Consider the following 230,686-nt stretch of genomic DNA (forward strand, 5'->3'; position numbering starts at 1 on the left):
ATAATTTTTCAGTCCAATATCTTGAATAAAATCAACTTGTACGGACAATTAGTTTGATTATATATAAAAAGTAATTAACTCAAATAGAAATAACTTTCTGATTTCTATTCCCTGAAATATTAGTAATAATAAAAATTCATAATAGAAAGGAATAGAATTGGTATCTCTTTAGACTCCATGGAATCTCATAATCCGACATGTTTATCTAAAAATCCATAAAAGAATTATTATACACTTCTATAAATTGTATTTATATAACTTTTCAGTAAAGGATTTTAAAACTATTGCTCCGTGGAATGAAATCAAATTCCAAATTTGTTTGACATGGAATGGAAATGGGGTAATGGGAACAATTTGGGGTATACTTTTTTGATATATCTTACTGGAGTTAGATTGGCTTATAGCGGAAAATTATAAAATTTAACCGTTTTTTATAAATACTTCTATTACTTTATTATTTTATAATTCAAAAGAAGGAACCAAGTTGTATGTATAAAATAACACGATAATTAAAACTTGACCGTATGAGTTTGGGCGATTACCAGTTTCAGAGGTTTGTTGTTCGTACAATAAAATTGTTTTAAAAGAGTTTTTTAAAAAAAATAATGAAAGCGCTCTTTAAAACTTTTAACATTCTTCTATTGGGCTCTAATACTCTATTAAGGGTGTTGAGATAAAACAGATTAGAGAGGGGTAAATTATGAAGAAACTTTTATCGGTAATTATGCTTATTGCGTTGGTAATTTCTTTAGCCGCTTGTGGAAGTGCAACCGGAGGTAAAGAAAGTAAGGGTTATGTTGGGATCGCAATGCCAACAAAATCATCAGAACGATGGATTAAAGATGGTAATTTCATGAAACAGGAATTTGAAAAGCAAGGTTACAAAGTAGATTTACAGTATGCAGAAGACGTTGTGGAAAACCAAGTTTCTCAAATTGAAAACATGATCACTAAAGGTGTAACCGTTTTAGTAATCGGTTCCATTGATGGTGAAGCGTTAACAAAAGTTCTTGATGAAGCACATAAACAAAAGATCAAAGTTATTGCTTATGACCGATTAATTAAGAAAAGCAAATATGTAGACTACTATGCTACATTTGATAATTTCAAAGTGGGTGTCTTGCAAGGCACTTATATTGAAGACAAACTGGGATTAAAACAAGGCAAAGGCCCATTCAATATTGAATTGTTTGGTGGATCACCAGATGATAACAATGCCTACTTCTTCTGGAATGGTGCGATGTCTGTATTAAAACCATATATTAAATCTGGAAAACTAGTAGTACGCAGCGGCCAAACTAAATTCGAGCAAGGTGCAACTCTTCGTTGGGATGGTGCGACTGCACAATCTCGTATGGACAACTTGTTAAGTGCTCACTATACAAATGAGAAAGTAGACGCTGTTTTATCTCCATACGATGGTATTAGTATCGGCATCTTGTCCTCATTAAAAGGTGTTGGTTATGGAACCGCTTCTAAACCGCTTCCTATTATTACTGGTCAAGACGCTGAATTAGCCTCTGTTAAGTCAATTATTTCAGGTCAACAAACTGAAACAGTTTATAAAGATACTCGTGCATTAGCAAAACAAACAGTAAAAATGGTTCAAGCTGAACTAGAAGGTAAAAAAGTCCCTGTTAATGATACAAAATCGTATAACAATGGGGTGAAAATAGTTCCAGCTTACCTTTTACAGCCGGTATCAGTTGATAAATCAAACTACAAATCAATATTAGTTGATGGCGGATATTACACGGAAGATCAACTTAGCAAGTAATTTGTAAGATTGGAAGAGTAAATGATTTAGTGGTTGTTTTTGCAATCACTAAATCATTTATTACATTGTGAGGGCGTGGTGAAAGAATGGCTGCAACAATTTTGGAAATGAAAACTATTACAAAAGAATTCCCTGGGGTAAAAGCACTTAACAATGTCAATTTGCAAGTGAAACAAGGAGAAATTCACGCCTTATGTGGTGAAAACGGCGCCGGAAAATCTACTTTGATGAAGGTTTTAAGTGGTGTTTATCCACATGGAAGTTACGAAGGAGATATCCTTTATAATGGGAATGTTTGTAACTTTAAAAGTATTAAAGACAGTGAAAACTTGGGTATCGTGATTATCCATCAGGAGTTGGCGCTTATTCCGGAGCTATCGATTGCCGAAAATATCTTTTTGGGTAATGAGCAGGCTAAACGGGGAATCATCAACTGGAATGAAACCATTTTAAAAACAAGAGAGTTATTAAATAAAGTAGGTTTAACGGAAGACCCCAATACATTAATTACAAATCTTGGGGTAGGAAAGCAGCAGCTTGTTGAAATCGCAAAGGCATTATCAAAGGAAGTTAAGCTGCTTATTCTCGATGAACCAACCGCAGCATTGAACGAGGACGATAGTGAAAATTTATTAAATCTTATGCTTGAATTCAAAAAACAAGGGATATCCATGATTATTATCTCTCATAAATTAAATGAGATTACCAAGGTGGCAGATTCAATCACGATTATCCGTGATGGCCAATCGATTGAAACGCTTAATGTAGTAAATGGCAGTGTATCTGAAGACCGAATTATAAAAGGGATGGTCGGAAGAGACTTAACAAATCGTTACCCTAATAGAGAACCTAAAATTGGCAAAGTTATTTTTGAAGTGAAAGACTGGAACGTCTATCACCCGCTTCACAGTGATCGGAAAGTAATTGATTCTGTGAATTTTAACATCAAAAAAGGGGAAATTGTTGGAATCGCCGGTTTAATGGGCTCCGGGCGTACCGAGCTTGCGATGAGTATTTTCGGCAGATCCTATGGGAAGAAAATAAGCGGCCAGCTCTTTAAAAATGGCACTAAAATACATTTGAAAGATATACCACAAGCAATTAAATATGGGCTTGCATATGTAACCGAGGATCGAAAGCATTTTGGACTTAATTTAATTGATGATATTAAATCAAATATATCTATTTCTAGTTTGAAAAAGATTTCAAAAGGCACTGTTGTTAACCAAAACAAGGAAATCATTGAAGCGGAAAATTACCGCAAAGCAATGAAAATAAAAACACCGAGCATTACTCAGCTAACTGGTAACTTGAGCGGTGGTAATCAGCAAAAAGTAGTATTGAGTAAGTGGATTATGACTCAACCCGATCTCCTGATTCTCGATGAACCGACCCGAGGAATTGACGTTGGTGCCAAATATGAAATCTACACAATTATTAATCAGCTTGCTGAAGAAGGAAAAGGTGTCTTGGTAATTTCTTCTGAACTTCCAGAATTGCTTGGGATATGTGACCGTATTTATGTCATGAGTGAAGGCAGATTTACAGGGGAAGTATCGAAAGCTGAAGCAACCCAAGAAAATATTATGAAGTTCATGACTAAAGGCAGAGGTGAAAGAGTATGAGTACGCAAACAGAAACAATAAAACAGCAGCAACCAAAGGGCCGTAAAAGGACTTCGTTTACTAAGCTGATTCAAAACAATATGCGTCAGTACGGAATGTTTGTTGCATTAATATTAATCGCAGTTCTTTTTCAAGTATTAACGGATGGTATTCTGTTAAGACCGCTTAATGTTACAAACCTTATTCTACAAAACAGCTACATCCTTGTCTTGGCTGTCGGGATGGTATTAATCATTATTCTTGGACATATTGATTTGTCGGTTGGTTCCGTTGCTGCCTTTGTAGGAGCGATATCGGGCATCTTAATTATCAATCATCATATGAATGTGTTCTTGGCTGTCATTATTTCTCTATTAGTTGGCGCCGTCATCGGTGCATGGCAAGGTTTCTGGGTTGCCTATGTTAAAATCCCAGCTTTTATTGTGACACTTGCAGGCATGCTCCTTTTCCGTGGTTTAACCATGTTGGTGTTACAAGGGCAATCGATCGCACCATATCCGGATTCATTCCAAAGCATGTCTTCCGGATTTATTCCAGATATTTTTCATGGTGAAAGCCTTCATATTTTTACGATTGTTATCGGGCTTGTGTTCTCTGTTATCTATATTATAAATGAAGCAGGGGTACGTAAAACTCAAGTAAAATATGGTTTCCAAGTTTCTTCTCAAGGTTTATTCATTGCAAAACTAGTGGCAATGATTGCAATCATTAACGCATTCACGTATGTTCTTGCAACTTATGACGGTATTCCTAATATCTTGGTTATCTTGTTTGCACTTGTTGTAATTTATTCATTTGTTTCTAAAAAGACGATCATGGGAAGACATATTTATGCAATCGGTGGTAATGAAAAAGCTGCAGGGCTTTCAGGTATTAAAACAAAGAAAGTGGTCTTTTTGTCCTTTGTTAACATGGGTGTATTGGCTGCCCTGTCTGGTTTAGTATTTGCTGCTCGTCTGAATGCGGCAACTCCAAAAGCTGGTAACAACTTCGAACTTGATGCAATTGCTGCATGTTTCATCGGTGGTGCATCCGCATATGGTGGTATTGGTACAGTTGGCGGAGCCATTATCGGTGGTTTAGTAATGGGAATTATGAACAACGGTATGTCTATTCTTGGACTAGGGATTGACTGGCAGCAAGCTATTAAAGGACTTGTTCTCCTAGCAGCTGTTGCCTTCGATATTTGGAATAAGAATAAAGCATCTTAATACAGAGGGATTAAAGTTAGAGGGGGTCACCATTTGGGACCACCTCTTTTACAATTCAAGTTTTTAGTTATGAATCATTTTGGCCGGGTTCAGACAACTTACTCCAACACTTTTTTTAATTACAATAAGTGTCCTCCCAGTTACAGATGCTATAATAAACTGGACAATTTTCACGACTGAAGTAAAAGTGTGTTTGGAGGCAGCATCTTTGATTATCACATTTACTATGTTCCTAATGGGTATATTACTAGGATTTATTGGGGCCGGAGGATCCGGTTTTATTATTGCTCTTTTAACCGTTGTATTTGGAGTGCCAATCCAGACAGCATTAGGGACGTCCCTAGGTGCAATGGTGTTTACGACTATGTCCGGAGCTTACAGTCATTACCGGCAGAAGAATATGGATGTAAAAACAGGAATAACGGTAGGTGTTTTTGGGGCAATTATGTCCTTTGTCGGTTCTAAACTTGCCGTATGGATTCCGGTTCATTCACTACATTTTCTCACGGCGGGAATGTTGTTCCTATCAGCTGTTATGCTGATGATTCGTCTTTTTATAGTAAATAGGCTTAAAGAGACAAATAATAGGAAAATGAGATCAACTGGCAGCTTCCTAATGAGAGCAGCGGCTGTCGGGATCGTGACAGGTATTTTATCTGGTACCTTTGGTATTGGGGCGGCTCCATTCATTCAGCTTGGGTTGATGGTAGTGATGGGCCTTTCTGTACAAAAATCAGTCGGCACAACGATGTTGGTCATTCTCCCTATCACTTTCGCTGGCGGCTCAGGCTACTATTTTGAAGGCTATTTCAACGTCCTGCTACTGGTCCAGGTACTCGCTGGAACGATGATTGGATCGTATATTGGGGCTAAATTTACCAATAATGTTCCGCTGCCCATTTTAAAAAGTGCAATGGTTCTCACCCCAATTATGGCGGGAGCTATTCTGCTAATTCGATGATTAGTGATAAAGGCTGCTTACAGCTCTTTTTTGAGCTTAGCGGTCTTTTGTCATTTTATGCATAAGTCTAATCCATACTATTACTATGATCATACCTGGAGGGGAATATGAAGAAAGGCAAATTTAGTTTACAAGCCATTATTATTCTATTTGTATGCAGTGTTGTCGCGTTATCACTTGGAATAACTGATTTTATCATAAGCAAAAGAATTACCTCTAGCGTGGAAGAGACAGAGAAAGAGAAAGCCCTTAATGTTGCAAGGATGACTTCCCTAAGCCCGATCGTGATGGATGCATTAGATGGGGCACCTAATCATACGGAAGTACAGGATTTTGCCAGCCAAGTTAAAGATAAAACGAATGTTAACTTTGTGGTTGTGATGGATATGCAAGGGATCCGTCTTTCCCACCCGGACCCTAGTGAAGTGGGGAAGCACTTTAGGGGAGGAGATGAAGGGCCTGTTCTTACAGGAAAGGAGTATGTTTCCATTTCAAAGGGAACTCTCGGCCGATCCATGCGTGCATTTACGCCAATAAAGAATTCACAAGGAAAACAAGTCGGTGCGGTTGCGGTAGGGATTTCTTTAGAAAACGTTACAAAGGCAGTACATAAAGGACGAATGGGAATCTTTATTGGGACGTTAATCGGAATCCTAATCGGTGTAATCGGTGCAGTCGGCCTGGCAAGATACATCAAAAAAATCCTTTTAGGACTCGAGCCATTCGCTATTGCTAAACTGCTTGAAGAACGTAGTTCCATGCTTCAGTCTGTGCGTGAGGGAATTATAGCGATCGACCAAGAAGGAAAAATCACCCTTGTAAACAGGGCTGCCAGAAAGCTTTTTAAAAGAGCCGGGCTTGAAGAGAATCCTATGGGCAGGAATATTGAAGCTTATTTGCCAGAGACGCGGTTAACTCGCATTATAAAATCAGGGGACACCGAATTGGATCAAGAACAAAATCTGAATGGGGTAACGATTTTAGTAAACAGGGTTCCGGTGATTGTGGAAAATGAGCCGGTCGGAGCAATCGCTACCTTCCGTGACAAAACCGAAGTCAAATTATTGGCCGTACAACTCACTGGTGTGCGTAACTATGCAGATGCTCTCCGTGCCCAGGCACATGAATTCATGAACAAACTTCATGTCATCCTTGGTCTGGTTCGGACGGAACAATATGATACACTTGCTAACTATGTGAGTGAAACGGTTAACCACCGGAAAACAGAAATGGGCTTTGTAACGAAGAAAATTCAAGACCCTGTTCTTGCAGGATTTATCATTGGCAAACTAAGCTTTGCCAGAGAATCGGGTGCTTCTTTATCATTTGATTGTTCAAACAAACTTCCCAAGCCGGCAAACTCGGAAATCACACATGAGCTGATCACCATCATTGGAAACCTCTTCGATAACGCGATGGAGGCCATTGCGGACAGCCCAAACAAAAATGTCGACCTAAAACTTGATTATGCAGAGGATATTTTAACAATCGAGGTTAAAGACACAGGGATGGGGATGACGACAACACTCCAAAATAAAATACTGGATAAAGGGTTCTCGACGAAAGGAGAAAACCGCGGGTTCGGGTTATATCTTTTGGCACAGGCAATTGAAAGGCTGGAAGGGGACATGATTATTTCGTCCAAGCCCGGAAAAGGAACCAATTTTGCTGTGTATATACCTTATAAAGCAGAGGATGAGTCGAATGATTAATGTAATGATTGTTGAAGATGACCCGATGGTCGCAGAAATCAATAAACAATATCTTGCTAAAATTGCTGGGTTCCGATTGGCTGGAACAGTCAATTCAGTAGCGGAAGCGATCCGATTTTTGGGGAAGAATAACATTCAGCTCATTCTTCTGGATATTTTTATGCCGGGAAAGCAAGGGCTGGAGCTGTTAGCGTACCTTCGGAAAAATGATCTTGAAATTGATGTCATCATCATTTCAGCTGCCTCAGATTTGGAACGAATTAAGAAGGCATTAAGGTATGGTATTATTGACTATTTAATTAAACCTTTTGAGTTTGAACGGTTTAACGCGGCACTTACTGCCTACCTTGAGCAAACTCGGTTCATTGATAAACAGGATTCGGTTAGTCAGCAGGAGCTCGATCACTTACTTTTGCACAGAGATGAAACGGTTGTAGCAGAAGAACTGCCAAAGGGGTTAACGAAGGATACCTTAAAACAGGTATGGGATGCCGTTCATGGATTAAAGGACGGGCCTTTTTCCACTGATGAAGTGGCAAATGTTGTGGGAATATCCAGGGTTTCGGCGAGAAAGTATCTTAATTTCCTAAAGGACTTAGGAATCCTCGAAGTCAAAGTGATCTACGGAACGGTCGGAAGACCTGTATACCAGCATGAGTATAACAAATTTAAAGAGCACTTAATAAAAAACTTTCTGTAAGCAGTCTCTGTAACTGCTTACTTTTTTTATTTACAAAAAGTCTTATTAAACTTTCATAATCTATGAAAGCGGTTTACATGGGAATATGATAGACATGTAGCAAGAAAAAGGAGGATAAAAAAATGCATATTCCAATTAAGAAAACGCTTGATAAAATTCCAGGCGGTTTGATGGTTGTTCCACTTTTTTTAGGGGTATTAACGAATACATTTTTTCCGCAGGTTTTACAAATTGGTAGTTTTACAACAGCATTATTCAGTAAAGAAGCATCATCAACTATTTTGGCCTGTTTTATGTTTTTAATTGGTTCTCAAATAAACTTTAAATTAGCACCAAAAGCATTAAAAAAAGGGGCAATATTATTAACAGGAAAATTTATCGTAGGTGCTGGTATTGGTTTAGCTGTAGCAGCGATTTTTGGACCTGCCGGATTACTAGGATTAACACCATTAGCCATCCTTGCAGCGTTGTTAAATGCGAATGGCGGGTTATATGCATCTCTTGCTTCATCGTATGGGGATGAAACGGATGTAGGTGCCTATGCGTTATTTTCTTTAAAAGATGGTCCATTTTTCACCTTAGTAGCATTAGGTGCATCAGGCCTTGCCACCATTCCTTTTCAAACACTTCTGGGAGTATTAATTCCGATTGTAATCGGAATGATTTTAGGTAATATTGATCCTGATATGAGGAAGTTCCTTGGAAGCAGTAAATTATTATTAATCCCATTCTTCTCATTCCCATTAGGTGCCGGAATGAATCTTTCAACGATTGTAAAAGCTGGGGGTCCTGGGATATTACTAGGATTAATCGCTGCCTTCACTGGAATTGGAGCCTACTTCCTATTAAAGTTATTTAAAGAAAACCCTATCGTTGGTTTAGCAACAGGGTCAACTGCAGGAAATGCGGTAGCTACACCAGCTGTTGTGGCGGCAGCAGATCCAACCTTACTTGCAATAGCACCTACAGCTACTGCACAGGTTGCAGCAGCATGTGTCATCTCCGCCATCGTCTGTCCGATTATTGTGAGCTATGTATTTAAAAGGTCCAAAAAGAAAAAAGCGAAACAATCGATTGCAAGCGCAGCCTGATAAAAAGTAACGTTAAATTCATAGTAACAGCTTAAACAAAGTAGTCAGTCGGTTTTTACTGTCTGCTTTGTTTAGTTACAAAAAGGATACATTAAATTAAAAAACCTATTGTGATAAAGAAAATGCTATTAACATGGAAAGATAGAAATCTATGTTCCTATAATTGTCCGAAGAGTACTTTTAATACAGAAAGAAGGAAACACCATGAATGTCCCTGAAAATGTGATTATTACAACATTAAAAGGAAAAGAAGTTCTCTCTAATCCTTTTTTAAATAAAGGAACAGCCTTTACGAAAGAGGAAAGGGAAGACCTTGGACTTGACGGTCTGCTGCCTCCTCGTGTGCTCACCCTTGATGAACAAGCAAATAGGACTTATGAGCAATATCAGATGAGAACTACGAATCTATTTAAAAACGGTCTACTTAATGATTTATATAACCGCAATGTTGTTTTGTTTTACCGTCTTTTAAAAGACCACTTAGCAGAAATGCTCCCAATCATCTATACTCCTACTGTAGGTGAAGCGATCCAGACTTACTCTCATACCTATCATCGCTCGGGTGGATTATATCTTTCAATTGATGATCCTGAAGGCATTGAAAAGGCATTTACTAATCTTGGGCAGCCCAATGGCATTGATTTAATCGTCGTTACTGACTCTGAAAGCATTCTGGGTATTGGAGACCAAGGGGTAGGCGGTATTAATATTGCGATTGGTAAACTTGCTGTATACACAGCGGCTGCTGGTATTGATCCAAGCCGAGTGCTGCCAATCGTGTTGGATGTTGGTACAAACAATCAGGCTTTGGTGGCCGATCCTCTCTATATTGGCAACAAATTCGCCCGTGTCCGTGGTGAGCGTTATGACCAGTTCATTGATTTGTTTGTTCAAGCTGCAAGAAAGTTCTTTCCAGAGGTTCTTATTCACTGGGAGGACCTTGGCAACGTAAATGCGCGCAAAATCTTGGATAAGTACGGTGACAAAATCCTTACCTTCAACGATGACATCCAGGGAACAGGGGCCGTTACGCTTGCTGCTGTGATGTCTGGGATGAAAATAACAGGAGCTAATCTGAAGGACCAGCGTATTGTTGTCTTCGGACCAGGGGCTGGCGGCCTCGGAATAGCCGACCAAATCTCAGATGCTATGGTTCTTGAAGGGCTGAGCAGAGAAGAAGCCTATGATCGTTTCTGGGCTATTGACTATAGGGGGTTACTAACGGATGAAACACCAGGTGTCTTTAACTTCCAGAAGCCTTATGTAAGAAAGGCAGAAGAAGTAAAGGACTGGGATATGAATGAGGATGGAATCATTTCATTAATGAAAGTCGTTCAGAAGGTGAAGCCGACCATCCTGATCGGAACTTCCGGACAAGCCGGTGCCTTCACGGAGGAAATTGTCAAAGAAATGGCCAATCATGTTGAGCGCCCTATCATCTTGCCGTTGTCCAACCCGACTGCATTGACAGAAGCAGTGCCGGAAAACTTGATGAAATGGACTGAGGGCAAGGCTTTAATTGCCACTGGCAGCCCGTTTGCCAATGTGGAATACCAAGGTGTCTCCTATGAAATTGGGCAGTCAAATAACGCATTTATATTCCCAGGACTGGGTCTAGGTGCGATTGTTGCAAAAGCTGAAGTGATCTCAAAAGGAATGTTTGCAGCTGCTGCTTATGCAGTTGCAAGAATGTGTGACATCAGCACAACTGGGGCATCACTGCTGCCATCTATTGAAAAACTTCATGAGGTCTCAAAATACGTAGCCATTGAAGTAGTCAATGCGGCCATACACGAAGGAATTGCAAGAGCAGATATCCAAGATGTGGAGACTGCTATTGAAGAGGCGATGTGGATGCCGGAGTATAAGGAAATAAAGAGTGTAGGGATTTGGACAAACATTCATTCCTATGCCTGATAAATAGTAAAATAAATAAAAAATGCTCATCCTATTGCTTACTAGGCAATAGGATGAGCATTTTTTTATAAAAACAAACGGCGTATCCTAATAGTAAATTTTTAAAACACCTTATTATTTAAAAATTAGAAGCTATCGGGATTCAGACGCTCGTTGTCGGTAGTAGTCTCATTGACGGAAACGTCGCCCTCTCTATTCACTTTTGCTTCTTCACGCTTAACATTATCCGTTACCTGTTGGGTTTCTGTAACTTGTTTTTTGTTAATCACCAGCTCTTCGGTAACGACAGGCTTCTTCGTGACTTCGACTTTCTCCTCGACAATTGGAACACGGATGGTTTCATCATCGCCTATAGGCGTGGTTGTATCTGCTTCCGTTCCGTCCACTGCCCGTCTTTCGATACTAACCTCTTCATGTTGTACGGGAACATTTACCGTTTGCTGTTCTTCAACGACATCCTTTTTCACCTCTACTTCACCTGTCTGAACGCGTTGTTTATTAACATCCAGCTGTTCCTCGCGAAGCTTTATCGAGCGCGGTGAATCTGTGTCGAGAGTATCTTCCAAATCCGTTCGTCCACTAGAAAGGGTTCCTCCGGCTACATCATCGGCAACACCAACATTACCTGACCCTCTTTCACCAAGGAGCAGAATCATTCCAGAATTGAGGTCATCTTGGTATTTTAGTGCATCTGCTTGATTAATGCCCTGGGCGACCAAATGGTCATAATAGGTAGTTCCGCTGCCATCATTTTGATACATTCGATCCTCAAATGGGGTAAACAGGCTAGCGAAAAACCCACGGTGCTCTTCTGTGTCGGCCTCCCTGGTTGCGGCTATCTCCTGAGAAGCAACGCCTGTTTCCTCTTCGATAGAGGAAGGAACATTTGTTGTATTAGCAATAATTGACAAGTCGTTCGCAGAATATCCTTGGTTCTGAAATTCCTCTATGGCCTGGACCACTTCTTCACTGGAATTATAAACTCCTAATACTGTTTTACTCATAGTTATTGCCTCCATTTCTCATTTGTTAGCGTATAAGCTTACAAACTATACTTACCCGGCAAAGCAACATCGGAAACAAACTTTTCCTACTAAATTAAGAAGTTAAGAACTAAATGGAGGGGAGTTTTTCTGTTAACCACTTCACAGAAGGGGCTGATTGGCCCCATTTTTTTTGTATCGCTAGTCGATATAACTCTTGTAAATAAAGCCAAAAACCCTCATATTAGAAGGAAAGGAGGCACGATATGCGACGTGATATACAACCGAATGAACGAGCTTTCTCGACTAAGGAAGTAGCTGAAGATGTGGGGATCGCAACACCTACTGTTCGAAAGTATGGGCAAATCTTAGAGCGGAATGGATATGAGTTTTTAAAAGATGGCGATCGGCGTATTTTTGTTCAAACTGACATCGAAGCGCTTATAGCGCTGCGCGATACAGAGAAACCCTTGGACGATACAGCAAAAGACCTTGCGTATCAACAAAAAGAAAGGTTAGAAAGATCGAATGAGCAGGAGATTGCCATACCCGATACATATGAAAGGCTGCCCCAAGACCCCAATCAATTAAAAGAAATTTTAATGTTTGTAGTCAATGAACTGGCAGCTTCGCGAGAAATGAATGTCCAACTGAAAAACGATATGTCGGAGCTTAAAGTAACGGTTTCCCGGCTCCAGCAAGATCATCATGTAATCAGTTCCAACATTGGAAATTCAGCGCAAAAAACCCATACTAAAATTGAAAAGTTAACGGAACAACAAAAAACATATTATGAAACCATGCTGCATCAAGAAAGAGAAATAACTGAATTTCTACAAAAGGAATTACAAAGTTTGCGTGCTGAACAGCAAAAAGAATGGCTTTCACAAAATGAATTTAATAAACGTTTAGAGGAAACGATACAAAATCCTAAAGGAAAATGGGAATGGTTTTTTTCGTTATTTCGAAAGTAGGGAGATTATGTCTGCTTTAAGTCTATATATCGCCGATATGGAGTAAAGACTTTAAAGGTGCAGCTGCTTGAAAGAGAAAACAACTGACAGATAATAGGATCTCCTCCTAAAACCACGGTTTTCCTGACTCCTCCATTTTTCGACAAGCTCAATTTCCTATTTCAGCAAATTCCCGGGAAATATCTACATCTTCCGAGTCGATATCGACAAATATTCCATCGTGATTTGTCGGCAGGATCTATTTTTACTTTTGTCATTTATTCAAACAGGTGAACCACATCCATTAATGGAGTGGTTTTTTTGTGTTTTAGGAGATTATAGATTTACTACTTGTGGATAACTTTTTACAGGGTTAGATACGTCCAGCTCCAGCGCCTAGCCCCTCGATGGTCTACAGCCAATCCGTCTAAAAGGTTAAAGAGCAACCTTTCAGCCGGCTCGTCTTATGCTTGTCGGGGCTAACCAAGGCGCTTGCGCTTTTTGTTCTTGTTCATCTTTTAATGGAACTCAAATCATAGACTGATTTCTTTATTAAGATGAAATCATTTTATTTTCTCTGAATAGAACCAGAAAAAACCTCTTTAGGGTATTTTTTTACAGAAACAAATTACTTCGCCATCCTAACGTTCGTGTTAACTGCATCTCATAACCAATTTTAAACTAATAAAATATATGACTCCATTATTTTACGAACATTAAATTATAGTTTTATGATAATATTCGTATTTTATATTGCCAAATCGATTTTTATTACATATAATCTTACATGTAAGAGAAAGAACCGAACCCTTGGATGATGTTCACCGTCATTCCATACTATTTTTTTGACTTGGAAAGTGAGGCCAGATATGACGCAGCGTAGAATCCCTTATCTCATCTTGGCTCCAGGATTGATTCTCTTGATTTTATTCTTGGTGTTACCCCTTATCTCCATTATCTTTCCGACGTTCTTTAACGGAGGAATTACCTTTTCGAATTATACTGCGTTCTTTTTGGATGAGTATAACTTTGGTATCTTTTGGCGGACGATCAAGGTTTCACTGATTGCCACACTAATTTGTGTAGTCGTTGGAGTTCCGACTGCCTACTATATTTCGCAAAGTCCCAAAAAGTGGCGCGGCCTGTTAATGTCGATCACATTGTTTCCGTTATTAACGAATTCAGTTGTGCGGAGTTTCGCCTGGATTACCATTTTGGGGCAAGACGGTATTGTTAATCATGCATTACTAACGATTGGCTTAATTTCAAAACCGCTTACCTTACTCTATACAGAATTCGCCATTATCATTGGCTCGGTTTATCTCTTCCTTCCTTTAATGGTGATTACGTTAGTGGGAATTTTAGAGAACATTGACTCTGAAATTATGGAAGCTGCAGAAACGTTAGGGGCCAATCGCTTGATTGCGTTTGTGAAGGTTATATTGCCCTTAAGTGTTCCGGGGATTATTGTTGGCAGCATTTTAGTCTTCACAGGGAGCATGACAGCCTATACAACCCCGCAATTATTAGGCGGAAACAGAAACATCATGCTAGCCACCTTCTTATATCAAAATGCAACTGCTTTAGGAAACTGGCAGGGTGCAAGTGTCATTGCCCTGATTATGATTGTGGCCACCTTAATCGTAATGAAGTTATTCAACATGATTGCGGGCCGCTTGGATAAAAGAGGTGAAGTGAGTGCGTAAAAATGTCGGTTTAAAAATCTTTGCAATTCTGGTGTTTGCCTTTCTATTAATTCCTTTGCTTATTATCATCGTGACTTCTTTCGGAACAAATCCTACCATTCAATTTCCGATTAAAGGTTTTACTTTTGAATGGTACAGCAAGGTATTTACAAATGAATCCTTTATGGACAGCTTTTCACTTAGTCTAGAAGTAGCTTTTATTGCGACTCTCTTGGCATTAGTTATTGGTGTCCCAGCCGCCTATTCCCTGGCGCGTCACGAGGTGTTCGGACGAAATTGGATTAAGAGCTTTTTCCTTTCCCCGACCATCGTACCTGGATTGGTCGTGGGCTATGCTATGTATCAATTTATTGTGATTAAGTTTCAATTCCCGATCATTCAAGGGTTGCTATTAGGTCATTTCCTAATTTGTCTCCCTTATGTCATTCGTGTTGTAGGTTCAACGATTGAACAGTTGGATTTTTCAATAGAAGAAGTTTCATGGACGTTAGGCTGCACGAAGCTCCAATCGTTTATCAAAGTGGTGCTGCCAAACATTACTTCGGGAATTTTTGCTTCCTTCATGCTGGCATTTATTAATTCCTTTAACAATATACCAGTATCTCAGTTTCTATCAGGGCCTGGTGTAACGATGCTGCCAACGAGTTTAATGAATTATATAGAATACAACTACGACCCATCTGTTTCAGCTTTATCGGTCATTTTAATGCTTGGTACGATTATTCTGATGTTTATTATTGAGAAGACATTAGGTTTAGCAAGTATTTCATAGAAGCTGACAAGATGTTTACATCGAAGGAGGTAGAACCGCACAATGCCCTATGTTGAATTAAACGATATTCGTGTCAGTTATGACAATAAAACCAATATCTTAAAAGATTTAAATTTATCAATCGAAAGGGGAGAATTGGTTTCCTTGTTAGGACCATCAGGCTGTGGAAAAACCACCACCTTGCGCGTCATTGCCGGACTAATTGAGCCAAATGATGGTGAGTTCCTTGTTGACAATCAAAATTTAACAAAGGTGCCTGTTCATAAACGTGAATTTGGAATGGTATTCCAAAGCTATGCACTGTTCCCCCATCTAACGATTAAAGAAAATGTTGCTTTCGGTTTGAAATTACGCAAGGAAAAAAAGGCCGCTATTAATAAACGAGTAGAAGATATCTTATCGATTACCGGCTTAGAAGAGCTTGGAGACCGCTATCCTAAACAGCTTTCAGGCGGACAGCGTCAGCGTGTGGCTCTAGCACGCGCCTTAGTCATCGAACCGAAATTATTATTATTAGATGAACCATTGAGTAACCTGGATGCCAAATTGCGTTTGGCGATGAGGATCGAAATCAAACGAATTCAAAGCCAATTAGGGATTACATCCGTGTTTGTCACGCATGATCAAGAAGAATGCTTCTCCATTTCAGACAGGGTTGCCGTGATGAATAAAGGTGTAATTGAGCAATTTGATACACCTGAGGAAATTTATAAAAATCCTAAAACAGAATTTGTTGCCCGCTTTATTGGCTTTGAGAACTTTTTTGAGTTAGCACTGACCGAAGATTGGAAGTATAGAGCCGTGGATGGAACGATTTTCGAAAGTACCGGTAAAATTGGTCAAGGAAAACGGACAGGAACAATTCGTCCGGATGATATTGAGATTACAGCAAGCAATGAATCCGATACGAATAATAGGGTGAGCGGAAAGATAAAAGTCCGAACCTTTCTAGGAAAGTCATACCAATATGAAGTTGAAACCCCGATCGGAACATTACTAGCAAATAAAGCAGATGATGTGATTTACCAAGTGGGGGACATGGTAACGTTAGTTATTCCAGCTCACAAATTAATTATAGTTTAATAGGAAATCATCATAAATAGGGATAAGACACCTAAGAAAAGGGGATTGAAAAATGAAAAAGAAATTAGGATTAGTAAGTCTAACGTTAGTAACTGCAAGTGTATTGGCTGCATGCGGTGGCGGCGACAAAACGACAAGTAAGGAAAAACCAAAAACTTTGGTCATCTCCACATTTGGCTTGGAAGAAGACAAAATGCAAGAGGATGTCTTCAAGCCTTTCGAAAAAAAATACAATGTTAATATTGTGCTAGAAACAGGTACAAGCTCTGAACGTTTAACAAAGTTAAAAAGCAATCCGAACTCAACTGTTGATGTTATTGAATTATCCCAATCAAATTCGGCTGATGGTGTATCAGCAGGATTATTTGAAAAAATTGACACATCAAAAGTTCCTAACATGGAAAACTTAATCGATAGCGCAAAGGAATTATCAGCAGATGGTTCTGGCCCGGCATACACGTTGAATAGTATCGGGATTGTCTACAACAAAAAGACAGCTGGCAAAGAAATTAAGGAATGGGATGATCTATGGGACCCGTCATTAAAAGGGAAAGTCTCCATACCTGATATTACGACCACATTTGGACCAGCAATGCTTTATGTAGCAAACAATCACAAGAATGCGGAAGCAAAAACGATCAGTGGAAAAACAGCTTTTAAAGGAATCACTGATTTAGCTCCAAACGTGGTAAAAACATATAGCAAATCTTCCGATTTAGCGAATATGTTCCAATCAGGAGAAATAGCTGCTGCGGTTGTCGGCGACTTTGCGGTTCCGATTATTACGGAGTCTAACCCAGATGTTGCCTATGTAGTCCCAGCATCCGGAACATATGCAAACTTTAATACAATAAACATCAACAAAAACTCTAAAAATAAAGACCTTGCTTATAAATATATAAACTGGAGATTAAGCCAAGAGGTTCAAGAAAAAACGGCAGTATCTTTAAATGAAGCGCCAACCAATAAAAATGTAGTACTAAACGAAGAAACAGCTAAAAATAAAACGTATGGTGATGTTGCGAAACGCACAAATAAGGTGGATTCAAACCTTGTCAATAAAAACCTTGCGTCTTGGATTAATCAATGGAATCGTATTCTGAATAAATAAAAGGTGTTAAGGGGAAGGCTGAGGATTATTCTTGGCCTTTTTTCTCTTTATTTGTACTCGAAGGGTGGAGAAATTTGATGAAAGTCGATTTAGCAATCGTAAATGCACAGGTTTATAACACGTTTATCAAAAGGTTTGAAAAGAAAAATGTGTTTATTATGAAAGAAAAATTTTATTATATTACCGCTGAAGAAATCGATTACTATCAGGTAAGCGAGGTAGTAGATGCAAAGAATCGTTATCTAGTACCGGGATTAATCGATATTCACATGCATATTGAAAGCTCAATGACTTCTCCATCTATTTTTTCAGAGGCCGTGTTAACCCATGGGGTAACAACCGTTGTCGCTGACGCACATGAGATTGCAAACGTGTTTGGTATGGAAGGACTGGAGGCGTTCTTTTCTCAGCCAAGTGTTATGGATACTTTCTTTGCGATTCCATCCTCGGTACCTTCAACCACGCCGGAATTAGAAACGACAGGCGGTTATATTGGTGTGGAAGAAGTGAAGCAGCTCCTGAAGCATCCGAAAGTCATTGCTTTAGGCGAAGCGATGAACTTTAATGGAATTGTCAATGAACCGGATTCATTGATTCGGCAAATTTTACGCGAAGTTCAAAGTGATCGACCGTTCATGCCTTTAGAAGGACATATTCCTCGTGTTTCAGGATTAGAGTTAGCCAAATTTTTATATGCTGGCTTAACAGCTGATCATACTCATCAATCTCCGGAATCGATTTACGAGAAAATCACGAATGGGATGTTTTTAGAATTTCAAAAAAAGTCGATTACACCAGAAAATATCCAAGTTATTGTTGAAAATCAGTTCTATGAATATATGGCCTTCATTACCGATGATGTGATGGCGGACGACTTGTTGGAAGGACATTTAGATGCCAACGTGCGATTGGCCCTTTCTTGCGGGATGCCAGTAGAGCAGGCTATCTATTGCGCTACCTATACACCTGCCAGACGAATGGGATTTCAGGATCGGGGTGCCATTGTCCCTGGATTTAAGGCAGACTTTTTATTAATCGATCATATCGAAAGCTTTACTATTGGGGCAGTTTATAAGGATGGAAAATTGGTGCACAAACGGGGAACAGATATTCAGTTTCCAACGGATAAACCTGCTTTTCCAAAGGATTTTTATCAGTCTGTACATTGCCGTGCATTAACAACGGAGGATTTACGTTTTAAGGTCAAAAAATCGGAAAAGGCGATCGTCAACGTGATTCAAATTTCAGAAACAGGTACCTTTACCGAACATGTAAAGCGGGAGGTTAGCGTGGTAGATGGATTTTTGGATTGGGAGAATAGCGGGTTAGCCCTTATTGTGGTGATGGAGCGTTATGGGAAAACAGGTAACATTGGCTACGGATTTGTGGATAAAGCGTTATATGAAAAAGGAGCTGTCGCCACTACTTGGGCCCATGATCATCATAACCTGATGGTGATGGGAACAAGTTCCGAAGATATCCTAGCCGCACAAAAGCAATTATTGGACATGCAAGGGGGTTATGTCGTTACCCAAGCTGGGATGGTCCAAGCGGTATGTCCTTTACCGGTTGGCGGCATTATCAGTGATGCACCGATACAAGAACTAGGGTCGCAATTGAAAGAAGTCCGTCAAGCGATGATTAAGTTAGGCTACCGTAACAGCAATGAAATTATGTCTTTCTCAACTTTATCCTTGCCGGTATCACCTATAATCAAAATTACTGACAAAGGGATGATGAATGTTCGCTCGCAAATCATGATCCCATTGGTGGAGGGTGAGTAATTTGAGAATACTCATTAAAAATGCCTGGATTTTAACGATGAATGAGCAGATGGAACAGTTTCAAGATGGCTATTTAATGGTAGACGGGGAGAAAATAATCGAAGCGGGAGCAATGGATTTACTGCCAAAGGATATGACGTATGACAAAGTCATCAATGCTAGAGGGGCTATTTTATTGCCTGGTATGGTTAATACGCACACACATATTGGGATGATTCCGTTTCGTTCATTAGGGGATGACTACTCCGACCGGCTTCGACGCTTCTTATTTCCATTAGAAAATGAATGTATGAATGAAAGGCTTGCCTATACTAGTGGGAAATATGCGATTGCGGAAATGCAGCTTGCCGGTGTGACGACGTTTTTTGATATGTATTATTTTGAACAGCAACTGGCAGAAGCAGCGGAGGAAATGAGTAGCCGCGGCCTGTTAGCAGAAACTGTCATCGATTCCGTAACGGTAGATGCAGAGGAGCCAATGGGCGGTTTACAATATGCTAAAAGTTTTTTGCCTAAATGGCAAGAAAATAAGAGAATTAAAGCATCTATTGCACCGCATGCGCCCTATTCGAATACAATCGAAGTCCTGAAGCAGGCAGATCTTTTATCCAAGAAGTACAATGTGCCATGGATGATGCATATAAGTGAGATGGATTTTGAAATAAACAAATATCGCGAAGAACGTAATCAAACACCAATTGAATTTTTAGAAGAGATTGGTGTATTGAGTGCAAGGCTCGTAGCAACGCATTGTATTCATTTGTCTGATAACGATATTCAGCTGTTAAAGAAATATGATGTGAAGGTAGCTCATTGTATCGGTGCGAATACGAAATCTGCCAAAGGTGTGGCCCGCGTTCAGGATTTATTGTCTGCCGGTGTAACAGTTGGGCTGGGAACAGATGGCCCAAGCAGCGGCAATACCCTGGATTTATTCAGCCAAATGCGCTTGTTTGCCAATTTTCATAAAACCATCTTACAGGACCGCAGCGCCTTTCCAGCACAAGAAATTGTAGAGTTAGCCACCATTGGAGGAGCGAAGGTTTTAGGAATGGAAAAGCAAATTGGCTCAATTGAAGCAGGGAAACAGGCTGACTTTATCTTAGTTGAAACAGATTCCATTAATATGTTTCCTATTTTCGATCCATATTCGGCGTTAGTGTACTCGGCTAATGCTGGTAATGTAAGAGATGTATTTATTGCTGGAAAGCAAGTGGTTGAGGAAAAGAAATTAGTTGATTTTGATGAAGCACAATTAAGAAGAGAACTTGCTGAAGCCATGGAGCAATGCGGATTTAAAACAAAAGCATTAAAAGCAATGGAGTCATAAAGCAATGAGTAACAGAAATTGTAAATCCTAATACACAGAAAAGGACTATTCCATAAGGAAAGTCCTTTTTGTTAGTACAGGATCATATAAATTTTTTTGAAAAAACAGGATAGAATGCCTAAAATCCTTGAAAATTCATCGAAACACCCCGCAAAGCATAACTATTGTCCTGGGAAGTTGGAACTTCTTCTTCCTAAGGCCTATTAAAAAAAATCCTTTTTTCAAAATATCCTAGAAATAAAGGCCTACCAATCCTTCTTGAAAGTTTGATAGGCAGTTTGAAGGAATAAATTCTCTGTGTTATAAACATATAAGTAAATAACTTCCAAAAAAGTAAGCTGGCGACGGAAGAAATGTACATAAGAAGGATCTGATTGTGTTTATCATTACTTTTATGATAAAAATGTCTAATTTCTTTAGGCAATAATAGGTAGAGGAGATGGAGTTAAGTGGCTGGACAAATTCGGATGACCCCAGAAGAGCTAAAAGCAAAAGCAACTCGTTATGGCCAGAGTTCACAGCAAATTGAGCAGATTTTAAGAGACCTTACGAATCTGCAAAATGAACTTCGCGGCGAATGGGAAGGTCGTGCTTTCCAACGATTTGACGATCAATTTAATCAGTTGAAGCCGAAGGTACAAAACTTTGCTCAATTAATGCAGGAAATCAATACACAATTGAACAAAACAGCAGATGCTGTGGCGCAGCAGGATGAGCAATTATCACAAAACTTTGGTCTAAATTAATAGAAGAAATAACGAATGGCCAAAAGCCACGCGACAATTGTTGTGTGGCTTTTGCTCTTTAAAGTTAGGGATTAACAGCAATTATTCATTTATATTGATGAGTCAAATTCAGGGGTTGGTTGGATGAAAAAAATGGAGCGTAGTGTCTTATTATTTCTTATTTTCGTGCTTGTACTCGCATCGGGAATTACTTATTTGGCGCTGAATCAAGCATCCAAAAGCAAAGATAACGAGGATGACCCAAAAATGACGGTCGCCTTGGTCAATGAGGACCAAGGGGCAGAATTTAACGGTGATAACTATCAATTTGGTAATGAATTTATAAAGAATATTGAAAAAGATGACCAGCAGGACTGGTTTGTTGTCAGCAGAGGGGTCGCAGAAAATGGTCTAAAGCGTAATGTCTATAATATGGTGATTGTCATTCCGAATGACTTTACAAAAAAGGCATTGTCAATCGAATCAAAAACACCAGAGCAGGTTGTTGTGAACTATAAAATTAATGCAACCGATAATAGTAATCTAAAAGCAGCAGCAGAAAAAACGGCGAGCTCCATCTTAGGGGAATTTAATCGCCGCATTATAGATGTTTATTTTGCCAGTGTCCTTGGAAATTTACATGAGGCACAAGACAATATCGGTACACTCGTTCAAAAGGAACAATTTTACACGAATGTCTATAACAATTCCGTTCATCGTCCATTAGCTGGTTATACCTCGCAATTTGGAGCGGTTCAAACGAACACCAAGGTGTCAAAAGATAGTTTTCAAGGCTTACAGAATCTCCTAAAGGGTTTTGAAAATAACATAGGCCAGGGAGTGCAAACAGGCAATATCTATCAGTCCAGCTTCAAGGATTTTACGAATTTACAAGCCGCTAATGCCCTTGATTCCAAAGGCTTTTCCGAGCAGTTAATGGCTCTTGATAGCCAGATGAATGATGGGAGTGTACTTCAGCAGCTTGAGGGCTTAATGGCCGCAAACAAAGCAATCAATGAGCAGTTTCACACGAATGAGGATCAATCCGCCAATATTTTGTCTGAAGCAGCTGCCCTTCAATCGTACCTAACGAACACAAAGGCAGAAATAGAGAAGGCCGATACAGAGTTAGCGGATAAACTAGCTGCAGATATGCAGACTTCCATTCGTGATCAGGTACTGAAGGAAATCAAAAATTCATCTGATGGTGAGCATACTGTGAACCTAAGTGGCTTTTTTGCACAACCAGATGTGACTGCGCGTAACGCTATTCAAAGGCAAATTAACCAGCTTCCGTCTCTTAACCCAGAGGACTTAATTGGTCTGCCATTAAAAGATGAAACCATCACACAGCTTAAGAATGTGATGGCCTTCACCAACAAATATAATCGGGAGTTTAACTTTAATCCAAACCGTAATTCAGATAGTATTCCATTAGCAGACCAGGTGGAACGAATTAAAAACAGTTTAATCAATGATGGCGTAGTGCTGACTGATACGGTAACACTGCCAGAGGATAAAAAGGACGGACAGGAGTTTACCTTATCGATACCTAAGGAATTTTCCGTTACCCAAGTGATATTGGCATTGCCTAACAGTAACGAAATGGGCTATACCGAGCCTTTTGCAGCAAATAATAAGATCAATCTGCCTAAAACTGAAGAAGGATCCTTTACCGTCAAAGTAAAGGTGAAATTGAAAGAAGCAGATAAGAAAGTGGATGTGTTTCAACCTATTACATGGAATTGGAACTTGGAGCAAAAGGATGTCACAGCTGTTGATACTCCTATAACACCGGAAATATCTGAAACATCAGAGCAAAATCAAACGACAACTGAACAGTCTTCAGATACGGCTGAACCGACAAATAACATAGCGGCCACTGAGTCAGGTAATCTAATGCCGCAAATCGATGCTGCAAGTCTAAAGAATACTGATACCCCAAGTACTGGGGAAACAGGGACTGAAAATCAGGATCATACGGCTATTCCAGACGAAGCTAACAATAATCAAAGTAATGATCCATCAAATTCCATTATTAAAATAAAGATCGTCAATAATCATATTACCCATCAAGTGATGTCACCGCTTATAACGGACTCTTCCAACGTTTTAGTCAATTCATCAAGCGCTACAATCAGTGACTATCAAAAGTTGATGTCACTTTACAATCTTTATTTTGGAATAGGGAGCGATCAGTTTAATCGTCCTGATTTAGTTGACCAGCTGGATCAGAGTAGTTTAAGCGATATAGCGTCAGAGGATTCGCTTTACTATTTATTTAATAAGCAAGATATCGTAGATATATTAGCTAATTATGTTGCTGAGCAAACAACAGAGGAAATGAAGCAGCAAACAGAAGAATGGAAGAGTAAAATGGATACCTATTTAAGTCTTGTCAACGACGCTAACGATCATTCGATGCAAATGGCAGATAAGATTAATCAAACGATCGCCCAAGCGGAGCTCCAAAATACAACTCTTACAAAAACCCTTGAGGATTTATCCAAATGGCGCGGAGAGAGTTTGAATTTGCAGGATGCGCAGTCAAAAATTTTACTTAATGGTAATGAAGAACAAAGTGTCGTTGTTTCGCTTGATAGTCAACTAGGTTCTTTACTGGAATCAAGCCTTTTACTGGCGGATCAATCCAAGAATAATTTGAATTCAGCCGACCATGTTTACCAAACCTTTGAGACAATCGATCATCAGGCGAAGAATATTCAAGCCAGCGGAGCCAATTTAGTGAAGCAGGCAGATGATTTATCTACTAATCTCACCGATAAAACGCTCAAAGACAAGAATTTTGCTGCTAATTTCGCAGGAGTACTGGCTAATAGCCGGATTGGTGAACGGCCGAATGAAAATCTTTTAAACTTCCTATCTAAACCAGTTCAAACGAAAAATGCGGGTCTGATGATGGCGAGTGATGATACATTTACACCGTATTTCGTTGTATTAATATGTTTTATCGTCTCATTGTTTACTGCGTATGTCTTAGCTAATCATGAACGGAAAAGGCTTAATAATGATTCATTTGCTGAAGAGCAGACATTAGTAAGGCAAAATACACCGATGACCATCATCACGGCAAGTATTGGTCTCGTCGAAGGACTAGTCATTGGTTTGCTTTCCGGCTACTTTTTGGAAATTAATGAGGGAAAATTTTTACTCTGGGTCGCAATGATTACATTGATTATGGCAGCAATGCTATTAGCAAGTACCTATTTATTACGTCAATTAAAGATGGCTGGAATGTTTGTCTTATTGGTCATCCTCAGTTTGTATTTATTTTTAACAGATGCGATCGGACTGCACTTCGATCCATCCTCCTTTGCAGCTCAGTTGAGGGATTATTCACCGCTGCAATACATCGAGACATGGTTAATGAAGTTCGGCAGTGGAGCAGCAGGCAGCAGGACCCTCATTTTTAGCTTAGTTGCTGTAACCGTAATGAGCCTTGTTGGTCATCTATTCGTCACCCATCGTTTCGGTAAAAACGAGGAGGTAATCCATGAAGGCGTTAGTGAAAGTCTTTAGTATTCTGGTCCTTTTACTAGGTTGTTTTCCGGTATTTTCAACTCATTCCTTCGCAGCGGATGATACTGGAAAAATGCTGTTAAAAACTGACCGTATCGGTCAAGATTCTACAATCGGAAATGAGAATCATAAAGAAACAGAATTAGAAAAAGTGGCGCCCGAATTGTTCAAAGAACAAACTCGGGCAGCCATTAATACTAAACAATTAGAGTCTGAAAAAGCTACAGAGAACTTAGAACAGAAGCTCTTTGTTCAGCCGAGTAAACCAAATACTGCATTAAAGGATACGAAAAATACGCTGTTTTCGAGTAATTATACCGTTCAATATGCGGAGGCCTCCGCCCAAGATACAAAAAAGGACGGCGGACTGATCAGTGATAGAATCATTCCCGCTTTGATTGGACTCGTTGCAGCCTGCTGCGGGGGGATTTTTGTCATGATGAGGAAAATGCTTGAATAGAGGGAGAATGACATGTCTAGAGGAACACATGTAAATGTGACAGTTGATTTTAATGTGTGGTGTAAAGGGAGATATGACGTTAGAATCCCTTTACACCAGCCGATTAAACAACTGCTTGGAAACTTAATAGAAACATTGCAGCTTGATATTGATAAGGCCATTCTTTTTTCCATAAAGATTACAGACAAGGAACTGCTGCTTGCGGATGATGATCGACTTGTGGACCATCCGGTGACAAATGGCGATATATTACTAGTTTTGAAAAGCTAAAGGAGAAGGAAAACATGGAAGAAAAACTAATCAAAATGGAGTCACTAAAGTTTCAGTTCCACATTAGTGAGGGTCATTGGCAATTAAAACTGCCGAAATCGCAAACGCGAGTGAAGGAGATTCGTCAAATGGCATTGATGAATAACGACACCGCCCTATTTGTACCTTCATTTGTCACAGAGGAAGCGGATTTGTTTACCTTTTCCTTTACCGTCGATCCACGAGCAAATACCTGGGAAGATATACGAAAGCTGAATCGGAAAGATAAGTTACGCTTGTTGTGTAATGTGGCTCGCTTTAAAAAATGTCTAACCACGCGTATCACCTTCTTCCTTCATCCGGATCATTTGATTGTTGACGATAATTTGATCCCGTCTCTAGTCTATCGAGGTATCCGGGATTTAGTCCCCCCTTATCATCTTGATGAAAAGAACTTTACCCTCCAATATAAATGCTTGGTCATTGCTTTGTTTTCAAAGAAATATAGTTATGATGAGCTTTACGCTGGATCTTTACACCAGGCGAAGGATACCGAATTCGAACGCCAGGTGATAGAAACAGAGGATCTTGACGCATTAATTAAACTATTAAACGCCAAATACATAGAAGAAAAAAAAGCAGCTGAAAAGAGTCTGCAAATCGTACCGAAGAAGAGGTTTCGTCTTTTTAGACAGTTAACTTTTACCATGCTCGCGCTTTCGGTTTTATTGGCTGTGCCATTAGCCTATCTCGGTTTTGTGAAAATACCCTTTCAAGGACATCTATTAGATGCACATCGAGCTTTTCTAGCCTTAAATTATGCAGAGGTTATTACTGATTTAGAAGGTCAAAATCCAGAGAAACTTCCTGATACGAGTAAATACGTTCTCGCCTATTCCTATATTGAATCAGAACCTCTCTCCGATGAGCAAAAAGAAGCCATTATAAAAAATATTAGTATCAAAAGTGATCCTAATTATTTGTTGTATTGGATATACAACGGCCGGGGCGACTTTAATCGTACGATTGACCTTGCCAAGTATATCGATGACCCACAGCTGATTATGTATGGTCTGATTAAGCAAATGGAAAAGGCAAAGAATGACCCTGAATTAAGCGGTACAGAGCGGGAAAAGAAAGTACAGCACTATCAGGATCAATATGACACCTACGCTGACAAATATGGACTGGATTCGTTAGTAAACGAGGAAAGCACCGAACCTGCTGCTGCGGTACAAGAACAGCAAAGCGGGGAGGTAACGAATCAAGAAGGAAAAACTAGTCCTGAAACTAGTGAAAAGACAAAACCAGCTGAGAATAAAAAGTAGAGTAATCTGGACTCGGCAGATAGAGAGGAAGAGAAAGATGGCACATCGCCTATTGCTGATTAGCTATAGAGACCAATTGCATAAATGCCATTTAAATAAGAATGAACCGAAGCATATATCGGTTGGCCCTGATTGGACTGACACGATTACCTTTTCAGAATTGGATTCAGCCATTGACCTGGATTGGGATGGTGAAGTTTGCAAAATGGCCGAAAACCAGCTGAGGGTTAATGATCGTCTAGAAATGAAGCATCGAGATGATTTAATAACCATCTATTTGAAGGAAGAAAAAGAGTGGCCGGTGTTTGATATCACTCAGTGCCGCAGTATTACCGTGGGTGCAAATGATTATGATGATGTAGTCTTAGATAACACTACCGTCGATTTGGCATTCATCCGTGAGGAGCTTGGAGAACCTTTTAAACTAGAAGTCTATGACGGAGAGGTTTATCACAACTTTGCTATTGCAGGCAGGAATGCAGTTTTGGAACCTGGGGATGAAGTATTTTTTGCCGGGTTAATCGTAAAAATTGGCGCCGGTGATATTCGTGTTCTTGGAACAGAAGTCATTAAAGATATAAAACTAACGGAATTGTTTGGGATTCATCGAGGCTTTGACAGTAATTATCCTGATTTTCACCGTTCCCCACGGATTATTTATCGGGAACCGGAGGATAAACGGAAAATCGCCAAACCTTCTCCTAAACCTGTAAAACCGAGTGAACAGCTGGCACGTGTCATTGTACCACCTCTTGTCATGATTGCGGCCATGGTGGTTGTGTCTATATTTCAGACTAATGGTTTTTATATCATCGCGATGTTGGCTATGACGATTACAACGGTTATTTTTTCTATTACATCCTATTTAAAAAGCCTGAAACACTATCGTTTGAATTTGAAGGAACGGGACCTGGGTTATCAAGATTACTTGAAGCAGAAGGCTCATGAATTCTATCAAGCAAGCGAAGAACAGCGGCATGCCCTGAACTACCATTTTCCAGACGCCAGTCAAATTCGTGATATGGCCAGAAGTGTCCATTCCCGAATATATGAAAAGACAAGGTTCCATCATGACTTTCTGATGTTTCGTGTCGGACTAGGGAGGGTTGATTCTAGCTTTGAGATTGAATTCAATTTAGAAGAATTTACCCTTGAAAAGGATGAACTTGTCGAAGCAGCCAGCAGCTTAAGGGGGCAGTATCTCACATTGGATGATGTACCAGTTGTCACCTCTTTGATGAGGGGACCAGTTGGCTACATCGGGCAGCGCCGCCTTGTTATTGAGCAACTGCAGCTGCTTGTCATGCAGACTGCTCTTTTCCATAGTTATCATGACCTGCAGTTTGTCACGATTTTCCCAGAAGAGGAGAAGGCGAAATGGGATTGGATGCGCTGGCTTCCGCATGCGAGCCTAAGGGATATCAATGTCCGCGGGTTTGTTTACCATGAGCGCTCCCGTGACCAAGTGTTAAATTCTCTTTATCAAATAGTAAAAGAGCGGAAACAGGCTGTAGATGATCGGACGAATAACAGTGAAAAAATCTATTTTTCTCCCCATTTTGTTGTCCTGATTACCGATGAAAAATTGATCCTGGATCATTCGGTCATGGAGTATTTTAATGAGGATCCTAGTGAACTTGGGGTTTCGCTCGTGTTTGTACAGGATGTCATGCAGTCGCTCCCAGAGCATGTAAAAACCGTGATTGATTTTCGGGATGCTCAAACCGGCAATATCCTGCTCGAACAGGGAGAACTGGTTAATCGAGGGTTCAGACCTGATCATCTTCGAGATGATTTTAATAAAGAGGATTTATCCAGAGCATTGTCTCCCCTTAATCATTTACAAAGCTTAAGGAACTCCATTCCCGAAAGTGTCCCCTTCTTAGAAATGTATGGTGTGAAGAAGGTTCAAGAGCTTCGTATTCATGAGCGCTGGGCCGCAAATGAAACATATAAAAGCCTAGCAGTACCGCTCGGCTTAAGAGGAAAAGAGGATATGGTCTACTTAAACCTGCATGAAAAAGCCCATGGTCCGCATGGATTGGTCGCAGGGACTACTGGCTCCGGTAAGTCGGAAATTATTCAATCATACATTATCTCGCTTGCCGTTAACTTTCACCCGCATGAAGTCGCCTTTCTGCTAATCGATTATAAAGGCGGCGGGATGGCCAATTTATTTAGACATCTCCCGCATTTATTAGGAACCATCACAAACCTGGACGGTGCGCAATCAATGAGGGCGCTGGCTTCCATTAAAGCGGAGCTGCAAAAGCGCCAGCGCTTGTTCGCTGAGCATGATGTAAATCATATTAATCAATACCAAAAGCTTTATAAATTGGGTGAAGCCAGTGAGCCGATGCCGCATTTATTCTTAATCTCGGATGAATTCGCGGAACTTAAATCCGAACAGCCCGACTTTATGAAGGAACTTGTTTCTACAGCAAGGATCGGCCGTTCGTTAGGAATTCACTTAATTTTGGCAACACAAAAGCCAAGCGGAGTTGTCGATGACCAGATATGGTCCAACTCAAAATTTAAGCTGGCGCTAAAAGTTCAAAATGCCAGTGATTCTACTGAGATCTTAAAAACACCGGATGCGGCTGAAATTACACTGCCGGGAAGGGCTTACTTACAAGTTGGCAACAATGAAATTTATGAACTGTTCCAAAGTGCCTGGAGCGGGGCGGATTACATTCCGGATAAAAATGAGCAAGACTTAATGGACACCACCATTTATGCGATTAATGACCTTGGTCAGTATGAGATCCTTTCTAACGACCTAAGTGGTTTATCCAGCCGGAAGGAAATTTCAAAAGTACCAACAGAACTGGACGCCGTTGTAAACCATATTGATGCCTTTGCAAAAGAAAGTGGAATTATAGAACTTCCTAGACCATGGCTGCCGCCTTTAGAAGAAAGAATTTATCTTCATGATTTGGATGTTGTAGATTACAAAAGCGCATGGGATAAAGAGAAGAAACCGCTGGAAGTCATCTTCGGCTTGCTCGATCTTCCGGAAATGCAAGAACAAAAGCCATTGACTTTGAATCTAAGCAAGGACGGACATATCGCAGTATTCTCAAGTCCTGGATATGGAAAGTCGACCTTTTTACAAACCGTCGCAATGGACATTGCAAGACGACATAATCCGGAAAGAGTCCATATTTATCTGATTGACCTTGGAACGAATGGCTTGCTGCCGCTCCGGGAGCTGCCACATGTTGCAGACACGATTATGGTGGATGAGGAAATTAAGCTCGGAAAGCTTCTTCGCAGGCTGCAAAATGAATTAAAGGAACGGAAGCAAAAATTGAGTAAATATGGTGTGGCCACCATTGAAATGTATGAACAAGCAAGCGGTAAAGAAGTCCCTTCGATTCTATTATTCATCGATACATTCGACTCGATTACGGATGCAGGCTACCGAGAGGAATTTGAGAAAACAGCCGCACAGATTGCCAGGGAAGGTGTCAGTGTCGGTATTCACCTGATTATTAGTGCAGGACGCCAAAGTGCGATGAGAGCACCAGTATTATCGAATATCAAGCATCAAATCGCGCTGTATATGATCGATGGAACCGATGTACGTAACATTGTTGGAAGAACGGATTTAACCATTGAGGAATTACCAGGACGCGGCTTAATGAAGCTAGAGCAGCCAAGTTCCTTCCAAACAGCCCTTCCTTCGAGAGGGGATGATACTCTGACAATCATTAAAAACATTCAAGAGGAATGTGAAGCGATGCGGAATGACTGGAAAGGAAGCAGGCCAATGCCTATTCCGATGGTTTCAGACACCGTTGATTTCACTAATTTCATCAATAAACCAGAGGCAAAATCGATGGTTAGCAGAGGGGCGATCCCATTTGCAGTTGACTTTGAAAATGTAGAGCCGGTCGAGTTAGGTTTTGTTGACGATCAAATTACATTGATTTTAAGTGACCGAATGGATCAAGTAGAGCAAACGTACTTAACACTTGTTTCAAGTGTTTCTTTAAACGAGCAAATTGACGTTGGTCTCATCGACAATGCTTCTGCGAGATTCAGAGGATACAAGGAAAGTGTTAATATTTATGCAGGAACAGCTATTGAAATGGATGACTTTATCGAGCGTTTGCAGCAATTACTGGAAACAAGGGAAGATGCCTTCCGTCAGGTTCAGCAAGCAACAGACGGCCGTGTGACAATGAGGGAATTTTTAAAAGAGTTACGTCCACTGGTGGTTTTGATAACAGATGTTGCCTTTTTAACCCAATCACTATCCTTTACCTCTCAAACAACGGTAACAAAATTGCTGGAAACAGGGGCGAGAGTTGGAATTTACTTTGTGATTGGCGCTGTACATGGGGCGATTGAAAGACAATACGATGATATTTCTACCATTGTGAAAAAACAAAAGGCGGGTATCTTGGTGGGTAGGATCACCGACCAGAATATTCTAGAAGTTTTGAACCGTCCTTATAAAGAACAGAACTTACTTCCGTACGAAGCGTATTACATTCAGCATGGCCGAGCAGAAAAAATTAAAATTGCGGCTCCTTACCAAAAAAGAGAGGAAGTGAAGGCGAGTGTTTGATTGGTTTAAATCCGATACAGAGAAAAAGCGGGATGATTATCATGAGCTGTACGAAAAACTGAGAAGTGCAATCTCCGAGCATGATCATAAGGTTTCCGAAGCTAATTCGGCTTACAGTTCCTATATAGGCACTGTTCCTAATCTATCTAACTCAGAAATACCTTCCAATGATTTTGAAATTAGCCGTGAACAATTAAATGCGAAATTAAAGCAGTATTTTCAACTCGATCAAGAGCAGCGGCAGTCCCTTGTTGCTGCTAAAGATAAAGCATATGAGCGATATGTGCATTATAAAAACTTGGCCATTCAAGAGGCTGAGGATGAAAGGGCTAAAAGGGAAAGGGAACTAAAGGAGCTAAAAGAGAAACTGGAGGGATTGATCAGTGGGGAGCGTTAGAATTGACGGAGATAAGGTAAATGAGGCACGGGCCGCAGCCAAGGCATTGGAGCAATCGATTGAGAAAACGTATGACCAATGTGACCAATTAATTTCCTACCTGCATGCGGCAGAGTGGAGCGGAAAATCGAGGGATGCCTTTTTAACCTATCTTGAAATCATTCAGAAGTATCACAAGGATATGAAATCTGCAGTTGCCAAACAGACAAAAGCCATAAACAACCTTGAAGGTTATTTCGATGATTTTCTTCAGGATTCTTCGGTAAGAGAAGTGAGGAATCTAGGATGAGTTCATCTACAGACGTATTCACAACCCCAGAACTGTATCTGTTAGCAGCATCTTTTGGGGGGAATGTCCTGTTTGGTCTGCCGGAAAAGGAAATTTTTCAGTTGCAGGGTGAGGAAGTCTTTAAGGTGGCCCATGAACAGCTGAGGGATAAGGGAATCATCGCAGGAGACGGTAAAATTACAAAAAACGGGGCAATTATAATCCAAACCGTTGAGAATTACCACCAAAGCAAGAAATATGTTCGGATTAATAACCTCATGTTTGCTTTTAGAGAGAAGGAGAGCGATGAGCTGATTGTTCTGGTGGAAACGGCAGAACAGGGTCAATACCAGCTGCGGGTAACCTCTAAGGCTATCATGCTAAAAATGTTGTGTGAGCACTTTCCTCTGATTATCAGAGAACCGGCGGAAAAGGAAACAACATTCCTAAAAAAAGATATATCGAACCATGAAAGACGTGAGATCGAAAGCTTTGAACCGGAAGAGATGTTAATGAATCTAGAATTCTTCCATCTTAAGGAGGAACATAGAGATCAATTTAATTGGCACTATTATCAGCAGTGGCTGATATTTACAAAAGTTGAGAAGTTAATCATGGTCGATACGGTGAATAAGAGATATTACCATGCTAGTCAATATTGGTTCTTGAAGGTCCTATTTGATGAACTGGATTTCCCTTATAAGGAGGCAGGGGTCTATGCTTAAAGCTACAGACGGTGGCGGCTCGGGTCTGTTGATTACTATTAATCCTGATGAAATTACGACAATATATAAGTTATTACAAGGCATCATTATGGAATTAGAGACCAATGCAGCTCCCAATATTGAAAAGTTGGGGAACCTTGGCTATTACGAAGAGGGAAAGGCCAAAAAAGCAATGGAAGTCTATGCGGAAGCGAACCAGAGGGTAATGGATTTACATGACAACTATAATCGTGCGGCGACATTGGTCATTGATATCCTAAATACGATGATTCAGGCAGACGAAGCAGTAGCTGAACAAATCATTGCGAAATTGGGGGTATGATTGAATGGATGTAAAATATATCCCTTCGGATTGGGAAAAAATGAAGGATGGTTTAGGGGATTTAATTGGACTAGGCCGCTGGGGCAAAGGCATGATTGATACTCTAAAAGATCTAAGTGATAACTTGGAGGATTCAGAAGGCGATATCGCGAAATATGATAGTGACGGGGTCATCTCTTTTCATCACACGAGCCAGAAAAACAAATACCAGGGATTGTATGAGAATTTTGAGATATTACATAGTTTCACTGGCAAGGTGGGTGACATCGTCGACCGCACCATTGATCAGCCATTCTATGAAGACATGGATGCCTTTGTTGAATCAATGCGGGACTTAACTATTGCCAACTACACGACGAAAAACCGGATTGGCGCCACAGATACACAGTTTGTCTATGCCGCTTACGGTCCGGCACAATCCTTTACCGTTCCCAAAACAGAAGTCGGTATGGATGATTTATTCAGCGGGGATAACTTCTTTGGAGAACAGATGAAGCTGGAGTATGATGCGTGGAAAGAGCTGAATCCTGACCAGGTTTTTTCTCAGGAAGAGTATCAGCAAGCAGCTCTTAATACCCGTGCGTTTCAATATGAATCGATTAGAAACCAACAAGAACATAAGGAGTTCTGGGTACAGCTGGGTGCGTTAGTAGTAATTGTCGGTGCCACCCTCATCTGTCCGCCGGCAGGAATGGCCTTAGGGGCTGCATACGGGGCAATGGAATTGAGCTCGGCTGTTTCCGGAAAGGATTGGGTTTCAGGAAGGGAGCTGGGGACTGGTGAACGCTGGTTCCGCGGATTATTAGCTCCGCTTGACATTGTTCCTGGTGTGAGTGGCTTAAGCAAATTCAGCAGTACTGTCCGTCTTGCGCATTCGGGTGATTCAATCGGTCAGCTAGGCTTGAGGACTGGTGTTAAGGAGGGTTTCCATCAGGGAGTCACTCACATTGATAATATGATCACAACAGCTGGCCGGCAGTCTGTGACACGATTGAAGAATGCTTCGGCTGTTGTAAAGGATGCATCTAATGTTGTGAAAAATAAGCTGGCGAAAGATACTCTTGAGGCAGCTAGATTAGTAGACAACGCCATTACAAAGGCAAAAAACATCACTTCATCCCGGAAAATCGGTTTAGTAATGGATGAAACTGGTGATGTTGGGAAGGTACATGATCCTGAAGCGAATAGCCATGCGGTGGAGAATAAGCTGAAGGATGTACTTAGTAAGATTGATGGGGTTAATTTGAAAGGCAGTATGGGCGGAGTAGTTAACGAGGAAGAGTTAAAATTAATTGCTGATGCAATAGAAGTTGGTACTAAAAATACGTGGGATGAATTTTTAATAAATAATCCGAATTTAACAACTTCTGAGGCAAGCGAAGCCTATATTAGATTGGTGAAAGAACAATCGCCATGGCCGGATGGGTATGTTCCAAAAGATTCAATACTTAAAGAAGGCGAGACTTTTCAAATGGCTTTGGCTTCCGGGCAGCCTTTAACCACTCCGGGGAGATTCTCCACAAGGGATCATATTACAAGTGTTGACTTTGTGAGGAATAAGTTAGCTGTAAAGTCCGATTGGAAAGCAGATTGCAGTGTCGTTGTTGAGTATAGGGTCAAAAAGGAATTGCCGGTTCAGACAGGTCCAGTCGGACCTCAGATTGATGTGAATGCAGATAAATATTTGCCAGGTGGTGCCAGTCAGATATTTATTAAATTAGATAGAAGTGTAAATATGATGGATTATTTAGAAATAGTGTCCGTAAGAACGATAGAATAATGAAGGGCGGTATCTAATTAAAATGGTGGATAAATTAACTTGGGACCAGAATAAGATAAGCTGGTATTTTGAACATGAGATTAATAAATCAATTGATAATATTATTTTGGCCATGGCAAAGAAAGATAAAGAAATTATTTATGTAGAAGCAGGACCTAACTTTATTACTGAAAAAGTGTATAGCTTCTTATATAACGGTGATTTGCTTTTTAGCTATGATAAAACATTGGGGGTTATTGAGTGGAATCATAATGGGAAAGTGCAAAAGAAGGCAATAGGAAATCTTAAGCAAGCATCCTATTATCCAAATGAAAAGAGGATCTTAGTTCTTATCAATAAAAAGTCTCAAGATATAGTTATTGGTTTGGATATCCATGGGGACGTAGTGTTTGAAATAAAAAGTCCTGCAGGCTATAGTATGGAATATTTTACAGAAATCAATGATTCTCCTGTAGTGGTGTGTGAAGGCGACGAAAACCATGTCGATAGTTTTGGAAGAGGAAGGGTCAACTTTTTTATTGATTTAACAAATGCAAAACTTGAAAAGGGAAATTTAGCCTATTAAAAGCATCCTTAGCGGTTTGAAAACTGCTAAGGATTTTTTTAAAGACTATCCAATTTCACTACAAAAGTGCTATTAGACCAATCGATTAATGAAGGGCGGACAATATGCAAAAAATAAGAAAAGGTCGATATACGTTGTTAAATGGTAGAGAATATAAAATATATGAAAATGATAATCTTACTTATGAATTAATCTCTGACTCCCCGGAAGATGTTAATTATGGATTCAAGGAAGAGTATTCATCAACGTATGTAAAAATAGTTGATAAAAGTGAGTTTTCAACAGTATACGAAGTTACCCCATATGCAAAGTATAAAGGGCGAACATTTGATGTTAGTTTACAAATAAAAGACGGAAAAGTAAGTATAGGTACTACAAATGCTGAATTGGCAAAGGAGCTAAGCTTGGAAAGAACTGATAAATATTTTTATGAGAAATGGGTACCTCTAAAGGATGTAAAAATTCTGGAAGATATTAAGGAAAGATAATCAGGCTAATTTTAGCACATTAAAAAATCCTTAGCAGTTTGAAAACTGCTAAGGATTTTTTTGATAAACAGTAGGAAGGAGTCTCAAAAATTAATAATTTTGAATTTTAATTATTATTAGATTAATATAGTAAAAGAAATGGGGGGGGGGGGGGGATCAGGTAATGAATGGAATGATACTTTTCTTATGTATAATCTGGGGTTTTAATTTTGTAATTATGAAAATGGGCAATGACGTGTTTCCGCCTGTTTTGTTTGCTGCCTATCGGTTTTTGTTTGGAGCCATTGTCCTTTTTGGGCTAACCCGGTTTAAAAGAATCCCGCTTCCGGGTAAACGGGAATTAAAATGGTACATCGTATGCGGACTTCTGCAGACAACTTATTTTAACATTGCCATTCAAATTTCTTTAAATTATATAAACGCGGGGCTTACTTCCGTGCTAACCTATAGCATGCCATTGTTTCTATCACTTATGGCTCATTATTTCATTCCTGGGGAAAAATTGACTGCTAGTAAGACAGGTGGAATCTTGATTGGGATACTGGGGTTGTTTTTAGCAATGGATATTCACTTTGGAGGAACGATCTGGGCTCCGATTCTTGCCTTAAGCTCTGCTATAACATGGGCGTTATCGAGTTTAATTTTTAAAACCAAATTACAAGGCTGTGATACTGTTCAATTTACTACCTGGCAAATGGCTGTGGGAGCTATTGGTTTATTTTTGTATTCCGTTAGTTTTGAACATGGTCCGTCACATTGGAGCCTTATGGCTGTAGTATACCTTTTATATTCAGGAATTTTGGCTTCTGCATTAGCATTTGTCATATGGTCTCATCTCCTTTCAAAAATGGAAGCAAGCAAAGCATCCATTTCTTTGTTAATGGTGCCCGTGATTGGTACTTTGTCAGGTTTCCTATTTTTAAAAGAAAGTTTGAATTCTATTACATTGGTAGGAATCGCTTTGGTGCTTTCAGGAGTGTGGCTAGTTAATCATACAGGTTCGACCCGAATTTCTAATAGCTATTAAATGTTATAGTATTCTTAGTTGGAATGGTTGATTGTTACCAATGTTAGAGAACTGGTTGAAAACATATTCCAGTGGAAGCGAGTAGTAGACGAGGCCTTGAAGTATGGATGCAGTCTAACGGTCAAGCAGAAGACGGAGCGAGGATATCTCAATCAGAGGAAAAACTAGAATAATCAACCAGATCATAGTCCCTTACCCGAACTCATTAAATCTGCAGACCTTTTGCAACAAAGTGGCGCGGACTTCATTATTACGCCCTGCCATACAGCACATATTTGGTTTAATGAAGTAAAAAAGGCAATTTCTATCCCATTTTACAGCATGGTTGAGAATACTGTTCAAGCTTTGTCCCTCATGCATAAAAATCCGAAAAATCATAAAGTTTTACTTCTTGCAACGGAAACCACCATCCATTCTCAGCTTTACCAAAAGGCCTTCGAAAACACTTCCTTTAAAATAATTATTCCAAATTCTCAAGAACAGGGGATAGTTGATCACGCAATCAAAAATGTTAAAGACGGAATCATGGACAACCCATTTGTACCTAAACTAAATGAACTCATTAATGATTATCATCTAAAAGGAGTTTCGATGGTATTAGGATGCTGTACTGAAATCCCGCTTATGTTTCCCTATTTTCATACGGAAATGAACATGATTGACCCCACGCTGCTTTTAGCCAAAATGGCTATTAGAATAGCTATCTAAGCAGGGATTGAAACCAAGGTTGGTCAAAAGGATAGCATGATTGCAAATTCTAAAAAGCGAGAAGAAGTGATTCCTGGTGAAGCAGCATTACAGGATTTTTATGGACTTACGGAAGAATAGGCAAGACAAAAAATAGAGGACTTTCTTTGAGTTCTGAACTTAAAGAAGGCCTCTTTTATAATCTTTGCTACTATGCTGTATAAAATTTAGTGTTAATTTATATATTCTTTTTGCAAATTTTTTGGCGAAAGATTGTACTCTTTTTTAAAGAGCCTGTAAAAACTAGAATAATCAGGAAAACCGCATTTTATGGCAATCGTCTCAATAGAAAACTCATTTTGTTTAATCAAAGTGACAGAGTAGGACAGACGCTTTAATGATACATAACGGTAAAAGGGCAGGTTCATGTTTTTCTTGAAATAATGAGAAAAATAGTATTTATTCAAATGGAAATGATTCGAAACCTTTTCTAAACTTAAATCCGGCTCCGTTAAGTGCAGCTCTATGTATTCTAGAATAGATACAAATCTCTGGTCTACCTGATCTTTAATGCTCAGGTTTGCCAAACTGCCTTCAGGATTAAAAATTATTTGCAGTGCCTGAAACAATAGGTAATGCAGCGTAAAAGAGAAATTCTCTTCATCATTCTTAATTCTATTAATGATTTCATGAAATAAAGAAATCATTTCTTGGAAGTACTTTGAATGGAGGTGTAGCACATATGAACCGTGCGTCTTTTGATAAACGATGTTCTCTTTCAACGATGGTGAACTTGAGGAAAAGTCCTCCATAATATGTCTGCTGATGTGAAGAATGATGCGTTCATATTGAGTAATATCTTTAACATTAGCCTCATGAACAGCATAGGGAGGAATGGCCACCACATCTCCTCTCTTTAAAAAATAGTTCTTTCCCTCACAGAAGAACTCACATTCCCCGCTAAGAAAAACAAGGAACTCATAGACATCATGGCTGTGCAGGCGAAATAAAGTTTCTTCTAATTGGGAAAAGTTCACTGCTGATTCATTATATTTCTTAAGATGATCTTCGGAATGATATTTTTTGTTAAAGTAATAGATCTCAAAGTCTTTACCCATTACGGGAATAAAAACAGATTGCTTCATGACAACCTCCTTCATATAGCAACATTTACAATAATTCTAGCAATAAGTGCTATATATTTTAAGCTTTATATTGATATTCTATAACAGCAAGCGGTAACATTCATTTTTTAAAAGCAATTTTCTAAAATAAACTGCTGACTAAATAAATGGATATACCCAAAATTGAGCACCCTATCGTAGAAATAGTAAATTTAGCAAAAATCAAAAGATACAATTAGAGCAGCTTATTAGGGTGAACAAGATTAGGAGGCATTAAAGTGGAATCTAACCATAAACAACCAAATTTAGAGGTCAGAGTCAAGAATATCATTGAAGTTGATGGATTAAAATTTAAAGATTTGAATAATAGCGGCAAACTAGAACCATATAAGGACTGGCGCTTGAGCCCGAAAGAACGTGCGGAGAACCTAGTCTCATTGATGAATATCGATGAAAAGGTTGGGATGATGCTGATTAATACGCGTCAAATGGGTCTTACTCAAAAAGATAAGAGTAAGACAAGCCATGATGGCGTACTAGATGAAGGGATTGTTGAAAAGGGCGAAACCATTTTTGCTTTGGAAAAGGTTTATGGCACAACGCATACGATTGAAAACATGCATTTGCGCCACTTCATCCTTCGAGATAACTGGAGTCCAGCTCAAATGGCAGAGTGGGTCAATATGATGAATGAATTATGTGAGGGAACAAGACTTGGGATCCCTTGTTTAATCGCATCTAATTCAAGAAACGAAAATACAGAATTCATCTTTGGGATGAATGATGCAGCCGGAATTTTCTCAACTTGGCCTGGAACATTAGGACTTGCAGCAGCGGCTAAAGGGGATATCAAAGATGGCGGTGATGCCTCTCTTATCAGCCAATTTGCTGAAATCGCACATGATGAGTGGGATGCAGTCGGAATCAGAAAAGGTTATATGTATATGGCCGATACTGCGACAGATCCTAGATGGCAGCGGACATATGGTACATTTGGGGAAGATCCAGAATTTATTTCGGATGCAATCGGCCGGATCATTGACGGATTCCAAGGTGAGACTGTCGGAAAACATAGTATTGCGATGACCACCAAACACTTCCCTGGCGGTGGTGCAAGGGAAAATGGATTCGATCCGCATTATGCAGAAGGAAAGTGGAACTTATACCCAACCCCAGGCAGCTTAGAAAAATATCACCTGCCACCGTTCCAAGCAGCTGTAAACCATGGTACTTCATCGATTATGCCATATTATTCGATTCCAAGTATCAAGAAGAGTACAGTTCAAGAATTTGAAGGAGAAGACATTCCATTCGAAGAAGTGGGCTTTACCTTTAATCATTATTTTATTAATCATATCCTCAGAGAAAGACTCGGATTTAAAGGCTATGTAAATAGCGACAGCGGTGTGACAAGTAAAATGTGCTGGGGTGTTGAAGACAAGAGTGAAGCTGAGCGTTTTGCTAAGGCTGTCAACGCAGGTACAGACCTTGTAGCTGATACCAATGACATTACGAACCTTAAAAAGGCAATTGAAAATGGCTGGATTAGTGAAAAACGTATTAATGAGGCCAATGTTAGACTTCTTACCGAGATGTTTGCTTTAGGATTATTTGATGATCGGACTTATGTTTCACCAGAGAAGGCTACTTCAGTGGTAAAAAATCCAGCTAACTGGGAAGCAGCATATGAAGCTCATAAAAAATCAGTAACCGTTCTTAAAAATTCTAACCAGACACTGCCTTTAACAGCTGAAAAGCTTGGTGGTAAGAAGGTTTATGTAGAAGTGTTCCATAAGGAACCAGAGCGGGCAGCTGCATATACAGAAAAAGCAAGACAGGAATGTCAAGAGCTTGGTCAATTTACTTTGACAGATAATCATGAAGAAGCTGACATTGCTATTCTATTCTTAAGTCCAAAATCAGGTGCTTATTTCAATGCAACCCCAGGATTGTTAGAACTTGAAATCTGTGAAGATAAAACAGAAACAGCTTTGGATGGTTCTACCTATCAAGAAACCACATTAAGTGGAATGGACCATCTTAAGGAGGTGGCAGATAGTGTTCATGTCCGCGGTGGAAAAGTCATTATGAGTGTGAATGTCATTCTGCCTTGGATTCTTGGAAATGTTGAACCTTTAGCTGATGTACTAATCGCTGGTTATGATACCTACTATAAGGCACAATATGAGGTAATGGCAGGCAATTTCCGTCCAGTAGGTGTTTTACCGTTGACATTGCCAGCTAGTGATGCAGTTATTGCAGTTGATGAAAATGGTGACTGCGCGTCAAGAAACGACGTTCCTGGCTATGACAAGGACCAGTATATGACAGAAGGAATGACATATGCGTATCAAGATCGTGATGGTAATGTTTATAAACTTGGTCATGGATTAACCTATTAATATTCTCTAATACTTGAATAAAACAGGGCTGCCTTATCGGGCAGCCCTGTTTTTCTATAAATACTATAAAAACTTGGCTCAAATTTTGAGCAGCACCTCATTGACCTGTCAATATTATTGGCTTTCCTCTAACTATCACAGTATTGGCTAATCAATTTCACTGCCCTCGTTTGGCTAATATTTAAGTCATTTGCCACTTTTCTTGAGCTTTTATGTTTTTTATAGGACTGATTAACAAGTGTCTTCTTCACATGCTCGATTGCTTCATCAAGATTAGATGGGAGAAGATGCTGTGTTTGAGGCTTAATCTTACTTAAGATTAAATCAGGTAAATCACTTTTCTGTATGATTGAATCACTGGTGACCACCAATCTCTCCATAAGATTTTCAAGCTGGCGGATGTTTCCCGGCCAGGAATACCAATAAAATAAATCCAAGCATTGTTGAGAGATAATTTTATTCATTTCATATGTTTTATTAAATTTATATAAGAAATTATAGGTTAACGGAATAATATCCTCTCTCCGCTCCCGAAGCGGCGGCAGGTGGATATCGATAATGTTGAGTCGATAAAATAAATCTTCACGAAACTGATTTTTGCGTACCATTTCAACTAAATCCCGATTGGTTGCTGCGATAATCCTTACATCCACTTTCTTCATCTTATGGCCACCGATTGCAAGAAACTGCTTTTCTTGAATGACTTGTAGAAGTTTTGCCTGAAGCGATAAGGGCATTTCACCAATTTCATCAAGAAATAATGTGCCTTGATCTGCTATTTCAAGCAGGCCCTTTTTACCGTTCTTGCTTGCCCCAGTAAATGCCCCCTCTGTATATCCAAACAGTTCTGATTCGAGCAAGTCTTCTGGTAATGCAGCACAGTTTATTGTTAAAAAGGTTTTGCTGGCCCGTTTACTGATGTTATGGATGTAATGAGCTAATACTCCTTTTCCAGTACCTGATTCTCCTTGGATTAAGATAGTTGAATCAACCTTTGCAATTTTTTCGCATACCTTTAAAATGTTTTTCATCTTTTCACAATTTGTGATGGGAGTGGTGCTATTAAGGGTGTCAGAAGGTAGATTTTCTTCTTTCTCGGTTTGGATACTTTTATAGTTTTGCAGTTCCTGTGAGGTAGTCACCACAAATTCTATTTCATCTTTTTCATTTAAAATGGGAACTGCTGTCGTTAACAACTCTGCGCCTAAATAAGTGGTCATCTTAATAGTAACTGTCTTTTTCTCCTTGAACACTAATGGAACAATAGAGGGTTTCCAATATCCTTTTTCATAGAGTTCTGCGTTTTTTTTTCCTACCACATCTTCCGGCTTTAAACCGTAATGTCTTTCACATACGCCATTAACATAAATAACACGCTGCTCAGAATCCAGCACAAATATCTCATCTGAAGAAAAGTCGAGAATTTTTTTTAATGTCTCAACTGTGATTTCAAAAGGGCTTTGCGTTTCAGATACCATTTCATTCTCTCTCCTTGCAGAATGAGTTGTTTTCGGTTCGTGTGAGTTGAAATCAACTCATTTTTCCATCGAATTTCTAAAAACTTTTAAAACAAATGGATGTTTTTCTTACTTATTCAATGTTTATAGATATTGGCATGATACTTGCAATATATAAAAGTGAATGTCGCTAGACATGGATGAGGGAACTCACCTGAGTTAATTAAACAAGATATTCATAATCTTGTAAACGTTTAATTTTTACTATTATCACAGTGCATTTGGGGATTTCAAAGGTGAATCAAACATGACTCATCTTGTTAGTAAGGGGGCGAGACAACATTCAATAAGATGTTAATAAGTTACTAAACTGTTCAAAAACAGAGATTAAGAGGAGGAAAACCAGAATGGCATATAATGAGGTCCAAAATAAGACAAATCGAACTTTTGAAAGAACATTAACTTATGATTTATATACAGATCCAAAAGTGTATGAACAAGAAATGAAGGATGTATTCGCTAAATCTTGGCAAGTGGTTGGCCATGTAAGTCAGTTAGAAAAACCAGGGCAATTTTTTACGATCGACGTAGCGGGTGAGCCAATTATTGTTACCCGTGGTATGGACGAAGTCATTCGTGCGTTTTATAATGTTTGCCCTCACCGTGCAACAAAGCTTGAAAAAAATGAGGCTGGCCAAAAGAAAATTCTTCAATGCGGATATCACGGCTGGACATTCCATTTAAATGGTGCTTTAAACAAAGCCCCAAACTTTACTGGTGAAGATGCTCATTGTGTTGGGGACCGCTGTCTAAGACCGGTCAAAATGGAAATTCTGGAGTCTTTAATCTTTGTTAACCTTGATGATGATGCAAAATCTTTAACTGAAACATATGGTGATTTCTTTGAACGTTTAGGCAAGTTTCCATTCCTAGGCGAGTTAAAAAGAGTTAGTCAAAAAACTCGTGTCATTAAGGCAAACTGGAAAGCATTCATTGACAACTATTTGGAGTGTGATCACTGTCATGTTGCACATCCTAGCTTTGTTGCCACGCTAGATATGAAAAACTATCAAATTGTGACGTGTCAAAACTATTCTGTACAGGGTTCGGTTGTGAAGCCGGATAAAACAATGGGAACAACAGATTTGAATGAGGCAGAAATGCAGGGCGGAGAATTTTATTGGTTATGGCCTAACCTAATGGTAACGATTTATCCAGGTCCCGGAAATATGGCAACCATTCAAATGGTTCCGATTGACGAGGAAACTACCTTAGGGGTGTACACCTACTATTTTAGAGATGAAAATTTGACACAAGAAGAAAAAGACTTAGTTACGTTTGCTGAACAAGTAAGGCAGGAGGATGTTGAATTAGTAGAATTAGAGCAAATTGGATTCCGTTCCCGGGCCTTTAGCCAAGGAGTGTATTCCAAATCGGAAAAGGCAATTGTTCAATTTCATGAAATGGTATTGGAGGCGTTAGGCCGATGACAAATGTGAAGACTGTAGAAAAAAAGCATTTATTTATCAATGGCGAGGAAGTAAAGACCACGGTTTATGCGCCTCTTTATTCCCCATATTCTGGAGAAGTTATTGCTGAAATTTCCATGGCAGATGAGCAGTTAACGAAAGAAGCAATTAAATCTGCTCAGAAGGCATTTCAAGTAATTTCAAAAATGCCAGCATTTGAACGGTCTGCGATTTTAGAAAAAGTGGTAGAATTATTGAAAGAAAGAGCAGACGAAGCGGCAAAAGTGATAGCAATGGAATCAGCAAAGCCGATTTCTTTTGCTAAAGGCGAAGTTGCAAGAACGATTGAAACCTATAAATTTGCAGCAGAGGAAGCAAAAAGAATCCATGGTGAAACGATACCCTTTGATGCGGCGCCAGGCGGAGTGGGGAGAATCGGTTATACCGTTCGCAAGCCCATTGGCGTTATTGGGGCAATTACCCCGTTTAACTTTCCAATGAATCTAGTTGCCCACAAAGTAGGACCAGCGATTGCATCTGGGAATTCAATCGTATTAAAACCGGCATTACAAACACCTCTTTCCGCTTTATATATTGCTGATCTTTTTAAAGAAGCTGGATTACCTGATGGAATATTGAATGTGGTAACTGGCCCGGGTTCTGTTGTGGGGGAGGCAATAATAAAAGATGATCGAGTGCAAATGATTACCTTTACGGGAAGTCCCGCGGTTGGAATCGGGATCCGCAATAAAGCCGGTTTAAAGAAAACCACTTTAGAGCTGGGGTCAAACGCAGCGGTTATTTTAGATAAAGATACAAATATCGATGAAGTCATTGACCGTTGTATTATTGGTGCATTTTCAAACCAAGGGCAGGTTTGCATTTCCTTACAACGTGTTTATGCCCATGAAGAGGTATATGATCAATATGTTGAGAAGTTAGTAGAAGCGGCCAAGAAATTAAAAATCGGAGATCCATTAGATCCGGAAACTTTCATTTCCTCGTTAATTTCAAAGAAAGAAACGGAACGTGCAGTAAGCTGGATTGAAGAAGCAAAACAAAACGGGGCAGTGGTTTTGGCTGGTGGGAAACTAACCGATGGAATCTTAGAGCCGACGGTAATTGTGAATGTCGATCCGCTCCTAAAAGTATCCTGCCAGGAGGTATTTGCTCCAGTTGTGATTGTTAATAAAGTAAAATCAGTTGAAGAAGCAATTGGATACGTAAACAATTCAAGATACGGTCTGCAGGCCGGTATTTATACAAAAAATATTGATCATGCTCTATTAGCAAGTGAGATGCTCGAAGTAGGGGCTGTTATTATCAACGATATTCCAACTTTCCGAGTGGACCAAATGCCATATGGCGGTGTAAAAGAAAGTGGTACAGGTCGTGAAGGGATTAAATATGCAGTTGAGGAAATGACAGAATTAAAATTAGTTGTCTGGACCAAAGGAGAAAAGTGATGAGTTCCTATAAAATTGCTGTAATTCCTGGAGATGGGATTGGACCTGAAGTTCTACAGGAAGGCGTTAAAGTATTAAATAAAATTGCCGAATTGGATTCTTCGCTTCAATTCGAATACACCTATTTCCCGTGGGGCTGTGAGTACTACACGAAGCATGGTGTAATGATGGATCCAGACGGTATGGAAAAACTAAAAAACTTTGATGCGATTTTTCTAGGTGCTGTTGGTTATCCGGGTGTACCGGATCATATCTCATTATGGGATTTACTATTAAAAATAAGAAAAGGCTTTGATCAGTATATTAATATCCGTCCAATAAAGTTAATTAAAGGTGCCGTATGTCCGTTGAAGGGTGTCAATGCTGATGATGTGGACATGCTGTTTATCCGGGAAAATAGTGAAGGTGAATATGCAGGGGCAGGGGATTGGTTATTTAAAGGCTCAGATAACGAAGTGGTATTGCAAACTGGGGTGTTTTCCCGTAAAGGTACAGAACGCGTTATCCGCTATGCGTTTGAAACGGCAAGGCGAGAAAGAAAATCGTTAACAAGTATTAGTAAGGGGAACGCCTTAAATTATTCAATGGTTTTTTGGGATCAGGTTTTTGAAGAGGTAAGCAAGGAGTATCCAGATGTAAAAATAGCATCCTATCTAGTGGACGCAGCGGCAATGCTTATGATTACCGATCCCAAGCGATTTGAAGTCGTAGTAACCTCTAATTTATTTGGAGATATTTTAACCGATTTAGGTGCAGCTTTGGCCGGGGGAATTGGGCTTGCTGCTGGGGCAAATATTAATCCGGAAAAATTATATCCTTCGATGTTTGAACCGATTCATGGATCTGCTCCCGATATTGCCGGAAAAGGTCTTGCCAATCCTTTAGCAACGATTTGGTCGGCCAGCCAGCTGCTCGACTTTCTAGGATACGATAAATACGGAAAATTAGTTCTCGACTCAATTGAGGAACTGCTTGTCGAGGCTAAGGTGTTAACACCAGATATGAAAGGAACAGCATCAACATCGGAAGTTGGAGACCGTGTGATTGAGATTATCCATTCACTTGTTTCATTAAAAGCCTAGTTAATAATAGGGCTTGATTATTCGTTAGAGCCTAGTGTTATCCCCTTCTTACTTCTCTTTGAGTGAGAAGGGGAAATCTCGAACTAATTATCTGAAAATAAAGTGAATTATTTCTCGGGATAAATGAAAACGCCTACAATTAGTGGGCTGAAACTCTTTTAAAATTTACATTAGAAGGGATTTTTGCTAATGAAGAAGTGGATTGCATTGCTTACCATCTTGCCAGCAATTGGGTCATTAACGGTTGTTAATAAAGTTGAACCTTATATTTTAGGGTTACCGTTTATTGTATTTTGGTCTACGTTATGGCTAATCCTGACATCGGTCTGTCTATTGGTATGTAACGTCATTTATGATCGAAAGGAGCAAAATAATGAATAGCTCCATTTTTATCATAGGTTTAACGCTGGCCTTCGCTATTTACCTAGGGATAAGAGCACGAAAAGGGCGGGAGATGAAGCTCGAACAGTGGGCGGTTGCTGAGAGAAACTTTGGTTCACTAATTATGTTTGTGTTAATGGCTGGAGAAATGTTTTCCACATTCGTTTTCTTAGGTGCAAGCGGTGGAGCCTACCGGATGGGCGGGCCTACGATTTATGTATTTTGTGCCCTTACCTATGTGATTCCTTTTTGGATCCTGCCTCCAATTTGGCGCTATGCTAAAAAAAACAATCTCATTACCCAATCAGATTTTTTTGCCCAAAAATATCAAAGTAAGAATTTAGGGTTACTTGTAGCAATAATCGGTGTTATTTCGATGGTCCCATATATTGTTTTACAGCTGAAAGGATTTCAGATTATTGTTTCTGAAGCATCGTACGGAGCAATCCCTCCGAAAATAGCGGTTTGGATTGGCTTAATTGCAGTAACGATTTTCGTCTATATCTCTGGAATCCATGGTTCTGCTTGGACAGCGGTTTTAAAAGATATTCTTATGCTTACTGTTATTCTGTTTTTGGGATTCTATTTGCCATATCATTACTATGGTGGAATCCATCCAATGTTTGAGACTTTAGAGAGAGTCAAGCCGGGATTCCTTTTAATGCCTGATAAAGGGTTAAGTATTTCTTGGTATGTTTCTATCTGTATGACGATTGCATTGGGTCAGTATATGTGGCCGCACTGCTTTGGCGCAAGCTTATCTTCGAAGAGTGAAACTGCCTTAAGAAAAAACACTGCGATATTACCTTTATATCAAATCGTTCTTGTATTTATCCTATTTATTGGTTTTACAGCAGTACTGCAAATTCCAAATTTGGAAGGGACAGCCTCAGATCTTGCATTGTTTAAAATTGCTAAAGAATCACTGCCCCCATGGTTTATTGGCGTGATTGGAGCAGCAGGATTACTTGCAGCTCTCATTCCTTGTTCGTTGTTGATTCTAACTGCATCAACAATTCTTTCAAAAAACATATTTAAACATTTTAAGCCGAACACATCTGATCAGAAGCTGGCAAAATTAACGCGCATCTTTGTTCCGCTTCTTGCATTAATTTCCTTGTTCTTTACATTTTATGGAGGGAATACAATGATCGCCCTGCTGACTATGGCTTATAGCTTTGTTCTACAACTCTTCCCGCCGCTTGCTTTCAGTTTAATGAAGAAGAATCCAGTTAGTAAAATTGGGGCTTCTATTGGGATGATTGTTGGAGTGGCAATTGTTGCATATCAAACCCTAGAAGGTACAACCATGGCCACGATGTTTCCAAGTGCACCGCATTTCATTCAGGATTTAGACATTGGTGTAGTAGCTATTACGGTCAATACAGTTGTTATGCTTGCCTTTAGCTTATTTACAAAGAAGGTTTCTATTATCCAAGAAGAGCCAATCGGCCAAGCTAGTAATCTATAAAAACACAGCCGCTATCCCATGAAGTTTTCAGGCTTCATGGGATAGTATTTTGAAATAAATTTCATATTTAAAAAAAATATAGAAATTAGGGTGTTCATATGAATCAGTTTCAGATTCTTGTTGAAAAAAATGTACCATGTAAGATGAGAGATGGTGTTGTCCTTTATGCAGATATTTATCGTCAAAATAGGGAAGGAACCTTTCCTGTTCTATTGACCCGGCTTCCGTACAGTAAGGATTTGCCGCATTATTCGCATCGGTATCTTGACACAAACCGCCTTGTTGAAAATGGATTTGTGGTGATTATTCAAGACGTGAGAGGACGCTTTCAGTCGGGAGGGGAATTTCAATCGTTTAGACAGGAAGGAAATGATGGTTATGATACGGTGGAATGGGCTGCATCACTGCCGTATTCGACAGGGAAAGTTGGGATGTTTGGTATGTCTTATTATGGATATACCCAGCTGATGGCTGCATCGAAAAAGCCTCCGCACTTAGCTGCCATATTTCCGGCGATGACATTGAATGACCAAAGAAACGGTGCTTTATACCGAAACGGTGTTTATCAGCTTGGATTTTCAGAAACCTGGACACTCGAATCTATTGCCCCTGATTTATTGAAACGGAAATATAAAAATCCAGAGGAAAGAATAGAGGCATTAAAAAATCTTGGGGGTTATCTCGATGGGTTGGCAGAACTTTACCATTTTTCTCCGATTAATCAGTGGCCGCCTTTAAGGGAACTTGGTGTTGCTGATTACTTTTTTGAGGAATTACACCATTCAATTGAAGATGATGAGTACTGGAAGGAATCAAGTATTGCAGATAAGTATGAAGATTTGCAGGTTCCAGCTTTCCACTTAGGGGGCTGGTATGATTGTTTTATTGGCCCAACGTTAACCAATTACGTGGAAATGGCTAAAACTGGGCAGCATCAAAAATTGATTGTCGGGCCATGGGGACATGGATATTTTTCATCTGTACAAGGAGAGTGCTCCTTTGGTATCCAAGCTTCCGGGGACTCGATCAATTTAGAAGAGAACATTACGGATCTCCACATTAACTGGTTTAATCACTGGTTATTAGGGATAGAAAACAAAGTCATAACGGAGGCACCCGTTAAAATTTTTGTTATGGGAATTAATCGATGGCGGGATGAAATGGCATGGCCGCTTGAACGAACACAATATACTAATTTATATTTGCATAGCAAGGGCCATGCCAATACGAAACAGGGAGATGGTCATCTGTCAGTAATAAAGCCTGAAGATGAGCACGTGGATACTTTTACATATGATCCAAAAGATCCTGTGCCGACGAAAGGAGGGGGGACATTATTTGCTGGTCCGCTGACAATGGGGCCATTTGACCAAGGTGAGATTGAAGAACGAGAGGATGTACTTGTTTATTCGACTGAACCATTAACCAAAGCCGCAGAAGTGACAGGGCCAGTGAAGGTGAAGTTATGGGCTGCAACAGATGCTAAGGATACAGATTTCACAGCAAAGCTCATCGATACCGCTCCCGATGGCAAAGCTATAAATTTAGCTGAAGGGATCGTCAATGCAAAGTACCGGAACGGATACTATCCTGAACAGGAATTAACCGGAGAAGTGGCTGAATATGAAATTGACCTTTGGGCAACTAGTAATGTGTTCCTTCCGGGCCATCGAATCACACTAGAAATTTCCTCAAGCAGCTTTCCGCAATACCTTCCTAATCCCAATACCGGAAGCTCCTTGATTGAGAGCGATCGAACAATAAAAGCAAAGCAAACCATTTATCACAACAAACAGTATCCTTCACACATTATTCTGCCAATTATTCCAGTGACAGAACACAAGGATAGTACTGATAGGATTGGCTGAAAAGGTGAAATAGGCCTGGTTCATATTTTGAACCAGGCCTTCAGCCTATTCTTATTTTTCAAAAATAGAATTGGATAGTAGTCGGAACAAGTAATCGGTATGATCACGGAAGCCCGCTTCTAATCCGATTAGGGTTACGTCTTTAGCTTGCTCTTTAACAATGACAGCCTGACCTTTGGCGGCAGAATTACCTGCCCAGTTTCCTGCATAGTAGCAATCAAAAAGTGCTTGGGTAATCCAGGCGTTTTTTGTGTGTCTTCTATAACAACATCAATACTTAATAAATTTTTTTATAATTGGATTACAAATGCAACAAAGTTAACTGATACTCATATGATATAAAATAAATTTCTTTGAAAGAGGTGTGAAGATTGACTCATCATATTACAACTGGTCCACATCCGGGACAACATGGGGGGTGTATGGCTCAATATAACCACTCCACTCTTAGCCATAATCCCCATCACCACAGTTCCCAGCCTAATCACTTAAACCCTTATATACAGCAACCTATTTCAAGTCAGGGGATCTATCCGGCTACTTCCTGGAGACCGACAGGACCTTCATTTCCTTTTTGGTATTAAATCGTAAAGAGTGTGTTGGACAAGCCTTTTTACAATCATCTACGTAAAACTGAATTTTGCTTATAGGGCAGGCTTTGCATTTTAGAGAAACTGTTAAAAAGCCTGGTTCATATTTTGAACCAAGCCTTCAGCCTATTCTTATTTTTCAAAAATAGCATTGGATAATAATCGGAACAAGTAATCAGTATGATCACGGAAGCCTGCTTCTAATCCGATTAGGGTTACGTCTTTAGCTTGCTCTTTAACAATGACAGCCTGACCTTTGGCGGCAGAATTACCTGCCCAGTGTCCTGCTAGGAAGAGATCATCAGAGTTTGCGAGGGTTGCGACAACCTTATCATTGTCAGTCCCTGTGTACCAAACTGGACGATAAACGAAGCCAAGGTCATCCTGATTATAACCTGCAGTGAGACCACTTCCTTCATAATTGACCTTTACAATCCCATTGCTGTTAGAACCACCGGTATTAATGGTATCATCCGTAAGTCCAAGTGTTTTGGTTGCTTTAGACGCACCGGCCCCTACAGCCACGTATTTTCCACCATTGCTTACAAATGTAGTAAGATTAGTCTTAAACGAATCAAGCTGAGCAGTATTTTCGAAACCAAATTCTTTATTTGCAGCTGATAAGTTTGTAGAAATTAGACTTTCTGTACCGCTGTAAACAAATACATCAAATCCGTTAAGACCCTGCTCTGCCGCTTCTACTGGTGTTACTTCAGTCACATCAAAGCCAAGACGCTTAAGGGCAAGCTTTGTTCCACTATGAGATTGTTGTTTACCCATCCCGCCATCTTTAAGAATGGCTACCTTTAAGCTGGATAAAGTAACGGCATCCGCAGGAATCTTATCTGTGGATTCAACTTTCAGCCCGGCTGTTTTTACAGCTGCAGAAATGTTATTAGCCGCTGCGTCTGTATAGAAGTTACCCTTTGTGTCACGCTTTACAGCTGCCCCTTGCTGTAATAATGTATTAACGAGATTAATGGCTTTCACCGAGCTGTTTGGTAATAAGAATGGCCCCTTACCAATAACAGAACCTTGCTCCGTAACCTGATTCACTTTTGTTGATGTAACGTCAACCGAAGTTTGTGTCGGCACTGCTTCGAAACCCCAAAGTTCTGGCAGACTCCATGCTGAAATATCATACATAGCTGGTGTATCATTTGTAATGTCTTCGCCATCCCACAGCATCGTGTTAGCTAATCCTGCCTTAGCCTGATCCATTTTTACAATATAGGTTCCTTTAGGATAGGTTTTTCCATCCGCAGTAAAATCTTTTGATGCCTGTACTACTTCAATATCATTTTTCAGTAAATGATTAACGGCTTTATCTGTTACAGTTGGGTCCTTTTCATCAACAGGAAGGATATAAGCTTTCGGGAAGAAGCCGTCCTGATGGAAAGGATGGTCAAAGTTAATGCCGCGTTTAAACATTTCAATTTGATCAGCAATCATTGCTTGTTTATTTTCAGTAGCAAATTTCAGTGCACCCATGATGGCATCATACTGCCAGCGGACCCCATCCCAATCATTGGTCGGCGCTTCTAGTGTATGACCATAGGCCCCGTGGTACATTGCATACATAGGGGTGAAAATCGGCGGATAGTCATCCCAACCGGCGGAGTCATTACGCTGTGGAATATAGACACCTTCCATGCTCTTATAAAGATTGCCTTTAAAGTTAGGATTATCTTTCATGATATTTGCTTCCATTGCTTCAGCCTGTTTATAAGCCCATTTATTATATAAATCGTACTCATAGTTTGGATTATGCGGTGGTGTACATGGTTCAATTAAACCTTGTCGGTTTGGTGCGTAATTTTTTACATATCCATGTGTATCAAGGAATACCATCGGATTCCATTCTTTAATAAGCGCAACTGTTTCCTGTGTTTCCGGCTGAGATTGGGTGATGAAATCACGGTTTAAGTCGATTCCTTCCCCGTTGAAACGGGTAGCATTGACACGGCCGTCAGGGTTTTGGACCACATTAAAAATAAGAATGTTGTTTGCTAAGATATTTTTGGTCTCTTGGTCATTCTGAGTAGCGAATCGTTCGATTAATTGAAGGACCGCGTCACTTCCTACAAACTCTGTTCCATGGATAGAGCCGTTAATCATAATGGGCACTTTAAAATCCGGGTTAGCGGATATCCAATCCTGCGCCTTACCTGGATTTTTAAACATTTGTTTTCGTAAAGATTGTATTTTTCCAAACTTTCCTTGTGTGGTTGGATCAGCAATGGTTACAACATAAAGAGGGTTTCCATCTGCTGATGTTCCGCGGACTTCTACTTTCACACGGTTTGATTGTTTCTCAATAGTACTTAGCTTTGTGCCGATTTGCGAGAACTTTACAAAACCATAGTTTTCACTATTAAACTTGCTGGCTTCTTGTTCCTCGTATGTATTCACGTTTGTCCATTTTTGCCCCTCAGCAAAACCAGTTGTCCAAGGAATAGTAGAGACTAGACCCACAACCAACAAGCCGGCAGCCACTTTTCTCTGTTTGTTTTTCTTCACACTTACTTACCTCCTATTTGTGTATATTTATTATTTTTTGTGTATTTTACATACATTGTTATTCTATTATTTTATCAAGTAAAATAACAACCTACCTTTTTCCTAAATTTAGGAATAATTGAAAATTAAGGCAGGTAATTAGTAGGGAAAATTAATCTAATGATTCCCAAATAAATTGATACTTCTAAACTCTCTAATTGGGTATAACACAATAAATAACCGGCTATCATTCTTAGGGAGGTAAAATCATGAAATGGAAGGGAAGACGGGAAAGTTCAAATATCGAAGACCGCAGGGGAATGGGTGGCAAAACAATCATTGGCGGAGGTATAGGCAGTATCATTATTATTCTCCTCTTTACGCTTCTTGGCGGTAATCCCAGCAACTTAATCAATAATATGACAACAAACAATGGCGCTGATTCAAATACTCCATACCAAGAATCAGCCCAAGAAAAGGAACAAGCCGATTTTGTTTCAGTTGTCCTGGCTGATACAGAAGATATATGGTCTGAGGAATTCAAGAAAAGAGGACTCACTTATGAAAATCCTAAGCTAGTTTTATACACAGGCAGTGTCCAGTCAGCCTGTGGATCAGCTAGTGCAGCAGTAGGCCCGTTTTATTGTCCAGGTGATCATAAGCTTTACATTGATTTAAGTTTTTATCAGGAACTGAAAGACAAATTCAAAGCACCAGGTGACTTTGCGATGGCGTACGTAATAGCCCATGAGGTTGGCCACCATGTTCAAACACTGTTGCATTCTGGGGATCAGGTATCAGCAGCCGTTAAAAAAACAAACGACTATTCCGTTCGATTTGAATTGCAGGCTGACTACTTAGCGGGCGTTTGGGCCCACTATGCGGAAGGAAAAGGGTATCTCGAAAAGGGTGACATTGAAGAGGCTTTAAACGCAGCTAACGCTGTAGGTGATGATAATATCCAGAAAAAGGCACAGGGCTATGTGGTTCCGGAAAGTTTTACTCATGGAACCTCGGAGCAGCGGAAGCGCTGGTTTAATAAAGGCTTTAAAAACGGTACCATTGAAGGCGGAAACACCTTTAATACGGCCAACCTGTAATTGGAAATCTAGACCTCTCCATTATGTATGGAGGGGCTTTTTTGAATTAGGGGCATAAAATCTATAGTTTCTATTTAACTGAGTTTTTTGAAACACTGCCAATCATCTATTCGTCTAATAATTGTTTGAGGTATGTTTTTATACAGGAATTTTCCAGAAAAACGAGAATACATAGTTCATTACCATAAATCGGTTAAACCGCAAGGAGGTATTACCTTGTCCCTTGATCAAGTGAATCCAACCATTGAAAGAATAATAGAAAATATTGAAAAGGTTATGATTGGAAAACGGAATGTAGCAGAATTGAGTCTTGTAGCGCTGCTGGCTGGAGGACATGTGCTGCTCGAAGACGTCCCAGGTGTCGGGAAAACGATGATGGTTCGTGCCCTCGCCAAGTCAGTGAATGCAAATTTTAGAAGAATCCAATTTACCCCTGACCTCTTACCGTCAGACGTAACCGGAGTGTCTATTTATAATCCGAAAGAAATGGAATTTCAATATCGGCCGGGTCCCCTGATGGGAAACATTATTCTAGCCGATGAAATCAACCGGACATCACCTAAAACCCAATCAGCTCTCTTAGAAGGGATGGAAGAAGCGAGCGTTACCATCGATGGGGTGACCCATAAATTGAACCGGCCATTTTTTGTGATGGCTACTCAAAATCCGATTGAATATGAGGGGACTTATCCGCTTCCTGAGGCGCAGCTGGATCGTTTCCTGCTAAAAATGAAAATGGGCTATCCGGATTTACAAGAGGAGATGGAAGTTCTCAACCGCGCCCAAAAGGTGCCGCCGATCGAAGAGCTTACACCAGTGATTGACCTCGAAGGCTTAATTGCTCTACAAAATGAGATTAAAAATGTTTTCGTCGATGATACGATCAAACGCTACATCGTCGATATTGTCAACCGAACAAGAGGGCATGGCAGTGTTTATCTGGGGGCAAGTCCAAGGGGATCGATTGCCCTAATGAAAGCAGCCCAGGCCTATGCGTTTATGAACAATCGTGAATATGTCCTGCCGGATGATATCCAATATTTAGCCGCTTTTGTCTTATCACATCGGATTATTTTAAAGTCAGAGGCAAAATTTGAGGGAATTTCTGCAGAGGAAATTGTCAACCGAGTGGTTTCGAGAGTACCTGTACCGGTTCAAAGGCTAGTGAAATAATCATGAAAAAACGATGGATTCTGTTAAGAAAGGTATGGAAATTCATTCTCTTGCTTATTCTCATTCTCCTCACTTTTTCATATGCCATGTTCGAAGGAGGATTTGTCAGCTGGTTTTTATTTTATAGCTTTTTGCCATTTGCTCTTTACTGTATGGCCTTATCCTTTTATTCCTTAAATGAACTAGAAATCACGAGGATTTTGCCAAAAACTGATTTTAATGCTGGCGAAACATTAAAGGTGACGGTAAAGGTGAAGCGGTCCAATGCCTTTCCCTTATTTTTTCTGCTCATCGAAGATCATGTAAATGAACCGCTAAAATCAGCCCAACAAAAAAAGAAAACAAAGAGCCTCATCCTGCCGGGGGTGAAAAAGGAATTTTCTTATGAATACATGATCGAGGAACTGCCGCGCGGTGAACATTTTTTTAATTCTTTTACGATTAAAATTGGCGATCCGCTAGGCTTATTTGAAAAAGATAAGACGTTTGTTCAAGAAGGGAAAATTATGGTTTACCCTGCCTATTCCGAGCTGTTCTACCAGCCATTTGAAAACCAATATGACCAAGGCCTTACGGCATCAAGAGAACGAGTCCAGCGCGATACTTCCATGGCAGTTGGGGTTCGGGATTACCAGCCGGGGGACCGTTTCTCGTGGATTAATTGGAAAGCATCAGCAAAGCGTAATGAAATCATGACAAAGGAATTTGAACAGCGGCATTCACATGATGTTTTTGTATTAATGGACTGTGTTCCAGAGCGGTGTTTTGAAGCTGTTGTGTCCTATACAGCTTCGCTTGTTCGAGCGGTGTTAAAGAAGGGGGCACAGACAGGCCTTTTAACCTATAGTAAGGATCGGGCATACTTTCCCATTAACGGTGGGGAAGCACAGCTTAGGCAGCTCTTCTATCATCTGGCAAAAGTGGAGGCAAAAAGTATAAGGTCGTTTGATAAAGTGATTGAAACAGAGATGCTGTTTATCCAACAATCCGTTTCCTTCATCCTGATCACAGCACAGTTGACAAAATCGTTACTCGAAAAGGCTAGTCTTTTGGGGCAAAGAAAAGGTTCGATTACCCTTTTTCTTATCAAGGGTCATAAGGAAACAGCATCAGACAATGAACGCTCTTTGATTTCGCTTGCCAGTGCCCGTGGGATCCGAATCATCATGGTGAATGAGGGAGAACAAAGGACAGCCTTTTCGGAGGTGAGTTTCCGGATATGAAAAAGGATAGTCCGTCCTTTCTTTTATACGTGTTCAGCTTTTTTCTGTTATGGGAATGGCTTCGTCCAATCAAGCAATTAACCGATACTAGTAATATGGGGATCTTTATTGTTTTTTTAATCATTTCTTTTACAGCATCCTTCCTGAATATCAAAGTAATTTGGCAAACGCTTCTGATGCTCAATTTTATTCTCTTTTCCATCCACCATCTTCACTATGAGGGAGGACTTTTAAATCTCAGCTGGTTATCATCCTTCATCAGGGATTGTAAGGATAATATCCGCTTGCTTCTCAGCAGACAATGGTACGACCTTTCCAATGAATTCCGGACCCTGTTGTTTTTTCTCCTGTTAGCCCTAATGGTGTACTTAATTAATTACTGGCTCTTAAGAAGGCAGCGGATCTTTATTTTTTTCTTTATGACCTTAGTATTTATAACCGTATTGGATACGTTTACTGCCTATAGTGCCAAAAATGCCATTATTCGGACGGTCGTGGCGGGGTTCGCGGTTATGGGGATGCTGACCTTTTATCGAATTAACCAAAAAGAGAAGGTTGATTATGACGCAGCATCGATTCGAAAATGGATGATTCCTCTATCAGTAATGATAGTTGTGAGTGTTTTGGTGGGAATGGCTGCACCAAAAGCAGCGCCAATCTGGCCTGATCCCGTTCCATACCTAACAGCTAAAAACGATAAGTCAGGAACCTCAAGTCCTAAAGCAGGCTTGCACCGAATCGGATATAGTACAGATGATCAGGCCTTAGGGGGTCCGTTTGTTGGTGATGACAGGGCTGTTTTTGCTTATGAAGGTAATGGAGAGAATTATTGGAAGATGGAAACGAAAGATATGTATACAGGAAAGGGCTGGATTGCCTCAGGGGTAACATTTAGCTCTTTTAAAAAAGACGATCTGATTCCCATTTATTCCATTCCCGCTGAAGTGGAAAGAATAAAGGGAACGGCACGTGTGATTTTGAACGGCAGCTATAAATTTAATACGATCATGTATCCAGCAGGTGTTACGAAGATCCTATCCATACAGCCTTCTAACCAAAATTCAAATCAGTTTTTGGTTGATGGGAACAACGGGAAAATTAGCTTTGTTACCAACGATCAACAACCTGTAGTTCCGCAAACGTTTATGGTTGAATTTGATATCCCTAAATATAAAGCTTCAGAATTAATGAAGACAACCGCGTTTCCTGTTGAAATGAACAGGGCCTATTATGAGAAATATACGATGCTGCCAACTAATTTGCCGCCGCGGGTAAAAGAATTGACAGAAGAGATTACAAAGGGAAAGACGAACTGGTACGACAAGGCAAAGGCAGTTGAACAATATTTTGGGAATTCCGGTTATCTCTATGATCAGAAAAAAGTGGCTATGCCTGGTGAGAAGGATGATTATGTTGATCAATTCTTGTTTGAAACAAAAAGGGGCTACTGTGATAACTTTTCCACTTCTATGGCGGTCATGCTGAGAACGATCGGTATTCCTACACGCTGGGTAAAGGGCTACACTGGCGGTGAGTTTCAGGCGTATAATGATGAGGGTTCCTCTAAGCTCTTCTATGAAGTGACGAATAATAATGCCCATTCATGGGTGGAAGTTTTTTTGCCGAATTTAGGCTGGGTGCCTTTTGAGCCGACAATTGGTTTTTCGAATGAACTTACTATTAATCATGATAGTAAAGACAATGCTGTGGTAAATAGCCAGCCAATCACACAGCCGTCCGTGAAAAAATCTGAGAAGGAAGAAAAAAAGCCGCAAACGACAAAGAGGGTTTCTAACCCATCAACAGGGATAAAAACGGTCGTTAACGAGGTGAAACTGCATGGGGGGCGGATTCTATTTAGCATGCTTCTCCTAGCGGGAGCGGCGTTCCTCCTTTACCGTTGGCGCGGGCGGTGGGTTCCATATTTAATCTTATTCTTATATCGGTTCAAGAAAAAGGATGAAAATATTGGCTCTGCGTATCTGCTTTTATTAATTCAATTAGAACGGTATGGACTTAAGCGAAAAGAAAATCAAACACTCCGCAGTTACGCGCGTTATATTGATACGTTTTTTGCAACCAGAGAAATGACCCGTATAACCGCCCGCTATGAACAATATCTTTATCACCAGAGTCTTCCAAAAGGGACTTGGAAAGAAACGCGTGAATTGTGGGAAAATTTAATTAAAAGGACAATCGCTTGACCGGAAAAACGCCTTATTGTTACAATAAGTCTTAATTCAATGTCTAGCTCCAGGCGCCATCGGCTCGAGGTCACAAGTCAATCCGTCATGAAGGTGAAAACCAACCTTCCTGCCGGCTCGTCTTGTGCTTGTCGCCGATAAACAGGCGCCTTGCGCTTTTCTAATAGGGTATGAATACCTTCATATATCCTCGAAAATAGGGTTCGAGAGTCTCTACCGGGCTGCCGTAAATGGCCTGACTATGAAGGCGGAATTTTTTTAGTGATACTTTTGCGAGATAACTAGAATTCTGCCTTCCTGTTTATGTTGGGAGGAGAATTCTAGTTTTTTTTATTTTTCCGCTTAATTGTATAAGCTAGTATTATTATTTAGAAATTGAGGGGTGGCTATTTTGACGGAGAAGCAAGATTTAATTGTTGTATTAGATTTCGGAAGCCAATATAATCAGCTGATTACACGGAGAATACGTGAATTTGGTGTGTACAGTGAACTGCATCCGCATACGATTACAGCGGAGGAAATTCGTAAAATGAATCCAAAGGGGATTATCTTTTCTGGTGGTCCAAACAGTGTCTATGATGAGAATTCGTTCCGCTGTGACGAGGCGATTTTCGAAATGGGTCTGCCAATACTAGGGATTTGTTACGGAATGCAGTTAATGACTGTCCACTTTAACGGGAAAGTTGAAAAAGCGCAGCAGCGTGAGTATGGCAAGGCAACCATGGTCCTTGAACATCCAACTACTTTATTTGCCGATCTGCCTAGTGAGCAGACTGTTTGGATGAGCCATGGGGACCTAGTAGTGGAAGCACCAGAAGGCTTTACCGTTAATGGTACAAGCCCATCTTGTCCAATATCAGCGATGAGTGATGAGAATCGTAAACTTTATGCGGTTCAATTTCATCCTGAGGTACGTCATTCTGTTTATGGAAATGAATTGCTCAAGAATTTTGTGTTTAAAGTTTGTGAGTGCACTGGGAATTGGTCCATGGAAAACTTTATTGAGACGGAAATGGCGAAGATTCGTGAAACAGTTGGTGACAAAAAAGTTCTTTGTGCACTTAGCGGCGGAGTCGATTCTTCCGTTGTGGCTGTGTTAATTCATAAAGCGATTGGCGATCAATTAACCTGTATCTTTGTCGACCACGGGCTGCTTCGTAAAAATGAGGCGGAGAGTGTTATGAAGACCTTCTCTGAAGGCTTCCATATGAACGTCATTAAAATCGATGCAAAGGAACGATTCCTTTCAAAATTAGAGGGCGTTTCAGATCCGGAGAAAAAGCGAAAAATTATCGGCAATGAATTTATTTATGTGTTTGATGATGAAGCAACAAAACTTGAAGGAATCGAGTTTTTAGCGCAAGGTACCCTTTATACGGATATCATTGAAAGTGGAACAGCAACAGCACAAACCATTAAATCGCATCACAATGTTGGCGGTCTTCCAGAGGACATGCAATTTAAATTAATCGAACCGCTCAATACTTTATTTAAGGATGAGGTTCGTGCCTTAGGTACGGAACTAGGCATTCCTGATGATATTGTTTGGCGTCAGCCATTCCCTGGTCCTGGTCTTGGAATTCGGGTGTTAGGAGCCATCTCAGACGATAAGCTTGAAATTGTCCGTGAATCGGATTGGATTTTACGCGAAGAGATTAAAAAGGCGGGGCTTGACCGCGAAATTTGGCAATACTTCACCGTTCTGCCGGATATCCGCAGTGTAGGTGTTATGGGGGATGCTAGGACCTATGATTATACAATTGGGATCCGCGCGGTAACATCCATTGATGGGATGACATCCGATTGGGCACGTATTCCATGGGATGTATTAGAATTAATCTCCACTAGGATTGTTAACGAGGTGGCACACGTAAACCGAGTGGTTTATGATATTACCAGCAAGCCGCCTGCAACAATTGAATGGGAGTAAACTAAAAAGCGGATTGGCCTTGATTAAGGGCAAAAGTATAAGACGAGCCGGATAAAAGGCTCGTCTTTTTTGTTAACTACAGAGGAATAGAAACACGGAAGGTCATAGTGATTATGTCGAATTATGTTGCTTTATGATGAAAATTGGTATTAATAAACAAAAATACGAACGATGATATTTTTTTTTATCTTATCGTTCGTATTTTTTATTTACAACTTTCGACTTTCTTGTTAAAATAAAAAAGGAATTAAGAGAACAATAATTGCATCGTATAATCTTGGGAATATGGCCCAGAAGTTTCTACCGAGCCACCGTAAATGGCTTGACTACGAGGCAGTGTTTAATAAAGAGGCATTCTTTTCCTCTAGTTATTGCACATGCCTATAGTCATGCTCCGGTAGAATATGCCGGAGCATTTTTTTGCATAATAAAGGAAAGAGTTATAGGGGGAAAAGAAAATGCAGAAATACTTTGAGTTTGAGAAACATGGCACCAATTATCGCCGTGAATTTATCGGAGGATTAACTACCTTCTTAGCAATGGCTTATATTTTAGTAGTTAACCCATTAACGTTATCGCTAGCATCTATAAAAGATTATCCAGATGCATTAAGAATGGATTATGGAGCAGTATTTGTGGCGACAGCCCTCGCATCTGCCCTTGGGTCGATCGTAATGGGTCTACTTGGGAAGTATCCACTGGCATTAGCGCCGGGTATGGGTTTAAATGCTTTCTTTGCTTATACTGTTGTTTTAGGAAGCGGTATTCCTTGGCAGCATGCACTCGGTGCAGTTTTAATTTCCGGAATCTTTTTCTTATTATTAACACTTACAGGTCTACGTGAAAAAATTATTAACGCCATACCAGTTGATCTAAAACATGCAGTTGGGGCAGGTATTGGTTTGTTTATTACCTTTGTCGGCTTACAAGATGCGAAGATTATTGTTAATAATGATGCAACACTTGTTGGTTTAGGAGATTTAACTTCAGGTCCTACACTTTTAGCTATTTTTGGGATTATTATAACAGTCATTTTGATGACAAGAGGCATTAATGGGGCTGTTTTCTATGGTATGGTTATCACTGCTATTGTGGGTATGATTTTTGGTGAGATTAAGATGCCGACTAAAGTGGTAGACACTGTTCCAAGTTTAGCGCCTACGTTTGGTGCAGCTTTTTCTTCCTTTAGTGACAGTTCGTTTTATACGACATCCATGCTTGGCATTATCTTAACGTTCTTGTTTGTTGACTTCTTTGATAATGCAGGTACGCTTGTAGCGGTAGCAAACCAAGCAGGAATTATGAAAGACAATAAGCTGCCACGTGCCGGCCGCGCGTTAATTTCAGATTCAATTGCGTCAACTGTTGGGGCAATTTTGGGTACTTCCACTACAACATCGTACATTGAGTCATCTGCAGGTGTTGCTGCTGGAGCAAGAACAGGATTTGCATCGTTAGTAACTGCTGGACTATTTATCTTATCAATCTTTTTCTTTCCGTTATTATCAGTGGTTACATCATCTGTAACAGCACCAGCTTTAATCATTGTTGGGGTATTAATGGTATCGTCATTAGGAAATATTGATTGGAAAAGGTTTGAAATTGCCGTTCCTGCTTTCTTAACGATGATTGCAATGCCATTGTCATACAGTATTGCGACCGGGATTGCAGTAGGGTTTATTTTCTACCCGATTACAATGATTGTAAAGGGACGCATAAAAGAGATTAACCCAATCATGTACTTATTCTTTGTAATCTTTGTTTTATATTTTATCTTCAAATAAATCAAAACTTCCGAGGGAACTGTAATTAAAACAGTTCTCTTTTTTTAGGTAGACATAATTTTGTCGAACAATGTCGTTGACTTCCATCATCACCTCTTTTAACATGAAAATATTAATGGTAAAATTGGTAGACTGGAGGTGAGGGTTTGGCAAACTTACGAATTGATAAGGTGTTAAATAACAATGTACTTATTGCTGAACATCCTTCTTATGAAGAAGTCGTTTTAATTGGCAAAGGCATCGGGTTTAATCGCAAACGAGGCGACTATATAGAAACAGAAACGGTTGAAAAGCTTTTTGTTCTGAGGGATGAAAAAGAGCAGGAAAATTATATTAAGTTACTGCCATTTATTGATACGGACTATCTAGAAGTCATCATTTCTGCGATTGATTTGATTAAACAGCGGACACGCACAGATCTAAATGAACATATTCATGTGGCCCTCACTGACCATTTAATGTTTGCTCTAACAAGAGCATCAAAAGGAATGGAAATGAGGAATCCATTTTTAGTTGAAACAAAGGCACTTTATCGCCATGAATATGAAATCGCTTCAACTGTGGTAGAATACATCGGTGAAAGAACAGGAATACACCTTCCCGTAGGTGAGATCGGATTTATTGCCTTGCACATCCATAGTGCACTGACCAATAAAGATTTATCGGATGTAAATCAACATTCTCAGCTTGTCAGCCGATTGGTTGAGATGGTAGAGGATCAATTTGATATTGAAATAGATAAAGAAAGTATTGATTACATGAGGCTTGTCCGTCATCTACGCTTCGCTATCGAACGCGTGGTAAAGGCGGAAAAAGTAGAAGAACCAGAAAAAATTGCAAACCTATTGAAAGTTGAATATCCAGTGTGTTATAATCTCTCATGGAAGCTCATTAAAGTGATGCAGCAAACATTAAAAAAGAAGGTCTTTGATGCAGAAGCCGTCTATCTGACGATGCATTTGCAAAGACTTCAAAACAAATTTAAATAGCACTTATTATTTTTTACGTGTTACTGATTCGATCAGGCATGAGTGAAAAGTATTAATTAAAATGAAGTTTTTAGGGTATTCTAAACCTAAACTTTATTTTAATAGTACTCTTTTGCTCATGCCTTTTTTGTTGTTTTTTTATCTAATGTGTAACCGCTTTATGAGCTAAAAAATTCAGGAGGTCATTGATATGAAAAACGCTTTTGGTACTTTACAAAAAGTCGGTAAAGCACTAATGTTGCCGGTTGCGCTATTACCAGCTGCCGGAATCTTGCTCGCGTTAGGTGCAGCTTTGGTGAATCCGGCATTACTAAACCTAGCGCCTTGGCTAGATAATAGTGGGGTTGCAATGGTTGCAGCTGTTATGAAAAATGCCGGGGATATTGTTTTTGGTAACTTACCGTTGTTATTTGCGGTTGGTGTTGCGGTTGGTTTGGCCGGCGGAGAAGGAACAGCTGGTTTAGCCGCGATTATCGGTTACTTAATCATGAACGTAACAATGGGTACTGTTTTAGGTCTTGATGCAAAGTCGATTAACGGAACAAGCCATGTTAGTGTTCTTGGTATTCCAACTCTTCAAACAGGAGTATTCGGCGGGATTATCGTTGGTATTCTAGCTTCTTCTATGTACAACAGGTTTTTTGAAATTGAACTTCCGTCCTATTTAGGATTTTTTGCAGGAAAACGTTTCGTTCCAATTATCACTGCTGGTTTAGCAATTATTCTTGGTTTACTTATGTTGGTGATTTGGCCGCCAATTCAGTCTGGATTAAATGCATTCTCGAACAACATGGTAAATGCCAACCTAACTCTATCTGCTTTTATTTTCGGGGTTATTGAACGTGCATTAATTCCATTCGGGCTACATCATATTTTCTATTCACCATTCTGGTTTGAGTTCGGATCCTATACTACAAAAGCCGGTCAAGTTGTTCATGGTGACCAACGGATCTTTATGGCTCAAATTTCAGACCACGTGAAAAATCTTACTGCTGGTACATTTATGACTGGTAAATTCCCATTCATGATGTTTGGTTTACCGGCTGCTGCATTAGCGATTTATCATGAAGCAAAACCAGAAAAGAAAGTATTTGTTGGTGGTTTGATGGCGTCTGCAGGTCTAACAGCTTTCTTAACTGGTATTACTGAACCAATTGAGTTCTCATTCCTTTTCGTTGCACCAGTTTTGTTTGGTATCCATGCTATTTTTGCTGGTTTATCATTTATGGTCATGCATTTATTAAATGTAAAAATCGGGATGACATTCTCCGGTGGTTTAATTGACTATATTCTATTTGGTTTAATCAATCCACAGACACATGCGTGGCTTGTAATTCCGGTTGGTCTTGTGTTTGCGGTTATTTACTACTTTGGTTTCCGGTTTGCGATTCGTAAGTTTGATTTAAAAACACCAGGTCGTGAGTTAGAAGAGGAAGAAGGACAACGAACAACAGGAAAAGCTGCTGGAGGCGATTTAGCTTCTAATATTTTAGATGCTATGGGCGGCAGGGATAATATCGCAAATCTTGATGCGTGTATTACACGTCTTCGTGTTTCGGTAAAAGATATTAAAAATGTAAATAAAGATGAATTAAAACGCCTTGGTGCTGCAGGTGTGCTTGAGGTAGGTAACAATATTCAAGCAATCTTTGGCCCGCGTTCTGAAACGATTAAAGGACAAATGAAAGATATTATGTCAGGGAAACGCCCTCGTGCAGCGGCGCCAGAACAACAGCAGACTCAGTCAACAACAACTACTGATGTAATGCAAGCTGCACGTCAAAATGAAGTATTTGCTGCACCATTAAAAGGGGAAATTAAGCAGATTACCGAAGTTCCTGACCAAGTATTTGCTGGTAAGATGATGGGTGATGGTTTTGCAATTGTACCTTCAGAAGGTATGGTAGTATCGCCTGTAAACGGTAAGATTGTTAATTTGTTCCCAACTAAACATGCGATTGGAATCCTCTCAGATACAGGACGTGAGATCCTTATCCATGTGGGTATTGATACGGTTAACCTAAAAGGTCAAGGTTTTGAAACACTGGTAACAGAAAATGAAATTATTGAGCAAGGTCAACCGCTCTTGAAGTTCGATATTAATTATATAAAAGAACATGCAACTTCAACGATTACTCCGATTGTCTTCACGAACTTAGCCGAAGGCGAAAAAGTGGTACTTGAGAAGTCAGGTCAAGTTAATATCAAGCAAGAAGGAATTGTTAAGATTACAAAGTAAGTTTTACTAAGAAGCCGGCCTAATGGTCGGCTTCTTTCTATAATATATATGCTTCCAGGCTGGTTAGAAGATAGGGTTGATAGGAGAAAAAGTGAAAATTAGTATTGACCAATACGGAGGATGATGGTATTATATTTTAGCGGTCGTTGAAAGACGTTAACAACATAACGTTGAAAAAGAAGTTGTTGACTTTGAATAAACGACATGGTATATTAATAGAGTTGCTTCTTACGGAAGTGATTTTAGAAATTGTTCTTTGAAAACTAAACAAACAAAAACGTCAACAAACAATAAATTATCATGTTTCTTCTATTATATTAGATGAACATGAGCCAACGTAACAAAATGAGCTAAATCAACTTTCATGGAGAGTTTGATCCTGGCTCAGGACGAACGCTGGCGGCGTGCCTAATACATGCAAGTCGAGCGAACCAATAGGAGCTTGCTCCTGTTGGTTAGCGGCGGACGGGTGAGTAACACGTGGGCAACCTGCCTGTAAGACTGGGATAACACCGGGAAACCGGTGCTAATACCGGATAATCCTTTTCCTTTCATGAGGAAAAGCTGAAAGTCGGTTTCGGCTGACACTTACAGATGGGCCCGCGGCGCATTAGCTAGTTGGTGAGGTAACGGCTCACCAAGGCGACGATGCGTAGCCGACCTGAGAGGGTGATCGGCCACACTGGGACTGAGACACGGCCCAGACTCCTACGGGAGGCAGCAGTAGGGAATCTTCCACAATGGACGAAAGTCTGATGGAGCAACGCCGCGTGAGCGATGAAGGCCTTCGGGTCGTAAAGCTCTGTTGTTAGGGAAGAACAAGTACCGGAGTAACTGCCGGTACCTTGACGGTACCTAACCAGAAAGCCACGGCTAACTACGTGCCAGCAGCCGCGGTAATACGTAGGTGGCAAGCGTTGTCCGGAATTATTGGGCGTAAAGCGCGCGCAGGCGGTCCTTTAAGTCTGATGTGAAAGCCCACGGCTCAACCGTGGAGGGTCATTGGAAACTGGGGGACTTGAGTGCAGAAGAGGAAAGCGGAATTCCACGTGTAGCGGTGAAATGCGTAGAGATGTGGAGGAACACCAGTGGCGAAGGCGGCTTTCTGGTCTGTAACTGACGCTGAGGCGCGAAAGCGTGGGGAGCAAACAGGATTAGATACCCTGGTAGTCCACGCCGTAAACGATGAGTGCTAAGTGTTAGGGGGTTTCCGCCCCTTAGTGCTGCAGCTAACGCATTAAGCACTCCGCCTGGGGAGTACGGCCGCAAGGCTGAAACTCAAAGGAATTGACGGGGGCCCGCACAAGCGGTGGAGCATGTGGTTTAATTCGAAGCAACGCGAAGAACCTTACCAGGTCTTGACATCCTCTGACACTCCTAGAGATAGGACTTTCCCCTTCGGGGGACAGAGTGACAGGTGGTGCATGGTTGTCGTCAGCTCGTGTCGTGAGATGTTGGGTTAAGTCCCGCAACGAGCGCAACCCTTGTTCTTAGTTGCCAGCATTCAGTTGGGCACTCTAAGGAGACTGCCGGTGACAAACCGGAGGAAGGTGGGGATGACGTCAAATCATCATGCCCCTTATGACCTGGGCTACACACGTGCTACAATGGATGGTACAAAGGGCAGCAAAGCCGCGAGGCCTAGCCAATCCCATAAAACCATTCTCAGTTCGGATTGTAGGCTGCAACTCGCCTACATGAAGCCGGAATCGCTAGTAATCGCGGATCAGCATGCCGCGGTGAATACGTTCCCGGGCCTTGTACACACCGCCCGTCACACCACGAGAGTTTGTAACACCCGAAGTCGGTGGGGTAACCGTAAGGAGCCAGCCGCCTAAGGTGGGACAGATGATTGGGGTGAAGTCGTAACAAGGTAGCCGTATCGGAAGGTGCGGCTGGAATCACCTCCTTTCTAAGGATAATGCAGTCCTTATGGACTGATAAGTAGTTGACCGCTTTTTGTTTGTTTAGTTTTGAGAGTACAATCTCTCAAGAAATTTCGTTCTTTGAAAACTAGATAATCGTATAGAAGAAACCAAGTAAAAACCGAGTAAAATCGCCATTTTAGTTTTTTCTCTCTATTAAATAGAGTAAAACCTTTTAGGTTAAGTTAGAAAGGGCGCACGGTGAATGCCTTGGCACTAGGAGCCGATGAAGGACGGGACTAACACCGATATGCTTCGGGGAGCTGTAAGTAAGCTTTGATCCGGAGATTTCCGAATGGGGGAACCCACTGTTCGTAATGGAACAGTATCTTTACCTGAATACATAGGGTATTGATGGCAGACCCGGGGAACTGAAACATCTAAGTACCCGGAGGAAGAGAAAGCAAACGCGATTCCCTAAGTAGCGGCGAGCGAAACGGGATTAGCCCAAACCAAGAGGCTTGCCTCTTGGGGTTGTAGGACACTCAACATGGAGTTACAAAGGAACGGGGTAGATGAAGCGGTCTGGAAAGGCCCGTCATAGAAGGTAAAAACCCTGTAGTTGAAACTTCGTTCCCTCCTGAGTGGATTCCTGAGTACGGCCGGACACGTGAAATCCGGTCGGAAGCAGGGAGGACCATCTCCCAAGGCTAAATACTCCCTAGTGACCGATAGTGAACCAGTACCGTGAGGGAAAGGTGAAAAGCACCCCGGAAGGGGAGTGAAATAGTTCCTGAAACCGTGTGCCTACAAGTAGTTAGAGCCCGTTAATGGGTGATAGCGTGCCTTTTGTAGAATGAACCGGCGAGTTACGATTACATGCAAGGTTAAGTTGAAGAGACGGAGCCGCAGCGAAAGCGAGTCTGAATAGGGCGAATGAGTATGTGGTCGTAGACCCGAAACCAGGTGATCTACCCATGTCCAGGGTGAAGTCCAGGTAACACTGGATGGAGGCCCGAACCCACGCACGTTGAAAAGTGCGGGGATGAGGTGTGGGTAGCGGAGAAATTCCAATCGAACTTGGAGATAGCTGGTTCTCTCCGAAATAGCTTTAGGGCTAGCCTCACGTAGTAAGAGTCTTGGAGGTAGAGCACTGTTTGGACTAGGGGCCCTCATCGGGTTACCGAATTCAGACAAACTCCGAATGCCAAAGACTTATCCGTGGGAGTCAGACTGCGAGTGATAAGATTCCGTAGTCAAAAGGGAAACAGCCCAGACCACCAGCTAAGGTCCCAAAGTATACGTTAAGTGGAAAAGGATGTGGAGTTGCTTAGACAACCAGGATGTTGGCTTAGAAGCAGCCACCATTTAAAGAGTGCGTAATAGCTCACTGGTCGAGTGACTCTGCGCCGAAAATGTACCGGGGCTAAACGTATCACCGAAGCTGTGGATTGACATCTACGATGTCAGTGGTAGGAGAGCGTTCTAAGGGCGTTGAAGCTAGACCGTAAGGACTGGTGGAGCGCTTAGAAGTGAGAATGCCGGTATGAGTAGCGAAAGATGAGTGAGAATCTCATCCACCGAATGCCTAAGGTTTCCTGAGGAAGGCTCGTCCGCTCAGGGTTAGTCGGGACCTAAGCCGAGGCCGAAAGGCGTAGGCGATGGACAACAGGTTGATATTCCTGTACCACCAAAGAATCGTTTGAGTGATGGGGGGACGCAGGAGGATAGGGTAAGCGCGCTGTTGGATATGCGCGTCTAAGCAGTTAGGCTGAGAAGCAGGAAAATCCGCTTCTCGTGAAGGCTGAGCTGTGACAGCGAGGGAAATATAGTACCGAAGTTCCTGATTCCACACTGCCAAGAAAAGCCTCTAGCGAGATTCAAGGTGCCCGTACCGCAAACCGACACAGGTAGGCGAGGAGAGAATCCTAAGGTGAGCGAGAGAACTCTCGTTAAGGAACTCGGCAAAATGACCCCGTAACTTCGGGAGAAGGGGTGCTCTTTGGGGTTCATAGCCTCGAAGAGCCGCAGTGAATAGGCCCAGGCGACTGTTTAGCAAAAACACAGGTCTCTGCGAAGCCGCAAGGCGAAGTATAGGGGCTGACGCCTGCCCGGTGCTGGAAGGTTAAGAGGAGGGGTTAGCTCACGCGAAGCTCTGAATCGAAGCCCCAGTAAACGGCGGCCGTAACTATAACGGTCCTAAGGTAGCGAAATTCCTTGTCGGGTAAGTTCCGACCCGCACGAAAGGCGTAACGATTCTGGGCACTGTCTCAACGAGAGACTCGGTGAAATTATAGTACCTGTGAAGATGCAGGTTACCCGCGACAGGACGGAAAGACCCCGTGGAGCTTTACTGTAGCCTGATATTGAATTTTGGTACAGCTTGTACAGGATAGGTAGGAGCCTGAGAAGCCGGAGCGCCAGCTTCGGTGGAGGCGTCGGTGGGATACTACCCTGGCTGTATTGAAATTCTAACCCGCACCCCTGATCGGGGTGGGAGACAGTGTCAGGTGGGCAGTTTGACTGGGGCGGTCGCCTCCTAAAGAGTAACGGAGGCGCCCAAAGGTTCCCTCAGAATGGTTGGAAATCATTCGTAGAGTGTAAAGGCACAAGGGAGCTTGACTGCGAGACCTACAAGTCGAGCAGGGACGAAAGTCGGGCTTAGTGATCCGGTGGTTCCGCATGGAAGGGCCATCGCTCAACGGATAAAAGCTACCCCGGGGATAACAGGCTTATCTCCCCCAAGAGTCCACATCGACGGGGAGGTTTGGCACCTCGATGTCGGCTCATCGCATCCTGGGGCTGTAGTCGGTCCCAAGGGTTGGGCTGTTCGCCCATTAAAGCGGTACGCGAGCTGGGTTCAGAACGTCGTGAGACAGTTCGGTCCCTATCCGTCGTGGGCGCAGGAAATTTGAGAGGAGCTGTCCTTAGTACGAGAGGACCGGGATGGACGCACCGCTGGTGTACCAGTTGTCTTGCCAAAGGCATCGCTGGGTAGCTATGTGCGGACGGGATAAGTGCTGAAAGCATCTAAGCATGAAGCCCCCCTCAAGATGAGATTTCCCATAGCGTCAAGCTAGTAAGATCCCTGAAAGATGATCAGGTTGATAGGTCAGAGGTGGAAGCGTGGCGACATGTGGAGCTGACTGATACTAATCGATCGAGGACTTAACCAAGTTTTAAAGCGATGTAACTCGTTTTTACAACATTTCTTCTACATTATCTAGTTTTGAAAGAATGAACTTCTTTCAATTAAATAGTCTGGTAATTAAGGCGAGAAGGTCACACCCGTTCCCATACCGAACACGGAAGTTAAGCTTCTCAGCGCCGATGGTAGTTGGGACTTTGTCCCTGTGAGAGTAGGACGTTGCCAGGCGAAGGACAGGAATTTACCTTTCTGTCTTTTCTTTTCCCTGATTTTTATTGGAAATACTTTCTATTGTAAGTTAACACCGATGGTGTTATGATGATTAAGTTGCTCTTCAAAAACTGAACAAGTCAATTGGAAAAAATTGATGATTGATAGAATGTTAGAAGTGCGATATGATAGTATTCCTGCCGCTTTTGGTGACATTGTTCTTTGAAAACTAAACAAACAAAAACGTCAACAAACAATAAATTATCATGTTTCTTCTATTATATAGGATGAACATGAGCCAACGTAACAAAATGAGCTAAATCAACTTTCATGGAGAGTTTGATCCTGGCTCAGGACGAACGCTGGCGGCGTGCCTAATACATGCAAGTCGAGCGAATCTTTCAGAACTTGTTCTGGAAGATTAGCGGCGGACGGGTGAGTAACACGTGGGCAACCTGCCTGTAAGACTGGGATAACACCGGGAAACCGGTGCTAATACCGGATAATCCTTTTCCTCTCATGAGGAAAAGCTGAAAGTCGGTTTCGGCTGACACTTACAGATGGGCCCGCGGCGCATTAGCTAGTTGGTGAGGTAACGGCTCACCAAGGCGACGATGCGTAGCCGACCTGAGAGGGTGATCGGCCACACTGGGACTGAGACACGGCCCAGACTCCTACGGGAGGCAGCAGTAGGGAATCTTCCACAATGGACGAAAGTCTGATGGAGCAACGCCGCGTGAGCGATGAAGGCCTTCGGGTCGTAAAGCTCTGTTGTTAGGGAAGAACAAGTACCGGAGTAACTGCCGGTACCTTGACGGTACCTAACCAGAAAGCCACGGCTAACTACGTGCCAGCAGCCGCGGTAATACGTAGGTGGCAAGCGTTGTCCGGAATTATTGGGCGTAAAGCGCGCGCAGGCGGTCCTTTAAGTCTGATGTGAAAGCCCACGGCTCAACCGTGGAGGGTCATTGGAAACTGGGGGACTTGAGTGCAGAAGAGGAAAGCGGAATTCCACGTGTAGCGGTGAAATGCGTAGAGATGTGGAGGAACACCAGTGGCGAAGGCGGCTTTCTGGTCTGTAACTGACGCTGAGGCGCGAAAGCGTGGGGAGCAAACAGGATTAGATACCCTGGTAGTCCACGCCGTAAACGATGAGTGCTAAGTGTTAGGGGGTTTCCGCCCCTTAGTGCTGCAGCTAACGCATTAAGCACTCCGCCTGGGGAGTACGGCCGCAAGGCTGAAACTCAAAGGAATTGACGGGGGCCCGCACAAGCGGTGGAGCATGTGGTTTAATTCGAAGCAACGCGAAGAACCTTACCAGGTCTTGACATCCTCTGACACTCCTAGAGATAGGACGTTCCCCTTCGGGGGACAGAGTGACAGGTGGTGCATGGTTGTCGTCAGCTCGTGTCGTGAGATGTTGGGTTAAGTCCCGCAACGAGCGCAACCCTTGTTCTTAGTTGCCAGCATTCAGTTGGGCACTCTAAGGAGACTGCCGGTGACAAACCGGAGGAAGGTGGGGATGACGTCAAATCATCATGCCCCTTATGACCTGGGCTACACACGTGCTACAATGGATGGTACAAAGGGCAGCAAAGCCGCGAGGCCTAGCCAATCCCATAAAACCATTCTCAGTTCGGATTGTAGGCTGCAACTCGCCTACATGAAGCCGGAATCGCTAGTAATCGCGGATCAGCATGCCGCGGTGAATACGTTCCCGGGCCTTGTACACACCGCCCGTCACACCACGAGAGTTTGTAACACCCGAAGTCGGTGGGGTAACCGTAAGGAGCCAGCCGCCTAAGGTGGGACAGATGATTGGGGTGAAGTCGTAACAAGGTAGCCGTATCGGAAGGTGCGGCTGGATCACCTCCTTTCTAAGGATAATGCAGTCCTTATGGACTGATAAGAAGTTGACTGCTTTTTGTTTGTTTAGTTTTGAGAGTGCAATCTCTCAAGAAATTTCGTTCTTTGAAAACTAGATAATCGTATAGAAGAAACCAAGTAAAAACCGAGTGAAATCGCCATTTTAGTTTTTCTCTCTATTAATATAGAGTAAAACCTTTTAGGTTAAGTTAGAAAGGGCGCACGGTGAATGCCTTGGCACTAGGAGCCGATGAAGGACGGGACTAACACCGATATGCTTCGGGGAGCTGTAAGTAAGCTTTGATCCGGAGATTTCCGAATGGGGGAACCCACTGTTCGTAATGGAACAGTATCTTTACCTGAATACATAGGGTATTGATGGCAGACCCGGGGAACTGAAACATCTAAGTACCCGGAGGAAGAGAAAGCAAACGCGATTCCCTAAGTAGCGGCGAGCGAAACGGGATTAGCCCAAACCAAGAGGCTTGCCTCTTGGGGTTGTAGGACACTCAACATGGAGTTACAAAGGAACGGGGTAGATGAAGCGGTCTGGAAAGACCCGTCATAGAAGGTAAAAGCCCTGTAGTTGAAACTTCGTTCCCTCCTGAGTGGATCCTGAGTACGGCCGGACACGTGAAATCCGGTCGGAAGCAGGGAGGACCATCTCCCAAGGCTAAATACTCCCTAGTGACCGATAGTGAACCAGTACCGTGAGGGAAAGGTGAAAAGCACCCCGGAAGGGGAGTGAAATAGTTCCTGAAACCGTGTGCCTACAAGTAGTTAGAGCCCGTTAATGGGTGATAGCGTGCCTTTTGTAGAATGAACCGGCGAGTTACGATTACATGCAAGGTTAAGTTGAAGAGACGGAGCCGCAGCGAAAGCGAGTCTGAATAGGGCGAATGAGTATGTGGTCGTAGACCCGAAACCAGGTGATCTACCCATGTCCAGGGTGAAGTCCAGGTAACACTGGATGGAGGCCCGAACCCACGCACGTTGAAAAGTGCGGGGATGAGGTGTGGGTAGCGGAGAAATTCCAATCGAACTTGGAGATAGCTGGTTCTCTCCGAAATAGCTTTAGGGCTAGCCTCACGTAGTTAGAGTCTTGGAGGTAGAGCACTGTTTGGACTAGGGGCCCTCATCGGGTTACCGAATTCAGACAAACTCCGAATGCCAAAGACTTATCCGTGGGAGTCAGACTGCGAGTGATAAGATCCGTAGTCAAAAGGGAAACAGCCCAGACCACCAGCTAAGGTCCCAAAGTATACGTTAAGTGGAAAAGGATGTGGAGTTGCTTAGACAACCAGGATGTTGGCTTAGAAGCAGCCACCATTTAAAGAGTGCGTAATAGCTCACTGGTCGAGTGACTCTGCGCCGAAAATGTACCGGGGCTAAACGTATCACCGAAGCTGTGGATTGACATCTACGATGTCAGTGGTAGGAGAGCGTTCTAAGGGCGTTGAAGCTAGACCGTAAGGACTGGTGGAGCGCTTAGAAGTGAGAATGCCGGTATGAGTAGCGAAAGATGAGTGAGAATCTCATCCACCGAATGCCTAAGGTTTCCTGAGGAAGGCTCGTCCGCTCAGGGTTAGTCGGGACCTAAGCCGAGGCCGAAAGGCGTAGGCGATGGACAACAGGTTGATATTCCTGTACCACCAAAGAATCGTTTGAGTGATGGGGGGACGCAGGAGGATAGGGTAAGCGCGCTGTTGGATATGCGCGTCTAAGCAGTTAGGCTGAGAAGCAGGAAAATCCGCTTCTCGTGAAGGCTGAGCTGTGACAGCGAGGGAAATTTAGTACCGAAGTTCCTGATTCCACACTGCCAAGAAAAGCCTCTAGCGAGATTCAAGGTGCCCGTACCGCAAACCGACACAGGTAGGCGAGGAGAGAATCCTAAGGTGAGCGAGAGAACTCTCGTTAAGGAACTCGGCAAAATGACCCCGTAACTTCGGGAGAAGGGGTGCTCTTTGGGGTTCATAGCCTCGAAGAGCCGCAGTGAATAGGCCCAGGCGACTGTTTAGCAAAAACACAGGTCTCTGCGAAGCCGCAAGGCGAAGTATAGGGGCTGACGCCTGCCCGGTGCTGGAAGGTTAAGAGGAGGGGTTAGCGCAAGCGAAGCTCTGAATCGAAGCCCCAGTAAACGGCGGCCGTAACTATAACGGTCCTAAGGTAGCGAAATTCCTTGTCGGGTAAGTTCCGACCCGCACGAAAGGCGTAACGATCTGGGCACTGTCTCAACGAGAGACTCGGTGAAATTATAGTACCTGTGAAGATGCAGGTTACCCGCGACAGGACGGAAAGACCCCGTGGAGCTTTACTGTAGCCTGATATTGAATTTTGGTACAGCTTGTACAGGATAGGTAGGAGCCTGAGAAGCCGGAGCGCCAGCTTCGGTGGAGGCGTCGGTGGGATACTACCCTGGCTGTATTGAAATTCTAACCCGCACCCCTGATCGGGGTGGGAGACAGTGTCAGGTGGGCAGTTTGACTGGGGCGGTCGCCTCCTAAAGAGTAACGGAGGCGCCCAAAGGTTCCCTCAGAATGGTTGGAAATCATTCGTAGAGTGTAAAGGCACAAGGGAGCTTGACTGCGAGACCTACAAGTCGAGCAGGGACGAAAGTCGGGCTTAGTGATCCGGTGGTTCCGCATGGAAGGGCCATCGCTCAACGGATAAAAGCTACCCCGGGGATAACAGGCTTATCTCCCCCAAGAGTCCACATCGACGGGGAGGTTTGGCACCTCGATGTCGGCTCATCGCATCCTGGGGCTGTAGTCGGTCCCAAGGGTTGGGCTGTTCGCCCATTAAAGCGGTACGCGAGCTGGGTTCAGAACGTCGTGAGACAGTTCGGTCCCTATCCGTCGTGGGCGCAGGAAATTTGAGAGGAGCTGTCCTTAGTACGAGAGGACCGGGATGGACGCACCGCTGGTGTACCAGTTGTCTTGCCAAAGGCATCGCTGGGTAGCTATGTGCGGACGGGATAAGTGCTGAAAGCATCTAAGCATGAAGCCCCCCTCAAGATGAGATTTCCCATAGCGTCAAGCTAGTAAGATCCCTGAAAGATGATCAGGTTGATAGGTCAGAGGTGGAAGCGTGGTGACATGTGGAGCTGACTGATACTAATCGATCGAGGACTTAACCATATTTTTTAAGCGAACAAACTCGTTTTTACTTCTTCTATATATTATCTAGTTTTGAGAGAATGAACTTCTTTCAAATAAATAGTCTGGTAATTAAGGCGAGAAGGTCACACCCGTTCCCATACCGAACACGGAAGTTAAGCTTCTCAGCGCCGATGGTAGTTGGGACTTTGTCCCTGTGAGAGTAGGACGTTGCCAGGCATTAAAAAGTCAATCCTTTAGGATTGGCTTTTTTTGTCTCTATGAGATACTTATTGAAGTAGTGGGTATATTCCCCTGCAACTTGCCGCAAAATATCATCAATGAATTATTTAGGAGTTGGCATGGTTGGGAAAAAAGGGGATACAAATTCCGGTTAAGGAATCATATGAAGAAAATATTGAATACTTGAAACAAGAGCTTCGTGTAGGGAAAAGCTTTGATATTATCCACCGTAGGATCGATTATGCAGGCCATAAAATGAGCATGTTTCTAGTGGATGGGTTCGCTCAGGCAAATATCTTACTTTTAATCATGAAGGAAATAGAGAAGCGAAAACCAGAGGAATTTAAAGATGATCCTATAAACGAACTTGTTAGAACGTTTATACCACATGTTGAAGTAGTTACTTCGCCAGATTTAGAGGAAGTAATTGCCCAGGTTCTAGCAGGACAGACTGCTTTAGTTGTGGAACAAGGCAGTAAAGTAGTACTGATCGATTCACGGGAATATCCGATCCGTTCACCGCAGGAACCTGATATTGAACGAGTGGTTCGTGGGCCTCGTGATGGATTTGTAGAAACAATTGTATTTAACCTTGCCTTAATTCGCCGGCGTGTCCGAGATCGCTCGTTGGTCATGGAATATGTACAAGTTGGAAATCGTTCCAAGACAGATGTAGCATTAGTATACATAGATAGTATTGTTGATATGGAAAACGTAAAAATGCTGAGAGATAAACTAGAGGATATTTCAATAGATGGGGTATCCATGGGTGAGAAGACAGTAGAAGAATTTGTATTTGGCAGGAACTATAATCCATATCCATTAGTTAGATATACGGAAAGAGCAGATACCAGTGCCGTTCATTTAATGGAGGGGCATGTCCTTATCGTTGTAGATGGTTCACCTAGCGTCATGATTTGTCCAGCTACCTATTGGCACCATTTGCAGCATGCCGAGGAATATCGTCAAAAGCCCTTAGTAGGAGCATTTTTACGATTCGCAAGATTCATTGCCGTTGCTGCCTCTTTATTTCTCTTACCAATATGGTATACCTACGCAACAAATGAGCAGCTCCTGTCAGAACGATGGAAATTTATTGGCGTTAAAGATCATGGAGAAATCGCCCTCATTTGGCAGTTTCTTATTGCTGAGATTGGGATTGAGATTTTGCGAATGGCGGCCATCCATACTCCGAATGCCCTTGCTACCGCTCTTGGTATCGTCTCTGCCATTATTATCGGGGATGTAGCGGTTCAAGTCGGGATATTTACCCATGAGGTAGTATTATACGTTGCGGTTGCTGCTATAGGGACGTTTGCAACACCAAGTTATGAATTAAGCTTAGCGAATCGTATATTTCGTGTTTTCTTTTTGATTATGGTAGCAATCCTACAAGTCCCTGGTTTAATCATAGGAATGACTTTATGGATTCTACTTTTAGTCGTAACAAAAACAATGAATATTCCTTATCTATATCCATTCATCCCATTTAATCCACTAGATTTTAAATTAGTTCTTCTCCGTTCGCCTGTGCCATATAGCAATATGCGAGGAAACATGCTAAACCCACAAGACCGATCACGACAAGACAATGACTAAGCCTATCAGACCTATCGAATCTGATAGGCTTTTTTCCTTTAATAGGCAAGAAAGGGTCCCTAATTAAGATTTTACGCCAATTAAAATAAAGGCAACCCCGAGTAAAATCCAGACGATTTTCATGACTGATATATCACCAACAATGCCTACTAAGCCTATTGTAGTTGTTAAAATTAAGATAATAGGACCGACAAGGGCGAGTGAGGAATTAATCATTAATGCTTTTTCAACTGAATTAAACCTTAGCATTAAAATAGCGGCAAATATCTCGATACTGCCTGATAATAATCGTAAAAAGGCCATCCCCAACACTGCTTTTTCTAAGATAATAAACATAGCTACCTCCCGAAAATCCGTTTCACCATATTATATGTTGATATTTTCTAGAGAAGGACATGTTTTTTTCTAAAATGTTTTCATTCTAAGAGAGAAAATTAAATTAGTTTAAACCCGCTAATTAAAATTATGATGGCCATAATCGTTCTTAATGGTTTTTCGGGGAATTTTGAGGATAAGGTGCTACCTATAATGACACCTGGAATAGATCCGGTTAGAAGATTAAGCATTAAGAAGTAATCAACATTACCAAAACCGGCATGAATAATTCCAGCTGCAGTAACGAGGAAGAAGGCATGGGCTATATCTGTTCCAACAAGTTCTGATGGACTTAACCGATATAGAAAGATCATTGCTAAAGCAAATAATGAGCCAGAGCCAATCGAAGTTAATCCAACAATAAAGCCTAATAACGCTCCTAACCCAATCGTTAATGCACGTTTCTCCTCAAGAGGCCTTATTTGCAGGTGATTCCACTTATTTTTATTTTTCATAAACGTTTTAAACAGGGTAGACAATGCCACCAGTATTAAAACATAACCAAGTGCATGTTTAATCACCGATTCTTGATTGTGAAAATAAGAATCAAAAAAGTGTAGGACACCAACAGCCATAACCGCACTGGGAATACTACCGATCGCTAAATATTTGACGAGTTTAAGGTTGATGGTCTTTTGTCTCCAATGCTGAATGGATCCAAAGAGTTTTGTAATGGAGTTGTAGAAAAGATCCGTCCCCACAGCAATAGATGGATTTATACCTATTAATATCAGAATCGGTGTTAACAAGGCTGCACCACCAACGCCTGTCAACCCGACCATAAAACCAATCACTAATCCCATGAAAATAATTCCAAAGCTCATTAGGCAGCACTCCATAGAAAAAATACTTATAAAACTAAATTATGAAGTAGTTATCCGCCTTGTGACATCACTTCTTGTATCCAAAAAAAACGGTTGACCCAGTTCAATTTTCTGAGCCAACCGTTTATGGAATAATGGAATCCTTATTCTTTTTCTTCTTCATTTAATTTAATCTTTTTGCATCCAACATACACACAAGAAAAGATATCGAGTCCAGGCTTTGCTTTTGCAAGTCCTTTAATATAAGGGGTAAGTAAATCTTTAAAATCAGCTCCCACTTCATCCTCTTCCAAAATGCCATATACATAAAGTTTCTTTTCAGCAAATAAGAAGGCCACATTCCCGACTCCCTTGTTTTTTCCATCAACCACATTTAAAACTTGATATTCCGGGGTAATGACCTCGGGTGAAAAATATATTTGCAATGAAATCTTCTCCTTTTCAATCTATGTTAGGATGGGCAGACTTTACGTAAATTGCAGCTTCTCAAACAGTGAATCATTTTCTTCTGTTGGCTTCTTTTTAGCGACATGGATCAGCATCATGCAAAGGATTCCGCATAATAAGGTTAATCCTGCGGTAGAAAGAAACATTCCCGATCGGGACCATTCCATTAAGGTACTAAAGATTGGCGGGCCTATTGCTACCCCTAAAAAACGAACGGAACCGTATAGTGAGGTAACAAATCCTCTTCTATCGGATGGAACAGAGCCGGTAATAAAGCTATTAATGCATGGCAATACAAGGCCGGTACCGATACTGCTGACAACTAGTACCGCAAAGAACGGTAATAATTTAGTAAAGAATATGAGCGATGCAAAAGAAGCTGTCATTAATAAACAACCAATGACAATTAGTTTCTTCATGAGACTCATTTTTTTACCGATATTACTTCCGGTGATATAGGAAGTAGTGGTCATAAATAAAAGAGGTATTGCTAAGATAGCTCCTTTTAACAAGCCGTCAATATGATGGTCTTTCTCAAGGATGTCTGAGATATAAAACAAGATCCCAAACAAGGTGAATAAACAGGAAGCCCCTGTTAAATAAGCGGCAAACAACCAGCGGCCCTCTGTTTTAAACACAGATACAAGGCCTCTAACATATTTTTTAACAGGAGGAGGCTCTTTTTCGGCCTTTTTTTCTTTAATGAAAAAGATGGTGAATAAAACGGATAGGAAACAAAAGATTGGAAAGGCAAAAAAGGCTGCATACCAAAAGAGTAAAGCTAATAACGACCCAATAATGGGGCTGATTACTTTACCAAACCCATTGGATGCTTCTACTAAACCTAATACCTTACTTTGCTCGGCGCCCTTGAATAAATCGCCAGCTAAGGCCATTGCAATAGGGGCCGTTCCTGCTGCACCAATTCCCTGCATAATCCTTCCGGCTAATATCCATGTATAGGAACTAGAAAACCAAGCAGCCGCTGCTCCAGCTAAAAGCCCGCCCAAGCCGTACAGTATAAGGGCAGGAATGATGACGGCTTTTCGAGAAAATCGGTCGGATAAATAACCTAAGACTGGTATAGAGATTGCAGCAGCAATCGAGAATACGGTGATAATCAAACTAGTTTGAAATTGGGTTACATTCAGTTCTGTTTTCATGCTTGGGAGGATAGGGATCAGCATCGAGTTTCCCAGAACCAAAATGAGCGGGATCGAACCGATTGCTGCTATCGTTAAGCCTTTATGTTTTTGCTTTGGCAAGGATGTACACCCCTAACTATAAAATTAAGCCTTTATATTGTTTGTTCTAGATAAATGTTTATACATGACAAATGCCTAATTACAAGGTGTAATAGCCCATTGTTTACACAATAACCCAGTTTTTGAATAATCTATCCTAGAAAAATAGAGGAGGCGCATTGCCTATGAATTTTTTAACATTGCCGGAAAGGACTTCTGGAAATCGAACGTACGGTTTGACTTCTGTTATTGATTTCGGAACCCCGCTCGGGGAGTTAAAAAATATTTTAGCTGATTATGGCGACATCGTTGATATTGCCAAAATTGGCATTGGATCTGCCTATGTTACCCCCAATTTAAAGGAAAAAGTGAATCTTTATAAGGAACACCAAATTAAATCGTATTGTGGCGGCACCTTATTTGAGAAATGCTATTACCAAAATAAGATTCCGGAATATTTAGCTTACTTGAACAGTGTAGGAATCGAATGGCTTGAAATTTCCAATGGAACCTTGGATATTCCACTACAGGCAAGACTTCAGCTTATTTCACAAATAAAGAATGATTTTCATGTCATTGCCGAAGTCGGTTCAAAGGATTGTAATAATGAAATGCCGATCACTGAGTGGAAAAAGGAAATAGAAGTGCTGCTCGACGCTGGATGTGATTATGTCATAACGGAAGGCCGGGATTCAGGTACATCTGGAATTTATGATAAATGCGGCACTGTTAAATCTAACTTAGTCCAGGAATTACTGAAGGATTTAGATGCGCGTAAAATAATTTTTGAAGCTCCATCCGCAAAGCACCAAATGTATTTTATAAAAGAAATTGGCCCTAATGTCAATTTAGGTAATGTCAAACTACACGATGTACTGGTATTGGAATCACAGCGCCGCGGACTTAGAAGTGAAACCTTTTTTTTGGAGGCATAAGATGTACCTTACCCTAATACGGCACCTTCCAACAGAATGGAATAAAAAAACATGGCTTCAAGGAAGGCGAGACATAGACCTCGCACCTGTTACAGAGGAGTTCACCGAAAAAATAAGGCAAAATCAGGAGTTGTTACAAAAACAGACATTTGACTTAGTATTGGCCAGTACGCTGAAACGAACCCACCAAACCGCTCATCTTTATGGGTATTACCCTGAAACTGAGGGATTATTAGATGAGTTGGATTTTGGTCCATTTGAGGGAGTCCCAAAGAGTAAGCTCATCAATGAGTATGGTGATAAATGGATTGAAAACCCTAAAGAACTGGTTCTAGGTGAGAGTTTAAAGAACCTTGAAGCTCGAATTGCTCTATTTTTAAAAAGATACAAGGACTACCACCATGTATTAGTTTTCGGACACGGATCATGGATACGGGGGCTAGTCTCTTATGTGAACGATGGCGATATTAATAACATGAATAAAATCATTGTTGAAAATAATCAATGCATGACCTTAGAAGTGTAAATGAGTGAATGAATGGAGGGCTAAGGAGTGTCAGAACTGTTAACGTATGAAAATTGGGATGAAGAGAAAATAGCCTCCTTTATGAACAAAAAACCAGATTTCTTAGATGCTTTAAAATGGGCCTATCAGGAATATAAAGATGATATTGTTTATTCCTGCAGCTTTGGCGCCGAAGGGATTGTGCTAATTGATTTAATTTATAAAGTTAACAAACAAGCAAAGATTATTTTTCTTGATACAGGGCTGCATTTCCCCGAAACCTATGAACTAATCGATAAGGTTAAAGAACGTTACCCAACACTCGAAATCACGATGCTAAAGCCAAAGGCCAGCCTAGAGGACCAAGCCAAATGGTATGGGGACGAACTGTGGAAACATAATCCCAATTTATGCTGCCATATGAGAAAAGTAGTTCCCCTAAAAGAAGCCTTAGCCAATGTTTCGGCCTGGATATCGGGTTTAAGAAGAGACCAATCCCTTACAAGGCAAAATACCCAATATATCAATAAGGATGACAAATTTCATAAAGTAAAAATTTGCCCTCTTATTCATTGGTCATGGGAAGATATCATGACCTATATTACGTTAAATAATCTTCCGTATAACCCTTTGCATGACCAAGGGTATCCGAGTATCGGCTGTGCCCCGTGTACCCAGCCTGTTACCGATACGGCAGATCTTCGTGCAGGGCGCTGGGCCGGAAATACAAAAACAGAATGCGGCCTTCACGAGGGATAAAGATAAATCAATAACATGGTGACCGAGTTTTGGGAGGTCTAGGGAGGAAAATGTATGGGTGAGAGTATGCCGCATGGCGGCAAATTAATTAATCGAATCGACGAACATTTTTCAAAAGAAAATATTCGTCACTCTGTCGAACTAAGTAAATTGGAAGCGAGCGATCTTGAATTAATAGCAAACGGGGCGTATAGCCCGCTAGAAGGTTTTATGGAAAAGAAGGATTATGATTCTGTGGTTGAGAAAATGAGACTATCTAACGGACTTCCATGGTCCATCCCGATTACGCTAGCTGTGGAGCCTCAGAAAGCAAAACTACTTAAAATTGGAGAAACCATCAACTTAATCCACAATAATACCATTTATGGAGTAATGACAATAAAGGAAATGTTTAAGCCGGATAAAAAGGTAGAAGCTGATAGAGTATATAGAACCATTGATCCTCACCATCCTGGTGTTAAAAAGCTGTTTGAACGTCAGGATATTTATCTTGCAGGCCCAATAACTCTTATCAAAAGGCTGGAGAAAGCTAAATTTGAAAGCTTTCATTTAGATCCTATACAGACGAGAGAAAAATTTAAGAAGCTAGGGTGGGAAACAGTTGTTGGTTTTCAAACGAGAAATCCTGTTCATCGAGCGCATGAATATATACAAAAATCAGCTTTAGAAATTGTTGATGGGTTATTCTTGAATCCGTTGGTTGGTGAGACAAAAGCTGACGATATTCCAAGTGAGATTAGAATGAAAAGCTATCAAGTATTACTCGAAAACTATTATCCACAAGACCGGGTCTTCTTGTCTGTTTTTCCAGCTGCCATGCGTTATGCTGGACCCAGGGAAGCGATTTTTCATGCCATTGTCCGGAAAAATTATGGATGTACACATTTTATCGTGGGAAGAGATCATGCTGGAGTAGGAAATTATTATGGGACCTATGATGCTCAAAAAATCTTCAGTCACTTTACAGAAGAAGAATTAGGGATAAAGCCACTATTTTTCGAACATAGTTTCTACTGTAAAAAATGTGAAAACATGGCGTCTGCAAAAACATGTCCTCATGACCGGGGGTACCATGTGATTTTATCGGGGACAGCGGTTCGAGGGATGCTGAGTAATGGCGTTCATCCTCCAAAGGAATTCAGCCGGCCAGAGGTAGTGGAGACGCTTATTCAAGGCATGAAAGAGACAAATATAAATGAAAACTCAAGAATTGGCTAGCTGCCAAAACAACTAAAGGGTGTAGGAGAATGAATAAGAGAGGTAATATCACCTGGCATCACACAACCATTTCAAAAAAAGATCGTCATCTTTTAAATGGACATAAAAGCTGTGTTCTTTGGTTTACTGGTTTGTCCGGATCAGGAAAGTCTACACTAGCAAATGCAGTGGATCAGATGTTGTTTCAAGAAAGCTATCGAAGCTTTGTATTGGATGGGGACAATATCCGTCATGGCTTAAATCGTGATTTAAGCTTTCTTCCAGAGGACAGAAAAGAGAATATCCGCAGAATTGGGGAAGTAGCAAAGCTGTTTGTGGACAGTGGGCAAATAGTATGTACTGCTTTTATTTCCCCCTTCCTAGAAGACAGAGAACTTGTCCGCAATCTGTTTGAACCAGGTGAGTTTATTGAAATCTATTTAAGTTGTCCGATCGTTGTTTGTGAAGACCGCGACCCAAAGGGACTATATGAAAAGGCACGAAAAGGTGAAATCGCTGAATTTACAGGAATCTCCTCTCCTTATGAAGCACCAATTAAGCCAGAAATTATCATCGATTCTGCTAAAATGTCGATTGAACAATCTGTAGACAAAGTAATGGGGTATTTAAAAGATAAGAAGATCCTATAGAGGGTCTTCTTATCTTTTACGCCAATTTGCAGTTAGGAAGCTAATCTTATGAATTTTTAGTTCATATATATAATCAATGATATTGGTTGAAAAAAATTGGCAGATAATCGCGAAAATCACAATTTTATAATCGATAACCAAGGCAGTTAATAAGAAAATAAAAAGGTTGATGCCCATCATCACTTTCCCAGGGCTCCAATTCTTGTAAGTAGCAATCATTAAAGCAGGAATGACCATACCACCGCTGGATCCGCCCGCTCGAATGAGGATTCCTACACCAATTCCAAAAAAAACACTTCCGGCTAGCATGTCCAATAATAGATGGACATGGATATGCGGGACATACAGTGTTAAATAATTTACAGTCGAGGAGGTAGTGGCTACTGAAATGATGGTTTTAAATGTCCAAGTAAAACCAAAATAACGAATCGCAAAAAATAAAAAGACGATATTTGCAATCCATAAGGAAAAGCCTAATGAGAGGTGAAACCAGTGATTCATTAAAATGGCAATTCCAGCTGCCCCGCCAGAAGGAATAGAGTGAGGAAATAAAAACAAGGACATTGACATTCCTTGCATACTGGCCCCAATTATTAAGCAGCAATACGTTAACAATGTTTTTCTCATACTCGTATAAATACTAGCGCCAATTGTTTATCAGTCTTTGTCAAGCTCATAACCCCCTAGGACAATCCTTACTTGTCCATTTTATGTGAGGGTTTTCCGGATTATGAGGGATCCTTTACAGAAAATAAAACAAATGAAAAAGTATAACTGGATAATTTTACATGTGGATGTTTGCGAATAGAAATGATATATTAATAAAGCTCCTTCGAGAAAAGGTAATTGTCAAAAAGAATTAAGAAATTTTGTTGACATACTTTTGGGGGATGTGGTATTATAATTCTTGTCGCTTCTGATGACATTGTTCTTTGAAAACTAAACAAACAAAAACGTCAACAAACAATAATATTCATTTCTTACGAAATGAAGCCAACGTAACAAAATGAGCTAATCAACTTTCATGGAGAGTTTGATCCTGGCTCAGGACGAACGCTGGCGGCGTGCCTAATACATGCAAGTCGAGCGAATCAATAGGAGCTTGCTCCTGTTGATTAGCGGCGGACGGGTGAGTAACACGTGGGCAACCTGCCTGTAAGACTGGGATAACACCGGGAAACCGGTGCTAATACCGGATAATCCTTTTCCTCTCATGAGGAAAAGCTGAAAGTTGGTTTCGGCTGACACTTACAGATGGGCCCGCGGCGCATTAGCTAGTTGGTGAGGTAACGGCTCACCAAGGCGACGATGCGTAGCCGACCTGAGAGGGTGATCGGCCACACTGGGACTGAGACACGGCCCAGACTCCTACGGGAGGCAGCAGTAGGGAATCTTCCACAATGGACGAAAGTCTGATGGAGCAACGCCGCGTGAGCGATGAAGGCCTTCGGGTCGTAAAGCTCTGTTGTTAGGGAAGAACAAGTACCGGAGTAACTGCCGGTACCTTGACGGTACCTAACCAGAAAGCCACGGCTAACTACGTGCCAGCAGCCGCGGTAATACGTAGGTGGCAAGCGTTGTCCGGAATTATTGGGCGTAAAGCGCGCGCAGGCGGTCCTTTAAGTCTGATGTGAAAGCCCACGGCTCAACCGTGGAGGGTCATTGGAAACTGGGGGACTTGAGTGCAGAAGAGGAAAGCGGAATTCCACGTGTAGCGGTGAAATGCGTAGAGATGTGGAGGAACACCAGTGGCGAAGGCGGCTTTCTGGTCTGTAACTGACGCTGAGGCGCGAAAGCGTGGGGAGCAAACAGGATTAGATACCCTGGTAGTCCACGCCGTAAACGATGAGTGCTAAGTGTTAGGGGGTTTCCGCCCCTTAGTGCTGCAGCTAACGCATTAAGCACTCCGCCTGGGGAGTACGGCCGCAAGGCTGAAACTCAAAGGAATTGACGGGGGCCCGCACAAGCGGTGGAGCATGTGGTTTAATTCGAAGCAACGCGAAGAACCTTACCAGGTCTTGACATCCTCTGACACTCCTAGAGATAGGACGTTCCCCTTCGGGGGACAGAGTGACAGGTGGTGCATGGTTGTCGTCAGCTCGTGTCGTGAGATGTTGGGTTAAGTCCCGCAACGAGCGCAACCCTTGTTCTTAGTTGCCAGCATTCAGTTGGGCACTCTAAGGAGACTGCCGGTGACAAACCGGAGGAAGGTGGGGATGACGTCAAATCATCATGCCCCTTATGACCTGGGCTACACACGTGCTACAATGGATGGTACAAAGGGCAGCAAAGCCGCGAGGCCTAGCCAATCCCATAAAACCATTCTCAGTTCGGATTGTAGGCTGCAACTCGCCTACATGAAGCCGGAATCGCTAGTAATCGCGGATCAGCATGCCGCGGTGAATACGTTCCCGGGCCTTGTACACACCGCCCGTCACACCACGAGAGTTTGTAACACCCGAAGTCGGTGGGGTAACCGTAAGGAGCCAGCCGCCTAAGGTGGGACAGATGATTGGGGTGAAGTCGTAACAAGGTAGCCGTATCGGAAGGTGCGGCTGGATCACCTCCTTTCTAAGGATATAAGCTGGACATATGAGCCAGACAAAAAACGTTTGTTTGATGGTTTTCTGTTTGTTTAGTTTTGAGAGTGCAATTCTCTCAAAGCTTTTTTTAATCGTTCTTTGAAAACTAGATAATCGTATAGAAGAAACCAAGTAAAAACCGAGTAAAATCGCCATTTTAGTTTTTCTCTCTATTAATATAGAGTAAAACCTTTTAGGTTAAGTTAGAAAGGGCGCACGGTGAATGCCTTGGCACTAGGAGCCGATGAAGGACGGGACTAACACCGATATGCTTCGGGGAGCTGTAAGTAAGCTTTGATCCGGAGATTTCCGAATGGGGGAACCCACTGCTCGTAATGGAGCAGTATCTTTACCTGAATACATAGGGTATTGATGGCAGACCCGGGGAACTGAAACATCTAAGTACCCGGAGGAAGAGAAAGCAAACGCGATTCCCTAAGTAGCGGCGAGCGAAACGGGATTAGCCCAAACCAAGAGGCTTGCCTCTTGGGGTTGTAGGACACTCAACATGGAGTTACAAAGGAACGGGGTAGATGAAGCGGTCTGGAAAGACCCGTCATAGAAGGTAAAAACCCTGTAGTTGAAACTTCGTTCCCTCCTGAGTGGATCCTGAGTACGGCCGGACACGTGAAATCCGGTCGGAAGCAGGGAGGACCATCTCCCAAGGCTAAATACTCCCTAGTGACCGATAGTGAACCAGTACCGTGAGGGAAAGGTGAAAAGCACCCCGGAAGGGGAGTGAAATAGTTCCTGAAACCGTGTGCCTACAAGTAGTTAGAGCCCGTTAATGGGTGATAGCGTGCCTTTTGTAGAATGAACCGGCGAGTTACGATTACATGCAAGGTTAAGTTGAAGAGACGGAGCCGCAGCGAAAGCGAGTCTGAATAGGGCGAATGAGTATGTGGTCGTAGACCCGAAACCAGGTGATCTACCCATGTCCAGGGTGAAGTCCAGGTAACACTGGATGGAGGCCCGAACCCACGCACGTTGAAAAGTGCGGGGATGAGGTGTGGGTAGCGGAGAAATTCCAATCGAACTTGGAGATAGCTGGTTCTCTCCGAAATAGCTTTAGGGCTAGCCTCACGTAGTTAGAGTCTTGGAGGTAGAGCACTGTTTGGACTAGGGGCCCTCATCGGGTTACCGAATTCAGACAAACTCCGAATGCCAAAGACTTATCCGTGGGAGTCAGACTGCGAGTGATAAGATCCGTAGTCAAAAGGGAAACAGCCCAGACCACCAGCTAAGGTCCCAAAGTATACGTTAAGTGGAAAAGGATGTGGAGTTGCTTAGACAACCAGGATGTTGGCTTAGAAGCAGCCACCATTTAAAGAGTGCGTAATAGCTCACTGGTCGAGTGACTCTGCGCCGAAAATGTACCGGGGCTAAACGTATCACCGAAGCTGTGGATTGACATCTACGATGTCAGTGGTAGGAGAGCGTTCTAAGGGCGTTGAAGCTAGACCGTAAGGACTGGTGGAGCGCTTAGAAGTGAGAATGCCGGTATGAGTAGCGAAAGATGAGTGAGAATCTCATCCACCGAATGCCTAAGGTTTCCTGAGGAAGGCTCGTCCGCTCAGGGTTAGTCGGGACCTAAGCCGAGGCCGAAAGGCGTAGGCGATGGACAACAGGTTGATATTCCTGTACCACCAAAGAATCGTTTGAGTGATGGGGGGACGCAGGAGGATAGGGTAAGCGCGCTGTTGGATATGCGCGTCTAAGCAGTTAGGCTGAGAAGCAGGAAAATCCGCTTCTCGTGAAGGCTGAGCTGTGACAGCGAGGGAAATATAGTACCGAAGTTCCTGATTCCACACTGCCAAGAAAAGCCTCTAGCGAGATTCAAGGTGCCCGTACCGCAAACCGACACAGGTAGGCGAGGAGAGAATCCTAAGGTGAGCGAGAGAACTCTCGTTAAGGAACTCGGCAAAATGACCCCGTAACTTCGGGAGAAGGGGTGCTCTTTGGGGTTCATAGCCTCGAAGAGCCGCAGTGAATAGGCCCAGGCGACTGTTTAGCAAAAACACAGGTCTCTGCGAAGCCGCAAGGCGAAGTATAGGGGCTGACGCCTGCCCGGTGCTGGAAGGTTAAGAGGAGGGGTTAGCGCAAGCGAAGCTCTGAATCGAAGCCCCAGTAAACGGCGGCCGTAACTATAACGGTCCTAAGGTAGCGAAATTCCTTGTCGGGTAAGTTCCGACCCGCACGAAAGGCGTAACGATCTGGGCACTGTCTCAACGAGAGACTCGGTGAAATTATAGTACCTGTGAAGATGCAGGTTACCCGCGACAGGACGGAAAGACCCCGTGGAGCTTTACTGTAGCCTGATATTGAATTTTGGTACAGCTTGTACAGGATAGGTAGGAGCCTGAGAAGCCGGAGCGCCAGCTTCGGTGGAGGCGTCGGTGGGATACTACCCTGGCTGTATTGAAATTCTAACCCGCACCCCTGATCGGGGTGGGAGACAGTGTCAGGTGGGCAGTTTGACTGGGGCGGTCGCCTCCTAAAGAGTAACGGAGGCGCCCAAAGGTTCCCTCAGAATGGTTGGAAATCATTCGTAGAGTGTAAAGGCACAAGGGAGCTTGACTGCGAGACCTACAAGTCGAGCAGGGACGAAAGTCGGGCTTAGTGATCCGGTGGTTCCGCATGGAAGGGCCATCGCTCAACGGATAAAAGCTACCCCGGGGATAACAGGCTTATCTCCCCCAAGAGTCCACATCGACGGGGAGGTTTGGCACCTCGATGTCGGCTCATCGCATCCTGGGGCTGTAGTCGGTCCCAAGGGTTGGGCTGTTCGCCCATTAAAGCGGTACGCGAGCTGGGTTCAGAACGTCGTGAGACAGTTCGGTCCCTATCCGTCGTGGGCGCAGGAAATTTGAGAGGAGCTGTCCTTAGTACGAGAGGACCGGGATGGACGCACCGCTGGTGTACCAGTTGTCTTGCCAAAGGCATCGCTGGGTAGCTATGTGCGGACGGGATAAGTGCTGAAAGCATCTAAGCATGAAGCCCCCCTCAAGATGAGATTTCCCATAGCGTCAAGCTAGTAAGATCCCTGAAAGATGATCAGGTTGATAGGTCAGAGGTGGAAGCGTGGCGACATGTGGAGCTGACTGATACTAATCGATCGAGGACTTAACCATAGTTTTAAAGCGATGTAATTGGTTTTTACAAAATTTCTTCTACATTATCTAGTTTTGAGAGAATGAACTTCTTTCAATTAATAGTCTGGTAATTAAGGCGAGAAGGTCACACCCGTTCCCATACCGAACACGGAAGTTAAGCTTCTCAGCGCCGATGGTAGTTGGGACTTTGTCCCTGTGAGAGTAGGACGTTGCCAGGCTAGGCCCCTTTTGGGGCTATTATTTTGTCAATTTTAGTATTTGGCCCCTTGGTCAAGCGGTTAAGACACCTCCCTTTCACGGAGGTAACACGGGTTCGAGTCCCGTAGGGGTCACCATAGTTTTTTAAATTTGGAGGATTAGCTCAGCTGGGAGAGCATCTGCCTTACAAGCAGAGGGTCGGCGGTTCGATCCCGTCATCCTCCACCATGATATTTTTTACTCTATGCCGGGGTAAATCAATTGGTAGAGCAGATTGCAGACTTCTGTGAATCAGCTTCTGTGGGGAATCTGCGAGAAAGAACGAGAGTTCTTTTGAGCATCTGACCAACCACAAATTAGTTGTAGGAAATCATTTTTGTACGAGCCATTAGCTCAGTTGGTAGAGCATCTGACTTTTAATCAGAGGGTCGAAGGTTCGAGTCCTTCATGGCTCACCATAGTTTTACGCAAGCAACATAGCTTTCAATATTGCGGGTGTGGCGGAATTGGCAGACGCACCAGACTTAGGATCTGGCGCCGCAAGGCGTGGGGGTTCGACTCCCTTCACCCGCACCAAAGTTTTTACAATAACAAAATAACTTTATAATAATGCGCCCGTAGCTCAATTGGATAGAGCGTCTGACTACGGATCAGAAGGTTATGGGTTCGACTCCTTTCGGGCGCGCCATTATTTATCGGGAAGTAGCTCAGCTTGGTAGAGCACTTGGTTTGGGACCAAGGGGTCGCAGGTTCGAATCCTGTCTTCCCGACCATATTTATTGTTAGTAATTATATTATTATGGCTCAGTAGCTCAGTCGGTAGAGCAAAGGACTGAAAATCCTTGTGTCGGCGGTTCGATTCCGTCCTGAGCCACCTTTAAGTACAAGATTGATTTTTTATGGAGGGGTAGCGAAGTGGCTAAACGCGGCGGACTGTAAATCCGCTCCCTCAGGGTTCGGCGGTTCGAATCCGTCCCCCTCCACCATAATGGCGGTTGTGGCGAAGTGGTTAACGCATCGGATTGTGGTTCCGACATTCGTGGGTTCGATTCCCATCAGCCGCCCCATATAAATATATTGCGGGTGTAGTTTACTGGTAAAACCTCAGCCTTCCAAGCTGATGTAGTGGGTTCGATTCCCATCACCCGCTCCAATATGGGCCTATAGCTCAGCTGGTTAGAGCGCACGCCTGATAAGCGTGAGGTCGATGGTTCGAGTCCATTTAGGCCCACCTTAGTTTTTCATAAAAAGCAAAAATGACATACTATTATTCCGCAGTAGCTCAGTGGTAGAGCTATCGGCTGTTAACCGATCGGTCGTAGGTTCGAGTCCTACCTGCGGAGCCTTCTTCTCTAATACATATCATGCGCCTTTAGCTCAGCTGGATAGAGCATACGCCTTCTAAGCGTACGGTCAGAGGTTCGAATCCTCTAAGGCGCATCACGTAAAAGGGCGCTAAAGCCCGTCAAATCAGCCTTCTAGAACGCCAAATGAAACGGTCAGTGCATCGGTCAAAAGCCGAAATACACACGATATTTCATTAACGTTTTAGGAGGTTTTTTACATGGCGAAAAAGAAAAGTGTTTTTACTATTACGGAAGACTTGAGCAATCTTTTTATTGAGCGTTCTGCACAGAGCAAATCTAATTCTGAACGACTAACCATTGATAATGCACTAATGACTATTACTCGCCAAATGGAGGTCAGTGGTAACCGACCACGAACAATAAGCGACTACTCTATTCATGTAAATCATTTTAAGGACACGACCGGACTTGCTTATTTAAGTGACATTACTGCGGAATGAATTTACGATTGGCTGTCACTTATGGATGTTAGCAATCAAACGAAACTAATACGTCTAAAGTGTTTAAAGGCATTCTTGTCCCGTTGTTTTTATAATGGCTGGCTGGAGAGGCAGTTTTGGAAAACCATAACTATCCGGGTTGATAATAATGTCAAGGAAGGCGCCGCAGAGCGTGATATTCGAACGTTATTGTCGTTGCTAGATTTAGGTGATTTCGTCCAATTACGAGACGCTACAGCTACTTTATTGATGTTTAAAACGGGGATACGGATAAACACAATCGTTCACCTGGAGAATAAGCATATAAATTTCAAAGAAAAATTACTGAGACTTGATGGTGCTATTATGAAAAATCACGATCAGTTACTTTTACCATTTGATGATACGCTGCACTGTTTATTAAGCGTGCTAGTGAACCAGAACGATGCTATAAGAAGTGTGTACGGAGTTCAAAATAAATACGTGTTCATTACGAAGCAAGGCGGAGTCATATCTAATAGTCCTACGCATAATAATATTCAAAAGCGATTAAACAAGTATTCAAAAGAGTTTGGATTGCGTAATATTAATCCGCATGCACTTAGACGTGGTTTTGCCAAGTCTCTTTTAAATAAAGGAGCAAACATTGCTGAAATATCAAAAGCTCTAGGGCATAGTAATCTCGCAGTAACAACGCAGTACTTACACTTAGATAAAGAAGAAGTTGCGGAGAATCTACGTAAATACTTATAGTATTAAGATGACGTCACCTTAACGGGTGACGTTTTTTCTTCTTAAGCTAACTGGCAGGTTACTTGAAGAAAAATCCTTCCACCAAAAAGGATATTCTACATTAGTTATAGAAAATTAACAGTTAGTCCTTTAAATATTACGGAGGTAATATAAACAAAAGAAAAGTTTCTGAAGAAGAACAAGCAATTCTTATTAAAAAGCTTGAACAAAAGTGGGATATAGAGATGGGAAAACATTATTGGTATCCACTATACAAATGTAAGCGTGAAGATGTAGTCGCTTTTAATGAGTTAGATTTTGAAGATAAGAAGGATGAAATGAAAGTACAAATTATTATAGACAGTATTTTAGAGCTAGGAGATTTGAAAGTTTTTGATATGAACGAATTTGAAAAATCTATTTATGAAATTATACCGTATCTCTTGAACCCTTTTACTCAGCGGACGGAAACGGGGAGAAAATTTGGTTTAGCGAGAAGATGAATTGGGTAATTTACGCTTCTCACGAAGGTTCTATTACTTTTGGCGGTAAATCATTCATAAAAAAAATTAAAGAGAAGTGGGAGAACTGGCAGTCTGATGTGTATTAATACCAAGCAACTGCCTTCTTTACATAACGCTGTTTTCGTATAGAGTGTTGTTATATTACTCTACTGTGAAGATGTTGAGAAGTGCATAAAAAAACTTGGCATTATACCAAGTTAGAGTTGCCTTTATGTTTACTTTTCAGTATTAGTTTTGTAATAAATCCAACGATAAAACCAACGATAACAGGAATAGCCGAACCTTCTGCTTCAAATATTACCTCTTCGGATGGATTTTCTTTATTCCAACTTAGAAATGAAATTTCAAATACGTTTCCGATTGTATATAAGATTCCTATTGATAATAATGCTGCTAACAGAGGGAACCAAAATAACTTCTTTTTCACGGATAGCACCTCCTTCATTCATTTTAATATTAAAAGGTAAAAAATGTCAATTTATTTATAACTATATAGCAACAATCTCTGTAAAAAACAGCCTTACATAATAAGTTTGTGAAGCGATGTACTTAAACAAACGGGTGCTTGAGTACAAGAAATTATGGCTGTTACAGCAGCCTTTTTCTTATTGCACATACAAGGATTTAGGGGGGATTAATTTGGATGATTTTAAACAAGCAATAAAAAAAGGTGAATTTGTTAAAGCAAAGCAGCTTTCTATGACTATGGATTTGGAAGCTTTAACTGAAACACTTTTCCTTATAGCATGGGATGATGAACCAATTACTCCCTATGGATTTGCGAACTACTTATTAATTGATAAGGAAACCTCTGAGTTACATTACTTAGCGTCATTTCTACTTAGTATGGGATTGAATCATTTAGATGGTGTATATCAAACATCATTTTTCCACGCAAAAAGAGCAGTAGAATTAGCTCCAGAAGATATTAGTTATAAAGAGTATTTATTACTTTTTTTTGAATTACCTGAGCCTTTACTTAGTAAAGATGAAGCTACAAAAATAGCTAAGGAAATTTTAAAAGTGGACCCAGAAAACAAGGCTGTATTGTTGGTGTTAAATGGGGACACTCATTAAAATTCTTGTTCAATAATCAGTATGTGAAACATTATACTTAAGCTAACGGGTGCTTTCGTATTATAAGGTTAACCAGTTTTTACTGGTTGACCTTTTTTTAATAGAATCTATTATATCAGTAGCCAGGGTAGGACGTACGGGTGCGTGGGACAATGATTCCGTCAACTAAACTGTCTGCCCCTTACTTGTAGAAACATGTTTGAGGCTGGTTGGGACGTAGATCTCGTATAACAAGCGAAGCTATGATACTTCAAGATGGAATAGGGGTAACTGGTAAGTAATTTGAGAGAGGAAGAGATAAAAATGAATCCAGTAGTTGGTCTGGATGTTTCGAGTGGGGAAAGTGAAATTCAAGCCTTTTTAGATAAGGGAAAGCCGTATGGAAAAAGTTTTAAGGTATTGCACACCAATGAATCGTTAGAAGTATTATTTCACTTTTTGAAAAAGATAGAGAATGGGTCTGGTCTAAAACCGACTGTCATATTAGAAGCAACAGGGCATTACCACACGCCAGTCATTCAGTTCTTAGAGGAACATAATTATTTGTATATAATGGTTAATCCGCTACTGTCATATCAAGCAAAGAAATCAAGTTTACGAAAGGTTAAAACCGATGCAGTTGATGCCTATTGCTTATGCGAACTTTTTTACAAAGAAGAATTGGAGCCTTATAAAAAGCGTGGGACTCAGCTGTTAAACCTTCGTAACCTTACAAGACAACACGAAACTCTAACAGGACTTTATGTACAAGCTAAGTTGCAGTTCAATTCGATATTAGAACAAGTATTCCCAGAGTATAAAGGCGTTTTCGGAGATATGTATTCGAAGGTTTCATTAAATACACTATTGGAATATTCCACATCTGAATCTGTTTTAAGGGTCGGAGAATCTAAATTAGCAGATAAGATTGCGAGTTTATGTACAAGTCGATCGGAGCGTTGGGCAAGCGAAAGAGCAAAGAAATTGATGGATGCAGCTCAGCGTAACCCATTTAAGAGCACACTATATCATAGCCATTTGATTAGTTTAGAAATGTATATTCAAATGCTTCTCCAATACCAAGAGCATCTAGCCAAGTTGGATGAGCGAATAGATGCTTTGGCAGGAGAAATAGAAGAATATAAGATTATCCAGTCGATCCCTGGTATCGGAGAAAAAATCGCGGCAACGATTATTTCCGAAATAGGTGAGATTGAAAGGTTTAATCATCCTAAAAAACTGGTTGCCTTCTCTGGAATTGATCCGAGTGTCCATTCGTCAGGTAAATTTACAGCGACGATAAATCGGATTACCAAGAGAGGTTCAAGCAGATTGCGTCATGCCTTATATATGGCTGTTCTGTGTGGGATTAGAGGCTCCCGAAATAAGAAATTAAAAGCGTTTTATGATAAAAAGAGAGAAGAAGGAAAACCCTTTAAAGTAGCTATGATTGCTTGTACAAATAAACTAGTTCATTGGATTTTTGCATTACTAAAAAGCAAAGAAACTTTCCTTGATTTGGCTTAAAAGATACAATTAAGCAAGTAATGAAAAACCTTCCAAATGTAATAAGGAAGTTATTTGGCATGAGCATTTTTAGTATAGCATTTATTTTTTTGTTTTTTAATGAAAAATATTGACATCCTATTAGCTGGTTTTGTTTAGGATGATGATCGCTGCGGTGGTCATTTTTTTGTTGAACTAACTGGGCAGGATAGTTGTAGAAGAAATTTAGGAAAAATTCTATATCGTCTCTATTAACACAGGGTTTTATAGAACTTCTATTAAAACTCATTTTTACGTAAGTGGAAACTGATCTAAATGGTTATTAAACACTAATCAGGTATCATTTTAGTTTTTAATATCCCTTGACAGGAATATTCCTCGTCAGGCATAATCAATTCAACAGGATGATAAAACTAGTGATGATGTAAATGTGATTTTACCGGAGACCATCACTTGACGAGGTGATCAACATGTCAGGGAAGATTCCGGGCGTTAACATGACAACGCTGAGTGCTTTGTCTGAACCAAATCGTATGAATATCGTCGAACTTTTGCGTGACGGTCCCCTGACCGTGGGGGAAATCGCCGACCAGCTGGGATTGAGGCAGCCACAAACTTCGAAGCATCTAAAAGTGCTAAGCGACAACGGGATTGTGGAAGTTCAGGCAGAAGCTAACCGGCGCATCTACAAGCTCCGTTCAGAGCCCTTCCAAGAGCTGGATTCTTGGATACAGTCTTTCCGGCGCGTGATGCAAGAAAGATTCGACAACCTAGATGATTATTTGAAGGAATTGCAGAACAAGGAAAAATCTTAAGAGCATTTCATGTTCAAGGAGGAATTACGATGTCAAACAACGCAATGGTATCAAGAGTAGAGAATGACCGGGTACTGGTACTGGAACGCATTTTCGATGCGCCACGCGATCTAGTATTCAAGATGTTTAAAGAACCGGAGCATCTGAAACGCTGGTGGGGACCTAGGGGCTGGGAGATTCCGGTCTGCACCGTCGATTTCCATCCGGGAGGCGTTTGGCATTACTGTATGAAGTGTGTCGATCAGAATCAAGGTCAATTTTTTGGTATGGAATCCTGGGGCAAAGGGGTTTATAAGGAGATTATCGAGCCGGAGAAAATTGTCTACACCGATTACTTTTCGGATGCCGAAGGCAATTTGAATGACTCCATGCCGTCCACCGAGATCACATTGGAATTCATTGATTTGGCTGGAAAGACAAAACTGATAAACCGTGCTGAATATGTTTCCGAAGAGTCCCTTAAGACTGTTATGGACATGGGCATGGTGCAGGGCATCACCGAAACTTGGGATCGTTTGGATGAGCTAGTAGAGAGGCTGAAGTAGATTTACCTTACCACTGTTTTAAGCGTTAGTAAGGCTTTGGAGCATTGAGTTTAGTAATTACTTTTATAAGGGAGTGTAAAAATTAATGATTAATCAAGTTGGTCAAATCATGTTGTATGTTAATAACCAAGATGAAGCAAAAGAGTTTTGGACAGAAAAAGTAGGGTTTATTGTCATTTCAGAGGAAGACAATGGGCAAGGTTTCAGATATATTGAAATTGCTCCAACTAAAGAAGCTGAAACAAGCATTATTCTCCATAATAAGGAATTTATTGCGAAAATGTCACCTGAATTAAATCTTGGAACACCTTCTTTAATGTTCTTCTCGAATAATTTCGATCATTTATATAGTGACTTATCAAACAAAAACGTTACAGTCGGAGAAATTGTAAATATGCCTTCAGGTAGAGTATTTAATTTTGCAGATAGTGAAAATAATTACTTTGCCGTAATGGAAAAAATGTAAATTATATTCGACTTAAGAGTGCGATGCTTGATTAAAGGCATCGCCTTTTCGCTGTGTTAATGTAAGAAAAAGATTGTGAAGATTTACACTTAAAGTAACGTGGTTGCTAAGTCAGCCATTTTTTTGGTTCCACTAACGAAGCAGTTTAGTTAAAGGAGGAATTATTTGAAAAAAAAAGAGAATAATGCATTTTATTTCGCCAAAAAGCCAGTTTTAATATTAATCTTCATGAAAAAGCAGGAATATACCTTTCTTTTATCTAATCTTATTTAATGACAAACATGTAGAACATATGTTATGTTTTTATCCCTACATAATTTAAAAATAAAAAGAAGAGGTGTTTGAATATGAATAAAACAGAATTAGTGAATGCTGTTGTAAAACAAACAGAGTTAACAAAGAAAGATGCTGCAAATGCGGTCGATGCATTGTTTGAAACCATCTCTAATACTCTTGCAAAAGAAGAGAAAATCCAGTTGATTGGATTTGGCACATTTGAGGTGCGTGAGCGTGCAGCTCGCACAGGTCGTAACCCACAAACTGGTGAAGAAATTCAGATTTCTGCTTCTAAAGTTCCAGCTTTTAAACCAGGCAAGGAATTAAAAGAAGCTGTTAAATAAGTTTGTATAGTTCTTAAAGAATTGGCTCTAAGGTATGATCCCTAGAGCCTTTTTGTGTTTGAAATAGAGTGTCTATTCAGGGAGGCTTTTTGGACATACGGCTATATTATTAAAGAGATCAGGAGGAATTAGAATACTTATCAAAGTAGACGATTGTGAAGATTTTCACTTAAACTAAATGGGCAGTTTAGTTTAAGTGAAATTATTCACATTTTACATTATTATGTTATTTACGAAAATTTTTAGGGTAATGCTTCTCCCTAGAAAATTATCCTTTTCCTCAATGAAAAAAAGACCCCTCCAAATATCAGGGGGAAGCCAAGCTTTTTAACTGACTCTGATAAAAAATTCCTTCGTCAAACTTTTTACTCCCTCTTTCTATATGATAAATAGTCTAAAAATTTCTTGGACGCAAGTGAAAGTGATTTTTGTTCTCTCATAGCAACACCAATATTTCTAAAAGCAGGAAATTCAAGCTCTTTCGCTATAATTTTGTGTGGAATACGCTGTAATATCAATTCTGGTAATATACTGATTCCTAGCCCATTTTCCACCATAGACATAATTGCATAGTCATCCCATGTTGTAAAATTAATATGTGGTGTAATATGGTGCCTCTCAAAAATTTCAGAGATTTCTGCTTTTGCCCCCTTTTCCAACAGCATAAACGGACTGTTCTGTAAGCCGTTGATGGGAAACTTTTCGCAATTAGCAAGTGGATGATTTTGTGGAATCACTACCATCAAACGGTCTTGCTCCAAAAATATTGTTTCAAGTTCTGCTTTTGTCGGTAGCCGCAAAAATCCAAAGTCAACACGCCCATTTAGGATCCAACTCTCAATTTCTGTATAATCACCAAGCAGAAATTCAAAATCAATCATTGGGTAATCCTTCTTAAAGAATTTAACAATGTTAGGGAGCCAATGAGATGCTACGCTGGAAAATGTCCCAATTCGAATCATCCCAGATTCCATATTATTTAATTCTTTGATTTGTTTCATTAAGATTTCATACTCATTGCAAATTCGCTTTAATTGGGGCAGTAACTTTAAACCATCTGAGGTTAAATTGATACCGGCACGTCCTCTTTCAAAAAGGAAAATTCCCCATTCCTTTTCTAAATCGTTAATCATACGGCTAATCCCAGACTGTGAATAATCCAATATTTCGGCAGCTTTTGTAAAACTACCCAATTCTACTGCTTTGACAAATGCCATATATTTTTGGATATTCATATCTCTTTCCTCATCCTATCTGATTTTGTCATACATTCCATGATAAACATTCGTTTTTGTAATGCATGTGATTATGATATATTTTTACTATTAAATATTCAAGTTAGGAAAGGAAAAGGTGTAAAACGATGTTTTTTGTGAGTGATATTATGGAAAAAGCCCCAGACAGCTACAAGTCTCATCTACATGAAACGGTCTATGAATCATTGATAAAATTACAGATTCCATTTGAACGAGTGAGTACAGATGAAGCAATTTCAATGGAGGACTGTATTGAGATCAATCGAAAATTGGAAATGAAAATGGTAAAAACGCTGTTCCTCTGTAATAGTAAAAAGACAGAATTTTATTTATTTGTAACGACCGCAAATAAATCATTCAAAGCAAAAGATTTCAGCAATGCACTCGGCATATCACGCGTCCCCTTTGCTCCTGCGGAACTAATGGAACAAATTCTGGGCGTAAAAATCGGAGCTGCTACAGTATTTGGTGTTTTAATGGACAAGGAATATCTTGTGCAGGTGGGTTTCGATAAGGATGTGCTTTTGGAAGAGTGGTATGGATGTAGCGATGGAACTACAACCGGATATATGAAGGTCAAAACAGTGCTGATCGTCAATAACTTCCTAACCTATGCAAAGCACATTCCGAAAGTAATCGAAATGTGAAATTCATAAAAAGAATGGTGATTATACTGCCCCATTTCTCCTGTTTGGTTCGTTGCAAGGTTCATTATGATTTCCGGCGTGGCGATGGGTGCAAACTGGATATTTTTATTTGAAACATTCGCACAAATCAGTGTAATTTTTGCCACCCTTTAATATTATTGCTGTCATATAATCGCTTATATTAACAATAGATTTAGAATCTGCAAATTATAAGTTGTTTCGCGGATTCGTAGGAGTAGATTATGATATCTAAAATTCAGTTTATATTATCAATGATTATTTTCGGTACAATTGGTTTAGTTGTTCGAAACATTGATCTATCTTCGAGCGAAAGAGCTTTACTAAGCAGTTTCATAGGATGCTTATTTTTACTGCTAATATTCTTCATGATGAAGAAAAAAATATCATGGAATATAGTTAAATCTAATGCTTTATTTTTGATTCTTTCAAGTATTGCATTGGGAGGAAATTGGATTTTTTTTTATCAATCGTATGACCATACGACGATTGCCATTGCAACGCTGGGTTATTACTTTGCACCTGTATTTGTCATGATTCTTTCTCCCTTTTTACTTCGGGAACAATTATCCATCAAGAAAATTGTGTGTATTGGTGTAGCGATCATAGGGATGTTAATGATCTTAGGAGAAGGCGTGAGAGCATCCAGCTCAGACGATCTTCTTGGACTTTCTTTTGGATTAATCGCGGCTGCATTTTATGCTGCGTTATTGCTTTTAAATAAATTCATTAAAGATATGGGAAAGTTAGAGCTAACCATTATTCAGCTTGGAACAACTACTATACTCCTAATGCCATATGTTTTCTTGACTTCCGGCTTTGGTATCTTTGAAATATCAGGTTCTTCCGTTCCTTTTATTTTAATTTTAGGGATTATCAATACAGGGATTGGATTCTGGTTATTTTTCTCTGGTATGGAAAAATTAAGAGGGCAAAGTATAGCTATGCTAAGTTATGTAGACCCATTTGTAGCTATATTGATTTCTGCTATTGTCCTCCATGAACAAATGACAATTAATCAAATGCTGGGTGGTGCACTCCTGTTGGGTTCTACATTTGTTAGTGAAACTAAATTTATTAGATTATCCAAGCAGAGCACAAAAATCTTATCGAAATAGTGATAAGAGCAGTGGGGCATTTTTCACCACTGCTCTTATTTTATTCTATCTATAATAACTAAAAAATATTAATATCTTCATTACTCTACTGCTTCGTATTAAAAATATGGTTTATTGTCACTTATATTTTCTGATGGAATCGTAGCATGAAGTATGTTACATAATGTTGTAATTCCATGAGTTAATAATTCCTCATTTATATAGGAGTAACTAACTCTTAAATGATTATTTTCTTGTCCTGCTGGGTAACATGCTGATCCTGGTAAAAATGTTATTTGTCGTTTTTTTGCCTCTAATAAAAGATAGTGACTATCAATCGAAGATGGTAGATTGATCCATAAATTTAGCCCACCTTCCGGTATTAGCCATGATACTCCTTCAGGAGCATGGTTTGTAAGTAATTCAAGCACCAAATCTCTTCGAATTCTTAGAGCCGTCCGCAATTTCTTCGTGTGATCTACCATTCTTTTAGAGTTAATTAAAGGAAGAATTGCCTTTTGTGTGAGTAAAGGACTTCCTAAATCAGCATTTGCCTTTGCTGCCAATAAACGATTGAAAATGGAGCCTGAAGCTGTTAATATTCCTATCCTACAGCTCGGTGCAATGGTCTTACTTAATCCTCTTAAATAAATCACATGCCCGAACTGATCCATACTTTTAAGGGGAACAGGTGGTTTCTTTTCAAAATAAATTTCACTGCATGGATCGTCCTCCACAATAATACATTGGATGCTTTGAGCTATATCAAGTAACTGCTTACGTCGTTTTAAAGTCATAACAACACCTGTTGGATTATGAAAAGTAGGAATCGTAAAGATAATTTTAGGTTTATGTTTTTCGCACACATTTTGGAGTATATCTATTCGCATTCCATCCTTATCAATAGGCACAGTGAGTATAGTAGCACCCCTTCCACTAAAAATATCTATTGCTCCAGGGTAGGTCGGAGCTTCCATTACCACAACATCACCGGGTCCGACAAATGTACGAGCAATAAGATCAATACCTTGTTGAAGACCACTTGTAACTAAGATGTTTTCTGGTGTCGAGAGGACCCCTGTCCTTTTTAAATACTCAGACATTTTACTTCTTAGTTGACTATCACCTTGGATGTCTCCATATAAAGACAATAACTCTGGGTTTTCTGAAAGAACTCGTTGAACCTCATGCTCGAAGTATCGATTTGGTAAAAGTTTTGGATCTATCATAGATGAGGAAAGATGGACCTTTTGAGTCCCGATATGATAACGAGCAAACTGGGACCTGGGTAAATAATCTTGAAGCGATAATTGCCAATCGTATGAAGGAATTGCTTCTTTTTCTCCCATTTCCTCCTTTATTTTAGCATTTACAAAAGTACCTTTTCCTTGGGTAGAAGTAATAAAACCATCTTGTTCTAATTGCTTGTACGCCTTGACAACAGTAACCAAACTTACTTCCAGTTGTTTTGAAAGGTTGCGTACTGAGGGCAACGTCAATCCTTCTTCCAAAAGTCCTGAACGGATACGGTCAACAATTGATTGATATATTTGGTTAGAAAGTGAGATTCCAGTATTTCTTTGGATATTAATTTGCATAATAAATTACCCCTTAGTGTTATGTATCTATTAAGTGTTATGCATAGTTAGTTCAATTTAACAAAGTAAATGATAATAAATTTATTTTAACACTTAAAGGAATTTTAATCATATTGCTCTTCTACAAAGTGAGATAAATGCTGATATATAAGAAATTATCGTATGTGAGAATACACAAGGAAATACTCTCAACTCTAATGAGTGCCATATTTTAGTGTTATACAATAGGGTTGAGTGTTATATATTTGTCGAAGTAATATATAACAAATATAGTTGAACAAAACATTATAAAGGAAAGAAGATGTAGGAAATGGAAAAGATAAATTTAGATTGGGAAAGCTTGGGATTTTCTTATAGAAAGACAGATAAACGATATGTTGCTAATTTTAAGGAAGGAAAATGGGATGAGGGCATCTTAACAGAGGATCACAACATTGTTTTAAACGAATGTGCGGGTGTGCTTCAGTATGCCCAGACTTGCTTTGAAGGGATGAAAGCATATACAACAAAAGACGGAAAAATTGTTATTTTTCGCCCTGAATTAAATGCACAGCGTTTGGAAGATTCTGCGAAGAGAATTCATATTGCTCCATTTCCAAAAGATCGGTTTGTGGATGCCGTTGTACAGACAGTAAAAGCGAACGCTGCATTTGTACCGCCGTATGGCTATGGTGGTTCCTTATATATTCGACCTTATCTATTTGGAACCAACCCAACTATTGGGGTTAAGCCTGCTGAAGAATTTCAATTCAGAATATTTACTACACCGGTTGGTCCTTATTTTAAAGATGGAGTAAAGCCCCTTACCCTCTGTGTTAGTGATTATGACCGTGCCGCACCTCATGGAACCGGAAATGCTAAGTTAGGACTTAACTATGCCATGAGTCTTCATGCACTCGTAACAGCAAAGGTAAATGGATTTGATGAAAATATGTTTTTGGATTCTGCAACTAGGACAAAAGTAGAAGAAACAGGCGGAGCTAACTTCATATTTGTTACAAAGGAAAATAAACTAGTTACCCCGAAATCAGAATCCATTCTTCCTTCTATTACACTTCGATCATTGATGGTAATTGCGAAAGAATATCTTGGGCTTGAAGTTGAGGAAAGAGTAGTATACTTTGAGGAAGTGAAAGATTTTGCTGAATGTGGTTTGTGTGGAACAGCAGCTGTTATTTCACCTGTAGGTAAAATAATTGATCATGGAAACGAAATATGCTTCTCTAGCGGTATGGCAGAAATGGGACCAATAACTAAAAAGTTATACGATACTCTTACCGGGATCCAGTTAGGGCACATTAAAGCCCCTGAAGGTTGGATTAAGATGATTGAATAATCCTCTGAGAAAGTCTTAAATGATAGTTATTATTATTTTACAAGGAGAATAATTGGAGGAGAGCTTGTGAAGCAAAAACAGTTAATACTAACTTATAGTTTATTGTTTTTTACTATGGTTATTTGGGGACTCAATATAGTTATAATTAAAGTATTGGTGGAAGTTTTGCCTCCACAAACAATGACAGCATTTCGAATTATGATTGCTGGGATTACAGCATTAATCATTATCGCTCGTGGAAAATCCCTTCGCCGATTATCGAAAAGAGAATGGAGTTATACACTGCTTGGGATGTTATTTGGGGTAATGCTACATCACTCGCTTTTAGCTGTAGGGTTAACAATGATTGACGCTTCTAATGCTTCTTTAATTCTTGCATTAGTACCGCTTACAACAGCAATACTTGCCGCTTTCTTCTTAGGTGAAAAATTAACAAGTTGGCGAATGATAGGTATTATTCTCGCATTTACCGGTGTGTTTTTTATTCAAGGCGGTTCATTCAATAGTATGCAATTATCTAAAGGAGAATTGTATTTATTTATTGCAATGTTGGTCCAAGCCATTAGTTTTATTTTCGTGAAAAGAGCAACAGAAACACTTGATTCCAAACAGTTAACAACAATAATGTCCTTAGCAGGCTCAGTTGGTTTGTTGATCATCAGTTTTATAACAGAACCTGGTGGAGTCCATGAAATGACTTCTGCCTCTGTATTTATTTACTTTTTATTTATCGTGTCAGGGGTGGTGTCAACAGGTGTGGGGTATATTGTTTTTTATGGAGCTATTCAGCAGATAGGGGCAGGGCAAGCCGCCTTATTTGATAATCTTGTTCCGTTTTTTGGTCTTGTATTCTCCGCACTTTTTTTAAATGAAGCCATTACAGCTTCACAATTAACTGGATTTGTGTTTATTATGGCTGGAATTCTATTTGGGACAGGATATAGTGAAAAACTATGGGAGAAAAAGCATAAATGGATTAATAATACAAAAAAGAGAGTTGGATAACCTATACTCTTCATAGTATAGCATTTTGAGGTTCTTATTTCTAAACCTTACGAGAAATTTTGTTATAGAAATTAATAAACAACTTATCATGAAAAAGCTAGTAAGGAATCAACATATAATACAGGTCAGACTATACACATTAATAGCGGTATGTGTATTAAAAAGGAGAGGCTAAGTTTCACTTTTTGCTTATATTGTGAAATATTGTACTTAGACAAACGGGTGCAAGAGTTAAAGAAAGTGATCGCTGCGGCGGTCTTTTTTCTTGTGGTGCTAACGGGCAGGTTAGTTGAAGAAGAAATAGTTAAGATTGCATTAGAATAGGGTGAAACGGATATTTAACAGGGAACTCAAATAAAGAGATATATTAACCTAAAAAGGTTTCTTAAGAACATACTTAAACAAATGTGGCAGCCTATTAAAATCAAACGTTCCCTGCAAGTGCAAGTCAGGAGGAGGGTATTTATATGTCCTTAAGTGCGTATGATTTATTAACTTCACATCAGGTCCATAAGAAATCTGATAAGTCATTTTGTCCTTGCCAACTAGAACGTGATGACCACCATCGTCTGGTTCGATTTCAAATGTAATCTCCAATACATTGCCAAAGGGGTGATTTCTTTTTGTTTCAACCACATCAATGTTCTGTGGAGTAACTTGCGGATAAAGGTCCTTTAAAATCTTGGGATGATAATATTTATTCAAATCTTCTCTGATATAAGGAGTTAGCATAATCATAAGCATATCCTGTAACCGAAGTTCTTTGGAATCTTGAGTTGGTTTATCTGCTAAAGCTGTTGTTTGAAAAGATGTAATTAGAAGAGAGATTATAAAAGTGATTAGTAGCTTTTTCATTTAAGCACACCTCTTTAAGGCTATTTAGTTGTATTATTACCCTTTTCTGAATAAGGTATGTGGTTATTAGCCTAACAGGTCATACTAAGATAAAAAGGTGTGGCTTTATGAAACAAACATTTTTTCTTTTAACATTAATTTCTGTAATCATTCTTACAGGTTTTGTTAAGAAAGACCAAGACAAATGCCTTCATTGTAAAGAATGCTATGATACCGCTTTGGATGACGGTTATAGGATGGGTTATGGCACAGGAACTGTAAATGAAAGGTATCGAATCGCAAGAAGCCTGATTCAATTAGGAAAAACGGATGAAGAACTTGTTCACATGATTCCAACAAGCTATGTGGAATTAAAGGACGTAAGAGAGCAGCTCAAACTCTATCATGGTTATTTTGAGTTTGAGGTATCAAGATACGAGAAAGCAAGAGCACTTTTAAATGAAGGTAAATCAAACGAAGAGATTGTAGAAAAAACAACCTTAAGTTTCTATGAATTAGAATTGGTGAAACAACAACTTAAGCAAAATAATGGAAAATTCAAATGGGAAGTGAGTAACTAAGGGACTTAAGCGAAAGCGATAAGTCTTTGTGAACTTAACAAAAATATTGTGAAGAAATGTACTTAAGCTAACGGGTAGCGATTGTTCAATAAGAACAGTCGCTTTTTCTTGTTCCCCCTTACGTGGCGGAATAGTTATAAATAATGAATCATAAAAAGGAGGATGAATAATGGCATCGATCGAAAGGAAAATGATGGATAATGCTTTAAAAAAGGTTGTGATACCCTTCTTAAGCAACAAGGATTTAAAGGTTCATTACCTCATTTTAGACGAATAAATGAAAAGAATATTGAATTAATAACTTTTCAATTTAACAAATGGGGAGGTTCGTTTGTTGTCGAGTTAGCAGTTTGTCCAATACAAGGTGTAACAATGGATTTTGGGGAAAACATACCAGCAAACAAAGTTACTGCCCATGATATAGACAAACGTTTTAGGTTGGGGGCAAAATCCGAAGATGAAGACGGAATATGGTTTGATTATGAGAATGCAAAAACTGAGGAAGACTTTGAGAAAGTTGCATTAAACGTTGAAAATTTACTAAATATTTCAGATAGTTTATGGATTTCAAAGTTATTCAACTAAAGGAGGCGTTTCTATAATAAGTAGAGAAGCTTTTTTCTTATTGAAGTAACGGGGCAGATTAGCTTCAAAATGGAATTGTTGTTGACAGGGTTATATTTCCTATGTCCATATATAGAACCATTCGGTTAATATAATAATGATGATATTATTTGGAATGGAGGGAAATGCCTTTAATGATCAACCTCAAAATGCCTAGAGGATACTTATTAAGATTTTTGTATTTTTGTTTGCTCTATTTGCTATATATATATTAGTGGGTGAGATTTGGTTCACAACGTTATATACCCACGAAAATTGGATAAACTTAAGCGGAATTATAATAATCGCTATTCTATTGGTTCCCATTTATACATTTATAAACACAAGATTATCCTTTGGGAAAATGAGATTTATATTTTATATACCCCTCCTCCCATCCTTTATTGGAGCGTTGTTGTTTCATCCAATTGAATCCAGCCTTTTCCCAAATCTATATACACAAGACGACTTAGGTGCAGGGATTCTTATGTTTATGATTGCTATTCCACATTGGGCTGCTATGATCCTCTCTTTTTTCTTATCCGATAAATTAAAAATGCGATGAATAAAAGGTTGGATATCCTGTGCGATTCTTCAAGAAGAAGATCGCTTTTTTCCTATTACAAGAAAGATTGTGAAATGTTGTACTTAAACTATATGGGCAGATTAGTTTAATAAGGACATTGTTGTGGCTGGGTTAATTTTCTTATATTCATATTCAACCATTCGATTATAATAATAATGAACATTATCAGCTAATTTTTTAGGGTGTGGAGTATGGATAAAAAGAATTTTATTACTATTTTTATAGTATATGTAACTTTAGATATTATGAAGGGGTTTGAAATACCTCACTTATGGATTCTTAACCAATTATTTAAATTAGTAGCTTGTTTCGTTGTGCTTTTTCTTTTTGCACTTATTTGGAGTGGCATTACAAAGGAGAAATTTTGAACGAATTAACTCTTCCCTCTTAAGCTAACGGGTGCAATACTTTAACAATGGTATAAAATCAAATAGGTTATTTGGGCATTAAGAGGAGAATAGAATAGTGATGAAACACTGGAACCAGGTAAGACAAATATGGGAAGCAAGAAATGTCACAATTAAATCGGCAGAATCTTATATAGTTTTTTCATATGAGTATGTATTAAGGTTTGTAAAAGCTGAAAACCAAGTAAACATTGTTATTCAATTATTGGAATGTTCCCAGTTGTTATTTGATAAAAAGTCTTTTCAAGATATTGAAAGAATTGAACAAAGGTTTGAAAATGAACTAATTAAAGAAGACGAGGAAATGGACATCGAAATGAATTGGGATGACTACCTTCAAAGAACATATTACATAACAGGTAAGGTGCTTGCTGGTAGAACAATTAATAAAGAAGAAATTGAATGGTTAAAACGTTCTTTTTTTGAAGATTTTCCGAACTATTTGTTTTTATTAAACTATACCAAAGACTATAAGAGTTTTTTTCAGACCAATAAACTAGTGCAAAAAAAAAAATTACGAATTTATACTACTTATACATTGAGGAAAGCTAATTTTTTAATTCATTTTGCGATTTCACTTACAGTTCGTTAGCTGCTTTGGCAACTTTTATTTTTTCTTATGTCACTAACGGGCAGGTTAGTTCAACAAGAAAATCATATGTCATGGTTGTTGCATATGTCCGTAAAGCCTTTTATAAGTGCATTATTAATATAATGTTTGGTTACATTAAAAAAAATGGAAACAATTCGGAGAGAGGTAAGATTTACATATGGCTTCAAAGAGGCATAAATTATTAAATATATTTTTAATACTGATACCCTGGTTATCGTTGCTATTCATAGGTAAGCGTAGTATCAAACGTTATTCTTTAGCGAGTGGTTTTATAGCTATTTTTGAAATTATAAATCATTTGTATGGTCGTCAGAGGAAATGGTGGGTATTTTACGATAAGCCAAAATCTTTTATTAGGGATGAACTTCCTTTTGATATTGGTCCTTATTTGCCTATGTGTTTGTGGTTCCTTAAATTTTCATATGGAAATTTCAAAAAATTTATTTTGATTAATGCAATAGCGAATGGACTTTTTGCTTTTATCTTCATGCCTTTCTTAAAAAAAATTAAAATTGTCCGTCTAAAAAGGTTAAACTACTTTCAATTCTTTATATACATACATTACAAAGCGTATATATTGTATGTGGTCCAATATTTGGTCGAAAAAGTGAAAGGTTATAACGGTGTACTCAATAAATTGAGCTAAAGATACCCAACTAACGGGTCCAAGAGTTAAAGATGGGATGCCCACGGCTATCCCATTTTTCTTATTGCACTAATGGCAGGTTAGTTGAACAAGGATATTGGGTTTTTATGGTGAAAGAGGATTATAAGTTGATTAAATAAAGTTGGGATATGGATAGTAAAGTGATAATTATATTGATGTATGTATTAACATTGCTTGGTATTTATCTAATCTTTCACCCGATGATTGTTTTGGAATTATTGGATTAACGGGGCAGTTTTGCTTAAAAATATTGTAAAAAAAAGTTAAATTTGTAATATAATATTAGTAATTAGTTTGGAGGTGTTATGATGATTTGGATTTATATTTTTACACCTATCATTATATTGGCTGGAATAGCCATTTATTTTGACAAAAAATCTGGAGCTACTTCACCAGATGAAAGAACAGCTGATAAGTTAGAGGAATATCCACCAGAAATTCCTTTCGGACCCAATAATTTTTAACCTTAAAATGATTCAAATACATCTTTTCAAAGACAATGTGAAGGATTGTACTTAAAGTAACGGGTGCTTTACTTGAATAAGAGCAACATAAGAATCCAAAACTAGGTGTGATAATTCATGAATGGCAAAAATGGTTTTGTTTACGTCTTCTTGCAAATACTTTTAAAAAATGTTAAACTTTAGAAGAATTATTTTTGTTCGGTGTAAAGGATAGTATAAGATTAACTTTTCGTCTTGATGATCACTGAGTGCAAGGATAGTAACACATTGTGTGTAAAGCACACAGCAGGAGGAAACAAAATGGAACAAGGTAAAGTAAAATGGTTTAACGCAGAAAAAGGTTTCGGATTTATCGAGCGTGAAGGCGGAGAAGACGTATTCGTTCATTTCTCAGCTATCCAAGGCGAAGGTTTCAAATCTTTAGACGAAGGTCAAGCAGTAACTTTTGACGTTGAGCAAGGCCAACGTGGAGCTCAAGCAGCTAACGTTCGTAAAGCTTAATAATAAGAACAAACTAAAGCAGGCTCTTTATAGAGTCTGTTTTTTTTATTTCTTCTTTTAAAAACAAGGAGCCCCACTCACGAATGAGTAGGGCACATGTAAACAAGTAAATCAAATGGTAAACAAAGTGTATCACATAATAACGAAATGTCCTAATTTGAATGGGAGGCTGAAAAGCTTGCTCGTTTTATTTACTACTTTTATCGAACCAATCAAATGCCATGTGAAAAAGGGAACCTAACAAAATCAGGATACCCCCAGACACAAGCAGAAAATACAATTTTCTTATTCATTTTACTTCTCGGATGAATATTAATACACATTACGATGATAATCTGTGACCAGAGGGATAAAATCATGTCCACTTGTAACAGGTTCTTTTGTTTTTATACATAAAACCAATTTATGTTAATGTCCCTATAATAATTAGGGGAAAATAAAAGGAAACATTACATACTAGAAGGAGATAAGGATGACAGAACTATCGAGAAACAAACAGAAAAAATTATCAAAAACTAATGTTTTAAAACGTGGTATTGCTATTTTTATCGGGGCTGTGTTGATGGCGACAGGATTAGAGATTTTCCTTGTCCCGAACAATGTTATAGACGGGGGGGTAACTGGTATATCCATTATGCTTTCCCATATTTCTGGATTACCTTTAGGATTATTTATTTTCATTCTCAACTTACCGTTTTTTTATTTAGGTTATAAGCAAATTGGAAAAACATTTGCGATATCATCAGTCTTCGGTATTATTGTTCTTTCTATTTTCACATCGCTCTTTTATCCCATCCCAGCTTTTACAGATGACATTCTTCTAGCTACAATTTTTGGAGGAATAATTTTGGGAGTTGGGGTAGGACTAGTTATTCGTTATGGCGGAGCCTTGGACGGAACTGAAATACTTGCGATATTAATTAATAAAAAAGTACCTTTTTCTGTTGGTGAAATCATAATGTTTTTTAACCTTTTTATTTTAGGTGCTGCAGGATTTGTTTTCACATGGGATAGAGCAATGTACTCCATACTTGCCTATATAATTGCGTTTAAAACAATAGATGTAGTTGTTCTAGGTTTGGAACAATCAAAATCCGCATGGATTTTTAGCAATAAGAATAAAGAAATAGGAGATGCTATACTTGCTAGGTTGGGGCGTGGTGTAACCTACATGAATGGTGAAGGTGCATATTCAGGAGATGACACAAAGGTGATTTTTTGCGTCATAACACGTCTAGAAGAAGCAGAACTTAAGAATATCGTTGACGAAATTGATACGACTGCCTTTTTGGCTATAGCTGATATAGCAGAAGTAAGAGGTGGAAGAAATAAAAAGAAAGACATACATTAATTAGGCTGAGAATTACTTTTCGATATATTTATTAGGTATTAGATATTATGTATTTAAAGATATACATCAGCAACATGTTTGTTAATAAATGTACTTAAACTCCCTCAGTTTAATACATTTTTCTCTCGAATACTAGCTATCGGGCTGCTTTACTTTAATAAACGATGATCGTCTAAATGGCGGTCATTTTTTTAAGATACCTATACAATGTTAAATTCTGTAATGAAACAAATAGTCGGAAGAGGAACGTATATACAATGGACAATAGCGTAATGGGGGTACCCGATCACAAACGATAGGGATATAATTGTAACGCCATGTGCCTGGTGATGGACGTCTCTTGTTTTTCTGGGGAATCAGGAGCCTACCAATAACCTCTAAACTCATACTCATCGTACATGGTAAAATCTTTCGTCTTTATCTCCAATTTCCTAGCCTCCTCATATTTTAAAAATACAATTTTTGACTATTTTATACAAGGATAAAACGTACATTAGTGCCACGTAAAAAAGAGTTTGCTTTCCCAACGGTTGTTAGGTGCTTAAAACCTATAGTTTCCATTAATTTTACATTCTGATTCTGCTAAAATAGCGGTAGAGGTGGTAACTATGTTAATATCTCCAATGCTACTGCATAAAAAGGATGAACCGTTTAATTCAAGAGATTTTATTACTGAACTAAAACTTGACGGCATTCGTTTAATATATTCAGTTGATGATATAGGTAAAGTTCGTTTATATTCACGGCACAATAACGAAATCACATCGAAATTCCCTGAACTTCACGACCTTCATATTCCACCAGGCACCGTTCTTGACGGCGAGTTAATCGTAAGTGATAAACAGGGGAAACCTGACTTTGAAGCTGTAATGAATCGTTTTATGAGTTCTAAAGATAAGTCACCGATTACATTCGTAGCTTTTGATGTGATCCAACACAAAGGTAACCGGATAACAAACCTACCATTACTAGAACGTAAAGAAGTACTTGCAGGCTTAGTGCCAGAGGATAATACGATGATAGCTAAGATGCAATTCATTGAGGGGCACGGTGAAGATTATTTTGACGCTATAAAAGCGCAAGCTCTCGAGGGTATCGTATTAAAACGTAAGTATTCACGTTATGAAGTTGGTAAACGTTCAAATTCGTGGCTGAAGGTAATTAACTATCTGTTCTCAGATGTCTTTGTCGTTGGCTATCGTAAGCAGCACAAGAAGTTCGGTTTACTGTTAGCATTCGACGATGGCCATTATGCTGGCGTGATGGAACTCGGTGTTCCTGAGTCTGCACGAAGGATCGTTGATGGAAAGCCGATAATTCGGGAAGAAAATGATTTTGCGTTTATTGAGCCTGTAAAGTGTCGTGTCAAATATCGTAATTTAACGAAGGCAGGATTATTACGTCTTCCAAGTTTTGTTGAGTGGATTTAACGTTCACTCTTTTTTATTACGTTAATATTGTTTATTAGCGGCTTTTCTACCTTATATATATCGTGTTATAATGAAACGGTCGAAAGTTCGGCAAATGACCGTATCAGTGCCCGTTTCAAAATGCGTTCATATAGCGGTTTGCGCCTTTAGCTCAGCTGGATAGAGCATACGCCTTCTAAGCGTACGGTCAGAGGTTCGAATCCTCTAAGGCGCGTAAAAACTAATAATGATCCAAACACCTGAGTACTAGTCTTACTCAGGTGTTTTTTTTGCAAACGAAATGATAATCTAAGACTTAAATATAAAACATTTAAGGTAAAAAAGTGATTTTTAAAAGTTGATTATTAAAGATCTGTTATTATCATCATGATTTTCATGTAGGTATGAGAATTTATAAGCGGAGAATTTCCGGCTAATGTATAAAGGAAGGCTTAAGATGCTGATATAAGCGTAGATATTCCGATTAACTGCTCTAAATAAGACAAAATCCAAAGATATGGATAATATAAACGGGAAAAATTCCTTTGTTTTTAAGGAGATATGGGTATTTCTCACTTTAACGGAATTTTTTCATTTAATAAATATGGTTGACACCAGTTTGCGTTGATGATATTATATAAAAGTTGCCAGCAAAACTATTAAACTATTAAATTAAAAAATAGAAAATAGTTGTTGACAACATTAAGGATAACTGATAAGATATAAAAGTTGTCTCGATGAAATTGTTCTTTGAAAACTAAACAAACAAAAACGTCAACAAACAAAAATATTCATTTCTTATGAAATGAAGCCAACGTAACAAAATGAGCTAATCAACTTTCATGGAGAGTTTGATCCTGGCTCAGGACGAACGCTGGCGGCGTGCCTAATACATGCAAGTCGAGCGAATCTTTCAGAACTTGTTCTGGAAGTTTAGCGGCGGACGGGTGAGTAACACGTGGGCAACCTGCCTGTAAGACTGGGATAACACCGGGAAACCGGTGCTAATACCGGATAATCCTTTTCCTCTCATGAGGAAAAGCTGAAAGTCGGTTTCGGCTGACACTTACAGATGGGCCCGCGGCGCATTAGCTAGTTGGTGAGGTAACGGCTCACCAAGGCGACGATGCGTAGCCGACCTGAGAGGGTGATCGGCCACACTGGGACTGAGACACGGCCCAGACTCCTACGGGAGGCAGCAGTAGGGAATCTTCCACAATGGACGAAAGTCTGATGGAGCAACGCCGCGTGAGCGATGAAGGCCTTCGGGTCGTAAAGCTCTGTTGTTAGGGAAGAACAAGTACCGGAGTAACTGCCGGTACCTTGACGGTACCTAACCAGAAAGCCACGGCTAACTACGTGCCAGCAGCCGCGGTAATACGTAGGTGGCAAGCGTTGTCCGGAATTATTGGGCGTAAAGCGCGCGCAGGCGGTCCTTTAAGTCTGATGTGAAAGCCCACGGCTCAACCGTGGAGGGTCATTGGAAACTGGGGGACTTGAGTGCAGAAGAGGAAAGCGGAATTCCACGTGTAGCGGTGAAATGCGTAGAGATGTGGAGGAACACCAGTGGCGAAGGCGGCTTTCTGGTCTGTAACTGACGCTGAGGCGCGAAAGCGTGGGGAGCAAACAGGATTAGATACCCTGGTAGTCCACGCCGTAAACGATGAGTGCTAAGTGTTAGGGGGTTTCCGCCCCTTAGTGCTGCAGCTAACGCATTAAGCACTCCGCCTGGGGAGTACGGCCGCAAGGCTGAAACTCAAAGGAATTGACGGGGGCCCGCACAAGCGGTGGAGCATGTGGTTTAATTCGAAGCAACGCGAAGAACCTTACCAGGTCTTGACATCCTCTGACACTCCTAGAGATAGGACTTTCCCCTTCGGGGGACAGAGTGACAGGTGGTGCATGGTTGTCGTCAGCTCGTGTCGTGAGATGTTGGGTTAAGTCCCGCAACGAGCGCAACCCTTGTTCTTAGTTGCCAGCATTCAGTTGGGCACTCTAAGGAGACTGCCGGTGACAAACCGGAGGAAGGTGGGGATGACGTCAAATCATCATGCCCCTTATGACCTGGGCTACACACGTGCTACAATGGATGGTACAAAGGGCAGCAAAGCCGCGAGGCCTAGCCAATCCCATAAAACCATTCTCAGTTCGGATTGTAGGCTGCAACTCGCCTACATGAAGCCGGAATCGCTAGTAATCGCGGATCAGCATGCCGCGGTGAATACGTTCCCGGGCCTTGTACACACCGCCCGTCACACCACGAGAGTTTGTAACACCCGAAGTCGGTGGGGTAACCGTAAGGAGCCAGCCGCCTAAGGTGGGACAGATGATTGGGGTGAAGTCGTAACAAGGTAGCCGTATCGGAAGGTGCGGCTGGATCACCTCCTTTCTAAGGATATAAGCTGGACATATGAGCCAGACAAAAAAATGTTTGTTTGATGGTTTTCTGTTTGTTTAGTTTTGAGGGAGCAATTCTCTCAAAGCTTTTTTAAATCGTTCTTTGAAAACTAGATAATCGTATAGAAGAAACCAAGTAAAAACCGAGTAAAATCGCCATTTTAGTTTTTTCTCTCTATTAAATAGAGTAAAACCTTTTAGGTTAAGTTAGAAAGGGCGCACGGTGAATGCCTTGGCACTAGGAGCCGATGAAGGACGGGACTAACACCGATATGCTTCGGGGAGCTGTAAGTAAGCTTTGATCCGGAGATTTCCGAATGGGGGAACCCACTGTTCGTAATGGAACAGTATCTTTACCTGAATACATAGGGTATTGATGGCAGACCCGGGGAACTGAAACATCTAAGTACCCGGAGGAAGAGAAAGCAAACGCGATTCCCTAAGTAGCGGCGAGCGAAACGGGATTAGCCCAAACCAAGAGGCTTGCCTCTTGGGGTTGTAGGACACTCAACATGGAGTTACAAAGGAACGGGGTAGATGAAGCGGTCTGGAAAGACCCGTCATAGAAGGTAAAAACCCTGTAGTTGAAACTTCGTTCCCTCCTGAGTGGATCCTGAGTACGGCCGGACACGTGAAATCCGGTCGGAAGCAGGGAGGACCATCTCCCAAGGCTAAATACTCCCTAGTGACCGATAGTGAACCAGTACCGTGAGGGAAAGGTGAAAAGCACCCCGGAAGGGGAGTGAAATAGTTCCTGAAACCGTGTGCCTACAAGTAGTTAGAGCCCGTTAATGGGTGATAGCGTGCCTTTTGTAGAATGAACCGGCGAGTTACGATTACATGCAAGGTTAAGTTGAAGAGACGGAGCCGCAGCGAAAGCGAGTCTGAATAGGGCGTATTAGTATGTGGTCGTAGACCCGAAACCAGGTGATCTACCCATGTCCAGGGTGAAGTCCAGGTAACACTGGATGGAGGCCCGAACCCACGCACGTTGAAAAGTGCGGGGATGAGGTGTGGGTAGCGGAGAAATTCCAATCGAACTTGGAGATAGCTGGTTCTCTCCGAAATAGCTTTAGGGCTAGCCTCACGTAGTTAGAGTCTTGGAGGTAGAGCACTGTTTGGACTAGGGGCCCTCATCGGGTTACCGAATTCAGACAAACTCCGAATGCCAAAGACTTATCCGTGGGAGTCAGACTGCGAGTGATAAGATCCGTAGTCAAAAGGGAAACAGCCCAGACCACCAGCTAAGGTCCCAAAGTATACGTTAAGTGGAAAAGGATGTGGAGTTGCTTAGACAACCAGGATGTTGGCTTAGAAGCAGCCACCATTTAAAGAGTGCGTAATAGCTCACTGGTCGAGTGACTCTGCGCCGAAAATGTACCGGGGCTAAACGTATCACCGAAGCTGTGGATTGACATCTTTGATGTCAGTGGTAGGAGAGCGTTCTAAGGGCGTTGAAGCTAGACCGTAAGGACTGGTGGAGCGCTTAGAAGTGAGAATGCCGGTATGAGTAGCGAAAGATGAGTGAGAATCTCATCCACCGAATGCCTAAGGTTTCCTGAGGAAGGCTCGTCCGCTCAGGGTTAGTCGGGACCTAAGCCGAGGCCGAAAGGCGTAGGCGATGGACAACAGGTTGATATTCCTGTACCACCAAAGAATCGTTTGAGTGATGGGGGGACGCAGGAGGATAGGGTAAGCGCGCTGTTGGATATGCGCGTCTAAGCAGTTAGGCTGAGAAGCAGGAAAATCCGCTTCTCGTGAAGGCTGAGCTGTGACAGCGAGGGAAATTTAGTACCGAAGTTCCTGATTCCACACTGCCAAGAAAAGCCTCTAGCGAGATTCAAGGTGCCCGTACCGCAAACCGACACAGGTAGGCGAGGAGAGAATCCTAAGGTGAGCGAGAGAACTCTCGTTAAGGAACTCGGCAAAATGACCCCGTAACTTCGGGAGAAGGGGTGCTCTTTGGGGTTCATAGCCTCGAAGAGCCGCAGTGAATAGGCCCAGGCGACTGTTTAGCAAAAACACAGGTCTCTGCGAAGCCGCAAGGCGAAGTATAGGGGCTGACGCCTGCCCGGTGCTGGAAGGTTAAGAGGAGGGGTTAGCTCACGCGAAGCTCTGAATCGAAGCCCCAGTAAACGGCGGCCGTAACTATAACGGTCCTAAGGTAGCGAAATTCCTTGTCGGGTAAGTTCCGACCCGCACGAAAGGCGTAACGATCTGGGCACTGTCTCAACGAGAGACTCGGTGAAATTATAGTACCTGTGAAGATGCAGGTTACCCGCGACAGGACGGAAAGACCCCGTGGAGCTTTACTGTAGCCTGATATTGAATTTTGGTACAGCTTGTACAGGATAGGTAGGAGCCTGAGAAGCCGGAGCGCCAGCTTCGGTGGAGGCGTCGGTGGGATACTACCCTGGCTGTATTGAAATTCTAACCCGCACCCCTGATCGGGGTGGGAGACAGTGTCAGGTGGGCAGTTTGACTGGGGCGGTCGCCTCCTAAAGAGTAACGGAGGCGCCCAAAGGTTCCCTCAGAATGGTTGGAAATCATTCGTAGAGTGTAAAGGCACAAGGGAGCTTGACTGCGAGACCTACAAGTCGAGCAGGGACGAAAGTCGGGCTTAGTGATCCGGTGGTTCCGCATGGAAGGGCCATCGCTCAACGGATAAAAGCTACCCCGGGGATAACAGGCTTATCTCCCCCAAGAGTCCACATCGACGGGGAGGTTTGGCACCTCGATGTCGGCTCATCGCATCCTGGGGCTGTAGTCGGTCCCAAGGGTTGGGCTGTTCGCCCATTAAAGCGGTACGCGAGCTGGGTTCAGAACGTCGTGAGACAGTTCGGTCCCTATCCGTCGTGGGCGCAGGAAATTTGAGAGGAGCTGTCCTTAGTACGAGAGGACCGGGATGGACGCACCGCTGGTGTACCAGTTGTCTTGCCAAAGGCATCGCTGGGTAGCTATGTGCGGACGGGATAAGTGCTGAAAGCATCTAAGCATGAAGCCCCCCTCAAGATGAGATTTCCCATAGCGTCAAGCTAGTAAGATCCCTGAAAGATGATCAGGTTGATAGGTCAGAGGTGGAAGCGTGGCGACATGTGGAGCTGACTGATACTAATCGATCGAGGACTTAACCATAGTTATAAGCGAACTCGTTTTTACAACATTTCTTCTACATTATCTAGTTTTGAGAGAATGATCTCTCAATTAAATAAGTCTGGTAGTTAAGGCGAGAAGGTCACACCCGTTCCCATACCGAACACGGAAGTTAAGCTTCTCAGCGCCGATGGTAGTTGGGACTTTGTCCCTGTGAGAGTAGGACGTTGCCAGGCACAAAAAAGACAATCTTTATTGATTGTCTTTTTTGTGTATCTGCTTCTTTTTCAGGAGGGAAGCTTATGAGGATTTCTGAGTGAAGCTGCATGCTTTTCTTTGAAGAGTTTAGAATTCCGGACCCATCAGGGAGTATATGTAATATTCCTAATATTCTCTATCTTTTTGGCGGTTAAAAAGGAGATGGCAGGGTCTAGATTAAGGGTATATAAAAGACGACATACTAAAAAACTAATTTTATTCGCTCGAGTACCGATTTGAACTTATGATTTACACTTGGTGGCTGGGGTGTTTGTTGCAAAAACAGGTAGATACTTCCTCTTACATAGAATGATTTTTTGTTATTTTGTACAAATAAATAATGATTTCAAAAATATATCTGTGATAAAGTGAGGGAAGTGTAAAGAAGAAGGAGGACTGAACGTGTTAGACAATAGTTTTATAATGGTAGCGATCATCTTAATCATTAATATCATTTATGTTACTTTTTTTACGATAAGGATGATATTGACCTTAAAGGGGCAGAGGTATTTAGCAGCTTCGCTAAGTATGATAGAGGTTGTTATCTATGTGCTTGGTCTGGGCCTCGTCCTGAATAACCTAAATGAAATCCAGAATCTGATTGCATATGCAGTAGGATATGGAATTGGAGTCATAGTTGGGATGAAGATTGAAGAGAAGCTCGCTCTAGGGTATATTACAGTCAATGTAATTACCGCAGAGTACGATAAGGATTTACCTAAGCTTTTAAGGGAGAAAGGTTATGGGGTGACCGACTGGGCTGCACATGGTCTGGAAGGAAACCGAATGGCCATGCAAATCCTTACACCCCGAAAATTCGAATTAAAACTATATGATATGATTAAAAGTTTAGATCCCAAAGCCTTTATTATCTCATATGAACCTAAATCAATTCACGGTGGCTTTTGGGTGAAATCAGTGAAAAGAGGGAAGTTGTTTTCATGAGCAAGAAAAAACTGTTATTCGAGCTGCAGGAAAATGAAAATATTGAGGAATGTCTGAATAGGATAAAATTGCAGGGATATGCTCCCGTCAAGCGGACAGAGAAGCCGATATTTCAAGAAGTAAAAAAAGCAGGCGAAACTATTTATGAACCGATTGGCCGCAAAATTGTCTTTGAAGCTAAGTTAATCGAGTAAAACACGAACATTATAGTGTTATTTAAAAATAATGTTCGACATATTTATTGACAGCTAAGGTGATGGTTGGTAAGATAAAGCTATCGGATCAAACAACAATTTTTACCCTCGTATATCCATGGGAATATGGCCCATAAGTCTCTACCCAATAACCGTAAATTATTGGACTATGAGGGAAAGTCAATATGTTCGGCAAAAGGGCTGGTCCCTTACTTTATTTTACTATGCTTCGACATGCCCGGGCAAATGGCTTTCTCTTCACTGAGAAGCTATTTGTTACGGGCATTTTATTTGCCTAAAAAAGGGGGATCTAGGATGACCACACTTGTTGGTGTCATCATGGGGAGTAAATCGGATTGGGAAACCATGAAATATACATGTGAAATTTTAGACCAGTTAGAGGTCGCTTATGAAAAAAAGGTAGTATCTGCGCATCGTACGCCAGATTTAATGTTCACCTATGCAGAAGAAGCTAGAAACAAAGGGCTAAAGGTAATCATCGCTGGAGCAGGCGGAGCAGCTCATCTTCCAGGGATGGTCGCAGCCAAAACAACCTTGCCAGTCATTGGTGTTCCTGTTCAAACCCAGGCGTTAAAAGGGATCGATTCCCTGCTGTCTATTGTTCAAATGCCGGGAGGTGTTCCGGTCGCTACCGTGGCGATTGGTAAGGCGGGTGCAGTCAATGCGGGATTATTAGCTGCACAAATTATCGGAACGGAAGATCAGGTGGTTGCCGCCAGATTAGAGGCAAGAAGAGAAGCCACTAAACAAGAGGTACTAGAAAGTAGTGATCAACTTGGATAAGCAGACCATTTTACCAGGAGCAACGATTGGGATTATTGGCGGCGGCCAGCTTGGAAGAATGATGGCTCTGGCAGCGAGGGCACAAGGTTTTCGAATTGCTGTTTTAGAACCTTCGTCAGATTCGCCATGTGGACAAGTCGCAGATATAGAAGTGATCGGGGCCTACGACGATAGAGAAGCCATCAGCCGCTTGGCTGAGGTGAGTGATGTCATTACCTATGAATTTGAAAATATAGATGCTGATACGTTAAGCTGGCTTTGTGACCAGGCCTTTGTACCACAGGGGCCAAAACTGCTCACGATTACGCAGGATCGGATTAATGAGAAAGCAGCCATCCAGCAAGCGGGTGTGGAAGTGGCACCCTACGCGGTCATTAGCACACGGCAGGACTTACTTTTAAAAATAGATGAGATTGGTTACCCGGCTGTATTAAAGACTGCTAGAGGCGGATATGATGGAAAAGGCCAGTTGGTAATTAGAGAAGAACAGGATCTAAAAAAGGCGGAGCCTCTCCTGACACATGGAGCTTGTGTGCTTGAGAAATGGATTCCCTTTGAAAAAGAAATCTCAGTGATTGTGACACGCAGGCTCGACGGAGAAACAGCCATTTTTCCAGTGGCAGAGAACATTCATAAAGAAAATATTTTGCATAAAACAATTGTGCCGGCACGAATTTCTGAGGCTACTGAGCTGGATGCGATTCAAAAAGCAAAGATGATCGCAGATTCGCTGGAGTTAGTGGGGACGCTCGCTGTCGAGATGTTCGTGAACAACGATGGAACGATCGTGATTAATGAATTGGCACCACGGCCGCATAATTCCGGACACTATACAATTGAGGCATGCGAGACGTCACAGTTCGAGCAGCATGTCAGGGCTATTTGCGGTTGGCCATTAGGAAGTACAGAGTTGTTAAAACCCGCCGTTATGGTCAACCTATTAGGAGAACATCTCGAAAACCTATATGATGAGATACCAGAGTTGAATGGTTGGAAAGTTCATTTATACGGTAAAAAGGAACCTAAGTTCAAACGTAAAATGGGCCATGTGACGATTCTGCGAGAAAAAGTAGAGATGGCTTTGAAAGAAATCGATGAAAGCAGCATCTGGGAAACTGCTAAAGAAAAGATCGGGGGATAAATGAATGATTGATCGTTATACAAGACCAGAAATGGGAGCTATTTGGACGGAGGAAAACCGTTTTAATGCCTGGCTAGAAGTGGAAATTCTTGCTTGTGAAGCATGGGCAGAGCTAGGCGAAATTCCAAAAGAAGATGTAAAAAAATTACGTGCGAATGCCTCTTTCAATATCGACAGAATTAAAGAAATTGAAGAAGAAACAAGACATGATGTAGTGGCTTTTACCCGAGCGGTTTCGGAAACATTGGGTGAAGAACGGAAATGGGTCCATTATGGATTAACATCAACAGACGTGGTGGATACGGCGTTATCTTATCTTTTAAAACAAGCTAACTCGATTCTTTTAAAAGACATCGAAAACTTCATTGAGATTTTAAAAAATAAAGCAATTGAACATAAGTTTACAGTCATGATGGGCCGGACACATGGGGTTCACGCTGAACCAACCACTTTTGGATTAAAGATGGCTCTATGGTATGAAGAAATGAAGCGCAACCTTGAGCGCTTTAAACAGGCAGCTGCAGGAGTGGAGTTTGGTAAAATTTCCGGTGCGGTCGGGACCTATGCAAACATTAATCCATTTGTAGAGCAATATGTTTGTGAAAAATTAGGAACAAGCCCAGCGCCAATCTCAACACAAACCTTACAGCGTGACCGTCATGCGCACTATATGTCTACATTGGCGTTGATTGCGACTTCGATTGAAAAATTTGCGGTTGAAGTTCGCGGCCTGCAAAAGAGTGAGACTCGTGAAGTAGAGGAGTTCTTTGCAAAGGGTCAAAAGGGTTCTTCGGCAATGCCGCATAAACGGAATCCAATTGGCTCCGAGAACATGACAGGATTGGCACGTGTGATTCGCGGCTATATGATGACTGCTTATGAAAATGTGCCGTTATGGCACGAGCGCGATATTTCACATTCATCTGCAGAACGTATTATTTTACCGGATGCGACGATTGCCTTGAACTATATGCTAAACCGCTTTGGTAACATTGTGAAAAATTTAACGGTGTTCCCAGAGAATATGAAACGCAATATGGATCGTACTTTAGGATTAATATACTCGCAGCGTGTCCTATTAGCTTTGATTGATAAGGGCTTATCACGTGAAGAGGCTTATGATACGGTACAGCCTAAAGCGATGGAAGCATGGGAGAAGCAAGTTCCATTCCGCGGGCTAATTGAGGCGGAAGATAAGATTACTTCATTGCTTTCAGCAGAAGAGATTGCGGATTGTTTTGATTACAACTATCATCTCCAGCATGTTGATACCATTTTTGATCGATTAGGGTTAAATGGATAAATAAATCATGATGAAGGGCGAGGTCTGCCCTTCTCATGTCAGAAAAGTTCCCAATATTACGAATAGAGGTGCAATTAGGATGAGCGAAATGCTTTACGAGGGCAAAGCGAAAAAGATTTTTACAACTGACGATGAACAAGTTGTGCTGGTTCAATATAAAGATTCTGCAACTGCTTTTAACGGTCAAAAAAAGGCGACTATTACTGGAAAAGGCCGTTTGAATAACGAGATTACTAGTTTATTATTTTTAAAACTTAAAGAACAAGGCATCGACTCACACTTTATCAAGAGAGTTTCCGAAACAGAACAATTGGTGAAGAGAGTAACGATTATTCCTCTTGAAGTCGTTGTACGCAATGTCGCAGCAGGAACCCTTTCCAATCGTCTGGGAATCGAAGAAGGCAAAGAACTATCCACGCCAATCGTTGAATTTTATCTGAAAGACGATGCTCTAGGTGACCCGCTAGTGACGATTGATCACATTCTTGAACTAAAGGCAGCAACTGTAAAGGAAGTTGAAATCCTAAAGAATAAAGCACTTCAAATCAATGCAATTTTATCAAGCTTTTTCAATGAGCTCGGGATTCGCTTAATTGACTTTAAGCTAGAGTTTGGCAAAGACCATAACGGGCAGATTTTACTTGCCGATGAGATTTCTCCAGATACTTGCAGACTGTGGGATAAAGAAACCAATGAAAAGCTCGATAAGGATGTATTCCGCCGGGATTTAGGAAGTTTAACAGAAGCCTATGAAACTATTTTAGCGAAATTGGGAGGACATCAGCATGTATAAAGTTAAGGTGTATGTAACATTAAGGGAAAGTGTTTTAGATCCACAAGGGAAAGCCGTAACTCATTCCTTACATTCATTAAACTATAAACAAGTAACAGATGTCCGCATCGGAAAATATATGGAGTTAACAATTGAAAAATCAGATCGTGATATCAATGAAGTTGTGAATGAAATTTGTACGAACCTATTAGCGAACCCGGTTATTGAAGATTACCGTTACGAGGTAGAGGAGTGTGTGACACAGTGAAGTTTGCGGTGATCGTATTCCCAGGATCGAATTGTGACGTTGATATGTTTCATGCTGTTAAGGATGAACTTGGTGAAGAAGTGGAATATGTTTGGCATGATGCCGATAACCTAGACGGGTTTGACGCCATTTTGCTGCCTGGGGGTTTCTCATTTGGTGACTACCTGCGCACAGGTGCAATTGCCCGTTTCAGCCCCGTCATGAAAGAGGTCGTAAAAGCAGCGGAAGCTGGGAAGCCAGTCCTTGGCGTTTGTAATGGATTTCAAATTCTTCTTGAAGCAGGTCTGCTTCCGGGGGGAATGAGAAGAAACGAAAGCCTATCGTTCATTTGTAAACCAGTTGAACTAAAGGTGGAGAACAATAAGACACTTTTTACAAACGCTTATGGTGAAGGGGAAAGCATTATGATCCCTGTAGCACATGGAGAAGGAAATTATTATTGTGATGAAGAAACACTTGCGAAATTGAAAGCAAACAATCAAATTGCATTTACCTATAATCAAAATCCGAACGGAAGTCTTGCGGATATTGCAGGAATCACCAATGAAAAAGGCAATGTCTTAGGAATGATGCCGCATCCGGAAAGAGCAGTTGATGAGCTCCTCGGCGGAGCGGATGGTTTAAAAATGTTTCAATCGATTGTAAAAGCTTGGAGGGAAGCACATGTTGTCAACGCTTGAACCAAATCCTACTCAGATTAAAGCAGAAAAAGTATACCAGCAAATGGGTTTGACCGACGAAGAATTTGCAATGATTGAAAACATTCTTGGGCGTACACCTAACTATACCGAAACAGGTCTTTTCTCGGTCATGTGGTCGGAACATTGCAGCTATAAAAATTCAAAACCGATTCTAAAAAAATTCCCTATTACAGGTGAACGGGTACTCCAAGGACCTGGGGAAGGTGCTGGGATCGTTGATATCGGTGACGAGCAGGCGGTTGTTTTTAAAATCGAAAGCCACAACCATCCATCAGCCATTGAGCCTTATCAAGGGGCAGCAACAGGTGTAGGCGGTATTATCCGTGATGTTTTCTCAATGGGTGCACGTCCAATTGCCATGTTGAACTCATTGCGTTTTGGTGAACTAGATTCTGCCCGCGTCCGTTACTTGTTCAAAGAGGTAGTAGCTGGGATTGCCGGCTATGGTAACTGTATCGGAATTCCGACGGTTGGCGGCGAAATCGGGTTTGACCCTTGCTATGATGGTAATCCGTTAGTGAATGCGATGTGTGTTGGGCTGATTGATCATAAAGATATCAAAAAGGGGCAAGCACATGGAGAAGGAAATACGGTTATGTATGTTGGAGCAAAAACCGGCCGTGATGGAATCCATGGTGCAACCTTCGCTTCTGAGGAATTAACGGACCAATCCAATGAAGACCGTCCAGCCGTACAGGTGGGCGACCCATTCATGGAAAAGCTTTTATTAGAGGCCTGCTTAGAACTGATTCATTGTGATGCACTGGTTGGTATTCAAGATATGGGTGCTGCCGGACTGATTAGTTCATCTGCAGAAATGGCCAGCAAAGCGGGAATGGGAATTGAAATGAATTTAGACTTAGTTCCGCAGCGGGAAACCGGGATGACTGCTTACGAAATGATGCTATCCGAGTCCCAAGAGCGGATGCTCATCGTTGTTAAAAAGGGAAGAGAGCATGAAATTGTTGAGCTTTTTGAAAAATACGGCTTAGAAGCAGTAGGGATTGGAACGGTTACGAGCGATAAGCAAATGCGCCTATTCCATAAAGGAGAAATCGTGGCAGATGTTCCGGCTGATGCACTTGCAGAAGAGGCACCGGTTTACCACAAGCCATCTAAAGAGCCAGCTTATTTTGCAGAATTCCAAGCGATGGAAAATGAAGTTCCTCAAGTAGACGATTTGAAAGAAACATTAGTAAATCTGTTAAGCCAGCCAACAATAGCTAGCAAGGAATGGGTTTATGAGCAGTATGACTATATGGTACGCACCAATACCGTTGTTGCTCCAGGATCGGATGCAGCGGTGGTAAGAATTCGCGGCACACGCAAAGCTTTAGCGATGACTACGGATTGTAACGCGCGTTATGTCTACTTAGATCCAGAAGTAGGCGGAAAAATTGCTGTAGCTGAAGCAGCACGCAATATTGTCTGTTCTGGTGCAGAGCCTTTAGCGATTACGGATAACCTGAATTTCGGGAACCCAGAAAAGCCAGAAGTGTTCTGGCAGATTGAAAAAGCAGCTGATGGTATGAGTGAAGCCTGCCGCGTGTTGGAAACACCGGTTATTGGCGGAAACGTGTCTTTATATAATGAAACGAGCGGAACTGCGATCTATCCAACGCCAGTAGTAGGAATGGTTGGTTTAGTAACGGATCTTGATCATATTACAACACAGCATTTCAAACAAAACGGCGATCTTATTTATCTAGTAGGCGAAACCAAGGACGAATTCGGCGGCAGTGAGCTTCAAAAGCTTCTGAACGGACGTGTATTTGGTAAAGCACCTGAACTAGATGTAATGGTAGAAAAAGAAAGACAAAATCAAGTGCTTGCAGCAATTCGTGCAGGTTTAGTGCAATCAGCCCATGACCTATCAGAAGGCGGTTTAGGGGTTGCGTTAGCGGAAAGTCTTTTCGCAAATGAAAAGCTTGGAGCAGAAGTAACGATTGCAGGAAATTCTGTCTCTGCTTTATTCAGTGAAACTCAATCACGTTTCTTATTAACGGTAAAACCGGAACATAAAGTTGAGTTTGAAAGATTAGTAGACGCAGTGCAGATTGGTACTGTAACAGAAACCTCAACATTGGAAATCAAAACTGATGATGCATCCGTGCTTGCTGCTTCAGTTGCAGAACTAAAAGCTGCCTGGAAAGGAGCCATCCCATGCTGCCTGAAATAAAAGGATTAAACGAAGAGTGCGGGATCTTTGGTGTCTTTGGACACCAAGATGCTGCCCAGTTAACCTATTACGGACTTCATAGCCTGCAGCACCGCGGCCAGGAAGGAACCGGCATTGTTGTTTCTGATGGGAAAAAGCTTACAGGTGTAAAAGGCGAAGGGCTAGTATCGGAAATTTTTACAACGGAAGCAATGAAGGACTTAGAAGGCAGTGCTGCCATCGGTCACGTTCGTTATGCGACAGCAGGCGGCGGAGGCTACGAGAACGTGCAGCCGCTTCTGTTTCATTCGCAAACAGGAAGTCTTGCGCTTGCCCATAATGGCAATCTCGTTAATGCTAATTCTCTAAAGTACCAGCTTGAATCGCAGGGAAGTATCTTTCAAACAAGCTCTGACACAGAGGTTTTGGCTCATCTCGTTAGAAGAAGCGGTTATCCACATTTAAAGGATCAAGTGAAAAACGCTTTATCGATGTTAAAGGGAGCTTATGCGTATTTAATCATGACAGAAACCGAGCTTATGGTCGCTCTTGATCCACATGGTTTACGTCCATTGTCCCTTGGCTGTCTTGGGGATGCTTATGTTGTAGCATCAGAAACGTGTGCCTTTGATGTGGTGGGTGCCGAATATATCCGCGATATTATGCCAGGCGAACTATTAATTATTAATGAAAATGGCTTAACATCTGAGCGGTTTTCCATCAGTACCACAAAAGCGATTTGTACGATGGAATATATTTATTTTTCAAGACCGGATAGTAATATTCAAGGAATCAATGTTCATACTGCCCGAAAAAATATGGGGAAACAATTAGCAGTGGAAGCACCATTTGAAGCCGATGTTGTGACAGGGGTTCCTGATTCTAGTATCTCAGCAGCTATCGGTTATGCAGAAGCTACCGGAATTCCTTATGAAATGGGCTTAATTAAGAATAGGTATGTGGGCAGGACGTTTATCCAGCCATCACAATCGCTTCGGGAGCAAGGGGTTAAGATGAAACTTTCAGCAGTTCGGGGCGTTGTGGAAGGAAAGCGTGTCGTCATGGTCGATGATTCGATCGTACGCGGAACGACCAGCAGAAGAATTGTGAATTTGTTGAAGGAAGCGGGAGCAACGGAGGTTCATGTCGTAATCAGCTCACCGCCAATAAAAAATCCATGCTTCTATGGAATTGATACCTCGACAAAAGAGGAATTGATTGCTTCTGATAAAAGCGTGGAGCAAATTAGAGAATTGATTGGTGCAGATTCATTAACCTTCATTAGTGTCGAAGGAATGATGAAGGCACTAGGTCAAGAAGGAACAAATGGCTACTGCCTAGGTTGCTTCACCGGGAATTATCCAACAGAGATTTATCCTGATACACTACAATACTATTATCAAAAATAAGGTGGAGGAACAACCATGGCTAAAGCATATAAAGAAGCTGGCGTAAATATTGAAGCGGGCTATGAGGCTGTTTCACGAATGAAAAAGCATGTCCAAAGAACAGCACGGGCCGGTGTTATTGGCGGATTGGGCGGTTTTGGCGGCATGTTTGATTTATCATCACTTCAATTAAAGGAGCCTGTTTTGGTGTCAGGCACCGACGGAGTCGGCACGAAGCTGATGATTGCGTTTTGGATGGATAAACACGATACGATCGGGATTGATGCAGTGGCTATGTGTGTGAACGATATCGTAGTTCAAGGTGCAGAGCCATTGTTCTTTTTAGATTATATTGCATGTGGGAAAGCGGAGCCTGAAAAAATCGAGGCGATTGTAAAAGGAATTTCCGATGGCTGCGAGCAGGCTGGCTGTGCTTTGATCGGCGGCGAAACAGCTGAAATGCCGGGATTATACAGTCAAAACGAGTATGACCTTGCCGGATTTACGGTTGGGGCTTGTGAAAAATCACAGTTAATTACGGGTGAGACCATTCAAGCTGGGGATGTGTTGATTGGGTTAGCATCAAGCGGTATTCATAGTAATGGTTATTCCCTTGTACGTAAAGTTTTTAATAATTGGTCCTTACTAGATTTCGTTGATGAGCTTGGCTGTACATTAGGAGAAGAGTTATTAAAACCGACGAAAATTTACGTTAAACCAATTCTTTCGGCATTGAAAAAGTTCCCGTTAAAAGGGATGGCTCACATTACCGGAGGCGGATTTATCGAAAACATTCCGCGGATGCTGCCTGAGGGCCTTGGGGCAAAAGTAGATGAAAAAAGCTGGCCGATTCCACCGGTGTTTCAATTGATTTCCTCTCACGGGCAAATTTCCTATGAAGAAATGTATAATATTTTTAACATGGGAATTGGAATGGTTATCGCCGTAGATCGCGAAATCGCTGCGGACGTACTTCAGCATTTTGAACAAAGCGGTGAAAAAGCCTATCAGATCGGTGTTGTGACGGATCAGGCTGGGATTGAAATAAAGGGTCAAGGTGGACGGCTATGAAAAAAATAGCAGTGTTTGCCTCTGGTAACGGCAGTAATTTCCAAGCCATCATTGACGTCGTAGAGTCAGGAGAGCTGAAGGCGGAAATTTCTCTTTTAGTCTGTGACAAACCAGGTGCTTATGCGGTTGATCGCGCCAATGCAGCGAGAATTCCAAGCTTTGTTTTTCAGGCAAAGGATTATTCTAGTAAGGAAGAATATGAGCAAGCGATTGTAACAGAATTAAAGAAATATGGTGTGGAGTTCATTGTCCTTGCCGGATACATGCGCTTGCTTGGTCCAACCTTGCTAAGTGCCTATCAAGGAAGGATTATCAATATTCATCCATCACTGCTTCCAGCATTCCCAGGTAAAGATGCGATCGGTCAGGCTCTTGCCGCCAAAGCGAAGTGGAGCGGAGTTACCATCCATTATGTCGATGAAGGGATGGATACAGGTCCCATTATTATTCAAGAACGTGTAAAATTGGAAGAGAATGAAACTAGAGACAGCCTGCAAAAGAAAATACAGCAAATCGAGCACAAACTATATCCAGAAATACTTCAAATGCTATTAACACAAGGAGATGTACTCAATGTCACAAAAGCGCGCGCTAATTAGTGTATCTGATAAAAATGGAATTACCGATTTTGCGAAAGAACTAGTAAGCCTAGGGTTTGAATTGATCTCAACCGGCGGTACAAAAAAGGCTCTTCAAGAGCAGGGAATCCCAGTCATGAGTGTGAGTGATGTAACAGGTTTTCCAGAAATTTTAGAAGGCCGTGTCAAAACGTTAAATCCATTCATCCATGGAGGCTTGCTTTCTAAACATGATAATCCTGATCATTTAAAACAGCTGGACGAGCATGGAATTCAGCCTATTCAACTAGTTTGCGTCAATCTTTATCCTTTCCAGCAAACCATTGCAAAACCAGATGTAACGGTAGCGGATGCGATTGAAAACATTGATATTGGCGGTCCATCTATGCTGCGCGCTTCAGCTAAAAATCATCAATATTTAACGGTTGTCGTTGATCCAGCAGATTATGCAACCGTGATTGAGGAGTTTAAAGCGGAAGGTACAACGACGCTTGAAACAAGAAGAAAGCTGGCGGCTAAGGTATTCCGTCATACAGCTGCTTATGATGCTTTGATAGCTGAATACATGACCAACCTTGCACAAGAAGAAACACCTGAAACCTTAACGGTTACTTATGACCTAAAGCAGACCCTTCGTTATGGAGAAAATCCGCATCAAAAAGCTGCTTTTTACAGAAAGCCGTTAGGTTCAACCTTCTCGATCGCCAATGCCGTTCAACTTCATGGAAAAGAACTATCTTACAATAATATTAATGATGCAGATGCAGCTTTGCAAATCGTAAAGGAATTCTCAGAACCTGCAGCTGTAGCAGTTAAGCATATGAATCCATGCGGAGTTGGAACTGGTCAAACTGGCTTTGAAGCTTTTACAAAAGCCTTTGCAGCGGATCCTGTTTCCATTTTTGGCGGCATTATTGCCTTTAACCGTGAAGTGGACGCTGAAACAGCTGGCAAGCTTCATGAAATTTTCTTAGAGATTATCATTGCACCATCTTTCTCAGAGGAAGCATTAGCGATTTTAACAGGCAAAAAGAATCTTCGTTTGTTAACGATTCCGTTTAATGATGTGAAAAAACCTGAGTTAAAAATGACGACCATTGAAGGCGGATTGCTTGTTCAAGAACAAGACCGATATTCATTAGAGGATGCAACAATCACTGTTCCAACGAAGAGACAACCAACGGAGGAAGAATGGGAAGCTCTAAAACTTGGCTGGAAAGTGGTTAAACACGTAAAATCCAATGCCATCGTTGTTACTAGTAAAGACATGACACTTGGGGTTGGCGCAGGCCAAATGAACCGCGTTGGTTCAGCTGAGATTGCTCTTAAGCAGGCCGGTGAAAAAGCAGAAGGCGCTGCTCTTGCATCTGATGCCTTCTTCCCAATGGATGATACCGTTGAAGCAGCAGCAAAAGCAGGAATTACTGCGATTATTCAGCCTGGTGGATCGATTAAAGATGCTGATTCCATTAAAAAAGCAGATGAATACGGAATCGCCATGGTGTTTACGGGCGTTAGACACTTTAAACATTAAGCTTAGTTGATTGTAACTATGTTGATTGTAGCAGAAGGCGTGAGACTCCTGCGGGAGTACGGATCAGGGGAGACCCCCGAGGCGCTGTGGCGCCGAGGAGGCTCCCCGGACCGCCCGCGGAAAGCGAATGCCTGGAGCGAAAATCAACATCCAAGTTTAACACAGTCAAACATTAAAATGAGGTGTAATGGATGAAGGTACTAATCATTGGCCGCGGCGGCCGCGAGCATGCGATCTGCCGAAAGGTCAGCGAAAGCACATTGGTTGAAAAAGTATTTGTCGCTCCAGGAAACGCTGGAATGGTAGATGTGGCGGAATTAATCTCGATTGACGAATCCCAGCATGATGAGCTTATCGCCTTTGCAAAAGAGCAAGAGGTAGGGTTAACGATTATCGGACCGGAAGTTCCTTTACTTGAAGGATTGTCAGATAAATTTGAAGCAGCAGGTTTGGCAGTGTTCGGACCACGTAAGGCAGCTGCTGAAATTGAGGGCAGCAAGTCGTTCGCAAAAGATTTAATGAAAAAGTATGAGATTCCGACTGCTGATTATGCTGTTTTCACTTCGATTGAAGAGGCGCGTCATTATATCCATGAAAAAGGCGCTCCAATTGTGATTAAAGCAGACGGCTTGGCAGCAGGAAAAGGTGTTACAGTTGCCATGACTTTAGAGGAAGCTCTTGCGAGTGTGGAGGAAATGCTCGTTGGTGCCAAATTTGGAGCGGCTTCTTCAAGTGTAGTGATTGAAGAGTTTTTAGATGGCGAGGAATTTTCATTAATGGCCTTTGTGAACGGGGAAGTAGTCATCCCGCTTGAAATTGCTCAGGATCACAAACGCGCATATGATGGCGATCAGGGTCCAAATACCGGTGGAATGGGTGCTTACTCTCCGGTTCCGCAAATTGGTGAGGACACGGTCGCAACGGCCGTTGAGACCGTTTTGCTTCCAGCAGCAAAGGCGATGGTTCAAGAGGGACGCAGTTTCTGTGGGATTTTATATGCTGGGTTAATTAAAACAGCAGCAGGCCCAAAGGTAATTGAGTTTAATGCTCGTTTCGGCGACCCGGAAACACAGGTTATTTTACCAAGGCTGCAATCTGATTTGGTTCAAGTTATCTTAGCTCTTTTGAATGGCGAGCGTCCAGAACTTGAGTGGGATCCCCAGGCCATGGTTGGTGTTGTCGTTGCCGCAAAAGGGTATCCTGGTGTTTATGAAAAGGGCGCGGTACTGAAGGGGTTATCGGACTTTTCGGAGAACGTTTATACCTTCCATGCGGGTACGGTTCAAAATGATGCTGGTGAGTTTTTGACATCAGGAGGCCGGGTGCTTCTTGTGGGAGGCAAGGCTGAGACTCTTGCTGGTGCGCAGTCGAAGGTGTATCAGGAGTTAGAAAAGTTAGATTGTGAAGGTGCCTTTTATCGCAGGGATATTGGTGCGAAGGCGATTGTACCGGTGGTTCGTTAAAATTTGATCGATTAGGAAATGACCGCATGAGAGGTTCATGCGGTCATTTTTATTAAAATTATTTCTTTGCCCCTAACGATGAATAGGGTTCTTAAGGTAAATGAAGAGACAAATCATTTACCCAAAAGAAGAAAATAAAGCCCCCAGGGTCAATGAAGAGCCGTTTCATTGCCTAACAAAAGAAAAATCAAGCCTCTCCGGTCAATGAACAACCCTCTCATTGCCCTTAAAAGAAAAAGAAGAGCCCTTGGGGTCAATGAAGAGCTGTTTCATTGCCCATCAAAAGAAAAATCAAGCCTCACCGGTCAATGAACTACTCTTTCATTACCCCCAAAAGAAAAAGAAGAGCCCTCGGGGTCAATGAAGAGCTGTTTCATTGCCCATCGAAACAAAATCAAGCGTCCACGGTCAATGAACTACTCTTTCATTGCCCCCAAAAGAAAAAGAAGAGCCCTCGAGGTCAATGAACCGACCAAAAGAGCTCATTCCGCAGATCAAGTTGGATTATGAGGTACCATCGAATCTCCATTTCCAGCGAGACCTTCCATCTCATCCACCGAATCAGTCGCATGCTGATGCTCCTTAACCATATCTGACCACCGTTTACACACATCCGTTACCGGACAATAGCGGACAATACCCTCAGCCACCTTCATCGCACCACAGAAAGCTGCAACCAAATAAGAATCCCTCCACGGACGCTTGACCATTTTAGAAGTACTCCAAGCAACAATCGTTAACCCAAATGTAATCCGAATCAATGCATTCAAAATCCCGATATTTGGTGTAATTTTCATCGTGTTCACTCCTTCACAATATTTTTACAAATTTTATCAATACTTTACTGCTTTAAAAAGTAAAATATGATAAGATAAGAATCTAAAGATGTAAGGGCTTTCTTTATTGTTAAATCAACTTATTATTATATAGATAGTAAATTAAGGGAGGGACATGGTATGCTGGAACAACGCTACCGCTGGAAAAACAAACACTTACGCATGCATGTATCCGTTTTGGAAGGGAAAACATCCCCAACATTATTATTGAAAAATGCTTTGTACTTAAATCAAACTTTTCGCAAATGGATGAGGGCCAACATCTGGATTTATGAAGATCGTATCGTCTATGTTGGCGACAACATGCCTTCCTATATGAAAGACTGTGAAATCATCGACTGCACGAATGAAATACTTGTGCCTGGGTATATCGAGCCACATGCACATCCGTTTCAATTATATAATCCCCTGTCCTTAGCCGCCTATGCATCTCAATTTGGCACAACGACACTTATTAATGATAATATGGGGCTTATTTCACATTTGAAAAAAAGGGAAGCGTTTTCACTTTTAAGGGATCTTCGCGCCATCCCGTCAACCATGTACTGGTGGAGCCGATTTGATTCGCAGACCGAGTTATTGAATGAAGAAGAAGTTTTTTCACATAGTAATGTAAAAGCATGGCTTGAGCATGATGCGGTTCTCCAAGGCGGCGAATTAACAGGCTGGCCTAAATTGCTCGACGGCGACGATATGATGCTTCATTGGATTCAAGAAGCCAAGCGGATGCGCAAGCAAATTGAAGGTCATTTTCCTGGCGCTTCGGAAAATACATTAGCAAAAATGATGCTGTTAGGTGCTGATTCCGACCATGAAGCCATGACAGGTGAAGAAGTATACAGCCGGCTCATGCAGGGGTATATGGTGTCCTTACGCTATTCATCGATCCGGCCTGATCTGCCGCAGCTCTTAGATGATATGAAACGGTTAGGAATTGAGGCTTATGACCAGCTGATGTTCAATACAGATGGTTCCTCGTCTACTTTTTACGAACAAGGAATCACCGACCAAATGATACGAATTGCCATCGAAAAAGGAGTTCCCGTTATCGATGCCTATAATATGGCAACGGTCAATATTGCAAAATACTACAACATTGGCCATCTGCATGGTTCAATTGCAACCGGGCGTATCGCTAATATTAACTTCTTATCAAGTATGGAAGACCCAACACCAGTTTCTGTCTTAGCTAAGGGGAAATGGGTGAAGCGAGACGGTGTAAAGGCAAAAGATATCTATGGAGAATTAGATTGGGATGAATATGGATTTAAACGAATGGAACTGGATTGGCAGTTGTCACTCGATGACTTGCAATTTTCTATGCCATTTGGAATAAAGATGGAAAACTCTGTGATAACAAAGCCTTATTCCATCTCGATCGATGCTTCGGCAGACCAACTGCCAAAAGAGTCTGATGAATGTTATTTCATGTTGGTTGACCGTTATGGGCAGTGGAGAATAAACACCCTGCTAAAGGGATTCGCAACCAACCTCTCCGCGCTTGCAAGCTCCTATTCGACTACTGGAGATATTATTTTGATAGGGAAAAATAGGAATGATATAGTCAATGCTTTTAATAGAATGAAAGAATTAGGCGGGGGAATTGTCATGATGGAGGACGCTCAAGTTGTTTGTGAAGTACCGCTAGACTTAAGTGGAGTCATGTCCAGCCTTCCAATTGAAGAATTAATAGAACAAGAGAAAACATTATTAACAGAATTGAGAGAACGAGGCTATAAATTTTCCGATCCAATCTACAGCCTTGCCTTTTTTTCAGCTACACATTTACCATACATCCGTATCACGCAGCAAGGAATGTATGATGTTATGAATAAATCTGTACTCTTTCCTTCAATAATGCGTTAAACTGTAAATGGCTAAAGAGTTAAAGCGTGAAAGTATTTTGGGAAAAGGTTAAAATAGGGGTGTTCATTTAATGAAAAAATGGGCTGTTGCCATGGCAGCGTTCCTTTTACTGCTTTCAGGGTGTACCAATAAAGAACCAGTAAAAAAAACGGTTAAGGAAGAAAAGCCAAATACAAAACATGAGAATAAACCAGATGACGTGGTAAAAGCCGGCCCTTATTTTTATCCATTAACTGGAATTGGTACAGATACAAAACCAGATCAGCGTGCCGTAGCCGTAATGGTGAATAATCATCCAAAAGCAAGACCACAATCAGGGCTGAATGTGGCGGACATTGTCTATGAGGTTCTAGCTGAGGGAGATGTTACCCGCTTCCTGGCTGTTTTCCAGAGTGAGAGACCAGCAAATATTGGTCCTGTAAGGAGTGCTAGGGATTATTATATTAACTTGGCCAAAGGGTTAAATGCACTCTACATTGCACATGGCTACAGTCCAGAGGCCAAACAGTTACTCGAAAGCAATTATGTAGATAATTTAAATGGGATGGTTTATGATGGTACATTATTTAAACGATCTAGCTCACGAAAACCACCTCATAATTCCTATATTACTTATGACAACATCTTAAAAGGTGCTCGGCAAAAAGGATATACAATGAAAAACAGTCCGCCGGCCTTTACCTTTTACTCAGTGGAAGAAAGCAAAAATCTAACGGGTCAAGAGGCTAAGTCGGTAAGCATTACTTATTCAAAGAGCGGCACATTTAATTCAAAATACCAGTTTGATAAAACGCTCGGTAAATATAAGCGTTTCTCGGCCGGAGAGCAAACCGTAGACTTGGATACCGGAGAACCAATTCTGCTGGATAATGTTTTTATCATAGAAGCCGTACACAAAGCCATTGATTCATATGGACTTAGGGATATTGATTTACAATCAGGCGGAAAAGCTTATTTGCTTCAAATGGGTAAAGTAAATGAAGTGGAATGGGCTAATAAAAATGGCAGAATTGTTCCCATGAAAAACGGTGAGGAAATCCCATTTGTTCAAGGGAAAACGTGGGTTAATGTGGTCCCAACCAACCCGGGGCTGCATACAAGTGTTTCATTAAGTGCTCAATAAAATAACAACAAATTAAAGGAGTAAAGTAGAATGCAGATAAACAAATTGCGGGGAAAAGAACTAGATCAATTATTTAATGCGGTTCTTTCCTTACAGGATCTTGAGGAATGCTATCGTTTTTTTGATGATTTATGTACCATTAATGAAATACAATCGTTAGCACAGCGTTTAGATGTAGCAAGAATGCTTCGTGAAGGAAACACGTATCATAAAATCGAAACCGAAACTGGAGCAAGCACAGCGACGATTTCAAGGGTAAAACGCTGCTTGAACTTTGGCAATGATACGTATGAAATGGTACTGGAACGAATTAAAGAAGACAATAAAGTGGAAGAAGAATAACCCAAACCGGAGATCATTATCTTCGGTTTTTCTTTTTGCGAGGTTTATATTAAGTCCTTTGTTCTATTTTTAGATGCGTCCAGCTCCAGCGCCTAGGGGCTCTTAGGTCTAAGTCAAGCCGTCAAGAAGGCTAAAGAGCAGCCTTCTCGCCGGCTCGTCTTATGCCTGTCGCCCCTGTTCAAGGCTCCTCCGCTTTTGATTGGATATGATTTCTATCTAAGTTTTATGGTTTTCTTTTTTTATTACAAACGGCTAATGCTATAATGGTGTAATGGAAAGATGAATGGGAGGATTCCTTCGATGTATGATATTCGCGAGTGGAGGCATGTGTTTAAACTCGATCCTAATAAAGAAATAACAGACAATCAATTAGAACTTATTTGCGAATCAGGGACAGATGCCGTGATTGTGGGCGGAACCGACGGAGTGACACTCGAAAATGTCCTCGATTTAATGGCAAGAATCCGCCGTTATACCGTTCCCTGTATCCTTGAAGTTTCTAGTATAGAGAGCGTAACCCCGGGATTTGATCTTTATTTTATCCCTACGATTTTAAATAGCCAGGATCCAAAATGGATCACAGGACTGCATCATCAGGCCGTTAAGGAATTTGGCGAAGTCATGGACTGGAATGAATTCTTTATGGAAGGCTACTGTATCCTTAACGAGGATTGTAAGGCAGCAAAGCTAACGAAAGCAGATGCCCATATAACAATCGAGGATGTTAAGGCCTACGCCATGATGGCTGAAAAGATGTTTCAACTCCCCATTTTTTATCTAGAATATAGTGGTAAATATGGTGATCCAAATGTAGTAAGAGAAGCGAAAAAGGCCCTGGAAAAAACAACGCTTTTCTATGGCGGAGGCATCAACAATTTTGAGCAGGCAGCTGAAATGGCTAAGCATGCGGATGTTATAGTAGTTGGAAACGTGATTTATGAAGATTTTGAAAAAGCCATAGAAACAGTAAAGGCAGCTCGATAGAATTTGCTTCACAATCCTAATAACGTTAAAATAAAAATAAGAACAAATGTTTGTAATGGTGGTGGAATATGTGCAATTTTTAACAGATAAGCTTCTAAACGGACTTAATCCAGAACAGCAAAGTGCTGTTAAGGCAACTGACGGCCCACTTCTTTTAATGGCGGGTGCCGGAAGTGGTAAAACAAGAGTACTAACACATCGAATTGCGTATTTAATAGTGGAAAAACGTGTGAATCCTTATAATATTCTAGCAATTACGTTCACCAATAAAGCAGCAAGAGAAATGAAGGAACGTATTGCTAAAATGATGGGCGGAGCAGCAGAAGAAATATGGATATCCACTTTTCACTCCATGTGCGTAAGAATTTTACGGCGCGATATCGATCGAATGGGCTTTAGCCGAAACTTTACCATTCTAGATACAACTGACCAACAATCAGTGATTAAAGGGATCCTCAAGAATAAAAATCTTGATCCGAAAAAAAATGATCCGCGTGCAATCTTAGGATCCATCAGTTCAGCCAAAAACGAACTTATTGGTCCGGAAGAATATGAGAAAGCTGCCGGGGGTTATTTTGAACAAACGATAAGTGAAGTTTATAAAGACTATCAAAAGCAGCTTAGAAAAAACAATGCCCTTGATTTCGATGACTTAATTATGATGACAATTCAATTATTCCAGCGGGTTCCAGAAGTCCTTGAATATTATCAGCGTAAGTTTCAATATATTCACGTCGATGAGTATCAGGATACAAACCGAGCGCAGTATATGCTGGTAAAAATGCTTGCCAGCCGGTTCCGTAATCTTTGTGTGGTCGGGGATTCCGATCAGTCCATCTATAGATGGCGCGGCGCCGATATTGCCAATATCCTTTCTTTCGAAAAGGACTATCCGAATGCAACAGTGATTCTTCTCGAGCAGAACTACCGGTCAACTAAACGGATTCTTCTAGCAGCCAATAAGGTAATTGAAAATAACCTAAATCGGAAAAAGAAAAATCTGTGGACGGAAAATCCGGAAGGAAACAAGCTTGTCTATTACCGGGCAGATAGTGAGCAGAGTGAGGCTCAATTCGTTGCTGGGAAAATTAAAGAACTAACGCGTGATAAAAATTATCAACTTTCCAACATTGCGGTTCTTTATCGGACTAACGCACAGTCCCGTGTAATGGAGGAAGTACTTTTAAAATCAAATATTGATTATTCGATTGTCGGCGGAATTAAGTTCTATGACAGAAAAGAAATCAAAGACATGCTTGCGTATTTACGTTTAATCTCTAATCCCGACGATGACATTAGCTTGCGGCGTGTGATTAATGTTCCGAAACGCGGGATTGGTTCGAGCTCAGTAGATAAAATTGCCGACTTCGCTGCCATGCATGATATTTCTTTATATCAGGCGTTAGAGTCAGTCGAATTGCTTGGGTTGAGCCCCAAAATTACCAAAGCCGCGGCGCAGTTCCGCGATTTAATTCGTAACTATACGAATATGCAGGAATTCCTCTCCGTTACAGAATTAGTGGAAGAAGTTCTCGATAAATCAGGGTATAGAGAAATGCTGAAGGCAGAAAAATCAATTGAAGCTCAAAGCCGACTCGAAAACCTTGAGGAATTATTATCGGTAACGAAAAATTTTGAGGACGCAAGTGATGATAAAACGCTAGTCGCCTTCTTAACCGATTTGGCGCTCGTTGCGGATATTGATTCACTAGATGAGGACGGGGAAAAGGTTGACTCTATTACCCTCATGACGCTGCACTCCGCAAAAGGACTAGAATTCCCAGTCGTCTTCTTAATAGGAATGGAAGAAGGGGTATTCCCGCATAGCCGTTCGTTAATGGAAGAAGCCGAAATGGAGGAAGAACGCCGTCTTGCTTACGTAGGCATTACAAGGGCAGAGCAGACCTTATTTTTAACCAATGCCCAAATGAGAACTTTGTATGGTAGAACCAGTATGAACCCTGCCTCTAGATTTATCTCGGAAATACCAGAAGATTTAATCGAAGGAGTGGTGCCAGAACAACGGACCGGCAGTTCGTCTAGTTCTAGCGGAAGATCATTTGGCTCATCGAGAACATCATTTGGATCAGCCGGAACATCATTTGGTTCTTCAAAAGGTACATTTACGACCCCGACGACAACAAGAAAGCCTGTTATGCGGCCTGTATCGGCTGCCTCCGGTGGAGACGAAACCGGCTGGAAGGTTGGCGATAAAGCAGAGCATGGTAAATGGGGGATTGGAACGGTTGTCAGTGTAAAAGGACAGGGTGAGGGAACAGAGCTGGATATTGCTTTTCCTAGCCCAGTGGGTATTAAACGTCTATTGGCTAAATTCGCGCCGATTAAAAAGGCATAATAGCTGTTTTAAACAGTATAGATTACCTTTATGAAAGGGCTGGATATATGGATCTTCAAACCGCTTCGAAAAAAATCGAGGAAATAAGAAGCCTCTTAACTCTATATGGTTATGAATATTATGTGTTAGACAAGCCATCGGTACCAGATGCTGAATATGACATGCTCATGCAGGAGCTGTTAGAGCTGGAGGGAACATTCCCAGAGTTAAAAACACCGGATTCTCCGTCTGTCCGTGTAGGGGGTTCGGTTCTTGACCTATTTGAAAAAGTGGAGCATCGTACACCGATGCTAAGCTTGGGTAATGCTTTCAATGAAGAAGATTTACGGGACTTTGACCGGCGGGTCCGACAAGCTGTGGGTGACAATGTTTCCTATATTGGTGAATTGAAAATTGATGGATTGGCCGTTTCTTTGCGCTATGAAGATGGATTATTTGTTCAAGGTGCAACCCGAGGCGACGGAACCATTGGAGAAGATATTACGGCTAACCTGAAAACAATAAATGCAATTCCGCTTCGCCTTCGGGAAAATGTATCAATTGAGGTGCGCGGTGAGGCTTATATGCCAAAGCGCTCGTTTGAAGCATTGAACCAGCAGCGGGGAGAACGCGGTGAGGAGCTATTTGCCAACCCCAGAAATGCGGCAGCTGGTTCATTACGGCAGCTCGATCCAAAAATCGCAGCATCACGGAAGCTGGATGTATTTTTATATGGGATTGGCAACACCGCTGAAACAGGGGTGGTGACCCATAGTGAGGGACTGGATTATCTAGACCATCTTGGCTTTAAAACCAATAAAGAGCGAAGAAAATGTGCAACGATTGAGGACGTTATTGAGTATGTTAACAGCTGGGTTGATAAACGGCCGCATCTTCCATATGAAATTGATGGAATTGTCATCAAAGTAGATTCACTTGCGCAGCAGGCAGTGCTCGGGACAACGGCAAAGAGCCCGCGCTGGGCAATTGCGTACAAATTTCCAGCTGAAGAAGTGGTGACGACCCTTTTAGCGATTGAATTAAGTGTGGGGAGAACGGGTGTGATTACACCGACTGCCATTCTCGAGCCAGTTAAAGTAGCAGGGACAACTGTACAACGGGCTTCCTTACACAATGAGGATTTAATTCGGGAAAAAGATATTAAAATCGGTGATAAAGTGGTTGTTAAAAAGGCAGGTGATATCATTCCGGAAGTGGTAAATGTATTGGCTGACCAACGATCAGGTGAAGAAATGGATTTTCAAATGCCAACGCATTGTCCGGAGTGTGAAAGTGAACTTGTTCGTTTAGAAGGGGAAGTAGCCCTTAGATGTATCAATCCGAAATGTCCGGCACAAATTCGAGAAGGACTGATTCATTTTGTTTCCCGTGATGCCATGAACATTGAGGGGCTTGGGGAAAAGGTGATCAGTCAGCTTTTTGCTGTGAAATTAATTGGTGACGTTGCTGATATTTATAAACTAACGCATGAGCAGCTGTTAGCCTTGGAAAGAATGGGTGAAAAGTCTGTCACGAACCTGTTAAAAGCGATTGAGGCTTCAAAAGCCAATTCCCTTGAAAAGCTGATATTTGGATTAGGGATCCGCCATGTTGGAGCAAAGGCCGCCAAAACATTGGCACAACAATTTATCACAATGGAAAAATTAGCCCAGGCTTCCAAAGAGGAATTAATAAGTATTAATGAAATCGGAGATAAGATGGCTGATTCGATTGTCTCGTTTTTTGAACAGGAAGAAGCGATCGAGCTGATAAATGAGTTAGTATTGGCAGGCGTTAACATGGAATATAAAGGGGCAAGGCCCATTTCTGCCGAAGAATCAGACAGTGTATTTGCCGGTAAAACGGTGGTCCTTACAGGAAAAATGGAGCAATTATCCCGAAATGAAGCGAAAGAAAAAATTGAGGCCCTCGGCGGCAATGTGGCCGGAAGTGTTAGTAAAAAAACACATCTTGTCATTGCCGGTGAAGATGCGGGTTCTAAGCTAACGAAAGCCCAAGAGCTGGGTATCGAAGTGTGGGACGAGGAGAGGCTTTTAGTAGAATTAAATAAATAAGAGGTGGATCGACGTGAGAAAAATCTCATTGCTCGCACTCTCCCTTGTCTTTTTGCTAAGTGCATGTGCACCAAACTTTCAAAAGCAAAATGAAACGGTTCAAACAAAGGAGAAGGCATCAGGGAAAGCGATTATTCCTAAGTATAATATCTCGAATAATTATTATCGGACAATCCTGCCGTTTGAACCAGGGGAAGCGCGCGGATTAGTCGTTAACAATATCAATACAAGGTATGATTTAAATGAGTTTGAAATGGGATTAATGAGAATTGCCCAGAACAAGTTCGATACGGATAAGTATTATTTTCAAGAAGGGCAGCAAATCAAAGGATCAACGATTAAACAATGGTTAAACCGCCAATATACGGATGCCCAGCTTAAGCAAAATAAACTGAAGGCAAACGAAAATATCGGTTTGAACCCAGTGAATTCCAGTCCAACTGGCAGTGCCCCTTCAAGTCCTATCTATCTGGCACATATTTTAGAGCACGATTACTTAACAAAAGACGATAAGGGGAACGTGTCTCTTGGTGGTATTACGATAGGTCTGGCATTAAATTCAATTTATTATTATAAAGTAAATCCTGATGGTGATACGTTTGAGAAAAAGATTCCGTTTGCTGAAATGGAAAAAGAAGGCCAGAAAATGGCGGCAGAAGTGGTTAAACGTATCAGATCAATGAAAAATTTATCTAATATACCCATCACCATTGCTTTATTTGAGCAGCAAAGTAAGACATCGGTTGTACCTGGTAACTTTTTCACTTATTCAACGGTGGATCAAGGAAGCTCCGATCTAAATAGCTGGGAAAAGGTGGACGAAAAATATTACTTATTCCCTTCAACCGATGCTGAAAATGACCATCGTGATGATACGATTGCCTTCTTGAACTTCAAACAAGATGTGGAACAATATTTCCCTAATTACAATGGCGTAATCGGTAGAGCTTTTTATATCGGTGACCAGCTTCAGGATTTAAATATTACCATTCCAATCCAATTTTATGGAAAAACAGAGGGAATTGGATTTTCCCAATATGTAACGGGTCTTGTCATGGAACATTTCCCTAAATATCTTTCTGTTTCCGTTAGTGTAACGTCTGTGGATGGTCCCGAGGCACTCATTGTCAAAAAAGCAAATGCAACAGAACCATTTGTTTATATTTATCAATAAGACCTGGCAGCTGCTGGGTCTCTTTTTTAAATTACAACCAGCAACGAATTTCTAACGCTCTTCGTGTTGTCTAGCTGCATGGTTATCGGGCTCGACAAAGCGCTTCCGCTTTTCTTAATTGCGACTCTTTTCGGAATCATGTAGAATGAAAATTGGAATGGAACCGTTTTAATACATACATGTAGGAGGGGTTTAGAAATGATACAACCTTATAAACACGAACCGTTGACAGACTTTTCAGTGGAAGAAAACCGTCAAGCCTATCTTCAAGGGCTAAAGACTGTAGAAAGCTATTTAGGAAAGGATTATGATCTTGTCATTGGTGGCGAAAGAGTTACGACAGAGGATAAAATCATTTCCTACAATCCAGCCAATAAAAAAGAAGTAATCGGCCGAGTTTCAAAGGCTTCCCAAGAACTTGCGGAAAAAGCCATGCAAGCGGCGGTAGAAGCATTTAAGACTTGGAAAAAAACAAAACCTGAAGTTCGCGCTGATGTCCTCTTTAAGGCAGCATCCATTATTCGCCGCCGTAAACACGAATTTTCTGCTTTAATGACTAAAGAAGCAGGAAAGCCATGGAAAGAAGCGGATGCAGATACAGCTGAAGGGATTGACTTCCTTGAATATTACGGACGCCAAATGCTTTCTTTAAAAGATGGTGTTCCGGTTCAAAGCCGCGCGAATGAATTCAATCGCTATGACTATATTCCACTTGGTGTCGGCATTATTATTTCACCATGGAACTTCCCCTTTGCCATTATGGCCGGAACTACTGTTGCGGCAATTGTCTCAGGTAATACGGTTTTATTAAAGCCAGCGTCCACCACCCCGATTATCGCAGCGAAATTTGTTGAGGTAATGGAAGAAGCGGGTCTGCCTAAAGGAGTATTAAACTTTGTTCCAGGCAGCGGTGCTGAAGTGGGAGATTATTTGGTTGATCATAAAGATACACGTTTTATTAGCTTTACCGGCTCTCGTGATGTAGGCCTTCGGATCTTCGAACGTTCATCTAAATTAAGCCCGGGTCAAATCTGGATGAAACGATTAATTGCTGAAATGGGAGGAAAAGACACGATTGTCGTTGATAAAGAGGCTGACCTAGAGCTTGCAGCCCAGTCAATTGTGGCTGGAGCATTCGGTTTCTCTGGTCAAAAATGTTCAGCATGTTCACGTGCAGTAGTTGTAGAGGATGTATATGAACAAGTAGTGAATCGTGTGGTCGAGCTAACCAACCAATTAACCGCAGGAGATCCTGTTGAGCAAGGGAATTTCATGGGGCCGGTAATCGACAACAATGCCTATAAAAAAATCCTTGAGTATATTGAAATTGGGAAACAAGAAGGTAAGCTGCTGACTGGCGGTGAAGGTGATGATTCACAAGGCTATTTCATTAAACCTACTGTTTTTGCAGATCTTTCACCAACTTCACGCATCATGCAGGAAGAAATCTTTGGCCCTGTTGTGGGCTTTTCAAAAGCAAAGGATTTCACGGAAGCAATTGATATTGCCAATAATACAGAATACGGCTTAACTGGAGCAGTTATTACCAATAACCGTGCCCATCTAGAACAGGCTCGTGAAGATTTCCATGTTGGTAACCTATACTTCAACCGTTCATGTACAGGGGCAATTGTAGGATACCAGCCATTTGGCGGCTTCAATATGTCTGGTACTGACTCAAAAGCGGGCGGTCCTGACTACTTACTTCTTCATATGCAGGCGAAAACAACTTCTGAAATGTATTAATAAAGGATACCCCTTCTCACACTCGAGAAGGGGCTTTTTGATTAAGAATGTAATAATAAAGTGGAAAGCGACAAAACTATAATTGACAGGATTGTTTTCCGCCATTCAAATTTTAATGCATAATATTCCTTTATAAGAAATTTATGTGAATATATATCCGCTATGATAATATAAAGAAAGCAAGAGGGAAAAAGAAACTTTTATCAAGATAAAAAAGAAACATTTTTAAAATGAAACTCGTCATAATAAAGAACGATTATTTGACTAAAAGAACGAGTTGGTAAATCATCATCCTGGAGGTTTTGTACCTTTGATCCCATTATATTTGTTCCATGTCACAGCTGTAGAACATAGTGAAAGTATGCTTTGGACCTTTTTAACCTGTAATGTTTTTGTCGTCGGTGCTGGTGTTGTCTTTATCTATAAGTTGTTTACACAAAAAAAGGTACGGACTGCCGGGATTGTGTTTGGTGTAGCATTGGCTATTAATTATATCCTTATCGCTATTTTGGGGGACCCGTTTGACTTGTTGGGATAATGACAGCAATGTTTTAAAAGGTGAATCATGAGATGCTGGACGCAGGGAACAAAGTGCAGGAAAACTGAAAGGAGTTGAATGGATTGAAATATTACCGTTTATGGGTTATTGCCTTTTTATTAAAATTTATTGGGTCCGCTTGGGATGCATCGTATCACTTTAAATATTTATTTGAAGAATACTCAATTCCCCATATTGTGAATACAATGGGTTTTGCCTTAGGTGGGATTCTGTTATACAAAGAGTGGAGACACTTGACCTACCTGGACGGATTCTCAAGAAATCTCATCACGATTGGATTCGGGCTGTTTCTGATCGGCATTCCGCTTGATTTTACGTATCATATTGCCTATGGGATTGATTTAACGACCTGGAGTCCAACCCATTTCATTTATTATATAGCAACAGACATCATGATTTTTGGCGTTTGGCGCGGTTATTATTTGTTTACGTGGTATAAAGTACCAACATGGAAGTCGTTGCATACATGGTTTGCGATGTTCCTGTTGGAATGCTTATTGTTTCCGAATATGCAGCAGGAAAATGGGGCAATCTCCTATGACCAATACATTCACGGAAGGTCTATTGCCTCTAAGGAAATCCTTCAGTTAATTTCGGATCCCGCCTCACAGATTTTCGGCGGCATCCCTCAATATGTTTATCCGCTATATTCGGTGTTAATGGTAGGGATATTGACCGTTGTAACCGTTCGGATTTTCCGTGATTTTACGATTCCGTTTACGGGGGCTGTTCTTTACATTAGTTTAAGACTTATCGGGAAAGCGATCTTTGCAGCCGTAAATTATCCAACCTCCTATGTGCCAATGACAATCATCCTGATACCACTGGCCTTTTTATTGCTCAAAAGAACCAATTGGCTCGCTGGGCTCATAGGCAGTCTTGCCTATTTTCTCAGCCTATATGCCATTCATAAAACCGGAATACTCATCACCCCGCCGCTGGTCTTATGGGAACTTGCCCCTGTAGCGCTAATAGGTATCCTTGTTCCCGTTATCAATACCATCATCAAACCCCAGCTCTTACTAAGAAAGAGTAAACAACCCGCATAACATAAAAAGGGTGCCTGTCACCCTTTTTTATTTTGTCCATTTATTAATAGTGGTTACGGTAGTGTCTGTTTCCATACTTTGATTTTTAAGAAATGTTCACAATTAGCGTGTAAGTTGTGATGAACGTCACAATTTTTCAGGGTTGGACCCTTTACAATCTAACTATAGAGAAAACCTACTAATAAAAATTAACCAACTATTAATTATAAAGGAGCCAACCAGATATGAAGAAGCTAGTAATGATCGGTAACGGAATGGCTGGAGTAAGAACCATTGAAGAAATTCTTAAACTTAGCACAGAGCAATTTGACATTACCATCTTTGGTGAAGAGCCGCATCCAAACTACAACCGTATTAAACTATCAAACATTCTCCAAGGTGACACCCACTTTGAGGATATTATTATCAACCCGCTTGAGTGGTATCAAGAAAATAAGATTCAGTTGTACACAGGAGAAGCAATTGTAACTATTGATGCAGAAGGCAAGCGTGTCATCAGTGATCAAGGCCGAGAAGTTGAGTATGATGAACTTATTATCGCAACAGGCTCTAACTCATTTATTTTGCCTATTCCCGGTGCGGACAAAATCGGTGTAACGGGTTTTCGTGATATAAAAGATTGTGAAATGATGATCAAGTCAGCAGGGCAATACCAAAAAGCTGTCGTCATTGGCGGTGGACTGCTTGGATTAGAAGCAGCAAGAGGTCTGTTAAACCTAGGAATGAAAGTAGAAGTCGTTCACCTGATGCCCCATCTAATGGAACGCCAGCTAGACCCAATTGCCTCTTCGTTACTAAAAACAGAACTAGAATCACAAGGCATGAACTTCTTAATGGAGAAACAAACCGTTGAAATTTTGGGTGATGAACGTGTTACAGGACTTCGCTTTAAAGACGGTTCTGAAGTCGAAGCCGATCTTGTTGTTATGGCGATTGGAATTAAGTCGAACATACAAGTTGCAAAAAACAGCGGCATCTATGTGAACCGCGGCATTGTTGTGAATGACTATATGGAAACAAGTGTCCCTCATGTATACGCAGTCGGCGAATGTGCGGAACACAGAGAGATTGTGTATGGATTAGTTGCCCCATTATATGAACAAGGAAAAATCCTTGCCAGTCATATTTGCGGAAATGAAACGAAGCCATATGAAGGTTCTGTAACTGGGACACAGCTAAAAGTTGCTGGCGTGGACCTATTCTCTGCAGGTGAAATTTTTGAAGATGGCACTACTAAATCGATTATGGTTTACAATGAGTACGAGGGACTCTATAAACGAGTTCTAACTAGAAACAACACCATCGTAGGAATTGTCCTTTATGGTGATACAAAAGATAGTACTAGATTATATCGAATGCTGACCAAAAAAGAAGATATCAGCGGTGTGTCTATTTTCCATACAGAATGCACCGGTGAAGCTGGCAGTAATGATGTTGCTTCCATGCCAAATGATGAACTAGTCTGCGGCTGTAATGGTGTTACAAAAGGTGCAATTGTCGAAGCGATCCAAACACAAGGCTTAACAACACTTGACCAAGTCAGCCATTGCACTAACGCAGGACGTTCTTGCGGACGCTGTAAACCAATGGTCAGCCAAATTCTAGCTCACACACTAGGTGATCAATTTGATGCAGCCGCAGCTCAGAAAACAAGCATTTGTGGATGTACGACAGTGAGCCGTGAGGAATTAGTAGCGGAAATCAAAGAAAAAGGCTTAGCAAGTGTAAAAGAGGTCATGAATGTACTTGATTGGAACAACACAGAAGGCTGTACAAAATGCCGTCCGGCAATCAATTACTATCTTGGCATGATTCATATGGATGAATATAAGGATGACCGTGATTCCCGTCTCGTAAATGAGAAAATGCACGCCAATATTCAGAAAGATGGAACGTATTCTGTTGTTCCTAGAATGTATGGCGGTGTCACCACAGCTGCGGATTTAAAAAAAATTGCTGAAGTTGCTGAAAAGTATAACGTTCCTTTAGTAAAATTAACTGGTGGACAACGAATTGGTTTGTTCGGAGTGAAAAAAGAAGACCTTCCGGTCATGTGGGAAGAGCTTGATATGCCATCCGGTTATGCTTACGGAAAAACGCTGCGAACGGTTAAGACTTGCGTTGGCGCGCAGTTCTGCCGCTATGGTACACAGGACTCAATGGCTCTGGGCATCGAGTTGGAAAAGAAATTTGAACGTCTGGATACACCACATAAAGTAAAAATGGGCGTATCTGCTTGTCCAAGGAACTGTTCAGAGGCAGGCATCAAGGATATCGGCTTCGTCGGAATAGATGGCGGCTGGGAAATTTATGTCGCTGGTAACGGCGGTGTGGATCTTCGTGCTGGTGACCTGCTATGTACGGTGAAAACCGAAGAAGATGTAATGGAAATGACGGGGGCTTACCTTCAATATTATCGGGAAACAGCTAATTACTTGGAGCGTACCTCTAAATGGGTAGAGCGGATGGGACTGGATCATGTCAAGGAAGTCCTCGCAGACGAAGAAACACGTAAAGCCCTAAACGAAAGAATGGACCAAACCTTGAATAAATATATTGAGCCTTGGAACGAAGCAATTCAAAATGAAGAAATCAAAGACAAATATTATACAAGACATAACATTTCAGTCGGGAGTGAATCCAAATGATCGAAACAATCACCCGTATACCAGTAGCACATTATAAAAATGTAAAAGCAAGAGCTGGATATTCAATCAAAGTTGACACAACAGAAGTGGCTCTATTTAAAACAACTGCTGGAGAGGTTTATGCATTAGAGAACCGCAGCCCCCATCCAAAGGGCGGTGTCCTCTCTGAAGGTTTGATCAGCGGCGATTTTGTGTATTGTCCGGTCTATGATTGGAAAATCTCCTTACTAGATGGAAAAGTTCAGGCGCCTGACGAAGGTCATGTCAGAACGTTTAAGGTGGAAGTCATAGAAGATATCATCTTTATTGTTTTATAGAGGGAAGGAAGGCTGCAGAATGAAAACAGGAAAAGTATTTTTAGTAGGAGCGGGGCCAGGGGATGTAGGCCTAATGACAGTAAAAGGATTGGATGCACTTAAACAAGCAGAAGTCATTCTATATGATCGGCTTGCCAATCCCAAGCTATTAGAGGTTGCCAGCAGTGATTGTGAACTTATCTATTGCGGCAAATTGCCTGACCGTCATACATTAAGGCAGGAGAACATTAATGACCTTCTAGTCGAAAAAGCTCTAGCAGGAAACATTGTGGTCCGTTTAAAAGGCGGCGATCCTGGCGTATTTGGCAGGGTGGGCGAGGAAGCAGCTGCTCTTGCTGAATATCAGATTCCTTTTGAAATCGTTCCTGGCATTTCATCGGGGATTGCAGCCCCCCTTTATGCAGGAATTCCTGTCACTCATCGAGAGTACGCCGAATCGTTCGCTGTCGTAACAGCTCATGACAAATCACAGGATGGCAAGCCGCTCCTTGATTGGGAAGGTCTTGCCCGCGGTGTGGATACGATTGCTTTTTACATGGGGGTGGGAAATTTACCGTTTATTTGTGAAAATCTCATTCAACATGGGAAGCCTTCGTCTACACCCGTGATTTTGATTCACTGGGGCACCTTTGGCCGGCAAAAAACGTTGCAAGGCACATTAGCTGATATTTCCAAAAAGGTATTGGAGGCCAAGTTTAGTAATCCATCTATCATTTTAGTAGGGGAAGTCATTTCCCTGCGTGAAAAAATCAGCTGGTTTGAGAAAAAGCCTTTATACGGCCGGCAAATCCTGCTTGCCCGCACAAGTACCAGCCCAAGTGAATTAGCAAAAGAACTACTGGCCCAAGGGGCAGATGTAATTGAGTTTCCAAAGTGGAAAGTGACGAAACTACCGCTTGATCTCACCAAGGTCACTCAGTTTGAAAAAATAGTATTTACCTCTCCTGAAAGTGCGGCAGAGTTTTTCACAGCCGTCATTGAACAGGAAATCGATGTTCGCAGCATACGTGCGGAGCTCATGGGGCTGTCGGGCAAAACGCTAAAGGCATTACGTGAGCGGGGATTGATGGCGAAGCTGGCTCCGGAAATGGTCGACTCGGAAAATACACTGATTGTCGGCGATCATCAACTGCTAGAAAGAGGCTTTGAAAAATCAGAGGTAATGGTAACAAGCCATAAGCAAATAGATCAGCAATTCCTGCCGATTTTTCAACGAATGCTTAAGGAAGCACAGGTCAATACGGTCATTCTCCCAAGCAGTGCGTCCGTTAAACCATTTATAACAGCACTAGCAGAATGTGATCTACATGCAATAGAGTTGTTGAAGGGTAAACAGGTTATCGCAATGGGAGAATTAACGCTAGCCGCTGCGAAAAATACCGGCCTTGGTTCTCTCGAGATGCCAGTCAGCCCTTCGAAGGAAGCGGTAGTGAACTATTTAGTAGAGTATCCATTACAGGGAGTACAAGAATGAGGACAAACTATCCGATTATGTTACAACTGGGTGGAAAAAAAGTAGTGATAATTGGCGGCGGCAAGGTGGCCGAGCGAAAGGTTCACGGCTTGCTTGATACAGGAGCCCGAATCATCGTGATTAGTCCAGAGGCAACACTGGAACTCCAAGACCTCTTTGTTGAGGGAAGGATTGATTGGAAGAAAAAACTCTTTTCAGCGGAAGACCTTCAGGGTGCAGCACTCATTTTTGCGGCAACGGATGATAGAGACATCAATCGATCCGTAAAATCCTTAGCAGGAAAACACCAGCTGGTGACGATTGCCGATGATCCGGATCTTTCCGATTTTCATCTGCCGGCGCATATGCAGCGAGGCCGCTTAAGTATTGCTGTATCGACCGGCGGGGCAAGCCCCACCCTTGCCAAGAAGGTACGAGAGGTGTTAGAACAGCAATTTGATGAACGATATGAAGAATACCTTGAATTTCTTTATACCACAAGGCAATGGATTCTCAAGGAAGTGGACAATCCTGCTTTAAAAAGAAAATTACTGAGCACAATGGTAAGCGAGGAATTCTTAAATAGTCAAAATCGCACCGAAGACTTCCGGCGTTTATATCAGGAATTAACGTAAAAGCGAGTACCTTTTTTAGGGTGCTCGTTTTTTTATATCCAAAAACCTATAAAAAGATTTCAATATGGACAGGGGAGTTTATCCATTTTTAAAAAATTTCAAAAAAAGTGGTTCACTTTTCCATTTTGCTGTTATATAATACAAAACGAAGGTAATTTCTGTATTATAACAAAGAGGTGAGGGAGTACATGTCGACGCAAACTACAGGTATTGAAGTAGTTGGGCCTTTAAAAGCCCAGTATGATGAGATTTTGACACCAGGGGCATTGAACTTAATTGAAGAGTTAGAGCGCAAATTTGGTCAGCGCAGACTGGAACTGTTACAGTACAGGGTTAAACGCCAAGAGGAACTGAATAACGGTAAGCTTCCCGATTTTCTTCCTGAAACAAAGCATATCAGGAAAGGTGATTGGACAGTAGCGCCGCTGCCAAAGGATCTCCACGATCGCCGGGTAGAAATTACCGGGCCTACCGATCGAAAAATGGTCATCAATGCATTGAACTCTGGGGCAAAATTGTTTATGGCTGACTTTGAGGATGCCACATCACCAACATGGGAAAGTATCATTGAAGGACAAATTAACTTAAGAGATGCAATCAACCGAACGATCTCGTTTGAAAATCCAAATGGAAAAACCTATCAGCTCAACGAAGAAACAGCGGTTCTCATTGTTCGGCCACGCGGCCTGCATCTGGAAGAAAAACATGTAATTTTAGATGGCAAGCCTATCTCCGGAAGCTTTTTCGACTTTGGCATGTACTTCTTCCATAATGTAAACACACTGCTAGCAAACGGCTCGGGACCCTATTTTTATCTGCCAAAACTTGAGAGTCACTTAGAAGCACGGCTTTGGAATGATGTGTTTGTGTATACACAGGAGAAACTTGGGATTTCTCAAGGCACCATCAAAGCAACTGTATTAATTGAAACCATTTTAGCTGCGTTTGAAATGGATGAAATCCTGTATGAGTTAAAGGAACACTCCGCAGGTTTAAACTGCGGCCGCTGGGATTATATTTTCAGCTATATTAAAAAGCTGCGAAATCAACCGGACGTTATTTTACCGGACCGGTCACAGGTAACCATGACATCACCGTTTATGCGCTCCTATTCATTATTAACAATTCAAACTTGTCATCGCCGCAAAGCACCAGCAATGGGTGGAATGGCTGCACAAATTCCGATAAAAAATAATCCTCAGGCCAATGAGGAAGCTTTCGCTAAGGTCCGTGCTGATAAGGAGCGTGAGGCCCGTGATGGTCATGATGGAACATGGGTTGCTCATCCAGGATTAGTGCCGGTCGCAATGGAAGTATTCAACCGCGAAATGCCAACACCAAACCAAATCCACACGGCTAAACAGCAGAAAATAACAATTACAGCGGCTGACCTGCTAGAGGTACCAAACGGGACAATTACAGAAGAAGGCGTTCGAACCAACATTAATGTCGGAATTCAATATGTGGCATCCTGGTTAAATGGAAGAGGTGCCGCCCCAATCCATAATTTGATGGAGGATGCAGCAACGGCGGAAATTTCACGAGCGCAGCTCTGGCAGTGGATCCGTCACCCAAAAGGTAGTTTAGATGACGGCAGAAAAGTGACTGCCGAAATGTATGAGCAATTAAAGCAAGAAGAGTTGGAGAAGATTAAGCTGGAGGTCGGCGCAGAAAATTTTGAGAGCGGTCGATTCACCGAAGCTGTTCAATTATTTGACCGTTTAATTTTAAATGATAAATTTATCGACTTCTTAACATTGCCAGGGTATCAGCAGTTGTAGGGGATTCTTATTATTAAAATTTTTTAATAGATTAATAGGAGGAATTTTAAAATGACAGATTCAAGAGCTGCGTACTTACAAGAAAGCTGGGAAATGGATAGCCGGTGGAAAGGTATTTCTAGACCATATTCTGCAGAGGATGTTATCAAACTCCGCGGTTCGATTGATATTGAACATACTTTGGCCCGCAGGGGTGCTGAAAAGCTTTGGAAATTATTACATGAAGAAGATTACATTCATGCACTTGGGGCCTTGACTGGTAATCAGGCTGTCCAGCAGGTAAAGGCCGGGCTAAAGGCGATCTATTTAAGCGGCTGGCAGGTTGCTGCGGATGCGAACCTTTCAGGACATATGTATCCGGACCAAAGCTTGTACCCAGCGAACAGTGTACCGAATGTAGTAAAAAAGATTAATCAAGCCCTCCAGCGTGCAGACCAAATCCATCATTCAGAAGGGGATGATTCGATCGATTGGTTTGCACCGATTATAGCTGACGCGGAAGCTGGTTTTGGCGGACAGTTAAACTGCTTTGAACTAATGAAAGGGATGATTGAAGCTGGTGCATCAGGTGTTCACTTTGAAGATCAGTTGTCTTCCGAGAAAAAATGTGGACATTTAGGTGGTAAAGTGTTGCTGCCGACGCAAACAGCGGTACGCAACTTGATTGCGGCGCGTTTGGCTGCAGATGTAATGGGGGTACCCACTGTACTCGTTGCCCGGACGGATGCCAATGCGGCTGATTTGATTACAAGTGATATTGATAGGAATGATGCGCCGTTTATTACGGGGGAGCGGACACCGGAAGGCTTTTTCCGTACGAAGGCTGGAATTGATCAAGCGATTGCCCGCGGGTTAGCTTATGCTCCATATGCAGACCTCATTTGGTGTGAAACTTCTGAGCCAAATATTGAGGAAGCCAGAAAGTTTGCGGCAGCGATTCATGAACAGTTTCCTGGTAAACTATTAGCCTATAATTGTTCGCCATCGTTTAACTGGAAGAAGAAACTGGATCAGGAGACGATTGCGAAGTTCCAAGAGGAGCTTGGCAGAATGGGCTACAAGTTCCAGTTCGTCACGCTGGCCGGCTTCCATGCCTTGAATCACAGCATGTTCGAGCTTGCCCGCGGCTATAAGGAGCGCGGGATGGCTGCTTACTCCGAATTGCAGGAAGCTGAGTTTGGCAGTGAGCAATATGGCTATACGGCCACACGCCATCAGCGTGAGGTAGGTACGGGTTACTTTGATCAGGTATCTATGGTGATTACGGGTGGAACGTCTTCGACTACGGCGTTGAAGGGGTCAACGGAAGTAGAGCAGTTTAGCAGTAATAAATAATGTTGTGAGTGTGAATCCTGCTCTCCTTTGGGAGGGGAGGATTTTTTTGTTGGCGGCAGCAGGGGTATTTACGGATAGGGGGAGTTAACTTGCGGATAAGGTGTGTCAATTTGCGGGTAGGGAGCCAACTTGCGGTTGAGGTGTGTCAACTTGCGGATAGGAGGAGATAACTGGCGGATAAGACAATCTCACTGGCGCATGAGCAGAGCTAACTGGCGGATAAGAAGAAGTTAGTGGCGTATATGATAACTTTACTGGCGAAAGCAAAAATTACTGGCGTATAAAACAAACATACTGGCGATTCGCAACCCAATGTACATAATCATTTTGGAACTGCACATATTTTAGGGTATGATCATACATAATAATAGCCTTTTAGATGGAGATGATACACTTTGGAAAGGAAAACTGTTGAAGATGTCCTGCAGCAAGGCATCTATGGGCCTCTAGAAACAAAACCAGAAGAACGGCGCAAATACCTGGGAACCTTACGTGAACGAATCATTGTGGCACTAACCAAAAACCAAGTTGCAGAAACAAACATCTATCCTCAAGTGGAGCAATCAATGAAGGAGTATCCACAGGCGCAGCTATTACTAAATGGAAACATGGCCTATGAAGAGCTATCTAAATATGTAAAACTGGCAGCAAAAAATAAACTCGAACATAAGATAGTGACCAACAAAGAACATGACACAGACATCGGATTGGTATTAGCCATGAGCACAGCAATCGACAAAAAAGAAATTTTAGTTAGCCCAAAAGTCCAGATGCCAGCACAGCTTCCACAGAAAAAAGGTCTATTCGCTAAATTATTCAAACGGTAACAAGCAAAGTGCATAGCGAATATGACCAAAAAACGGGGAGCTTCAGGCTCCCCGTTTTATTCAGCAGCCACCTCTACGGCTGCTTGCAATTCCAATTCCACATTTCCTTGAATCGCCCGGCTGATCATGCACGAACGTTCTGCTTTATGGGCAAGCCTCTCCCCTAATGCCACGTCTTTTTCAGTTGCACCCCGCTTCAAAACTAAACGTGGGCGATGAATAATTTTTTTATAAGTGAAAACGCCGCTCGTCACATCGACAATGGCTTCCGATTCCATTGTTAATAAAACCTTTTCCAGGCCAGAGCGCTCCAGCATCGCTGCAAGCGTAATAATATAACAGGTTGCTGCCGCTCCGAGCAGCATTTCGTCCGGATTTGTGCCAATGCCAGGCCCGTCCATTTCCGGAGGGATCGATATTTTTGTTTTTAAGTTACCGGCCGCAATATCGCCTACGTCATTACGCAAGCCGGGCCAGTTTGCTTTTAAGTGAAAATGATGTTCTGTCATAATCATATCCTCCTAGTAGAATTTAATCACCACAACCTCGGACAACTATGTTATGGTATGTGGGATACTTTAAAAATGGAGCAGAAATGAATGAAAATTTTTTCAAAAATAGTCCTATTTCTTATTCTGTGTTTATATATAGCTGTACTGTCAAAACTTATACTATTTAAATACATCCCGTTAGCTCAAATTATCGAGCATTTTAATTTTACATACGATGAATACCATTGGCGGGACAATAACTTCGTCCCTTTTAAAACAATTAAGTTTTATTTGTACAAAGCAGACATCAATCCAAATATTAGAATTGAGAATTTGGCAGGGAATGTCCTTGGATTTGTCCCATTTGGGTTTATCTTACCATTGCTCACAAAAGGGTTTCAAAGATTTAGAGCCGTTACCCTAGCCACCTTTTTTTTAAGTCTGGCATTTGAAGTGATTCAACTCATCTTTGAATTTGGCAGTTTTGATGTCGATGACTTAATATTAAATACTCTCGGCGGAATTTTGGGTTATATTCCTATTAAAATCATTTTAATTATCGCAAAACATAAGAAAAACACCAAATGAATCTTAAAAAGAGACATTAGGTGTTTTTTCACTGTTCGTCACTGGAACCGTATCAACAAGTAACTGGATGTTTTTGGATACCTTTGTACTGTAGCTGAAATCACCGTAGCAATAGGGATAGCGGAAATTAGTCTTGTCTCCGCCGCAATTATAGAGGGTAGGTTTTTGTTTTACTTGAAGGAGGGAAAATCCCTTAGCCAGTTCCTCACTATGTTTACCGCCGTGCTGTGCCACGTAGTCAATATAGCCTGCCCCCATATTGTAGGCCTGGATAATCGTTGGAAAGTCTACCTTTTGTTGCGTTCCATAAGCCAAAACGCGTTGAAAATGTTTGACCCCGACCTGAATACTTTGTTTAGGGTCAGTAATCGTATTTTTCGAAAGCCCCGCTGATTCAGAGGCTTGCATGGGATCTCCGCCAAGTCCATGGCTTTCTTGCTGCATCAGTGCAATGACTACAGGCGTATGTTCCTCAAGATGGTATTTTGCTAATTCATCTTGGATATAAGGCATATATTTTTTTACCGCCCCAAAGGAATCGGTTTTGACGAGCGGAGGGGAACTTTGTTTTTGAAAATAACTCTGAAACCATGCCAATCCGCAAAAAAGCAAAAACAGCACGAGGAAGGTTTTCCATTTCTTCCGTTTTCGTCTTTTCTTCATTCACTGACTCTCCCAAATTCTTTTCTTCTGTAAATATTATAAATGAAGGATCTACTAACTGTCAGGTTTCATATTAAAAATGCTATTTTTTTAATCTAAAACTCTTTTTGTTTGTTAATACTGAAGAAGGAATCATTGCGGTAACGCAGAAAAGTCTGGTATTATCAATTATAAAATAACATGGAGAATGGGGGTCAAAATGATGTCACGAATTTCAACGGACCAAGTAAAACACGTTGCTAACTTGGCGCGATTAGCCATTACGGAAGAAGAAGTCGAAAAATTTACAAAACAACTCGACGCGATTATTACATTTGCTGAACAGTTAAATGAATTGGATACGGAAAATGTAAAACCTACATACCATGTCCTTGATATGAAAAATGTATTGCGCGAAGACATTCCACAAAAAGGTTTGCCGCGTGAAGAGGTACTTAAAAATGCACCTGAACATGAAGACGGGCAAATCAGGGTACCATCGATTTTGGGAGAGTAGGGAGTGAAAACATTGAGTTTATTTGATTATAAAGTTTCAGACCTTCATGAATTAATACATAAGAAGGAAGTAACCGTATCAGACCTTGTAGAAGAATCATATAAACAAATCGGTAAGGTCGAGGACAAGGTCAAGGCCTTTTTAACCTTGGATGAAGAAAGAGCCCGGGCAGCTGCAAAATCACAAGATGAAAAGTTGAACGCTGGCGATTCAAGAGGATTGTTGTTCGGTATGCCGACTGGCGTCAAAGATAATATTGTTACCCAAGGATTACGGACAACTTGTGCGAGTAAAATCCTAGAAAATTTTGACCCCATTTATGACGCTACTGTTGTAAAAAAATTGCAGCAGGCCGAAACAATCACGATTGGAAAGTTAAATATGGACGAGTTTGCAATGGGATCTTCCAATGAGAATTCCCATTACCAAAAAACACGCAATCCATGGAACCTTGAGAGAGTACCAGGTGGTTCTTCAGGCGGTTCCGCAGCTTCAGTAGCTTCAGGCGAAGTACTATTTTCCTTAGGATCTGATACCGGCGGTTCTATCCGGCAGCCGGCGTCTTTTTGTGGCGTCGTTGGTATGAAGCCAACATACGGTCGTGTTTCTCGTTTTGGTCTTGTGGCCTTTGCTTCATCACTTGACCAAATCGGACCGATAACTAGAACCGTTGAGGACAACGCGTATCTATTACAAGCCATTTCTGGTCTAGATCCGATGGATTCAACATCTGCAAATGTGGACGTTCCTAACTTTGCAGCGTCCTTAACAGGTGATATTAAGGGCCTTAAAATTGCTGTACCAAAAGAATATTTAGGCGAAGGTGTGACAGAAGCCGTTCGAAAGTCTGTGATGGATTCTTTAAAGACCCTTGAAGGGCTTGGCGCTGTATGGGAAGAGGTTTCCCTGCCGCACTCCAAGTATGCACTGGCCGCTTACTATTTGCTTTCCTCATCAGAAGCGTCAGCCAACCTTGCTCGTTTTGATGGAGTGCGTTATGGCTATCGTACTCAAGAAGCCGAAAGTTTAATTGAATTATATAAAAAGACGCGTGCAGAAGGTTTCGGTGATGAAGTAAAACGCCGGATTATGCTTGGTACGTTTGCGCTTAGCTCCGGTTACTATGATGCGTACTATAAAAAAGCACAGCAGGTTCGGACGTTAATTAAGAAGGATTTTGAAGATGTTTTTGAAAAATATGATGTGATCGTCGGACCAACAACGCCAACACCTGCGTTTAAAATTGGCGAAAAAATCGATGATCCGCTAACCATGTATATCAATGATATTTTAACGATTCCAGTTAACCTTGCAGGTGTACCAGGAATCTCAATTCCTTGCGGCTTTGATGCAGGTCTTCCGCTTGGATTGCAAATCATTGGCAAGCATTTTGATGAAGCAACGATTTATCGCGTTGCCCATGCGTTTGAGCAGGCAACAGACTTTCATAAACAAAAGCCGGAATTGTAGGGGGTGGAAATGATGGAATTTGAAACAGTCATTGGACTTGAGGTCCATGTTGAGTTAAAAACAGAATCGAAAATCTTTTCAGCGAGTCCAAACCATTTTGGTGCTGAGCCGAATACCAATACAAGTGTAATCGACCTTGGCTATCCAGGTGTACTGCCTGTCTTGAATAAAAAGGTAGTTGATTTTGGAATGAAGGCAGCAATGGCCATAAATTGTCAAGTTGCTACACATACAAAATTTGACCGGAAGAATTACTTTTATCCGGACAATCCGAAGGCGTATCAAATCTCACAATTTGACCAGCCGATTGGCGAACATGGCTGGATTGAAATTGAAGTAAACGGATATACGAAAAAGATCGGGATAACAAGGATTCATTTAGAGGAAGATGCCGGTAAATTGAACCATGAAAAAGGATACTCTTTATGTGATTACAACCGTCAAGGGACACCGCTTGTTGAAATTGTTTCTGAGCCGGATATCCGCACTCCTGATGAAGCCTATGCTTATCTTGAAAAATTAAAATCAATTATTCAATATACAGGCGTTTCTGATTGTAAAATGGAAGAGGGCTCACTTCGCTGCGACGCCAATATTTCTATCCGTCCCGTCGGGCAGGAAGAGTTTGGAACGAAAACTGAGTTAAAGAACTTGAACTCATTCAATTTTGTTCGTAAGGGCCTTGAATATGAAGAAAAACGCCAGCGCGAAGTAGTATCTTCAGGCGGGACGATTGAACAGGAAACACGCCGCTTTGATGAGGCAACCGGGACTACTATTCTAATGAGGGTAAAAGAAGGTTCTGACGACTATCGTTACTTCCCAGAGCCAGATTTACTTGACTTGTATATTGATGAAGATTGGAAGGCACGGATTCGTGCGGAAATTCCAGAGCTTCCAGACCAACGCCAAAAACGTTATGTTGAAGAACTTGGCTTACCTGTATATGATGCCAAAGTATTGACGGTAACAAAAGAAATGGCAGATTTCTTTGAGGCAACGGTTAACGATGGTGCAGATGCGAAGCTTGCTTCGAACTGGATCATGGGCGATGTTTCTGCTTACTTAAATGCAGAGGGTAAGGAACTCGATCAGGTTGCCTTAACACCTGAAGGTCTAGCCAGCATGATTAAGCTGATTGAAAATGGAACGATTTCTTCTAAGATTGCGAAAACTGTTTTTAAAGAGTTAATTGAGCAGGGCGGCGATGCAGAAAAAATCGTGAAGGATAAAGGACTCGTGCAAATTTCTGATGAAGGCACACTTCTGAAGATTATTGCGGAGGTACTTGATGCCAATCCAAAATCGGTGGAAGATTTCAAGGATGGTAAAAATAAAGCCGTTGGATTCCTTGTTGGTCAGCTGATGAAAGCTACAAAGGGACAGGCTAACCCACAATTGGTTAATAAATTGTTGCAGCAGGAATTGCAGAAACGTTAAAGGGAGGCTGGCAGATTTAATTCTGCCAGCTTTTTTACATAAGGGAATGTCGAAACATGTCTCGACATTCTTTTCTCCATTTCCCGGGAAAAAGTTGTTTGTTTTTAAGGGGTTATTGCCTTTTTAATCAATCGTTTGGTTAGTAAGGAATGTTGGGAGATAATGTCGATGGGTGTCATAGATACTTGTTTTCGGCAATATTTTCAGTTTGAGGGGCCCGTACTTAAACTAAAAACGCACTTGAACCTAAGACCTCTAAGGACTCATCCTAATTTAATTAAACGTTTGTTTAGTTTCTATATTTCTACAAATTTTTCAGGATGTAATGAAAAAAATCTAAGGTTATCAAGGTTTGTAAGGAATTTAATTAAACGTTTGATTAGTTTTTATCGTTGGAATAAAAAAACGAGGATGTTTGACCATCCTCGTTTTTAAAAGGAAATCATTGCTCCTCGTTCGTCAAAGACAGAACTGGGATTCCAGGCTACTTCCCAAAGATTTTTTTCAGGATCTGCAAAGTAAGCCGTTCGTCCACCCCAGAAAGCGTTACTAGGCTCTCTTAGAATTACACCGCCAGCTGCCCGGATTAATTCGATAGTTGAATCTACTTTTTCTGACCTTTCAACATTTATAGCAAATGTTACAGGGTGAAAGGTTTCTGGAGATTTTGGCAGCTCAACACCAGCGTCTTTTGCCAACTCAGCTATTGGAAAAAGGGTAAGTAGGACGCCTGCCGTTTTAAAGACAGCATAAGTATCGGAGCTGTTCTCAGTTTCCTCCCATCCCAAGGCTATGTAAAAAGCACGAAGAGCCGGTAAGTCGTATGCACCGATTGTTAGTAAACTAACTCGTTGTGGGACCATCGTTCATTCCTCCATAGAATAATTTGTTAGTATTACTGTTCTTCATAAGCCGCTAGACTCCTTCTTATTTGACCTAAATATTACTGTGCAGTACATCTAGGCCCGCCTCAGATAAAGGAAAGAACAGATAAGTCTTTTCTATAGTTTAATAACAATGGAAAATGGTAAGATTTAGATATGGAGATAATGAGATGGATGCGAGGCTGAGCGATGACTAATTATATTGCGCTGTTACGAGGAATTAATGTAGGCGGGCATCATAAAATGAAGATGGCAGACTTAAAAAACTTATTAGCATCGATGGGCTTACAAAATGTGAAGACATATATTCAAAGTGGAAATGTTATATTTGAATCAGAAGAAGAAGCAGAACAGCTTAGTCAGAAAATCGAGGACGAACTAAACCATACCTTTGGCTTTCCGGTTCCAGTGGTATTAAGAACTGCCGAGGAGTTTCAACAGATGATCAATGATTGTCCCTATTCATCGGATTCGTTACGTGAAGGGGAAAGTGTCCAAGTTGCTTTTTTAGGCGGAGAACCAACCAGAGAAGGTATTGACCACATGTACACCTATAATAATGAACTAGAAGAGTGTAAAATTAAAGGCAAAGAAGTTTATTTTTACTTCCGAAAAAGTATCCGGGATTCAAAGCTTGCCACACAGCTTCCCAAACTCCGTGTGCCGGCAACCGTTCGTAATTGGAAGACGGTCGTGAAGCTGGATGAAATGTTGAAATTATAATTAGAAGGAGTGGAGACGAATATGAATTTAAATGAATGGTTTCAAAATGGGATGAGCGCTGAGGAGTACCTCAACTCAATGAAGCAAAATAAGGAAGAAATGCTGACTATTTATGAGAAGTTTACCTTAACTAGCGAGGATCAAGCCAAACTAGGGGGATTAAGAGAGCAGCACTTAAGGGTTATGGCCTTGACAGAGGATTGGTGCGGTGATGCACTGCTCAATAATCCGATTTTGATGAAGATAGCTGAAGCAGCAGGAATCGAACTTCGTTTTATCCTTCGTGACCAAAATCTCGAGCTAATGGACCAATACTTAACCAATGGCACATCCCGAGCGATTCCTATTTATATTTTTATAAATGAAGAAGGAAATGAAGTGGCAGTTTGGGGACCAAGGGCCGCTGAAATGCAGGCACTTGTGATGGAGAGGCGTGCGGACCTGCCTGACAAGGATGCACCTGATTTTCAGGAGAAGCAAATGGCGATGTATAAACAGCTCAGAGAATCATATCTAAAGGACGCAGGAATCTGGCAAACCGTTGCGGACAGTATTATCTCTAAACTCATATAAAAAACGACAGGTGCCTGTCGTTTTTTTTTTACAACGATTTTCTTTTTCCTATGTGGGTGCTCCGAAAGAGAACGGTTTCATTCAAAGGGGGGCCCCTTATTTGTTTACATCTTGAATCCTCCATTTTTGGGAGGAATGCGGTCGTTCGCCAGATTCTTGTCATTAATCTTCGGCTCGATGCCAAGGATGAAGTTGCGTATGTTGGAGCGGTGCAGATACACTAAAAACAGTGAGAATACTAGAAAGATAAGCTCTAATTCTAGTTTAGGGGAGATGATAGCATAGGCTAACATGCTAAGACCCACTGAGATGGAGCCAATAAACACATATTTTGTTAGAAAGATCATTAAGAAGAAGCATAAGTAGGCGATGGCTAGTAATGGGAGGTTGGCGATCAAAAGAGCACCAGCGGTAGTTGCAATCGCTTTGCCGCCCCGAAAACCTGCAAAGATGGGAAAACAATGACCAACCACTGCCAATAGGCCGAAGTATAGCGGCTCTGCATCAAGCTGAAAGTAGATTGGCAGATAGGCTGCTGCAGCCCCTTTGGATAAATCGATGAAGAGCACGAACAAGGCCGATTTCTTACCGAGGACTCTCATCGTGTTTGTGGCACCGGGGTTTTTACTTCCAAGCTCGCGGATATCCACTCCGAAGAATAGCTTGCCCACAATTAGTGCAGTGGGAATGCTTCCGATTAAGTAAGAAGCTAAGAGTAACGACCAGATCATTTGCATCATTCCCTCATAAAATAGTTTTAATAGCATTCTAACATACTTAAATGGTATTATTTTGTTAAATTCTCACAATCAGGAAGTAAGGGAGCGCTCGACATGAGACAAACGGATTTTGGCCAAGTTGCTAATAGCTATGCGCGTTCGAGAGAAGATATACCTGTAGCTTTAATGGAAAGTCTTCAGCTGCGAAATATATTCTTTGCAGGAAAAAAGATTGCTGATATTGGGGCTGGAACTGGAGCGTTAACGAGGAAGATGGCTATGCGGAATGCAGATGTGGTTGGGATAGAGCCCTCTCATGAATTGAGAGCACAGGCCTTGGCTTTGAATGTGACGAAAAATTTTCAAATTCCCTATCTCCATGGAACGGCAGAAGCAACTGGTTTAGAAGATTCCAAGTTTGATATCGTCACGGTAATGCGTGCCTGGCATTGGTTCGACAGGCAGAAGGCAATTGCAGAAATAAAGCGCATCTTAAAGGGAAAAGGAACATTGATTGTGATTGATTCGGGTTTTTTAACTGGTACAACCGTTATAGCAAAAACCTTTGAAGTGTTGTCTAAATATGTTGAGGGTGGCTTAACCCCTGCAGGTTCGAAGGCAGACTCTAAGCTGCGGATGAATGGCTTCCCGGTGGAATGGTTCAAGGAATGGCAGGAAAGCGGCTTTGATTTGAGGGATTTTTATAAATTGAATTATACGGTTGAGTTTTCTAAACAGGAATGGCTGGATAGGATAGAATCAGTCTCGTGGATGGCGGGCTCGGAGGAGTCCATACGGAAACAGGCGCTCTTGGAATTGTCCAGCACCATTTCCGAACAGGAGCCTTTCAGGGTATTACATGAGTGTAATGTTTGTCTTTTACGATTATCAGAATAGAACGGTTAAAACGTGCAGGGATTATCCTTGCACGTTTTTTTATTTGGACCTAACACAATGGATGCCTACGTTTTATATAAGTTTTAATGCTAAGATGAAAAAAATCTTAAAAATATTTAAAAATAGATGTAGGGTTTGATCGGAGATTGTACGTCTAATGTTGTAGAAAGAAAAAAAGAAAGGGGGAGAGAACGATTAGTGACACAGTCTTAATTGAAAAAGTGCTCGAGGGCAATGATCATGCCTTTCGCTTATTGGTCGAGAAGTACCGCAATGATGTGTTCCGGACTGTCTTTGCTGTTCTTCGCGATCAAAAGGAAGCAGAAGACGCTGCTCAAGAAGTGTTTATGAAAGTTTACACCTCTCTCTCCCACTATGAAAATCAAGGGTTTAAAACGTGGATAACGCGCATTGCTGTTAACCATGCAATAGATGTGAAGCGAAAACAGGCAAGGCGAAGAGAGGATGTTGTGGATGCGCTGGACCAACAAGCGCTAGGGTCGCCGAAGGATAGTGTAGAAAAAGTAGTAATCGCCGAGGACCAGCGCAGACTGGTTCAAAAAAAGCTTAATGAAGTCCCAGAGAATTACCGGGAAGTGATTTATGGTTTTTACATAGCTGAAAAAAGTTATCAGCAAATGGCCAAAGAACAAAATGTCCAAGTTAAAACGATTGAGACCAAATTGTACCGAGCCAGGAATTGGATGAAAAGAAATTGGAAGGAGGACGATTTTTCATGAAGCATTACAGTTACGAAAGATGGCAGCAATATGTGAAGGACGAACTGAGTGAACACCAGCGTGAAGAGTTAGAGGATCATCTCTACACATGTGATCAGTGTCTAGAAGTATACCTAGAAGCTGTAACAGCCAATGAAACATCCCTGCCAGCCCTTCCAAACAACAACGAATTCACCACCCGCATAATGGAAATGGTGCCTGTCACCAATAAGAACATTAACATGGTGGAAATGGATTCATTGGTGCCTGACACCGACCACAATAGGCCGTTGTATCAGCGGGCGGGTTTTCATTATTTGCTGGCGGCGGCTGCGACGCTGCTGTTGATGTTTTCGGGGGCGTTTCAATCGCTTGCTTCGTATGCTGGTTCTTTAGAGAAACCGATTATGGAAGAGAAGAAGCCTTCTGTGACGGAGGGCGTTATTAATAAAACATTTGCATGGATGGATTCACTTGAAAAAAAGGAGGCAAATAAGAAATGAAAAGTTCTAGCAAGGCATTAACATTATCGCTATTTCCCGGCCTCGGTCATATTTATTTCGGTAATATGGTGCGCGGAGTTCTCTATTTACTTTCGGTTGTTGGCCTGGCCTTCGTTACCGTAATAGCCTTAATGAATAACACCCCAGAAGTTGCCATCATAGCCTTTATGGCGGGAATCTTTATTTATTTGATCAGCTTTATCGATATGGGCGTACAAGTCTCGAAACAAAAGAAGACCCAGCTTGCACTTGCGGAAGGGGACACTGACCAACAGAATCCTAACAAGGCTGTCCAAGACTCAGAGCGCTTTTATACAATTGTCCTTTCCTTTATTCCTGGGCTTGGACACTTTCAAATTGGCCTGATGAATAGAGGCTTAACGCTTCTGGGAGCGTTTTTGGGGCTGGCTGTTATGGTCATCTTTGTAACAGCCATGTCCAACCGCAGCGAGTTTATGGTTTTCTTGGCAGGTTTGCCGATTATCTGGGTATATGGATTCTTTGATGCTGCTCAGCAGGTAAATAAAAAGCAGCGTGGGGAAGAGCTGGTTGACCGAACCATCTTTGAAGACTTTGAAATGCGCCGGGAAGACGGAAAAAAGAGTAAATCGATTGCGACCTTTCTATCGATCTTTCCGGGGGCAGGCCACCTTTATTTAGGTCTGCAGCGCCGGGGAATCCAATTAATGGCGGCATTCTTGTTCTCGATTTATATCCTAGATGTGTTAAGGCTCGGAATCTTCTTATTTTTAATTCCAATCATCTGGTTCTATAGCTTTTTTGATGCCATGCAAAAGGTTTCGAGATACGGGGTTGAAAAAGTGGAGGATGAGCCGATTATCGCTTACTTCGTTAATCATCAAAAATGGGTCGGGATTGGGCTCGTTTTATTAGGGGCTTATTACTTATTGATGAACATCCTGCTGCCCGCGTTCTCACCACTGATCAACCGATTATTCAATGTTGATATCATGTATTGGATTCAAGGCTATTTCCAAACAGCGCTTGTCTGTGTGCTATTAATTGGCGGCGGTCTCAAGCTTTTATCTGGAAGTAAGCAAAAAAGGGGGGCAAAGAGCCATGAGTAAGTGGGGAAACAGGATGGCAGGGGTCGTGCTGATTGGAGCCGGTATCGGGTTCCTTTTTAGAAAAAGAAAGGGGGAAAATAAGGAATGAGGACTTGGCGTGTTGGGACGTTTTCGATGGGGGCCTCGCTTATTTTCCTAGGCCTCTTTCTTTTCTTTTCAAAGTTTCTTAGCCTTGATTTAGCTGAGGTGCTGATGGCTTGGTGGCCAGTTTTGTTAGTTGTGTTGGGTGTTGAAATTTTGGTCTATCTATTTTTATCAAGACAGGAACAACCGATACTAAAATATGACTTTCTAAGTATTTTCTTTGTTGGGTTAATCGGTACGGCAGGTATTGTCTTTGCCGTTCTCAGCTCAGCCGGAGTGATGGGCAAAGTGGAAGAAGTCATGGCTAGAGAAGTGCGTTCCTATGATCTCCCGGCTTTTTCCTATCAAACTGATGAAAGTATTAAACGTGTAGTCATCCGTTCCGTTGGGTATGATATGACGGTTGAGGCAACTGATAGCAAAGAAGTCTCGATGTTTGGCACATACAGAATCGAATCAGCGAAAAAAACGGCACTGTTAAAAAATGCGAAGGATATTGTGACCACTAATCAAAAGGGGGACACGCTTTACCTGAATTTTAAGATGCTGCCGGACGAGATGGGCCTGTTTGATTCACAGGGAGTAGTAGCGGCAACCGTCCTAGTTCCGAGCCATGTAAAGTTAGAAGTGGTGGGAAGTAATGATTCACTTAGTTTAAAACCGCGTACCCTAGCTAATGACTGGGATATTGAAAGTTCGTCAGCTGTAGCAGTTGATGTGATGAAAAATAGCAATATGACAGTTAAGACTGTTGGAGTAGATCAACTAAACGGGGAAGATTGGAAGATCACAGAGGAACCGAAGGGCGAAGAGCTGGATTCGGCAGGACAAAAAAGTGCAGAATATCAATCTGGAGATGGTAAATACCTTATCCATATTAGCAATGCATATGAGGTTAAACTAAATACGAATCAATAATCAGTTTACCAATATATTTGTAAGCTTGAATAATAATTGGTAGAATATAGAACTGACAAGGCCAATTGTTATTTAAAAAATAGGATGATGATGAATGAAAAGAGCAAGACTTATATACAATCCTACTTCAGGACGGGAAATTCTGAAGCGAAATTTACCCGAAATCCTTGAAAAACTAGAAATCGCCGGATATGAGGCATCCTGCCATGCGACAACAGGTGCAGGAGATGCGACCAAGGCTGCACTGCTTGCGGTGGAACGCCAGTACGATATTGTAATTGCCGCAGGCGGCGATGGAACCATACATGAAATAGTCAACGGCCTCGCTGAACAGGAATATCGTCCGAAATTGGGGATTATTCCAGCAGGTACAACCAATGATTTTGCCCGAGCCCTTCAAATCCCAAGGGATATCGGATCGGCAGTGGATATCATCACTAGAGGGGAACTCATTCCTGTCGATATCGGCCGGATAAATGATCGTTATTTTATCAATATTGCTGGCGGCGGCCGGATTACCGAGCTTACCTATGAGGTGCCTAGCAAATTAAAAACGATGCTCGGCCAGCTCGCTTACTATCTAAAGGGAATGGAAATGCTCCCGTCGATTAAAGCATCCGATCTAAGGATCGAATATGATGGGAAGCTGTTTGAGGGGGAAGCGATGATGTTCCTTGTCGGGCTAACCAACTCAATTGGCGGATTTGAAAAACTGGCACCGGACTCCTCGATTAACGATGGGTTATTCTCTTTATTAATTTTGAAAAAAGTAAATCTGGCTGAGTTTATTCGGATTTCGACCTTAGCGGTTCGCGGTGAACACGTAAATGATCCGAATGTCATCTATACACAGGCCAATCGCATTAAGGTTTACTCCAATGAAAAGGTACAATTAAATTTAGATGGTGAATTTGGCGGTCTGCTTCCGGCAGAGTTTGAAAATCTTTACCGCCATTTAGAGGTGTTTGTACCACTAGATGATATTCGTCCCAATGACCGTCCAACAGATTGGGTTACAGGTCAAAGATACAGCTAAGAAAAGCGTAAGCGCCTTGATTAGCCCCGACAAGCATAAGACGAGCCGGCCGAAAGGTTGCTTTTTAACCTTTTGGACGGATTGGCTTATGTCCTCGAGGGGCTAGGCGCTGGAGTAGACAATTTTCAAAGTCAAAACTTTTATACTTCTTATTTTATCAGAAAAGTCCGTTCCACTTATGGAGCGGACTTTTTTACACATTTCTGTGTATAATGAGTAAAAGACGTTCATCAAAATAGTAAGGGGGAATCTGGAAATGAAGGCCTTAATTAATATTGATTATACCTACGATTTTGTTGCGGATGCCGGGGCGTTAACCTGCGGAATGCCAGGGCAGCGGATTGAAGGCAAAATGGTCGAGCTGACCAAGGAATTTATCCAAAATGGCGATTATGTAGTTTTTGCGATTGATGTTCATGACAAGGGAAATCAATATCACCCGGAAACGAAATTATTCCCGCCGCATAACGTAAGAGGTACGGCTGGCCGTGATTTGTTTGGGGCTCTTCAGGGTGTTTATGAAGATAATAAACAGCGAGAAAACGTGTATTATATGGATAAAACCCGTTACTCTGCATTTGCAGGAACAGACCTTGAAATTAAACTGCGTGAACGGGGCATTACCGAATTACACCTAGTTGGCGTTTGTACAGATATTTGTGTGCTCCACACGGCAGTGGAGGCCTATAACAGAGGATTTAAAATCGTTGTCTATAAGGATGCTGTTGCTTCCTTTAATCAAGCCGGGCATGACTGGGCGCTGGGTCACTTTGAACAAACCCTTGGCGCTATGGTGAAATAAGGCTTTAAATGTTATGATGAGTTATAATCGTAAAAAGCTGTAATAGTATTCCGGAGGTTTTATGATGAAACACATTTATCATGATGATAGTTTAGCTCTGCATACTGACCTATACCAGATAAATATGGCAGAGACGTATTGGAGAGACGGCATACATAATAAACGGGCTGTATTTGAGCTGTTTTTCCGCAAGCTGCCGTTTGGAAATGGCTATGCTGTTTTCGCGGGCTTGGAAAAGGTCATTCAATTTATCCAAGGGTTCCGTTTTAGTGAGGAAGACCTTGAATATTTGAAGGAAGAAGTAGGGTACAAGGATGATTTTCTCGATTATTTGAAAAATATGCGGTTTACCGGATCCATCCGTGCCATGCAAGAAGGTGAGCTTGTCTTTGGCAATGAACCCATTTTACGTGTGGACGCACCCTTAGGAGAGGCACAAATTATTGAAACAGCTTTACTTAATATTGTGAACTACCAAACATTAATTGCAACGAAAGCTTCTCGAATTAAGCAGGTTGTCGGTGATGCGGTTGCGATGGAATTTGGTACGAGACGAGCACAGGAAATGGATGCGGCCATTTGGGGAACACGAGCGGCCTATTTAGCAGGATTTGACTCAACCAGTAATGTTCGGGCAGGAAAGCTCTTTGGCGTGCCAGTATCGGGAACACATGCCCATGCGATGGTGCAGGCATATAAGGATGAATATACAGCTTTCCATAAATATGCGGAAACACATAAGGATTGTGTCTTTTTAGTTGATACATATGATACCCTCCGCCTCGGTGTGCCAAATGCCATTAAGGTTGCAAAGGAACTGGGCGATACGATTAATTTCATCGGAATCCGTCTTGACAGCGGTGACCTTGCATATCTATCCAAAGAGGCTCGGAAAATGCTGGATGAGGCCGGTTTTCCTGATGCTAAAATTGTGGCGTCAAGTGACCTTGATGAATATACGATCATCAGTTTGAAAGGCCAAGGAGCAAGGATTGACAGCTGGGGAATTGGGACGAAATTGATTACCGCCTATGACCAAGCGGCACTTGGTGCAGTTTATAAAATTGTCGCCATTGAGGATGAACAAGGGGAATTAGTTGATACCATTAAAATTTCCTCCAATCCGGTTAAGGTAACAACTCCGGGGATGAAAAAAATTTACCGGATTATCAATAATACCAATCATCATGCCGAAGGGGATTATATTGCGATGGAAGAGGAAGTCCTTCCAGAAAAACGGCTCCGTATGTTCCATCCTACCCATACGTTTATCAATAAAGTGGTAACCAACTTTACGGCAAAGGAACTCCATGTTGACATATTTACGAACGGTGAGCTTGTCTATGAAGTTCCTTGTTTGGAAGAATCCCGTGACTATTTAAAACAAAACCTTGATGCCCTTTGGGATGAGTATAAACGGACAATGAATCCGGAAGAATATCCAGTCGACTTAAGTCAAAAATGCTGGGATAACAAGATGAGAAATATTGAAGAAGTAAAAGAAAAAGTGGCTGCAATGCAAGCGGAAGAGTAAATTTGGAGGGCGTCCTACCGGGGGCGTCCTTGTTTTATGCTGCTTGAAGGGACTCGCAACGGAATAATCGAGAATTTTCACGGAAAAATGGCTGTTTTACACGGAATTAATCGGGAATTGCGCGGAATAAATAAAGACTTTCGCGGAATTATCCCAAAAACCCGCCGAATTGTGTCCTCCCCGAGCTCCATTTCGTGTTCCACCCCATTATATGTTACAATCTTTCTAGTCAATTCGGAGAAAAGGAAGAACGAAATGAACAAAACCATTCCAGTAACGAAAAATGAATTTATAGATGTCGTGTTCGAAGATTTAACCCATGACGGGGCAGGCGTAGCAAAGGTGGATGGATATCCACTCTTCGTTCCCAACGGACTGCCGGGTGAAAAAGCGAAAGTGAAAGTAATTAAAACTGGTAAAAGTTATGGCTTCGGAAGATTAATGGAACTTTATGAGAAAAGCCCGTTCCGGGTGGAAATTCCAAGCAGTGACCGTCATAAATACGGTGGCTGCCAGCTTGAGCATATCAGTTATGAAGGACAGTTAACGTACAAAGAAAACCAAGTCCGCGAGGTGCTGACGCGGATTGGTAAACTTGAAGAGGTGGTTGTGCATCCGATTCTCGGAATGGAAAGTCCGTGGCATTATCGGAATAAGGCGCAGGTGCCTGTTGGTGAAAAGGATGGCAAACTGATTGCCGGCTTTTTTAAACCAAGAAGCCACGAAATTGTTGATACGGATGAAAGCCTGATTCAATTACCGGAAATTAATGAGGCCGTTCAACTAATTAAAGAGATTTGCAGCAAACTTGGGATCGCGGCCTATCAGGAGGAAACACATAAAGGAGTGCTCCGCCATATCATGGCCCGCTATGGTAAGCAGACTGGTGAGCTGATGGTTGTGCTGATTACTAGAACAGCAGATTTACCACAAAAGAATCGGCTGGTAGAAGAAATTGTCGCTCGGCTGCCAAAGGTGAAATCGATTGTTCATAATGTTAATTCCAAGCGGACCAATGTTATTTTAGGTGAAAAAACAACGGTACTCTGGGGAAGTGAGGTCATTTATGACTATATTGGTGAAGTCAAATTCGCCATTTCCGCTTTGTCGTTTTACCAAGTTAATCCGGTCCAGACAAAGGTGCTTTATGACAAAGCACTTGAATATGCGGACTTAAGCGGTGAAGAAACCGTCATTGATGCGTATTGTGGAATCGGGACCATTTCGTTATTTTTAGCGCAAAAGGCTAAAAGAGTTTTCGGTGTAGAAGTGGTGCCAGAAGCAATTGAAGATGCCAGACGAAATGCCGAGCTGAACGGACTAACCAATGCTGAGTTTGCGGCGGGAGAGTCAGAAGTGGTGATTCCGAAGTGGTACAAGGAGGGCAATGCCGCTGATGTGCTCGTGGTTGACCCGCCTCGCAAAGGCTGTGATGAAGCATTACTTCAGACCATTATTGAAATGAAGCCTAAGAAGGTTGTTTATGTATCCTGCAATCCGGCAACACTTGCCAGGGATTTACGAATTCTTGAGGATGGCGGCTACAAAACCATTGAGGTCCAGCCGGTTGATATGTTCCCGATGACAACGCATGTGGAGTGCGTCGTGCAACTTAAATTAAAATAGGCAGTCTGCCCTCAAATGAGGGGACCGCCTTTTGTTTTTATAATGAAAGACTTACATATGTGGAGTGTGTTGGGCAACTTATTACCAAATAGAAAGAAATAGTTATGGCTAGGTCAAAAGATTGGGTTTTTTGCTTTTTTATTTCTTTCAAACCCTTCAGTAATGTTTAGCTAAAACAGGGCAATACAACGGTAAATATGCTTCCTTTACCGGGCTCGGTTTGTACGGTCACGTCACCGCCGCAAAGTTCCACTATGCGTTTTACAAGGGGAAGTCCAAGTCCGTACCCTGTTTTAGAATGAGAAGGATCGGCTTGATAAAATTTATCAAAAATATGAGCTGCAGTCTCTTCGTCCATACCAAAGCCGTCATCTTGAATGACAAAACAAATCTGGTCATTTACCTTCGTAAGAGTAATTGTAATCAAGCCACTTTGATAGGAAAATTTAATAGCATTATCTAAAAGGTTAAGCCAAATATGCTGTGTCAATTCTTCGTTTCCGCTATAGATCACTTTTTCTAATTCGACATTTACTGTAATCTCTTTTGCAGACCATTTGGGCTCCATTAAGACGATTGTCCTTCTGATCTGTTCATCTAGCCTGAATGCGGCTTTATCACCAATAATTTCAAGGTTTTCGTATTTTGACAAGGTAAGCACATGGGTGGAAAGCGCAGCTAAGCGCTCTGATTCCGTTATGATAATGTCTAGATATTCCTGTCGTTCTTCCCCGGTAAGATTATTTTCCTTGAGAAGCTTTGCAAAACCACGTACAGATACGATGGGCGTTTTAAATTCATGGGAAAAGTTGTTGACGAAATCACCTCTTAGTGTTTCTATGCCTGAAAGCTCTTGTGTCATTTTATTAAAGCTACGGGACAGTTCTTCTAATTCTCCGATGCCTTTTAAATCAACCTTCACGCTAAAATCACCACCGGCCACCTTATGTGTAGCGTCAATGACTTTGCGGATCGGGTTCAGTGCTTTTTTGCTAAAAAAGGCTGTCAGTGCTGTTCCAAGCAAAATACAGAGGCCAAAAAGGACAAATAACGCGTACAGAGGATGTCCATTGTCTTCACCTGAACTCCGTGTATGATGTTCAGAAAGAGAAATAACGCCCAAATGATGTAATAGTGCGACACTGCCGCCAATCACCAAAAAGGTCGCAACCATAACCCCGAATACAAACATCACCAATGTGATCGCAAGGCTCAACCGCTTTTTAAAAAATTCTCTCATGTTTTTTTCACCGCTTTATAGCCGAGGCCCCGAACCGTAACAATTTCAAATTCCAACCAATCCCGAAATCGGTCGCGCAAGCGGTTGATATGAACATTGAGTGTGTGATCATCGGTTTCGGATTCCATCCCCCAAATCTCATCCATAAGCTGCAGGCGGGTAAAAATCATGTTTGGATAGGATAGCAGCTTAAATAATAGGTAAAATTCTTTTTGAGGAAGCGAGATTACCTGTTCCTCACGTGATACGGTGAGCGCATCATAATCGAGCACAACCTTGCCGAATGTCAGTTTGTGGTCGCTGGCAATCTGGGCCCGGCGGAGAAGTGCTTTAATGCGAAGGACCATCTCCTCTTCATCCACCGGTTTTGTCATATAATCATCCGTACCGGCAAGAAATCCCTGCTTTTTGTCCTTTGGCTCCTGCTTGGCCGTAACCATCAAAATGGGCAGATTTCCCCACGAAAGCCGGAGTTGCCGTGTTAATTCATAGCCGTCCATATTCGGCATCATGATATCAAGCACCACTAAATCTATGTGCTGATTTTCCATTAAATGAAGTGCAGCGATACCATCCTCGGCACTGTATGTCACAAAACCGTTCTTTTTTAAAACGGCACACATCAATTTTCTGGTATTTGTGTCATCTTCAACCACTAATATCTTAAACATTCATCTGCCTCCCATTTATATATAGGATATCTAATTCTATCTTAGAAAAGTAAACCGAACATCAACCAGCCAGTTGATTTTCAGTTTACTTTTCATTGCTACACTTCGAACGTACCTATAAATGGAGGAATCTTTATGCTAAAACTCAAATTGGACAATATTAATAAAACCTACAAAAGCGGGGAAGTCGTTACCGCTTTAAAGGGGATCTCAATTGGATTCCGTGAGAACGAACTTGTTTCCATCCTCGGTCCGTCGGGCTGCGGAAAAACGACACTTCTTAATATCATTGGCGGATTGGATCGGTATGACAGCGGCGATTTGATAATAAACGGCTTGTCCACGAAAGAATTCAAGAACAGCGACTGGGATGCATACCGCAACCGGTCAATCGGCTTTGTTTTTCAAAGCTATAATCTGATCGGTCATCAAACGGTGCTGCAGAATGTGGAAATTGCGATGACTTTATCGGGCGTATCCGCCCCCGAAAGAAAACAAAGAGCGAAGCAGGCACTAATGGATGTGGGGCTTGCCGACCATCTCACAAAGAAGCCAAATCAATTGTCCGGCGGCCAGATGCAGCGTGTCGCCATTGCACGTGCGCTTGTCAATGACCCTGATATTATTCTTGCCGATGAGCCAACCGGGGCGCTGGATAGTCATACCAGCGTCCAGGTGATGGATATTTTAAAAGAAGTGGCCAAAACGCGGCTTGTCATTATGGTTACCCATAATGGTGAACTAGCAGACCAATATTCAAACAGAATTATCCGTCTATTAGACGGTGAAGTTCAGTCGGACAGCAACCCGGTAACGGAAGCTGAAACAGAAAATGCAGCCGCACCGGCACCGAAAAAGCAGAAGTTTAAGAAAACCTCCATGTCACTAGTTACGGCGACATCGCTTTCTTTTAAAAATCTGCTGACAAAACGAGGCAGAACGATGATCACAGCCTTTGCCGGAAGTATTGGGATTATAGGTGTTGCGCTTGTGTTGGCTCTTTCAAATGGCTTGTCGACCTATATGAGAAGCATGCAGGCCGATGCACTCTCCGGCTATCCCATCACCATCAATACAGGTGAGCAGACGATGGATTTGACTGACCGCGGACCTGGAAGGAATAACAATGCCGGCTCATTTTCAGAATATCCGAAGAAAAATATTATGTATTCCTACGACAAAGAGAAAAACAGTAAAAAGCACAGCAATATTATTACACAAGACTATCTCAATTATATCGGAAAATTAGAAACAAAAGTGCCGAATACCGTCAACAACATTTCCTATACACATGGAGTAACTGTCAATCTTTTAGCAAAAGGACAGGACACGGCAGTAAAATTTGAAACCAAGACTGTTTCGGCCGGCAGGGGAATGATGGGAGGTAATAACTCCTATTGGCAAGAGCTCCCTGCCAGCAATCACTTCATTTTATCACTATATGATTTAATCGGCGAGGGAAGCCGCATGCCCGCTGGAAAAAACGAAGTGGTATTAGTGGTTGATAAATATAACCGCATTGATAAAGGATTTTTTGAAAAACTAGGTATTACCGACAATGCCGAAGATTACAAGTTGACAGATTTTATTGGTAAATCGATAGTAAAAGTCATTCCGAATAACGATTATTATACGAAAAAGGGCGATTTATTTACTTCAGCCGCACCGGCGGATTATGAAAAGCTGTATGACAGCAGTTCCGGTACAAAACTCACCATTACCGGCATTCTGCGTCCAAAAAAGGATGTCACCAGCAGCTATTTGTCACCGGGTATTGCGTATAGTCCTGATCTGACTGCAAATGTGGTTCAAGATGCGCAAAAGAGCGAAATTGCTGCTGTACAAAAAGCCTCTGATAAGGATGTCCTGCTTTCCACTCCTTTCGAGGACAACACGGCAAAGGATCAAGCCTTATTGAAGCTTGGGGCAGATACGACCCCTACGGGCATCAATATTTATCCGAAAGATTATGAAAGCAAAGATAAGATAAAAAAATACCTGGATCAATACAATCATGGGAAAGCAGACAAGAATCAACTGATTTATTCTGATCTGGCAGAAACGATTACTTCCATTACAGGAACATTGCTGAATACCGTCACATATGTTCTGACAGGATTTGCCGCTATTTCACTCTTGGTTTCCACGATTATGATTGGAATTATCACCTATGTTTCGGTTATTGAGCGCACGAAGGAAATCGGCATCCTTCGCAGTGTGGGTGCCAGAAAAAAAGACGTCTCACGGGTATTTAATGCGGAGACTCTGATTATTGGATTTGCTGCAGGTATACTTGGTGTAGGTATTTCGTATCTACTGACCATACCAATTAACTCCATTATAGTAAAACTTGCCGGAATTTCCGGAATAGCAAAACTTAATCCGCTTCATGCAGCAGTACTGGTTGTCGGAAGCATGCTGCTCACCTTAATTGCCGGGTTTATCCCGTCAAGAATGGCTGCAAAGAAAGACCCGGTCATTGCACTTCGTAGTGAATAATATTTTTGGGGTCAGTCCTCCGCTGCTTTTATGTATCGGGGACTGACCCTGTTTTGCTACTGTTCCCATTCTTTCAATTTGTTCCATACATATCACGACATTGTTATAACTGTTATAATGGTAATTGTCTTTCTGAAATATAGGGTTTATTAAAGTATCCTCTTATAGGAAAAGCTTATATAGAGGAAATCAGACATGTTGAGGAAGAGGCAAGATTGATCTAAAAAGTAGGAGGTCCATTAAATGGATAATAACGATATATTAATTCGCTTGCGATATGCATTGGAAATAAAAAATAAAGAAATGGCCGAGATCTTTAAACTTGGCGGTGAGGAAGTAACTGTCCCAGAGGTAATCCAGATCCTAACAAAGTCAGATGATGAAGATGAATATGAAGATGACAATCAAATCAAATGTAATAACAATATGTTTGATTCCTTTTTAAATGGCCTGATTATTTTTAAAAGAGGAAGACAAGAACCCAAACCAGGAGAGTCTAATACACCCGAACCGGTCTCACCAAAAAGCGCAAACGTGAATAATCTTCTCTTAAAGAAGGTCAAAATAGCCCTGGCCTTAACAACAGACGATATGCTCGAAATATTTGAACTGGCAGGTATCAGGGTATCAAAAGGGGAACTCGGTGCTTTATTAAGAAAAGAAGGGCATAAGAATTATAAAGAATGCGGCGATAAATTTGCTCGGAATTTCTTAAAAGGATTAGCGCTTAAGTACAGGGGATAACGAACGATAGGTGATGAGATGATACATACCTACTTAGGGAAGACGATACGTTTTGAAATCAAGTACAAAAATAGAACTTCGATAGGAATCACGATAGATAGCTATGGAAATCTGGAAGTCCAGGCTCCGAAAGGGATACCTGACGATAGAGTGCTTCGATTATTAGAGGAAAAATGGGAGCTAATTCAGCAAAAATTGAAAGAAATGCAGGATAGGCTCGAGGGTCCACAGAAAAGGCTCTATGAGCAGGGGGAGAGTTTTCTTTATTTAGGGAACAATTATCCTGTTGAACTCCTTGAAAACAATCAGATCGAGCAGGATTATGTGGTGTTTGAAGGAGAGACGTTACGAATCTATGTGAAGAAGATGGAAGATGAGAGCGTAAAGCAAGCTCTTAAACGCTTCTATTATCAGCAGTGTAAAGCTTTAGTCGAGAAGAGTATCACCTCCTATCAAAGCTACTTTAAAACAAAACCGCGCTCTATCCGGATTACGGATAGTAAAACAACCTGGGGAACTTGTGATTCAAGGCAGCAGCTAACCTTCAATTGGAGGCTGGCCATGGCACCACGTGAGGTGGTTGACTATGTAGTCGTTCATGAAATGTGCCATATGGTCCATCTGAATCATGACCGCTCCTTTTGGCGCCTGGTTGGAAAAATCATGCCCGATTATAAGGAAAAGGAAAACTGGCTGGCAGTTTCAAATTGGAAAATGACCGTTTAGATCAAACAAGGCATCTGCATTCTGCAGGTGCTTTTTGTTTTCCTTAAAAAAACACATCTTCCTAAAGTACAGGAAGATGCATCTTCTTTAAAACCTAGCTGCCAATTAAATGCAAGCAAAAGTCTAAATCAGCTTGTAAATGATTTTTCATCAGCATTTCAGCTTTTTCCCCGTCTCTTGCCTTAATGGCCTCATAGATTTCCTCATGTTCATCGATTAAATGAGGACGGTTGTAAAATACAACCGTTTTCCGAAAAAGATAAATCGTAGATTGCATCCGATCAATGATATCAATCATAACCGGATTATTGCTGGCATGAACAATTATTTCATGAAAACGTTCATTAGCACGCATGATTTCTTCGATAGCACCTTTTCTTCCAATCTCCACACAGTTATACAAAGATTCAAGTTCATCTTCTTGGAGATACGATGCTGCACATTTTGCTGAAAAGCCCTCCAAGAGTATGCGGACTTGGAACATATTTCTCAAATCTTTTTCGGTCGGCTTCACAACCCTCTTATTCACAATAAGTCCTTCTTGTTCCAATTTCCGAATGGACTCCCTTATCGGTGTTCTACTTACACCTAATTCAGCGGCAACCTTTTCTTCAACAATTTTGGTCCCCCCGGGAAGATCTCCATTTAAAATTTTATCGCGAATAATTTCATAGGATTGATGAAAAGCAGGGCGAGAACGATCACTTCCTAACAAAGCTTTCACCTCAATATAATTTCACTAATTAAAATTATCTTACCAAATTTAAAGATAAAAAAATACCAACTTCATCTTATATCCACAATCTAGTATACACAAAATATTTTTTTGTATACAAAAACTATTAAAAATGTATACAAAATAAAAAAGTTAGTATACAATATCAAATGTAATCACTAATTGAAAGCGATTGCGTTAATTTTGAGAAAGCGCAACTAGCTTAATGTATATTAAATCAAAGGAAATAGAGGAGGAAGTAAAATGGAACGAAAAGTTGGTTTTATTGGACTTGGCATCATGGGAAAACCAATGTCATTAAACTTAATGAAGGCAGGGCACACACTGACTGTTTTTGATCTTAATCAAGAGGCGGTAAATAGTTTAGTAGAAGCTGGAGCAGCTGCAGCGGCATCACCTAAAGAAGTGGCAGAAAAAAGTGATGTCATTATTACCATGCTGCCAGCTTCTCAACACGTGAAACAAGTTGTTTCAGGTGAAAATGGCATTTTAAAAGGAGCAAAAGAAGGCTCCGTCATCATTGATATGAGTTCTATTACTCCTGAAGTATCAAGAGAACTTGCAAATGAAGCGGCAAAAAAAGGTGTAGGAATGCTCGATGCACCTGTTAGCGGCGGGGAACCAAAAGCCATTGACGGTACGTTAGCGATCATGGTTGGCGGTAAGGAAGATGTTTTTGAAAGTGTTCAATCCGTTTTTTATGGCATGGGTAAGGATGTAACCCTAGTAGGTGATAATGGCTGTGGTGTAACGGCAAAACTTGCTAATCAGATAATTGTAAACCTTAACATTGCCGCTATGTCTGAGGCACTTGTATTAGCAGCAAAGGCAGGTATTAATGTTGAAAAAATGTATCAGGCCATCAGAAGTGGTCTTGCAGGAAGTGCAGTGCTCGATGCAAAGGTACCAATGATTTTAGACCGAAACTTTGTTGCAGGCGGAAGCATTGCCATCAATATGAAAGACATTACTAATGTAATGGATACAGCCCATGAAATCGGTGTTCCATTACCGCTATCAAGCCAATTATTAGAGATTTTCCATGCGTTAAAGGTGGATGGGAAAATCAAAGACGATCATGGCAGCATTGTTAGATACTATGAAAAGCTTGCAAATGTTGAAGTAAAGAGGGTTTAAAACATGAATGAGACAAAGAGCGTATCCATAGAAATTCTTGAAACTCTTCCTGAAGTAAACCATGTCCATGTTGATCAATTGCTTAAGGAAGCATTAACGTCCTTAAATAAAAAAATAATTGTTTTGGATGATGATCCGACTGGTGTTCAAACGGTTCATGACATCTCAGTTTTTACAGATTGGTCTCTAGAAAGTATCGAACAGGGATTTAAGGAAGAACAGTCGATGTTTTTTATCTTGACCAATTCACGAGGGTTTACAGCAGAAGAAACTGAGAAGGCCCATCGGGAAATAGCGGAAAATATTCTAACGGCAGCATCGAAATTAAACCGGGAATTCATGATTATCAGCCGTGGAGATTCAACTTTAAGAGGCCACTATCCTTTAGAAACAAACGTTTTAAAGGAAACGATTGAGACTGCTTCTGATTTGAAAATGGATGGCGAAGTCATCCTGCCTTTCTTCAAAGAGGGAGGGCGCCTTACGATCAATAATATTCACTATGTTCAGTACGGTGAAGAGCTTGTACCGGCCGGCGAAACAGAATTTGCCAAGGATCGCACCTTTGGGTACACAAAGTCTGATTTAGGTGAATGGATTGAAGAGAAGTCTAATGGAGAATTTACTGCTGAAAATACATTATATATTTCACTTGAACAGCTTCGTTCATTGCAGATTGAAGAAATAACCGAACAGCTTCTTCAAGTGAACAATTTTAATAAAGTAGTAGTCAATGCTGCTGATGAGGCGGATGTAAAAATCTTTACCATTGCTTTAGTACAGGCTATCAACAGCGGCAAGAACTTCTTATTTAGGAGTGCAGCCGCTCTTCCAAAAGTTATCGGAGGAGTGAGCAGCAAACCGCTGCTTACTAGAGCAGAATTAGTGGGAGAAGAAACTGGGAATGGCGGATTAATTATTATTGGTTCCCATGTGAAAAAAACGACCGAACAGCTGGAAGAGCTTAAAAAGTTAAGTGCCATTGAATTTATTGAGTTTAATAGCCATTTAGTTTTACAGCCCGAAGCATTTCAAAAAGAATGTGACCGGGTTATTGAAACAACTGAGGATCTTATTCGTTCCGGTAAAACCGTTGCTGTTTATACCAGCAGAGAGCGTCTTGACCTTGGGGAAGACAAAAAGGAAGAAGAATTAAAACTCTCCGTTTCGATTTCAGATGCGGTGACAAGTATCGTTACGAGATTACAAGTTAGACCGGACTTTCTGATTGCAAAAGGCGGGATTACCTCCAGTGATGTTGGGACAAAAGGCTTGAAAGTGAAGAGAGCAACAGTCGCTGGGCAAATTCGCCCTGGTATCCCGGTGTGGAGAACAGGGGCTGAAAGCAAGTATCCTGGTATGGCTTATGTCATTTTCCCAGGGAACGTAGGATCCAAAACCGATTTAAAAGAGGTTGCTGAAATATTAAGCGGCAGATAAATTTTATTTTAAAAGGATGCCAATAAACATAGGATTGGCATCCCCTTAAACAAAGGAGAAGATGGAGAAAATGCCAATAGTATATATCTGCATAGGGGTAGCATTATTACTATTATTGATGGTGGTCTTTAAGTTAAACGCATTCATCTCGTTGATTGTAGTCGGATTGCTCGTAGGTATAATGGAAGGAATGTCACCAGTAGAAGCGATGACATCTATTACAACCGGTTTGGGCGGCACATTGGGAAATCTAGCTTTAGTGATTGTTTTTGGGGGTATGATTGGGAAACTGATGGCTGATTCCGGAGGTGCCCAGCGAATCTCTGTTACCTTAATCCGAGCATTTGGCAAAAAGCGAGTGCAGTTAGCAGCTGTTCTTACTGCATTTGTTGTTGGAATCGCTTTATTTTTTGAAACGGGCGTTGTTGTTTTAATCCCGTTAGTATTCACAATTGCCGCAGAAGCGGGTGTTCCCATCCTATACATTGGAATGCCGGTTATCGCAGCATTAATTACTATGCACGGCTTTGTGCCGCCGCATCCAGGGCCAACAGCGGTTGCGGGCATCTATCAAGCAAACCTTGGAAAGACATTATTATATGGGATTATCGTCGCTATTCCTGCTGTAATTATTAGCGGGCCATTATATACGAAGTTATTTAAAAAGGAAGATTTAGAAGTAGAGATTCCAAAAGGTCTCTTTACACCAAAACACTTCAAAGAAGAGGAAATGCCTGGATTTGGTATTAGTATGTTTACTGCTCTTATTCCAGTTATTCTTATTGCCTTCCAGGCTATTGTAGAAATTGTAGCACCAAAATCAGGTCTTTTACCTGCTGCTCAATTTTTAGGTAATCCTGGTATTGCGTTGTTAATTTCTGTAATCGTTGCCATCTTCACATTTGGTCTTAACCGCGGCAGAAAAATGCCGGAACTGATGAATTCACTTACAGCATCGATTAGCAGTATTGCAGTAATTTTATTGATTATCGGCGGCGGCGGTGCATTCAAACAAGTATTGATTGATAGCCATGTCGATAAATATGTTGCCCATCTAATGGAAGGATCCTCGATTTCGCCATTGATCCTAGCATGGTTAATTGCCGCAATATTACGTGTCGTTCTAGGCTCAGCTACTGTTGCAGGTATGACTGCAGCTGGTATTGCAGCACCACTCGTTGCAGCAACACATGTAAGTCCAGAGCTTATGGTTTTAGCTACAGGTGCTGGAAGTATGACGTTCTCCCATGTAAATGATGCAGGCTTCTGGATTTACAAAGAATTCTTTAACCTTTCCATTGGTAAAACAATTAAGACCTGGTCTGTTATGGTTACGATTGCTTCATTGGTCGGACTCGCAGGAGTGTTAATCATAAATCTTTTTCTCTAAAGATTTTTTACGGTATTCAGTGGAAAAATAGGATCAGAAAAAAGAGTAATCTATTACCTTCTTTTCAGGAGGAAGGAATAGTTACTCTTTTTTACATATGTGAATGGTAGCTTCATACCACGTGCTTATTCAAATTTTTTCAATACAATCGCTGAATTATGACCGCCAAAACCAAATGAATTCGATATACCGATAGACAATGGGATTCTCCTAGCACCCTCTGCAACATAATCTAAATCACAATCAGGATCTCGATTTTCTAGATTGATCGTTGGAGGCACGATCCCTTGCTGGAGGCTTTTCACAAGAGCAATTGCCTCCGCACCACCAGCAGCACCAAGCATGTGGCCAAGCATCGATTTATTGGCGGTAACGGGTATTTTATAGGCATAATCTCCAAACAGCCTCTTTATCGCCATCGTCTCCGAAAGATCACCCAGCTGTGTACTCGTTGCGTGGGCACTGATCACATCGACCTCATCAATCGATAGATTGGCCTTTAGTAAGGCATTTCGCATCGCTAGATAGGCACCTTTTCCTTCAGGGTGTGTGGCCACCATATGATGAGCATCAGAACTGGCACCATACCCGATTACTTCACAAAAGATCGGTGCGTTTCTTTGAACGGCATGTTCAAATGATTCTAACACTAAAATTCCGGCACCTTCACTCATGACAAAACCATCTCGATTCGCATCAAACGGTCTGCTTGCCAGTGCGGGATCCTCATTTCTGGTGGATAATGCTTTTGCATTACCGAAACTTGCCAGGGATAAATTGGTGATGGCTGCTTCCGTTCCACCCGCAAAAATAACATCTGCATCACCATAGCGAATGGTATTAAAGGCTTCACCAATCGCTGTATTACCAATAGAACATGCGGTTACTGGTGATAAGGATGGACCATGTGCACCAAATTTAATACTGATTTGAGCTGCCGCGGCGTTGGTAATCATCATCGGGACTAAATTAGGACTTACTCTTCCAGGACCTCGTTCGTTTAGCAGATTCACATTATCAACAAAGGTTTGGATACCTCCAATTCCGGAACCAACATAAACGCCAAGACGTTCACGATCAATTTTTTCGAGTTGTAATTCAGAAGTTTCTAGTGCTTGCTCGGCTGCGGCTAAAGCAAACTGGGCAAAGCGATCCAATCGTTTGGCTTCCTTTATCCCCCACCGTCCCTCTGCATCTAGGTTACGAACAACACCAGCTATCTTTGTTTTAGAATTAGATACATCAAAGCTATCAATGGTAGAAATTCCTGATGTTCCTTCCACTAAATTACCCCAAAATGTATCAAGATCATTGCCAAGCGGTGAGATAATTCCCATTCCTGTTATAACTACTCTTTTCATCGTGATTCCTCCTGCCTTCATTTCTATTCATTTTAACTCATTTATATCCTATTACAAGTTGTTGTTTATCATAGTATAATGAATACCATGATAGGAGGAGATGTTATGAATCCTGAAACTAGACTGCAAGCATTATCAGAGTTTCTAAAAGCCAAGCGTTCCAAATTGAATCCTCAAATGGTCGGACTTCCAGCTGGTACACGAAGGAGGACACCGGGTCTCAGAAGAGAGGAAGTTGCTCAATTAGCAGGTGTAAGTACCACTTGGTATACATGGTTAGAGCAGGGAAGGGAAATTAAAGTATCAACTTCCGTTTTAGATGCTATTTCAGATGCATTGCAATTAAATAAAGATGAAAAAAAGTACTTATATGCATTGGCCTTGGAAGAGGGAGTAGATCCTGTCTCCTCCAATATAGAAGAAACAAAAATTAGTCCATCCTTGAAAAAAATACTTCAGGAACTCCAGTACTGCCCAACGATAATTACTGATCGGCGCTTGTTTATTGTTGGCTGGAATCTGGCCGCTGCAAATGTTTTTTTAGATTTTGACCAGATTCCAATTGAGGAAAGGAATCTTATTCAATTATTGTTTTCAAGAAAGGAATTTCGGAGTCTAGCAGTTAATTGGGAGCATTTTGTGAAAGGGTTTCTTGCTATTTTTCGCACCTATTACGGGCAATATGTAGCCGATAAGTGGTATAAACAATTTATTGAGGACTTGGAACAGGCTTATCCCGACTTTCGCCTTTTATGGCATGAAGGTGAAGTGAGTTCAGCTCCGGAAATGCAAATTGAATTTCGTCATGCTAAGGCGGGAAAAATGATTTTTAATTTAACTTCTTTACAAGTACAGGGAAATAATGACTTAAGATGCAGTGTCTATACACCAGCTGAAGATACCGGAACAGAATCTAAGTTAAAGCGATTAATTAAACATCAAAATAATCATCAATAGACAACCACTCACCCGCGGTCATGTAGAGCTATCGGGAAGACAGGAATAAAAGAAGGCAGCTAACCGATTTTTCGGAGCTGCCTTCTTTCTTTATGAAAATAGCTGGTGTTGTTTTAAAAATTCATCATCGCAAGATTTTGATCGCTGCCCTCATAAAATTCCTTAATGGCCCGGTCTGTGTAAACCCAGCCCTTCCAGCCAATATGAATAGTATCCTTCATGAAATAAGGATCATATTCATGATCAGAAAAATCGGCAACTTGAAAACCATCTGCTTCAATTTGCTGTTTAATTCTAGAATAATAGGCTGCACGGCCTTCTTTAGGGAACCCAGTATAATCATAATAATGACCATTGACCGGAACAGAGATAAACAATGGCTTTGCACCCGATTGCTTTAAAACATCGAGGACAAGCTGAAAGTCTCCGTATTCTTTTGATTCACCGTATGAGCGCTTCAAATCTTTGTTTTTTAAAGACGGCAGGAAACCTTTAATTTTATTATATTGCGAGTTACTGATATAAAAATGATTGTTCGTTGCCCGCTTCGCACCATAATGTTCCGCTTCTTGCGCCAATTGGTCCCATGATTTATTTCTGACCTTAGGGGTTAGGTCTCGATGACGGGAGAACCAGCCTGCCAATGAGTAATATAAGTCCTTTTTGGCTAGTAAATGCCGGTAGACAACCGCGGCGGGGCGAAGTGCGCTTGCTTCCCGTTTTATCCACGGATCATTTGTAATCTCAGCCTTATATAGAGTTGAGAGAATGGGGTCATTTTTCACAGATGAATAGGTTAAGAGACGCTTAATCGCCCTTTTCTTCACCTCTGGATCAACCTGTTTATTAAACGCAAAATCATACCCCTGCAACGAAGAATAATTAGGAACAAAATGTGATTCATCGGCACCTTGTGGATTAAACCATTGCGGTGACAACACAAATACGATTTTCTTATCCTTTAACTGATCCATATGCTCGGAAAAATTTAAAAAATGAATCAGTGATTCGGTTCCGCCTCGGCCAACAAGAAATGGCGTGAAGCCTTCATGGACTTCTTGAAAGTAATTAGACGGATGAAACCGATCCAGCCTTGCCAGTTCTGAAGATCCATAGATGGGCAGATAACGGTCGTCCTCGAGCATTTTTTGCTGGATATACTTTCCTTGAAACATGACGGGATTTAATTCCGTTGCCGCCTGGCTAATTCGGTTTTTCGGAATCAGGCTTTCAATCCAGCGATCTGGAATGATTACCAGGATAAACAAAACCAAGAAAGCTAAAAAAAGCGGGATGAAAACGGGCTTCTTCATCTCAAATCAGCCAACTGAATGGCGATGTTATTGGGAGTATTCCAAGTATCCCGGTCAAATTCAGTAATCGGGACAAGGATGCCAAAGCGCTCTTCAACTTGAACTAATAGCTCCACTGTTCCGAATGAGTCTAATAGTGCCTCATCAAATAAATGAATATCTGGATTATCTTTTATAACCTCATCTTGACAAATTTCTGCTAGTAACTCAATCACTTGATCTTTAAATTCCATCGAAATCATACTCCTTTTTGAATAAAATGTCCTGAAAATAGATAAAATCCAAAGCAAATAAAGTGGAAGGTAATCACAATACTAATGATCCGTGTGAATCTAGTTTGCGGCCACCATTTATGCTTTTTGTTAAACTGCTCGAAGGTGTTGTAGCAGACCATCAGAAGGGCATGATAGATTCCATAGAGAATATATTGAATTTCTAGACCATGCCAAACCCCCATTAACAGAAATAATAACACATAACCGAGGTTGGAGATGATGTTTCTGTTTTTAGTCCACTTCTTTTTCGTCATCCAAAAAACAAACCGCATGTAGACATAATCACGAAACCAGAAGGAAAGGCTCATATGCCAGCGATTCCAGAAATCTTTTATATTGCGGCTGATAAACGGCAGATTGAAATTTTCCGGTGATTTGATTCCCATAATATAGCTGATACCGATGGCAAAAGCGCTGTAGCCGGCAAAATCGAAAAATAAATAAAAGCTATATCCATACATATAAAAGAGCTGGCTTTGAAAATGATTTACCGCTATAAATCTTAAGTTGGCAATGAAAAAATGATTAATAGAATAGCCGATGATATATTTATATAAAAATCCACGGAATAGCTTGTTGACCCCGTCATATAAAAGCTGCTTATACTGCTCGCCCGTTAGTTCTGCTTTTAAATCCTTGTCAAACCGCCGGTAACGGTCGATCGGGCCTGATGAAATAGTCGGGAAAAACAAGATGAAATACAGTAAACGAGCAAGAGGAAGCCTTTGTTTGATTAATCCGTCCCTTGTCTCCATAATCAATTGGGTTCCCTTAAAGGTTAAATAGGAAATCCCCAAAAAGGCCATCCAATTGGGCTCTGCAAAATACGGGAGCAATTTATAGACAGCTAATGGAAGAATCGATGCCATCACTGCTAATGAAAAAATCCAGCCGCTGTTTGCCCGTTTTCTATAGGCTATATATCCTTCAATTAATAGAACCTGCCAGATGGTAAACAGAATCAATGCAAGAGCACTTGCCGGCTTAGAAGCAAAAATAATGGCTAAGACGATAACAGTCACAATCATATTGTAAGTTTGAAATCTTTTTCCTTGTAAGCCAAGGATGACCGTTGGTGCTAGTAAAATCACTAGGATGAAAAAGAATGTAAAAGAACTATATGGAATCATTGCAATACCTTTTCGCGAATTTGCCTGCGATCCACTTTTCCGTTAGGTGTGATCGGCAGTTCCTTATGATAAGAAAACTTCCGTGGAATCATATAGGCGGGCAGTACTAACCCTAGTTCTTTTTTTATCGCACCCGTTAGCTGATATTCTTTTTCAAAAGGATGTTCCGCTGGAATGATCAAGACGGAAAGGTATTCAATTTTATCATCTTGATAGATAGGAACAACAACGGCTGATTTCACATAGTTCGATTTGGCAATATGATATTCGATTTCTTCGAGTTCCATCCGATAGCCATGTAATTTGATTTGAAAGTCTAATCTGCCTTTATAAAAAAGTAAACCCTTCTGGTTGAAGCCAGCATCACCCGTTCTGTATGCCTGCTGTCCATTATAGGTAAAAAAGGCTTTATTTGTTAGTTCTGGCTGTCCTAAATAGCCTTTACTTACACTCGGCCCAACAATGATCATTTCTCCTTGTTGCCCTTCAGATACAGGTTCATTCTCTTCATTTAATAGGATGATTTGCGTATCTGCTTTTGGGATGCCGATTGGAAGAGTTTGATAATCCTCTATTACTTCATCTGTTATTTCTAAAAAGGTGACTGCGACAGTTGCCTCCGTCGGACCATAGGTATTAAAAATCGCTGCTTCAGGAAAACGTTCCCGCAGCTGCCTGCAGACTGAAACAGGAAGAATTTCGCCGCAGAAGAGGAAGACTGATAATTTCGGAAGCAGGTCGCTGTTAAATGATGGATCCATTAAACACATTTGGACAAACGATGGTGTAGAGGTCCATACCTGTGTTTCGGATTTCTCTAATTCTTCAAATAAGAGTCTTGGCTTAGCGACCATTTCTTTTGTAATCGCGATTAAGGTTCCACCACTTGCTAAACAAGGGTAGAGATCCATGACTGACAGATCAAAGGAAAACGGAGCTTGGTTTAAAAAACGCAGCCCTCCTTTAATAGGGAAATCTTCTACCATCCAATCCACAAAGCTTTGCAGATTTGCAGCAGATATTTGAACACCTTTGGGATTCCCTGTGCTCCCTGATGTATAAATAATATAGAAATTTTCATGGCCTTTAACCCATGTTGATGAATCAATGGTTTTAGGCTCCTGCTTCCGCATTTCTTCCAGGTTCACCATTCTAATAGAGGAATGGTCGATCGGAAGGGGAAGACCCGCTGCATTTATCAATAATTCCGGATTAGCACTCGTTATTATTCTTTCAACACGTTCGAGTGGGATGGATGTATCTACAGGTATATAGGGATGACCAGCTTTTACACTGCCAAGAAAGGAGATTAGCATTTCTGGTTCCATATGTCCGTAAATCAAAATAGGTGATTGTTTTTTTAAATTCTGTGCTAGAATGAAGGCGGCAACTTGGTCCGATTTCTTCCAAAGTTCACCGTAAGTGATCTGTTTAGCTGGAGAGATAAAGACCAATTGATCTGGTTGCAACCTAGCCTTGTTGTCAATGGCTTGTAATAATTCCATTTTAAAATCCCCCCGAAATTAAAAATCATTGTAAATATACGAACCTGCACTTGCATCATTAAATCCGTACATAAAAAAAAGTAACAGAAGAATGAGCAGGTAATAGATAAACCGGCTGGTCCATCTCACTTTCTCCTGGTTAAGGAAACCTTTTATTTTTTGCAGCATCATGCTTCCCCCGCAGTAATCTCTTTTTAACAATATTATCATAAGCCGCATTCGAACTCTTTGCATTAAGATTTAATGAAAAGGAAATTAATTTTTAATTTATTTCTATTGGGATTGGTGCCTGACACCAAGTTTTTGAATTTTGTGTGACAGAGGAGTAAAGTGGAGGTGGGAAAATAGAAGGGAAGAGGGTTTTACCGTTGGAGAAACTGCAACAAGGAACGACTGCGTTTCGAAAGGCAAATTTTGCACTCTTTGCTGGAGGGTTTATTACCTTTTCGATACTTTATGATGTCCAGCCTTTATTGCCAATCTTTACAAAAGAATTTGGTGTCACGGCGGCCACTGGGAGTCTGACCTTATCGGTAACCACGTTTACGCTGGCCATTTCAATGTTATTTATTAGTTCATTATCCGAGGCGTGGGGACGTAAATCGATTATGTCGATTTCGTTACTTCTATCTTCATTAATCGTACTATTTACTGCCTTTAGTCCGACTTTTAGTTCGCTGCTCGGATTTCGTATTCTGCAAGGAATGGTGCTCGCAGGACTTCCGGCAATTGCGATGGCCTACCTGGGTGAAGAGGTCGAACCTAGGAGTCTTGGAATTGCGATGGGCATCTACATCAGTGGGAATTCCATTGGCGGCATGGCAGGCAGAATAATTACCGGATCCATTACCGATCTATACTCTTGGCGCATCGCCATGGGGAGTATTGGAATCATCAGTTTAATCCTCAGCATATGGTTTTGGTTTCACCTGCCAAACTCTCGTCACTTTACACCTAAACCACTAAAGCTAAAAGCACTAAGTAAATCACTGCTTGGGCATTTAAAGGATCCAGCTCTTTTGTGTTTGTTTTGCATCGCTTTTATTTTAATGGGAAGCTTTGTGACTTTGTATAATTATATCGGCTTTGAACTGCTGGCACCTCCCTATCACTTAAGCCAAACCATTGTGGGCTGGATTTTTATCGTCTATCTGACTGGAACATTTAGTTCAACATGGATGGGGCGTCTTTCTGATACCTTAGGACGACAGAAGGTATTATGGATCGGTCTTGTCATTATGGTTACCGGATCATTATTGACTCTGTTTGCACTGTTAGTATTAAAAATAATCGGGATTGCGGTCTTTACGTTTGGCTTTTTTGGAGCACATTCAATTGCCTCAAGCTGGGTGGGCAGACGGGCGCGCACGGCCAAAGCTCAAGCCTCATCGCTTTATTTATTTTTCTACTACTCTGGTTCGAGCATTGCCGGTACTGCGGGGGGATTTTTCTGGTCTAAATTTGGCTGGGAAGGGGTTATTAGCTTTATGGTTTGTTTACTTCTACTCGCCTTTCCATTATCACTTAAACTCTCTTCCATAAAACCATTGCAGGCAGCAAATTAAGTGTCTTTCTAAATTCATTTAAAAGTGGGTGTCCCAAAAGTATATTTTGAGGGCACTCACTTTTTTATACATTAAACTAGTCTGTTGATTTCCGCTCCAGGCGCGAGCGGTTCGCGGGCGGTACGGGGAGCCTCCTCGTCGCTTCGCTCCAATCAACAGAGTGTGAAAAAATAATACCTCAACAACTTTTTGGGTCAGCCTCTTTTTTCACTTTGAAACATAACTATTTTGCGGCTTTTTAAAAATGGTAAAGTCTAATTTTAAAAAATATGAGTATGATTTTAAAAGAAAGGGAGGGGATCACGAAAATGGTGAAATCTATTGGGATTTTGGGTGTCGGCCAGGCAGGCGGAAATATTGCAGAAATTGCTGCCTCTATGGGCTTCCAAGCCGCCCTGATCAATACAAATCAAAGAGACGGTACCGTCAATACAAGGGTCGAAAAGAAATACTTTGTCCCAGGGTACAGCGGGGCCGGTCAGGATCGGTCGATTGGGTTAAAGGCGGTGAATGAGAATTACCGGGAACTAATCGACTTTATCAAAAAGTCCTTCAAGAATATTAAACTGTTATTAGTAGCCTTCTCTACAGATGGGGGGACAGGTTCGGGAATGAGCCCGCTCCTAATGGATATCTTATTAGACCAGCTGCCAGGGGTCAACATCGGAGCGGTCGCAGTGGTCCCGGACCGTAATGCACTGGCAGGAAACCGAATCAATGCCGCAGCCTGTCTTGAGGAGATTTCCAGAATTGAGTCCTTATCCTCCGTATTCCTTGTTGATAATGATCAATTACGGAAGCTCAATCCTCAATCAAGTAAACATCAGATCTACCTTTCTTCCAATCATCAAGTCATCGAGGCCATAAATAATGTGCTGCAAGTAACAAGAAAGAGCTCCTTTTTTGGGAATTTTGATGAAACGGATTTAATGAATATCCTCGGAACAAGAGGAGTAACCATCATCTCGTCAACCACCATCACGGACGCTAAGACAACCGCTGATGTCACCAGTAAAATTCAGCAATCGTGGGTAAACTCGATTTTCTGCCCAGTTGAATCGACAGGCGTCATCCGTGCTGGCTTAATTTATGAAGGTCCTGAAAGTATGGCGAAACTAATCAATGTTCCATCGATTTTTGAGAGGGTTGGAGAACCACTTGAGTTGTTTGAAGGAACCTATATTTCGGAATCAGACCCGACGATAACAACCGTTTTGGCAGGGCTGGCATTTCCGGCCCGCCGTATGAAGGCTCTTGAAGATCATCTTGAAAAAAATAAAGATCGGCTGCAGCACTTGGTGAATAAGGAATATTCCCAGCATTATGAGTCGCAGGTTTCCTGGGCCTCTAACTTAAAAGCCCGGCCGCAGGAGAGGAAAGCAGGGAACATTACATCCAAATTATCCAAATATCAAAGGTAAAATGAAGGGTCAGTCTCTATCTCCGAGGCAGGCCCTTTTCTAATGGGTAATGCTCCCATTATTAGGGTATAATAAAGGGGGAAAGTGTGTAGTAAGGCGAAAAACTAGAGGGTAAAGCAATTTATACGCTAAAATAAATCCAGGCAACGTGTTAGGAAACAGCTGCTGTTTTTTGGAAAAAGGAGAAATGAACGATGTGGGAAGAAGTGGTATCAAACTTTGCCTCAATGCTGAATTGGCATATGTGGGCAGATGTATTGTCCTCACCAAAGGCGTGGGGATTAATTTTATCGTTAGCGGTATTGGAATGTATCTTATCAGCTGATAATGCTTTGGTTTTATCCGCTTTTGTGAAACCATTACCAAAGCAGCAACAAAAAAAGGCCTTAGTATACGGACTATGGGGAGCTTATTTATTCCGGTTTATTTTTATCGGACTTGGGACGTTTTTAATCAAACTATGGTTTATTAAGTTAATTGGTGCGCTCTATTTACTGTGGCTTTCCGTTAAGTTCTTTATGGACAAGTTGAAAAGTAAAGAAGGGGAAGACGAGGAGGATGTGCGGGAGCCGAAGGGCTGGCTGACCCAAACGTTTGGTGTTTTTTGGGCAACAGTTATTAGCGTGGAACTAATGGACTTAGCCTTTTCGGTGGACAGTATCCTGACTGCACTTGCCGTTTCCGATGAAGTTTGGGTTGTCTTACTTGGCGGTATGATCGGGATTCTTTTGATGCGGGGAGTAGCGACCTTCTTCATCAGTTTAATGAACAGGGTACCGGAGCTCGAAACGACGGCGTATTTCTTAATTTTGTTTATTGCCGTTAAAATGGGGCTTACCCTTGTTGATATTGAGATACCAAATGAAATTTTTATCATCGTGATGGTGGTTGCCTTTGTGATTACGTTTATTGTGCATGGGATCCGGAAAAACAGGACAGAAAGAGTATCACATTAAAACACATGGCCGCTATTGACATTATTGTAAGCAAAACTCAATATGAATATAGAAGCAGAAGAATACATCAATGGTTCTTCTGCTTTTTTTAATGTACCATGAACATTATAGATGCTAGATTAATAGGGGATAATAAAATGTTAAGTTTATTTCATTTGAACATATCAGAGTGGATATGGTTAATTGTTGCGGCTGTTTTAATTGGTTTTTCAAAAACGGGCATAAACGGGTTTTCAATGCCGGTCATCCCAATCATTGCCTTAATTTTTGGAGGGAAAGAGTCGACCGGGACCATCTTACCCTTATTAATTTTGGCTGATCTTTTTGCCATCTATTATTATAATCGTCATGCCGACTGGAAAAATATTAAGCAATTAATTCCATGGGTGGCAGCGGGGCTATTATTAGGGCTGTTCGTTGGTGAGTATACGAATGACGAACAATTTAAGATGATTATTTCTATTTGTGTCATCGGTTGCTTATTTATTTTGATTTATATGGAGAAAAAGGGTGAGGAAGCTAAAGTCCCCAAAGGAAAGTGGTTTTATGCCTTAACGGGAATTCTTAGTGGTTTTGCCTCAATGATTGGCAATGCGACGGGACCTATCTTCAGTGTTTTTTTATTAGCAAAAGGGTTTAAAAAAGCAGAATTTCTGGGCACAACAGCATGGTTTTTCTTCCTCGTCAATGTATCAAAGGTACCGATGCAAATTTTGGCGTGGCATAACATCCATTTAAAAACGCTTTTATTGGCTGTGATATTGATACCAGCTATTGCGGTCGGTGCGATTCTCGGGGCTTTCATAATTAAAAAAATTAATGAAAAGCCTTTTCGAATTATTATCATCGTGGTTACAGCCGTATCAGCTATAAAATTATTAATTTAACAAAAGATAAAGGACTAAGGCAATTCCTAGTCCTTTATCTATAATTGAAATACTTCATACTACTAACAAACTTTTTAGGAGAGAGACATTGTGGCTAAATTCGGTGTAATTGGACTCGGAGATATTGCGCAAAAGGCATATTTGCCGGTCTACAGCAAAATGAAGGATCAAGAATTTCACCTTTTTACACGTAATCAGGAAAAGCTAACGGCCATTGGCAGCCAATATCGGTTTGAGCATCTTCATTCTTCACTAGAATCCTTACTAGGCAGTGGAATCGCCGGGGCATTTGTCCATTCCTCGACTGCTTCTCACGAAGAAATAGTGGAGCTATTACTACAACATAACATCCATGTGTTTGTCGATAAGCCGATGACAGACCAGTTTGAAAGTGCTGCAAGACTGGTCGAATTAGCTGAAAAGAAGAATCTTATTTTAATGACAGGGTTCAATCGAAGATTCGCACCCTCCTACCAGCAGCTAAAGCAGGTAGCCAATCCGAATATGGTTATCGTCCAGAAGCACCGAAAGGCACTTCCAGGGGAGCCGAGGAGCTTTATCTATGACGATTTCATCCATGTGGTGGATACCATGAGATATTTATTTCCGCACCCGATTGACGAGTTAATTGTTAATGGCAGAATGGCGGAGGACACCCTTTACCATGTGATTGTTCAGTTTAGATCGGGCGGCGCATCAGCCATTGGAATCATGAACCGGGACAATGGCACAAATGAAGAAATCGCTGAGGTAATGGGGCCTCTGGAGAAACGCAGTGTTTATAATGTTTCAAAATTGGTTGTTTCAAAAGGAATGGAGACGATCGAGGTGCGGGGCAATGACTGGGAGCCGACCCTTGGGAAACGTGGGTTTGAGCAGATGGTTGCGGATTTTGTAAAAGCAGTTACCACGGGTTCAAAGGTAAGCATATCGGCAAGCGATGCGCTAGAAACTCATGAGATCTGTGAAAAAATCCTTTCCAAGTTAGGAAGGGATCAGTAATAACTTTTTAGCATGGAGGTAACATGAAAGGCCGCTAAGGCTTTTTTGTACCTCGATGCTTTTTTATTTTTTGTCCTAATATCAGTAATAGGCGTGAATACCCGACAGTAAACTAGTAATGGGGGCAAGTTCCTAAAGGAGGTGTTTTCTAGAAAGGAAGCAGCTATCTTTATAGTTTTATAGTCATTATTTATTCGTTTTGTTTTTGATAGTTGCAGCAGCGAAGAAAATCAGAATAGGGGGTAAAAAAAGTGAAAAAATATCTCCAACGAGTAGGAAGTTCTTTGATGTTGCCGGTTGCAGTCCTGCCGGCAGCGGCGATTTTGATGGGGATCGGGTATTGGATTGATCCAACTGGCTGGGGGGCAGACAGTCCGCTTGCTGCCTTTTTAATTAAGGCGGGGAGTTCGATTATCGATAATATACCGATTCTGTTTGCAGTCGGTGTCGCCCTTGGGATGTCGAAAGAGAGAGATGGTTCGGCAGCATTGAGCGGGTTAGTTGCTTTCTTAGTTGTGACCACACTGCTTTCAACAGACGCAGTGGCATTACTAGAAAGAGTAGACCCTTCAAAGGTCGACCCCTCTTTTATAAAAATTAAAAATGCCTTTGTTGGAATCATTTCCGGTATTGTGGCTTCGATTATGTACAATCGTTATAGCCATGTTAAATTACCCGATGCCTTTGCATTCTTCAGCGGTAAACGGTTGGTGCCAATTATGACAGCCGTTTCGATGCTGGTGGTTTCCGGGATACTATTCTTTATCTGGCCAGTCATTTATACTGCCTTGGTTACTTTTGGTGAAACAATCAGTGATTTAGGGGCTGTCGGTGCGGGTCTTTATGGTTTCTTCAACCGTTTATTAATACCAACGGGGCTTCACCATGCTTTAAACTCGGTGTTCTGGTTTGATGTGGCTGGAATCAGTGATATTACGAACTTCTGGGCAAGCAAAGGTGTAAAGGGTGTTACGGGAATGTACCAAGCTGGTTTCTTCCCCATCATGATGTTCGGGCTGCCTGCTGCTGCTTTGGCCATGGTGCATACGGCTAAAACTAAGAAGAGGAAGCAAGTCGCTTCTTTAATGTTAGCTGCTGGCTTTGCCTCGTTCTTTACCGGTGTAACAGAACCGATTGAATTTGCGTTCATGTTTTTAGCTCCGATGCTTTATTTGGTGCATGCCCTCTTAACAGGGCTATCCTTGGCGATTGCAGCAGCGTTCCATTGGACAGCCGGCTTTGGATTTAGTGCCGGGCTTGTGGATTTTGTGTTAAGTTTTAAAATTCCAATAGCCAATAAACCATATATGTTAATTGTTCAAGGCCTTGTGTTTGCTGTTATTTACTACTTCTTATTCCGTTATATCATTGTGAAATTTAATTTAATGACTCCTGGCCGCGAAGAAGACGATGATGAGGCAGTGGCAGAGGAGGCAGCGGGGGAATCTAGGTTTGCTTCCATGGCAGCGGTCATTTATGAAGGCTTGGGCGGCGATGAGAATGTGGTTTCAGTGGATAACTGCGTCACCCGCTTGCGATTAGAAGTGAAGGATATGAGTAAAGTCGATCAGAAGAAAATTAAATCGACGGGTGTACCGGGAATTAACATTGTTGGTCCGCAAAGCATTCAAGTTATCATTGGTACCAATGTCCAATTTGTAGCCGATGAGGTTCATAAGCTGCGTAAAGTGAAATAAATAGGAATAGGAACCGCTTAGATTCGTTATCATCTAAGCGGTTTTTTATGGTCCTGTTTGTTAAAATAAAAGAAGGTAAAATAGAGATTATAGGAGCTTCTGATGAAAGAATATTATTATGATAAATTATTTAACATTAAGACCCGCGGTGACCAGCAGGGATTTAACAAGTCCTTGCATTATCATCGGTACGAACCGACTCCATACAGCGCACTCGAGGAGTTGTTCCGCCATTATGAAATCAATCACGATGATTATATTGTGGACTTTGGATCCGGAAAGGGCAGGCTGAATTTTTACCTTCATTACTTTTTTGATGTAACAGTTGTCGGGGTAGAGATGAATGAAGCTCTTTATCATGAGGCGCTGTTAAACCAAAATCGCTATGTAAAAAAGAATGGCAAAGGTAAAATTCAATTTGTTTGCAGCCTAGCAGAGGAATATCAAATCAACCGATTCGATAATCGCTTTTATTTCTTTAATCCGTTCTCGATTCAAGTGTTTCGGAGAGTGGTTAACAACATTTTGCGGTCCTTGGAAGAACATCCAAGGGAAGTCGAATTGGTTTTATATTATCCATCCGAGGATTATATCTATTTCTTAGAGCAGGACACCGCTTTCGAACTGAAGAAGGAAGTAACATTGCCATATGTATATGAACATAACCCAAACGAACGGTTTATCATCTATAAACTAACACTGTAAGCAAGTTTATAGTAAAAATGGTGACAGGCACCGTTAAGGAGTTTGCTATGAGTGCTATAGGAGAAAATGAGCGGATTGATGTGTTAGATTATTTGCGGGGCTTTGCATTATTGGGGATTATTTTGGTTAATATTGGCACATTATTGGCGGCCAATCCCCCGGCAGCAGGTACCGCCGATGCTGCTTATTGGAAGTTTTTGTATTTATTTATTGAAGGCCGATTTTATACGATTTTCACTTTCTTATTTGGTGTCGGCTTCTATCTTTTCATCCACCGTGCCAATACAAAAGGAAAAAAAGGACAAGTCTTGTTTGTACGGAGAATGATGGCGTTACTCCTATTTGGGTTCGTACATATGCAGTTTCATCCTGGCGAAGCATTAACGCTCTATGCCATCGCAGGTCTCATTCTCCTCCCATTTTACAAAGTAACCAGAAGCGTCAATCTCTTATTTGGCATCGTCATGTTAGTCGTTCTAGGTCTTTTTGCTGCAAAAATTTTTATGATTATTCCATTCATATTGTTGGGGATCGCTGCGGGGCAATATCAGGTGTTTGAAAGAATCACACATCACTTAAAGGCAACAGCTGTTTTTACTGTTATCATGTTGGGCCTAGCTCTAGGCGGGCTAATTTTTCAATCTCAGTCCGCTCCCAACTTCATCGGCAGTGCTTGGGATGAAGCAATCTCCGGCCCATTGCATCATTTTTTAAGTATTGGTATTACGATTGGTCCCGTGGTTTCTGCCTTTTATGTGGGCTGTATAATCTTGTTGATTCAATTGCCCTTTTTTCGTAAACTTCTTACTCCTTTAAAATACTATGGCAGGATGGCCTTTACCAATTATTTAGTACAAACAGTCTTAATCTTAGCGGCAGGAAAAATGCTGCACCTGCAAAGTCATATAAACTATTTTCAAACCTTCTATATTTGCTTGGCTATCTATGTTATTCAATTAAGCTATAGTACACTTTGGTTTCGCTATTTCAAATTCGGCCCATTCGAATGGGTTTGGAGAGCGCTGACCTATCTAGAGTTACCGCCGATGCGAAAATGAACCTAGCCGAACCCTTCTCCGCCCATCCGTCCGGAAGGGGGTATTTCACAATTTCACAGGATAAACAAAGTGCCAGGCACTAACATGGAATGCGGCCCGGCACTTTTTCCGTTTCGTAAACATCCTATTTACTTTAATTTGACCTTATGTTCTTCTGCCAGTTTGTTTAACTTCGTCTTATAATCCCGAATATGCTCTCTCGCATCGGCCAGCATATCATTTGCCTTCTGAATAAGTGCCGGATCCTGTTCCTCTAAGGCCTGTTTAATCGTAACAAATGCCTTAAATTGAATGTCAGCCCCCTCAATATAAATCTCGTGAACCTTCCTTAACTCATCTGTTTCTATCTTGACAGAATTCAGTTCTTTAATAAATTCATTATAGTTTGGAATAACTTCTTTCGTTAACGCATCGTACATCGTCTGGTCATCCTGATAATTCACACCAGACACCCCTTCATAAGCAGAAACCGCTGCCGCCTCTAATTTCCCTGCTGGTTTCATTTCCTTGTTCACGTAATTCAACAGATCATCTTGAACAGGGTCGTTAAAGCAGCCTGACAACAGCAAAATGATCGGAAAAACAATCGCTAAAAGCCCTTTTTTCACTGCGATCACCTCCTAATCCTCAATTTATGTGGTGCTGGAAGTCCAATATGTTAGGAGATGAAAAAAATCACCTTTATTAAAAAACGCTAAACCTGCAAGCAAGTGAAATTAATTGATAGAAATTCTCAATTACATGTTGACACCATTTTTGGAAATTGTTTATACTAGGTATAAGTGATAATGATTTTCAATATCATTTATAAAAATAAACTTATGGAGACAGCGATGAAGAAACGATATCTATTATTGATGTTAGCTATATTGTCAGGAGTCTCATTGTTTGTGGGAGTTAGCAGTATATCACCTAGTGATCTCCTAAACTTCCAATCTGATGAAACGCAAGTATTTCTAATCAGCAGGGTACCGCGGCTTGTCGCCATCATTCTTGCCGGAGCAGGTATGAGCATTGCAGGACTTATCATGCAGCAGCTGAGCCGTAATAAATTTGTCTCACCAACAACAGCTGGAACACTTGATGCCACCCGGTTAGGAATATTGGTATCCATGCTGCTATTTGCTAACGCCTCAATGATGCAAAAAATGCTTGTTGCCTTGGCGTTTGCACTTGCGGGAACGTTTTTATTTATGCAAATTTTAGACCGAATTAAGTTGAAGGATGCCATTTTTATCCCATTAGTTGGTTTAATGTTCGGCAACATATTATCTTCAGTCACGACGTTCTTTGCCTACAAGGCAGATGTAATTCAAAACATGTCCGCCTGGCTTCAAGGAGATTTTTCTATGGTGATGAAAGGCCGCTATGAACTCTTATACATAAGTATTCCGATTTTGATTATCGCCTATTTCTATGCCAACCGTTTTACTGTTGCCGGAATGGGGGAAGATTTTTCAAAAAATCTAGGCCTTGCCTATCGGAGAATCGTCAACATTGGGCTGGTGCTCGTTGCTCTAATAACGGTAACGGTTGTCCTCACAGTCGGAATGATTCCGTTTCTCGGTCTAATTATTCCCAATGTCATCTCGATTTTTAAAGGGGACCACCTGCAAAAAACCCTGCCACATACGGCCTTACTAGGAGCAAGCTTTTTACTAGTTTGCGATATTCTGGGAAGAATCATCATTTATCCATACGAGATTTCTATTAGCCTGATGGTTGGAGTCATAGGCAGCGGAATCTTCCTTTATCTTCTATTTAGGAGGAGAGCTTATGCGTAACCAGTGGATAAAAATGGGAGGATTAGTACTAGCCGCACTTTTGTGCTGCGGGATTTACCTATTTCACGACCTCAATGGAAGCTTTGATTATGCGCTCCCGAAAAGGGCGGTTAAGGTCATCGCGATGATCATTACAGGATTTACGATTGCTTATGCGACGGTCGTGTTTCAAACGATTACCCATAATCGAATCCTCACGCCGAGCATAATGGGGCTCGATGCCCTCTATTTGCTTTTGCAAACCGTGATTATTTTCTTTCTTGGTTCTGACCATCTGGCAGTGGTCAATAGACAGGTTAACTTTTTAATCTCGATTGTGGTCATGATTATTTTTGCCCTTGTTCTATATCGATTTCTTTTTAAAAAGGGCAGTCAGTCGATTTACTTTTTACTGCTCATTGGAATTATTGTTGGCACCTTTTTCTCGAGTATATCTACATTTTTCCAGGTGCTGATTGATCCAAATGAGTTTCAGATAGTTCAAGACCGGATGTTTGCAAGTTTTAACAATATTAATTCGGATTTGGTCTGGCTGGCGCTGCTGCTGGTAAGTGTCGTGACGATTTATGCCTGGCGTTATATGAAGTACCTGGATGTATTGTCACTGGGAAGGGAGTGGGCGATTAATCTTGGCGTTCCCTACGATTCGATTGTGAAAAAAATGCTGGTGATCGTGGCCGTTTTTATTTCCATCTCTACGGCACTTGTTGGGCCGATTACCTTTTTTGGCTTAATTGTGGCGAACCTTTCCTATCAGCTTTTTAAAACCTATAAACATAAGGTACTCATTAGCGGCGCGATTGTCATGAGTGTTATTGCCCTTGTCGGCGGGCAGTGGGTGGTCGAACGGATCTTTACTTTTTCAACTACGCTCAGCGTCATCATAAACTTTATCGGCGGAATTTACTTTATCTATCTACTAGTAAAGGAGAGGAAAGCAGCATGATTCAAGTGAAGTCGTTAACGAAGTTTTACGGGAAGAAAGCGGTTGTCGAAGATGTGACTGTTACGATTCAGCCTGGAAAAATTACTTCCTTTATTGGGCCGAATGGTGCCGGGAAATCAACACTATTGTCCATGGTCAGCCGGCTGCTCCATGCAGATACAGGTGAAGTGCTTGTCAATCAGTCCAATGTCCGCCTGATGAAGTCCAATGATTTTGCCAAATCGGTGTCGATTTTAAAACAATCGAATTACATGAATGTCCGACTCACGATTCGCGAACTGGTCTCGTTTGGTCGATTTCCCTACTCCAAAGGGCGGCTCACCGAAGAGGATGAGCGGATGGTCGATCAATCCTTAGCCTACATGCACCTGACGGAAATGCAGGATCGCTTTTTGGATGAATTATCAGGAGGACAGCGGCAGCGCGCCTTTATTGCGATGGTGATCGCTCAAGATACTCAGTACATATTGCTTGATGAGCCGCTGAACAATTTGGATATGAAGCATTCTGTTCAGATTATGAAAATACTGCGACGCCTAGTAGATGAACTAGGTAAAACGGTTGTGATTGTCCTTCATGATATTAATTTTGCTTCTGTCTATTCGGACTGGATTGTCGCGATGAAGGACGGGAAAGTGGTCAAAAATGGCCCGACTGAGGAAATTATCCAATCGGAGGCCTTAAATGAGATTTATGATATGGATATACCGATTCAAGAAGTGAACAATTGCCGGATTTGCGTTTATTTTAATTCATAAAAAGGGGATGAAAGAGATGAGAAAGTGGAGTTTACTAGGGGTTATTCTTACGGTGATTTTGGTGTTAGCCGCTTGCAGCGGGACAAAAGAGGAGGAGGCTTCCCAGCCAGCATCCGCTAGCGAACAATCAGACGAGAAAATGACGATTAAACATCAGTATGGTGAAGCAGTGGTTGAAAAGGAACCGAAGAAGGTGGTGGTGTTTGACTTTGGTGTACTGGATACCTTAGATGAATTAGGGATCGAAGTGACCGGTGTCCCGCAAGTAACAATTCCTTCTTACCTGAAAAAATACAATGATAAGAAATATACGAATGTCGGCAGCTTAAAGGAGCCGGACTTTGAAGCGATACATGCCTTAAAGCCTGATGTAATCTTTATCTCAACCCGCCAAGCGGAATTATACGATCAATTTGCTGAGATTGCCCCTACGGTTTATGTTGGAATGGATTATACCAACTACATGGATTCCTTTGCAAAAAATATGAATTTAATCGGTAAGATTTTTGGGAAAGAAGAACAAGTCGACCGCGAATTAACAGAGATTCAGGCAAGGGTGAACGAGGTGAATAAAAAGGCAGCTGTTCTTAACGAAAAGGGACTGGTTGTGCTGGCAAACGAAGGAAAAGTGAGCGCCTATGGCCCAAGCTCACGCTTTGGTCTGATTCATGATGTATTTGGCTTTGGAGCGGCTGACCAGAATATTGAAGTCTCCACCCATGGGCAGAGCATTACGTTTGAATACATTAAGGAGAAAAATCCGGACGTATTGTTTGTGATTGACCGCGCCACTGCGGTAGGCGGAGAAATCGGGGCCAAAGAGATCGTAGAAAATGAACTAGTTAAAAAAACTTCAGCCTATCAAGAGGACCAGATCGTTTACTTAGATGCCGACTCCTGGTATCTAAGCGGCGGCGGTTTACAATCCATGAAAAATATGACAGCAGAGATAGAAGCAGCCCTTTAAAAGAAAATACCAGAGAAAACCAACGCTTGGCCAACAAAAAAAGCCAAGCGTTTTTATGTCGCTGTCCACCAGAGACGGACAAAATAGAAGAAATGTTCTTATGTGGTGCCTGACACCGTAAAAACATCATCAAATTCCCTCTTTTCTTTATCGAAAAGTTCTGTAAAATGAAGTTTGAGAGATTATGTGTTTGGGAGAGATATGTATGGCTAAGAGTTTCCCTATTTTTGGCGAGCTGAATCATTCAGATACGATTAATCCTGATGATTTAATCGACCTTTTTCTTAATAGTACAGCCGATGGTATATGTATATTGAACATGGAAAATCGGTTTATTCGCGTGAATGATATGTATACGAAAATTTTTGGCTATACCGAAACAGAGCTGGTCGGTCGGAGCTTCGAGGAGATTAATCAGTCTGATTTAGCGTTAGAGGTCATCAAGGCGGTAAAACAAGGGGAGTTTTTCCACGATCTAGTAACTCAATGTTTACATAAAGATGGAAGCCTGCTTGATATAGCCGTGTCTTTTTCTCCATTACGTAACTCCGCTAGGGAAATTATCGCCAGCATTGGGATCTATCGTGATATTACCAAGCATTTAACTATTGAACGAGAATTAAATCGAACCCGTGAGCTATATCGGTTGATTACAGAAAATACCACTGATATGATCAAGCTCTATACGAAAGATAAAAAAATAATCTATGCTTCTCCGTCTCATGAAAAGTGGCTGGGAACCTCCACGAATGAACTAATTGGTCAGGAGGTATACAGTCTGATCATGCCAGAAGACAAAGAGTTTTTAGACCAAGTCTATGAGAAACTTTTGAGAACAGGTGAACCCCAGCTTTTTCAGATTAAAATGAGAACGAGTGATAACAGCTTTATTGATACGGAGATCACCATTTCACCGATCTATAACGAGAAAAATGAAATAGAGTCTTATGTTACCGTGGCTCGTGATATTACCGACAGAATCAAAAATGATGAGGCCCTTCGTAACTTAGACCGGCTCTCGATTATTGGTCAACTAGCTGCCGGCGTTGCTCATGAAATCCGAAATCCTTTAACCTCTCTAAAAGGTTTTTCCAAGCTATTAAAGAGTACCAGTGATAAACAGAAACAAGACGACTATTTATCGATTATCATGAATGAACTTGACCGAATTGATATGATTGTCAATGAATTTATGTCGCTGGCGAAGCCGCAAGCCATTCAATTTAACCGGGAAAGTTTAAGCGCGATTCTTGAAAGCACCGTTAACATTCTTCATCCGCAAGCCTTATTACATAATGTGCAAATTATTAACCACTTCATTACGGATGATATCGATTTACTGGGAAACAGAAATCAGTTAAAACAAGTTTTTGTTAATTTTTTAAAAAATGCGATTGAAGCGATGCCATCTGGCGGTCAGGTTCATATTGATGTTCAAAAAGTTGATGGCAATCAGGTTTTGATTCGGATTACGGATGAAGGAACCGGAATTGACCATCATCTTCTGGACTATTTAGGGACGCCGTTCTATACCACCAAGGATAAGGGAATTGGACTTGGTTTAACGGTTAGTAACAAAATCATTCAAGAACATCATGGCACGATGAAAATTGAAAGTGAGTTAGGCAGAGGAACGACCATTACAGTTGAATTAGGATATGTATAAAAAAGGCGTCAGGCACCAAGCTAATTCAGGTGTCTGACGCTTATTTTGTATAGCGGTTGGCATAGCTAGAGGCAACAAACGCATCTGGTTTAATCTTTGGTTCTACCCCCATTGACTCCATTCGTGTCACCATTTCTGTTACAAACTCTCTCGTCTTATTCCGTTTGCCAGCACCAATATCGATATGCCCTTCCATGGTAAAGGTTGCTCCTTCATAGAGATAGGGCAGGACAATCGCAATAAGCTGATTTTTCCGCTCGTCGGTAAACATAGCAACAATTTCCTCCGTTAAGGATAATTCAAGTGAAATCCGCTCATGCAGCTGGGTCATTTTTCTTGGGACCACAATTTTTCTGATACAGGCCCAGACACCATTTCCTTCATTCTGAATGACAATTCCAGTGATAAAAACCGTTTGCGATTTATGAACCTGTGAATCTGTTCCCACCATCAAGCGATAGTTTCCTTTTGGGGCGGATGACATGAATAAAATGATTCGTTCAAAGACCTGTTCGAACGTGAGTCCCATCTCTTGAAGATTTTGAAATGTATGGTGGTACATTGAATTATTTTTCATATTGAAAACACCACCTCTTTCCCTTGGATAAAAAACGTAGACTAACTCTTATTCCTATCTTATGGCGACGAGACATTTGTCGTGCGGACATCTTCGCCAATTCAGTCTAATTTATATGTATGTCGTATTGACGAAAAATAGTAAAACAAGTAGGAGGCTTGGCTGGGTACGGCTAGTCCTTTGCCAGAATGGGAACAGCAGCAGAAAAAGATTTATCTGAAAACCATTATTTGCCTAACAATATTTATGCCAGTCCATCATTAGATAAAGAAACAAGATCAATTGGAAAAGGATGATGATGGACAATGGCAAAAAGAAACAGAGGAAAGACAATCAGCAATATGCCTTCAAATGGACGGGGGACATGCCCATTATGCGCAAGAACTGGGATAAAATTGCTTTATTCGCATAAAACTGAAACAGGGCAAACCATCCAAGTTTGCAAAAATTGCCGTAAAAAATAACGTTCCATGAGTTGCTGCCTATATTTATATTGTTAACTAATTAAAATTTTAAGTTGACAATAGACGCTCTTACCATTTATTTTTAAGATAAGATAAAAAATAAGGGTGGGAGACTAAATGAGGAAATTAAGAGCACTAGATTTAACACTTGCAGCCATGTTTGTGGCACTCATGGCCATCGGGGCGAATATATCGACGATTGCTCCGTTTTTACATGTCGGTGGAGTTCCAATTACACTACAAACCTTTTTTGCTATTTTAGCAGGAGCTATTTTAGGAAGCCGTTTAGGTTCAATTGCCATGATTGTTTATATGTTAGTAGGCTTAGTCGGGGTTCCTGTATTTGCAGACTTTACCGGCGGGCTGTCGATCATCATAAGACCTACATTTGGCTTTATTCTTTCTTACATTTTAGCGGCGTTTATCATTGGAAAAATTGTTGAAACAAATAAAAGTCTGCCTGCATTTATCATAGCCTCGTTAATCGGCATGGCTGTCAATTATCTGTTCGGCACCAACTGGATGTACTTTGCCTACAAACTTTGGGGAGCTGCACCAGAGGGATTCTCCTACAAAATGGCGTGGTTATGGATGGTCGCCCCGCTGCCAAAGGACCTAATCCTATCCGTCCTAGCCGGAATAATGGCCCACCGCCTCGAAAAAACCGTCCTATCCAAGGGCCAATTCAAACAACTCAAACGTGGTGCCTGACACCATTACTCACTTTGTCACAATGTAAAAAGTGGTTCAACCTGTAGAGGTTGAACCGCTTTTGCTTTAGATTCTAGATGCCAAAGAGCCTTTATGGAGAGATTTACTAATGTATTCGGTGAAGAGTAGGGAGAGGAAAGATAGTGCAATGTAATACCATGTGTCCCACCATACTAAACTGTGGAGGATGCCGGCACGTCTCAGTAAGAGTGTGGCGCAGTACATACAGAGTCCGATAACAAGGTATTTTCCCCAGCGTGGTAACGGTTGAAATTTGGCGATAAACACGTAAACAACACTGGCACATAAATAAAAAATGGTCGAAAAAGCAATCGTATCTTTAGATTGGTTAGCAAATAAACCAAACTCATAATACCGATTAGAAAAAAATATAATCGGGATAATATGCAGCGAACCTGAAAAGGGGCTGATAATCAGATATAAAAAAAGGATATGATAAAAGCCTTTTAAAGGGACACTCATTTTCCGATAAAGAAATTTAGCAAATAAAAAATAAAATGGAAGCCCTAAGGAAGTATAGACAGTCCTCCACCAGTAATGCTTATAGATATGCAGTTCTAAAAACAGCCATTCAATTCCTGCATACAAACCAATTGTAAATGCCACCCAAAGCCAATTTTTATGAAAGGATGCAAGGAAGGTGGCGGCGACAGGTAAGGTTAAGGCATTAGATGCAATGGCTCCCCAAACACTATCATAAATCGGATCGTGTTTGATGAAATGAGGATAATATTGATAACTGCTTAAAAAGGTATAAATAACGGCCTCAATGATATACCCTACCCCGACCATGCCTATAAAAGTTAATAACGCGCTTCTGAGATCTGATTTTAGACATATATAAATAAGAAGAATGATACTAATGAATCCAAGTCCGAGATAGCATAATGAATTTAAATCCACTATCATACCCCCTTTAAAAAAATAGTATCCATCTCGAAATGAAATTTATTCAATAGCAGCCTAACTTAAGACAATAGGCCCATGACACAGTAGAAGCCTATCATGTAAAATTTAGCTACAATTGTAAAAAAATTCTTTAAATTTACCCAGCCAGGGCAATTATAAAACATAATTTTGAAATGGGTTTCATAATTAGTTAGTTATTTTTGGTATCAAGAAATATAACAAAAAAAGATTAGGTCAATCATCCGTTAATCAGCTTATATATTAAACTTGGCTTTGCAGAAAAGTAATGATGAAGTATCAGCAGTCTAAAAAAGGGCGACTCTAGGTTCGTTTAGAAACAACACTTTGATGGCAATTAGGGGGGTGATGAACATTTAGTTATCTAAATAATTGTAAGCGTTTCTATTATTAGAGATTTATGAAACCGATTTCAAAATGGTGTTTTTTTGAAATCAAGCAGTCTAAAAAAGGTAAGGTTTTCAAATTCAAAAGTACTTACTTTTCAGGATTAAGATTTATATCAAACGGGAGGTTGGCAAATGAATCGAAAATTCACTAGTTTTGGAATTGGTGTTCTTCTTCTTGGCTCTACGTTTTTTGCTGGGCTGCCTAATGCCAAGGCAGATACAAAAGGAAATAATGTGAATATTGCTGAACATGAACCGATGAATACGAAAGTGCAATCAATTGATGGAACGAATGTGTTGTTTCAATATGGGGAACCAGTTCCTTCGTTTGATTCATGGACGTTAAAAGAGAAAAGCAGAAGTTATTTAAACCTTGATGGTAAGTGGAAATTCGCCTTGGACCCCAATAATCAAGGGACGAATGAAAAGTGGTTTGAACAAGGATACGATGATAAAAATTGGCAGCAAGAAAAGGTTCCAGGCAGCTGGGACTTGTATGATACCCCTGACTTTGGTACATACAATGGCTCAAACTTCGGGAAAGGAAGTGCTTTTTACGATGGTTACGCCTGGTTCCGGACACATTTTTCGCCTGATGCCAATTGGAAAAATCAATTCATCAAGCTTAATTTCCTTGGCGTTAACTATCGTGCAGCTGTCTATGTAAATGGTCATTTTGTGGGGGAACATGAGGGGGGCTATACACCTTTTGCCTTGGATGTAGGCGAATATTTACAACCAGGAAAAGATAATGTCATTGCGGTCCGGGTATACCGTAAACCGACCTTCGATTCCTATACAAGCCCAAATCCGAAACCTGTGACAGCTGACACAGAACTGCCGTATAAACCGGTAGATTTTTGGCCATATGCAGGAATTACACGCAGTGTCTATTTGGAGGCAGCATCCGATGTAAATGTTAGTAAAATACTGACGGCAACAGGCGATCATACCTTAACAACAAAAGTGGTTGTGTACAACCATGGTGACAAAGAAGTGCATCGCCAATTAGTGGTCGATCCAGGGGAAAAAACGGGTGGAGAACCCAAATCACAGGAAGTGGATTTAAAACCTGGTGAAGTAAAAGTTGTTTCAATGGATTTCCAGATTCCAAAAGCAATTTATTGGTCTCCGGATTCCCCGACGCTTTATCAAGTAACCGCAGATCTTTATAAAGGAAAAGGAGAAGGTCAGGTTACTCAAAAAGGAAATGGATCTCTCGATGATAGTCTTGCCACAAACTATGGAATGAGAACCATTGCGGTAGAGAATGGAAAATTAGCGCTAAATGGGAAACAGGTCTTTTTGAAAGGTCTTAACTGGCATGAGGAAACGGCAGCAAGCGGCCGCTCGATGACAATTGAAGAGTATAATACAGAGTTAAATCATGTTCTCGATGTAAATGCAAACTTCTTGCGTAATAGCCACTACAACCGTCATCCATATGTGTATGATTTTGCGGATCAACATGGATTAATGGTGCTTGATGAAGTAGAGAATATGTGGCTTGATACAAAGCAGGAAGAGCTGCAAACTAACTCTTATGGTCTTTCTAGAGCATTAGCGTTAAGTATGGCCTGGAATCAAATCAATCACCCTTCTACTATCATGTGGTCATTACAAAATGAGTCAGGAATTTGGGATGATCAAAATGTTTATCGTAATTGGCTGGCAGATATGAAGGAAGCGGTCAAAAGTGTTGATATCCAAAAACGTCCCGTCACATGGGCATCTGGCAGCAGCTGGGACCCGGCCTATGACTTGGCGGATGTCATCGGTTTAAATGAATACTTTGGATACTTTTATATGCAGGACTCAGACTTAGGGCGGACAGTGGATATTGTTCATAATACCTATCCAAATAAACCGATTCTGATTACAGAAAATGGAACATGGGCCTATGCGGATGAAGTTAATAATCATGGTCCGGAAACACAATCCGGAACAGAAGAATGGCAATCGTATAAGTTTCTTAACCATTGGAATCAGGTAACAGATCCTAGCCGTTTGCCTTATATGGCCGGTTATACGTTCTGGGTGTTAAAAGATTATAAAGAAAGAAATAACTACAACCAACAGATTAATGGAATTTCCACAATGGGCTTAATGTCTTTCGATAAAGAAAAACCACGCTTGATCTATGACACCTTTAAAAACGCAATGAACCCTATCCGCTAATGGCTCAGGAAGCAGGGTTCGTCTACATGAAATTACCTCTTTGACTGCAGCATAAAAGGCCATGAAAAAATAAGGAGGAATCTTGTTGCTTAAAATGAAAAAGGTTTTATCGTCCATTTTAATAGCTTCACTCATTACAATCCCAACCTTTTCCTCAACCGAACAAGTTTCTGCGGAGGGTACAACCGTAAACAATAACTTGCTCTATTTTGTGAATGCAGGTGACCCTACCCCTAATACAGTTGAGGGAACCGATCAATTTGGGCTGTATTCTAGTAAAACAGAGCAAAACTACGGTTTAGACAGCGTAACAGGGAAAAAGTGGGGGCTAGTTACCACCACCAGCAATACGAATGTCTCTAATGGAGCTGATAAATTAGGATCACTTCGATATTATAACGGACCACAAGTTCGGAATAAGGCATTAGAGTATAAGTTTGAGCTGCCGACTGGCGAATATGATCTTACATTAGGATTTAAAAATCCGTGGAGCGGCAGAAGCGTTAATATCATCAGTGAGGGGCAGAATCTATCCAATGGTGATTTAGATATTGGAAGCTATAGCGCTGAAAAGGAAATCACTTATCAACAGGTTTCGGTAACGGATGGAGAATTAGATATCAGGATCCAGGGACCTGCCACAGCTTCCCTATCAAACTATAATGACCCGCTAGTAAACTATATCATGATCAAAAAATATGTTGTGGTTCCTCTTTCTGATTTGGAAGCAAAAATAGCATCTGCAAAGAAGGAGGCGGAAAAAACAGATACCTATACTCAATTTAGTCTAGAGCCACTAAATAAAGCCATCACACAAGCAGAAGCTCTGGTTAAAGCGATCAAGGAAAACGGGCTAGAGGCTCAGGATAAAACCAATCAGGAGCAAATTCGAACAGCTATAAACAATCTAGACACTAAATTGGCATGTCTTACTGTATACGCTCCGAATACTTCCTATAAACCCGGGCAAGTTTGGACAGATACAAATGGTGCTCCTATTCAGGCACACGGCGGCGGGATCATGTATGATGAGCAATCCAAGAAATATTATTGGTACGGGGAAGATAAAACGAATGGATATCTTCCTGCCAGAGGGGTAAGAGTCTATTCTTCTACTGATCTATATAACTGGAAAGATGAAGGCTTAGCCCTTACCGCAATCGAGTCAATCAGCCAGTTCGAAACCGACCCGTTAATCTCTAAGCTTTATGAAGGCAGAAAGGACAAAGCTGATATTTTAAATGATATTGGCACAGACCGGGTAATCGAAAGACCGAAAGTTATCTATAATGAAAAGACCAAAAAATATGTCATGTGGATGCATACCGATGGCCCTTCAACGACATCGACGGCGATGTATGCCAAAGCGGAAGCAGGCTATGCATTAAGTGACTCCCCTACAGGACCGTTCGTTTATCAAGAAAGTAACCGGATGGACAGAGCACCAAAAGATGCGACTTACAATGGACAGCCAGACCAGCCAGGGATGGCCCGTGATATGAACTTGTTCAAGGATGACGACGGTACCGCCTACTTGATCTATTCCAGTGAAGAGAATAGGACCATTTATATTTCAAAGCTAAATGATTCCTATACAGATGTGGTTGGCTGGCATAAAGATGGCAAGGCCGAGCGTGATACTGAATACAAAGCCGTATATGGGGAGGATTATGTGAGAGTCTTTCCAGGGGCACAGCGTGAAGCACCGGCTATGTTTAAATATCAAGGAAAATACTACTTAATAACATCTGGTGCTACCGGCTGGGACCCTAATCCAGCCAGGTATACTGTGGCGGATACTATTTTCGGAGATTGGAAGCCATTGCGCGATCCTTCGATAGGAGACAAAGCTTCGACCACATTTGATTCACAAAGTACCAATGTCATTCCCATCGATGCTAAAAAGGGAAAGTTTATTTTTATGGCTGACAGATGGAAGGCTAGTGATCTAAAAGATTCAAGATATATCTGGCTGCCAATTGAGTTTGGCCAGGATGATGAAATAAGTTTGCAATGGTATGACGAGTGGAAACTGGATGCACTAGACCGGATGGGGAAAGTCTCTATCAATACGGTACTGCCAGAAAAGGTTTCGGTTGGTCAAGTTCCAGCCTTGCCAACTAGTATTAATGTAACAAATTCAGAAGGTGAGAAGCTTGATACACCGGTTACATGGGCAATGAATCCTGTCAATTTCTCTAAGCCTGGAACGGTTGTCGTAGAAGGGACACTTTCTAAGTTAGCCAATAAAGTGATTAGAATAAAAATCTTAGTGATCCCGGACCATGTAAGATATTTTGTCCATGCAGGCGGAGTGAAAACAAGTGATTATGTGACATGGTCTTCTTATATGGAGAATACACTATTAAACAAAGTTGTAATTGATCAGAAATACGATCCAGCTAATGGGCAGACTTGGGGCTATGTGGGGAATCAAACCAGACCTGCTGGCGGCGAGGGTGATGACCTGTTTTCTTCATTACGATACCTTTTAGCAAATTCCGGTGATGACCTGTCGTATAAGTTTAATCTAAAGAATGGTAAATACACGGTATATACCGGTCTAAATGACCGCTGGTACTCATCGACTAAGGGAAGCAGAAAAGCAGATATTCTCATTAACGGTGAAACAAAAACCAAGGGGTATGTATTTACAAGTGCATATGATGTCCTAAGCTATCAACATGTGAACGTAACCGATGGCAATCTGGATGTGACGGTTCGCAGGGTAGCTGGCTCACCGGATCCGCAAATCAGCTGGATTATGATTGTGGAAGAAGATACAACAGCTCCAGTCATTACAGTTAGGGGTAATAAGGGAAGCTATTCTGTTGATGAGAACATTTCCATCTCCTGCAGCGCAAGCGATGATTTATCTGGAATAGCCTCTGCTGATTGCCCGGCCATTGAAGGTCCTGCCTATGAATATAGTATTGGCGAAAATAAATTTACGGCAAAAGCAACAGATCGTGCAGGAAATACATCGGAAGCTGACATCCAATTTACAGTATCGGTTGATTTTGATAGTTTAAGCCGCCTGACTGAATCGTTTAGTACCGACGAGGCAATCGCGCATTCACTTACAGCCAAACTTGCATCAGCAAAAGATGCTTCTACTAGAGAAAATAAAGAAGCAGTGGCAGGCAAACTTAATGCATATGTGAATGAGCTGTCGGCCCAAAGCGGTAAAGCTCTTACGAAAGAGCAAGCAAATACATTAATCTCTTTATCTAGTAACCTTATATCAAAATAAAATTAAAAGAGACGAACACGTCCTAGTAGTGATGGAACAGAACTAGGGCGTGTTCTCATTGTTTTTTATTTCTGCTTTATGTTTAGGCACTTTTCCAACATATTGTTTTCGAAACTGATGGGGAGATAGATGTTCTAGTTTTTTGAAGATTCTACTGAAATAGGCGGATTGTGTGAAACCGCTGCTTTCTGAAATCCGATCGATACTCCAATCTGTTGATACTAATAATATCTTTGCTTGGTCAATACGAATTTTATTTACATATTCAATCGGAGTACAGCCGAAGGACTGAATCATGCATCTTGCAATATGATTCGGATGAAATCTGAGTGCCCGCCCCAGATCCTCATAAGTAACTTTTTTAGCATAATTTTTCCGTAAATAAACCGCTGCCTTTTCTGCTACCGCGAATGCCGGCAGAGAATTGGCTAGATGCATATGATTGGAAAGTTCCTGCAGTAATTGCTGGAAGAGTATTTGCCGCTGCCATTCTCCCGAATAAATAGACTCATTTTCAGAAGAAATAATTTTTGAACACAGAAGTTCAACTGCCTCCGGATTGGAAAGTTTGCAATACTTTGGAAGTGTGATCCCAAAGGGGCTCTCTGATAAACAGTTCCCGCTGTCTAAACCTGCTCTTTCTTCGTAATGAATTGGTTTTGATATGGTCAAATCCTGCCATCCTTTTTCGGCGATGAAATGAAACCAAAAAAATTCAGTGGCTTCATCACATGGAAAAGTGGAATAATGGTGCCGATCGGGGTAGAGAATCAATGCATTTCCTCTGCCAACCTTATATTTACGATAATCTTCACCCATGAACAATTGTCCTTTTGAGACAACTAATAAATCAAAAACACCAATATTGTTCCGATTTAGATGTGATTGACCGATATCAAAAGTATTTTTACCGGCGGCAAGAAGTGTTGGTAAAGGCGGGGCATACAATTGAAGCATTTGATCTCTCCTCTAATGTTAGGATTGTGCAATTTTTTGTTATGATTTTATATTTTATTCTTTAATAATAACACTATAATTGGTTCATAAATGTTTTTATTTTAATGTATTTATAGTAATGAGGTGTGGGGAGGGGGAAGTGAATCATGCAAAGCATACGATGGGTATGGGGGTATATTAAGGACGTTCGCATTCGATTATTCAGTGGACTTTTTCTGGCATTAGTAGTTTCAGTGTTAAACATGCTGAATCCATATTTTGCAGGAAAAATCGTTGATAAAGTAATTTACGGCCACCAGAGCGGTTTATTATGGCCCTTTTTAGGAGCTATGATAGGGGTAACTGTTATCAAAACGGTCATTCGCTATAATTACCAAATCATGTTCGAAGCAGTTTCACAAAACGTTATATTCAAAATGAGAGATCAATTGTATGACCGGCTTCAAAAATTAGATTTTAGTTTTTTCGATCGAACTAAAACGGGAGATATTATGGCCCGTATGACCGGGGACTTAGAAGCAGTAAGGCATTTTACAGCATGGGCAATTTACATGATCTTTGAAAATCTAACCATCTTACTGATTGCGATTGGGTTTATGTTTTATATTAATCCATTGTTGGCCCTCGCAATGATAGCGGTAACACCGATTATTGGTTTCTTTGCTACTCGTTTATCCTTTACGGTCAAACCGACCTTTACAGAAATCAGGGGACAATTTGCACGGTTAAACTCCGTAGTGCAGGAAAACATTAGCGGAAATCGGGTTGTAAAGGCATTCGCGAAGGAAGATTACGAAATTGAAAAATTTTCAATCGAAAATGAGGCGTTTAAAGAAAAAAGTCTGAATTCTGCAAAAGTTTGGGAAAAGTATTTGCCTGTGCTTGATTCACTTGCCGGGGTATTAACGGTTGTAATGATTCTGGTTGGAGGAATAATGGTCATTCATGGTTCACTGACGTTTGGGGAATTAGTAACCTTCAATTCCTTGATTTGGGCGTTAAATAACCCGATGCGGATGGCTGGATGGCTACTCAATGATGTGCAGAGGTTTATTGCTTCTGCTGAAAAAGTGGAGGACTTGTTAAATACCGAACCAGAAATCACCAATGAAGCTAACCGGACTGCTGTCAGACACATTAACGAGGGTGTTGAGTTTAATCACGTGTGGTTTAGTTATGGAGATGAACAGGTTTTGAAGGATATTAGCTTTAAAGTGCACCCGGGCCAAACAGTGGGGATTATTGGTCCAACCGGAGCTGGTAAATCTACATTGGTAAACCTGTTAAGCCGTTTTTATGATACAACCAGCGGGGAAGTAATCGTGGATGGGCTTAAAGTTAGAGATTGGGATATTTCTAAATTGAGAGATAGTATGGCCATGGTCATGCAGGATATATTCCTATTTTCTGATACGATTGAGGGGAATATTGCGTATGGGAATCCAGATGCTGACTTGGAAATGGTCCAATCTGCTGCAAAAATGGCAGAGGCTCATGATTTTATTACCAATCTTCCAGAAGGTTACGATACCATCATTGGCGAACGAGGGGTAGGTCTTTCAGGCGGTCAAAGGCAAAGGATTGCTTTAGCAAGGGCCATTCTAAAGAACCCATCCGTCTTAGTCCTTGATGACACAACATCAGCTGTTGATATGGAAACAGAGCTTCGCATCCAGCGGACATTAAAGTCATTACTGAAAGGAAAGACCTGTTTTATCATCGCGCATCGGATTTCTTCTGTAAAAGAGGCCGATCTAATTCTTGTCATGGAAAACGGCGAAATCATTGAAAGAGGGAAGCATAAAGAGCTGCTTGCAAAAAAAGGCTATTACTACAAAGTGTTTATGAATCAAAATGGAAATTTTGATGGTCAGCACAATGGTGAGGATGTGATTTATCTCAATGGCGCGCAATAAATTTGATGTGGATGAAGAATTGGAATCACCCTTCAGCTTTGTTCATTTAAAACGATTGTTTACTTATTTAAAGCCGTACAAAAAAAAGATTGTTTTGACCGTTTTGATTATGCTGATTGCCAGTGGAGCCAATCTAATTGGACCCTATTTAATAAAAAGGGCAATCGACGAGAGTATTCCGAACAAGGATGCAGGAAGTTTAGTGGTCCTTTCCTGCATTTACCTTGGTGCCCTGGTGATTACGGGGATATGTATGAAATACAGAATTAGAATGATGTCCGAGATTGGGCAGAGCGTCATCCTCAACATTCGAAAGGACCTGTTTACCCATTTGCAGAAATTGTCCTTTTCCTTTTATGACAGCAGACCGCACGGAAAGATTTTAGTGAGGGTGGTTAACTATGTTAACTCCTTAAGTGATTTATTATCAAATGGTTTAATTAATTTGATAACAGATCTGTTTAGTCTTTTCGTGATTTTCGGTTTCATGTTAGCGATTGATGTAAAGTTAACACTATTGGCGATGATTGGATTTCCTGTCCTTGCTGTCGTCGTTCTTCTTATTAAAAATGCCCAGCGGAAAGCCTGGCAAACATTAAGTAATAAGCAGTCCAACATGAATGCTTATATTCATGAAAGTATCAATGGAATCAAAGTTACTCAGGCCTTTACAAGGGAAGAAGAAAATAAACGAATCTTTAGGGATGTATCGGACAGTTATCGAAGCTCGTGGATGAAAGCAGTTAGAATCCAGTTCCTTCTATGGCCTTCGATTGAGAATATTTCGATTCTCACTACTTCAATCATTTATGTTTTCGGTATCTCCCAAATCGGAGATGGAGTAACTGTCGGTGCTTTGGTTGCGTTTGTTGGGTATATAAGTATGTTTTGGGCTCCTATTGCTAATATTGGAAACTTCTACAATGCGATTATTAATGCAACCGCTTATTTAGAAAGAATTTTTGAAATGATCGATGAACGGCCGGCAATAGAAGATCGTCCGAATGCTGTGGAACTTCCGATTATCAGTGGGAAAGTTGAATTCAAGGATGTAGTCTTTGAATATGAAGAAGGCGAAAGAATCCTTAAAAATGTAAGCTTCTCTGTCAATCCTGGCGAAACAATTGCACTTGTAGGTGCAACAGGATCAGGAAAGACCACAATCGTAAGCTTACTCAGCCGTTTTTATGATGTAACTACCGGAAAAATAGAAATTGATGGTGTTGATATCAGTACAGTAACCATTCCTTCTCTAAGAAAGCAAATGGGCGTCATGCTTCAAGATCCATTTATTTTTTCTGGGACGATTATGGATAATATCCGTTATGGGCGGCTTGATGCTACAGATGAGGAAGTAATCGCGGCGGCGAAGGCGGTCCAGGCCCATCAGTTTATCAGCGGTTTAGCCGATGGGTATCAAACGGAGGTCAACGAACGCGGCACAAGGCTTTCTACTGGTCAAAGACAGTTGATTTCCTTTGCGCGTGCACTCTTAGCGGATCCGAAAATTTTAATTCTGGATGAAGCTACTTCTTCGATTGATACGGAAACTGAGCTGGCGCTGCAAAAGGGCCTTGAGACCTTGCTTGCAGGAAGGACATCTTTTATTATTGCTCACCGCCTTTCAACGATCCAAAATGCAAGCCGTATCCTTGTCATTGATAAAGGCAGAATCATCGAGGAAGGTTCTCATAACGAGCTATTGAACCGCAGAAGTTACTATTGGAACCTGCATCAATCACAGCATCAATCCTTAGAGGTAGGTTGAACAGGAACAATGTGAAGGCTATAGGGAATCTGGAAAAACCAGATTCCTCTTTTTTTAATGGCACTAAAAACGTTAAAGTTGTTTTTTTATAACTAAGCAGAAACCAGCCGCCAAATTTAACAGAGCCTTTAGAATAAAGTTAATGTTCATTTAGGAGATGAGTCCTTGAATATTCTTGATGATAAAAAAATATTAGAATTTAATTCAACGTTATTATTTTCAAGCAAGGAAGAAAAAAACGCATGGTGGAGATCGGTCAGTCAAAATGCCGCTTTCAAACTACTTCTCGATGAAATTAGGGTTGAGGCAAATAGGCTTTTGATAGAAAAAGACCCAGAGCTGCCCTTTTCATTGTTTAAAATTTTTGCTGAATCGGGTTCCAGGCTTGAATACGAAAAAGCTTATTTTGAAAAGAGGAGACGGCTGAATACCTTCGCAATCATGGTTTTGCTCGAACCGACAAACATTGATTATTTAACGGCGTTGGAAAATATCATTTGGTCGATTTGCAATGAGTATAGCTGGTGCCTGCCCGCTCATTTGCAAAATAGTCCGGAAACATCAATACAAGTCAGTTACACTTTAAAAGAAGCCTTTGCGCAAGCCTATTCGATTGACTTGTTTGCAGCTGAAACTGCATTTTCTTTGGCAGAAATATTGAGACTCACAGAGGAATACTTGAATCCAATCATTTGTAAGCGCATTAATGAGGAAGTATTTAAACGAATCCTTCATCCATTTAAGGAAAATCAATTTGGATGGGAAAAACAGACTCATAATTGGGCTGCGGTTTGTGCCGGATCAATAGGGTCAGCAGCGCTGCATTTAATAAAAGACCCAGGGGAACTCGCCTTAATAGTAGAGCGAGTGCTTCCAGCTATGGATTCTTATTTAACAGGTTTCAATGAGGATGGCATTTGCCTGGAGGGGTACGGCTACTGGCAATATGGCTTCGGCTATTATGTCTATTTTGCTGATTTATTAAAAAAACGGACTGCTGGCAAGTTGAACCTGTTTGACTCAGAAAAGGTCCATCAGATTGCCCTCTTTCAACAAAGGTGTTTTCTGAGCCGGAACTTGGTTGTGAACTTTTCAGATGCCCAGCCGACAGCCACCGTTTTTTTAGGTCTGAGTCATTATTTAAGCAAAATTTACAATGATTTTGAGGTCCCAGAACAGGATTTATGCGCGAAGTATACAGAGGATCATTGCAGCCGATGGGCTCCAGCCATTCGCAATCTATTATGGTTTGATGAAACGGCATTATCGACACAAAGGAAGAGCGAAACCTTTTACTCGGAAAAACCTGCATGGTTTATTTCAAGGCATCAATCAGAATCCGGCTGTTTTTCCTTCGCGGCAAAAGGCGGCCATAACGACGAGCCTCATAATCATAATGATATCGGTCATTTTATCCTGCAAGGAAATAATGAAGTGTTCTTAAAGGATTTGGGCGCTGGTTTATACACGAAGGATTACTTTAATGAGAAACGCTATACGTATTTATGCAACGGTTCACAGGGGCATTCTGTTCCTATTATTAATCATCAGTTTCAAAAAGAAGGTCCAGAGCGTTTTGCCAGGATTAGTAATGCTTCACTAGAAGAAAAGGTTGATACCTTTAAATTGGATATGGCAAATGCGTATGAAGTAGAGAGTCTTCAAAAATTATCCCGAACGTTTACTTGGATAAAACGAAAACAGCCTAAGCTCATTTTGGAAGACAACTACACTTTTACAGAACAACCCGATTCTATTATTGAACGATTTATCATACCATCACTTTCCGTAACGAAGGATGGTAAAGGAGTGATCCTTGAGGGACAACACAGGCTCCGAATTTTATATGACAAAACAAAGCTAAGCCTGGCAGTAAGAATACTAGAATTTGAGAATCATTTTGGAAAAACGGAAAATAATAGTGCACTTGATTTTATTGTAATAAATCCAGAAAAGGATTGTAGTGTTAAATTGGCTTTTCAATTTGAATAGAAAGGGTGAAGAAAATGACAGAACAACTAAACTGGGTAAATGAAGCGTGGCAGCAAGTGACACAAAAAATAAACAGAACTAGCAAAACAATAGGAGCCAATTTTCCGCATGCAAGTGAAAACGGGACTTATATTCTTGCGGAACCGCACTGGTGGACAGCTGGTTTTTGGCCTGGATTGCTGTGGCTGGTGTATCGGGATACGAAAGATGCAGCATTAAAGCAGCTGGCAGTGGAGTGTGAGGCCAAGTTGGACGCTGTTCAAAATGAGTATTACCGGCTCGATCATGATATGGGGTTTATGTGGACTCTTACCAGTGTTGCCCACTATAAGCTCTTAGGAAATGAGGATTCCAAACGTCGGGCACTCTTGGCTGCCAATCTCCTCATGGGAAGATTTAATGTAAATGGAAATTTTATCAGAGCTTGGAATCCATGGACAGAGGGCGAAGACAATAGCGGGATAGCGATTATTGATTGCATGATGAATTTGCCGCTATTGTACTGGGCCAGTGAAGAAACAGGTGATCCAAGGTTTAAGAGTGTTGCCAAAAGGCATGCTGATACGGTAGTGGAGCATTTCATCCGGAATGATGGCAGTGTTCATCATATTGTCCGTTTTGATCCTGAAAGCGGGAATAAGGTTGAGGCTTTGGGAGGACAAGGCTATGGACCGGAATCTGCATGGTCAAGAGGAACCGCCTGGGCGATTTATGGTCTGACATTGTGCTACCACTATACTGGAGAAGCAAAATACTTAGATAATGCCAAGCGGGTAGCCCATTTCTTTATCTCCCATCTTCCAGAGGATTTTGTTCCTGATTGGGATTTCCGCCTTCCTGCAGAAGTCGATTCTCCAAAGGATTCTTCTGCCGGTGCGATTGCCGCGTCGGGTCTCTTGTTATTGGCAACTGAGGTAACAGCGGCAGAAGCACCTGTTTACAAACAGGCTGGGGAGAAAATACTCGAATCCCTTTATAGGAATTATGGTAATTGGGATGGTTCGGAGGAGGAAGGGTTAATCCTGCATGGGACAAGCCATTTTCCTGAAGGAAAATATACAGATAACCCACTGATTTATGGGGATTACTATTTTGTTGAAGGTCTTGCTAGATTAAAAGGTTACAAGGAATTATTTTGGTAGAATAATCGGCCAGCACGGGACCACTTGTCATTAAAAGGAGCTATAGTATATGTTAAAACTCGACTTACCTATTCAAAAGAATCCTCTCCAAACAAGACGAGATTTTATTGATGCCGTTAATCAAGTGATAAACCCATTAAAGCCTTACTACAGCAAGGGAAGAGCCCTTTTGGAAATTGGTAGTACAGGTGCCGGTTACTCTGATTCAATTGCTGGAATGGAGGGGTTCTCAAGGGTGCTTTGGGGCCTCGTTCCACTATTGGCTGGAGGAGAAGAATCGGAAATCTGGGATGATTGTCTGCAAGGAATCAAGAATGGTACAAACCCTTCCCATGAGGAATACTGGGGAGAAATTACCGACTTCCATCAAAAGGCCGTCGAAATGGCGGCATTTGGCTATTGCTTAGCACTAACACCTGAAAAAGTCTGGGAACCGCTGAATAATCAAGAAAAAGGAAATCTATATAGTTGGCTCAATCAAATTAATCAAATCAACGTATATGACTGTAATTGGCTGTTTTTTCCTGTACTTGTGAACCTTGGTTTTAAAAGAGTGGGATTGCCTTATGATCAGGAAAAGGTAAAGGAAAACCTTGACCGAATTGATCAATTTTATTTAGGAGAAGGATGGTATGCGGACGGAAAGGAAGCGCATTGTGACTATTACGGTCCATTTGCGATCCATTTTTACAGTCTTCTATATTCAGCACTGATGGGTGAAGAAGATCCAATTAGGGCAGTGCATTATAAAAGCAGAGCCGAGTCTTACGCTAAAGACTTTATCTATTGGTTTAGTAGTGATGGTTCTGCCCTTCCATATGGAAGAAGCTTAACCTATAGATTTGCCCAATCTGCTTTTTGGAGTGCGCTCGTATATGCTGGAGCGGAGCCGTTTCCTCTAGGAGTAATGAAGGGACTGATCTTAAGGAACCTTCGTTGGTGGTTTAGTCAGCCAATTTTTGATTCTAATGGTTTGTTGACCATCGGCTACCGATATCCTAATTTGATTATGGCCGAGAATTATAATTCACCAGGCTCTCCATATTGGGCCCTGAAGACTTTTTTACCCCTGGCGTTAACAGAAAATCACCCTTTTTGGCAAGCGGAGGAGCTGCCGCTGCCAGTTTTAAAGCAGAAGGTGGTGCAGCCAGTTCCACGCTTTATCATGTGCAGACAGGAAGACAAAGATCATATTGTTGCGTTTAATGCGGGATACCAGCATACGAATGACCACTCACATACTGCGGCCAAATATGAAAAATTTGTTTACTCCAATGTATTTGGTTTTAGTGTTTCAAAAGCAGAGTGGGGGCTTGGGCAAAGTGCATTTGATTCAATGCTGGCTGTAAGCGAGGGTGATAATATCTTTAGAGGTAAAAGAAAGTGTGAAGAATATACTATTGATGAAAACGTGATTTATACAAAATGGAAACCGTGGGAGGATGTTGTGATCCGAACCTGGATTGTGGCAGGGGCGCCGTGGCACATCCGCATCCATTGTATTGAGACAAGTAGAGGCCTTGATGTTGCGGACGGTGGATTCGCCCTAGGCCTAGAACATAACTCATTTATAGATCAAAAAATGGAAGTATTGGCGAATAAGCAAGAAAGCTTGGCCATATTACCGTGGGGAGCAAGCGGCATCAAAAGTATCTTTGGAAACGGGCAGGCGGAGGTGGTCTATCCAAATGCAAATACGAATTTGATGAATGCCCGGACAATCATTCCGTCAGTAAAGACAAGCTTTAAGCCAGGTAAGCATTGTCTGGTAAATGCTGTGTTTGGGGAACCGAGCGGTAAGAACGCTATTAATCTATGGGGCAATGTACCACATGTTGTGGTTACGGATGGAGAAATTATTATTGGAGAGGGACTTGAGAAAATTACTATTCCAATAGGTAAGGAAGATTAGCAAGAAAGAGCCTTGGTATACAGGCTCTTTTCTTGTGTAAAAGTAGCTTTGGCGATCTAGATTTAAGTTCGAGGCAGAGGGGCTGTAATCTAAAGTACTCTAGGAAGGGTTGACCACTTTAAGAAAAACAAGTAAAATACAAGTAAAATGTTTTACTTTAATACATGTGACATACCATTGATAAATAAGTGAAATTAATACTTTTAAAATTTTATGTAAACGATAACAGAAGTGGAGGTGAATAGAATGGCGACAATTAAAGATATTGCCGAAGAGTCCGGTTTTTCAATCTCAACGGTATCACGTGTCTTAAACAATGATCAAAGCCTTTCTGTTCCGGATGAAACAAGGGAAAAAATATATGAAATTGCTGAAAAACTAAACTATCGTAAGAAAACGGTAAGGCTCCTAGTAAAGAATATTGCCTTTTTGTATTGGTTAACAGATATTGAAGAATTAGAAGATGTCTATTTTAAGACGATGAGAATCGAAATTGAAAAGTGGGCAAGTAAATATAATATCGAGCTAACCACTTATAAAATAAGCGATGGAATCGAGAAAATCCCTGATACAATTGAAGGCTTTATCGCCGTAGGGATGTTTTCAGACAAAGAGTTAGCCTACTTGAGAAAGATTACGACAAAGGGTGTTTTTCTCGATACAACACCAGACCCGAATCATTATGATTCCGTCCGGCCTGATTTAGTGCAAATGACAAGAAGAACGGTGGACTTTTTAATCGAAAAAGGTCATTCCGATATTGGTTTAATTGGCGGTACCTATCATAACCCCAATACAGACCAAGATGAAATGGATATACGTGAACAGACGTTTCGTTCGTATATGGCAGAGAAGGGGTTATTAAAGGAGCAATTTATTTTCTGTCAGAGAGGATTTTCTGTAGAAACGGGTTATCGGATGATGACACACGCTATAAAAAAACTCGGGGATGGGTTACCAACCGCCTTCTTTATTGCAGCAGATCCGATTGCTGTCGGCTGTCTGCAAGCATTAAATGAAAATGGAATCGCTATTCCTAATCGTGTAAGCATTATTAGTGTTAACAATATTAGTGTGGCGAAATATGTATCACCTCCATTGACGACCTTTCATATTGATTTGAAGGAAATATGTAAAAACGCTATCGAATTGCTTCTAGAGCAAGTCTTGGAGAAACGTAAAATCGTAAAAACTTTATACTTAGGATCGGAACTAATAGTCAGAAAGAGTACTAATTAGAAAGCAGTAAAACTACTGCTTTTCTTTTTTTTTGTTATTTTCGTAAAAAAATTCACTTAATCTAGTAAAAAAGTTGTTTACATATTTTCCTATGAGTGATATATTATTTCTTGTAAAACGCTTTCACTTAATTGACTTGAAAGGACGAATAATATGAAGAATTTTAAGAAATACGCTGGAATTGTTAGCGGACTTGCATTAAGTTTCTCTTTAGTTGCTTGTGGACCACAGGATAGCGGTAAGTCAACCTCAGATACTTCCAAGAGTGACAATAAAACCAACCAGCTATTAGTTTGGGAGGATCAACAGAAGGCAGATGGTATCAAAGATGCCGTTGCTCAATTTGAAAAAGATCATAATGTAAAAATTAAAGTCGTTGAAAAGCCGTATGCGAAACAAATTGAAGGCCTGCGTTTAGATGGTCCAGCTGGGACTGGCCCTGATGTATTAACTATGCCTGGTGATCAAATTGGCACAGCTGTAACAGAAGGATTGATTAAAGAATTAAACGTAGGTGACGATGTTCAATCAATCTATACCGATGTTGCGATGCAATCACAAAAAGTGGACGGTAAGGTTTACGGCCTTCCAAAAGCAGTCGAAACAACCATGCTTTACTATAATAAAGACCTAATTGCAGAAAAAGATCTGCCAAAAACCCTCAATGAATGGTACGAGTATGATAAGAAAGTAACAAAAGGCGGCAATTATGGATTCTTAGCCCTATTTGACCAAATTTATTATGCTCAAAGTGTGATGAGTGGTTATGGCGGCTATATCTTTAATAAAGATGACAAAGGAAATTATGATCCAGCTAACATTGGCATCAATAACGCAGGTGCTGTACAGGGTGCAGAAATTATTCAAAAGTTCTATAAAGAAAAATTATTCCCTGCCGGTATTATCGGAGCGCAAGGTATTAATGTATTAGAATCATTATTTACATCTGGAAAAGCCGCGGCAATCATTTCTGGTCCTTGGAATATCGAACCATTCACTAAAGCGGGCGTGAATTATGGTGTAGCGAAACTTCCAGCATTAGATAATGGTAAAAATATGAGCGCATTTGTTGGTGTAAAAAGCTATAACGTAAGTGCTTATTCGAAAAATGCTGACATGGCCCAACAGCTGGTTGAATTCTTAGCTAACAAGGATAATTCGAAGAAACGTTTCGAAATTACAAAAGAAGTTCCTGCTGTTAAAGATTTAGCTAATGACCCAGTAGTAACGGAGAGTGATGCCGCAAAAGCGGTAGCTGAGCAATCTCAATTCTCAGAATTAACACCAAATATTCCTGAGATGAACGAAGTTTGGACTCCTGCTGATGCAGCATTACAAACCATTGCAACTGGAAAGGCACAGCCAAAAGCAGCTTTAAATCAAGCAGCTGAAACCATTAAAGGACAAATTAAAGCAAAACACAGCAAATAATTAGGTATAAGGATGGTGTCAAACGCCAAATGATGTTTGACACCATTTGTTTTCTAAATACCGCATCCATAAGAGGTGAAAAACTATGCAGCATCGTAAAGCAGCTCTAGTACTTTCTGTCATTCCTGGCCTTGGCCAACTGTACAATAAGCAATGGGTTAAAGGGTTAGTGTTCCTTATCTTAGGGGTATCGTTCATTGCGGTGTTTAAAGATCTATTAAATATGGGTTTTTGGGGTTTATTGACACTGGGGACGGAAGTGCCGCGTGATAACTCGATTTTCCTATTAGCTGAAGGGATTATTGCCCTTATTGTGACCGCGTTTGGACTTGCCGTTTATTACGCAAATTTCCGAGATGCCTATAAAAATGGCAAAATGCGTGACGGAAATATGGAACCAACTTCTCTTAGGGAAGATTATCATAATTTAATTTCACAAGGTTATCCATATGTCATTAGTGGACCTTCACTGTTTATTTTAATCTTCGCAGTTGTCTTTCCGATTTTATTCAGTTTTGCTCTAGCTTTTACGAATTATGATTTATACCATTCACCACCTGCGCACTTAGCTGATTGGGTTGGTTTAAACACTTTTAAGCAAATATTTACCGTAGATATTTGGCGTTCCACATTTTTTGATGTTTTAAGCTGGACCGTCATCTGGACGCTAGTTGCTTCAACTGTTCAAGTAGCTCTTGGTATTTTCTTGGCAGTCCTAGTAAATCAAAAGGACCTTAAATTTAAAAGGCTTTATCGTACGATCTTAGTTTTACCTTGGGCAGTACCAGGGTTTGTTACGATTTTAATCTTTGCTGGTCTGTTTAACGACAGCTTTGGGGCAATTAATAACACGATTTTAGCAGCGTTTGGAATCGATCCAATTCCTTGGATGACCGATGCGGGCTGGTCCAAATTAGCGCTTATTCTGATGCAGGGCTGGCTTGGATTCCCTTATATTTTTATCGTGACAACAGGCGTTCTTCAGTCGATTCCTGATGATCTTTATGAAGCAGCCACAATTGATGGAGCTTCCATCTTTGCGAAATTTAGACATATCACTATGCCAATGATTCTACTTGCAATGGCACCAATTATTATTACTCAATATACGTTTAACTTTAATAACTTCAACATTATTTATCTGTTTAACGGCGGCGGACCAGCTGTTCCGGGATCAAATGCCGGCGGCACCGATATATTAGTATCTTGGATTTACAAATTGACCATGCAATCAAGTCAATACTCACTTGCAGCAGCCTTAACTATTTTATTATCTGTATTTGTCATTGCGATTGCTTTATGGCAGTTCAGAAGAACAAATTCATTTAAGGAGGGGGCTTAATAATGCTGACAGGAATGAAGAGCAATCGATTCTTTCGTCTCCTTAGTTCACATGTCATCTTAATTCTAATGGCGGTAATTATTATTTACCCCTTACTTTGGACAGTAGGGGCAAGTTTTAATCCTGGTAACAGTTTAGTTAGTAATTCAATTATCCCTAAAAATCCAACCTTGGATCATTATAAAGAATTGTTTGCTGGAAAAGAAAGTCTGCAATATGGACGCTGGTATTTGAACTCTCTTAAAATCAGTATTTTTACGATGATCGGTTCGGTTATCAGCGTGTCCTTTACGGCTTATGCCTTTTCGCGTTTCCGCTTTAAAGGAAGAAAGAATGCCCTAACTTTGTTTTTGCTGCTACAGATGATTCCGCAATTTTCAGCGCTAATTGCTCTGTTCGTACTAGCACAGCTTCTTGGTATGATGAACAGCCACTGGCTGTTAATCCTTCTGTATATTGGCGGTACGATTCCAATGAATACCTATTTGATGAAAGGGTATATGGATTCCATTCCGATGGATCTAGATGAAAGTGCCAAAATCGATGGTGCAAGCAATACAAGAATCTTCTTGCAAATTATCATGCCACTATCAAGACCAATGCTAGCGGTCGTTGCGATGAATGGATTTACGGGACCACTTGGGGATTTCGTTATGTCCTCAACCATCTTGAGAACACCTGAATCCTACACATTGCCAATTGGACTATACAATTTAGTCAATGAAGTAATGGGGGCAAGTTACACAACCTTTGCTGCAGGGGCTATTCTCATCAGTATACCAATTGCTGTCGCCTTCCTGTTATTGCAAAAGCACTTTGTTTCAGGCTTAACGGCTGGTGGAACAAAAGGTTAATGGAACAACATGAATTGATAAATGGTAGAAGGAGATTATTATGAAAAATCATGAAAAGACCTATACAACGAAAGCAAACTTCATGCTTCATGGTGGAGACTATAACCCGGATCAATGGTTAGATCGGCCTGATATTTTAGCAGACGATATCAAATTAATGCAGCTTGCACATACAAATACGTTCTCTGTCGGCATCTTTGCTTGGGCAGCGTTGGAGCCGGAAGAGGGAGTTTACAACTTTGAGTGGTTAGATGAGATTTTCAACAACATTCATGGTATGGACGGACGGGTTATTTTAGCTACTCCAAGCGGGGCACGTCCTGCATGGATGTCACAAAAATATCCAGAAGTTCTGCGTGTAAATGGTGCGCGGGTAAAGCAATTGCATGGAGGAAGACATAATCATTGTTTTACTTCAGAGGTTTATCGTGAAAAAACACAGAAGATCAATCGATTGCTCGCAGAACGATACGGAAACCACCCAGCTT

Annotated in this window: 178 protein-coding genes, 14 tRNA genes, 12 rRNA genes, 3 pseudogenes and 3 riboswitches (1 of these 210 cut by a window edge); of the genes and pseudogenes, 176 read left to right on the forward strand and 31 right to left on the reverse strand. The window is 41.2% G+C overall.

Annotation, left to right across the window (positions count from 1 at the left end; genetic code table 11):
- Positions 1-700: 700 nt before the first annotated feature.
- From chvE to L1999_RS01645, 8 genes are all read left to right on the forward strand, one after another.
- A complete protein-coding gene (gene chvE / locus L1999_RS01610; RefSeq protein WP_275677347.1) occupies positions 701-1,777 on the forward strand; it encodes a multiple monosaccharide ABC transporter substrate-binding protein in 1,077 nt (358 codons plus the stop codon).
- An 86-nt stretch (positions 1,778-1,863) separates the two neighbouring features.
- Positions 1,864-3,402, forward strand: a complete 1,539-nt coding sequence (gene mmsA, locus L1999_RS01615) for a multiple monosaccharide ABC transporter ATP-binding protein (RefSeq protein WP_235741950.1) — start codon at positions 1,864-1,866, stop codon at positions 3,400-3,402.
- Between the two features lie 80 nt (positions 3,403-3,482).
- Positions 3,483-4,613: a multiple monosaccharide ABC transporter permease gene (mmsB, locus tag L1999_RS01620; protein ID WP_235744210.1), complete on the forward strand. Its 1,131-nt coding sequence runs from the start codon at positions 3,483-3,485 to the stop codon at positions 4,611-4,613.
- A gap of 208 nt (positions 4,614-4,821) precedes the next feature.
- A complete protein-coding gene (locus L1999_RS01625) occupies positions 4,822-5,574 on the forward strand; it encodes a sulfite exporter TauE/SafE family protein (protein WP_235741951.1) in 753 nt (250 codons plus the stop codon).
- 107 nt (positions 5,575-5,681) lie between these two features.
- Complete coding sequence (gene dcuS, locus L1999_RS01630; protein ID WP_235741952.1) at positions 5,682-7,286, forward strand: DcuS/MalK family sensor histidine kinase; 1,605 nt, start codon at positions 5,682-5,684, stop codon at positions 7,284-7,286.
- Positions 7,279-7,986, forward strand: a complete 708-nt coding sequence (locus L1999_RS01635) for a response regulator (RefSeq protein WP_235741953.1) — start codon at positions 7,279-7,281, stop codon at positions 7,984-7,986. The genes dcuS and L1999_RS01635 overlap by 8 nt, the downstream gene beginning before the upstream one ends.
- Before the next feature lie 122 nt (positions 7,987-8,108).
- Positions 8,109-9,077 carry a 2-keto-3-deoxygluconate permease gene (locus L1999_RS01640; RefSeq protein ID WP_235741954.1) on the forward strand — a complete coding sequence of 323 codons (969 nt, stop codon included), beginning with the start codon at positions 8,109-8,111 and terminating at the stop codon, positions 9,075-9,077.
- A 204-nt stretch (positions 9,078-9,281) separates the two neighbouring features.
- Complete coding sequence (locus L1999_RS01645; RefSeq protein WP_235741955.1) at positions 9,282-10,994, forward strand: NAD-dependent malic enzyme; 1,713 nt, start codon at positions 9,282-9,284, stop codon at positions 10,992-10,994.
- A gap of 125 nt (positions 10,995-11,119) precedes the next feature.
- Here the strand turns inward: L1999_RS01645 and L1999_RS01650 are convergent, their stop codons facing one another.
- A complete protein-coding gene (locus tag L1999_RS01650) occupies positions 11,120-11,998 on the reverse strand; it encodes a YsnF/AvaK domain-containing protein (RefSeq protein ID WP_235741956.1) in 879 nt (292 codons plus the stop codon).
- Positions 11,999-12,243: 245 nt separating this feature from the next.
- Between L1999_RS01650 and L1999_RS01655 the strand changes: the two genes are divergently transcribed.
- From L1999_RS01655 to L1999_RS01760, 22 genes and pseudogenes are all read left to right on the forward strand, one after another.
- Positions 12,244-12,951 (forward strand): hypothetical protein, encoded by a 708-nt coding sequence (locus L1999_RS01655; protein ID WP_235741957.1) that lies wholly within the window; start codon positions 12,244-12,246, stop codon positions 12,949-12,951.
- An 848-nt stretch (positions 12,952-13,799) separates the two neighbouring features.
- Positions 13,800-14,636, forward strand: a complete 837-nt coding sequence (locus L1999_RS01660) for an ABC transporter permease (protein WP_235741958.1) — start codon at positions 13,800-13,802, stop codon at positions 14,634-14,636.
- The gene (locus L1999_RS01665) at positions 14,629-15,408 is read left to right on the forward strand and encodes an ABC transporter permease (protein WP_235741959.1); all 780 of its coding nucleotides are present in this window, start codon (positions 14,629-14,631) and stop codon (positions 15,406-15,408) included. The genes L1999_RS01660 and L1999_RS01665 overlap by 8 nt, the downstream gene beginning before the upstream one ends.
- Positions 15,409-15,450: 42 nt before the next feature.
- Complete coding sequence (locus tag L1999_RS01670) at positions 15,451-16,491, forward strand: ABC transporter ATP-binding protein (RefSeq protein ID WP_235741960.1); 1,041 nt, start codon at positions 15,451-15,453, stop codon at positions 16,489-16,491.
- Positions 16,492-16,543: 52 nt separating this feature from the next.
- A complete protein-coding gene (locus tag L1999_RS01675) occupies positions 16,544-17,602 on the forward strand; it encodes an ABC transporter substrate-binding protein (RefSeq protein WP_235741961.1) in 1,059 nt (352 codons plus the stop codon).
- A gap of 77 nt (positions 17,603-17,679) precedes the next feature.
- The gene (locus L1999_RS01680; RefSeq protein WP_235741962.1) at positions 17,680-19,386 is read left to right on the forward strand and encodes an adenine deaminase C-terminal domain-containing protein; all 1,707 of its coding nucleotides are present in this window, start codon (positions 17,680-17,682) and stop codon (positions 19,384-19,386) included.
- Position 19,387: 1 nt separating this feature from the next.
- A complete protein-coding gene (locus L1999_RS01685; protein ID WP_235741963.1) occupies positions 19,388-20,716 on the forward strand; it encodes an amidohydrolase in 1,329 nt (442 codons plus the stop codon).
- Between the two features lie 449 nt (positions 20,717-21,165).
- Complete coding sequence (locus L1999_RS01690) at positions 21,166-21,462, forward strand: WXG100 family type VII secretion target (RefSeq protein WP_235741964.1); 297 nt, start codon at positions 21,166-21,168, stop codon at positions 21,460-21,462.
- 123 nt (positions 21,463-21,585) lie between these two features.
- The gene (gene esaA / locus L1999_RS01695) at positions 21,586-24,981 is read left to right on the forward strand and encodes a type VII secretion protein EsaA (RefSeq protein ID WP_235741965.1); all 3,396 of its coding nucleotides are present in this window, start codon (positions 21,586-21,588) and stop codon (positions 24,979-24,981) included.
- Positions 24,956-25,441, forward strand: coding sequence for a type VII secretion protein EssA (gene essA / locus L1999_RS01700; RefSeq protein ID WP_235741966.1), 486 nt, complete (start codon positions 24,956-24,958; stop codon positions 25,439-25,441). The genes esaA and essA overlap by 26 nt, the downstream gene beginning before the upstream one ends.
- Positions 25,442-25,453: 12 nt before the next feature.
- On the forward strand, positions 25,454-25,711 hold the full coding sequence (locus L1999_RS01705; protein ID WP_235741967.1) for an EsaB/YukD family protein: 258 nt from the start codon (positions 25,454-25,456) through the stop codon (positions 25,709-25,711).
- Positions 25,712-25,725: 14 nt separating this feature from the next.
- The gene (essB, locus tag L1999_RS01710) at positions 25,726-27,018 is read left to right on the forward strand and encodes a type VII secretion protein EssB (protein ID WP_235741968.1); all 1,293 of its coding nucleotides are present in this window, start codon (positions 25,726-25,728) and stop codon (positions 27,016-27,018) included.
- Positions 27,019-27,055: 37 nt separating this feature from the next.
- Complete coding sequence (gene essC, locus L1999_RS01715; RefSeq protein WP_235741969.1) at positions 27,056-31,594, forward strand: type VII secretion protein EssC; 4,539 nt, start codon at positions 27,056-27,058, stop codon at positions 31,592-31,594.
- Positions 31,587-31,991: a chorismate synthase gene (locus tag L1999_RS01720; protein ID WP_235741970.1), complete on the forward strand. Its 405-nt coding sequence runs from the start codon at positions 31,587-31,589 to the stop codon at positions 31,989-31,991. Before essC ends, L1999_RS01720 begins: the two co-directional genes overlap by 8 nt.
- Positions 31,978-32,280: a WXG100 family type VII secretion target gene (locus L1999_RS01725; RefSeq protein WP_235741971.1), complete on the forward strand. Its 303-nt coding sequence runs from the start codon at positions 31,978-31,980 to the stop codon at positions 32,278-32,280. The genes L1999_RS01720 and L1999_RS01725 overlap by 14 nt, the downstream gene beginning before the upstream one ends.
- Positions 32,277-32,984 (forward strand): DUF5081 family protein, encoded by a 708-nt coding sequence (locus L1999_RS01730; protein WP_235741972.1) that lies wholly within the window; start codon positions 32,277-32,279, stop codon positions 32,982-32,984. Before L1999_RS01725 ends, L1999_RS01730 begins: the two co-directional genes overlap by 4 nt.
- On the forward strand, positions 32,977-33,306 hold the full coding sequence (locus L1999_RS01735; RefSeq protein ID WP_235741973.1) for a hypothetical protein: 330 nt from the start codon (positions 32,977-32,979) through the stop codon (positions 33,304-33,306). The genes L1999_RS01730 and L1999_RS01735 overlap by 8 nt, the downstream gene beginning before the upstream one ends.
- Positions 33,307-33,310: 4 nt before the next feature.
- Positions 33,311-35,086, forward strand: a complete 1,776-nt coding sequence (locus L1999_RS01740; RefSeq protein ID WP_235741974.1) for a hypothetical protein — start codon at positions 33,311-33,313, stop codon at positions 35,084-35,086.
- A gap of 22 nt (positions 35,087-35,108) precedes the next feature.
- Entirely contained in the window at positions 35,109-35,651 is a 543-nt protein-coding gene (locus tag L1999_RS01745; protein WP_235741975.1) for a hypothetical protein, read from the forward strand.
- A 104-nt stretch (positions 35,652-35,755) separates the two neighbouring features.
- Positions 35,756-36,139 carry a hypothetical protein gene (locus L1999_RS01750; RefSeq protein WP_235741976.1) on the forward strand — a complete coding sequence of 128 codons (384 nt, stop codon included), beginning with the start codon at positions 35,756-35,758 and terminating at the stop codon, positions 36,137-36,139.
- A gap of 163 nt (positions 36,140-36,302) precedes the next feature.
- Complete coding sequence (locus L1999_RS01755; protein ID WP_235741977.1) at positions 36,303-37,166, forward strand: DMT family transporter; 864 nt, start codon at positions 36,303-36,305, stop codon at positions 37,164-37,166.
- 198 nt (positions 37,167-37,364) lie between these two features.
- Positions 37,365-37,874 (forward strand): annotated as a pseudogene (locus L1999_RS01760) (aspartate/glutamate racemase family protein); the annotation flags it as partial.
- A gap of 212 nt (positions 37,875-38,086) precedes the next feature.
- Here the strand turns inward: L1999_RS01760 and L1999_RS01765 are convergent.
- On the reverse strand, positions 38,087-38,998 hold the full coding sequence (locus L1999_RS01765) for a helix-turn-helix domain-containing protein (protein WP_235741979.1): 912 nt from the start codon (positions 38,996-38,998) through the stop codon (positions 38,087-38,089).
- A 257-nt stretch (positions 38,999-39,255) separates the two neighbouring features.
- On the opposite strand from L1999_RS01765, the gene L1999_RS01770 reads away from it, so the two are divergent.
- Complete coding sequence (locus L1999_RS01770; RefSeq protein ID WP_235741980.1) at positions 39,256-41,379, forward strand: glycoside hydrolase family 3 protein; 2,124 nt, start codon at positions 39,256-39,258, stop codon at positions 41,377-41,379.
- A 128-nt stretch (positions 41,380-41,507) separates the two neighbouring features.
- On the opposite strand, the gene L1999_RS01775 is transcribed toward L1999_RS01770, so the two are convergent.
- Positions 41,508-42,857 (reverse strand): sigma-54 interaction domain-containing protein, encoded by a 1,350-nt coding sequence (locus tag L1999_RS01775; RefSeq protein WP_235741981.1) that lies wholly within the window; start codon positions 42,855-42,857, stop codon positions 41,508-41,510.
- Positions 42,858-43,243: 386 nt separating this feature from the next.
- Between L1999_RS01775 and L1999_RS01780 the strand changes: the two genes are divergently transcribed.
- The 6 genes from L1999_RS01780 (at position 43,244) to L1999_RS01805 (ending at position 50,573) form a co-directional block, all read left to right on the forward strand.
- A complete protein-coding gene (locus L1999_RS01780; protein ID WP_235741982.1) occupies positions 43,244-44,326 on the forward strand; it encodes an aromatic ring-hydroxylating oxygenase subunit alpha in 1,083 nt (360 codons plus the stop codon).
- Positions 44,323-45,771, forward strand: coding sequence for an aldehyde dehydrogenase family protein (locus tag L1999_RS01785; protein ID WP_235741983.1), 1,449 nt, complete (start codon positions 44,323-44,325; stop codon positions 45,769-45,771). Before L1999_RS01780 ends, L1999_RS01785 begins: the two co-directional genes overlap by 4 nt.
- Positions 45,771-46,853, forward strand: a complete 1,083-nt coding sequence (locus tag L1999_RS01790; protein WP_275677349.1) for a tartrate dehydrogenase — start codon at positions 45,771-45,773, stop codon at positions 46,851-46,853. The genes L1999_RS01785 and L1999_RS01790 overlap by 1 nt, the downstream gene beginning before the upstream one ends.
- A 189-nt stretch (positions 46,854-47,042) precedes the next feature.
- Complete coding sequence (locus L1999_RS01795) at positions 47,043-47,234, forward strand: DUF3311 domain-containing protein (protein ID WP_235741985.1); 192 nt, start codon at positions 47,043-47,045, stop codon at positions 47,232-47,234.
- Positions 47,227-48,705 (forward strand): sodium:solute symporter family protein, encoded by a 1,479-nt coding sequence (locus L1999_RS01800; RefSeq protein ID WP_235741986.1) that lies wholly within the window; start codon positions 47,227-47,229, stop codon positions 48,703-48,705. The genes L1999_RS01795 and L1999_RS01800 overlap by 8 nt, the downstream gene beginning before the upstream one ends.
- A gap of 98 nt (positions 48,706-48,803) precedes the next feature.
- Positions 48,804-50,573 carry a CocE/NonD family hydrolase gene (locus tag L1999_RS01805; protein WP_235741987.1) on the forward strand — a complete coding sequence of 590 codons (1,770 nt, stop codon included), beginning with the start codon at positions 48,804-48,806 and terminating at the stop codon, positions 50,571-50,573.
- A 722-nt stretch (positions 50,574-51,295) separates the two neighbouring features.
- On the opposite strand, the gene L1999_RS01810 is transcribed toward L1999_RS01805, so the two are convergent.
- Positions 51,296-53,683 (reverse strand): M14 family zinc carboxypeptidase, encoded by a 2,388-nt coding sequence (locus L1999_RS01810; protein ID WP_235741988.1) that lies wholly within the window; start codon positions 53,681-53,683, stop codon positions 51,296-51,298.
- Positions 53,684-53,931: 248 nt separating this feature from the next.
- Here L1999_RS01810 and ypfJ point away from each other — a divergent pair, with 248 nt between their 5' ends.
- The 15 genes from ypfJ (at position 53,932) to L1999_RS01885 (ending at position 78,330) form a co-directional block, all read left to right on the forward strand.
- Positions 53,932-54,762, forward strand: a complete 831-nt coding sequence (ypfJ, locus tag L1999_RS01815; RefSeq protein ID WP_235741989.1) for a KPN_02809 family neutral zinc metallopeptidase — start codon at positions 53,932-53,934, stop codon at positions 54,760-54,762.
- A 216-nt stretch (positions 54,763-54,978) separates the two neighbouring features.
- On the forward strand, positions 54,979-55,935 hold the full coding sequence (locus tag L1999_RS01820) for an AAA family ATPase (protein ID WP_235741990.1): 957 nt from the start codon (positions 54,979-54,981) through the stop codon (positions 55,933-55,935).
- A gap of 2 nt (positions 55,936-55,937) precedes the next feature.
- On the forward strand, positions 55,938-57,158 hold the full coding sequence (locus L1999_RS01825; RefSeq protein ID WP_235741991.1) for a DUF58 domain-containing protein: 1,221 nt from the start codon (positions 55,938-55,940) through the stop codon (positions 57,156-57,158).
- Positions 57,155-59,362: a DUF4129 domain-containing transglutaminase family protein gene (locus L1999_RS01830; protein WP_235741992.1), complete on the forward strand. Its 2,208-nt coding sequence runs from the start codon at positions 57,155-57,157 to the stop codon at positions 59,360-59,362. The genes L1999_RS01825 and L1999_RS01830 overlap by 4 nt, the downstream gene beginning before the upstream one ends.
- Positions 59,363-59,522: 160 nt before the next feature.
- Positions 59,523-59,624, forward strand: a riboswitch (purine riboswitch).
- A 129-nt stretch (positions 59,625-59,753) separates the two neighbouring features.
- Positions 59,754-61,292, forward strand: coding sequence for a glutamine-hydrolyzing GMP synthase (gene guaA / locus L1999_RS01835; protein ID WP_235741993.1), 1,539 nt, complete (start codon positions 59,754-59,756; stop codon positions 61,290-61,292).
- A 247-nt stretch (positions 61,293-61,539) separates the two neighbouring features.
- Positions 61,540-61,641: riboswitch (purine riboswitch) on the forward strand.
- 109 nt (positions 61,642-61,750) lie between these two features.
- Positions 61,751-63,076 carry an NCS2 family permease gene (locus L1999_RS01840; protein WP_235741994.1) on the forward strand — a complete coding sequence of 442 codons (1,326 nt, stop codon included), beginning with the start codon at positions 61,751-61,753 and terminating at the stop codon, positions 63,074-63,076.
- A gap of 146 nt (positions 63,077-63,222) precedes the next feature.
- Positions 63,223-64,065, forward strand: a complete 843-nt coding sequence (glcT, locus tag L1999_RS01845; protein WP_235741995.1) for a glucose PTS transporter transcription antiterminator GlcT — start codon at positions 63,223-63,225, stop codon at positions 64,063-64,065.
- Between the two features lie 190 nt (positions 64,066-64,255).
- Entirely contained in the window at positions 64,256-66,304 is a 2,049-nt protein-coding gene (gene ptsG, locus L1999_RS01850) for a glucose-specific PTS transporter subunit IIBC (RefSeq protein WP_235741996.1), read from the forward strand.
- A gap of 361 nt (positions 66,305-66,665) precedes the next feature.
- A 16S ribosomal RNA gene (locus tag L1999_RS01855) occupies positions 66,666-68,216 on the forward strand.
- Positions 68,217-68,407: 191 nt separating this feature from the next.
- Positions 68,408-71,345, forward strand: a 23S ribosomal RNA gene (locus L1999_RS01860).
- Positions 71,346-71,429: 84 nt separating this feature from the next.
- Positions 71,430-71,545, forward strand: a 5S ribosomal RNA gene (gene rrf / locus L1999_RS01865).
- Between the two features lie 309 nt (positions 71,546-71,854).
- Positions 71,855-73,404, forward strand: a 16S ribosomal RNA gene (locus tag L1999_RS01870).
- 191 nt (positions 73,405-73,595) lie between these two features.
- Positions 73,596-76,530 (forward strand): 23S ribosomal RNA (locus L1999_RS01875).
- 82 nt (positions 76,531-76,612) lie between these two features.
- Positions 76,613-76,728, forward strand: a 5S ribosomal RNA gene (gene rrf / locus L1999_RS01880).
- Together the 16S, 23S and 5S rRNA genes form the textbook arrangement of a ribosomal RNA operon.
- Before the next feature lie 126 nt (positions 76,729-76,854).
- Positions 76,855-78,330, forward strand: coding sequence for a spore germination protein (locus L1999_RS01885; protein WP_235741997.1), 1,476 nt, complete (start codon positions 76,855-76,857; stop codon positions 78,328-78,330).
- A gap of 63 nt (positions 78,331-78,393) precedes the next feature.
- On the opposite strand, the gene L1999_RS01890 is transcribed toward L1999_RS01885, so the two are convergent.
- The 4 genes from L1999_RS01890 to L1999_RS01905 form a co-directional block, all read right to left on the reverse strand.
- A complete protein-coding gene (locus L1999_RS01890; protein WP_176541400.1) occupies positions 78,394-78,666 on the reverse strand; it encodes a YqhV family protein in 273 nt (90 codons plus the stop codon).
- A 98-nt stretch (positions 78,667-78,764) separates the two neighbouring features.
- Entirely contained in the window at positions 78,765-79,529 is a 765-nt protein-coding gene (locus L1999_RS01895) for a sulfite exporter TauE/SafE family protein (RefSeq protein WP_235741998.1), read from the reverse strand.
- Between the two features lie 143 nt (positions 79,530-79,672).
- Positions 79,673-79,954, reverse strand: coding sequence for a hypothetical protein (locus L1999_RS01900; RefSeq protein WP_235741999.1), 282 nt, complete (start codon positions 79,952-79,954; stop codon positions 79,673-79,675).
- Between the two features lie 42 nt (positions 79,955-79,996).
- Positions 79,997-81,241, reverse strand: a complete 1,245-nt coding sequence (locus L1999_RS01905) for an MFS transporter (RefSeq protein WP_235742000.1) — start codon at positions 81,239-81,241, stop codon at positions 79,997-79,999.
- 164 nt (positions 81,242-81,405) lie between these two features.
- Between L1999_RS01905 and L1999_RS01910 the strand changes: the two genes are divergently transcribed.
- The 5 genes from L1999_RS01910 to cysC are packed head-to-tail and all read left to right on the forward strand — an operon-like array spanning position 81,406 to position 85,266.
- Complete coding sequence (locus tag L1999_RS01910) at positions 81,406-82,155, forward strand: phosphosulfolactate synthase (protein WP_235742001.1); 750 nt, start codon at positions 81,406-81,408, stop codon at positions 82,153-82,155.
- 1 nt (position 82,156) lies between these two features.
- Positions 82,157-82,681 carry a histidine phosphatase family protein gene (locus L1999_RS01915; protein ID WP_235742002.1) on the forward strand — a complete coding sequence of 175 codons (525 nt, stop codon included), beginning with the start codon at positions 82,157-82,159 and terminating at the stop codon, positions 82,679-82,681.
- 27 nt (positions 82,682-82,708) lie between these two features.
- The gene (locus L1999_RS01920; RefSeq protein WP_275677351.1) at positions 82,709-83,419 is read left to right on the forward strand and encodes a phosphoadenylyl-sulfate reductase; all 711 of its coding nucleotides are present in this window, start codon (positions 82,709-82,711) and stop codon (positions 83,417-83,419) included.
- Between the two features lie 54 nt (positions 83,420-83,473).
- Positions 83,474-84,637 carry a sulfate adenylyltransferase gene (sat, locus tag L1999_RS01925; protein ID WP_235742003.1) on the forward strand — a complete coding sequence of 388 codons (1,164 nt, stop codon included), beginning with the start codon at positions 83,474-83,476 and terminating at the stop codon, positions 84,635-84,637.
- A 29-nt stretch (positions 84,638-84,666) separates the two neighbouring features.
- Positions 84,667-85,266 carry an adenylyl-sulfate kinase gene (gene cysC, locus L1999_RS01930; protein ID WP_235742004.1) on the forward strand — a complete coding sequence of 200 codons (600 nt, stop codon included), beginning with the start codon at positions 84,667-84,669 and terminating at the stop codon, positions 85,264-85,266.
- Between the two features lie 9 nt (positions 85,267-85,275).
- On the opposite strand, the gene L1999_RS01935 is transcribed toward cysC, so the two are convergent.
- Complete coding sequence (locus L1999_RS01935) at positions 85,276-85,893, reverse strand: YitT family protein (protein WP_275677352.1); 618 nt, start codon at positions 85,891-85,893, stop codon at positions 85,276-85,278.
- Between the two features lie 394 nt (positions 85,894-86,287).
- Here L1999_RS01935 and L1999_RS01940 point away from each other — a divergent pair.
- The 18 genes and pseudogenes from L1999_RS01940 to L1999_RS02025 all read left to right on the forward strand — a co-directional run bounded on the left by L1999_RS01940 (position 86,288) and on the right by L1999_RS02025 (position 94,180).
- Positions 86,288-87,837 (forward strand): 16S ribosomal RNA (locus L1999_RS01940).
- Positions 87,838-88,044: 207 nt separating this feature from the next.
- Positions 88,045-90,979: ribosomal RNA gene (locus L1999_RS01945) — 23S ribosomal RNA — on the forward strand.
- 84 nt (positions 90,980-91,063) lie between these two features.
- Positions 91,064-91,179 (forward strand): 5S ribosomal RNA (gene rrf / locus L1999_RS01950).
- Between the two features lie 42 nt (positions 91,180-91,221).
- Positions 91,222-91,296, forward strand: a tRNA-Glu gene (locus L1999_RS01955).
- A 15-nt stretch (positions 91,297-91,311) separates the two neighbouring features.
- A tRNA-Val gene (locus L1999_RS01960) sits at positions 91,312-91,387 on the forward strand.
- Positions 91,388-91,541: 154 nt separating this feature from the next.
- Positions 91,542-91,617, forward strand: a tRNA-Lys gene (locus L1999_RS01965).
- Between the two features lie 33 nt (positions 91,618-91,650).
- Positions 91,651-91,735: transfer RNA gene (locus L1999_RS01970), tRNA-Leu, on the forward strand.
- 35 nt (positions 91,736-91,770) lie between these two features.
- A tRNA-Arg gene (locus L1999_RS01975) sits at positions 91,771-91,847 on the forward strand.
- A gap of 8 nt (positions 91,848-91,855) precedes the next feature.
- Positions 91,856-91,932: transfer RNA gene (locus L1999_RS01980), tRNA-Pro, on the forward strand.
- A 28-nt stretch (positions 91,933-91,960) separates the two neighbouring features.
- Positions 91,961-92,033: transfer RNA gene (locus tag L1999_RS01985), tRNA-Phe, on the forward strand.
- 27 nt (positions 92,034-92,060) lie between these two features.
- Positions 92,061-92,145 (forward strand) — tRNA-Tyr (locus L1999_RS01990).
- Positions 92,146-92,150: 5 nt separating this feature from the next.
- Positions 92,151-92,226 (forward strand) — tRNA-His (locus L1999_RS01995).
- Positions 92,227-92,238: 12 nt separating this feature from the next.
- Positions 92,239-92,312: transfer RNA gene (locus L1999_RS02000), tRNA-Gly, on the forward strand.
- Between the two features lie 4 nt (positions 92,313-92,316).
- Positions 92,317-92,390 (forward strand) — tRNA-Ile (locus tag L1999_RS02005).
- A gap of 40 nt (positions 92,391-92,430) precedes the next feature.
- Positions 92,431-92,502: transfer RNA gene (locus tag L1999_RS02010), tRNA-Asn, on the forward strand.
- 23 nt (positions 92,503-92,525) lie between these two features.
- Positions 92,526-92,599 (forward strand) — tRNA-Arg (locus L1999_RS02015).
- A 124-nt stretch (positions 92,600-92,723) separates the two neighbouring features.
- Positions 92,724-93,698, forward strand: a pseudogene (locus L1999_RS02020) (tyrosine-type recombinase/integrase).
- Between the two features lie 224 nt (positions 93,699-93,922).
- Complete coding sequence (locus L1999_RS02025; protein ID WP_235742005.1) at positions 93,923-94,180, forward strand: hypothetical protein; 258 nt, start codon at positions 93,923-93,925, stop codon at positions 94,178-94,180.
- Between the two features lie 208 nt (positions 94,181-94,388).
- Here L1999_RS02025 and L1999_RS02030 read toward each other — a convergent pair whose 3' ends face one another.
- Positions 94,389-94,628 carry a hypothetical protein gene (locus L1999_RS02030; protein WP_235742006.1) on the reverse strand — a complete coding sequence of 80 codons (240 nt, stop codon included), beginning with the start codon at positions 94,626-94,628 and terminating at the stop codon, positions 94,389-94,391.
- 212 nt (positions 94,629-94,840) lie between these two features.
- Here L1999_RS02030 and L1999_RS02035 point away from each other — a divergent pair, with 212 nt between their 5' ends.
- The 6 genes from L1999_RS02035 to L1999_RS02060 all read left to right on the forward strand — a co-directional run bounded on the left by L1999_RS02035 (position 94,841) and on the right by L1999_RS02060 (position 99,209).
- Entirely contained in the window at positions 94,841-95,278 is a 438-nt protein-coding gene (locus tag L1999_RS02035; protein ID WP_235742007.1) for a hypothetical protein, read from the forward strand.
- Between the two features lie 303 nt (positions 95,279-95,581).
- Positions 95,582-96,784 (forward strand): IS110 family RNA-guided transposase, encoded by a 1,203-nt coding sequence (locus tag L1999_RS02040; RefSeq protein ID WP_235742008.1) that lies wholly within the window; start codon positions 95,582-95,584, stop codon positions 96,782-96,784.
- A 449-nt stretch (positions 96,785-97,233) separates the two neighbouring features.
- Positions 97,234-97,578: an ArsR/SmtB family transcription factor gene (locus L1999_RS02045; RefSeq protein ID WP_235742009.1), complete on the forward strand. Its 345-nt coding sequence runs from the start codon at positions 97,234-97,236 to the stop codon at positions 97,576-97,578.
- Positions 97,579-97,607: 29 nt separating this feature from the next.
- Positions 97,608-98,123, forward strand: coding sequence for an SRPBCC domain-containing protein (locus L1999_RS02050; RefSeq protein WP_235742010.1), 516 nt, complete (start codon positions 97,608-97,610; stop codon positions 98,121-98,123).
- Between the two features lie 85 nt (positions 98,124-98,208).
- On the forward strand, positions 98,209-98,589 hold the full coding sequence (locus tag L1999_RS02055; RefSeq protein ID WP_235742011.1) for a VOC family protein: 381 nt from the start codon (positions 98,209-98,211) through the stop codon (positions 98,587-98,589).
- A gap of 347 nt (positions 98,590-98,936) precedes the next feature.
- Positions 98,937-99,209 (forward strand): HU family DNA-binding protein, encoded by a 273-nt coding sequence (locus tag L1999_RS02060; protein ID WP_235742012.1) that lies wholly within the window; start codon positions 98,937-98,939, stop codon positions 99,207-99,209.
- A 365-nt stretch (positions 99,210-99,574) separates the two neighbouring features.
- Here L1999_RS02060 and L1999_RS02065 read toward each other — a convergent pair whose 3' ends face one another.
- Complete coding sequence (locus L1999_RS02065) at positions 99,575-100,444, reverse strand: LysR family transcriptional regulator (RefSeq protein ID WP_235742013.1); 870 nt, start codon at positions 100,442-100,444, stop codon at positions 99,575-99,577.
- A 128-nt stretch (positions 100,445-100,572) separates the two neighbouring features.
- On the opposite strand from L1999_RS02065, the gene L1999_RS02070 reads away from it, so the two are divergent.
- Together L1999_RS02070 and L1999_RS02075 are read left to right on the forward strand one after the other, a co-directional pair.
- Positions 100,573-101,112, forward strand: coding sequence for a YbaK/EbsC family protein (locus L1999_RS02070; RefSeq protein WP_235742014.1), 540 nt, complete (start codon positions 100,573-100,575; stop codon positions 101,110-101,112).
- A gap of 242 nt (positions 101,113-101,354) precedes the next feature.
- Positions 101,355-102,248 (forward strand): DMT family transporter, encoded by an 894-nt coding sequence (locus L1999_RS02075; protein ID WP_235742015.1) that lies wholly within the window; start codon positions 101,355-101,357, stop codon positions 102,246-102,248.
- 98 nt (positions 102,249-102,346) lie between these two features.
- On the opposite strand, the gene L1999_RS02080 is transcribed toward L1999_RS02075, so the two are convergent.
- Positions 102,347-103,825, reverse strand: coding sequence for a MocR-like pyridoxine biosynthesis transcription factor PdxR (locus tag L1999_RS02080; RefSeq protein ID WP_235742016.1), 1,479 nt, complete (start codon positions 103,823-103,825; stop codon positions 102,347-102,349).
- A 310-nt stretch (positions 103,826-104,135) separates the two neighbouring features.
- Between L1999_RS02080 and L1999_RS02085 the strand changes: the two genes are divergently transcribed.
- A complete protein-coding gene (locus L1999_RS02085; protein WP_235742017.1) occupies positions 104,136-105,161 on the forward strand; it encodes a branched-chain amino acid aminotransferase in 1,026 nt (341 codons plus the stop codon).
- Between the two features lie 66 nt (positions 105,162-105,227).
- Entirely contained in the window at positions 105,228-106,166 is a 939-nt protein-coding gene (locus tag L1999_RS02090; protein ID WP_235742018.1) for a DMT family transporter, read from the forward strand.
- Positions 106,167-106,619: 453 nt separating this feature from the next.
- Here L1999_RS02090 and L1999_RS02095 read toward each other — a convergent pair.
- A pseudogene (locus tag L1999_RS02095) lies at positions 106,620-107,021 on the reverse strand (DUF3888 domain-containing protein); the annotation flags it as partial.
- Between the two features lie 107 nt (positions 107,022-107,128).
- Here L1999_RS02095 and L1999_RS02100 point away from each other — a divergent pair.
- The 26 genes from L1999_RS02100 (at position 107,129) to purD (ending at position 134,250) form a co-directional block, all read left to right on the forward strand.
- Entirely contained in the window at positions 107,129-107,581 is a 453-nt protein-coding gene (locus L1999_RS02100) for a hypothetical protein (protein ID WP_235742020.1), read from the forward strand.
- Positions 107,582-107,854: 273 nt separating this feature from the next.
- On the forward strand, positions 107,855-108,166 hold the full coding sequence (locus L1999_RS02105) for a DUF4304 domain-containing protein (RefSeq protein WP_235744212.1): 312 nt from the start codon (positions 107,855-107,857) through the stop codon (positions 108,164-108,166).
- A gap of 1,072 nt (positions 108,167-109,238) precedes the next feature.
- Complete coding sequence (locus tag L1999_RS02110) at positions 109,239-109,769, forward strand: YxiJ family protein (RefSeq protein ID WP_235744213.1); 531 nt, start codon at positions 109,239-109,241, stop codon at positions 109,767-109,769.
- A 178-nt stretch (positions 109,770-109,947) separates the two neighbouring features.
- Positions 109,948-110,436 (forward strand): hypothetical protein, encoded by a 489-nt coding sequence (locus L1999_RS02115; protein WP_235742021.1) that lies wholly within the window; start codon positions 109,948-109,950, stop codon positions 110,434-110,436.
- 326 nt (positions 110,437-110,762) lie between these two features.
- Positions 110,763-110,921 (forward strand): hypothetical protein, encoded by a 159-nt coding sequence (locus L1999_RS02120; protein WP_235742022.1) that lies wholly within the window; start codon positions 110,763-110,765, stop codon positions 110,919-110,921.
- A 300-nt stretch (positions 110,922-111,221) separates the two neighbouring features.
- The gene (locus L1999_RS02125) at positions 111,222-111,422 is read left to right on the forward strand and encodes a cold-shock protein (RefSeq protein ID WP_027322891.1); all 201 of its coding nucleotides are present in this window, start codon (positions 111,222-111,224) and stop codon (positions 111,420-111,422) included.
- Between the two features lie 472 nt (positions 111,423-111,894).
- Positions 111,895-112,773: a YitT family protein gene (locus tag L1999_RS02130; RefSeq protein ID WP_235742023.1), complete on the forward strand. Its 879-nt coding sequence runs from the start codon at positions 111,895-111,897 to the stop codon at positions 112,771-112,773.
- Between the two features lie 608 nt (positions 112,774-113,381).
- On the forward strand, positions 113,382-114,203 hold the full coding sequence (locus L1999_RS02135; RefSeq protein ID WP_235742024.1) for an ATP-dependent DNA ligase: 822 nt from the start codon (positions 113,382-113,384) through the stop codon (positions 114,201-114,203).
- 140 nt (positions 114,204-114,343) lie between these two features.
- Positions 114,344-114,417: transfer RNA gene (locus L1999_RS02140), tRNA-Arg, on the forward strand.
- A 604-nt stretch (positions 114,418-115,021) separates the two neighbouring features.
- Positions 115,022-116,571, forward strand: a 16S ribosomal RNA gene (locus tag L1999_RS02145).
- A gap of 208 nt (positions 116,572-116,779) precedes the next feature.
- Positions 116,780-119,714: ribosomal RNA gene (locus L1999_RS02150) — 23S ribosomal RNA — on the forward strand.
- A 78-nt stretch (positions 119,715-119,792) separates the two neighbouring features.
- Positions 119,793-119,908, forward strand: a 5S ribosomal RNA gene (gene rrf, locus L1999_RS02155).
- Positions 119,909-120,332: 424 nt separating this feature from the next.
- Positions 120,333-120,875 (forward strand): DUF2179 domain-containing protein, encoded by a 543-nt coding sequence (locus tag L1999_RS02160; RefSeq protein WP_235742025.1) that lies wholly within the window; start codon positions 120,333-120,335, stop codon positions 120,873-120,875.
- The gene (locus tag L1999_RS02165; protein ID WP_235742026.1) at positions 120,872-121,069 is read left to right on the forward strand and encodes an NETI motif-containing protein; all 198 of its coding nucleotides are present in this window, start codon (positions 120,872-120,874) and stop codon (positions 121,067-121,069) included. Before L1999_RS02160 ends, L1999_RS02165 begins: the two co-directional genes overlap by 4 nt.
- 88 nt (positions 121,070-121,157) lie before the next feature.
- A riboswitch (purine riboswitch) is annotated at positions 121,158-121,259 on the forward strand.
- Positions 121,260-121,384: 125 nt separating this feature from the next.
- Entirely contained in the window at positions 121,385-121,873 is a 489-nt protein-coding gene (gene purE, locus L1999_RS02170; protein ID WP_235742027.1) for a 5-(carboxyamino)imidazole ribonucleotide mutase, read from the forward strand.
- A complete protein-coding gene (purK, locus tag L1999_RS02175) occupies positions 121,866-123,014 on the forward strand; it encodes a 5-(carboxyamino)imidazole ribonucleotide synthase (protein WP_235744214.1) in 1,149 nt (382 codons plus the stop codon). Before purE ends, purK begins: the two co-directional genes overlap by 8 nt.
- 4 nt (positions 123,015-123,018) lie before the next feature.
- The gene (gene purB / locus L1999_RS02180; RefSeq protein ID WP_235742028.1) at positions 123,019-124,317 is read left to right on the forward strand and encodes an adenylosuccinate lyase; all 1,299 of its coding nucleotides are present in this window, start codon (positions 123,019-123,021) and stop codon (positions 124,315-124,317) included.
- A 79-nt stretch (positions 124,318-124,396) separates the two neighbouring features.
- A complete protein-coding gene (gene purC, locus L1999_RS02185) occupies positions 124,397-125,110 on the forward strand; it encodes a phosphoribosylaminoimidazolesuccinocarboxamide synthase (protein WP_275677355.1) in 714 nt (237 codons plus the stop codon).
- Entirely contained in the window at positions 125,103-125,357 is a 255-nt protein-coding gene (purS, locus tag L1999_RS02190) for a phosphoribosylformylglycinamidine synthase subunit PurS (protein WP_235742029.1), read from the forward strand. The genes purC and purS overlap by 8 nt, the downstream gene beginning before the upstream one ends.
- Complete coding sequence (gene purQ, locus L1999_RS02195; RefSeq protein WP_235742030.1) at positions 125,354-126,037, forward strand: phosphoribosylformylglycinamidine synthase subunit PurQ; 684 nt, start codon at positions 125,354-125,356, stop codon at positions 126,035-126,037. The genes purS and purQ overlap by 4 nt, the downstream gene beginning before the upstream one ends.
- Entirely contained in the window at positions 126,021-128,237 is a 2,217-nt protein-coding gene (gene purL / locus L1999_RS02200; RefSeq protein ID WP_235742031.1) for a phosphoribosylformylglycinamidine synthase subunit PurL, read from the forward strand. The genes purQ and purL overlap by 17 nt, the downstream gene beginning before the upstream one ends.
- Positions 128,222-129,625 carry an amidophosphoribosyltransferase gene (gene purF / locus L1999_RS02205; protein WP_235742032.1) on the forward strand — a complete coding sequence of 468 codons (1,404 nt, stop codon included), beginning with the start codon at positions 128,222-128,224 and terminating at the stop codon, positions 129,623-129,625. The genes purL and purF overlap by 16 nt, the downstream gene beginning before the upstream one ends.
- Positions 129,626-129,640: 15 nt before the next feature.
- A complete protein-coding gene (gene purM, locus L1999_RS02210; RefSeq protein ID WP_235742033.1) occupies positions 129,641-130,675 on the forward strand; it encodes a phosphoribosylformylglycinamidine cyclo-ligase in 1,035 nt (344 codons plus the stop codon).
- Positions 130,672-131,274, forward strand: a complete 603-nt coding sequence (gene purN, locus L1999_RS02215) for a phosphoribosylglycinamide formyltransferase (protein ID WP_235742034.1) — start codon at positions 130,672-130,674, stop codon at positions 131,272-131,274. The genes purM and purN overlap by 4 nt, the downstream gene beginning before the upstream one ends.
- Positions 131,249-132,787 carry a bifunctional phosphoribosylaminoimidazolecarboxamide formyltransferase/IMP cyclohydrolase gene (purH, locus tag L1999_RS02220; protein ID WP_235742035.1) on the forward strand — a complete coding sequence of 513 codons (1,539 nt, stop codon included), beginning with the start codon at positions 131,249-131,251 and terminating at the stop codon, positions 132,785-132,787. Before purN ends, purH begins: the two co-directional genes overlap by 26 nt.
- Positions 132,788-132,978: 191 nt before the next feature.
- Positions 132,979-134,250 (forward strand): phosphoribosylamine--glycine ligase, encoded by a 1,272-nt coding sequence (gene purD / locus L1999_RS02225; protein WP_235742036.1) that lies wholly within the window; start codon positions 132,979-132,981, stop codon positions 134,248-134,250.
- 494 nt (positions 134,251-134,744) lie between these two features.
- Here the strand turns inward: purD and L1999_RS02230 are convergent, their stop codons facing one another.
- The gene (locus tag L1999_RS02230) at positions 134,745-135,047 is read right to left on the reverse strand and encodes a YgaP family membrane protein (RefSeq protein ID WP_235742037.1); all 303 of its coding nucleotides are present in this window, start codon (positions 135,045-135,047) and stop codon (positions 134,745-134,747) included.
- A 159-nt stretch (positions 135,048-135,206) separates the two neighbouring features.
- Here L1999_RS02230 and L1999_RS02235 point away from each other — a divergent pair, with 159 nt between their 5' ends.
- The 17 genes from L1999_RS02235 to L1999_RS02315 all read left to right on the forward strand — a co-directional run bounded on the left by L1999_RS02235 (position 135,207) and on the right by L1999_RS02315 (position 157,335).
- Complete coding sequence (locus tag L1999_RS02235) at positions 135,207-136,952, forward strand: adenine deaminase C-terminal domain-containing protein (RefSeq protein WP_235742038.1); 1,746 nt, start codon at positions 135,207-135,209, stop codon at positions 136,950-136,952.
- Between the two features lie 70 nt (positions 136,953-137,022).
- Positions 137,023-138,075 carry a DUF3048 domain-containing protein gene (locus tag L1999_RS02240; RefSeq protein ID WP_235742039.1) on the forward strand — a complete coding sequence of 351 codons (1,053 nt, stop codon included), beginning with the start codon at positions 137,023-137,025 and terminating at the stop codon, positions 138,073-138,075.
- 30 nt (positions 138,076-138,105) lie between these two features.
- Positions 138,106-138,417 carry a YerC/YecD family TrpR-related protein gene (locus L1999_RS02245; protein ID WP_235742040.1) on the forward strand — a complete coding sequence of 104 codons (312 nt, stop codon included), beginning with the start codon at positions 138,106-138,108 and terminating at the stop codon, positions 138,415-138,417.
- 300 nt (positions 138,418-138,717) lie between these two features.
- The gene (locus L1999_RS02250) at positions 138,718-139,401 is read left to right on the forward strand and encodes a heptaprenylglyceryl phosphate synthase (RefSeq protein WP_235742041.1); all 684 of its coding nucleotides are present in this window, start codon (positions 138,718-138,720) and stop codon (positions 139,399-139,401) included.
- Positions 139,402-139,471: 70 nt separating this feature from the next.
- Positions 139,472-141,757: a DNA helicase PcrA gene (gene pcrA / locus L1999_RS02255; RefSeq protein WP_235742042.1), complete on the forward strand. Its 2,286-nt coding sequence runs from the start codon at positions 139,472-139,474 to the stop codon at positions 141,755-141,757.
- Positions 141,758-141,804: 47 nt separating this feature from the next.
- Complete coding sequence (gene ligA, locus L1999_RS02260; RefSeq protein WP_235742043.1) at positions 141,805-143,811, forward strand: NAD-dependent DNA ligase LigA; 2,007 nt, start codon at positions 141,805-141,807, stop codon at positions 143,809-143,811.
- A 13-nt stretch (positions 143,812-143,824) separates the two neighbouring features.
- On the forward strand, positions 143,825-144,985 hold the full coding sequence (locus L1999_RS02265; protein ID WP_235742044.1) for a CamS family sex pheromone protein: 1,161 nt from the start codon (positions 143,825-143,827) through the stop codon (positions 144,983-144,985).
- Between the two features lie 198 nt (positions 144,986-145,183).
- The gene (pruA, locus tag L1999_RS02270; RefSeq protein ID WP_235742045.1) at positions 145,184-146,731 is read left to right on the forward strand and encodes an L-glutamate gamma-semialdehyde dehydrogenase; all 1,548 of its coding nucleotides are present in this window, start codon (positions 145,184-145,186) and stop codon (positions 146,729-146,731) included.
- A 310-nt stretch (positions 146,732-147,041) separates the two neighbouring features.
- Positions 147,042-147,269 carry a hypothetical protein gene (locus L1999_RS02275; protein WP_235742046.1) on the forward strand — a complete coding sequence of 76 codons (228 nt, stop codon included), beginning with the start codon at positions 147,042-147,044 and terminating at the stop codon, positions 147,267-147,269.
- Between the two features lie 83 nt (positions 147,270-147,352).
- Entirely contained in the window at positions 147,353-148,339 is a 987-nt protein-coding gene (locus tag L1999_RS02280; protein ID WP_235742047.1) for a hypothetical protein, read from the forward strand.
- 224 nt (positions 148,340-148,563) lie between these two features.
- Positions 148,564-150,987, forward strand: coding sequence for a nitrite reductase large subunit NirB (gene nirB, locus L1999_RS02285; protein ID WP_235742048.1), 2,424 nt, complete (start codon positions 148,564-148,566; stop codon positions 150,985-150,987).
- Entirely contained in the window at positions 150,984-151,304 is a 321-nt protein-coding gene (nirD, locus tag L1999_RS02290) for a nitrite reductase small subunit NirD (protein ID WP_235742049.1), read from the forward strand. Before nirB ends, nirD begins: the two co-directional genes overlap by 4 nt.
- A gap of 19 nt (positions 151,305-151,323) precedes the next feature.
- Positions 151,324-152,778: a uroporphyrinogen-III C-methyltransferase gene (cobA, locus tag L1999_RS02295; RefSeq protein ID WP_235742050.1), complete on the forward strand. Its 1,455-nt coding sequence runs from the start codon at positions 151,324-151,326 to the stop codon at positions 152,776-152,778.
- A complete protein-coding gene (locus tag L1999_RS02300; RefSeq protein WP_235742051.1) occupies positions 152,775-153,392 on the forward strand; it encodes an NAD(P)-binding protein in 618 nt (205 codons plus the stop codon). The genes cobA and L1999_RS02300 overlap by 4 nt, the downstream gene beginning before the upstream one ends.
- 188 nt (positions 153,393-153,580) lie before the next feature.
- A complete protein-coding gene (aceB, locus tag L1999_RS02305; protein WP_235742052.1) occupies positions 153,581-155,173 on the forward strand; it encodes a malate synthase A in 1,593 nt (530 codons plus the stop codon).
- Positions 155,174-155,224: 51 nt separating this feature from the next.
- Entirely contained in the window at positions 155,225-156,508 is a 1,284-nt protein-coding gene (gene aceA / locus L1999_RS02310) for an isocitrate lyase (protein ID WP_235742053.1), read from the forward strand.
- Between the two features lie 395 nt (positions 156,509-156,903).
- Positions 156,904-157,335, forward strand: a complete 432-nt coding sequence (locus tag L1999_RS02315) for a YueI family protein (RefSeq protein WP_235742054.1) — start codon at positions 156,904-156,906, stop codon at positions 157,333-157,335.
- A gap of 56 nt (positions 157,336-157,391) precedes the next feature.
- Here the strand turns inward: L1999_RS02315 and L1999_RS02320 are convergent, their stop codons facing one another.
- Positions 157,392-157,844: an OsmC family protein gene (locus L1999_RS02320; protein ID WP_235742055.1), complete on the reverse strand. Its 453-nt coding sequence runs from the start codon at positions 157,842-157,844 to the stop codon at positions 157,392-157,394.
- A 90-nt stretch (positions 157,845-157,934) separates the two neighbouring features.
- Here L1999_RS02320 and L1999_RS02325 point away from each other — a divergent pair, with 90 nt between their 5' ends.
- Positions 157,935-158,414, forward strand: coding sequence for a VanZ family protein (locus tag L1999_RS02325; protein ID WP_235742056.1), 480 nt, complete (start codon positions 157,935-157,937; stop codon positions 158,412-158,414).
- A 3-nt stretch (positions 158,415-158,417) separates the two neighbouring features.
- Here L1999_RS02325 and L1999_RS02330 read toward each other — a convergent pair whose 3' ends face one another.
- Entirely contained in the window at positions 158,418-159,077 is a 660-nt protein-coding gene (locus L1999_RS02330) for a lysozyme family protein (RefSeq protein ID WP_235742057.1), read from the reverse strand.
- Positions 159,078-159,279: 202 nt separating this feature from the next.
- On the opposite strand from L1999_RS02330, the gene gatC reads away from it, so the two are divergent.
- From gatC to gatB, 3 genes are read left to right on the forward strand one after another with little or no spacing between them, the layout of a single operon-like run.
- Positions 159,280-159,573, forward strand: coding sequence for an Asp-tRNA(Asn)/Glu-tRNA(Gln) amidotransferase subunit GatC (gene gatC / locus L1999_RS02335; RefSeq protein ID WP_235744216.1), 294 nt, complete (start codon positions 159,280-159,282; stop codon positions 159,571-159,573).
- Positions 159,574-159,585: 12 nt separating this feature from the next.
- The gene (gene gatA, locus L1999_RS02340) at positions 159,586-161,043 is read left to right on the forward strand and encodes an Asp-tRNA(Asn)/Glu-tRNA(Gln) amidotransferase subunit GatA (protein WP_235744217.1); all 1,458 of its coding nucleotides are present in this window, start codon (positions 159,586-159,588) and stop codon (positions 161,041-161,043) included.
- A 12-nt stretch (positions 161,044-161,055) separates the two neighbouring features.
- Positions 161,056-162,483, forward strand: a complete 1,428-nt coding sequence (gatB, locus tag L1999_RS02345) for an Asp-tRNA(Asn)/Glu-tRNA(Gln) amidotransferase subunit GatB (RefSeq protein WP_235744218.1) — start codon at positions 161,056-161,058, stop codon at positions 162,481-162,483.
- Between the two features lie 431 nt (positions 162,484-162,914).
- Here gatB and L1999_RS02350 read toward each other — a convergent pair whose 3' ends face one another.
- Complete coding sequence (locus L1999_RS02350) at positions 162,915-163,346, reverse strand: VOC family protein (protein WP_235742058.1); 432 nt, start codon at positions 163,344-163,346, stop codon at positions 162,915-162,917.
- Between the two features lie 210 nt (positions 163,347-163,556).
- Between L1999_RS02350 and L1999_RS02355 the strand changes: the two genes are divergently transcribed.
- Together L1999_RS02355 and L1999_RS02360 are read left to right on the forward strand one after the other, a co-directional pair.
- Positions 163,557-164,090, forward strand: a complete 534-nt coding sequence (locus L1999_RS02355) for a DUF1697 domain-containing protein (protein ID WP_235742059.1) — start codon at positions 163,557-163,559, stop codon at positions 164,088-164,090.
- A gap of 21 nt (positions 164,091-164,111) precedes the next feature.
- Positions 164,112-164,663 carry a thioredoxin family protein gene (locus L1999_RS02360; RefSeq protein WP_235742060.1) on the forward strand — a complete coding sequence of 184 codons (552 nt, stop codon included), beginning with the start codon at positions 164,112-164,114 and terminating at the stop codon, positions 164,661-164,663.
- Between the two features lie 104 nt (positions 164,664-164,767).
- On the opposite strand, the gene plsY is transcribed toward L1999_RS02360, so the two are convergent.
- Positions 164,768-165,430, reverse strand: a complete 663-nt coding sequence (plsY, locus tag L1999_RS02365; protein ID WP_345790871.1) for a glycerol-3-phosphate 1-O-acyltransferase PlsY — start codon at positions 165,428-165,430, stop codon at positions 164,768-164,770.
- A 66-nt stretch (positions 165,431-165,496) separates the two neighbouring features.
- On the opposite strand from plsY, the gene L1999_RS02370 reads away from it, so the two are divergent.
- From L1999_RS02370 to rlmD, 9 genes are all read left to right on the forward strand, one after another.
- The gene (locus L1999_RS02370) at positions 165,497-166,279 is read left to right on the forward strand and encodes a class I SAM-dependent methyltransferase (protein ID WP_235742061.1); all 783 of its coding nucleotides are present in this window, start codon (positions 165,497-165,499) and stop codon (positions 166,277-166,279) included.
- Between the two features lie 194 nt (positions 166,280-166,473).
- Positions 166,474-167,019 (forward strand): RNA polymerase sigma factor, encoded by a 546-nt coding sequence (locus L1999_RS02375; RefSeq protein WP_235744220.1) that lies wholly within the window; start codon positions 166,474-166,476, stop codon positions 167,017-167,019.
- Positions 167,016-167,501 carry an anti-sigma factor family protein gene (locus L1999_RS02380; RefSeq protein ID WP_235742062.1) on the forward strand — a complete coding sequence of 162 codons (486 nt, stop codon included), beginning with the start codon at positions 167,016-167,018 and terminating at the stop codon, positions 167,499-167,501. The genes L1999_RS02375 and L1999_RS02380 overlap by 4 nt, the downstream gene beginning before the upstream one ends.
- Positions 167,498-168,589: a hypothetical protein gene (locus L1999_RS02385; RefSeq protein WP_235742063.1), complete on the forward strand. Its 1,092-nt coding sequence runs from the start codon at positions 167,498-167,500 to the stop codon at positions 168,587-168,589. Before L1999_RS02380 ends, L1999_RS02385 begins: the two co-directional genes overlap by 4 nt.
- A gap of 84 nt (positions 168,590-168,673) precedes the next feature.
- Positions 168,674-169,591 carry a hypothetical protein gene (locus L1999_RS02390; protein ID WP_235742064.1) on the forward strand — a complete coding sequence of 306 codons (918 nt, stop codon included), beginning with the start codon at positions 168,674-168,676 and terminating at the stop codon, positions 169,589-169,591.
- A 94-nt stretch (positions 169,592-169,685) separates the two neighbouring features.
- On the forward strand, positions 169,686-170,627 hold the full coding sequence (locus L1999_RS02395; RefSeq protein WP_235742065.1) for a diacylglycerol kinase: 942 nt from the start codon (positions 169,686-169,688) through the stop codon (positions 170,625-170,627).
- A gap of 256 nt (positions 170,628-170,883) precedes the next feature.
- Positions 170,884-171,429 carry a cysteine hydrolase family protein gene (locus L1999_RS02400; RefSeq protein WP_235742066.1) on the forward strand — a complete coding sequence of 182 codons (546 nt, stop codon included), beginning with the start codon at positions 170,884-170,886 and terminating at the stop codon, positions 171,427-171,429.
- Positions 171,430-171,493: 64 nt separating this feature from the next.
- Entirely contained in the window at positions 171,494-172,963 is a 1,470-nt protein-coding gene (locus L1999_RS02405) for a nicotinate phosphoribosyltransferase (protein WP_235744221.1), read from the forward strand.
- A 255-nt stretch (positions 172,964-173,218) separates the two neighbouring features.
- A complete protein-coding gene (gene rlmD, locus L1999_RS02410) occupies positions 173,219-174,589 on the forward strand; it encodes a 23S rRNA (uracil(1939)-C(5))-methyltransferase RlmD (RefSeq protein WP_235742067.1) in 1,371 nt (456 codons plus the stop codon).
- Between the two features lie 166 nt (positions 174,590-174,755).
- On the opposite strand, the gene L1999_RS02415 is transcribed toward rlmD, so the two are convergent.
- Positions 174,756-175,829 carry a HAMP domain-containing sensor histidine kinase gene (locus L1999_RS02415; protein ID WP_235742068.1) on the reverse strand — a complete coding sequence of 358 codons (1,074 nt, stop codon included), beginning with the start codon at positions 175,827-175,829 and terminating at the stop codon, positions 174,756-174,758.
- Positions 175,826-176,500, reverse strand: a complete 675-nt coding sequence (locus tag L1999_RS02420) for a response regulator transcription factor (RefSeq protein ID WP_235742069.1) — start codon at positions 176,498-176,500, stop codon at positions 175,826-175,828. The genes L1999_RS02415 and L1999_RS02420 overlap by 4 nt, the downstream gene beginning before the upstream one ends.
- Before the next feature lie 135 nt (positions 176,501-176,635).
- Between L1999_RS02420 and L1999_RS02425 the strand changes: the two genes are divergently transcribed.
- The 3 genes from L1999_RS02425 (at position 176,636) to L1999_RS02435 (ending at position 180,469) form a co-directional block, all read left to right on the forward strand.
- Complete coding sequence (locus tag L1999_RS02425; protein WP_235742070.1) at positions 176,636-178,999, forward strand: ABC transporter ATP-binding protein/permease; 2,364 nt, start codon at positions 176,636-176,638, stop codon at positions 178,997-178,999.
- 243 nt (positions 179,000-179,242) lie between these two features.
- Positions 179,243-179,743 (forward strand): YehS family protein, encoded by a 501-nt coding sequence (locus tag L1999_RS02430; protein WP_235742071.1) that lies wholly within the window; start codon positions 179,243-179,245, stop codon positions 179,741-179,743.
- An 18-nt stretch (positions 179,744-179,761) separates the two neighbouring features.
- A complete protein-coding gene (locus L1999_RS02435) occupies positions 179,762-180,469 on the forward strand; it encodes a M48 family metallopeptidase (protein ID WP_235742072.1) in 708 nt (235 codons plus the stop codon).
- A 94-nt stretch (positions 180,470-180,563) separates the two neighbouring features.
- On the opposite strand, the gene L1999_RS02440 is transcribed toward L1999_RS02435, so the two are convergent.
- Positions 180,564-181,184: a GntR family transcriptional regulator gene (locus L1999_RS02440; RefSeq protein WP_235742073.1), complete on the reverse strand. Its 621-nt coding sequence runs from the start codon at positions 181,182-181,184 to the stop codon at positions 180,564-180,566.
- Between the two features lie 264 nt (positions 181,185-181,448).
- Here L1999_RS02440 and garR point away from each other — a divergent pair, with 264 nt between their 5' ends.
- From garR to L1999_RS02455, 3 genes are all read left to right on the forward strand, one after another.
- Positions 181,449-182,342, forward strand: coding sequence for a 2-hydroxy-3-oxopropionate reductase (garR, locus tag L1999_RS02445; RefSeq protein WP_235742074.1), 894 nt, complete (start codon positions 181,449-181,451; stop codon positions 182,340-182,342).
- Between the two features lie 3 nt (positions 182,343-182,345).
- Positions 182,346-183,782 (forward strand): four-carbon acid sugar kinase family protein, encoded by a 1,437-nt coding sequence (locus L1999_RS02450; protein ID WP_235742075.1) that lies wholly within the window; start codon positions 182,346-182,348, stop codon positions 183,780-183,782.
- A gap of 70 nt (positions 183,783-183,852) precedes the next feature.
- On the forward strand, positions 183,853-185,172 hold the full coding sequence (locus L1999_RS02455; protein ID WP_235742076.1) for a gluconate:H+ symporter: 1,320 nt from the start codon (positions 183,853-183,855) through the stop codon (positions 185,170-185,172).
- A 125-nt stretch (positions 185,173-185,297) separates the two neighbouring features.
- On the opposite strand, the gene fabF is transcribed toward L1999_RS02455, so the two are convergent.
- Entirely contained in the window at positions 185,298-186,533 is a 1,236-nt protein-coding gene (fabF, locus tag L1999_RS02460) for a beta-ketoacyl-ACP synthase II (protein ID WP_235742077.1), read from the reverse strand.
- Positions 186,534-186,638: 105 nt separating this feature from the next.
- On the opposite strand from fabF, the gene L1999_RS02465 reads away from it, so the two are divergent.
- Positions 186,639-187,490 (forward strand): helix-turn-helix transcriptional regulator, encoded by an 852-nt coding sequence (locus tag L1999_RS02465; protein ID WP_235742078.1) that lies wholly within the window; start codon positions 186,639-186,641, stop codon positions 187,488-187,490.
- A 113-nt stretch (positions 187,491-187,603) separates the two neighbouring features.
- On the opposite strand, the gene dltD is transcribed toward L1999_RS02465, so the two are convergent.
- Genes dltD through dltX form a run of 5 tightly spaced genes read right to left on the reverse strand, consistent with a single transcriptional unit; the run spans position 187,604 to position 191,881 of the window.
- Positions 187,604-188,803 carry a D-alanyl-lipoteichoic acid biosynthesis protein DltD gene (gene dltD / locus L1999_RS02470; RefSeq protein ID WP_235742079.1) on the reverse strand — a complete coding sequence of 400 codons (1,200 nt, stop codon included), beginning with the start codon at positions 188,801-188,803 and terminating at the stop codon, positions 187,604-187,606.
- Positions 188,800-189,036 carry a D-alanine--poly(phosphoribitol) ligase subunit 2 gene (dltC, locus tag L1999_RS02475; RefSeq protein WP_215045256.1) on the reverse strand — a complete coding sequence of 79 codons (237 nt, stop codon included), beginning with the start codon at positions 189,034-189,036 and terminating at the stop codon, positions 188,800-188,802. Before dltC ends, dltD begins: the two co-directional genes overlap by 4 nt.
- Positions 189,037-189,041: 5 nt before the next feature.
- Complete coding sequence (gene dltB, locus L1999_RS02480; protein WP_235742080.1) at positions 189,042-190,208, reverse strand: D-alanyl-lipoteichoic acid biosynthesis protein DltB; 1,167 nt, start codon at positions 190,206-190,208, stop codon at positions 189,042-189,044.
- Positions 190,205-191,713, reverse strand: coding sequence for a D-alanine--poly(phosphoribitol) ligase subunit DltA (gene dltA / locus L1999_RS02485; protein ID WP_235742081.1), 1,509 nt, complete (start codon positions 191,711-191,713; stop codon positions 190,205-190,207). The genes dltB and dltA overlap by 4 nt, the downstream gene beginning before the upstream one ends.
- Before the next feature lie 18 nt (positions 191,714-191,731).
- A complete protein-coding gene (dltX, locus tag L1999_RS02490; RefSeq protein WP_235744222.1) occupies positions 191,732-191,881 on the reverse strand; it encodes a teichoic acid D-Ala incorporation-associated protein DltX in 150 nt (49 codons plus the stop codon).
- A gap of 200 nt (positions 191,882-192,081) precedes the next feature.
- Between dltX and L1999_RS02495 the strand changes: the two genes are divergently transcribed.
- The 8 genes from L1999_RS02495 to L1999_RS02530 all read left to right on the forward strand — a co-directional run bounded on the left by L1999_RS02495 (position 192,082) and on the right by L1999_RS02530 (position 201,004).
- On the forward strand, positions 192,082-193,278 hold the full coding sequence (locus L1999_RS02495) for an MFS transporter (RefSeq protein WP_235742082.1): 1,197 nt from the start codon (positions 192,082-192,084) through the stop codon (positions 193,276-193,278).
- 308 nt (positions 193,279-193,586) lie between these two features.
- Positions 193,587-194,699, forward strand: a complete 1,113-nt coding sequence (locus L1999_RS02500) for an FtsZ/tubulin family protein (RefSeq protein ID WP_235742083.1) — start codon at positions 193,587-193,589, stop codon at positions 194,697-194,699.
- 194 nt (positions 194,700-194,893) lie between these two features.
- Positions 194,894-195,655: a TerC family protein gene (locus tag L1999_RS02505; RefSeq protein ID WP_235742084.1), complete on the forward strand. Its 762-nt coding sequence runs from the start codon at positions 194,894-194,896 to the stop codon at positions 195,653-195,655.
- A 137-nt stretch (positions 195,656-195,792) separates the two neighbouring features.
- Complete coding sequence (locus L1999_RS02510; protein WP_235742085.1) at positions 195,793-196,542, forward strand: sulfite exporter TauE/SafE family protein; 750 nt, start codon at positions 195,793-195,795, stop codon at positions 196,540-196,542.
- 90 nt (positions 196,543-196,632) lie between these two features.
- Positions 196,633-197,544 carry a Gfo/Idh/MocA family protein gene (locus tag L1999_RS02515; RefSeq protein ID WP_235742086.1) on the forward strand — a complete coding sequence of 304 codons (912 nt, stop codon included), beginning with the start codon at positions 196,633-196,635 and terminating at the stop codon, positions 197,542-197,544.
- Positions 197,545-197,795: 251 nt separating this feature from the next.
- Positions 197,796-199,241, forward strand: coding sequence for an N-acetylglucosamine-specific PTS transporter subunit IIBC (gene nagE, locus L1999_RS02520; protein WP_235742087.1), 1,446 nt, complete (start codon positions 197,796-197,798; stop codon positions 199,239-199,241).
- 102 nt (positions 199,242-199,343) lie between these two features.
- Positions 199,344-199,946 (forward strand): class I SAM-dependent methyltransferase, encoded by a 603-nt coding sequence (locus L1999_RS02525; RefSeq protein ID WP_235742088.1) that lies wholly within the window; start codon positions 199,344-199,346, stop codon positions 199,944-199,946.
- A 47-nt stretch (positions 199,947-199,993) separates the two neighbouring features.
- A complete protein-coding gene (locus L1999_RS02530) occupies positions 199,994-201,004 on the forward strand; it encodes a DUF418 domain-containing protein (RefSeq protein ID WP_235742089.1) in 1,011 nt (336 codons plus the stop codon).
- A gap of 128 nt (positions 201,005-201,132) precedes the next feature.
- On the opposite strand, the gene L1999_RS02535 is transcribed toward L1999_RS02530, so the two are convergent.
- On the reverse strand, positions 201,133-201,612 hold the full coding sequence (locus L1999_RS02535) for a hypothetical protein (RefSeq protein WP_235742090.1): 480 nt from the start codon (positions 201,610-201,612) through the stop codon (positions 201,133-201,135).
- Between the two features lie 225 nt (positions 201,613-201,837).
- Here L1999_RS02535 and L1999_RS02540 point away from each other — a divergent pair, with 225 nt between their 5' ends.
- The 5 genes from L1999_RS02540 to L1999_RS02560 all read left to right on the forward strand — a co-directional run bounded on the left by L1999_RS02540 (position 201,838) and on the right by L1999_RS02560 (position 207,125).
- Positions 201,838-202,788, forward strand: a complete 951-nt coding sequence (locus L1999_RS02540) for an ABC transporter permease (protein WP_235742091.1) — start codon at positions 201,838-201,840, stop codon at positions 202,786-202,788.
- Entirely contained in the window at positions 202,781-203,734 is a 954-nt protein-coding gene (locus tag L1999_RS02545; RefSeq protein ID WP_235742092.1) for an iron chelate uptake ABC transporter family permease subunit, read from the forward strand. The genes L1999_RS02540 and L1999_RS02545 overlap by 8 nt, the downstream gene beginning before the upstream one ends.
- On the forward strand, positions 203,731-204,492 hold the full coding sequence (locus L1999_RS02550; RefSeq protein ID WP_235742093.1) for an iron ABC transporter ATP-binding protein: 762 nt from the start codon (positions 203,731-203,733) through the stop codon (positions 204,490-204,492). Before L1999_RS02545 ends, L1999_RS02550 begins: the two co-directional genes overlap by 4 nt.
- A gap of 16 nt (positions 204,493-204,508) precedes the next feature.
- A complete protein-coding gene (locus L1999_RS02555) occupies positions 204,509-205,459 on the forward strand; it encodes a siderophore ABC transporter substrate-binding protein (RefSeq protein ID WP_235742094.1) in 951 nt (316 codons plus the stop codon).
- A gap of 205 nt (positions 205,460-205,664) precedes the next feature.
- The gene (locus L1999_RS02560; protein ID WP_235742095.1) at positions 205,665-207,125 is read left to right on the forward strand and encodes a PAS domain-containing sensor histidine kinase; all 1,461 of its coding nucleotides are present in this window, start codon (positions 205,665-205,667) and stop codon (positions 207,123-207,125) included.
- A gap of 40 nt (positions 207,126-207,165) precedes the next feature.
- On the opposite strand, the gene L1999_RS02565 is transcribed toward L1999_RS02560, so the two are convergent.
- Entirely contained in the window at positions 207,166-207,702 is a 537-nt protein-coding gene (locus L1999_RS02565; protein ID WP_235742096.1) for a ribonuclease H-like YkuK family protein, read from the reverse strand.
- Positions 207,703-208,283: 581 nt separating this feature from the next.
- Here L1999_RS02565 and L1999_RS02570 point away from each other — a divergent pair.
- A complete protein-coding gene (locus L1999_RS02570) occupies positions 208,284-208,877 on the forward strand; it encodes a biotin transporter BioY (RefSeq protein WP_235742097.1) in 594 nt (197 codons plus the stop codon).
- A 66-nt stretch (positions 208,878-208,943) separates the two neighbouring features.
- On the opposite strand, the gene L1999_RS02575 is transcribed toward L1999_RS02570, so the two are convergent.
- Positions 208,944-209,801 (reverse strand): hypothetical protein, encoded by an 858-nt coding sequence (locus tag L1999_RS02575; protein ID WP_235742098.1) that lies wholly within the window; start codon positions 209,799-209,801, stop codon positions 208,944-208,946.
- A 545-nt stretch (positions 209,802-210,346) separates the two neighbouring features.
- On the opposite strand from L1999_RS02575, the gene L1999_RS02580 reads away from it, so the two are divergent.
- A complete protein-coding gene (locus tag L1999_RS02580; protein WP_235742099.1) occupies positions 210,347-212,392 on the forward strand; it encodes a glycoside hydrolase family 2 protein in 2,046 nt (681 codons plus the stop codon).
- Positions 212,393-212,486: 94 nt separating this feature from the next.
- The gene (locus tag L1999_RS02585) at positions 212,487-215,645 is read left to right on the forward strand and encodes a family 43 glycosylhydrolase (protein ID WP_235744223.1); all 3,159 of its coding nucleotides are present in this window, start codon (positions 212,487-212,489) and stop codon (positions 215,643-215,645) included.
- Between the two features lie 42 nt (positions 215,646-215,687).
- Here the strand turns inward: L1999_RS02585 and L1999_RS02590 are convergent, their stop codons facing one another.
- Positions 215,688-216,602: a helix-turn-helix domain-containing protein gene (locus L1999_RS02590; protein ID WP_235742100.1), complete on the reverse strand. Its 915-nt coding sequence runs from the start codon at positions 216,600-216,602 to the stop codon at positions 215,688-215,690.
- Positions 216,603-216,748: 146 nt separating this feature from the next.
- On the opposite strand from L1999_RS02590, the gene L1999_RS02595 reads away from it, so the two are divergent.
- From L1999_RS02595 to L1999_RS02640, 10 genes are all read left to right on the forward strand, one after another.
- The gene (locus L1999_RS02595) at positions 216,749-218,518 is read left to right on the forward strand and encodes an ABC transporter ATP-binding protein (protein ID WP_235742101.1); all 1,770 of its coding nucleotides are present in this window, start codon (positions 216,749-216,751) and stop codon (positions 218,516-218,518) included.
- Positions 218,505-220,286, forward strand: a complete 1,782-nt coding sequence (locus L1999_RS02600; RefSeq protein WP_235742102.1) for an ABC transporter ATP-binding protein — start codon at positions 218,505-218,507, stop codon at positions 220,284-220,286. The genes L1999_RS02595 and L1999_RS02600 overlap by 14 nt, the downstream gene beginning before the upstream one ends.
- Positions 220,287-220,451: 165 nt before the next feature.
- On the forward strand, positions 220,452-222,278 hold the full coding sequence (locus tag L1999_RS02605) for a heparinase II/III family protein (RefSeq protein WP_235742103.1): 1,827 nt from the start codon (positions 220,452-220,454) through the stop codon (positions 222,276-222,278).
- A gap of 14 nt (positions 222,279-222,292) precedes the next feature.
- Positions 222,293-223,420 carry a glycoside hydrolase family 88 protein gene (locus tag L1999_RS02610; RefSeq protein WP_235742104.1) on the forward strand — a complete coding sequence of 376 codons (1,128 nt, stop codon included), beginning with the start codon at positions 222,293-222,295 and terminating at the stop codon, positions 223,418-223,420.
- A 49-nt stretch (positions 223,421-223,469) separates the two neighbouring features.
- Positions 223,470-225,332 carry a DUF2264 domain-containing protein gene (locus L1999_RS02615; protein ID WP_235742105.1) on the forward strand — a complete coding sequence of 621 codons (1,863 nt, stop codon included), beginning with the start codon at positions 223,470-223,472 and terminating at the stop codon, positions 225,330-225,332.
- A gap of 246 nt (positions 225,333-225,578) precedes the next feature.
- The gene (locus L1999_RS02620) at positions 225,579-226,571 is read left to right on the forward strand and encodes a galactan degradation operon transcriptional regulator GanR (RefSeq protein ID WP_235742106.1); all 993 of its coding nucleotides are present in this window, start codon (positions 225,579-225,581) and stop codon (positions 226,569-226,571) included.
- Positions 226,572-226,724: 153 nt separating this feature from the next.
- Entirely contained in the window at positions 226,725-228,002 is a 1,278-nt protein-coding gene (locus L1999_RS02625) for an arabinogalactan oligomer ABC transporter substrate-binding protein GanS (RefSeq protein ID WP_235742107.1), read from the forward strand.
- A gap of 85 nt (positions 228,003-228,087) precedes the next feature.
- On the forward strand, positions 228,088-229,344 hold the full coding sequence (locus tag L1999_RS02630; RefSeq protein ID WP_235742108.1) for a galactooligosaccharide ABC transporter permease GanP: 1,257 nt from the start codon (positions 228,088-228,090) through the stop codon (positions 229,342-229,344).
- A gap of 2 nt (positions 229,345-229,346) precedes the next feature.
- Positions 229,347-230,198 carry a galactooligosaccharide ABC transporter permease GanQ gene (locus L1999_RS02635; RefSeq protein ID WP_215045287.1) on the forward strand — a complete coding sequence of 284 codons (852 nt, stop codon included), beginning with the start codon at positions 229,347-229,349 and terminating at the stop codon, positions 230,196-230,198.
- A 37-nt stretch (positions 230,199-230,235) separates the two neighbouring features.
- On the forward strand, positions 230,236-230,686 hold the 5' portion of the coding sequence (locus L1999_RS02640) for a beta-galactosidase GanA (RefSeq protein ID WP_235744224.1). It continues 1,625 nt past the right edge of the window; only the first 451 of its 2,076 coding nucleotides appear in the window; its start codon is at positions 230,236-230,238; its stop codon lies beyond the right edge, outside the window.

Origin of the sequence: Neobacillus drentensis (genome assembly GCF_021560175.1) — a bacterium.
Classification (GTDB): Bacteria; Bacillota; Bacilli; order Bacillales; family Cytobacillaceae; genus Neobacillus; species Neobacillus drentensis_A.

What these genes read in the sequence shown, in the direction of transcription:
- chvE (WP_275677347.1), top strand. Translation starts at nt 701, where the DNA reads ATGAAGAAACTTTTATCGGTAATTATGCTTATTGCGTTGGTAATTTCT.
- mmsA (WP_235741950.1), top strand. Translation starts at nt 1,864, where the DNA reads ATGGCTGCAACAATTTTGGAAATGAAAACTATTACAAAAGAATTCCCT.
- mmsB (WP_235744210.1), top strand. Translation starts at nt 3,483, where the DNA reads ATGCGTCAGTACGGAATGTTTGTTGCATTAATATTAATCGCAGTTCTT.
- dcuS (WP_235741952.1), top strand. Translation starts at nt 5,682, where the DNA reads ATGAAGAAAGGCAAATTTAGTTTACAAGCCATTATTATTCTATTTGTA.
- L1999_RS01635 (WP_235741953.1), top strand. Translation starts at nt 7,279, where the DNA reads ATGATTAATGTAATGATTGTTGAAGATGACCCGATGGTCGCAGAAATC.
- L1999_RS01640 (WP_235741954.1), top strand. Translation starts at nt 8,109, where the DNA reads ATGCATATTCCAATTAAGAAAACGCTTGATAAAATTCCAGGCGGTTTG.
- L1999_RS01645 (WP_235741955.1), top strand. Translation starts at nt 9,282, where the DNA reads ATGAATGTCCCTGAAAATGTGATTATTACAACATTAAAAGGAAAAGAA.
- L1999_RS01650 (WP_235741956.1), bottom strand. Translation starts at nt 11,998, where the DNA reads ATGAGTAAAACAGTATTAGGAGTTTATAATTCCAGTGAAGAAGTGGTC.
- L1999_RS01655 (WP_235741957.1), top strand. Translation starts at nt 12,244, where the DNA reads ATGCGACGTGATATACAACCGAATGAACGAGCTTTCTCGACTAAGGAA.
- L1999_RS01660 (WP_235741958.1), top strand. Translation starts at nt 13,800, where the DNA reads ATGACGCAGCGTAGAATCCCTTATCTCATCTTGGCTCCAGGATTGATT.
- L1999_RS01670 (WP_235741960.1), top strand. Translation starts at nt 15,451, where the DNA reads ATGCCCTATGTTGAATTAAACGATATTCGTGTCAGTTATGACAATAAA.
- L1999_RS01675 (WP_235741961.1), top strand. Translation starts at nt 16,544, where the DNA reads ATGAAAAAGAAATTAGGATTAGTAAGTCTAACGTTAGTAACTGCAAGT.
- L1999_RS01680 (WP_235741962.1), top strand. Translation starts at nt 17,680, where the DNA reads ATGAAAGTCGATTTAGCAATCGTAAATGCACAGGTTTATAACACGTTT.
- esaA (WP_235741965.1), top strand. Translation starts at nt 21,586, where the DNA reads ATGAAAAAAATGGAGCGTAGTGTCTTATTATTTCTTATTTTCGTGCTT.
- essA (WP_235741966.1), top strand. Translation starts at nt 24,956, where the DNA reads ATGAAGGCGTTAGTGAAAGTCTTTAGTATTCTGGTCCTTTTACTAGGT.
- L1999_RS01705 (WP_235741967.1), top strand. Translation starts at nt 25,454, where the DNA reads ATGTCTAGAGGAACACATGTAAATGTGACAGTTGATTTTAATGTGTGG.
- essB (WP_235741968.1), top strand. Translation starts at nt 25,726, where the DNA reads ATGGAAGAAAAACTAATCAAAATGGAGTCACTAAAGTTTCAGTTCCAC.
- essC (WP_235741969.1), top strand. Translation starts at nt 27,056, where the DNA reads ATGGCACATCGCCTATTGCTGATTAGCTATAGAGACCAATTGCATAAA.
- L1999_RS01730 (WP_235741972.1), top strand. Translation starts at nt 32,277, where the DNA reads ATGAGTTCATCTACAGACGTATTCACAACCCCAGAACTGTATCTGTTA.
- L1999_RS01735 (WP_235741973.1), top strand. Translation starts at nt 32,977, where the DNA reads ATGCTTAAAGCTACAGACGGTGGCGGCTCGGGTCTGTTGATTACTATT.
- L1999_RS01740 (WP_235741974.1), top strand. Translation starts at nt 33,311, where the DNA reads ATGGATGTAAAATATATCCCTTCGGATTGGGAAAAAATGAAGGATGGT.
- L1999_RS01745 (WP_235741975.1), top strand. Translation starts at nt 35,109, where the DNA reads ATGGTGGATAAATTAACTTGGGACCAGAATAAGATAAGCTGGTATTTT.
- L1999_RS01750 (WP_235741976.1), top strand. Translation starts at nt 35,756, where the DNA reads ATGCAAAAAATAAGAAAAGGTCGATATACGTTGTTAAATGGTAGAGAA.
- L1999_RS01755 (WP_235741977.1), top strand. Translation starts at nt 36,303, where the DNA reads ATGAATGGAATGATACTTTTCTTATGTATAATCTGGGGTTTTAATTTT.
- L1999_RS01765 (WP_235741979.1), bottom strand. Translation starts at nt 38,998, where the DNA reads ATGAAGCAATCTGTTTTTATTCCCGTAATGGGTAAAGACTTTGAGATC.
- L1999_RS01775 (WP_235741981.1), bottom strand. Translation starts at nt 42,857, where the DNA reads ATGGTATCTGAAACGCAAAGCCCTTTTGAAATCACAGTTGAGACATTA.
- L1999_RS01780 (WP_235741982.1), top strand. Translation starts at nt 43,244, where the DNA reads ATGGCATATAATGAGGTCCAAAATAAGACAAATCGAACTTTTGAAAGA.
- L1999_RS01785 (WP_235741983.1), top strand. Translation starts at nt 44,323, where the DNA reads ATGACAAATGTGAAGACTGTAGAAAAAAAGCATTTATTTATCAATGGC.
- L1999_RS01790 (WP_275677349.1), top strand. Translation starts at nt 45,771, where the DNA reads ATGAGTTCCTATAAAATTGCTGTAATTCCTGGAGATGGGATTGGACCT.
- L1999_RS01795 (WP_235741985.1), top strand. Translation starts at nt 47,043, where the DNA reads ATGAAGAAGTGGATTGCATTGCTTACCATCTTGCCAGCAATTGGGTCA.
- L1999_RS01800 (WP_235741986.1), top strand. Translation starts at nt 47,227, where the DNA reads ATGAATAGCTCCATTTTTATCATAGGTTTAACGCTGGCCTTCGCTATT.
- L1999_RS01805 (WP_235741987.1), top strand. Translation starts at nt 48,804, where the DNA reads ATGAATCAGTTTCAGATTCTTGTTGAAAAAAATGTACCATGTAAGATG.
- ypfJ (WP_235741989.1), top strand. Translation starts at nt 53,932, where the DNA reads ATGAAATGGAAGGGAAGACGGGAAAGTTCAAATATCGAAGACCGCAGG.
- L1999_RS01825 (WP_235741991.1), top strand. Translation starts at nt 55,938, where the DNA reads ATGAAAAAACGATGGATTCTGTTAAGAAAGGTATGGAAATTCATTCTC.
- L1999_RS01830 (WP_235741992.1), top strand. Translation starts at nt 57,155, where the DNA reads ATGAAAAAGGATAGTCCGTCCTTTCTTTTATACGTGTTCAGCTTTTTT.
- L1999_RS01840 (WP_235741994.1), top strand. Translation starts at nt 61,751, where the DNA reads ATGCAGAAATACTTTGAGTTTGAGAAACATGGCACCAATTATCGCCGT.
- ptsG (WP_235741996.1), top strand. Translation starts at nt 64,256, where the DNA reads ATGAAAAACGCTTTTGGTACTTTACAAAAAGTCGGTAAAGCACTAATG.
- L1999_RS01890 (WP_176541400.1), bottom strand. Translation starts at nt 78,666, where the DNA reads ATGTTTATTATCTTAGAAAAAGCAGTGTTGGGGATGGCCTTTTTACGA.
- L1999_RS01895 (WP_235741998.1), bottom strand. Translation starts at nt 79,529, where the DNA reads ATGAGCTTTGGAATTATTTTCATGGGATTAGTGATTGGTTTTATGGTC.
- L1999_RS01910 (WP_235742001.1), top strand. Translation starts at nt 81,406, where the DNA reads ATGAATTTTTTAACATTGCCGGAAAGGACTTCTGGAAATCGAACGTAC.
- L1999_RS01915 (WP_235742002.1), top strand. Translation starts at nt 82,157, where the DNA reads ATGTACCTTACCCTAATACGGCACCTTCCAACAGAATGGAATAAAAAA.
- sat (WP_235742003.1), top strand. Translation starts at nt 83,474, where the DNA reads ATGGGTGAGAGTATGCCGCATGGCGGCAAATTAATTAATCGAATCGAC.
- cysC (WP_235742004.1), top strand. Translation starts at nt 84,667, where the DNA reads ATGAATAAGAGAGGTAATATCACCTGGCATCACACAACCATTTCAAAA.
- L1999_RS01935 (WP_275677352.1), bottom strand. Translation starts at nt 85,893, where the DNA reads ATGAGAAAAACATTGTTAACGTATTGCTGCTTAATAATTGGGGCCAGT.
- L1999_RS02025 (WP_235742005.1), top strand. Translation starts at nt 93,923, where the DNA reads ATGGGAAAACATTATTGGTATCCACTATACAAATGTAAGCGTGAAGAT.
- L1999_RS02040 (WP_235742008.1), top strand. Translation starts at nt 95,582, where the DNA reads ATGAATCCAGTAGTTGGTCTGGATGTTTCGAGTGGGGAAAGTGAAATT.
- L1999_RS02045 (WP_235742009.1), top strand. Translation starts at nt 97,234, where the DNA reads ATGTCAGGGAAGATTCCGGGCGTTAACATGACAACGCTGAGTGCTTTG.
- L1999_RS02050 (WP_235742010.1), top strand. Translation starts at nt 97,608, where the DNA reads ATGTCAAACAACGCAATGGTATCAAGAGTAGAGAATGACCGGGTACTG.
- L1999_RS02055 (WP_235742011.1), top strand. Translation starts at nt 98,209, where the DNA reads ATGATTAATCAAGTTGGTCAAATCATGTTGTATGTTAATAACCAAGAT.
- L1999_RS02060 (WP_235742012.1), top strand. Translation starts at nt 98,937, where the DNA reads ATGAATAAAACAGAATTAGTGAATGCTGTTGTAAAACAAACAGAGTTA.
- L1999_RS02065 (WP_235742013.1), bottom strand. Translation starts at nt 100,444, where the DNA reads ATGAATATCCAAAAATATATGGCATTTGTCAAAGCAGTAGAATTGGGT.
- L1999_RS02070 (WP_235742014.1), top strand. Translation starts at nt 100,573, where the DNA reads ATGTTTTTTGTGAGTGATATTATGGAAAAAGCCCCAGACAGCTACAAG.
- L1999_RS02075 (WP_235742015.1), top strand. Translation starts at nt 101,355, where the DNA reads ATGATATCTAAAATTCAGTTTATATTATCAATGATTATTTTCGGTACA.
- L1999_RS02080 (WP_235742016.1), bottom strand. Translation starts at nt 103,825, where the DNA reads ATGCAAATTAATATCCAAAGAAATACTGGAATCTCACTTTCTAACCAA.
- L1999_RS02085 (WP_235742017.1), top strand. Translation starts at nt 104,136, where the DNA reads ATGGAAAAGATAAATTTAGATTGGGAAAGCTTGGGATTTTCTTATAGA.
- L1999_RS02100 (WP_235742020.1), top strand. Translation starts at nt 107,129, where the DNA reads ATGAAACAAACATTTTTTCTTTTAACATTAATTTCTGTAATCATTCTT.
- L1999_RS02110 (WP_235744213.1), top strand. Translation starts at nt 109,239, where the DNA reads ATGAAACACTGGAACCAGGTAAGACAAATATGGGAAGCAAGAAATGTC.
- L1999_RS02115 (WP_235742021.1), top strand. Translation starts at nt 109,948, where the DNA reads ATGGCTTCAAAGAGGCATAAATTATTAAATATATTTTTAATACTGATA.
- L1999_RS02120 (WP_235742022.1), top strand. Translation starts at nt 110,763, where the DNA reads ATGATGATTTGGATTTATATTTTTACACCTATCATTATATTGGCTGGA.
- L1999_RS02125 (WP_027322891.1), top strand. Translation starts at nt 111,222, where the DNA reads ATGGAACAAGGTAAAGTAAAATGGTTTAACGCAGAAAAAGGTTTCGGA.
- L1999_RS02130 (WP_235742023.1), top strand. Translation starts at nt 111,895, where the DNA reads ATGACAGAACTATCGAGAAACAAACAGAAAAAATTATCAAAAACTAAT.
- L1999_RS02135 (WP_235742024.1), top strand. Translation starts at nt 113,382, where the DNA reads ATGTTAATATCTCCAATGCTACTGCATAAAAAGGATGAACCGTTTAAT.
- L1999_RS02165 (WP_235742026.1), top strand. Translation starts at nt 120,872, where the DNA reads ATGAGCAAGAAAAAACTGTTATTCGAGCTGCAGGAAAATGAAAATATT.
- purE (WP_235742027.1), top strand. Translation starts at nt 121,385, where the DNA reads ATGACCACACTTGTTGGTGTCATCATGGGGAGTAAATCGGATTGGGAA.
- purB (WP_235742028.1), top strand. Translation starts at nt 123,019, where the DNA reads ATGATTGATCGTTATACAAGACCAGAAATGGGAGCTATTTGGACGGAG.
- purC (WP_275677355.1), top strand. Translation starts at nt 124,397, where the DNA reads ATGAGCGAAATGCTTTACGAGGGCAAAGCGAAAAAGATTTTTACAACT.
- purS (WP_235742029.1), top strand. Translation starts at nt 125,103, where the DNA reads ATGTATAAAGTTAAGGTGTATGTAACATTAAGGGAAAGTGTTTTAGAT.
- purL (WP_235742031.1), top strand. Translation starts at nt 126,021, where the DNA reads ATGTTGTCAACGCTTGAACCAAATCCTACTCAGATTAAAGCAGAAAAA.
- purF (WP_235742032.1), top strand. Translation starts at nt 128,222, where the DNA reads ATGCTGCCTGAAATAAAAGGATTAAACGAAGAGTGCGGGATCTTTGGT.
- purM (WP_235742033.1), top strand. Translation starts at nt 129,641, where the DNA reads ATGGCTAAAGCATATAAAGAAGCTGGCGTAAATATTGAAGCGGGCTAT.
- purN (WP_235742034.1), top strand. Translation starts at nt 130,672, where the DNA reads ATGAAAAAAATAGCAGTGTTTGCCTCTGGTAACGGCAGTAATTTCCAA.
- purH (WP_235742035.1), top strand. Translation starts at nt 131,249, where the DNA reads ATGTCACAAAAGCGCGCGCTAATTAGTGTATCTGATAAAAATGGAATT.
- purD (WP_235742036.1), top strand. Translation starts at nt 132,979, where the DNA reads ATGAAGGTACTAATCATTGGCCGCGGCGGCCGCGAGCATGCGATCTGC.
- L1999_RS02230 (WP_235742037.1), bottom strand. Translation starts at nt 135,047, where the DNA reads ATGAAAATTACACCAAATATCGGGATTTTGAATGCATTGATTCGGATT.
- L1999_RS02235 (WP_235742038.1), top strand. Translation starts at nt 135,207, where the DNA reads ATGCTGGAACAACGCTACCGCTGGAAAAACAAACACTTACGCATGCAT.
- L1999_RS02240 (WP_235742039.1), top strand. Translation starts at nt 137,023, where the DNA reads ATGAAAAAATGGGCTGTTGCCATGGCAGCGTTCCTTTTACTGCTTTCA.
- L1999_RS02245 (WP_235742040.1), top strand. Translation starts at nt 138,106, where the DNA reads ATGCAGATAAACAAATTGCGGGGAAAAGAACTAGATCAATTATTTAAT.
- L1999_RS02250 (WP_235742041.1), top strand. Translation starts at nt 138,718, where the DNA reads ATGTATGATATTCGCGAGTGGAGGCATGTGTTTAAACTCGATCCTAAT.
- ligA (WP_235742043.1), top strand. Translation starts at nt 141,805, where the DNA reads ATGGATCTTCAAACCGCTTCGAAAAAAATCGAGGAAATAAGAAGCCTC.
- pruA (WP_235742045.1), top strand. Translation starts at nt 145,184, where the DNA reads ATGATACAACCTTATAAACACGAACCGTTGACAGACTTTTCAGTGGAA.
- nirB (WP_235742048.1), top strand. Translation starts at nt 148,564, where the DNA reads ATGAAGAAGCTAGTAATGATCGGTAACGGAATGGCTGGAGTAAGAACC.
- nirD (WP_235742049.1), top strand. Translation starts at nt 150,984, where the DNA reads ATGATCGAAACAATCACCCGTATACCAGTAGCACATTATAAAAATGTA.
- cobA (WP_235742050.1), top strand. Translation starts at nt 151,324, where the DNA reads ATGAAAACAGGAAAAGTATTTTTAGTAGGAGCGGGGCCAGGGGATGTA.
- L1999_RS02300 (WP_235742051.1), top strand. Translation starts at nt 152,775, where the DNA reads ATGAGGACAAACTATCCGATTATGTTACAACTGGGTGGAAAAAAAGTA.
- aceB (WP_235742052.1), top strand. Translation starts at nt 153,581, where the DNA reads ATGTCGACGCAAACTACAGGTATTGAAGTAGTTGGGCCTTTAAAAGCC.
- aceA (WP_235742053.1), top strand. Translation starts at nt 155,225, where the DNA reads ATGACAGATTCAAGAGCTGCGTACTTACAAGAAAGCTGGGAAATGGAT.
- L1999_RS02320 (WP_235742055.1), bottom strand. Translation starts at nt 157,844, where the DNA reads ATGACAGAACATCATTTTCACTTAAAAGCAAACTGGCCCGGCTTGCGT.
- L1999_RS02325 (WP_235742056.1), top strand. Translation starts at nt 157,935, where the DNA reads ATGAAAATTTTTTCAAAAATAGTCCTATTTCTTATTCTGTGTTTATAT.
- L1999_RS02330 (WP_235742057.1), bottom strand. Translation starts at nt 159,077, where the DNA reads ATGAAGAAAAGACGAAAACGGAAGAAATGGAAAACCTTCCTCGTGCTG.
- gatC (WP_235744216.1), top strand. Translation starts at nt 159,280, where the DNA reads ATGTCACGAATTTCAACGGACCAAGTAAAACACGTTGCTAACTTGGCG.
- gatB (WP_235744218.1), top strand. Translation starts at nt 161,056, where the DNA reads ATGGAATTTGAAACAGTCATTGGACTTGAGGTCCATGTTGAGTTAAAA.
- L1999_RS02350 (WP_235742058.1), bottom strand. Translation starts at nt 163,346, where the DNA reads ATGGTCCCACAACGAGTTAGTTTACTAACAATCGGTGCATACGACTTA.
- L1999_RS02355 (WP_235742059.1), top strand. Translation starts at nt 163,557, where the DNA reads ATGACTAATTATATTGCGCTGTTACGAGGAATTAATGTAGGCGGGCAT.
- L1999_RS02360 (WP_235742060.1), top strand. Translation starts at nt 164,112, where the DNA reads ATGAATTTAAATGAATGGTTTCAAAATGGGATGAGCGCTGAGGAGTAC.
- plsY (WP_345790871.1), bottom strand. Translation starts at nt 165,430, where the DNA reads ATGCTATTAAAACTATTTTATGAGGGAATGATGCAAATGATCTGGTCG.
- L1999_RS02370 (WP_235742061.1), top strand. Translation starts at nt 165,497, where the DNA reads ATGAGACAAACGGATTTTGGCCAAGTTGCTAATAGCTATGCGCGTTCG.
- L1999_RS02380 (WP_235742062.1), top strand. Translation starts at nt 167,016, where the DNA reads ATGAAGCATTACAGTTACGAAAGATGGCAGCAATATGTGAAGGACGAA.
- L1999_RS02385 (WP_235742063.1), top strand. Translation starts at nt 167,498, where the DNA reads ATGAAAAGTTCTAGCAAGGCATTAACATTATCGCTATTTCCCGGCCTC.
- L1999_RS02390 (WP_235742064.1), top strand. Translation starts at nt 168,674, where the DNA reads ATGAGGACTTGGCGTGTTGGGACGTTTTCGATGGGGGCCTCGCTTATT.
- L1999_RS02395 (WP_235742065.1), top strand. Translation starts at nt 169,686, where the DNA reads ATGAAAAGAGCAAGACTTATATACAATCCTACTTCAGGACGGGAAATT.
- L1999_RS02400 (WP_235742066.1), top strand. Translation starts at nt 170,884, where the DNA reads ATGAAGGCCTTAATTAATATTGATTATACCTACGATTTTGTTGCGGAT.
- L1999_RS02405 (WP_235744221.1), top strand. Translation starts at nt 171,494, where the DNA reads ATGAAACACATTTATCATGATGATAGTTTAGCTCTGCATACTGACCTA.
- rlmD (WP_235742067.1), top strand. Translation starts at nt 173,219, where the DNA reads ATGAACAAAACCATTCCAGTAACGAAAAATGAATTTATAGATGTCGTG.
- L1999_RS02415 (WP_235742068.1), bottom strand. Translation starts at nt 175,829, where the DNA reads ATGAGAGAATTTTTTAAAAAGCGGTTGAGCCTTGCGATCACATTGGTG.
- L1999_RS02420 (WP_235742069.1), bottom strand. Translation starts at nt 176,500, where the DNA reads ATGTTTAAGATATTAGTGGTTGAAGATGACACAAATACCAGAAAATTG.
- L1999_RS02425 (WP_235742070.1), top strand. Translation starts at nt 176,636, where the DNA reads ATGCTAAAACTCAAATTGGACAATATTAATAAAACCTACAAAAGCGGG.
- L1999_RS02430 (WP_235742071.1), top strand. Translation starts at nt 179,243, where the DNA reads ATGGATAATAACGATATATTAATTCGCTTGCGATATGCATTGGAAATA.
- L1999_RS02435 (WP_235742072.1), top strand. Translation starts at nt 179,762, where the DNA reads ATGATACATACCTACTTAGGGAAGACGATACGTTTTGAAATCAAGTAC.
- garR (WP_235742074.1), top strand. Translation starts at nt 181,449, where the DNA reads ATGGAACGAAAAGTTGGTTTTATTGGACTTGGCATCATGGGAAAACCA.
- L1999_RS02450 (WP_235742075.1), top strand. Translation starts at nt 182,346, where the DNA reads ATGAATGAGACAAAGAGCGTATCCATAGAAATTCTTGAAACTCTTCCT.
- L1999_RS02455 (WP_235742076.1), top strand. Translation starts at nt 183,853, where the DNA reads ATGCCAATAGTATATATCTGCATAGGGGTAGCATTATTACTATTATTG.
- fabF (WP_235742077.1), bottom strand. Translation starts at nt 186,533, where the DNA reads ATGAAAAGAGTAGTTATAACAGGAATGGGAATTATCTCACCGCTTGGC.
- L1999_RS02465 (WP_235742078.1), top strand. Translation starts at nt 186,639, where the DNA reads ATGAATCCTGAAACTAGACTGCAAGCATTATCAGAGTTTCTAAAAGCC.
- dltD (WP_235742079.1), bottom strand. Translation starts at nt 188,803, where the DNA reads ATGAAGAAGCCCGTTTTCATCCCGCTTTTTTTAGCTTTCTTGGTTTTG.
- dltC (WP_215045256.1), bottom strand. Translation starts at nt 189,036, where the DNA reads ATGGAATTTAAAGATCAAGTGATTGAGTTACTAGCAGAAATTTGTCAA.
- dltB (WP_235742080.1), bottom strand. Translation starts at nt 190,208, where the DNA reads ATGATTCCATATAGTTCTTTTACATTCTTTTTCATCCTAGTGATTTTA.
- dltA (WP_235742081.1), bottom strand. Translation starts at nt 191,713, where the DNA reads ATGGAATTATTACAAGCCATTGACAACAAGGCTAGGTTGCAACCAGAT.
- dltX (WP_235744222.1), bottom strand. Translation starts at nt 191,881, where the DNA reads ATGCTGCAAAAAATAAAAGGTTTCCTTAACCAGGAGAAAGTGAGATGG.
- L1999_RS02500 (WP_235742083.1), top strand. Translation starts at nt 193,587, where the DNA reads ATGGTGAAATCTATTGGGATTTTGGGTGTCGGCCAGGCAGGCGGAAAT.
- L1999_RS02505 (WP_235742084.1), top strand. Translation starts at nt 194,894, where the DNA reads ATGTGGGAAGAAGTGGTATCAAACTTTGCCTCAATGCTGAATTGGCAT.
- L1999_RS02510 (WP_235742085.1), top strand. Translation starts at nt 195,793, where the DNA reads ATGTTAAGTTTATTTCATTTGAACATATCAGAGTGGATATGGTTAATT.
- L1999_RS02525 (WP_235742088.1), top strand. Translation starts at nt 199,344, where the DNA reads ATGAAAGAATATTATTATGATAAATTATTTAACATTAAGACCCGCGGT.
- L1999_RS02530 (WP_235742089.1), top strand. Translation starts at nt 199,994, where the DNA reads ATGAGTGCTATAGGAGAAAATGAGCGGATTGATGTGTTAGATTATTTG.
- L1999_RS02540 (WP_235742091.1), top strand. Translation starts at nt 201,838, where the DNA reads ATGAAGAAACGATATCTATTATTGATGTTAGCTATATTGTCAGGAGTC.
- L1999_RS02545 (WP_235742092.1), top strand. Translation starts at nt 202,781, where the DNA reads ATGCGTAACCAGTGGATAAAAATGGGAGGATTAGTACTAGCCGCACTT.
- L1999_RS02550 (WP_235742093.1), top strand. Translation starts at nt 203,731, where the DNA reads ATGATTCAAGTGAAGTCGTTAACGAAGTTTTACGGGAAGAAAGCGGTT.
- L1999_RS02555 (WP_235742094.1), top strand. Translation starts at nt 204,509, where the DNA reads ATGAGAAAGTGGAGTTTACTAGGGGTTATTCTTACGGTGATTTTGGTG.
- L1999_RS02560 (WP_235742095.1), top strand. Translation starts at nt 205,665, where the DNA reads ATGGCTAAGAGTTTCCCTATTTTTGGCGAGCTGAATCATTCAGATACG.
- L1999_RS02565 (WP_235742096.1), bottom strand. Translation starts at nt 207,702, where the DNA reads ATGAAAAATAATTCAATGTACCACCATACATTTCAAAATCTTCAAGAG.
- L1999_RS02570 (WP_235742097.1), top strand. Translation starts at nt 208,284, where the DNA reads ATGAGGAAATTAAGAGCACTAGATTTAACACTTGCAGCCATGTTTGTG.
- L1999_RS02580 (WP_235742099.1), top strand. Translation starts at nt 210,347, where the DNA reads ATGAATCGAAAATTCACTAGTTTTGGAATTGGTGTTCTTCTTCTTGGC.
- L1999_RS02585 (WP_235744223.1), top strand. Translation starts at nt 212,487, where the DNA reads ATGAAAAAGGTTTTATCGTCCATTTTAATAGCTTCACTCATTACAATC.
- L1999_RS02590 (WP_235742100.1), bottom strand. Translation starts at nt 216,602, where the DNA reads ATGCTTCAATTGTATGCCCCGCCTTTACCAACACTTCTTGCCGCCGGT.
- L1999_RS02595 (WP_235742101.1), top strand. Translation starts at nt 216,749, where the DNA reads ATGCAAAGCATACGATGGGTATGGGGGTATATTAAGGACGTTCGCATT.
- L1999_RS02600 (WP_235742102.1), top strand. Translation starts at nt 218,505, where the DNA reads ATGGCGCGCAATAAATTTGATGTGGATGAAGAATTGGAATCACCCTTC.
- L1999_RS02610 (WP_235742104.1), top strand. Translation starts at nt 222,293, where the DNA reads ATGACAGAACAACTAAACTGGGTAAATGAAGCGTGGCAGCAAGTGACA.
- L1999_RS02615 (WP_235742105.1), top strand. Translation starts at nt 223,470, where the DNA reads ATGTTAAAACTCGACTTACCTATTCAAAAGAATCCTCTCCAAACAAGA.
- L1999_RS02620 (WP_235742106.1), top strand. Translation starts at nt 225,579, where the DNA reads ATGGCGACAATTAAAGATATTGCCGAAGAGTCCGGTTTTTCAATCTCA.
- L1999_RS02625 (WP_235742107.1), top strand. Translation starts at nt 226,725, where the DNA reads ATGAAGAATTTTAAGAAATACGCTGGAATTGTTAGCGGACTTGCATTA.
- L1999_RS02630 (WP_235742108.1), top strand. Translation starts at nt 228,088, where the DNA reads ATGCAGCATCGTAAAGCAGCTCTAGTACTTTCTGTCATTCCTGGCCTT.
- L1999_RS02635 (WP_215045287.1), top strand. Translation starts at nt 229,347, where the DNA reads ATGCTGACAGGAATGAAGAGCAATCGATTCTTTCGTCTCCTTAGTTCA.